Origin of the sequence: Sphingosinicella rhizophila, assembly GCF_032378825.1 — a bacterium.
Classification (GTDB): Bacteria; Pseudomonadota; Alphaproteobacteria; order Sphingomonadales; family Sphingomonadaceae; genus Allosphingosinicella; species Allosphingosinicella rhizophila.
In genome coordinates this window covers 226,849-418,061 of sequence record NZ_JAVUPU010000004.1, presented here as the reverse complement: position 1 = coordinate 418,061, position 191,213 = coordinate 226,849, and the positions used below count along the sequence as shown (strand labels likewise).

Below are 191,213 nucleotides of genomic sequence, written 5' to 3'. Positions count from 1 at the left end.
CTTCCACCAGTTCGAAACCTTGCCGAAGGTCGACTGATTTTCCTCCCCTCCCTCGAGGAGGGGACAGGATGACAACATGACGACGACTGCCTTACCCCGAAGCCAGGATATGCCGGCGGACTGGCGGGACTTTCTCGCGCTGACCAAGCCGCGGGTGATGAGTCTCGTCGTCTTCACCGGGTTGTGCGGTCTGCTCGCGGCGCCTGTCCACGTTCATCCGGTGCTCGGCTTCACCGCCATCTTGTGCATCGCGCTCGGCGCCGGCGCGGCTGCGGCGCTCAACATGTGGCACGAAGCCGATATCGACGCCTTGATGAAGAGGACGGCCGGCCGCCCCATTCCGTCAGGACGGATGAACCGGCAGGCGGCGCTTCATTTCGGCGTGGGCCTTGGCATCTTCTCGGTCCTGCTGATGGGTCTGGCGACAAACTGGTTCGCGGCCGGCGTCCTCGCGGCCTCGATCCTCTTCTACGTTCTCGTCTATACGATATGGCTGAAGCGGCGGACGGCCCAGAATATCGTGATCGGCGGTGCTGCAGGCGCCTTCCCGCCCATGATCGGCTGGGCGGCCGCGACCGGCGACGTCACTTTGCTGCCGGTTCTGCTGTTCGCCCTCATCTTCCTGTGGACGCCGCCGCATTTCTGGGCGTTGTCGCTGTTCGTCCGGTCCGATTATGCGGCAGCCGGCGTGCCGATGCTTCCGGTCGTGTCCGGCCCCAAGGTCACGCGTCAGCACATCCTGCTCTATACCTTGCCGATGGCGGCCGCCGCGGTGGCACCCTGGCCACTCGGCCTGGCCGGCGCGCTTTACGGCGCCGCTGCGATACTGCTCAGCCTCGTCTTTCTGGTCCTGGCAGTACAGGTCCTTGGCAACAAGGCGACCGAACCCGCCGGGATGAGGCCGGAAAAGAGGCTTTTCGCTTATTCGATCCTCTATCTCTTCGCGATCTTCGGCGCTTTGGTGGCGGACCGATGGCTGATCGGATGACCTCGCGCGATCCCCGCCAGGACGAGATACGCCGCCGGCAGCGCAGCCGTGCCATCGTCATGGGCCTGTTGCTGGCAGCTTTCGTCATCCTCGTTTATGCGATCACCATCGCCAAGATGAGCATCAATCAATGAACCGCAACCTGCGTACCGCGGCCTTCGCGGCCTTTCTCGTCTGCGGGATGACCGGCCTCGCATTTGCCAGCGTGCCGCTCTATCGCATCTTCTGCCAGGTGACCGGCTTCGCCGGAACGCCGCAACGGGCGGACGAAGTCGTCGTCAAATCGACGGGCAAGCTGGTCTGGGTTCGCTTCGACGCCAACACCTCCTCGGCCTTGCCCTGGCAATTCGAACCGGAGGAGCATCGCGAACGCGTCGCCATCGGCGCCCGCGACATGGCTTTCTTTTCGGCGAAGAATCTGTCGGACAAGCCCATCACCGGCACCGCCACTTTCAATGTCACGCCGATCAACGCCGGCAAATATTTCACCAAGGTCCAATGCTTCTGCTTTTCGGAGCAGACACTGAAGGCGGGTGAAGATGTCCGTATGCCGGTGGTGTTCCAGGTCGATCCCGCGATCCTCGAGGATCCGGATACGAAGGACATCAGCGAGATCACGCTTTCCTACACTTTTTACCCGGTGGACCAGCCGAAGGGCTGAGGCTAAGGGTCCAGCATCATCGACTGGGCCTGTGAAGGACGGGCAGCTTAGCAAGGACGATTGGGAATATGGCCGGAGCGAAGAATCACCAATATCATATCCTTCCGCCCAGCATCTGGCCGCTGATCGGCGCGTTCGCGGCGCTGGCCATGGCCTCCGGCGGCATCATGTGGATGCACGATCAGGCCTTTGGCGGATATGTCTTCTTCGCCGGATTGATCGCGGTCTTGTTCGTGATGTTCAGCTGGTGGGCCGATGTCATCCGGGAGGCGCATAGCGGCGATCATACGCCGATCGTTCAGCTCCACCTGCGCTACGGCATGATCCTGTTCATCGCATCGGAGGTGATGTTCTTCGTCGCCTGGTTCTGGGCCTTCTTCAATGCGGCGCTGTTTCCCTCGACCGCCGAATCGATCGGCGGGGTCTGGCCGCCGGAAGGCATGAAGCTGCTCGATCCCTTCGGCTATCCGTTGCTGAACACCCTGATCCTGCTGTGCTCGGGCACCACCGTCACCTGGGCGCATCATTCGCTGATCCATGGCGACCGCGACGGCTTGATCAAGGGTCTGTGGGCGACGATCGGCCTCGGCCTGATCTTCACCGGTGTCCAGGCCTATGAATATGCCCATGCACCATTCGAGTTCGCGCAGAATATCTATACCTCGGCCTTCTTCATGGCGACCGGGTTCCATGGCTTCCATGTCATCGTCGGCACGATCTTCCTGATCGTCTGCCTGATCCGGTCCTACAAAGGCCATTTCACTCCCAAGCAGCATTTCGGCTTCGAGGCGGCCGCCTGGTACTGGCATTTCGTCGACGTCGTCTGGCTGTTCCTGTTCATCTCCATCTATGTCTGGGGCAGCGCCGGCGCCGAGTTCCACTAGGTCGATGCGGCGGTGACGGCCGAGCCCAGCCCGCAACAGGTGGCGCTGGGCGGTCTGTGTCCCCGCTGCGCCGCCAGATCCCTGTTTCAGGGCCTCGCGACCTTCGCACCGAAATGTCGGGCCTGCGGACTCGATTTCACCAGCTTCAATGTCGGTGACGGTCCGGCGGCCTTTCTTACCCTGATCGTCGGCGCCCTGATCACCGGTCTCGCCATCGCCGTCGAACTCGGTCTCCATCCTCCCTTCTGGGTTCACATCCTGCTGTGGATCCCGATCACTGCCGCCGCCGTGATCGGTTCGCTGCGGCTCGCCAAGGCCCTGCTGCTGGCGCTGGAATATCGAAATCGCGCCAGAGAGGGACGCATCCGGGCGGACGAGTGATGCGCCTCCCATTTCTTCCCACCCTGGTCGTGGCGGCCGCCGTTGCAGCGATGGTCGGCCTCGGCATTTGGCAACTGCAGCGCGCCGATTGGAAGGAGGCGTTGATTGCGCGGCTCGAGGAGGCACGCACGCTCGCCCCGGTGGAGCTGGAGGATGCCGAGGCACCCGGCCTCCAGTATCGGCGTGCGTCGGCGCATTGTTCGATTCCGCGTAGCCGGTCGCAATTGAGAGGTGGACGCAGCCGGGCGGGCCAGCCGGGCTTCGTCCATCTTGCTTCCTGTCTTTCGGCAGGACGGCCACTCGTGACGATCGACGCCGGATGGTCGGCCGGTCCGGATGCCTCCGTAGCGATCGAAGCAAGCGGACCCTTCACCGGAATGTTGCGCAAGCCGGGCAATTGGGAGGGCATCGACACGGGGCTTTATGTGCTGGTGCTCGATCGGCCGCTGGCGGGCTTGGGGCCGAGCGCTCAGCCGGGCGTGGATGCCATCCCCAACAATCATCGGCTTTATGCGGTGCAATGGTTCTTCTTCGCCGCGGCGGCGATCCTCATCTATGGACTGGCGCTTCGCCGAGGCCTGCAGACGCGGCAGGAGCGTCCAGGCGTTTGAATAGAATCTGATTCCACCTCAGACGATCAGGTTCCCGCAGGGCGTCAAGTTGCCGCTTGGGCCGCAAACGGCTAATGGCCGCCCCTCCATGATGCAGCTCAGCCACCTTCCCAACGGCCTTAGGGTCGCAAGCCGCGAAATGCCGGGGATCGAGACGGCCGCCGTCGGCCTCTATGTCGATAGCGGCTCCAGGCACGAATCCGCGCGTCTCAACGGCATCGCCCACCTCTTCGAACATATGGTGTTCAAGGGCGCCGGCAGCCGCACGGCGCGGGAGATCAGCGAGGCGATCGAGGATGTGGGCGGCGACCTCAATGCCTGCACCGATCGCGATTCGACCAGCTTCACCGCATCGGTGATGGCCGAGCATATTCCCCTCGGGATCGAATTGATCGCCGACATGATCCTTGCGCCGCATTTCGCCAAGGCGGAGCTGGAGCGGGAGAAGGACGTCGTCCTGCAGGAGCTGGGCGAAGCGCGCGACACGCCGTCCGACATCATCTTCGACGATCTCCAGTCGGCCGCCTTCGCCGATCAGCCGCTTGGCCGGTCGATCCTGGGCAGCGAGGAAAGTATCGAGACGATCACCGCCGACGATCTTCATGAATGGCGCCAAGCCCATTATCGCGCCGGCAGCCTCACCTTGGTGGCGGCAGGCAAGGTGGAGCATGCCCGGCTGGTGGATCTCGCCGGAAGCCGCTTCGCCGACCTTCCTCCGGGCAGTCCCGCCGCGCCCGACCCTGCCGGCTTCACCGGCGGCAACCGGGTCGGCCGCGCGGCCTCCGATCAGGCGCACCTCGCGCTCGGTTTCCAGGGGCCGGCCCAGCTTGCCGGCGATTATTATGCGGCGCGTCTGTTCATCGACGTGCTCGGCGGCGGCATGTCGTCACGGCTCTTCCAGCAGGTCCGTGAGGATCGCGGCCTCGCTTACACGGTCTATGCGATGCTGCAGCCGTGGCGCGACATCGGCCTTTTCTCCATCTATGCCGCCACCGCCCGGAGCCAATCCGCTTCGGCGGTGCAGCTTATCGAGGAGATTGTCGGCGACAGCGTCGCCACCATGACGCAGCGCGAGCTGGATCGCGTCCGTACCCAGGCCAAGGCTGGGCTGCTCATGTCGCTGGAAAGCTCCTGGGGCCAGGCCCATTATGTCGCGCGCCAGCTCAGTCTGCACGATCGTCTGGTCGATCCGGCCGAAGTCGTCGCCGACCTGGAGGCCGTCACGCTCGACCAGCTTCGCGCCGCAGGGGCGAAGATGCTGGCCGGACCCCGCGCCCGCGCCACGATCGGCGTTCCTGCCGTCCGCGCGGCATGAGCGGGAACCCGCTCGCGACCTTGGTCGCCGAGCCTTGGGCAGATTACGGACTGATGGACAGCGGTCATGGCCGCAAGCTCGAACGCTATGGACGCTACAGTTTCGTCCGGCCCGAGCCGCAGGCGATGTGGGCGCCGGCGCTGGAAGCATGGGATGCGGATGGCGAGTTCGTGCCGGGATCGGACGAGGAAGGCGGCGGCCGCTGGCAATTCCATCGCCCGGTGCCGCGCGAAGGGTGGGAGCTCGGCTGGGAGCAGGTTCGCTTCCGCGCCCAGTGCACGCCCTTCCGCCATTTGGCTTTCTTCCCCGATATGGCGCCGCAATGGGCGTGGATGCGCGGACGGCTTGGCGAGGGGAGCCAGGTGCTCAACCTGTTCGGCTATACCGGCGTCGGCTCGCTCGCCATGTCCGCTGCCGGCGCTTCCTTGGTCCACGTCGACGCCTCCAAGAAGTCGGTCGAGACAGGCAAGGAGAATGCAATATTGTCCGAGATGGCCGATCGCCCGATAAGATGGATGGTCGACGATGCCGCCAAGTTCGTCGCGCGCGAGGTCCGGCGCGGCCGCCGCTATGACGGCATCATTCTCGATCCGCCCAAATTCGGGCGTGGCCCCGATGGGGAGATCTGGCGGCTGGAGGAGGGCTTGCCCTCGCTGATCGCCGATTGCCGCAAATTGCTGGATGCGGACAGCCGCTTCCTGGTCCTTACCGTCTATGCGGTCCGGATGTCGGCGCTCGCGATCGGCGAGTTGCTGAACCAGGCGCTGGCGGATCTGGGCGGCAAGGTGGAGATGGGCGACATGGCCGTACGCGAGGAAGCCCGGGGACTTCTTTTGCCCACCGCCATCTTCGCGCGCTGGTCCAGATAGTTCGCCAATCGGAAATTGGCGGGGCATTGCCGGTTCAGTCTCGCGCAGCCCGGATGGCGGCGCCGGCCGCGAACGGAGTGACAGCAACCAGCAGAAGAGACACTGCCGCGAGCAGCTTCAGCGCGCTCGGATTCTCGCTGCCGATCATGCCCGCGCCGAAGATCAGAATCGGCACGGCCAGCGGCAGCAGCAGCAGGCCGGCGAGCGCCCCGGCGCTTCTGAGGCCCGCCGTCAGCGCCGCCACCATCAGGGTGAGCGCGGCAAGGCCAGGCGTCCCGACCAGGAGCCCAAGCTCCAGCCGCAGCAGCAATTCGGCCGGCAGCCGCATCAGGGCCGCGGCCGGCACCGCCGCCAGCATCAGCGGCGGCCCGAAGCTCAGCCAGTGGCCGACAAGCTTGGCGGCGACCACCGTCTCTTCGCCGATGCCCCTGGTGGAGAGCTGATCCAGCACGCCGCTGGCCCGGTCCGGCTCGATCAGCCGGTCCACCGGGAGAAGCGCGGCGAGCATTGCGGCCATCCACAGGGCGCCCCCGCCGACGCGGGCCAGCAGGGGTCCGTCCGGCCCCACCGCGAAAGGGAAAAGCGTCGCCACCAGCAGGAAGAAGATCAGCGGCAGCAAAGCGTTGCCGCCGGCCATGGCGAGCCGCAATTCGCGTGAGGCCAGGGCGATCATGCCAGGCCCAAGGTCGCGGCGCCGTCAAGGTCGAGCGCCATGTGCGAGGCGGCCAGGATCGCGCCTCCCTGGGCACGATGTGCCGCCATCGCCGCGGCGAGCCTTTCTTCGCCGTCGGCATCCAAGCCGTTCGATGGTTCGTCCAGCAGCCAGAGCCTCGCGCGGCTCGCCGCCACCCGCGCAAGCGTCGCGCGCTTTCGCTGTCCGGTCGACAGCATATGGACCGGAACCTGCGCCAGATGCGTCACGCCCATTGCTGCCATTCCCGGCGCGGCGTCCGTCCCGTCGATCCGCGCCCAGAAAGCCAGCGCCCGTCCCAGCGTCTGCCGCGGATCGAGCGCCGCCGCCTCGTCTGCCAGACCGGCCCCGCCGTTCCGCTCCACCTTGCCTGCGGCCGGTCGCAGCAGCCCGGCGGCCAGCCGGATCAGGCTCGATTTGCCGACCCCGTTCGCCCCGGTGACGATGGCCGCGTCGCCAGGTCCCAGGACGAGGTCCAGACCTTCGAACAGGAGCCGGCCGCCGCGGATGCAGGCGACCGCCTCCAGCTTCAGCGGCGGCGCTTCATTCACGCGGCGGCATCCTCGATCGCATGCATGTCGTCGTCGGAAAAACCGAAATGGTGGCCGACCTCATGGACGATGACATGGGTTACGAGCGCCTCAAGGCTGACACCCGTTTCGGCCCATTCGTCCAGCAATGGCCTGCGATAGAGATGGATCATGGCCGGCAGTTCGCCGGACAGCATCGACGATTGCTCGCCGATCGGCCGGCCGGTGTAGAGGCCGGACAATTCGAACGGGTCCTCGATCCCGAACTGCGCGAGCACATCCTCGTCGGCGAAATCCTCGATGCGAAGCACGACATCGTCGAGGTGCTGGCGAAAATGATCGGGCATGCGCGCGATGGCGGCTTCCGCCAGCCGTTCGATCTCCGCCGCATCCGGCGCAAGGGTTTGACGCTCGCTCATTCCCGGGGACATAGGACGTCGAAGGCGCACGCGCCAGCAACGGAGGATATGATGAAACTTTCGGCCGAAGAGCGCGCGGCGGCGCTGAAGGATCTGCCGGCATGGCGCTACGATCAGGAAAGGCAGGCGATCGTGAGGCAGTTTCAATTCGCCGACTTCCAGGAAGCCTTCGCCTTCATGACGCGCATCGCGCTCGCCGCGGAAAAGGCCGATCATCACCCGGAATGGTCGAATGTCTGGAACAAGGTCGACGTGGCTCTTACCACGCACAGCGCCGGTGGTCTGACCGTCAAGGATCTGGACCTGGCGGCGATCATGGACAAGGCGGCCTCGGCTTAGGCGCGGCGCCAGCTTGCCCTATCGGTACGGGGCCTCTAGAGGGCTCCGACCCGGGATGCGGAGCGGTGGCCGAGTGGTCGAAGGCGCTCGCCTGGAAAGTGAGTATACGGCAAAACCGTATCGAGGGTTCGAATCCCTCCCGCTCCGCCAATAGGGCCGCCTCCGCAAGGGGGCGGCCCTATTGGCGTAGCGGGAGGTGCTGAAGAAGCCTCCGGGTTCGGAGTCGAAGCCGCGAAGCGGCGGAGACAGTTGGGCAAAGCGAGTCCATCTCCCCCGCTTAGGGAGATTTTTGAAGGCAGATGGAATCATAGGACGACCCAGAAATAGCGGAAAACAAGGATAAACAAGATTCGATCCGCATCAGAATCTAAAGTGGTGGGCAATCGAACAAGCTGGAGTTACGACCTATTTGATTCTTCCGCCGCCCGTGATGCGCGGGTTGCGATGCGTGTAGATAAGACGCCATCCTCGCCTTGACGTCATCGGAGAGCGGCAGGTTCAGCATCTCATAAACGCGCAACATCTCCCGCTCCCAATCGTCGCTGACATCCTGATAGCGGACGTCGACTTGCGGCACCTCGGCGATGGTCTTCGCCGCATTCATGCGCGCTTCACGTAGGCGCACCTTGCGCGTCCACTCCCTTTCTATCCGAGGCGGATCCAGGTCATCCGACTGGAGTGACATCTGGTTGCGGACGAGCAACGCAGAGGATGCAATAACAGAGTCAAGGTCGCGCGAAAGGAAGATCAGGCGCGCGTCCGGAAAGACTTGCAGCAAGGCAGGCAGGTCCTGGCTAAATTGCGGCACCTTCAGGATCCAGGGGCGATCGGAACGATCGATCCGAAGCCAGCGCAGCATCTGCAGCAGCCGCCTGAATTCCCGATAGACAGGAACAGGATCGTCGCGTTCCACCGCCGCGGTGTAATTCGGCACGTGATATTGCACCTCGAACGCAGTGCCGAAAATGGAAAGGTTATGCAGTCCGATCTCCTCGTCGGGGGCATTGTACGAAGTCGGATGCATGGTGCCGAACGCCGGATTCAGCAGGCGCGCACAGGCAAGGCCCATCCATGCCTTCATCTTGCGGCCATCCAAACCGGGCCGGCGACAGCCTGCGGGCACCGGGTTCCAGCTTTCGTAAAATCGGGTGTAGGTCAGGCGGGGGTCGCAGGCGAGCAGCCGCTGCATCCTTGTGCTTCCGGATCGCATCTGGCCGACGATGATGATCGGCGCCGACAATCGCTGCTCCTCGATCACCTGATATTTGCGCCAGAGCGCATGGGCCCGAAAGCGGCTCGAAAGTGCGGATACGATCTGGCCATGCGCCAGCGTGCGTCCGAGATTGTTCAGTTTCGAATGGTTTTGCAGATCGGCACAAAGCTGCTCCAGGCGAGATCGCCAGCCAACGTCATCTTCGTCCGGATCGGCCCCCGCTTGCCCCACGGCCTTGCGGACCAGGACCTCGGGATTCAGGCTTGGCACCGTTGTCCAGCCATGGTCCCAAGCGCGTTGCAGCATGCGGTCGACCAGCCACTTACGCCCGTTGCGGTGACAGGTTGATGACGCCGGTTCGAATTGACTATTGTCGGACATTCCCCTCAACCGCAAGCTAGGGTCCGGACCCTATCTACGCCTGAGCTTAAGGATCGTGCATGGGTCCACAGGCGCACGTCAGCCTTCCAATCATCGCAGTGGTCGTGACGAGGCACCAAGCGAACAGCGCACAACTGCCCGTCTAGCTTCTCACAAACCGCATTTCAAACGCTGCCTATGGGGCTCGGGGGTGGAGCCACGGGGCCTTGATGGGTTAACCGCCCGTAGCGCGCCTCGGCTCGGGAAGCCGAATGCCTTGACGGACAAGCTCCTTGGCACCGCAGGGTGCTGTCAGGATGGGGCGGGGTCGCTTGATGCCTCTTGCCCGTGTCCTCGCGCTTTGATCCACCAACGGAATTACGGCCGTTCCAACGAGTTGGTACGGATTTGCGGCGATAGCGAGCGTGTGGATGGCTTGGCGATTGCCTCCCGCTTCCTATAGGATTGTCGGATCACTGGAGGAATGTGCAGCATGATTTTCTATGCCTTGAAAGATGGTGAGCGTGTCTACTCCCTTGAAATTCCGGTAGATGACGGGCCTGTTCACCTGCCCGATTTGGCCAAGCTCGGCGTCAGCGGCTTCCAAAGCAAGAATCCTGATTTGTCGCTCCGCGAAGACGATATTCTTTTTGGATTTGAACATGCCTGAGGGGCCAGGCGAAGAATGACAGGTAAGGAAATAGGCCGGTCTAAACACCCGCAAGTCTGTTCGTCACTGTGCAGAGTCTGCTCAGAAAGTCTCAGATCATGATGATCTAGGTCCGGCCCCCAGGTTGCGCACGAGCCCAATCCCGCTTCCGCTTGGGGAACATCCGCGGGCCAGCCCTGTTATCCGTTTTGCCGTCCCCTTGGCGGACCGACAGCATGAATCTTCTTCTCACCCTTGCTGGCGTCGCGATCGTGCTGGTGACGACCGCGGATGTCTTCTTCACCGTATTGTTTCCGGCCAGTCGGCACGGACCAGTTCGCAAGCCGCTATCATCCGCGGTTTGGCTGTTGTTCCGCCTGGGCGGCGGCCTTCTCCACGGCCGCCGGCGGCGAAACTTCCTCTCGTATAGCGGCCCGGTCGTGATAAGCGCGACCCTGCTCGGCTGGTTCCTCCTTCTGAACGCTGGCTTCGCCCTCATCTTCAAGCCGGCTTTGGGGACTGCCATCCTGGCGGGCTCAGGCCCAACCGAGACCAGTTGGGCAGCAGCTTTCTATTATAGCGGATTCAATATCACCACGCTCGGCGTCGGCGACCTCAAACCGGAAGCAGATGCCTACCGGCTTCTTACAGTCGCGGCGGCGGCCCTTGGTTTCGCCTATTTCAGCATGTCGATCACCTACTTCCTTTCGGTGTATTCCCATCTCACCGGCCGTAACGCTTTCGCGCAGGGACTCCATCACCTGACGGGGCGAAGCGGCGATGCGGCGGCGCTGATCGCCCGCTTTGCCGGCTCTGGGACGCTGGACGATGCGCGGCAACATGTGAGCGCCAAGGCGGACTTCCTGCGCCAGATACACCAGTCCCATATGTTCTATCCGGTGCTACGATATTTTCACTATCGCGATCCCTCCTACGCCCTGCCGCGGATCCTGCTCATCGCGCTCGACACGGCTGCGCTGATCCGGAGTGCACTCGATCCGCACCGTTATCGCCGGCTGCTCCACTCGACCGGAATCGCCGAACTGATCGAGGCGGCTGACGACCTGCTCACCGGGCTCACATCAGACAACAAGGCTCATCTGCCGGCTGCAGCGGAAGCGGCCGACTGGCATCGGCGCTTCGACGAGGCTTGGGCCCTGCTCAAAGACGCCGGACTTTGCCTGCGCGCGGACCAAGCCGCAGCGGCACGGATGTATGTGGCGGAGCGCGCACGATGGAATCAGCCGTTGCGGGCCCTGGCAGACTTCATGCTCTACGAATGGGCCACAATCGAACATGAACGCTCGCAAGACACTGCCTCTCCCGGCGGGACGAAGGTCGAATGACGCCCGGTCCGCAGGTCGCCTCCGTCATGGGCGTAGCAAGTCAGGTGCTCATCGTCTGCATGCCGGTCGCTTATCCAAAGGCGAGCTTTGCCTATGGCGGAGCGCCGGCTTGTTCAATGGACCCCTTCAGGGGCCGCAGTTTCGGCCGCGAGGCCGCGCAGGGGCTGTTCTGAACATCCGGCCGTTGCGGGGCATCAGCGCCCGACCGCGGCCTTCATCTGCGCGACCAGCGCGGCATTCCAACCACGTACCGCCGACCGAGCCAACTTTTCATAGCTCTGCGGGTCGATCTGGACTGTCGCTTCCTTTTTCGACTTGGCCACAACGCCCATGCCGAGTGCCGCACCAAGGCCGCGTTCCAATCCATTGTCGCGGCTCGCCGATTTGCCGATAGCGCCAAAATCGGCGTCGGATGCCACGTCGTCGGCCAGCACGTAGATTATGTCGCCTTCCGCGAATTGGCTGCGTGTCGATGCCATTACCCGGCCCCTGGTATGATAGGGATCGATGGCAAATTGCAGTTCGGCCTCGGACGTCGCCTTGTTGCCGAACTTGCTTCCCTTCAACTGCGCGAAGTCGAGGACGACGTTGGGCATGACGATCATGGCTTGCAGTTCGGAAGATAAGCCCGGAGCGCCGAACGAACCGATTTCGAGCTTGGCCAGCGGGTAATTTCGGCGCACGCCGGTGGCGCCAGGTCCGACGATCAAGGCGCGCTTCTTGCCATTTTCGACCGGTACGGTCGATTCATATGGCACACCACCGAATTTGAGTTTTGCCGCGCCGGGCGATGCCATGGCCTGATCGAGGGGAACGACCTCGAAACCGGCGGCGCCCAGTTGCGCAACAAGATCGGCATAGGCCGCATCCGCGATCCGCGTCAGCAGGGCTTCATCGATCCCTTCCGCGGTCAGTTCGACCTTCGATTTTGCATTATATCCGCCGCCAAGCAGGCCCCGCGCGGTGCCGACCGCAGTCGCGGTGCGATAGGCGCCAAGATTATATCCGGCGACCATCACCCGGTTCGGAAAGAGTTCGTAAGGCTTGTTGCTGCCCATGTCTTTCTTGAGCGCGACCGCCATGGCCGGAACGTCAATTTCCATCTGCGCGAATGCCCCACTCGAGGCGCTTGCCATTGCGAGGACGCAAGCCAAAACACGGATCAATTTCATAATTCCCCCCAAATCCCCTGTTGGAAACCAATCTGTCCGGGTCCCATAACGCCTTGAGCTAATATGGATGGGATCAGCCTGCCAAAACCAGGATAGGGGGGCGGGCGGTCACGTGTCTAGTTGAATGCCCGTTCGGGCCACCCGTCCCGCTTTCCGGCATTAGGACTGTCGGCCAATCGAGATGTACCCGGCCAGACGTTTCATCTCGCCGATTTCGTGCAATTGCGACGTGATGATCCGATCGGCAAGCCTGTGCGTTTCGGGATACTTGATGTGACCGCGCGCGCCGGTCATGATCGCAATCGCCGCAGGTCTTTTCGAGAAGCGATTGGGCCTTGACGGCCGCCCTCCCTCGCTGTTTCGAAGATGAGGCTTTCTACGGCCCCACATTCGGAAATGAAGTTCAAGCCCATGGCAGAGAATCAGTACCCGCCTCTCACCCTCGATCTCATCCGTGAGGCGGCCGCGAGGATAGAAGGCCGGGTCAATCGCACGCCGGTCATGACCAGCGAGACCCTCGATGCGATGGCCGGCGCACGGCTCTTCTTCAAATGCGAGAATTTGCAGAAGGTGGGGGCCTTCAAGGCACGCGGCGCGGCCAATGCCGTGTTCGCGCTTACCGACGAAGAGGCCCGACAGGGCGTAGCGACCCATTCCTCTGGCAACCATGCCGCAGCGCTCGCCCGCGCCGCCGGCTTGCGCGGCATTCCCGCCTATATCGTCATGCCCGACAATGCACCCGTGGCGAAGCAGGACAATGTGCGGCGCTACGGCGGCGAGATCATCTTATGCGAGCCCACGCTCGAGGCGCGCGAGAGCAATGCCGCGCGGGTCGTGGCCGACACCGGAGCCACCTTCATCCATCCCTATGACAATCTCATGGTCATGGCGGGCCAGGGCACGGCGGCGGTCGAGCTGCTGACGGATTGTCCCGATCTCGATCTGATCCTGTGTGCGGTAGGCGGCGGCGGCCTGCTCAGCGGGACAGCGGTGGCGGCCAAGAGCCTGAAGCGGGATATCGAGGTCGTCGCCGTCGAGCCTGCGGGCGCCGACGATGCCTTCCGCTCCGTGAAAGCGGGCCGCATATTGCCGTCCATAAAGCCGAACACCATCGCCGATGGCCTGCTGACGTCGCTGAGCGAGCGCACCTTTGCCGAGATCCAGCGACACGTCGACGACATCGTCACCGTATCCGATACGGCGATCATCGCTGCGATGCGGCGGATGTGGGAAGTGCTAAAGATCGTCGTCGAACCTTCGGGCGCGGTCGCCTATTCCGCTACATCCGGGACAGGCCTCGATCTCAAGGACCGCCGGGTCGGCATCATGATCACCGGCGGGAACCTCGATCTCGACTGGCTTCCCTGGATGAGCCCCAAAGCACAGGCCTGACCGTGATCGACGGCCAGTGCCGCCGCATCAGTCGATGATGCGCCGCCCCGTTCCCCACGCGAGCCACACCGCGGCGCCGACCAGGTTCACGCCCGCGGCGAGCAGGAAGGTCGCCGTATAGCCGCCCGTAAGATCGAGCAGCAGCCCGGTCGCGGCGACGCCGATGATGCCCGGCAAGGTCCCCGCCGTGTTGGTGATCCCCCACAGCACGTCGGCATGGCGCGGCGCGATGTCGAGATGGTTGACCGCAAAACCCGCAAAGGCGAGCGCGCCAACGCCGAGCGCACCGCACATGCAGAACAAGGCCATGGCCGGAGTGGTCGCCTGGAGCGCGAGGAGGAAGAAAGCCGCACTGCCGACCAGCCCGCCGCATTGCATCAGACGGCGGACCCGCGTCACATCGGCGCCGCCCGCGATCATCTTGTCGGCCGTCACGGCGGCGGCATTGCCGATGACGAACTGGCAGATCCACGGCCCGATGGCGAACAGGCCCGATCCGGCGATCGACATGTGCTGAACGTCCCGGAAGTAGCTCGGCAGCCAGGCGAGCATCAGATAGAGCGTCCAATTGTTGCAGAAATGGTTGATGATCAGCGCCCAGACCGCCTTGTGGGACAGCAGCACGCGCCATGGGATGGGCTGGCGCACCGTCCCCGTTTCGGTCTCGATCGGCGCCAGCAAAGCGCGCTCTTCGGCACCGATCGTGGGATGGACGCCGGGCCGTGCATGGATCAGCCGGAACCAGAAGATGGCAAACACCAATCCCGCTCCGCCAAAGGCGTAGAAGACGCTCTCCCATCCGTAATTTTCGACCAGCCAGCCGGTGACGAGCAAGGCGAAGATAGTGCCAAGGGGGATGCCCGTCAGGTTGATCGCGGCCGCGCGCGATTTCTCCGGTCCAGGCATCCAGCGTGCAAGCAGATTGTAGATTGCCGGAAAGCTCGCCGCCTCGCCCGCGCCCATCAGGATCCGGGTGGCGATGAGCGTCCCGAAAGACACCGCCGCCGCGATCGGGGTGACGAGCGTGAAGAGCGACCAGCAGATCAGGGCCACGCCCAGCAGCATCCGGCCGCCGATCCGGTTGGCCAGCCAGCCGGTCGGGATCATCGCGGCCATATAGCCGATGAAGAAAGAGGACAGGACCAGGCCCTTGGTGGTGCCCGACCAGCCATATTCCTCCGCCATCGGAATGATCGCGACCGAAATATTGACCCGGTCGATATAGCAGATGAAGGTCGCCAGGGCGCACATCAGCACCACGATGTACCGTTTCTGCAGCCCCGACCTGCCGCCCTGCGCTCCTGCCGTCATGTTTCCCCCTCCGGCCCCTGCATTCCAGTGTCGGGGCATCGTTGCCGCATGTCGTGCATGAAAGCGCGGCTTTGGCAATGGCGGCCACGTGGATCGCGATGCTCCGCGCCATCTTTGCCGGCGGCTCTCCCATTCTCGATGCCCGGAACCTATATGCCGTTGGGCCGCTTTCTGGGCCAGCAGAGGAGAGATTTATGACCGATGCCGGGCAAGCCGATAGCAGGCAATTCGACCTGACGCCGCCGACCGAGGAGCAGTTACGGGAACTGGCCGCCGATCTCGACGACCAGGCACGGCGCGTCCTTCTCCAACATGGCACCGAAGCGCCCTTCTGCGGCGTCTTCCTCGACGAAAAGCGGGACGGCATATTCACCTGCCGGCTCTGCGGCCTGCCCTTGTTCGGCGGCGGTACCAAATTCGAAAGCGGGACCGGCTGGCCGAGCTTCACCACGCCCTTCGCCGATGGCCATCTTCGCACCATCAGCGATACCAGCCATGGCATGGTCCGCACCGAAATCGTCTGCGCCCGGTGCGGCGGCCACCAGGGCCATGTCTTTCCGGACGGGCCGCCTCCTACCGGGGAACGCTATTGCATCAATTCCGTGTCGCTCGCATTCACGCCCGCCGGCGAACCCCTCCCCGACAAGCTCGGACGCGGCACGCCGGAAGGGGAAAATTGGGAGAACTGAGCGCCGCCCAATCTGGTTGACTATATGCTCTTGCCGAACGGTCCGATCAGGCGCCGATATTCCTCTTCGGGCCGGCCATAGCTGTCGCCGGCGACGGCAAGCAATTTCTTGCGGTCGCGGACAATGACCCGGCCCCGCATGGCACGGATCGCGCCCGCGGCCTCAAGGGTGTGCAACGTGACGGTAACTCCCGATCGTCGCACCGCGAGCATCATCGCCATGAAATCATGGGTGAGCTCCAATTCGTCGCCATCCACGCGGTCGTGGCACATGAGCAACCAGCGGGCGAGCCGCTCCGGCAAGCTATAATTGCCGCTGGCCGTTGCGGTTTGCGCGGTCTGCACCATGAAAGCCTGCACGAAGCGCAGCAAGATCGTCCGCAGGCTTTCGCTCGCATTGGCTGCGTCGCGTAGCCGGCCGGCCTCCATCCTCAGGGCAGTGCTGGGGCCTACCTGCATGAAGGCCCGGTGAGGCGTCCGATCCGCCCCCAACAGCACCGGAATGCCGGATACGCCCTCGCGGCCCAGGATGCCTACCTCGATCTGTTCCCCGTCCTCGGACGAAACGATCGACGCCACCCCCGATTCAAGGAAATAGGTCTGTTCGATCGGGAGGTTGCATTCGAAGAGGACATCGTTGCGGTTGAGCTCGATGCGGACGAGATGGGGCTGCAGCGTCGCGAAATCGTCTTCCGGCATCGCGCCGAGCAACAGGTTTCGCGTATAGGACTGACTTGGAAGAGACATCGACCCCCGACTTTCGCTCAGCGATGCGGGCGCCCTTCATCATTGCCAAGTGTATCGCCGACTTTGGTGCGGCAACGCACAAAGCGAAATTCGGGAGTGGAACGCGAGCCTGATCGTCGGGAAATGGCAGCGCTTGCGCTTCCACCGATGTCCTGAATCAGGCTCTTTCAAATGTTTGGGCCATGATTCACGCTTCAGATCGATCCGATCGGAAACGATCATGATCTAAGCGACAGCCAAAATGGGCGCGCCAAATTCCGGGCGATTGCGCTCGAAGATGTCGAGCAGGGGATACGCCAGGCGGTGCAATGCCGGAACATCGATCCTCGCCCTGCGTGACTTCACCTCGACCAGGCCCTTCGCACGCAAATTCTGAAGCGTCCGGTTGACGTGCACGGCTGTGAGACCCAGTATGTCGGCAAGATCCTGCTGCGTCAGCGGCCAGGGAAATTCGTCGTCATTGCTGCCGATCGATCGCGCAAGAGCGAGACGGCCGCGTATGTCGAGGAGCAAGAGGGCGAGCCGTTCCTCGGCGCAGCCGCGGCCTAGCGCCACCAGCCAATTGTGGAGCCGCCGCTCGTCCTCCAGTGTCTGCCACCATAACCGGATCATCAGGGAGGAAGAGGCGGCGGCCTTTCGAAGCTTCGCTATGCTCACGACATCGAATTCGCAGGCGGTGACCGTCGCGATCTCCTCCGGCTGCACCTCCAGGAGCATGGACCGGACGGACACGAGGTCTCCCGGCAGCAGAATCGCGGTCACCTGGGTACCTCCGTCGCGAAGGTAACGCACGCGCGCGCACCATCCGGAACGGAGGCGATAGACGTGCTGATGCTCCCGACCGGCGGGAGCCAATGTCCGCCGCGCGGCGACGCTCAGGCCGCATGGTTCGATAAGTTCGGTCAACCGGCGATCGGCGCTTTCAAGCTGCTCTTCTATCTCGGACCGGCACAAAGGAAAGGAGCTCCGCGGCAGGGCGGCAAAAGGTAAATCTTGCGTTTTGCGAAGCATGGAATGCTCGCCTCCATTTTCCCTCTTCGAAACCGGTCCACTGGAACAAAGACGCATTCGCCGACACCAGCCTAACGAAGCAACATCACCTAAGTATCCGGAAAAACAACCCGGCCGCGTTGTCTATAGACCAAAGAGCCAATATGTTGAAATACTTAGGATGGCTAATGTGCGCTTTCGCACAGACGCGCTTGATCTAAATCAACTAGTCTAGGCCAAGGGTCCCAGTAATCGCCGATATTCAGCTTCGGGAACACCATAAATCTCGCCCGCCATATCTTCGAGTTTGCCTCGATTCCGAATCGTGACTTCACCGCGCCGCGCCGAGATCGCCCCGACGCCTTCCAGCAAATGAAGCGTGACCGTGACACCGGCGCGCCGCACAGCCAGCATCATCGACATGAATTCGTGGGTCAGGTTCAGCACGTCCCCGCCGACGCGATCGTGACACATCAGAAGCCAGCGGGCCAGCCGCTGCGGTATTTCTGCGCTCGCATTCGCTGCTGCGGTTCGGGCGCATTGCACGCTCAGGACATGGTTGAAGAGAAGCAGGCGCGCGCGCAGGGAGGCGCTCTCCGCCACCATTTCCGCCAGCCGGTCCGCGCCGATGCGCAGTGCCGTGGAATCGTCGATCTGCACGAACGATTTATCGGGTGACCGGTCGGTGCCCATCAGCATGAAGCTGGCCGTGAAGCCTTCGCGGCCGACCAGGCCTACCTCGACCTCTTCACCGCCACATTCGCAGACGATGGAGGCGACGCCTCCTTCGAGGAAATAGACATGTTCGACCGGCGTGTCGGCGGCGAAAAATTCGAACCCCCGCGACAATTCGATGCGCTGCAGGTGCGGCTGGAGCAAAGTCCAGTCCGCCGGGAGCAAGGACGAAAGGATCGCATTGCGCGTAAACGACTGGTCCGGAAGCATTCCCTTCCCCCTGTCAATCTGGGGCGAAAGGAGAATGTCTTCCAGCCGCTCGCGCCCTGGAAAGTCTGCGAGCGATATATCGCATGTAGGGAGAGATTCATCTCGTTGAAGGGGCTTGAGAGGGTATTTGTGCGGTATCGCACAAAAATGTCGCACCTGCAGGAACCAGCCCCTCTGGCAAAGCGCTTACTCCGTCAGATCAATAAGGCGAAGACTATCAGATAGGGGCGCAGTGAAGTCGATCGAGCGGCTGACTGCTCACCGGACGGAGATCGATGCCGCTTTTCTTCTTCCACATCGTGTCACCCAACGAACGGATCGAAGATCCGGAGGGACTGGAATTGACAGATGTCGACACCGCTCGGCGAGAAGCGGTGGAAAGCCTGCGTTCGATCATCAGCCATGAAGTTAGACAGGGCATTCTCGGGCTCGACGAATGGATCGAGGTCGTGGATTTCCGGGGCGATCTTCTGCTCGTCGTCCGAAGCGGGGATGTGCTGACCCTCACGACCGCGCGCAATTCGAAAGAGGACACGGTCAAGGCCTTGCGGCCATGAGCCTGAAATAGGCTCATGGCTAAGCGCACGAGCCTTCAACGTCGGCCGCGCCAGGGCTGCGTATCAAGCCGCCTCGTGCAGATAGGCCGGATCGAAGTCCGCGATGCGGCGCATCCTGTCCAGATCTGCGATCTCGATCTTGCGCACGTCGCGAACGATCACGCCGTCGGTGACAAGCGCCTGGAGCATCCTGTTCACGTGAACGGGGGTAAAGCCGGTGGCATCCGCAATGTCCTCCTGACTCATCGGCAATTCGAAACGTTCAGGACCGCCCAGGCCCGCTGCGTCCTGTCGTGCGGCGAATTCGCACAGCAAATGCGCGATGCGGGATTTGGCGTCGCGCCGGCCGACATTCAGGACCCATTCCCGGAATATCGATGCTTCGACCAGGCTGTCTCGCCACAAGGCTCCGGCCACATTCGGCCGCGCTCGCAAGAGGCGCTGAAGCTCTGCCGACGGGATCCAGGCAATCGTCGCCATAGAGATCGCCTGGACATTGTGGTCAGCACGCGGAAGCAGCAATTGCTGCAGGTCCAGAAGGTCTCCGGGCAAATGGAAGGATACGATCTGACGGCCGCCGTCACCCGTCGTCTTGTGCCGACACGCATAGCCGCGCAACAGCAAGCAACATCGCTTCGTCACGGCCCCCTCCCGGACCAGATAGGCGTTTCGTGAAACCACTTCGATGGTCGTCGGCAGGGAAGTCATCGCCCTTCGGTCCGCTTCATCCAGTGGCGAAAGCTTGCTCAGCCTTTTTAGCAAGGGCTGAAAAATCGCATTGTCATGGGCGCTCATGGTCTCCTCGATATGGGAATCCTTGTCCCATCGAAACGAATGGAACCGTGACCAGTTTCACGTCGCCAATCGCCCCTCGCACGGACGGGCACGGAAGGCCGAGGCCGCCGGATCTCCGGTGGGTCCGGTCAGTTCTTGCCCGCCTCCACTGGCGGCGCGCCCACGTCCAATCGGTCCCAGTTGATGATGGCGTTGAAGCCCAGGAAATAGCTGCCCTGAGTCTGCCACCGCCAGAAGGGGCGCAGCGCATAGAGCACCATATGTCCCTTGCCCCGCGGCACGTCGACCACCAGCGCCTTGCTGGCCAGCGCCTCGCCGCCGCTCAGCATGCCGCTCAGCAATATCGTCTCGGCTTTTTCCGGGAAGCGCATGATCGTGCGCGGCTTCTGCGTGGCCTCCCGGCCGCCGCGGCCGCCGAATGATGAAAGGCCCTCGGGGGGCGGGGGTGCCGATATGATGTCGCCGTCCCGCCAGGGCGTGATCTTCACCGGCACCGCATTGGGCGTGATGTTCTGGACGAGGTCGCGGCCGGGCTGGACGGGTGCGACGCGGCCGACTGTCAGGACCGGCGCCTGGGAGAAATAGATCGGCATCTCCTCGCCACGATAGCCATAGGTGAGCGGGCTCGCCTTGTCGGCGAAGACGCCCCGCATGATCGCGCCCTTCGTATAGAGATCGGGCGGCGTCGAAACACTGAGCCCCTGCGCGATGCCATAGGTGGCGAGGGCCTCGACCGTGGTTCCGTCGCCGATCAGGGTGCCGCCTTCCTCGACGAACCGCTTGAGCTCGGCCATGCCGTCGGTGCCCAGGCCGCCGCGTATGTCGTCGGCCGAATCGAGCGTGCCGAGGTTCGGCGTCAGATCGGTTTTCTTATAGGGTATCGGCTCCGGACCGTCCTTGGGAACGCCGTTTACCGCATCGGCTACGCCGCCGCCGACGGTCGGATAGATGATCACGTCATATTTCTGGCGAAGCCCGCCCTCGCGCGCCTTGATGTCCGCGAAATAGGTATAAGGCACGTCATAATGGTCGAGCGCCGCGCGCCACCAGCCCTCGTCCTGCGTCCGAAGCCAGGAATGCATATAGCCGATGCGCGGCACGGTCAGCGGGTGAGACTTGACCTTGGGCATTCTCGGTACCGCCTGGCCGGAAAGCCCGAGCTGGGCGACGACCCGCTCGACCAGCGCCCGATCGGCATCGGGGATGATGAAGGTGCCGGCCGCATATTTGCGGCCTCCGGCCTGGAATGCCTCCTGGGCCGCCATCATCGGCACGTCCTTCAGACGAAAGCGGAAACTCATCAGCGCATTGTCGCCATTATGGTCGACCAGGATGGTGGTTCCGGAACCGGTGATCATTCCCCTTGGAGCGATCTCTCCGGACAGCCTTGTCATGGTCTGGTTCAGGATAGCGGGATCGCGCACCATCTTAAGATCGACATTGCGCATGTATTGGAGCGTCCAGCCGGTGTCGTCATAGGGACGCGGATTGCCCGTGGGATAGGTCTGGACGCTGGTATACATGTCGACCAGGGTCCGGAAAGGCTGATCGGCGCGGATGACATAGTCGCCTGCCGCGACCTGGACTCCTCCGGCTGCGAAGGCCTGGTCCGCGATGCTGACCTCGACGCCCTGCCGGATGAGAGCGTTCAGCATGTCGACGGCGTTGAGCCGGGCCGTCTGGGCCGCCGGCACCACCCAGGCATTGACCTCCCCCTGCGCCTTGCCCTTTTCCACCGCCCTTTTGTTCTTCAGCCAGTAATTTTCGAGATAGAGGGCCCGGTCCTCCGCGACCTTGTTGAGGGCGATCAGCAGGGCGGATTGCTGGATATTGACGTTGTTACGCGGTCCCCAGGCGATCGAGGGGAGCGGCGGATTGGGGCGGTACCATTCGCGGCTGGTGGTGGTCGGGGGAAGCTTCAGCTCGGGCCGGGGGTCGGGGCCGTAGCTCTGCACTTCGTAGAAGCGGCCGAACGCATTGTGGGTCATGGCGATCCAGAACATGTAGTTCGGGACCCAGCCGTCATAGAAGCCGTAGGTCCAGACGCCAGGTACCCCGCGCTTCGTCATTTCCATGACTTCGGTCTGCGCCAGCAGCCACCATTCCTGCGACGCCAGCGGATCGAGCGAGACGTTGTAAGGGCCGCTCCCCGTCGAAGCGTAGAGATAGGATTGGGCCTCGTGCAGGTCGTGGAGCACCGTGGGATGCCACTCGAGCAAGGTCTTGGTGACATGCTGGGTCAGTTTCAGAAACTGGCCGAGCCCGTCGCGATTATTATCGTGCGCGACATATTTGCCCCAATACATCAGCGGCGGCTTCGGCTTGCCCGTCTCCTTGCCGTAATAATAAGTGTCGACCATCCGTTCGCGCCCGTCCACCTCCAGCACCGGCGTGATGAAGGTGATGATGTTGTCGCGGATGTTCCGGATGAAGGGCGTCTCCTCGACGGCCAGCCGATAGGCGGTTTCGATCAAGGTTTCGGGCCCGCCGGTTTCGGAGGAATGTATCCCGCTCGTCACCCAGTAGATCGGCTTGGCCGTCCTGATGATCTCTCGCGCCTGTGCATCGGTGGTGCGTCGCGGGTCGGTAAGGGCGGCGAGATCCCCCTTATATTTGTCCAGATTGCTTAGCGTGGCCTCATCGGCGATGACCAGAACCACGATGTCGCGGCCTTCCTCGGTCTCGCCGATCTTCAAGTAGCGGACGCGCGGCGATGTGCGGGCAAGCTCCTGATAGTAACGGTGGATGTCCTTTGCATAGGTCAGCTCCTTCGGCGTGCCGGGAATGCGTCCGAAGAATTTAAGCGGCGACGGGACGGTGTCGGAGGCCGGAAGATGATCGACCAGCTCGGTCGAAATCCGCTTGTCCATCAGATGCTGGCTGATGAGCTTTCCATATTCCTCGTCGTTCCGCTGCGGGGCGGCATCGGCCGCCGGCTGCGCGACGGCCGGACCGTTCGCCGCCGGGATCGCAACGGCCAAAGCGAGAGCGACCATGGCGGCCGGACGCATTTTCATATCTTCTTCCCCAGATTCGATCTTTTCCCGTTAGGATAAAATTTTCAACACATTGTCCAGCCGTCCTGATGTCGCTCCGCCTGGCCGCGGAACCGGGCCTCGGCCTCGGGATCATGAAATCCGGACGCCATCAGGACAGGGAATGGGGGGGCGGATCGATGTCCGGGCACAAGCGTTCGGCGCGCGAAGGAATTGCAGACGCGCGTTCGCACCATCCGCAATTGATACAATTTGCGACAATTTTCCCGGGCCAGAACACAATTGTGGGACAGGCCGCCGCCATTTCACTCTTCCGCCGACCCGAACCCCTCGCACCGGAGAGCAGGACAGCCGGAATGAAGAAATGGATGCTCCTTCTGGCCATGCCGCTGTCCGCCTGTGCGACGGTCGGGCCCAATTATGTGGCGCCCGCTCCGGCCGAACTGGAAGTGCCCGCCTCCTATCATGGCGACTCCGCCGATCCCCAGGCGCCGGAAGCGCTGGTGCGCTGGTGGGAGCGGTTCGGCGATCCCATACTCGATCGGCTCGTCGCACGGGGGATCAGCGACAATCTCGACTTGGCAATTGCCACTGCGCGGCTGCGGCAGGCTCGTGAGGCTTTGGTCCAGGCCCGCGCGGGACGGACGCCAAGCGTCGTCGCTTCGGGCGGCGCCGGGCAGAGCCTCGACACGGATGGCGACCGCGGCACCAATCTCTCGCTGGGCGTCGACGCGGCCTGGGAAGCCGATCTTTTTGGCGGCGTGACCCGCAGCGTCGAAGCGGCGCGCGCGGACGAACAAAGTGTCGCCTTCGATCTCGCCTCGGTCCAGGTTGCCATCGTCGCCGAGATCGCCACCAATTATATCGACGCGCGCCTGGCGCAGCAGCGGCTCCAGATCGCGCGGGACACGCTCGCCATTGCCGACGACAATCTGGAAATCGCCGGCTGGCGCGTCCAGGCAGGGCTGGTTTCCTCTCTCGATGCCGAACAGGCGCGGGCCGCGCGGGCCCAGACCGCGGCTTCGATCCCGACATTGGAAGCCGCCTTTGCCAGCGCCACCTATCGCCTGTCGGTGCTGACCGGCGATGCGCCGGGCGCGCTCACCACCGCTTTGATGCAGCCGCAGCCGATACCGACGCCACCACAGGACATTGCCGTCGGTATTCCGGCCGATACGCTTCGTCAGCGCCCGGACGTTCGATCCGCCGAGCGGAGGCTCGCCGCTGCGACCGCCCGTATCGGCGTGGCCCAGGCGGCGCTTCTGCCCGAGCTTCGGCTGAGCGGGAATATCGGGACCTCTGCACTCGGTCTGGGAACCCTCTTCGATGCCGTCACCGGCAATATCTTCGCCGGCCTGAGCCAGGTCCTGTTCGACGGCGGTCGTCTGCGTTCGCAGGTCCGGTCGCAGCAAGCCGCGACCGAGGCGGCGCTCGCCACCTATCGTCAGGCCGTGCTCACCAGCCTCGAAGATGTCGAAAACGGGCTCGTCACGCTGCAAGCCGCGCGCGAACGGCAAGGCCAATTCGCGATCGCGCTCGATGCCGCGAACAACAGCGCGATCCTCGCGCGAAGCCAATATCGCGCCGGTCTCAGCGATTTCCAGATCCTGCTCGAAGCCGAGCGAACATTGCTGTCGGCCCGCGAAGGACTGATGGCTAGCATGGCCGACCAGGCATTCGGCACGGTCCAGCTCTACCGGGCCCTGGGCGGCGGCTGGGCGCCTTATGATCCTTCAAGCGGGACAGCGACATGAACGACATGACGACAAAGACGGTCACCGGTGGCCCTGCCGACTCGGGTCCCGATCTCGACGAATTCCTCGGTGTCTCGCCCGCAAGGCCGGGCCGGCGCCGGGCCTTTCTGGCCCTGGGCGCGCTCGTTGTGGGGGTCATTCTCTATTTTCTGTTCCAGCAGTTCGGAGGTGCCGCCGAGGCCGCTTATGCGACGGAGCAGGTGCGGCGCGGCTCGCTCACGGTCACCGTGTCGGCCACGGGAAATCTGCAGCCGACCAACCAGGTCGATGTCGGTTCCGAGCAATCGGGTCTGATCACGAATGTCTATGTGGAGAATAATGATCAGGTGGTGCGCGGCCAGCCGCTTGCCCGGCTCGATACTGCCCGCCTGATCGACACGATCCGTCAGAATGAGGCGTCGGTGGCGGCCGCGCAGGCCCAGGTCGCGCAGGCCAATGCGACCCAGGTCCAGGCACGCGCCAACCTTGCCCGCCTGGAGCAGGTTCATCGCCTGTCCGGCGGCAAGGTGCCTTCCATGGTGGAACTGGAATCCGGCCGTGCCGAAAGCCAGCGCGCGGTGGCCGCCGTTCGCGCTGCGCAGGCGCAAGTGACTCAAGCGCGCGCCGTGCTGGCGACATCGCAGACCAACCTCAGCAAGGCGACCATCTATTCGCCCGTCACCGGAGTGGTGCTGTCGCGCCAGGTCGATCCCGGCCAGACCGTGGCCGCATCCTTCTCCGCGCCGGTCCTGTTCGTCATCGCCGAGGATCTGAGCCAGATGAAGCTGGAGGTGAAGGTCGACGAAGCCGATGTGGGCCAGGTGAAAGCGGGTCAGCGCGCCACCTTCGCGGTCGATGCCTATCCGGGGCGGGTCTTCCCGGCGCAGATCCTTCGCGTCGATGTCGGCGCCAATGCTTCCGATGGTGCGGCCTCGACCTCCGGCACCGCCGCCGCGGGCAATGTCGTCGCCTATACCGCGGATCTGAGTGTGCAGAATCCCGAGCTCATCCTTCGCCCGGGCATGACGGCGACCGCCGACATCCAGACGGCGCAGGCCCGCAACCAGTTGCTTGTGCCGAACGCCGCTTTGCGTTTCTCGCCGGAGCGTGAAGCGCGTGGCGGCAATGGCAAAGGCGGCGGCGTTACCGACGTGCTGCTGCCCCGCCGCGGCTTCGGCGGCAATCGGCCCGAACGGCAGGTCGGCATCGGCCGCGGCAGCCAGCAGCGAATCTACGTGCTCGGCGAGAATGGCGAGCCGAGGGCGATCCAGGTCACCACCGGCGCCACCGACGGCAGCCGGACGGTCGTGAGCGGAAAGGACCTGGCACCCGGCATGAAGGTGATTACCGGCCGTCTGGCGGCGCCCGAATGAGCGAGCCCATCATCCGGTTGCGTGGTGTCACGAAGACGTTCGGCAGCGGCCCGGCCGCCTTCCAGGCGCTCAAGGGCGTCGATCTCGACATCGCGCGCGGGGATTTCGTTGCGGTCATGGGGCCTTCGGGTTCCGGCAAGTCGACGACGATGAACATCCTGGGCTGCCTGGACGTGCCGACCAGCGGTGAATTCCTGTTCAAGAATGTGCATGTGGAGCGGCTCGACCGCGATCAAAGAGCCTTGCTCCGCCGCCGCTATCTCGGCTTCGTCTTCCAGGGCTTCAACCTGCTCGCCCGCACCAATGCGCTCGAAAATGTCGAACTGCCCCTTCTCTATCGCGGCGAGGACAAGGCCAGTCGCCACGATGCCGGCATGGCCGCGCTCGACAAGGTGGGCCTCGCCGACTGGTGGAACCATAGTCCGGCCGAACTGTCGGGCGGGCAGCAGCAGCGTGTCGCCATCGCGCGGGCGATCGTCACCAATCCCGATGTCCTGCTCGCGGACGAACCGACCGGCAATCTCGACAGCCAGCGGTCCATCGAGATCATGGAGCTGCTGACCGATCTCAACCGGAAGGCGGGCATCACCGTGGTCATGGTCACACACGAACCGGACATGGCCGAATTCGCCCGCAACATCATCCACTTCAAGGACGGACTGGTCGAGCGGACGGATGTGAAGGAGCAGGCATGATCATCGGCACCACGATCGTCCTCGCCTTCCGCGAAATCAGGCGGCATTTGCTCCGTTCGTTCCTGACGACGCTCGGCATCGTCATCGGCGTGTCGGCCGTGGTCACCATGGTGACGCTCGGCAATGGCGCCACCAAGGCCGTGTCCGATCAGATTTCCAGCCTCGGTTCCAACATCCTGACGGTCAGGCCGGGCCAGGGCTTCGGCCGCGGCGGCGGCGGGCCGCGGCCCCCGGATTTCGATCTGGAGGACGTGGCCGCGATCCGGGAACAGACGGCAGGCGTGACAGCGGTGGCGGGGCAGGTGCAGACCTCGACCACGGCGGTCCGCAACGCAGCCAATTGGGACACCAGCATCAACGGGACGACCAGCGACTATCTGGTCGCGCAGCAATGGCAGCTTTCGGCCGGCCGGACCTTCACTCCGGCCGAGGAACAGGCCGGCCGGGCCGTCTGCATCATCGGCAATACGGTGCGGCAGAATCTGTTCCGGGGGGAGGAAGCGGTCGGCGAACGCTTTCGTCTCGGCACGGTCAGCTGCGACGTGATCGGCACGCTTGCGGCGCGCGGCCAGGGCGGTTTCGGCAACGACCAGGACGATATCGTGATCATGCCGCTCCGCACCGTGCAGCGGCGCTTCACCGGCGATACGGATGTCGGCAACATCATGGTCTCCGTGGACGCCGCCTACGAAACGGCGACGGTGCAGCGCTCGATCGAGGGGCTGCTTCGCGAGCGGCGTGGCATCCAGCCGGGCGAAGAGGATAATTTCCGCATCACCGACACGCAGCAGATCGCCCAGACATTGTCTGGAACCACGCGCATCCTCACCACCGTGATGGGCGCGGTGGCGGCGGTCAGTTTGCTAGTCGGCGGCATCGGCATCATGAACATCATGCTCGTCTCAGTGACCGAGCGGACCCGGGAGATCGGCATCCGCCTCGCCATAGGGGCCGTCGCCCGCGAGGTGCTGCTGCAATTCCTCGTCGAGGCGATCGTGCTGGCCTGCCTGGGTGGATTCATCGGACTGGTGCTCGCCTTCGCCGCCACGGTCATTCTCGCGCCCATCATCCAGGTGCCGTTCCTGTTCGATCCGCAAATCAACCTCGTCGCCTTCGCCTTTTCGGCGCTGATCGGGATCGTGTTCGGCTATTTTCCGGCCCGTCGCGCCGCGGCGCTCAACCCGATCGACGCCCTGAGACACGAATGAGGGCGGCGTGGAAGAAGCGGCGGACGAGCCGATGATACAGATTGCGACCAATTTGCCGGTGGTCCGACAAAAACATGGGACAGGCAGGCTCCATCTGGGTCTCAACGCCGATCACGGCGTTTTGAAAAGGAGACACGAAATGAAGAAGCTCATCCTCGCAGCCGCCGCCGCTTCGGTCGCCGCCATCCCCGCCGTCCCGGCCGCAGCCGCGCCGTTCGGTCACAATGATCGCGGCCGGTACGAGCAGGTCCGGCACAATGATGACGGCCAGCGCACCATGAAGAGCAGCTATCGGCAGAGCCACCGTTGGAGCAAGGGCCAGAGGTTCGACCGGCGTTATGCCCGCAGCTACCGGATGATCGACAATCCGAGGGCCTACCGGCTCCGCGACGCGCCGCGCGGCTATCGCTGGGTTCGGTCCGACAATGATGCGGTGCTGGTGGCGATCACCAGCGGCATCGTCGGCGCTGTCCTTGCCAACATGTTCAACTAAGGCTGGAGGTTCCGGGGCGAAAGTTCCGGAGCCTTCGTCTCACGCAACAGGAATGAAGAATGGCAAGCGAGCCCCATATCCTTCTGGTCGATGACGAACGCGACATCAGGGATCCGCTCGCTTCCTATCTCGGCCGCAGCGGCTTTCGGGTCACCAAGGCCGAAAATGCCGCGACGGCCCGACAGATTCTCGCCGCCCACGCCATCGACCTCATCCTCCTCGATATCATGATGCCGGGTGAAGACGGGCTTTCCCTGGCCGGTTACGTCCGCGCCACCAGTCCGACCCCCATCATCCTGCTGACCGCCAGGGCCGAAGAGACGGATCGGATCGTGGGACTGGAACTCGGCGCCGACGATTATGTGACGAAGCCGTTCAGTCCGCGCGAGCTGGAGGCCAGGATCAAGGCGGTGCTGCGCCGGACGGGCGGACAGGGTACGATGGTCCATGCGCCGGATGCCGACGGCTATGCGTTCGGCCCCTGGGTCCTGAAGACCGGCGAGCGCGAACTGGTCGGCGGCGACGGCATCGCCGTTCCCTTGTCGACCGGCGAATATAATCTGCTGCTCGCCTTCGTTACACATCCCAAGAGGGTGCTGACCCGCGACCAGTTGCTCGACCTCAGCCAGGGACGAGAGCTTGCCGCCTTCGAACGCAGCGTCGACAATCATATCAGCCGGCTGCGCAAGAAGATCGAGGCCGACCCCTCCGATCCCAAGCTGATCAAGACCGTCTGGGGCGGAGGGTATATGTTCGCGCCTGAGGTAAGGCGCCTGTGAGGCGGTTCATGCCCAAGAGCCTCGCCGGCCAGATGGCGCTCCTGCTGGGGCTGGCCTTGCTCGTCGCCCAGATCGTCAATTTCGCACTGATCCTCAACGAGCGGCAGAAGCTCACCCTTGCCCAGACCCAGGGCCCGGCGATCAACCGCTTCGTGACCGTCGCGACGGATCTGAGGCAGGCGCCTGCCGAGTTTCGCGACGCCGTTATCGAGGACAATAGCCGGCGCGGCGCGCGCTTCGCGATCGCAGGTGCAAGCGCCGTGCCGGTGCAGGCGCAACGCCATCCCCAGATCGAGGCACGGCTGACCCAGGCCCTGGCGACGGCGGGCATCAGGGCCGGAGAGGCGCGGGCAACGGAAGTGACGGAGCGCCGGAGACCACGGTCCGGCACGGGCAAGGCGGAAGAGCATCGCATCCTCATCCTGTCGGCGCGGCTCGACTCCAATGCATGGCTGAACGGCCGCCTCGTCATTCCTCGCCCCGATCCCTTTCTCACGCTCAGGCTCGCGGCCGCCACCTTGCTCCTCTATCTGATCGTGCTCGGGGCATCTTCGCTGATCGCGATCCGGATCGCGCGGCCGTTGCGCGATCTGGCCCGCGCCGCCGAACGCTTCGGCGGCCGTGGCACGCCTGCTCTGGTGGAGCCGCGCGGCTCGGCCGACCTCCGCCGCGCGCTCGAAGCCTTCAACGCCATGAACCGCCGTGTCGTCGCCTTGCTGGACGAAAAGGACCGGATGCTCGGCGCGATCGGCCATGATCTGCGGACGCCCTTGGCCTCGCTTCGCATTCGCGTCGAAAGCATCGAACCGGAAAGTGAAAGACAGCGCATGGGCGAGATCATCGACGAGATGGCGACGATGCTGGAGGATATATTGGTGCTCGCCAGATCGGGACGGTCCCGTGAAGAGGAACGGGTAATGGACGTCACTGCCCTGGTCGACGCATTGGTCGAGGAATATCGGGAGATGGGGCATGATGTGACGCTGGCGACGAGCGCGCGAGAGGTGCTGAAGGTCCAGCCCAACCTCCTGCGCCGCGCCATACGAAACCTCATCGACAACGGCCTCAAATATGGCGAATCGGTCAGCATCTCGGTACGGCGCGACGGTGAATCGGTCGGGATCGAGGTGCTGGATAACGGTGCAGGCATCCCCCCCGAGCAGCTCGAGCATGTGCTCGAACCCTTCTATCGCGTCGAGGAATCGCGCAACCGCGCCACCGGCGGGACGGGGCTGGGCCTGTCGATTGCCAGGGCCGTCGCCGAAAATCACGGCGGGACGCTCAGCCTGGACAACGCTCCGGGGGCCGGGCTTCGGGCCACCCTGAAGCTCGGCCCGACCGGCTGAACCGGCCGGAACATCTTGGCGCCGTTGTAGATTTTCGCAGATTGCAAAGGGCATCGGCAAGGTTCATTAGCGGCCCATGCTTTCTCAACGGACGCGGTATACAATCCGGGCGCTCCTCCACCTGGCCGACAGATATGGCGAGGGGCCGGTCCAGCTTGGGGAGATCGCCAAAGCGCAGAATATTCCCCCGAAATTCCTCACGGTGATGCTGTCCCAGATGAGCCGCCAGGGCTTTGTCGGCAGCAGGCGCGGGCGCGACGGCGGCTATTGGCTCGCCAAGAAGCCGGACGAGATCAGCTATGGCGAGATCGTCCGTTTGACCCGCGGCTCGCTCGGTCTGCTCCCTTGCGTCAGCCGGCTCGCTTATGAACAATGTACCAATTGCGTGAGCGAGGACAAATGCCGGCTGCATCGTGTGATGATGCGGGTGCGCGACGAAACCGCCCGCATCCTCGACGGCCTGACGCTTGCCGATGCCGTGCCGGAGGGGCCGCTTGCGGACACGGAGGGGGAAGCCGAAAGCCTCGATGCCCCGACCGGATATTTGGCCAGCTAGGGTCTGGTTCTCGAGCATCCTGTGGCGTGATCGCGGGACCGCTTCCGACATCGATCGGACGCCAAGAGACATGTTGCCCACCCACTGTTCGACGTTGAGACATGAACAGTTGAGTAAACATTGGTTTAATTTTCGCTGACGCAATTATGACGGTGATTAATTCCTGGGAGCGTAGAAAAACAACTGGAAATTTAATTGATGATTGTTGTAACTATGACCGCCTGATCATTTACATAATGATATTGCAGGCGCTGGGAATATGTGTCGGACATTTCCGAACAATTTAATAAATTAACCTCTTGTTAACAAATTTCTCTTAAACAAGGTTCATCAGGACGCGGCTTTCCCGGCAGCGTCGCTCAAGGAAGCGCCTGGCGCTCTTGGCGCATCGCCAACAGCCATCCACCGGCCCGATTGCGAACTTTCCCCGCTGCGGGTGGAAGACGGCAAGCTCTCCTCCGCAGCGACGTTCGAGGTAGCCATGCTAAAATTGAGACTGATGACGCTCGCCCTGTTGGGGGCGAGTCAAGCCGCCTTTGCGCAGCAACCCCCAGGAGCTGGAGGACAGCTCCAGCAAATCCCCCCGCCGCCGACGCTGGAAAAAGCAGCACCCGACATGGAAGTCGAACGGCAGCCGCTGACGCCGCCCGTCGACTCCGGAGCCCGCGTGGCGGTCCAGTCGCTAGACGTGACGGGCCAGACTTTGTTCTCGGAAGCGGAACTGGTTGCGGCGAGTGGCTTCGAAGCCGGCAGCATGCTCAATCTTTCCGAACTTCGCCAACATGCCGCCAAGATCGCTGCCTTCTACAATGATCGCGGCTATTTCCTCGCCCAAGCCTATCTGCCCGCCCAGGACGCGAGCGACGGCGCGGTCACGATCGCGGTGATCGAAGGCCGTTATGGCAAGATCGACCTGCGCAACGGCACCAACCTATCGGAACGGGTCGCCCGCAATCGTCTCCGCGGCCTGGACAGCAACGAAATCGTGGCGACGTCGCCGCTCGAACGGCGTCTTCTCCTGCTGTCCGACGTGCCCGGCGTGCGGGTCAAATCGACTCTCTCGCCCGGGGCCGCCATCGGCACATCCGACCTCGTCGTGGATCTTGAGCCAGGCCGCAGAGTGACCGGCAATATCGAGGCCGACAATGCAGGCAATCGCTACACCGGCGCCTATCGGCTTGGCGGAACCGTCAATATCAACAATCCCACCGGGCTTGGCGATCTCGTCAGTCTGCGTCTGCTCGCGTCCACTGGCGGCCTCGCTTATGGCCGTGCCGCCTATCAAGCGCCGGTCGGCAACGCCACTTTGGGGCTGGCTTATACCCACATGCGCTATGAACTGGGTCGCGAGTTCGAGGGGCTGGACGCGCACGGCACCGCCGACATCGTCAGCATCTTCGCCTCTTACCCTCTGATCCGTTCGCGCGGAGCCAATCTTTATGCTTTGGCCAGCGCCGAGGCCAAGCAGCTGGAAGACAGGATCGATCTTGTCTCGGGGCGATCCAACAAGGAAAGCCGCGCGCTGTCACTGGGGTTTAGCGGCGATCTCCGCGACTCCGTTTTGGGCGGCGGGTGGAACAGCGTCTCCGCCAACCTGACCTTTGGCGATCTCGACATCGAAAGCCCAGCAGAGCGCGCTATCGACGCGCTGACCGCTCGCAGCCAAGGCGGCTTCGCCAAATTGCAGTTCACCGCCGCCCGACTGCAAACGCTGGTTGGACCACTTTCGCTTTATGGCGCCGTGCGCGGCCAGCTCGCGTTCGACAATCTCGACAGTTCCGAGAAAATGGAATTGGGCGGGGCCTATGGAGTCCGCGCCTATCCGGAAGGGGAAGCCTATGGCGACCAGGGCTATATCGCCACGCTGGAAGCTCGGCTGCTCCTTGATAGGTGGACGGGCAAGCTTCCCGGCCAGCTTCAGCTGATCGGCTTCGTAGACGTAGGCGAAGTTGATTATGCCCACGACCCCTGGTTCGCAGGTGCCAACCATTCCAAACGGAGTGGGTTCGGCGCTGGCCTCACCTGGTTCGGACCCCAGGATATCATCCTTCGCGGCACCTACGCGCATAAACTGGGAAGTGCGCAGGCCACCTCGGCTCCCGATCGCTCGGGCCGCTTCTGGTTCCAGATCGTGAAGCTGTTCTGATGGCAGGCACTACCTTCGCGCAACGCCTAGTTCCGACACAAAGGACCAAGTTCATGATCGACAACCAACGCGCCGTCGTCGGCGCCTCCATCCTCGCCCCTAAGGCATCGCTGGTCGGATCGACCGCCCTCACCGGCTTTGCTTGCCTCGCCCTGGCGGGTCTTGCGGCTGTCCTGCCGATGGGGTCCGTGGCGCAGGCACAGGCCCTGCCCACCGGTGGTTCGGTCTCGGCCGGAAATGCCACCATCTCCGCCGGCACGAACCATGTCACCGTGAATCAGTCGAGCCAGAATGCCGCGATCAATTGGCAGAGCTTTTCCATCGGCGCGGACCAAAGCGTGGTCTTCAATCAGCCCAGCAGCAGTTCGATCGCGCTCAACCGCGTGCTTGGCGCCGACGGTTCGGTCATTCTCGGCAGTCTCTCGGCCAACGGCAAGGTCTTTCTGATCAATCCCAATGGCGTGCTTTTCGGGCACGGTGCTCAGGTCAATGTCGGGGCTTTGGTAGCGTCGACGCTCGGCCTCTCCGACGCGGACTTCCTGGCGGGCAAATATAGCTTTTCCGGTAGCGGGACCGGTGCGGTGCTCAACCAGGGCACGATCAATGCCGATGGCGGCTATGTCGCCTTGCTCGGCGCTAACGTCAGCAATGACGGCCTGATCCAGGCGAATATGGGTGTCGTGGCGCTGGCTGCCGGCGAAGCGATCACGCTCGATGTCGCCGGGGACGGTCTGCTCAACGTGGCCGTCGACAAGGGCGCCATCAACGCGCTCGTCCGAAATGGCGGCCTGCTTCGGGCCAATGGCGGGCAGGTCGTCATGACGGCGCAGGCCGCCGGCGCGCTGCTCAGGACAGTGGTCAACAATACCGGCATCATCGAGGCCCAGACGCTGGAGAATGTCGACGGCGTCATCATGCTGCTTGGCGACATGCAGGGGGGGACCATGAATGTGGCGGGCACGCTGGACGCCAGCGCCCCGGATGGCGGGGACGGCGGCTTCATCGAAACCTCCGCCGCCAATGTCTACATCGCCGACGAGGTGGAAATTACCACGGCTGCGCCGTTCGGCGAGACCGGGACATGGCTGATCGATCCTGCAGATTTCATCATTGCCGCCACCGGTGGGAATATTTCCGGCGCCGTGCTTTCGGATCAACTCGTAACCAACAATGTGCTGATCAGTACATTGCCAGCGTCTGGCGACGCTCCGGGCGGCGAAGGCGATATCTATGTAAACGACGCGATAGCATGGACGGCGTCGGGTACGCCTACCACGCTCACGCTCGAAGCATTCGGCGACGTCCACATCAATATGCCGATCACGGCCACCAAAGGAAATATTGTCGTGTGCTGCGGCGGCGACATCAATGTCGATGCCGCGCTGACGACCACCCGCGGCTCCATCTTGCTGAATGCCGGCCAGAATGTGAACGTGCGCCACGCCATTACGACCACGGACGGCAATATCGCATTGTGCGCCGGCCACGATATCCACATCGATGCCGCCGTCACGCTGACCAGGGGAACCACGATTCCAGCGCGCAGCCTCGGCTTGCCGGTCGGCCTCACCCTGATCGCAGGTGCCGACGGTTCCGGGCCGGGCATCGACGGCGGCACCATCATTTTCGCTCCGCTCGCGCCTCCCGTGACCGTGACTGTCGCGCCGGTCACGATCAACTACAACCCGGTCTCCTATGCTGCACCCACGGACTTCTCCACCGAGTTCGTCCTGACAGAGGGCGCGACTTTGACGCAGCGCATGTTGCTCTTTCCCGATGGCGACAAGGTCTTCGACGGCACGAACGCCACGGTCCTTACCGGGTTCAACACGACCGACCAGTCGGGGCAGCCGGTCGATGTCACCTTGGTGGCCGGTCCGGGCGCAACGGCGACATTCGACGACGCGGCTGTCGGTGGAGGTATCGGCATTACCTATGACGGTTATAGCCTGAGTGGCCCCGCCGCCGACGATTATGCCCTGGCTGGATCCTGCTGCGTATCGGGCTTCAGGACGACGGGTAACATTGCCGCCGCGCCTCCTCCTCCGCCTCCCCCGCCCGGGCCACCGCCGCCACCGTCACCGCCCCCACCGCCGCCGCCTCCCCCGCCGGGACCAACACCTCCGCCTCCTCCGCCTCCGCCGCCTCCGCCGCCTCCTCCGCCGCCTCCGCCGCCGGGGCCTCCCCCTCCTGCGCCTCCACCACCTCCCGGTCCGCCCCCGCCTCCTCCACCACCGCCGGTGGTAGCGCCTCCGATCGTACCGCCCGTGGTCGTGCCTCCCGTGATCGTACCGCCGGGGACGACGCCCCCCTTGGCGTCGGCGCCGCTGGCCCCACCTCCGATTTCGCTCGCGCCGACGCCGGTCGGAGCGGCCAATGACTTGCCGGTCACGCTGGTCGGCGGAGGTGTGAAAATGCCGACGGTCCAGCTTGCGCAGGTCGAAGAAGAGCGGGAATTGCCAGCCATAGAACGGGCGGCCAGTGACATAGGGGAAAGCGCCTTCCTGCCGAGCGCGCCGAAACCCGCGCCCGTGACTCCGATCGTGCCTGTCTATCCGCGCAAGCAGGCTCGTCATTAGGTCGGATCAAGCCAATGATCATGCCCAGGTCCCGGGCGGTGGCCCTGTCCTCCGGTCCGAAGAGAAGTGGTGCAGGACGCTTCCTGCCGAGAATCCGGAAGGCGATCGGTCTGGTCCTGTTCGCTGCGTCCTTCGTGCCGGCCCACGCTGTCTCAGCCCAGCATCGCACCGGGACAGTCGATGGGAAGGCGCGGCAGGAACGGCATGTCGATTCATCGCTGATGGATGCTTCTGCAGACGTTCGCGAAGTCGCGGCTTGGATCCTCAGGGCGGGCGACAATCAGGGTCTCCCTTATGTGATCATCGACAAGGTGGGTGCGAAGGTCTTCCTGTTCGACGGCCAGGGCCGGGCTCGCGGCTCCGCCCCCGCTCTTCTCGGTCTCGCTCTTGGCGACGAAAGCGTTCCTGGGATCGGCGATCGGCGGCTGGCGACGATCAGCGCCAAGGAGCGGACGACGCCGGCGGGTCGCTTCATGTCGTCGCTGGGTCACGATTTCGAGCAGGACATTCTGTGGGTGGATTACGCCTCGTCCCTCTCCCTTCACCGGGTCATTGCGGGGCATCCCAAGGAGCGCAGACACCAGAGGCTGGTGTCGGCAACGCCGCTCGACAACCGCATCTCCTATGGCTGCATCAACGTTCCCGCCGAATTCTACGACAAGGTCGTCATCCCTGCTTTCACCGGAACTATGGGTGTCGTCTACATCCTTCCAGAAACGAGATCGGTCAGGCAGGCATTTGCGATCCCAGCCGATTGACGTGCCCGGTTCATGCTCATCCCCCCGCTTGGTGCCGCGGCACGGATCCTTCCGCAGCCGCAATGGCCGCTTCCAGCAACTCGACCCGACGATCGAGCTGAGGATGGGTCCCGCCGGTCTGGGCCGGATCGATCGCAGTCATCAGGCTCCGGAGGAAGCTGCCGGCTTCCTTGAGGTCGTAACCTGCCTCCTTCGCTATTCCCACGGCGAGCCGATCTGCTTCTTCTTCCATTTCTCTCATCGTTGCGGATCCGTCGCTCGACGGAAGGAGGAGCTGGCCCTCGAGGTGGGGCGAAGCGAGCCGATGGTGGTGATGGAGAAAGTTGTGCGCCATTTCGTGCGCGATAACCAAAGCAAGATCGTCCTCCACCCGGCAATATTCGAGAATGCCTGCGCTGACGACGACGGCTTCGCCGCTGGCCCACGCATTTGCCGCCGCCGCCGGGACGAGTTCGACATTGGCGGGACATCCGAGCTCGGCCGTCCACCGCAGGTCTTTCACGCGTCCCGATCTTGATATCCGAATAGTCGCCGGACCCTTGTCCATTTCCTCGGTCAGGATTTGCTGGGCCCGTGCCACGGTCGCTCGGCTAGGTATTCGAGACGGCGCGGCCGCGACGGGCAAATCCCGCCCGTTCACCGATACCAACCCGTCCCTGGCCATCAAGCCAGCTTTCGCGGCGGGGCTTCCCGCGACGACCGCCATCACCCCGACTTGGCTGCCGAGGTTGAAGCTGCGGGCGGCTTCCGCCCGGTTGGCAATTCCATATTGATCGATTCCGTGAAGGACGAACCCCAGCTGGCTCGATAGCGAACCTGGACAACGGAATCCGTTGGCGACGGATAATGTGTAGCTGATGCTGGCCACCCTCAGGTCCTGGTCGCGAAGCTGCTCGAACCTGTCCTGAGCTCCAGCCGAAGCGGCGCAGCAGCTTCCAAGCAACACCGACAAGGATATCGAGAGGATCCGGTGAAGGCGTCGGCGACGCGGCAGTGCCGGGAATGAGCGATTCGGCCAGGACATCGATCGTCGCTAGGCGATCCGGGCAGGCTAGGACTCAATCCAAATGCCGTCTGAAACGGGCCGTGCCGTCCTGGCACAATGGCGCGCTACCCCGTTAACCCTGCTGGAGCCCGCCCATCTTGGTTGAGTCTGGAGCTTGCCGTATCGAATATGAGGATAAAGGTACGCTCCGATAGCTCGATCCGGGCAAGCCCGGGTCGGGGCAACGAATCGAACTGGTGGACGTGAAAGAACGTCTCCGCAAGCTGGAGGCGATCGCCCGCGGCGTGGATCTATGACCGCCCCTCCCCCGCCTCCTTGGCGGGGGAGGGCGTGGGAGCTCATTCGGCGGCCTGAACCCAGATCGTGCTGTGCTGCTGTTCGAGACCGAATGCCTTGCGCCTGGCATCGAGCCGGCGGAAAGCGGCGAGTGCCTGGCCGACCACCTGGTCCATATTGTAATAGCGATAGGTCGCAAGCCGGCCGACGAAGGTCACGTCAGGCGTGGCATCGGCAAGAGCTTCATATTTCTTGAACAGCGCCTGATTTTCCGGTCGCGGCACAGGATAATAAGGGTCGCCTTCCGCGCTCGGATATTCGAAGGTGATACTGGTCCTGTCGTGCGTTTGCCCGGTCAGATGCTTATATTCGGTGATCCGCGTATAGGGTATCAGCGGATCGGGATAGTTGACCACGGCGACTGGCTGGAACTGTTCCTGATCGACGACCTTGTGCTCGAACCGCAGGCTTCGATAGGGCAATTTCCCGTAGCGGAAGTCGAAGAATTCATCGATCGGGCCGGTGAACACAATATGGCCGGCCTCGATTTCGGCGACGATGTCGCGATAGTCGGTGGCCAGCAACAGATCGATATTCGGATGGTCGAGCATCCTGTCGAACATGACGGTATAGCCATGTTTCGGCATGATCTGGTGCTTGTCGCCGAAATATCGGTCGTCGGTGTTGGTCCGAGTCGGGATCCGCGCAGTAACCGCCTTGTCGAGCTGGCTGGGATCCACGCCCCATTGCTTGCGGGTATAGCCCTGGAAGAAGGTTTCGTAGAGTTCACGGCCGACCGCCGATATGACCACATCCTCGGATGTCCTGATCTCCGCCACCGGCTCCGCCCGGGCCGCGAGATAGGCGGCGGCCTGCTCGTCGGTACGCAGGTCCAGTCCGAACAGCATGTTGAGTGTGGTGCGGTTGATCGGGATCGGCACCTTCTGTCCGCGCACCTCCGCGAGCACGCGATGTTGATAAGGCCGCCATTCGGTGAATTGCGAGAGATAGTCGACGATCTCGTCCGAATTGGTGTGGAAGATATGCGGTCCATATTGATGGATCAGCACGCCTGCCTCGTCGGGTCGGTCGTAGGCATTGCCGGCAATATGGGGCCGTTTGTCGACCACCAATACGTGCGCATCATGCTGGCTCGCCAGGCGCTCCGCGATCACCGATCCCGCAAAGCCGGCGCCCACGACCAGATAATCATATTTCTTCCGCGCGCCGGCCTTCAGGACGTTGGGCCCGGCGGCGGTAACCCGCGTCGCTTCACGGACCAGGCCGGCCATGCGCGCATGGGTGATGTCCCAGCTGATATTGGCGAGCTTGGCATCGACATCTTTCAGCCATTCGTCGCCCCCGCGCGCCAGGGCCAGTGCCTCCTCGCAGGCCTTGATGAAGGCTTCCGGACCGTCGGCGATGAAAACGGCGTCCAGATCGGCATAATGGCGGATCACGTCGGTGATCGGCGTCGACACGACGGGACGTCCGCCGGCCAGATATTCGGGAGTCTTGGTCGGGCTGATGAACCTGGTCGATTCGTTGATTGCGAAGGGCATCAGGGCGACGTCCCAGCCGCCAAGATAGACGGGCAATTCCTCATATTTCTTGCCGCCGAGATAATGGAGGTTGGCGCGGACCGGCAGTTCCGCCGGATCGATCTTCACCACCGGCCCGACCATGACGATCGACCATTCGGGATGCGCGTCGGCCAAGGCGGCGATCAGCGCAAGGTCCATGCGCTCATCGATCACGCCGTAGAAGCCCAGGCGGGGCCGCTTCAACGGGCCCTGGTCGTCGGGAAAGGCATCGACGGCACGCGCCTGCCCGAAATGGTGGCGGTCGACGCTGGAGGGAAAAGGATGAATGTTGGGATGACGATCCTTCTTCGCTTCATAGAGGCTGTAGCCACCTGTGAAGATGATGTCGGCGACGGTGAACAATTCGCGCTCCAGCGCCATGAGTTCGGGCGGGGCGAAGCGGAAATTGGCAAGCTCGTCCATGCAATCATAGACGGTGGACATGCTTTCGATATGCCGGGAGAAAGGAAGCATCATCGGCGTATAATACCAGCGGACGAAGGGTCCTTCCTCCCCGGCCAGGAAGGCGTCCAGCAATGCCTTGAGGGTCAGATCTCGCTCTGCCTCGCCAAGCCCTTCGGGCAAGGAGGGGGTGACGATTATGACTCCGGTTTCCGCACAGGTCCGGACGCCCAGTGCCGGCTCGCACTCGGGTAAAGCCGCCTCGGGTTCCTCCCAATAGATGACGCGCTGTTCCGCGGCGAAGCGGCTCATCAGATGTTGCGGCCGCTGGAAGACGAAATTCCATCGCAAGTGGGAAAAGCAGATCAGCGTATTCTGGTTTTTCGTTTGGGACGCGCCGGTATTCTGCCCCGGCATTGAAGCGGTGGAAAAGTTGATCAACGGGGGATTCCTGACGATTGAGTTTAGGTCAGGAAAACGAGTGCCCGAGCGAGCGAGTTCCCGAACAGCTGCCGAATTCTGACTAACTCAAATCAGCCCCAAGCTGGACTGGTTCGCGCGTGAGGCAGTCCGTTCAATCCCCGAACGCGGCTTTCAGTTCCGCAAGCCATGGGCCGGCGGTTCCGTCGGACGGAGCGCGCCAGTCGCCCCGCGGGCTTAGGCTGCCGCCGGCCGAGACTTTCGGCGAATTGGGGATGGCCGAACGCTTGAACTGGCTGATCTCGAAGAAACGGAACAGGAAGATTTCCAGCCATTTCCGGATGGTCGCCAGATCATATTGGCGCTTAAGCGCGTCGGGATAGCCGATCGGCCAACGCCCGGAATCCGCATCGCGCCATGCCCGCCAGGCAAGGAAGGCGATCTTGGACGGCGGCTGTCCGGCCCGCAGAATGTGGAAAAGGAAGAAATCGTTGAGCTCATAAGGGCCGATCATATCCTCCGTACTCTGCATCTCTCCTTTGTCGTCGGCGGGGACGAGTTCCGGTGAAATCTTGGTAGCGAGGATCGCCTCGAGCACCCGGTCGGTCTCAGCGTCGAACTGGTCGGTCTTGACCGCCCAGCGGATCAGATATTGGATCAACGTCTTGGGAACGCCGGCATTGACGCCATAATGGCTCATGTGGTCACCGACGCCATAGGTCGCCCAGCCCAAGGCGATTTCGGAAAGATCGCCGGTCCCGATGACGAAGCCGCTTCGCTGGTTGGCGAGCCGGAAGAGATAGTCGGTGCGCAAGCCTGCCTGCACGTTTTCGAACGTGACGTCGTAGACCGGCTCCCCCGAAGCATAAGGATGGCCCATATCCTGGAGCATCTGCATCGCCGCCGGCCTGATGTCGATCTCCTGCCCGACGATGCCCAGCGCCTTCATCAACGCCCAGGCATTGGCCTTGGTCGCGTCGGAAGTCGCGAATCCGGGCATGGTGAACCCCAGGATCGTCGATCGGGGCAGGTCCAGATAGTCGCAGGTCTTCGCCGCCACGATCAAAGCGTGCGTGGAATCGAGGCCGCCGGACACGCCGATGACAAGATGCTTGCCGCGGGTGGTCGTGAAGCGCTTGGCCAGCCCCTGGACCTGGATGTTGAAGGCCTCGTAGCAATCCTGGTCAAGCTGCTCGGCCCGGTGGGGCACATAGGGAAAGCGCCGGACCGGCCGTTCGAAGCCGATGTCGGACATATTGGGTCCATGCTGGAACCGGATGCGCCGCACCTTCTTTTCCGGGTGGCCGGCGGCGACCGCATTGTCGTTGAAGGTCGGCATCCGCATCCGCTCGAGCCGGAGACGCTGAACGTCGATGTCGGCGACGGCGATCTCCGGATCGCGCGAGAAGCGGCTCGATTCGACGAGCAGATCACCCATCTCGTAGATCGATCCCTGTCCGTCCCAGGCAAGATCGGTAGTGCTCTCGCCCGGTCCCGAAGCGGCATAGACATAAGCCGCGCAGCAGCGGGAACTTTGGGAGGCGCATAATAATTTGCGCTCGTCCGCCTTGCCGATGGTGATGTTGGATGCCGACAGGTTGCACAGGATCAGCGCGCCGGCGAGCGCGCCCGTCGTGGAAGGCGGCTGGGGCGCCCAATAATCCTCGCAAATCTCCACATGGAAAATGAAGTCGGCAAGATCGTCTGCTGCGAAGACGAGGTCGGTGCCGAACGGCACGGTCTCGCTGGCGACTTCCATCTCCATCCCGTCGAGTCCGACCCCGGACGCGAACCAGCGCTTTTCATAATATTCCCGGTAATTGGGAAGGAAGCTCTTGGGCACGACCCCCAATATGCGCCCCCGCGCGATGACCACCGCTGTATTGTAAAGGCGCCCGTTGCGCCGCAGCGGCGCACCGACCGCGAGCACCGGCGCAAGGTCCGCGGTGGCACGGCAGATCTCGGCAAGTCCTGCTTCGACCGCGTCGAGAAACGCTTCCTGCAAATGGAGGTCGTCGACTGCATAAGAGGATATGTTCAGTTCCGGGAAGACGATCAGGTCGCAGCCTCGGTCATCGGCCTCGCGCGCCAGAGCGACCGTCTGCCCGACGTTGTACGTCACGTCGCCCGAGCTTGCCAAAGGCGTCGCCGAAGCGACGCGGACGAAGCCGTGGCGATGGATCGCTTCGAAAGGGGGCGTCTTCGCCTTCGCCATCACAGCATCTCCGTCATCATTTCGATCGCCACCTTCATGCAGGCGACCCGCGTAGCACCTCTGCCGACGGGACCGAAATGTTCCTCCCGATGGGCGGTCACGCGACCGGCCCGGGCGCAGCCGAAATGGACCAGGCCCGGCTCGTCGCCGGCGTCCGCGAAGCCGGTGATCGCCAAGGCGATATGAGCGCGGCTATTTTCCAGCGCCCCTTCCGCCATGGCGATCGCCACCGCTTTCGAAACGGCGCCTTCCCGTTCGATCAGCGCCTCGGGTACGCCCAGCATTTGCGTCTTCGCTTCTTCGGAATAGGTCACGAACCCGCGATCGAAAGCATGGGCGACGCCCTGAACATCGGTCAGCAAGGATGCCAGCATGCCGCCCGTGCAGCTTTCGGCAGTGGCGAACATGAGGTCGCGATCGCAGGCCTTGGCCAGCAGCCGCCGCGTCGCTTCCTCGATCTCGTCGGGAAGAACAGGAGAAAGGGTTTCGGTATCGTTCAAGACTATATTCCACCGGCTTCGAACCGTCGCTGGAACCGGCGTGCCATTCCGAATGTTCCAGAGGAAATGAGGAGGCACAAATGGCTGGTGAAGGCAAGCAGGACGCACTCAAGCTCTTGAGCGAGGATCACCGCAAGGTCGAAGATCTGTTCGAGAAGTTCGAAAAAGCAAGCGGCGACGGCCGCAAGGAGAAACTGGCGCGCGAGATCTGCCTTGAGTTGAAGGTGCATACGGCGATCGAAGAGGAGATTTTCTACCCCGCCCTGCGCGGCAAGATTTCCGACGACGATCTCGACGAAGCCTATGTCGAACACGACGGAGCCAAGATACTCATCAACGATATCGAGGCGGGCGGTCCGGACGACGATTATTATGATGCCAAGGTGAAAGTGCTCCAGGAGCAGATCGAGCATCATGTGAAGGAGGAAGAAAAACAGCACGACAATATCTTCACCCAGGCGCGAAAGGCGGATGTCGATCTGGAGGCGCTCGGCGAACAGATGGCGGCGCGCAAGGCTGCGCTCATGGCGAAGGCCGAGGCGGCCGGTCTGCCGCCGGCTGAGCCTGCCACCCTCGAAAAGCTGGAGGGCTGAAGATGGCGTGGACTCGCAACAGTGCAATCGCCACCGGTATCGGCGCGGCGGCCGCCGCAGGCCTCGGCTACCTGGCCAGTCGGCTTTGGCGGCGTAGCGGCCATGAAAAGGGAAGGGCCGCTCTGTCCGGCGCCGGCGCGGCCGGCGCGGTCGGGGACTCGGGCGCGGCCCGGTCCGCCGGTCCCGAGGAGATGCGGGATCCGCCCAAGGAATGGGACGAGGTCGATCAGGCTTCCGACGAAAGCTTCCCTGCCAGCGATCCCCCCAACCTCAGTCCGCACGTCGACTGACCGCGACAGGTCCGTGCCCGATTCATCGCCTTGCGAACGGGTCTCTTCCTGCGGTTGCTGATTTTCGGGCCGACGGGCAATGCCGCTTGGCTCGAAAAGGATCAGACCGGTGTTCCGCCCTTGGTCGGCGCGTCCTTGGCCGGGCCGTCGGTCAGGATGGTTCGGCGAGCCAATTTGAGTTCGCGCAGGGCCACTGCCGTCGAATAGCCCCATACCAGGTGCGCCGAGATCATCAGCGCATTGCGTCTAGGGGGATGCTTCGTCGCCGGTTCGAGGATGCCGACAGCGGGGATCCAGCCCATATAGCTGGCGATCCATATCGCCAGGCCAGCGGCCGTGCCGGTCCGCTTTCCCGGGTCGGGATTTGCCGCGGCGATCAGCGCGCCCATGACCGCTCCATAAGCGAAATGGGCCGCAGTCGCGACGTCCTTGGCAGCGGCGCTAGTCATCGCAAGATCCGCCCCAGCGGCCGACGAATCAACGATTTCGCGCGGCGTCAGCGGATAATCTTCCTTCGCCGGCAGGCGATCATGCAGACGGCGCATCGCCGCTGTCATCGCCAGCGTGGCGGCAAAGCCCGCAATGCCTCCCACGAGGAGGCGGCTTCCTAGCTTCATCTGGTCGCTCAATACTGGATCTCCGGCGCCATCATGAAAATGGGCGGGTCTGTGTAAACGCCGCGACGAGGATTGCGAACCGCCAATCCCGATCGGAGCCTCGCGCTTCCGCCGATGACGCAAATCAGACTCCATTCAAATGATCTAGCGGCGAAGGACGGTCTCATTCGGCGGCCAGTTCCATCGGCTGCCTCGCCACCAAGCCGTCAACCTCCCCCAGAAAGGCGTCAATGGCATGGTCGAGGGGGCGGAGCAGTGCGCCGCGGCTGCTCGCCAAGGCTGTTATGGCGGGTTGCGACGTGCGGACGGGCAGGACGAGCGACGGGTCATAGCCGGCGCCCTGGGCGATACGATGGGCGAATTCGTGCCAACTGAGCTGGCCCTGGTTGGCGAGATGCCACAGCCCCGCTTCGCCGTCTATCAGGAGGTCGAGTGTCGCGTGGCAGAGATCCGGGACGTAGGTCGGCGAGATCTCGGTTCTGGAGCAGGCTCTCACGGCCTCTCCCTGCGCCAGCGCGCCCAGCACGGCATGGGCGAAATTATATCGGTCCCAGGGTCCGAAGAAGGCGCTGGTCCGGATCAGCAATGCCTGCGGCGCCAGCGCCAGGACCATGCTTTCGGCGCGGGCCTTGCTGATGCCATAGGTGCCGGTCGGGCGTGGTTCGTCGTCTTCGGTATAGGGCCGTCCGAGGCGTCCGTCGAACACCAGATCCGACGAGAATGTGACGAGGGGTATGCCGGCATCGGTGCAGGCCCTCGCCAATCTTTCGGGACCGATCGCATTGGCGGCGAAACAGGCCTCCTGCTCATGCTCGGCATCGGCGACGCGGACGAAACCCGCGGTGTTGACGATAGCCCAGGGCCGATGGCGCAGGATCGCCGCTTCGATCGACGCGGCGTCGCAAATGTCTAGGTCCGACCGGTTGGTGAGGCAATAAGGCAGGCCGCGATGTTGGCAGATACGTGCGAAGGCAGTGCCGAGCGTTCCCGTCGCCCCGGTGATCAGCAATGGCCGGCCGCCATGTTCGAGCCGGCGGCAGCGGCCGTTCCAGGGATAGAGGCGTTCGGGGCGCCGCCACCATCCGGGGGCGTCGAGCACAGGGTGGTCGAAGGGGGCTTTCGCTGCCAATGCCTTTGCCGCTTTGGCGACTAGCGTCGGGCGTGGCTTTTCGCCCCGCGCATCGAAGGCGCCTACGTCATAGACGCCGTCCTTACGCGTCAGCAGGGAGCGCCAGTCGACATTGCCGAACAACGACCACAAGGTGACGGCACGAAGGTCGATTCCCTCGCCTTTCAGTTGCTCCGCCGTCCGCCAGACCTCGACGAACCAGCGCAGCTGCTCGTCGCGCGTGCAGCCATGATGGACTTCGGTGACCGCGATCGGGATGCCATAACGTTTCCACGCCTCGCGCAATCTGGGTCCGATGCCCGTTTGCGCCGTCAGTCTTTCCACCCGGACAGCCTCAGCGTCGATATAGGAATCCCTTCCGTTTCCGCCGAGCTGTGCATCGGGATACAGGGCCGTGCGGTCGTCGAGGAATCGCTCGCTGGTCAGATAATGGTTGATGCCGATGATGTCGGGCCTGGCGGCCCCGTCCGCCAACCTGTCGATCTCCTTCCCGCTTATGCCCGCATCGGACATCAGGCGGCGCCATGGGTGGCGATCGTCGACCTTGCCGCAGAGCAGGTCGAAGCTCAGCCAGCGCCGTTCGTTCTCGTGCGCGGCCTGGTAGCGCAGCCGAGCGGTCGAGAAGGTCTTTCCCAGATCCTCGGTCTGCACGAGCAAGGCCGTCGGATTGACGGCGCGGATCGCCCGCATCGCCTCTGCGACGCCGCTGCATTGGTTGACGAGAGCCCGGAGGAAGGATGGATAGTCGCGGCGATGCGGGTACCAAAGACCGTAGAGAGCCGAAAAGCGTGCGGTAGTGAGCGGCTCGTTGACCGGGGTCCACATCTCGATCCAGGGATAGCGTTCCGCCACCCGCGCCGCATAGTCGCCGAGCTTCGCGGGAAAATCCGGATCCAGCAAATGGGTGTGGCGCGGCCCCGAGCCATGATGGACGAGGCCGCCGATAACGTTGATGCCGCGCTCGCGGAGTATCGCCAACCGTTCGTCGGTCCAGCTGAAGTCGAACTGCCCGCTACTGGGCGCCACATTTTCCCACAGGATCGGATAGCGTATCGTGCCGATGCCAAGATCGGTGATCAGATCCAGGTCGCCGGGTCTACGGACGTGTCCGGTCTCCGCCACCTGATCGCGATATTCGTCGCCGACCCTGGCGATCGTGCATTCGATACCGCCCCAAAGCTCCAACTGCGAAGTCTCCCGCGTCGCTTTCGTGCCGGGCATGAAGAGGTCTCTATCTTGTGACAATGTCGTAACGAACACGCCTCGGTCCCGCGAGTTCCTTGGCTGTAAAGCAGGTTAGGGAATTCTCGAAAAAGCTTGGTGGCGGGTATTTCCCGATGCGGCGCTAGTATTTCAGTAATTCCTTTCGGTCATGAAGGGGTTCGAAGTTTCGGAGTCCTTTCATGGCCGCCCAGCAAATGTCTCTCGCCCGCGTCCCGATCCATCGCTCGTCTGCGCGTAACGTCGATCAACGCAGCGAGCCCCGCTACGCCGATCTCGTCGACAATGCGGTCCTCTTCCTGCGCGGCGAGCGTCATCCGGTTCGGGTGATCAACATATCGTCGCGCGGAACCATGATCGAAACCGATCTCATGCCCCGCCTCGGGGAGTCGGTGCTCATCCAGTTCGAAGCCTGCAGCCGCATCCACGCGTTCGTACGCTGGATCCGCGATGGTCGGATCGGCCTCAATTTCGGCCACGAGATCGTCCTCGGCTGAGGCTTGCTCGGTTGGGGCTTCGGGCCTTCCCGTCTTTCCGGACGCGGACGCTGCTCAGCTTCGCTTCCCCAGCGTCTCCAGTATATAAGGCAGGATCCTGGTCACCATCTGCTTGATGCCCTGGAAATTGGGGTGGATGCGGTCGGGCAAATTGAGCCCGGCATTGCCGGTCACGCCGTCGAGAAAGAAGGGATAGAGCGGCGCTCCGTATTTTTTCGCGAGGTCGGGAAAGATCCGGTTGAAGGCCGTCCCATAAGCCGGACCAAGATTGGGCGCTGCCATCATGCCGGCCACCAAAGTCCTTATGTTCCGCCGCTTGAGCTCGGCCAGTATGAAATCGAGATCGGCGCGTGTCTGGCCTGGCGCAATCCCGCGCAGCATGTCGTTTCCGCCAAGGGCGATGATGGCAAGATCCGGCTTCTGCTTCAGGCCGTCGAGCGTCCATCCGATCCGCGAGCGGCCGCCCGCCGTTGTGTCTCCCGAAACGCCGGCATTGACGACGAAGGCGGAAATGCCGTGGCGGCGCAGGGCGTCCTCCAGTTGCGGGGCGAAGCCTTGTCCCTGTTTGAGGCCGTAGCCCGCCGTAAGGCTGTCGCCGAACGCGAGAATATGGATATCCTTCGCATGCGCCGGCGCCGCCAGGCCGATCATCAGGAAGGCGGCATAGACAAACCAGGATCTCGGCCCATATGGCAGGGGGCGCAACGACATCGGATCTCCTTTCCCCTCATGACCAGCTCCTACGTGATCGATGCGTCGAATGTCACCCTTTCGCTTGGCTCGGGCGACGCGCGCGTCGACATCCTGCGCGGCATCGACCTCCGGGTCGCTGCCGGCGAAAGCGTCGCCCTGCTGGGGCCTTCGGGTTCGGGGAAATCGTCGCTGATGGCGGTGCTTTCCGGCCTCGAACGCGCGAGCGGAGGTGCGATCCGGATCGCCGGTCAGGACTTCACCCGCCTCGACGAAGATGGTCTTGCCCGTGCCCGCCAGGGCCGCATCGGTATCGTTCTCCAGGCCTTCCATCTCCTGCCCACCATGACCGCGCACGAAAATGTGGCGGTTCCGCTCGAGCTGTCGGGCGCGGACGATGCCTTCGCGATCGCCGCTGCGGAGCTGGCGGCCGTCGGCCTCGGCCGGCGGCTGACCCATTATCCGGCGCAATTGTCGGGGGGTGAGCAGCAAAGGGTCGCGATCGCGCGGGCAACCGCTCCCAAACCGGAACTGCTGTTCGCGGACGAACCGACCGGCAATCTCGACGCGGCGACCGGCAACGCCATTCTCGACCTCCTGTTCGAACGGCAGCGCGACACGGGCGCGACCTTGCTGGTCATCACCCACGATCTCGGCTTGGCGCGACGCTGCGGCCGCATTCTCGAAATGCAGGATGGCCGCATCATATCCGACCGCGGCAGCGGATGAGCCTGGCCCTGCGCCTTGCGCTTCGGGATCTGCGCGGCGGTCTCACCGGCCTTCGGCTTCTTGCCATCTGCCTGTTCCTGGGCGTCGCGGCATTGGCCGGTGTGGGGTCGCTGTCCTCGGCCATCGTCGCCGGCCTCAACGAACGGGGCCAGGCGATCCTCGGCGGGGACGTGCAAGTCAGCATGTCGCAGCGCGACGCGAGCGCGGAGGAGCTGGCAGTCTTTCGGGCGGCCGGCCGGGTGAGCCATGTCACCAGGATGCGCGCCATGGCATCGCGCCTGGACGGCAACGAAACCATCCTGGTCGAGCTCAAGGGCGTGGACCAAGCTTATCCGCTCTACGGCAATCTTCGCCTTGAGCCCGGCGCTCTCGCCTCCCGACCCTCCGCCAATCAGGTGGCGATCGGACCGGAGCTTGCCGACCGGCTTGCCGTCCGGATCGGGGACGACATCCGCATCGGCGCCGCGACCCTGCGCATCATCGGCTTCATCGCCGAAGAACCCGACCGGGTCGGCCAGGGCTTCGCCTTGGGGTCCACGGCCTTGGTCGATCGCACGGGCCTGGCTGCCACCGGCCTCGTCCAGCCCGGAAGCCTCTATACGAGCGCCTATCGCCTCCGCCTTCCTGCCGGAACAGCGCCGGATGCGGTGACCGAACGTTTCAAGACCCGTTTCAAGGATGCAGGATTCCAGGTCCAGGATCGGTCCGACGGCGCACCCGGTACGCGCCGCTTCATCGAGCGGCTCGGCCAGTTCCTGACGCTAGTCGGTCTTGCCGCCCTGGTGATCGCCGGCATCGGCGTCGGCAATGGCGTAACCTCCTACCTCGATTCCAAGAGCGGCACGATCGCGACACTGAAGCTGCTGGGCGCTACCAGCCGTACCATCTTCACATCCTATCTGCTCCAGATCCTCATAGTGGCTTCCGGGGCACTTGCCGCCGGCCTCGTTGCCGGCGCCGTCATCCCCTCTGCTGTGACCTGGATCGCCGGCGCTGCGCTGCCGGTGCCTCCGCGTCTTGCCCTCTATCCGACGCCCTTGCTGGTAAGCTTCTGCTATGGCCTGCTGATCGCCTTCGTGTTCGCGATCCTCCCCCTTGCCCGGGCTCGCGCCGTGCCTGCCGGTTCCCTCTTCCGCGGCAGCCTGGAATCGCTGCCCCGACCGTCCTGGCAGTGGATCGCCTTGGCCTCGCTCGCCGCCGCCGCCATCGCCGCCCTTGCCGTCACCACATCGCGCGACCCCGGCTTCGCCGCGATCTTCATCGCCGCCGCGCTTGGGCTGCTTCTGCTGCTGAGCATGATCGGCTGGCTGATTCGTGCCGGCGCGGCACGCTTGCCGCGCCCCGCCAGTCCGCTGCTCCGCCTCGCCCTCGCCAATCTCCATCGGCCGGGTGCCCAAACCGGCCGGCTCGTCGTCGCGCTCGGTCTCGGCCTCACGCTGTTCACCACCCTGGCCGTGATCGAAACCAATTTGTCGGGACAGATCCGGACGACTGTTCCCGATCGGGCGCCCAGTTTCTTCATGCTCGACATCCCGGTGGCGGAGGTTCCCCGTTTCCGCGAACTGGCGCGGCGCTCGGCTCCCGCGGGTGAATTGGTTACCATTCCCGCGCTTCGGGGAACGGTGGTCGCGGTGGGCGATCGACGGGTCTCGGAAATGCGGGAATTGCCGGAAGGCGCCTGGTTCCTGCGCGGCGACCGCGGTCTCACTTATGCCCGCGATCTCCCGGAAGGGAGCCGCATCGTCGCCGGCCATTGGTGGGCACCCGATTATCGCGGCCCGCCGCTCGTCTCGCTCGATGCCGAAGCGGCCCGCGCGGTCGGCCTCGGCGTTGGCGACCGGATGACCATTTCCATCCTCGGCCGGGAGATCGAAGCCAGGATCGGATCCTTGCGCGAAATCGACTGGGATACCTTGGGCTTCAATTTCATCATCGTTTTTGCCCCGGGCACGCTGGAACAATCGCCGCACAGCTTCACCGCGACCATTTCCATGCCGCAAGACCAGGAACGGGTGTTCGCGCGCACGATCTCGAAGGCTTTTCCGTCCGTTTCGATGATCCGGGTGAAGGAGGTCGTCGAAACCGTGGCGGGCATGTTCGAACAGTTGAGCGTCGCCGTCCGTTCGGCGGCGAGCGTCGCCATCCTGGCCGGGATCGCCGTCCTGATCGGAGCGCTGGCGGCCTCGCGCCGTGCCCGCATCTATGACAGCGTCATCCTCAAGCTGCTCGGCGCCACCCGCGCCCGAATCCTCGCCGCCCAGGCGCTGGAGTTCGGGGCGCTCGCCCTCATCCTGGCGACAGTCGCCTTTTTGCTCGGCGCCGCTTCGGGCTGGTACGTCGTGGTGGAGGTGCTCGAACTGGAATGGGCGCCGGATTGGGGCGTCGTCCTGGCCGTTCTCGTGTCGGGCGCGATCGTGACCCTGCTGCTGGGCCTGCTCGGATCCCTGTCGGCGCTTTCTGCCCGCCCCGCCCAGGCCCTGCGCAACCTTTAGCGAGAAATCGGGTTGCTCGCGTCATCGGCGCGGCGGCGCTATAGCGCCCGCGAACTGAGGAAGGAATCGCCCATGAACGAGATCGGCAAGATCGCTGCCCAGCCCGCTTATTCGGAAGAGGTGGCAAAGCTGCTGCGCCGGGCGCCGGCCTTGTTCGTCGATGGCGACTGGATATCCTCCAGCCACGATCGGACGATCGCCGTCCATGATCCCTCGACGGGCCGGGAAATCGCCCGGGTTGTGGATGCCAGCGATGCGGACGTCGATCGCGCCGTCGCCGCGGCACGTACGGCCTTCGACGATGGCCGCTGGACCGGCCTTCCTCCCTATCAGCGGCAACGCATGATCGAAAAGCTGGCGGATCTGCTCGAAGCCGATCTCGACACGCTGGCCGAGCTCGAATCGATCGACAATGGCAAGCCGCGCTCCGCGTCGGGCGGCTACGACATTCCGCGCTCCATCGCGACCTTGCGCTATGCCGCCGGCTGGACGACCAAATTGGCGGGCGAGCATATCGAACCGGCCGCTTTTCCGGCGGGCTCGATGCACGCTTATGTGCGGCGCGAGCCGATCGGCGTTGCCGCGCAGATCGTGCCGTGGAACTTTCCGATCATGATGGCGGTGCAGAAGATCGCGCCGGCGCTCGCGGCGGGCTGCACTTTGGTCCTGAAACCGGCCGAGCAGACGCCCCTGTCCGTGCTTCGCCTCGCCGACCTGGTCGCGCAATCCGGCATTCCGGCCGGTGTGATTAACATCGTTACCGGCATGGGCGAGACCGCCGGCGACCGCATGGTCAGGCACCCGGATGTCGACAAGGTGGCCTTCACCGGATCGACGGAGGTCGGCAAGATCATCAACCGCGCCGCCACCGATACCCTCAAGCGCGTGACGCTGGAGCTTGGCGGAAAATCACCCGTCATCGTCCTTCCCGACGTCGACGTCGATCGTACGGCGGCAGGGGCGGCCCGGTCCATCTTCGCCAATGCCGGCCAGGTCTGCATCGCCGGGTCGCGCCTCTATGCCCATCGCGACATTTTCGACAAGTTGATCGAGGGCGTCGCCGCCAATGCGGCAAAGTTCAAGCTGGGGCCGAGCCTCGCCGCCGATACCATGATGGGACCGCTCGTCTCGATCGAGCAACGGGAAAGGGTGATGTCCTATATCGAACAGGGCCGGAAGGCCGGCGCGTCGATATTCCACGGCGGCGAGGCACCATCGGGAGACGGCTATTATGTCGGCCCGACCATATTGGTCGATGTAAAGCCGGAAATGTCGGTGGTCCGCGAGGAGATATTCGGGCCGGTCCTCTCCGCCCAGCGTTACGACGATCTCGACGAGGTCGCGCGTGCCGCCAACGATACGACCTACGGTCTCGCCGCCAGCGTCTGGACGCGCGATGTTTCGGCCATGCACAAGCTCGCGGCGAAGCTTCGCGCCGGCATGGTCTGGGGTAACACGCCGTCCGCAGTGGATACAGCGCTGCCCTTCGGCGGTTACAAGCAATCGGGATTTGGACGGGAAAGCGGCCGCTCCGGCGTCGAATCCTATACCGAGCTCAAGACGGTCGTGATCGCGCTCTGACCTTCATCGGTCGCAGCGCGAATATTCGGGCGCGCGCCGCTGGCGCGCGGCGCGGCGTTCTTCCTTGCCGATACATTCCTCTCGCTCGCGGATCTGCCGGCCTCGTTTTCGGTCGGCCTCGCTTTGGCTCGTGGTCACAGCGTCGACGCCCGCCGCTGCTGCCTTGACCGGCAGCGTCACGACGTCGACCGCCGCCTTGGCAATGCATCCGCCCAGCAGCAGACTCGACATGGTCAGGATCAGCAAACGCATCGTCATCGCCTTGAAATTAGCGAACCGGCCTGAGCATTGGCTTAACGGGACGAACCGCTATCGCCCGTTTCCTTTTCAGGTGTGACGATCATTCGCCAGGCTTTGGCGTCGATCAGATAGGTTTGCGCGGCCCGCTGAAGATCGGCGGGCGTCAGGGAAAGATATTGCTCTATCGAGCGGCGGATACTCTCCACCCGTTCCGGGTGGTCCTGGACGCCGCCGAGACGGGCCAGCCACCACGCATTACCGGCTTTCTGGCGCTGGATATTCTCGATCAGCGGCTGACGGGCCCGTTGCAGCTCGTCCGCGCTGACCGGCTTGTTGCGAAGATCCCCGGCGATTGCCCTCACGTCCCGGAAGAAATCGTCGAGATGCGCCGGGGGCGCATCGATCCTGGCCGAGATATAACCATAGCCCGTAAAAGCTTCGGACGGTGCGTGTCCTGCATTGGCGCTATAGGTCGCTCCCTGCTTTTCCCGTATCTCCTCCCTCAGCCGCAATTGCATGACCTGTGCCAGAAGGTTGACTGCGCGCGTCCGCTTCTGATCGGAGAAGAAATCGTTCGTCGGCCAGGCAATGAAGGCCAGGCCCTGGTCGGATCGGCCTTTGTGGGTCCTCCGCTCGAGCTTCCCCTCCGGAAAGCGTGGCGTCCTTTCGTCCCGGGGCGCCGTTTCCGCCAGCCTGAAGGGCAACGCTCCGAAAGTCGCCGCCGTTTGCCTGATTGCTTCGTCCAGGTCGATATCGCCGACGATCACGACCTCGATCGGGCCGGACCTCAAACCCGGTTCCAGGAAGGCCTTGGCGTCCGCAACCGTCGCCGCCTCCATCTCCGCGCGCGTGGGCGTCTCCCACCGTCGGTCCCCGGAGCGCAGCATCGCATTGACATCGCGGTTGAACACACCCGAAGGCGTGCTGTCCATCCGATCCACCAAATTGCCGCCGAAGGCCCGCAGCCGGTTCCACCCGCCCTGCCGCCAGCCGGGCTCCGCCACATAGGCGGCCAGCACCTGCATTTGCGTGGCCATATCCTCCGGTCTCGTCCTCCCGGCGATCAGGAAGGCATCCTCGTCCACACCGACATCGGCGCCATAGACTTTGGATGCCAGGGCTTCCTGGAGCTGTTCGAAGGTCAGTTTGGCAAGGCCGCCGGAGATGAAGCCGCCGCTCGTCAACGGCCAGATGGGGCTGGCCCGATCCGCCGGCAATTCCATCCTGCCATGGCCGAAGCGGACGGCAACGAGGATTTGATCGTCCCTGAAGGCGGTCTGCTTGAAGGTCAGCCGGACCCCGTTCTCGAATTCCATTGCCGTCGCGCCGAGCCCCTCGATCTCGCGCCGTTCGGCCACAGCGCCGGCAGGGCCGAAATCGGTGTAGGGCCAGGGCCGGAAGCGCTGCCTTTTCGGCGGTCCAACCGAGACCAGGCGACGGGACCGGCTATAGATTTCGATGAGATCCTGTTCCCGCGCACCGGACGCTATCGAGGAACTGAGGTAGAGGAGGGGCCCGTCACTGCCGAACAGGTTCCGGGCGGACTCGCTCACCTTTTGCGCCTCCAGGCCCTCGACCACCCGATCGAACAAGGTCAATATGGTTGCAGGGCTGGTGAATACCTCGTTCTGGTTGACGGCACCGACCAGTGCCTGGGCCAGACCGGAGGAGAAGCGGGTTGCCGCCCCGGCCGCTGCGGAGGTCAGCTGGGCACGCAGTTCGGCAATTTCGCGATCGAGCTCTTCCCGGGTGAAGCCGTAACGCAGGATGCGGCGCTGTTCCTGTTCGAGTGCGGCCAGTGCGGGTTGCCATTTTCCTTCTTCGGTGACGGCCAGAAGCGCAACGGTTTCGCCGCGATCGGCATAGCGCCCCTTCGAAATAGACGCTGCGATGAAGGGAGGGCTCTTCGGCCGCCCTGCGAGGCGCTCGAGCCGCCGGTTGATGATCTGCAAGGCCAGCCGTTCGATCAGCCGTCGCTCTCGGTCGGCGCGCGTATCGGGACTGGTGTCGGCAGGCTTCACCCAGGTCAGGCCGATCCTCGGTGCCACGCCCGAAGTGACGAACAGGCGTGCTTCGAGGGTTCGATCCGGGAGCAGTGCCGGCGCCACATCCGTTCCGGCGGGACCCTGGCCCTTCCACGATTGATATTGCTTGCGGATCTTCGCTTCCATCTGGTCGACGTCGAAATCTCCGACGGCGATCAACGTGGTCCGCTCAGGTCTGTAATAGGCTTCGTAAAAGTCGACGAGGCGCTGGCGCGGCACGGTCCGGATGATGTCCGGGTCGCCGATCGGCAGGCGCCGGGGCAGGATATCTCCCTTCAGGAGGAAATCGAATTCGTCCACCGCCATGCGATATTGCGGCGTCGCCCGCTTGCGTTCCTCGGCCAGAATGACTCCCCTCTCGCGCTCGATGGCGGCAGGGTCGAGATTGGCCTGATCGGCAATTTCGCGCAGAAGGAACAAGGCGGTATCGATCGTCTTCGCATCGGTTTCAGGCAGTTCGAGACGGTAGACCGTCTGCTGGAAATCCGTCGACGCATTGGTATCCGGCCCGAACTTGAGCCCTGCGCGCTCCAGCCGGTGCACGAATTCGCCCTCCGGCACGTTGCGTGTGCCGTTCATGACCATATGCTCCAGGAAGTGTGCGACCCCTTGCTGATCGTCGCGTTCGTGGAGCGATCCGACATCGATCCGAAGGCGCAGCGATGCCTCGCCGGGCGGCGTCGCATTCTTCATGATCGCGTAGCGCATGCCGTTGGCAAGCTGGCCGAAACGGATATCGGGATCGGCCGGCAGATCGCTGGCCTGATGAGCCCAGGCGGCTTTCGCCGTCGCGGCGTGGGCAGGCCGTTCCACGAAGTGCGGGCAGGCTGCCAGGAAAAGGACAAGCCCGCAGACGCGGAGCAGCTTGATCATGTATGTCATCCCCGAAACAGCCACTAAGCCGCTGCTTCCATTACTCTATTATAGCTGCCCCCGATGCGGCCGCTGCATAGGGTAGCGGCGCCGCAAAGGCCAGCGATTCCCTGCGCCCTCGCTGCCCATTTTTCTGGCCTTTTCTCGCTACTTTTCCTGATGACCCTGGTCGCAGTGCTGATTAGTGGTCGGGCACGAGGTGGGCCGAATGGAAGATTTGACGATAATGGCGACGGCACTTGGCGCGGTCTTGCTATTCCCGCTCCTGGCTGTCGTTGTCCATCAGCGCCGGCAGCGCCGTCACGACCGAGCGATGGGCCGCCGGCGAACGCAGAAGATCAAATTATAGCCCTCGCGCCCGATCCCGGCTTGCGGCAGCGCCGTCGGCCACCGGGGAGACTTTGCGTCCGGACCGCTCTATGACCGGATCTGACCTTCTTAGAGGGGAGTTAATGCGCTTCACCGCCGCCGCAGCCTTGCTGCTGACCTCCTGTGCCGCCGGGCAAGGCGGCAGCGGACTGCCTGAGCCGTCCGCACGCCATATTTTCTGGCGGCCGGCGCCGGTCATGGGTGCGCCCGAGCCTGTGCGGGTCGTCGAGGCCGCACCGCCGGCTGCCTGGCGCGCCATCGCCCCGGAAGACCTGCTCATCATCGATCTGAAGGACGGCAGACGGGTGGCGATCGAGCTCAGCCGGGAATTCGCGCCCATTCACGTCGCCAATGTTCGCGCCTTCGCGCGCGCCGGTTGGTGGACGGGTAGCGCCATTTATCGGATGCAGGATAATTATGTCGCGCAATGGGGCATAGGTGAGGGCAAGGAAAGGGCATTGCCGGGCGGGGTCGTCCGACTGCCGCCCCCGGAATATCATCGTCCGCTCACCGGCCTCGCCATCCGTCCCCTCGGTTTTCCCGACAGCTATGCGCCTATGGTCGGCCACGCCGACAGCTGGCCGATCGGCTATGACCCGGAACAGGGCAGAGCATGGCTGACCCATTGTTACGGCGCGGTCGGCGTCTCGCGGGACTTGGCTCCCGATACCGGCACCGGCAGCGAACTTTACGCGGTGATCGGCCATGCCCCGCGCCACCTCGATCTCAACATCGCCCTTGTCGGCAGGGTGATAGACGGCATGGACGCATTGTCGGCGCGCCCGCGCGGCACGGAGGCGCTTGGCCTGTACAAGGAGGAGAGCCAATATGTGCCGATCGTCCATGCGCGTCTGGCCGCCGACATGCCGGCAGCCGAGCGCCCGGCCTATGAAGTCCTACGATCCGACAGTCCGTCCTTCAGCCACTATGTGACCGGCCGCGCCAATCGCGGGGGCGAATTTTTCGGACGCCCGGCGGGTGGGGTCGATATCTGCAACGTGAACGTGCCGGTCCGGCGCAGAGTGCAGCATTGATCCCCGGCCGCCCGACTCTGCAGGCTGAGCCATAAATTTGAGACATGTTTTAACGCAATATCATCGTGTCGCCTTCGATCGCGACGCTTTCGAACTGGTCGAGAAAAGTCTGCCCGAGCAAAGACACTGGCAGGCGACCTTGTTCTGCGACCATCGCAGGCACGGATTCGGCCACCAGCGGTCCCGCCGACAGGCGAGCCAGGCGAACCGGCATCAGTCGCAGCTCGCCGCCGGCCCCGATCGCCCTCGCGCTATACTCTCCGGTTCCGAGCCCAGCCCGCCGCGCATCTTCGCCAGTCAGCACGATGGTCGAGGCGCCTGTATCGATCATGAATCTTATTTCGACGCCGTTGACCAGAGCATTTGCGTAGAAATGCCTGTCGGCGCCGCGATCAATCGCCAAGCCGCCAGGTACCTCGCGCAACATTCGCTTGGCTTCAGGCTTCTCGGCGACGGCCGGGTGCAGCGGCGAGACCGTCGCCTGCGGCTTGCCGAGTTGGGTGCCGAGTATGGCGATTCCCGCCAGCATCAGGCTCCCGAAGAGGAAGTTGCTCCCGCCCATCCGATCGCAATAGACCAGGCAAGGTCAACGGAGGCTTAAAGCGCCGGCGGCACGTCGTTCCGCCGCCTTCCGGCGGCGGAACGAAGATGCCTCATCCTTCCTCAGGCGGCATAGGCATGTTCTGGTTGGTCCGTCGGCGCGCGGCGGATGGTGCGCACCATGTGGCCGCCGGCCACGAGGCTGGTATTCTCCAGCGGCAATGCGGTTGCACAGAATGCGCATTCCGCCATTGTCCGGCCGATATACCAGTGGGTCCGGCCACAGCCGGGGCAATAATTGGTTTCATGGTCGCGATATACGATATGATATCCGCGTTCAGCGGCATTTGGGACAATGCAACCGCCCCGCGCTTCCAAGATAGTCGTTGCCATAACTCCGGCTCCTTTCGACAGACTTGAGGTGCCAACGATCATGAAGTTGGAAGAGTTTCATGACCTTTCAGCCGGACCGGGCTTTTTGGAGGGGCTTGCAACGGGCCAATTGCTGCAGAGTGAAGGATTTCCGCCGCGCCGAATGGTTAGCGCAGGGCCGCTTGCCCTTTTTACCACAGTCACGAAAAAAATCTGTCACAGCCAGAATGGGGCGGACCTCCGACAAGCGCCTCAATCCCGCCGCATCGCGACCTCCGCCAAGCTTTCTGCCTCGATCAGCAATTGATCGTCGACTGTTCCCGTGGCCGTGCGTTCGCGGCCGATGATGACGAGCACCGGCACCGCCATCGGCGAGACGCGATCCAGCGCGACGTGAAGCATCACCCCCTGAGCCCGGTCGAGCAGCCGGGCGAGGCGGCCAACGTCGGTCATGCGCTGGCGCGCGTCCTGCCAGGCTGCCTTCAGCAGCAGATGGTCGGGCTCGTATCGCCGAAGCACATCATAGATGAGATCGGTGGAAAAGGTGACCTGCTTGCCCGACTTGCGCTTGCCGGGATGATGGCGCTCGACCAGCCCGCCGATCACCGCCACTTCACGAAAGGCGCGCTTCAGCAGGTTCGAGCCCTGCACCCATTCGACGAACTCATTTTCCAGTATGTCAGGTGAAAACAGGGCGGCGGGATCGGCGACCGGCTCGAGGCCGTAGCAGGCGAGCGCATAATCGTTGGCGACGAATCCAAGCGGCTTCAAGCCGGCGCTTTCCATGCGCCGGGTGATCAGCATCCCGAGCGACTGGTGGGCGTTCCAACCTTCGAAGCTGTAGGCGACCATGTAATGGCGATGCTCGTGCGGGAATGTCTCGACCAGCAGCTGGTCGGGGCGCGGCAGGACGGAACGGTAATCCTGTACCTCCAGCCATTCCCGCACATCGTCGGGGAAGCGCGGCCATTGCGTGCGGTCGTGAAGGAATTGGCGGACCCGGTCGGCAAGGTTGGTGGTCATCGCCATTCGCGCGCCGACATAAGTCGGTATGCGGGCCGATTTGCTGGTCGCCCTGACGAACAAGTCGGTGCCGTCGATCTTTTCCACTTCCAGAACCAATCCGGCGAAGAAGAATGTATCGCCCCGGCTCAGGGTCGAGGCGAAATATTCCTCGACCGTGCCCAGCTTGCGGCCGTTGCGGAAGCGGACGTCGAGCAGGGGGGCGTCGACGATTATGCCGGCATTCATCCGATGCTGCTGGATGAAGCGGGGATGGGAGACGCGCCAGAGACCCTCCGGGCTGCGGGTCAATCTCTTGAACCGGTCATAGGCCTTGAGAGCGTACCCACCGTTCTCGATATAATTCAGGACCTGGCCGAAAAGCTCTTCCGAGAGGGCCGCATAGGGCGCTGCCGAACGGACCTCGTCCAGCATCTCCTCTTCACGGAAGGGAGCGGCGCAGGCGGCGGCCATGATATGCTGGGCGAGCACGTCGAGCGCACCGGGCCGGAAGATTTCAGGATCCAGCTCGCCTTGCTCGATGGCGTCGAGGGCGGCGCGGGCTTCGAGATATTCGAAACGGTTGCCGGGCACGAGGATAGCTTGCGAGGCCTCATCGAGCCGGTGATTGGCACGACCGATGCGCTGGAGCAGGCGGGACGACCCTTTTGGCGCGCCCATCTGGATGACCAGGTCGACATCGCCCCAATCGACGCCGAGATCCAGGCTGGCGGTACAGACGAGGCCGCGCAGTCGCCCTGCGGCCATCGCTGATTCGACCTTGCGCCTTGCCTCGCGTGAGAGCGAACCGTGGTGGATGCCGATCGGGAGATGCTGCTCGTTGACCGTCCACAGGTCCTGGAAGATCAACTCGGCGAGGCTTCGCGTATTGCAGAAGACGAGGCTGGTCTTGTGCCGTTCGATTTCCCGCATGACGCTCTGCGTCGCCCAGCGTCCGCTATGGCCGGACCAGGGAATGCGTTCGTCCTCGGGCAGCATGATCGATATGTCCGCCTCGGCGCCCGGATCGCCGATCACGACGTCGACCGCCTCGATATCGGCATGCGGCGCAAGCCAGCCCTGATAGGCTTCCGGGTCGGAGATCGTCGCCGAAAGCGCCACCCGGCGCATCCGCGGTGCGAGCCGCTGCAGCCTTGCCATGGCGAGCGAGAGCAGGTCGCCCCGCTTGCCGGCGGCGAAGGCGTGCACCTCGTCGATCACCAGCGTACGCAATCCGCCGAACAGCAGGCCGCTATCCTCGTGACTGAGCAACAGGCTCAGCGATTCCGGCGTCGTCAGCAGGATCTGCGGCGGCCGCACGCGTTGGCGCGCCTTGCGATCGGAAGGGGTATCGCCGGTACGGGTCTCGACCCTGATCGCCAGCCCCATTTCCTCGATCGGCGTCAGCAGGTTGCGCTGGACGTCGACCGCCAGCGCCTTCAGCGGGGATACGTAGAGCGTATGGAGGCCTTCGGCCGGTCGTTCGACCAGATCGGCCAGCGAGGCGATGAAGCCGGCCAGGGTCTTGCCGGCCCCGGTCGGCGCCACCAGCAACGTGTGGCGGCCTGCCCGTGCCGCCTCCAGCATTTCGAGCTGATGGCGCCGCGGCGACCAGCCCTTGGCTGCGAACCAGTCGGCGACGATCGGCGGCAGACCCTCCGGCAAGGCCGTCACCGCGGCAGGTCAGGCGACGCCGTCATCCTCGCGGCGCCGCGTGGCTTCCTCCTCGTCATAGAGGTCGTGGGTGGCCTTCTCGGTGCGGTCGACTTCGTCGGCACGGGGCTTGCGGTTGCGCAGCAGCACCCAGGCGAGCACCACCGCCAGAAGCAGCGGTCCGATTATGTTCATCAAGGCCCAGCTCAATCCGCCCATATCCATCATCCGCTCCTTCCCTGTCGTCGTCCCGCGCTGGAACATGCGCAGGTTTCAACCATATAGCTCTCAATGACCCGTCTCGGTTCCTGGATCGAGCCTTTTCCCGAAGGCATTTACATAAAGCCGGCCGATGCCTGGGTCGATCCGAGCCGCCCCAGCCCGCGCGCGCTGGTGACCCACGGCCACAGCGACCATGCGCGCGGCGGCCACGGTCAGGTCTGGGCGACGCCCGAGACGCTCGCGATCATGGCCTGCCGTTACGGCCCTCAGGAAGGGGGGCGTCCGGTCGCTTATGGCGAAACGGTGCACTTGGGCAATGTCGCATTGACCTTCGTTCCCGCCGGCCACGTCCTCGGATCCGCCCAGATCGTCATCGAACATAATGATGAACGTGTGGTGGTGTCGGGCGACTATAAGCGCCGCGCCGACCCCACCTGCGCGCCGTTCGAGCCTGTCCCTTGCGATATCTTCATCACCGAGGCGACATTCGGCCTGCCGGTCTTCCGCCATCCCGAGACCGCAAGCGAGATCGACCGGCTGCTGCTGCGCCTGCACGAAAATCCCGACCGATGCGTGCTTGTCGGTGCCTATGCCCTGGGCAAGGCGCAGCGCGTGATCATGGAGCTGCGCTGCCGAGGCCACCAGGATCCCATCTACATCCACGGCGCCCTGCAGCGGCTTTGCGATCTCTACCGCGAGCAAGGCGTCGCGCTTGGCGACCTGCGGCCCGCCACCGATGCGAAAAAGGAAGAGCTCAAGGGAAAGATCGTGATCGCGCCACCCGGGGCGCTCAACGATCGCTGGTCCCGCCGCCTGCCGGATCCGATCACGGCCATGGCGTCGGGATGGATGCGCATCCGTCAGCGGGCGCGCCAGCGCAATGTGGAGCTGCCCTTGATCCTGTCCGACCATGCCGATTGGGACGAATTGACCAGGACCATCGTCGAGATCGCTCCGCGTGAAGTCTGGATCACCCACGGCCGCGAGGATGCGCTGAAACATTGGTGTGCGCTGCACCAGATCAAGGCGCGGGAACTCCACCTCGTCGGCCGCGAGGATGAGGATGATTGAACTTCAGGGCAAACCTCTTCGGGCGAGCCGTCGGCTTTGCCCCGTCGGTGTCCTCAGGCTCTCTTGATTCTGTGAGATGGTTCGACGAACGACCTCAGTCGCGTGGCGCTCCCATGGAGTATGTCCACAGTGCATTCTTCAATTGCCGCTGAAAATGCACCACCAAAGCTTGGGAGCAAATCCCTAGGCCAAGTCCAAAAACGAGGCGAGCACCAGTGCGCTGACGAGGAGGATTCCCCATCTCGCAGCGCGTTCCAGGCCGAACTTGCCGGTGCGGCTCAGGATGAGTGCGCTGGTCGGCATGATTATAACGAACAGGCCGACCGAGAGCGCGAGCCCCGCCTTCAGGCCGAGTCGATCCCATCCGAACACGGCAAGTGCCACCCATAAAATGCAATAAGCGAGCGCCTCGAGATGGAGGTCCCGGGTCAATGGGCAGCCTGCGGGCCGCGCTTCAGGCCGGAAAGGGCGAGCTGTGCATCGATCTGCTCCATCAAGCGCGCGAGGCCGGCGTCGTCCTTGGCTTCGGCGCGGGCGACCAGCACGTCCTGCGTGTTGGAAGCGCGGAGCAGCCACCAGCCATCCTCCGTGTTGACCCGGGCGCCATCGGTCCGGTCGACCTCGGCGCCATCGGCCTCGAGCCGCGCCAGCACTTCGTCCACAACGGCGAATTTGCGGCTCTCGTCGACCTGAAAGCGCATCTCCGGCGTGTTGATCATCGCCGGCATGGCCGATCGAAGCGCGGTAAGCGAGCCGCCGAGGCGGGTGACGGCACGGATCAGCCGCACCGCCGAATAGAGTGCGTCGTCGAAACCGTAATAATCATGGGCGAAGAAGATATGGCCGCTCATCTCGCCGGCGAGCGGCGCGCCCGTCTCCTTCATCTTCGACTTGATCAGACTGTGCCCGGTCTTCCACATCAATGGCGCACCACCCAGCTCGGCGATCCGGTCGTAGAGCGCCTGGCTTGCCTTCACGTCGGCGATGATGGTCGCGCCGGGAAGATCTTCGAGCACGGGTTCGGCGAGTATGGAGAGGAGCTGGTCCCCCCAGATCGTCCGGCCTTCGCCATCGACCGCGCCGATCCGATCCCCGTCACCATCGAACGCAACGCCGAAATCCAGCTTCTTTTCGGCGACGAGAGCCTTGAGATCGGCAAGGTTTGCCTCGTCGGTCGGGTCCGGATGATGATTGGGGAAGGCGCTGTCGACGTCGGTGTAGAGCAGATGATGCTCGCCGGGCAGCCGCCGGACCAGCCTCTCGACCACAGGACCCGCAGCGCCATTGCCCGCATCCCAGCCGATCCGGAAACCGGCGCCGTCGAAATTGCGCAGCAGCCGGTCGACATAGAGATCCATGACGTCCGCATTGCCGATCTCGCCTTCGCCTTTCTCCCAATCGCCTTCGGCGGCCATGGTGCCGAGGGTCTGAATGTCCTCGCCGAAAAAGGCGTTGTTCTGCAGCACCATCTTGAAACCGTTATAATTGGAGGGATTGTGACTGCCGGTGATCATGATGCCGCCATCCACCTCCAATTCCGCCTCTGCATAATAGAGCATCGGCGTAGGCCCCAGGCCGATGCGGACCACGTCGACGCCGCTCCTCGTCAGCCCTTGGACCAGGGCCCGTTCCAGGATCGGAGAGCTTTCGCGGCCATCCCGGCCGACGGCGACGCGGGTTCCGCCGGCACGGCGAACCAGTGTCGCAAAGCTGCGGCCGATCGCCTCCGCATCCGGCTCTCCGAGCGTCTCACCGATTATTCCCCTGATGTCATATTCGCGCAGGGTGGTCGGGTGAAAGCGATGGGTCATCGATGGCTCCGGCAGTCGGGTGGAAACTTCAAGACGCGCGAGGCGTCCTGCGGTTCATTTCGGCGACCAAAGTGTCGCGCGCCGCATTGACGCGGTTCGCGAGCTCGGCAGAGCCGCCAGCGTCGGGATGCACCTTCGTAATGAGACGCCGATGCGCGTCCCGGATTTCGGCGAGGCTCGCATTCGGCCCAACGCCGAGCAGCCGGCGCGCATCGTCCACGGGCATCGTCGGTACGGCCGTGCGCTTGCGGCGATAGGCGGCCCAGAAGATCGCACCGGCCATCAGGAGTGCGCCCGGAAGGATTTTGCCGGTGGTCATCAGGCGCAGGCCGAGCAGGAAGATCCCGACCGCGACGCCGTCTTCATAAGTGAAGCCCTTGAGCCGGCCGGTCCACCACGCCCATACGGTCACGCCCGCGGCAATCAGCAGGAGGGGTCCCATCGCGCTGGATTTCTAGCTCGCCATGGCGGTGCGGGGTTCCATTTCGGGAGCGGCCCCATCCGGAATCCCGAATCCGGCGATCATCTCCCTCAACTCTTGCCGAGCGGCGATATGGGCGATGCCCACTTCGCCAAGCTGGGCGAGATCGAGCAGGGTCAGTCCCTTGGGGAAGAGCTCGCGATAGATGACGCGCTCGCCAAGGCCCGGAATGACCCGGAAGCCGACCCGACGGGACAATTCCTCCAGCGCGGCGCCGACACGACGCATGTTGCGGGCCTCCACATGCTGCAGCCGGTTGCGCAGCACCACCCAGTCGACACTTGCGCCATGGGTTTTGGCGCGCTGGGTGCGGCTGTTCCAGACCAGCTCGGCATAGAAGCTCGGCCGACGGATCTTGTATGTCTCCGGATCGACCTGTCCGATCAGGTCGAGATCGACGAAGCTGTCGTTGATCGGGGTGACCAGGGTATCGGCACGGAGCATCGCCTGCCGCGCAAAAGGATCGTCGCGCCCGGGCGTATCGATCACCAAGATCTCGACGCCCTCGGCGAGCCTGTCGATCTGCGCGTCCAGCGTTTCGCCGTCCGGATCGAACGTTTCGTGGAGCGGCATCGGCAGGTCGATCCCGGTCCGCTCGATCGTCGCCGCCCGGTTGTCCAGATAGCGGCCGAGCGTGCGCTGGCGCGTGTCGAGGTCGAGCGCGGCGACGCGCCGGCCGGCGGCAGCCAGGGCGACGGCACTGTGGACAGCGGTCGTCGATTTGCCGGTGCCGCCTTTTTCATTGGCGAATGTGATGAAATGGGGCGTAGCGCCAGCCATGGTTCTTGGTGTCCGTCCCTCTTGATCTTGTCGGCCTCGCCCCGCATGGGCCGGCGTCCAAGCTCTATCGGAGGCCATCAGGCGGTGCAAATAGTCCGTGACGTCGAAGCGTTGAGGGAAAATGTCGCAAGGCTTCGCGCCGGCGGCACCATCGCCCTGGTGCCCACCATGGGCGCCCTCCATGACGGCCATATGGCATTGGTGGCCGAAGCGAAGCTGCGGGCGGACCATGTCGTCGCCTCGATCTTCGTCAATCCCACCCAATTCGGACCGAACGAGGATCTTGCCGCATATCCTCGTCGCGAGGCGACCGACGCGGCGATGCTCGAGGAAGCCGGCTGTGCTACCCTTTGGGCGCCCGACGCGGCTACCATGTATCCTGACGGCCATTCGACCTCGATCCACGTCGCAAATATCAGCGAAGGGCTGTGCGGCGCCTACCGGCCGGGACATTTCGACGGCGTCGCGACCGTCGTCGCGAAATTGCTGAACCAGGTGATGCCCGACAGCGTCCTGTTCGGCGAGAAGGACTATCAGCAGCTTGTCGTCCTCCGCCGCATGGTCCGTGATCTCGACATGAAGGTGGAGATTGCCGGCATCCCCACTCAGCGGGATGCCGACGGGCTCGCTCTGTCCTCACGCAATACCTATCTCAGCGAAGAGGATCGCCGAGCCGCGCGAATCTTGCCGAGGAGCCTCGGCGAGGCGGCCGCAGCGGTGCAAAGGGGGGCCGATATCGGCACGACGCTCGCCGCCGCGAGAGACAAATTGCTGAAGGCGGGATTCTCATCGGTCGATTATGTCGAGCTTCGCGACGCTGAGACGCTCGCGCCCGTCCAGGCGCTCGAGAGTCCGGCAAGGCTGCTGGCCGCGGCACGGATCGGCGGCACGCGGCTTATCGACAATCTTCCTGTCATGCCGCCCGCATGAAAAAGGTGATCGCGGCATTAACCATTTCTTGGTGAAAAGAGCCGAAATCTGCTCCCGATAGTTGAAACCAAGGGGGTATCTATCGTGGGACACAGTCTGAAATCGGCCACTTTCCTGATGGAAAGCCGGCTTGCGGAAGCGGCTCGAGGCAATGCCGACGCGCTCTACGAATTGGGCGTTGCCTATTCGACGGGAAGCGCCGGCCTCGAGGTCGACCTCATCGAGGCGCATAAATGGTTCAATCTGGCGGCGCTCAACGGCAGCGATCGCGGTCAGATGTGCCGGGCGGAGATTTCCGAGGAAATGTCGGCGCGGGAAATCGCCGAGGCGCAGCGGCAGGCCCGCGCCTGGCTTTCGCAAACGACGATGCGTCACGCCGCTTGACCTCTCATTCGCGGCGGAAGGGCGTCATTTCGTCCAGTGCCTCGATATCCTGGAGCACGGCGGGTCGTTCAGCAGCCAGATAATCGGCAACCGCCCGGCGAAGGCGCGGGTCCGCCAGATAATGGGCCGAATAGGTTTGGACCGGTCGGTAGCCCCGGCTGAGCTTGTGGGCACCCTGGGCGCCGGCCTCCACATGTTGCAGCCCCATGGCTATGGCGGCGTCGATCGCTTGATAGTAACAGATTTCGAAGTGAAGATGGGGCACGTGGATCGTCGCGCCCCAGTAGCGGCCGTAAAGCGTATCGGCACCGATCAGGTTGAGCGCGCCGGCGACGGGTATGCCGTCCGAAAGGGCGAAGATCAGCAGGATCCGGTCGGCCATCCGTTCCCCGATCAGTGAAAAGAAGGCGCGGGTGAGATAGGGGCGCCCCCATTTGCGGGCGCCCGTATCTTGATAGAAGCGCCAGAAATGATCCCAATGTGCCTCGGTGATGGCGGCGCCGGTGAGATGTTGGACCTCCAGGCCCGCCAGCGCTTCCCGCCTTTCCTTGCGCACGGCCTTGCGTTTGCGGGACGACAGCGAGCCGAGGAAATCCTCGAAGCTTCGATAGCCGTCATTGTGCCAGTGAAACTGGCTGTCGAAACGGATCAGCCAGCCGGCGCGCTCGAACAGGGCCACTTCCTCTTCATGAATGAAGGTGGCGTGAGCGGAGGACAGGCCGTTCTGCCGGACCAGCGCTTCCGCTGCGCCGATCAGGCCGGACGCCAGGTCCGGATCCGCGGTCAGCAGCCGGCGGCCGGGAACGGGCGTGAACGGCACCGCGATCTGAAGCTTGGGATAATAAGCGCCGCCGGCCCGCTGATAGGCCTCCGCCCAGCCGTGATCGAATATATATTCGCCCTGGCTGTGGCTCTTCACATAAGCCGGCATCAATGCGGCGGGGCGTCCGTCCGGACCGTCGATGGCAAGCGGCACCGGCTGCCAGCCGGTGCGGGCCGTCGCGCTTCCCGACTCTTCCAGGCTGGCGAGGAAGGCGTGGGAAAGGAATGGATTGCCGGCGCCGGCGCAGCGGTCCCAATCGGCGGCTTCGAAGCTGGCGACACCGTCGCCGATCCGGGCGATGATCGCGTCGGACGCGTTCATGAGGGTGTTTGCGCCTCGTAGATGATCTGGTCGGCGTGGCGAGCGGCCCGCGCGCGCTCCTCCTCGCTCCTGACCGTCCAGGTCAGCGTCGGCAGGCCCCGGCGGCGTTGCGCGGCGGCGAAGGAAGATGGCAGGTCGCGAATGTCGTAGCCGAGGAAATCGGGCCGCGCGCGCCACAAGGCGATCTGCCTTTCCACGCGTCCGCGAAGCGCGGTCTTGCCGCTTTCGGTGACGACGAGACCGCGCAGGATTCGGGGCGCATGGCGGGCGAACCAGCGCCCGACCTCGGGATTGAACGACATGATGGCGACAGGCCCGCGATAGGCTTCGAGCGAGCGGAAAACGGAGAGGCACAGCCTCGCCACGTCACGGTTGGGCGCTTTCACCTCGATCAGCAGCGGGGCATTTCCACCGATCAGCCGGAGGATTTCGGTGAGTGGCGGTACGGTCTCGCCGCCATGCAAGCGCATCGCCTGCAGTTCGGCCGCAGATCGCTCGGCGAACGGGCCTTTGACGCTGGTCAGACGGTCCAGTTCGGAATCGTGGAAGACGAACGCGGTGCCGTCGCGGCTCGACTGCACGTCGAGCTCGATACCATGGCCCGCCTCGATCGCGGCCGCGAAAGCAGCACGGCTGTTCTCGATCCGGCCGCTGCCATGGAGTCCCCGGTGAGCGAAGGGAAAGGCGATCAGCCGATCGAGCGCGGCACGTCTGCTTGTTCGCCTCGAAGCCAAATCATCCTCGCATCACTTCACGGCGACGATCGCGTCGATCTCCACCGCTGCGTCCAGGGGCAAGGCTGGAACTCCGACCGCGCTGCGCACGTGGCGCCCGCATTCGCCGAACACCTGCTCCATAAGCTCGGACGCGCCATTGGCGACCTTGGGCTGATCGGTGAAGCCGGGGGTGCTGGTGACGAAAACACCCAGCTTGACGATCCGTTCGACCCTGTCGAGCCCACCCAGCGCCTTGTCGATCTGCGCCAGCAGCATGATGCCGCAGGCCCGCGCCGCCTTGTAGCCGAACGCCACGTCGCGATCCTCGCCGAGCCGGCCGGTCATCAGGGTCCCGGCGTCGAACGGAAGCTGACCGGAGATATGGAGAAGGTTCCCGACCTGTACCGTGGGCACATAGGCCGCGACGGGCGCAGCGGGTTCGGGAAGGACGATGTCGAGCCCGGCCAGGCGGGCGGCGATGGTTTCGGTCATGGTGCCGCTAAACAATGGAGGACGCGGCGGGTCAAGTGCGCGAGCGGGCCAAAGCTCATGGCTCCCGCGCATATGTCAGCGTCTGCCCGAACCGGTGGAGGAGGATCCTGTCGCCATCGGTCTCCATCCGGAGAGCGCCGAAGTCGACCTTGCCGAGATCGTTGGCAGTCAGGATGAATACAAGGTCGTTCGCCTTGGCAGCCTCGATAAGAAAGCGGTTCGATTCTATTGCGTGCATCGGAACCGCCAGTTCGATCCAAAGCGGCGTGCGCTTTTCCTCGGCGGACATCGCCCAGCCGTCTTCCTGGGTATAAGCGACAAGCGGGTCGCCGCTTTCGAATCCGATCCTGAAATCCACATTTGCGATGCCGCGGCCGTCGGGCCAGACGACCTTGAGGCGAAGCGGCGCATGATTGGAAAGGGAAACCGGGCCGGCAGAGAATGAAGGTGGAATGGGCTTTGGTTCGGTGGTCAGATGCAGATCCCTGCCGGCGAGCGTCCAACGCCCTTCGGCCTCTTCGTCCAGCGCGCCTGCGCTCAGAAAATATTGGAAGCTGCCATCTTCGTTGAGCCTCAGGCCCGAAGCGACATCCTGTTCGCCGATCAGGCGATAGGTACCGGCGGGACCTGCGGTCGTGGGCGCGGCGGCAAGAAGAAGCCAGGCGGCGATCAGCAGGCGAATGGGCAATCCGGTCATGCCTCATCATGACCCATCGCCGAAACGAAAGCCATCGCGCGATCGGCCGGGAGACGCGTCGTCAGGTGGCGGGCCCCGCCGCGAATCGCTCGAGTATCCAGTTGCGGGCCTGGTCCCAATCGTCGATCCGCGCATGGGCATGGGCGGCAGGCGGGGTGTGGGCGGCAAGGCGGGGCTCGGCAACCATGTGCAGCCGCCAGACTTCGGGGACATGTTTCGCGACCGATTCGTGATGGACGGACAAATCGTCGATGAAGACGGTCACGCTCGGCTTCATCTGCTCGACCAGCTCCAGGACCGGGCCACCCTTGCCGCCCCGATTGCAAAGCACCCGATGGCGAATGTCGAAGGCTTCGAGCTGGGCGACGCGTCCGGCATGATAATCGTTCCCGATATTGGTCAGGATCACGATGTCGGCCTGCGCCGCGATCGCGGCCAGCGCCTCCACCGCGCCGGGCACGACATTCTGCCGGTGCATCTCGCTTTCGAAGAAGCCGTCGAGAAGGGGCCAGACCCGGTCCTCCGGCAGCGGATTGCCGGCGCGGTCGCGCAGCGCCTCGCGGAAACCCGGTGCCTCGAGATGGAAGCTCAAATCATGGGCTTCGTTCACCCATTCGGCGAAATGGCCGATCATGTGGAGGAGAACCTCGTCGCAATCGCTGACCAGCAGCGGTCGATTGCCGGAAGCTCTGTTCATCGTTCCAGGCTCCGGCGCGCGTCGACCAGGGCAGTGGGCGGGATATGCAGGGCTTCCGCGCAGGCGAGAAGGTCCGGCTCATGGCTTTCGAGGAAGCGCAGGATGGCGGCCAGGACGGCCGGCTCCCCGATCCGCGCGCGCAAATCGTCGGGGGTCATGCCGGTGAGTGCGAGCAGGCGCTGGGCGCGGCTGTCCTCGCCCAGCGTCCAGACGAGCGCCGAGAAAGCGAGCGCTTCGGGATCAGTGTCATTTGCGTTCTGAATCATTTACGATGAGCGCGTGGGACAAAAAATCCTCGTTGTCGAGGACAACGAACTCAACCTGAAGCTCTTCTGCGATCTGCTTCGTGCCCATGGCTATGAAGCGGAGCCGATCCGGGACGGCCGCGAAGCGGTGGACCGCGCTCGCGCCTTCCGGCCGGATCTGATCGTGATGGACATCCAGATGCCGCATATCACCGGTCTCGAACTGATCGAGCAGCTCAAGGCCGATGCCGATCTGAAAGCGGTGCCGGTGATGGCGGTCACGGCTTATGCGGCCAAGGGCGACGAGGAACGAATTCGGGACGCGGGCGCCGAAGGCTATGTCTCCAAACCGATTTCAGTGGTAAGATTTGTGGAGGCGGTGCGCGTCTTGCTCGCGGAACGGCCGGTCTTGCCCGGGGTGGCGGAGAAATCGTCGCCCGTCCGTGTCAGCCGGCATTTCGACGGGTCCGCGGAACAGCTGTTCGACGCCTGGCTCGACGAATCGAATGTCGGATCCTGGCTCTTCGCCACGCCTTCCGGCGAGATGGTCGAGGTTGCGCTCGATCCCCGGGTCGGCGGCGTCCTCACGATCGTCGAGCGCCGCGACGGCGAGGATGTCGCGCATGTCGGCCGCTATGAGGAGCTGGATCGGCCCGGGCGGCTGGTGTTCACGCTGCAGGTTCCGAGATATTCCGAAGATATAAGCCGGATCACCGTCGAGATCGGGGAGGGGCAGAATGGCTGCGACCTCGTCCTTACTCAGGAAGGCGGCCCGCCAGACGAGTCTGCCGCTCATGCCGAAGGCTGGGCGATGATCCTGGCGGCCCTCGCCGAGCGGCTGGAGGAAATGAAGAAGGAAGACGGATGACGATTCGCGGCCGCTGTCGTCGCGGCAAGATCGGCAGCCGTCTTATTTTATCTTGGCTTCCTTGAACTCGACATGCTTGCGCACGACGGGATCATATTTACGGAAGCTCATCTTCTCGGTGATGTTCCGCGGGTTCTTTTTCGTCACATAATAGAAGCCGGTATCGGCGGTGCTGACGAGCTTGATCTTGACGGTTGCCGGCTTGGCCATGACAGCCTCTTTATCGAAAGGTGGAGCGAAAAATAAAAGCGGCGTCCCCGCCGCTCATATGCGACGCCGCCTCTGCCCCCAAAAGCCCTTCGCTGTCAAGGCTGGGGACGGACGCACCCTCGATGACTTCGTGTTAACAGGCCGGTAACCATATCGGCGCATGTTCGTCGGCGACCAATGGGGGGGCGGCGACATGCGGGCCGAAGCGGATGCGATGAAAGTGGTGCAGGCCGAGCTGTGCGGCAGGCTCGAGGCCCTGCAGGCATTGCCCGAAGGGCTCCCGCTTCGGATATTTGCCGAGAATGTCGAGGGGATCAAGCGGTTGGCGACCGCTTATGGTCTGGCGCCCGTGGAACGGCTTGCCGTGGCGCTCGAACGCTGTCTGGGCGAGAACCCGGCTGTCCGATCCTGCCTCAGCACTCTTTATCTCGAGCGGCTCGGCGACGCGATCGGCTGCGATCGCAGGGACGATCTTGCGTCCGAGGCCATGATAGCCTCCGTCGCGGTCCGGCTTGGCGCCTGAAACTGCCCGCATGGACGCGCTCCTCAGCACCTTTCTCGCCGCGGCCATGGCCGAATGGGGCGACAAGACCCAGTTGCTCGTGATGGCGCTGGCCGCCCGATATGGCCGGCCCGGCCCGGTTCTCGCCGGCATATTCCTGGCAGCGATCGCCAATGCGCTGGCCGCAGCCTTTGGCGGCACTCTGCTCAACGGGATGATCACGCTTCGGGCGATTTCGCTGCTGGTCGCGGTCTCGTTGGTCTTCGCCGGCGTTGCCGGCTTGGTTGGCAACAAGACGCCGGACATGGGCGCGACCTGGCGAACCGGACCGTTCCTGACCGCCGCCGGCTGCTTCTTCCTTCTCGAGTTCGGGGACAAGACGCAATTCCTCACTGCCGCCCTCGCCGCCCAGTTCGATTCGCTGCTTCTTGCGGCAGCAGGCGCCGCCGCAGGGGTCGCTGCCGCCAGTCTGCCGGCCGTATTGCTCGGGGACAGGCTTGCCGTCGTCATGCCCTTGCGCGCAATTCGTCTCACGGCCGCGATCCTGTTCCTGATCCTGGGCCTGGTCGTGGCGGTCAATGCGCTGCGACTGGTTTAGGATCCTGAAGCGCGGTCAGAAGATCGCGTCCAGCAGGCCGAAGAAGACCAGAAGACCAAGGCCGATTACGATAAGGACGGCACACCCGATGAATTTCAACATCGCATTCTCCCCTGTTTTCGCATCAAACATTGCGGGCGTGCACTCGTTCCCCGGCTCGCCATTTTTGCATCTGAGGGCCATCGGGAGGGAACCTTGCGCGCTAGCCCGTTCGTTACGGCGGCGATGCGCGATTTTTCCCAGCTCCTCGACGGCCTCGTCTATACCCGCTCGCGCAACGGCAAGCTGAAGCTGATCGGCGATTATCTTCGCCGTACCCCCGATCCGGATCGCGGCTATGCGCTTGCGGCCCTGACGGGCAGCCTGGACCTTCCCGCGGTGAAAGCGGCGGCGATCCGCGCGATCGTCGAGGAGAGGGTCGATCCGGTTCTGTTCCACATGAGCCGGGATTATGTCGGCGACCTTGCCGAAACCGTGTCCCTGCTCTGGCCGAAACGGGTGGAACAGCCGGCCGAGATCGACGACGGCACCTTGCGTCTCGCCACCGTGGTCGATCGGCTGCAGTCGCTGGGGCGTTCCGAAGCGCCTGCGGCACTTGCCCAGATGCTCGACCATCTCGATGCGAGCGGCCGTTTCGCGTTGCTGAAGCTCGCCACCGGTTCGCTCCGGATCGGCATTTCCGCGCGACTCGCCAAGACGGCTCTGGCCCAGGCCTTCGGGATCGACGTCGATGCCGTCGAAGAGGTCTGGCATGGGCTGAAACCGCCTTATGCGCCGCTTTTCGCTTGGGCGGAGGGGCTCGGTGCCCAGCCGACTCTGGACAATGTTCCCGTCTTCCGGCCTTTCATGCTGGCCCATCCGCTCGAGGCTCTGCGGCTGTCGCTGGACGATTATGCGGCGGAATGGAAATGGGACGGCATCAGGGTCCAGATCGTCCGGGTTGCTGGCCAGACGAGGCTCTACAGCCGTGCGGGCGACGACATCACCCACAGCTTTCCCGAAGTCGCCCAGGCTTTCGGCCGCGATGCGGTGGTCGATGGCGAACTGCTGGTCCGAGGCGAAGTCCAGGGGGCGGATCGGCACGGCGGCGCCGCTGCCAGCTTCAACGCACTTCAGCAAAGGCTGGGGCGCAAGACGGTCTCGGCGCGCATGCTCGATGAATATCCTGCCTTCGTCCGGCTCTACGATCTGCTGATCGAACAAAGCGAGGATCTTCGTCCCTTGGCCTGGAGCGCGCGGCGGCAGCGGCTGGAAGCCTTCGTACCGGCCCTCGATCCGGCGCGCTTCGACCTTTCCGCATTGATCGATGCGCCGAGCTTCGAGGCCTTGGAGGAACTACGCGCCGCCGCCCGCGACGCGGCGATCGAAGGCGTCATGCTGAAGCGGCGGGACAGCCCCTATACGCCTGGCCGGAAGGTCGGCCATTGGTACAAATGGAAGCGTGATCCACTCGTCGCCGATTGCGTGCTGATGTATGCGCAGCGGGGCAGCGGCAAACGCTCCTCTTATTATTCCGACTATACGTTCGGCTGCTGGACCAAGGCGGGCGAACTGCTCCCGGTCGGCAAGGCCTATTTCGGCTTCACCGACGACGAGTTGAAGTGGCTCGACCGCTTCGTGCGCAACAATACGATACAGCGTTTCGGTCCGGTGCGGGAAGTGGCAAAGACGCTGGTGCTGGAAGTCGCCTTCGATTCCCTCCACCTGAGCAAGCGCCACAAATCCGGCCTCGCCATGCGCTTCCCGCGCATTTCGCGGATCCGCACCGACAAGCCGGCGGGGGAAGCCGACAGGATCGAGGCCCTGATGCGGATGGTGAACTGAACGATCCGTCCCTGCAGGCAGGATTTGGCTTAAAACGGCAGCCAGCGATTCTTCTCGGTGAAGTTCATATAGCCGGCATTGACGCCGAGCCTCAGGCCGACGCCCAGCCGGACCGGGATCAACACGACATCGCCCTTGCGCAAATAACTCGCCGTGAAGCCGCCTACCACATAGGCATGGCCCTCCGCCGCGGGATAGCGGCTGAAGATGCGCTGGCTGTCGTACAGATTGTAGACGAGCACGAACACCTTGCTGGCGTCGGCGCCGAAATCGAAACCTACAGACGGTCCGGTCCAGTAGATCGGCCGGTCGCCTTCCACCTGGTGATGGAGCGTGCCCGATCCGTAGCGGACGCCGAGGACGAACGCTCCGCCCGCCTCGCGGCCGCTGATATAGGCATTGGGCTCGCCTTGTTCCTGGAGCAGCTTCTCGATCATCGAAGCGAGGCCCTCGGCTCCCTTGCCAAATACGCCCTCGGCGGCGTTGAAGACGTCTTCGCGCGGTACGGTGGCCTGCCCGCCATAGGCGCTGGTTTCGGCCCGCTGCCGAAAATCATTGTCCGGCGTCGCCGCGCTTTCCTCGCTCGCCCGCGATTCGTTCACGTCCTGGGGCCCCGGGTCCACCGGCTGATACTCGCTTTGGGCTTGCGGCGCGGCCGGCTGTTCCCAGCCCGGGTCGCTCACCGTGTTGGGATCGATGCGGGTGATCTGCGCAAAGCTGCCGCTGGCCATCACGGCCAAGCTGGCCGCCGCAATCAGCTTCATCAACCTCGATCCGGACATTCTTTACCCCCGACACACTGGAGATGAAGTTTAATCCTCTCAAGGCTTTCCCTGCAATGAACGGGCGACGACCCGAGTCCGTCATGCGCCGGATCGAATCCGGGTCTTCCAGGCTTGCTTGGAGCGCTGGGATCCAAGAACGATCTCAAGATCGCCGCGGCCGGCGATCGGGCCCCGACTTTGGAATCGGACAGCAAGAAGAATCATTGGGTCCGATGGCCCGCGCACCTACGAGCAGATGACCGGCGGCCGCGAAGGCGGCCCCTTCGAGCGGATGGAATTCTACGGCGGAGCCTCGGCTCCTAAATTGTCCTTCACCGCGCAGCCGCACGTCGCCTACCATTTCGTCCGCGAATGACGGCCGAAGCCGAACAAACGCCTTCACGATGTCCGGCAACCAGATCGAAAGGGAGCGATTCTATCCGGTTGAACGATTCCGATCGGCCCTATATAGGCCCGACCGCGCCGAAGCTCGGAGACGTGGGTGAGTGGCTGAAACCAGCGGTTTGCTAAACCGCCGTAGGGGGATTACTCCTACCGAGGGTTCGAATCCCTCCGTCTCCGCCAGCACCGCCTTCAGAGCCCCGCACATCCCGAAACCCGAAGAGGTCGTCCGGAGCTGGGCCGCACACGCCTTTGGCATCCCCGCCAAGGCCGTCGAGGCGCCGGTGCCGCATCGCCAGGATGCCTGATCCAGGTTAGAATGACGCTCCCCGATTCGATTCGAAAGGTGGCTCTCGTGCATCTCGATCAGGACAATGGGCATGCTTTGACCAAGGCCGAAAGGGTGGCGCTGAGGCGCCTCGTTCTGGCTCTGGATGATTTCGAACCATATGGCGCGCGCATCGTCGCCGAGGACGCCTTGTCTTCGCTGGTCCGTAAGGGCCTGGCCGAAGCAGGGCCGAGCAACCGGCCGGCCGTCGGCGCGGTCGGATACCGCCTGACCGGGCAGGGGCGGCGCATCGCCCGCCAGGGGTCTCCTTATCGCGATCTGGCGTTCGCTGACGGTTAGGACTCCTGCTTGCAGGGGGCCGACCGCCGATCGGCGGGCTTGAGGCGCTGGCCGAAGACCACAGGTGCTTCGCAAATCTGGCTGGCTCGTGCGGCGATGCCCGGCCATGCGCCTCTGGCCTAAGCCGGCCGCCAGCGGCCGACTTGCGATTATCGCAACCGCTGCCATAAGCCTTCCCGCCTTCATTCATTCAGCCAGGATCGCTTCGCGTCGTGCTCAGCCTCAACTTCATTCGTGAAAATCAGCAGGTCGTCGAAAGGGCGATCGCCGACAAGAATGTGTCGCTCGACCTTGGCGCGTTGCTCGCGCTCGATACGGCGGTGCGCTCCATGAAGGGTGAAGTCGACGAACTTCGGCGGCAACGCAATGCGATCAGCGACAGTTTCAAGACCGCGGATCCTGCCGATCGGCCGACGCTCGGCGCCAAGGCGAAGGAATTTGGGGCCCGCGCCGCCGCCATCGAAACCGAGCTCGCGGAGAATTCGGCGGCGCTCGATGCCTTGATGCTGCGGCTGCCGAACATTCCCTGGGCTGGCGCGCCGGTCGGGCCGGACGAAAGCGCCAATGTCGTCGTCCGCACCGAGGGCAGGTTGCCGGAGTTCGATTTCGAACCGCGCGACCATGTCGCGCTCCTCGAGATGAACGACTGGGCCGAACTCGGCCGGATCACCCAGGTTTCGGGATCGCGTACTTATTGCCTCAAAGGGCGGCTGGCCTTGCTGGAACAGGCCCTGATGTTCTGGGCGCAGCAGCGGCTGGCGGGCGAGGGCTTCAGCCTGATGACCGTGCCGGCGCTGGCGCGGCCGCATGCTTTCGTCGCCACCGGCCATTTCCCGGGCCATGAGGAGGAGGCCTATGAGATTCCGAAGGACGATCTCTACCTGGCCGGCACCGGCGAGATCGCGCTGACCAGCCTGCATTCGGGCGAGATTCTCGAGGCCGACAAGCTGCCGATCCTCTATGCCGGCTATTCGCCCTGCTTCCGGCGTGAGGCGGGAAGCGCCGGCCGCGACGTGCGCGGGCTGCTCCGCGTCCACCAATTCTACAAGCTCGAACAATATGTGATCTGCGAGGATGACGATGCCGTGTCGGCCGAATGGCATGGCCGCCTGCTCGCCAATGCCGAAGGGCTGCTGCGCGATCTCGAAATCCCCTATCAGGTGATCGAGGCGTCGACCGGGGACATGGGCCTCGGCAAATTTCGGATGAACGATATCGAAAGCTGGGTGCCGTCGCTCGGAAAATATCGGGAGACGCACAGCTGCTCGACGCTGCACGACTGGCAGGCGCGCCGGGCGAACCTTCGCTGGCGCGACGGCGATCGCAAGGTGCGTTTCGTCCACACGCTCAATAATACGGCGCTGGCCAGCCCCCGCATCCTCGTACCCTTGCTTGAAAATCACCAATTGGCGGACGGGCGGGTGCGGCTCCCCAAGGCGCTGCAGGGTCTGATGGGCGGTGAATATCTCTGACGAGAGCCGCCCGCCGGCCGCCATGCTTTGGCGGGAAGGCGGGTCGCTGCTTAGGCGTGCCTATTCGACATTCGGTCGGCTTGGCGAACGCGGACCGCGCAGCGGACAGAGAGTGATGGTGATCCCCGGCTTCCTCGGTTCCGACCGTTCGACGCTCGGCCTTCAGCGCGCGCTGGCGAAGGCGGGCTATCGCGCGACCGGCTGGGACATGGGTGTGAACCTCGGTGCGCGGGCGGATACGCTGCAACGGCTGCTCGCCGGCGTGGAGCGGTTCGGCAAAGGCGGGAAGGTGATCCTGATCGGCTGGAGCCTCGGCGGGATCTTCGCCCGCGAGGTCGCCAAGCTGCGCCCCGATCTGGTGGCTAGGGTGGTGACGATGGGCACGCCCTTTTCCGGCGATCCGCGCGCCAACAATGCCTGGCGCCTCTATGAATGGATCGCCGGCCACCCGGTCGATCAGCCGCCGATCGAGGTGAACATACCGGCCAAGCCGCCGGTGCCGACCATAGCCTTGTGGTCGCGCTGCGACGGCATCGTCGCGCCGCGTTCGGCACGTGGCCGGGAAGGGGAAAGCGACCGCCAGATCGAGATGGCGTGCACCCATATGGGTTTCGCTGTCGATCCCGCGGCCTATCCCTCCGTGATCGCGGCCTTGAACGATTAGGCGATAAAGGGCTTCGCCACGTCCGGCGGCACGCGCAACGGCCGTCCCGTGGCTTTGTCCAGGATCGCCCAGGTCGTTCGGGCGCGGACGCGCGGCTTTCCGTCCTCTCCGATAAATTCGACATGTCGATCGAACCGCGCGCCCTTGGGAGCATCTCCCACCCAGGTCCGGCCGATGACGGTCTCGCCCGGGCCCACCGAGCGCAGATAATCGATCTCGTGCCGGGTCACGACCCAGATATAGGCATCACGATGCGCGGTCGCTGCGACGGCATTCCAATGGGCCGTCGCCATATCCTGAATCCACCGCACCCAGACCGCATTGTTGACGTGACCGAGCTCGTCGATGTCTTCCGGCTGAGCGGTGATCTGGCGTTCGAAGGGCGTGACTATTGGATCCTCCCTAAAGGAAAGGGGAGCCGGCTATAGGCTGATGGAGGGGCCGCCGCCGCCATCTGTATCAGGCCCCCCGCACCTGCAAAGGCTTCATCCATCGATCGCACATTTCCCAAGGCCTCGGCATTCCCCTCCATCGCAAAGTGCGCGACCCCCTCCCCAGGAAACTCCCGGGGAGGATTTCAATCGTCCATCTGCGTAAGCACGAAGGCATAGGCCTCGGCCACCTCGCGGAGCTGCTCCCAGCGTCCCGACTTGCCGCCATGGCCGGCGCCCATATTGATCTTCAGGAGCAGCAGATTGTCGTCCGTCTTGGTGGCCCGCAGCTTGGCGGCCCATTTGGCGGGCTCCCAATAGGTCACGCGGGGATCGTTGAGGCCGCCGGTGATCAGCAGCGGCGGATAGGCCTGCGCCTTCACATTGTCGTAGGGCGAGTAACTGCGGATCGTGTCGAAGGCCGCTTTGTCGGTGATCGGATTGCCCCATTCGGGCCATTCGCCTGGCGTGAGCGGAAGGCTATCGTCCAGCATGGTGTTGAGCACGTCGACGAAGGGTACGTCGGCCACCACCGCGCCCCACAGGGCCGGGTCGCTGTTGATGACGGCGCCCATCAATTCGCCGCCCGCCGATCCCCCCTCGATCGCGATCCTGCCGGCCTGGGTGAAACCGAGCCCGATCAATCCCTTCGCCGTGTCGACGAAATCGTTGAACGTATTGGTCCTCTTGTCGAGCTTCCCGTCCAGATACCATTGATAGCCCAGGTCGTCGCCGCCGCGTATGTGGGCGATGGCGAAGACATAGCCGCGGTCGAGCAGGCTGATCCGGCTGGTCGAGAAGCCGGGCGGGATCGCGTGGCCGTAAGCGCCATAGGCATAGAGGAAGAGATTGCCCCCCTTCTGCCTGCGATCCTTGCGATAGACCAGCGAAACCGGAATCCGCTCGCCGTCGCGCGCCTGCACCAGATGGCGTTCGGTGGCGTACAGAGCAGGATCATAGCCGGACGGGATTTCTTGGACCTTCAGCACCTCCAGCCTCTGGTCGGCCGGGTGATAATCATAGACGGTGGTCGGTGTCACCATCGACGAATAGGTCAACCGATAGGCTTCGGGCGCATAATCCGGATTGCCGGTGAAGGCGGCACTGTAGCTGGCCTCCCGGAAAGGCAGCCTTCGCTCTTCCCCGGAATAGTTCCGCAAGAGCAATTGGTCGAGGCCATCGACGCGCGCCGCAATGGCCAGATGGTCGCGATAGGATGTCAGTCCGGTCAGATAGACCCGATCGGATCCGGGGATCAGGGTCTTCCATTCGCCCGGCCGGGCGGGATCGGCCTCCGCCAGGCGAAAATTCACATGCTCGTCATTGGTCAGGATCCACAGCCTGCCATGGGCGGCATCGACCGAATAGAGCCGCTTGGCCATGCGCGGCGCGATCAGTGTGGGCGGCGCCTCGGGATCGCCGGCCGGCACGAACCGGACCTCGTTGGACGCATTGTCGCCGGCCGATATGAAGATCAGGCTTCGATCCTGGGATCGTGAGACATCGACCGAAAAGCCTGCATCCTCCGTCTCTTCATAAAGCGTCTGGTCCTCGCTGGCCGGCCGCCCGAGCCGGTGCAGGCGGGCACGGTAGCTGCGCCAATTCTCGTTCACCTCGGTGAAGACGATGGCCTTGCCGTCGCTGGCCCACACTGGAGCGCCGATGCCGACTTCGGTCACCGTCTCGATGTCCGTGCCGGCCGCGATGTCGCGGATGCGGAGCTTGAACCGTTCCGAGCCGTCATCGTCGATCTGGATGGCGGCGAGGCTGCCGTCGGGGCTCACCGCCATCGCCCCCAATTTGTAATAGTCCGAGCCTTCGGCCTCGGTCGCTTCGTCCAAAAGGATCTGCTCCGCGCCGCCGCCGGCCGGCTTGCGATACCATGTCCGATATTGCGCGCCTGGCCTGAACGCCCACCAATAGAGCCAGTCGCCATTTCGTATGGGGACGCTCGATTCGTCCTCCTTCAGCCGCGCCCTCATTTCCTGGAACAAGGTCTCGACGAGCGGGCGATGCGGCGCCATCGCCGCCTCGAAATAGTCGTTCTCGGCCTTCAGATAGCCCAGCACCTCGGGATCATCGACCTTGGGATAGGATGGGTCCTTCAGCCAGGAATAGGGGTCCTCGATGTGCCGGCCGTGACGCTCGTAGCTGTGGGGGCGCTGCTCGGCGCAGGGAGGCGCGGGAAGGTCGGAGGCTTTGGTCATCTCTTCTTTCTGGGAATAAGCGGAAATGGCAGGAACCGCGACCGCCTGTGGTGGCAGAATCTGACGCCTGCGCGTCCTTGCCCTCATACTGTCACGCCGTCACGGCCTCGCTTTTTACGGGTCCGAACCCTAATTAGCGGACCGTCACCGCCTTGGGAAAATATTATGTCCACCTATGATGCGCGCCTCGCCGCGCTCCGCGAACAGCTTCGCAACGACCGGCTCGACGGTTTCGTGGTGCCGCTCACCGACGAACATATGAGCGAATATGTCGGAACCTATGCGCAAAGGCTCGCCTGGCTCACGGGCTTTCAGGGATCGGCCGGGGCCGCCGCCGTCCTGCCCCAAGAAGCGGCGATCTTCACCGACGGGCGGTACACGCTCCAGGTCCGCGACCAGGTCGACGGACGGCACTGGAGCTTTCAGTCAGTACCGCAAACGAGCATCGCCGACTGGCTGAAGGATCATGCGCCGGACGGCGGCCGGATCGGCTATGATCCCTGGCTGCACACCAAGGATTGGGTGACGCGGGCGCGTGCGGCGCTTGCCGAACGCGGTGCCGAACTGGTGGCCGTGCACCGCAATCCGATCGATGCGATATGGGCCGACCGGCCGGAGCCATCGAATGCGCGGCTGGTGGTTCACCCCGATCGTCATGCCGGCAAATCCTCGGCCGCCAAGCGCCAGGACATGGCCGCATGGCTTAAGGAGGCGAAGGCCGATACGGCCGTGCTGTCCGCCCTCGATTCGATCGCCTGGACCTTCAACATTCGCGGCCAGGATGTCGATCATACCCCCGTCGCCTTGTCCTTCGCCTTGGTCCATGCCGACGGCACCGCCGATCTGTTCGTCGCTTCGGAAAAGATCGGCGACGACGTCCGCCAGCATCTTGGCAATGGCGTTCGCGTGCACGAGCGCGATGCCTTCGAGCCGTTCCTCGCCCAGCTGGGTGGACGAACGATCGTCGCCGATCCGGAGCGCGCCGTTGCCGCGATTTTCGATGCGCTGGAAGCCGCCAAGGCCAAGGTCGTGCCGAAACGGGATCCTGCCGTCCTCCCCAAGGCGATCAAGAACGAGACGGAGATCGGAGGCCATCGCGCCGCCCAGGCACGGGACGGGGCAGCCCTTGCCCGCTTTCTTCACTGGCTTTCCGTCGAGGCTCCCAAAGGCGGGATCGACGAGCTGACGGCCTCCGCCAAGCTTCACGATTTTCGCGCGCAAAGCGGCAACCTGCGCGATCTGAGTTTCGACACGATTTCGGGGGCCGGCCCCAATGGCGCGATCGTCCATTACCGCGTCACCGAAGCGACCAACAGGCCGATCGAGATGGGCACGCTCTATCTGGTCGATAGCGGCGGCCAATATCCGGACGGAACCACCGACGTCACGCGGACGATCGCGGTCGGAAGGCCGAGCGCGGAAATGCGTGACCGCTTCACCCGCGTCCTGAAAGGCCATATCGCGCTGGCTCGGGCAATCTTTCCGGAAGGAACCCGCGGCACCCAACTCGATGTCCTGGCCAGGCAATTTCTCTGGGCCGCAGGCCTCGATTACGCGCATGGCACCGGCCACGGCGTCGGCTCCTACCTCGCCGTTCATGAAGGGCCGCAGCGCATCGCGCCGGCCGGGGCCGGGCAGGCGGGAGGTGACGAACCGCTTCGCGCCGGGATGATCTGCTCGAACGAGCCCGGCTATTACAAATCCGGGGAATATGGGATCCGGATCGAGAATCTGGTGCTCATAGTTCCCGAAACGGTCGAGGGTGCCGAAAAGAAGCTGCTGGGCTTCGAAACCCTCACCTTCGCACCGATCGATCGGACCTTGATCGATGCCGGGATGATGACGCCGGAGGAGTTGAACTGGCTCGATTCCTACCACACCAAGGTCGTGGAAATTGTCGGGCCGCAGCTCGAGGGCGAAGCGAAGGCCTGGCTCGAAGAGGTTTGCAGGCCGCTCTAATGATCCGCCTCGCCAGGCGGGATTTGAGGTGCGGAGTCCGACGGCGGCTCGCCCCGCGCCTGCGCTTTGCGTCGGCGCAGATTCTGGCGAAGCGCCTCGGCCAATCGTTTCGCCCGTTCGTCGTCGCTTTTCGTCATGGCGGAAGCTAAGCGAAGACCGGTGCCCGCGGCAAGCCGCCTTGACACGGGCAGGGCCGCCCGGCCATAGCGCCGCGTCCCCGCAAAAGGCGATGCTGCCGTAGCTCAGTGGTAGAGCGCATCCTTGGTAAGGCTGAGGTCGTGAGTTCAATCCTCACCGGCAGCACCATCTTCTATGCGGAACGCGGCCTGAGAGCCGATCGTTTGAGGCGGAAGCACTTCACGCTTTCGCCGATGACGTGAATCAGCCTCTATCCAATCTCTAGGCGTCGACCCGGCGTCGGGCCCTGATCGCGGATCCGTCCCGCAAGGCCCAGCGCAGCACGGCGCCGAAGCTTCGGGCGCCTGCCCGGGCGGCATGCCTGTCGATGCCAAGGCGGAAGCCATGCATCTCGGCCGCCCAGTCCGGCAATAAGTCGATCCCGGCCTTCAGCACCACCTGGCCGAAAGGCTTTGCGGCAAGTCGCGGAGCTGGTTGGTCGAGCAACGCCCGCGCCACTTCACGCGTCCTCGAATCGTGGCGCAACTCGGGGCGGATGGAATGCAGATAGGCTTGGATGCCGGGACGGGACCGTGGCACGCAGGTTGCACCGAGGCGCTCGGCGATCGTCGCCGTCTGCGCGAAATATTCGTCCTGTTCGGCCTTCGACAAATGCGGTTGGTGATAGCGCATATGGGCGCGCATGAAGCTGCTGACCTCGGCGACATGGACCCAGGTCAGAAGATCCGGGTCATTGGCCGAATAGGAAGAACCGTCGGGGAGGGTGCCGTGCACGCGGTCATGGATGGATCGGACGCGTTCGATCAGCTGCAGGGCCTGGCCGGTCGCGCCATAGGTCGTGCCGGACACGAACTGGGCGGTGCGGCGCAAGCGGCCGGGCATGTCGCGGCGGAAATCGGAATGATCCCAAACCCCCGCAAGCGCCCGCGGATGGAGCATCTGCAGCAGCAACGCGGCGACGCCGCCGATCATCATCGACGTGAAGTCGGCATGGACCCTCCAGGCCATCGTGCCGGGCCCGAACAGGCCCGGATCGCCTTTCGGGAGATCGAGATCCACCACGCCCGTGCCAAAGCCGACAAAGTCATGGATCTGCCGCTGGATCGCCTGACGAACGGCCAACATTGGCACGATCTAAACCCTTTCGGATCGAATGGAAGTATCTGGCGATCCAACGCCGCGCCATGTCACGAGTATCCGGATACACCGGAAGGCGCTTCTCAAGCTGACGATAGAGCGCGACCGCTATTATTCATGTCCGACCATTCTGCCCAGCGGCGTTGGGAGGATCCTATCGGTCCCGACCTTCAGCGCACCAGAGCGAGGCCCGTCGCCATCCTGTCGTCGACATCTTCGGAAAAGGCGATGAAGCCTTCATGGTTGCACAAGGCGGTCATGGTGGCGGCGCGAAGGGCGGCGCCTTCGCGCTTCGCCTGGTACATCAACTGGTCCGCCAGGTGGACGTCGGCATCGACGAAGCTCGCGGGGCGCGGATCGAGGATCAGCACGCCCATGCTGCACCGGAGGGGATGATCCATATGGCCCAGGATTTCGTTCATCCGTTCGTGCAACTGGCGCGCAACGCGATAGCCTTCGGTCTCGCTGCCGACGGGCAGGAAGAGCAGGAACTCGTCGCCGCCGACGCGGGCGAAGATGTCCCCCGTCCGGATCGCGGTGCGTACCTCCTTGGCAAAGGCGCGTAATGTTTCGTCGCCGGCGGCATGGCCGTGCCGGTCGTTGATCTGCTTGAATCCGTCCAGATCGACATAAGCCAGGATACCCCAGCCTTCGGGGTCGTGATTGGCAGCGGCATGTTCGTGGAAGGCCTGCCGATTGAGCGCACCGGTCAGGGCGTCGCGCCGGGCGCGGCGCCATTCGCGATCATAGGAACGCCGCATTCCGGAAATCAGCACTAGGATCATGGCCACGGACAGGATGCGCATCGCGAAATTCCAGGCGATGGCGGCGCCGCCCAGCGGATAGGCATCGCCATTGACCATGATCGAGAGCCCCATGCAGGCAAAACCCATGGCGCAACCGGCCCGCCAGCCGATCGTCCAGGTCGGCAGGCAGATGAGCAGCAGATAGAACGGGCCGAACCACATGCCGGGACCGGTCAGGAAGTCGATAAAGCCAACGATTGCGATCGAAATGCCGCTCACGATCAGGGCCTGCCGGGCCGACAAATGTGTCGCCCAGGCGATGAGGGCATCGAGTCTCTGCGCGATGACAGGAATAAGGCCGGCCGCGCGAGAGGAGAGATCGAGCTTCATTTCACCCGCGTAACAGGGAGGCCCTAATATAATGTGAAGCTGGACGGCTCATCGTCCAGAGGCTTTGCTGACGATCATGTCGAGCACGGCGGGATGCAGCGGCCGCACGAACTCTCCGCCGAGCAGGTGACCCCGCATCCAGGCGACGCGTCCGTGCAGGCTCTCGAGGCCGGGCAGTTTCAGCCAGAGATCGGTGCCCGGTTCGAGTTCCAGATGGGTCTCTGCGCGGAAGCCATGGACCGAAAGATCCAGGATCTCGACGGTCACGCTCGACGCTCCGCGCTGGCGCAGGCCGGCCCCGAGTGCGACGTCGCGCCGTTCGGATTTGCGGTGCTCCGAAGAGTTTTCGAAGGCGAGTTGGCCGGTCAGGTCCATCGGACAATCCCGAAGCATTGGCTCAATTTCCGACGGATGCGATGCGCAAACGCGGGGCCGGGCACCTTACTCTCCCGGGACGGCAAGCCCGACGGACGCACCCCAGACGCGCGCGCGCTTCCTGTCCTGTTCGCTCAACTCGTCGAACAGGCGGGGCCGGCGATAGCGCTGCGCCGATTCATCCGGTTTGCCGCCCAATTGGACCAACAGCTCGCTTTCATCGATCATGAATGCGAATTCCAGACCGACCCGGTTGCCGCCGGTCCAGGCGATCCTGGCCGGCACGATCGTCTTTCCGCGCTTGAACGTCACCTGGCTGCCGACCGGCGGCACCGCCATACATTCGACCAGCGCGCCCTTGCGCGACAGATCCCTGAGCCGGCCTTCGATTTCGTTGCCTGCGTCCGTTTCAAGGCGCACCGCCAACAGCACGCGTGCGCGCCTGGCCTTTCGGTTGCCGGATTTCGGAGCTTCGACGAAATTTTCTGCGCCCATTGCCTCTGGTCCTGATGATCGGAACGGCAAGCCTAGCCGCAAGGCACCTAAATTGTCGTAAACATTGCCTGCAGTTCGTCGCATTTTCAGCCGGGAAAGATCGGCGTTGACCTTGCCCGGCCCTGGTCTATGGCCCAGTTCATGCGCTTCTTTTCGGACAATGCCGCCGCCGTTTGCCCGGAGGTCATGTCGGCCCTGGCCGCGGCCAATCGGCCCGACATACCCTATGACGGCGATGCCTGGAGCGCGCGGCTCGACACTGCCTTTTCGCAATTGTTCGAAACCGAAGTTCGGGCCATCTGGGTCACGACCGGAACCGCGGCCAATGCACTCGCGCTGGCGGAACTCTGTCCGCCTTACGGGGGCATTGTCTGTCACCGCGACGCCCATATCCAGCTCGACGAATGCGGCGCTCCGGAATTCTACACGCACGGCGCCAAGCTGTTGCTGGCGGACGGTGAAGGGGCAAAGCTCAGTCCGGCCGGCGTGGCGGCGGTGCTCGACGCCATCGGCAGCGAGGTCCACAGGGTCAGGCCGGCCGCGCTCTCCATCACCAACGGGACCGAATATGGTCTCGTCTACACGCCGGCGGAAGTCGCGGCGCTGGGCAATCTCTGTCGCGCACGGGGGCTGGGATTTCATCTCGACGGCGCCCGCTTCGCCAATGCCGTAGCGGCACTTGGCTGTTCGCCTGCGGATCTCAGCTGGCGGGCCGGCGTCGATGCATTAAGCTTCGGGTTCACCAAGAATGGCGGCCTTTGCACGGAAGTCCTGATCCTGTTCGGCGGGCGCGATATCGAGCCGAGCCTGTTCCGCCGCAAGCGGGGCGGGCATCTTCTTTCCAAGGGCCGCTACCTGGCCACGCAATTGCTCGCCATGCTGGAAGACGATCTCTGGCTCCGCAACGCCCGGACGGCCAATCGACATGCCGCGCGCATCGCCGCCGCGGCGGGCGATTGGCTGGCCTATCCGGTCGAAATCAACGAAGTCTTCCTGAAGATCGGATCGGATCAAGTGCGGACGCTGCGCGACAAGGGCTTCGATTTCTACGACTGGGTGCCGGGCGAGGTTCGGCTGGTGACGGCGTGGGACAGCGATCCTGCGGCCATCGAGGCTTTGGCCGTGGCGCTCGAAGAGCTGTGAGCGACCAGGATACCGGGTTTCGCCAGCTCGGCGTCCTGCTTCCTTTCCTTCTCGTCACCCTCATCTGGGGATCGACCTGGATCGTCATCCGCGATCAATTGGGTCCAGTCCCGCCCGCCTGGTCGATCGCCTATCGTTTCGCCATCGCCGCCACGGCGATGTTCGCTTATTCCGCAGCGACGGGCATATCGCTGAACATCGGGCGAAACGGACATGCGCTCGCCTTGATGTTCGGCCTTTCGCAATTCTTCCTCAACTTCAACTTCGTCTATCTGGCCGAACATCATATCACGTCGGGCCTGGTCGCGGTCGTCTTCGCATTGCTGCTCGTGCCCAACAGCGCGCTTGGCTGGCTGTTCCTGCGGCACCGGACGACAGGCCGCTTCCTGGCCGGTTCCGCGGTGGCGGTGGTCGGCGTCGCCTTGCTCTTCATCCATGAAATGCGTGGCAGCAACGCGGCATCGTCGGAAGTCGTGCTCGGCATCGGCCTTACCATCCTCGGCGTTCTTTCCGCGTCCGCCGCCAATGTCATGCAGGCCTCGGAAAGCCTCCGCCGGCGTCCGATAGCGGCCATGCTGGCCTGGGGCATGACTTATGGCGTGATCGCCAATGTCGTTACAGCCTGGCTGTTCTATGGGCCGCCGTCGATCGAATATCGCCTGGGTTACTGGGTTGGGCTTCTCTATCTGGGCCTGCTCGCTTCGGCTTTGGCTTTCACCTTCTATTTCTCGCTGATCCGGAAGATCGGGCCTGCGAAGGCAGCCTATTCGAGCGTGCTCGTACCGGTTATCGCCATGACGCTGTCGACCCTGTTCGAAGGCTATCGCTGGTCCACTTTGGCGGCCGCGGGCGGATTGCTCGCGCTGGCGGGTTTGGTCATTGCCCTGCGGGCAGGCAAAACAATCCAGGTGGCGGAGCGTCCCGATCTGAAGCCGGATTGATCGGCACGCGGCGGATCCGTCTATATGGGTCTCAAGCGCTCTTCAGCGCGCCCAAATGGAACCCGTCCACCTCCGCGATCCTGCCCCGCCACCACACGCCATGGGCAGTGGGCATCGCGGTGGCGCCGCCGAAGACGCGCGCGTCCTTGAGGTGGATATATTTTGGATTCGGCTGCGGCAGACTGTCCGTCTCCGCGGTCGACTTCAGCATGGAGGCGAAGGCCTCGTCGAGCGCCCCGGCTACCGCCTGCGATCCCTTCAGATTGGCCGAAAAAGCCGATCGCATCGCCTCCAGATATTGCTTCTGGCTGCATAAGGTTCCCGACACCAGCTGCCCGCCGACGCACAATGTCACGCCGGTTTCGATCCCGAGCTTCGCCCAATTGACGAGTTGCAGCAAAAGCCAGTCATGATCCCGCGGGACAAAGGTCTCCTGATCCTCCTCTGTCAGGATCAACTCGTCGGACATTCGGGCATTTCCTTTTCGTTCGGCGCCGCCGGCCAGGCCGTGCGATTCTTGCGAGCGGACCCTAGCCGCTGCTTCTGCCGTGACAAGCGCGCAGCGGGCGGCCATGGCTCCGCTTGCCCTTGCGTCACTTCTGCCGGTCGTCTTCGTCCCCGGCTTCGGCAGTCTTGATACCGTCGCATTCGGGGTCAATGATCCGGAGACTCGCACAGGCTGCTGCACAGGAGTGCCTCAATGCAGGATCTCGTTCGCGGCGGACCGGGCCGATCTTCGGCGGAGCTCATCTGGGGCCTGGATTTTACCGGCGGAGACATATCGGAAATCGAACGCTTGGCCCTTCCAGGCGAGGATGCCGGGCTGTTTCGCTGACTGCATCTCAACCTGGTCGACCAGCGGGCCCGGCACTGGATCGAGAACGAAACCGCATTTCCGGAAGCAATACGGACGTTGCTGCTGGCGAAGGATGTGCACCAAAGTGCATTGGTCGACCAGGGTTTCCTCGGCTGCGTGCTCCACGATTTCGAGCGGGACTTCGATGCCCGGATCGTCGATCGGGTGGGAGCGCTGCGTTTCGTGCTGGGCCCGCGCTTCATCGTCACTGCCCGCCACCACCCGCTCCGATGCGCCGATATCATCCGCGGACGGATCGCGGCGGGCGCGCGGGTGCCGACCGCCGCCACCGCGCTCGATCTGCTGGTCGATGCGGTGATCGAAGCGGAGACGGATCTGGTGCGCGGCCTCAACGAAACGGTGCTGAAGGCCGAAGACGATCTGCTCGATGACGGCCGCTCGCCCGATGCGCGCGCCATGGCCAATGTCCGCCGGCGGGCCGTGCAGCTTCACCGCTTGCTCGGCGGGATGCGCGCCGTCTTCCAGCGCATCGAGCAGGACGAGGATCTGCCGGAGGCCCTGCTTCCGACGGTGGAGCGGGTTTCCCAGCGTATCCTCGCCGTCGATGCGGATGTGGTCGCGACCCAGACCCAATTGCGTCTCTTGCGCGACGAAATGGATTCGCAGGCGGCGCAGCGAACCAACCAGAATCTCTATGTGCTTTCGATCCTGACCGCGCTGGTGCTGCCGGCAACCTTCATCACGGGCATATTCGGCATGAATACCGGCGGTTTGCCGTGGGCGACGTCGCCGATCGGCACCCTTCTGGCCGGGCTGCTGGCGGTCGCATCGGCGGCGGCGGTTTGGATGCTGCTGCGCGCGCTCGGCCTGGCGCGGCGCTGAGCTGAGCGTCAGCCGAGCTTGGTTGCGCCGATTAGCGCCTTCGAAGGCGCGCCCGGATCTACGGATATCCGGCTCTTGGCTGCCGCCGGCATGGCCGCATGGCGCGGCTGCAGTCCCGCCAGAAACTGTGCGGTGCAGGCGTGCCAGCTGAATCGGCGCCCCTCCTCGACACACGCCTTCCGGTCCACAGTGAGCGCGGCCCGTATCGCCGTGTCCAGATCCTCGTCCAAGGCGCCGATCCGATGGCTGCTGCGCCTGCCGATGCCGCGCCCTTCCGCACCGACGACGTCGATCGGGCCGCGCACCGGATAAGCCGCGACGGGAAGCCCGCTGGCGAGCGCCTCGACCATCACCAGTCCGAACGTGTCCGTGCGGCTCGGGAAGACGAAGACGTCGGCAGAGGCATAAGCCGACGCCAAATCCCCGCCATGAAGCATGCCGGGGAAGTGCACCTCCGGAAAGCGGCGCTGCAGCGCTTCCCGGGCGGGGCCGTCGCCCACCACGATCTTGCTCCCCTCGACCCGGCTAGTCAGGAACGCCTCGATATTCTTCTCGATCGCGACCCGGCCGACATAGAGCTGGATTGGTCGTCGCAGGCCGGCCATCGCGGGCAGAAGCGGGCGATCCGGGGAGAATGCGGTCACGTCCACGCCGCGCGACCAGATATGGGTGCGCGGCAGTCCCCGCTGGCGAAGTTCGGCGGCGAGCGTCTCGGTGGCGGCGAAGACCCGGCGCGCAGGCCCGTGGAAGCGGCGAACCGCCGGCCAGAACCAGTCGGCCGGCAGGCGGGTACGGGCCGCGACATAATCCGGGAAGCGGGTATGGAAGGACGTGGTGAAGGGCATGTCCCGCTTCAGGCACCATCGCCGTGCCGCCCAGCCAAGCGGACCTTCGGTAGCGATATGCACCGCATCGGGATCATGGTCCGTCAAGCGGCGGCCGACCCTTCTTCCGCAGCCGAGCGCCAGGCGTATTTCCGGATAGGAGGGACAAGGCACGGCGGCGAACTGGTCGGGCGTGACCGTTTCCACGTGATGGCCAAGGCCGCGAAGGCCGTCGACCGTCATTCCCAGGGTCCGGACAACGCCATTGACCTGCGGGTGCCAGGCGTCGGTGACGAGCGCGATCCTCAAGCCGGTACCGCCAATCGCGGTTTGGCCTCGGCCCTTATCCTGGCGCTCTCGCGCTTCCGCGCGGCCCAGTCGATGATTTCCATCCGGCCGTCAAAATGCTCGACCAGGGCGGTGCAGCTTTCGACCCAGTCGCCGTCATTATAGTAAGTGATGCTGCCGAACTGCCGGATTTCGGCGGAGTGGATGTGGCCGCACACCACTCCCTCCACGCCCCGGTCGAGCGCGGCATGGGCGACCACTTCCTCGAAGCGGGAAATGAACTGGACGGCATTCTTGACGCGCTTCTTGAGGTGGGCCGCCAGTGACCAATATGGCAGGCCGAACATGCGCCGGAAGGCGTTGACGAGGGCATTGCTCTTGAGCAGCAAGGTGTAGGCATGGTCGCCAAGGAAGGCGAGCCACCTGGCATAGAGGACGACATTGTCGAACATGTCGCCGTGCAACACCAGCAGGCGGCGGCCGTCGGCGGTGACGTGGATATCTTCCGGCAGCAATTCGACGCCGCCGAAATGCAGGCCGACATAGTCCCGGAAGGCTTCGTCATGATTGCCGGGAATATAGATCACGCGCGTCCCGCGTTTGGCCTGCTTCAGCACGCAGCGGACGACGTCGTTGTGCCGCGGCGGCCAATACCAGCCCTTCCGCAGCTGCCAGCCGTCGATGATGTCGCCGACCAGATAGAGCGTGTCGCACTGGATGGAGCGGAGGAAATCGAACAGCAGTTCCGCATTGCATCCGGGGGTTCCCAGATGAAGGTCCGAAATCCACACGGTGCGGAAACCGAGGCGCGGTCCATGCGGCTCGCGATGCTCGGGGTCCTGGATCCATCCCGGCAGCACCGGCTGCTGCGCCTGCTCCTTGGCCATCGGCCTCGGCGCTTCCCGAAGAGCTTCCACCAATCTTGATGAAGACGCCATCCCCGTGGTTCCTAGTGGCTCGGTTGAAATGCGTTCATGAGGCCGCCTTCAGGCGAAGAACAAGTCGTGTTGGTTGCGTCTTTGTGACCGACTTTTGACTATCGGAAAGAACATCTGTGTTCTGTCCGGCGTGTCGTGAAAATGAAATAAGTCCGATGCAAAGGCTGTCACCAGGACGATTTAAGAAGCTTCATGATCCGTCGAACCAGTCCTTGGCGCGACTTGGCTGATGAAGCGAAGTGAAGAGGTGATATTGGCATGCCGGAAGCCGACGCTGGTTTCTCTTCCGTCGCGCGGAAGTCGTTCGAAAATCGACGAAAGCAGGGACCCCACGTCAATGGCTTCGTGGCGGATGCAGACCGGATCGCCGCCGTCTATGGCCGCTGGGCGCCCATTTATGATCTCATGTTCGGGCCGGTGTTCCGCCTCGGCCGCAACGCTGCGGTCGACGCGGCGGAAAAGGTGGGCGGACGTGTCCTCGAAGTGGGTGTGGGCACCGGCCTTTCCCTGCCTTCATATTCGGACGCATGCCGTATCCACGGCGTCGATATTTCCGTGCCAATGCTCGAAAAGGCACGCCGGCGCGTCGACCGGCTCGGCCTTTCCAACATCGATGCCGTAGAGGTGATGGATGCGGAGCGTCTCGCCTATGCCGACGATTTCTTCGACGTCGTGGTCGCGCAATATGTCGTCACCGCCGTGCCCAATCCGGAACGGGCGCTGGACGAGTTCGCGCGGGTGGTGAGGCCGGGCGGGGAAATCATCATCACCACCCGCATCGGTGCCGAACGGGGCATGCGCGGCGCCATCGAAAAGGGCCTGATGCCGCTGACGGGCCGCCTCGGCTGGCGCACCGAATTCCCCTGGTCCCGTTATCTTGGCTGGGCGAACGGCAAGCCTTCGATCCAGCTAGAGGAGCGGCGTCCCCTGCCGCCCTTCGGTCACTTCTTCCTGCTTCGATTCGTGAAGGTGGAAGCGGCTACCGGGCCCACGCTCGAACTTGTGAATGAGGTGGATTGATGAGCAGCTTCAGGGAACTCCTCGCCGAACAACGGTGGGACGATCATCGTTATTATCACCACAGCCTGGTCAACCAGAGCCTGCACTTCGTCAGTGCCTGCACTTTCGTCTCCGCTTATGTGATCGCCTTCAAGGATGTGGCAGTCGCCAGCCTTCTCGCATGGTGCGTGGCGATGCTCAGCCGCCAGGCCGGTCACTTCTTCTTCGAGCCCAAGGGTTATGACGAGATCAATCAGGCGACTCACGAATATAAGGAAGAGGTCAAGCTGGGCTACAATCTCGCCCGCAAATGGGTGTTCATGACCCTCTGGGCACTGAGCCCGCTCTTCCTCTTCTTCAATCCGACCCTTTTCGGTCTGTTCGAAATGCATCACGGATTCGTGGAGTTCGTGCGCCATGTCGGCCTGATGTGGCTGATGCTCGGCATTGGCGGCCTCGTCTTCCGGACCATCCAACTCTTCTTCATCCACGATGTCAGGACCGGACTGGTCTGGGCGACGAAGATCGTCACCGATCCGTTCAACGACATCAAACTCTATCACAGGGCGCCTTTGCGCCTCATCCGGCAGCGGCGGGGCATGGACGTCGGCCTGGTCCACGAGGCGCATTGACCCAGGCCCATGCGGGGCGCCGCTTGTCCAATCCGATCATGCACCGGTCCGGGTCAGCGAAGCCGGCGCCCCAATATTTCCTTCAGGATGTCGCGGCGGAGCCTGCGGTTGGTGGTGCCTGGATTGCTCCACCACCAGCCGTCGTCGCGCATCGCCTTGGCGGCGGCAATGAAGCGGTCGGCGACCGCTTCGAATTCCGCGTCGCCATGATCGAGGCTGAAGATCAGCCGGCCCGTCCCGACCCAGCTCAGCGCCAATCCTTCCGCTCTGAGATAATATTGGAACATCCAATTGTAGCGCGACGGCCGCGTGTAGCAGACCGTCCAGATCGACGAAAGATTGGCGACCTCGACCGGCAGATCCTGCTCGGCGAGACGACGGTTGATCGCTTCGGCACGGTGGTTCCAGCGCGCGTCCAGATTCGCATAGAGCGCCCGCACCGCCGGCGTTTCCAGCCGACGCAGAAAGGCGTTCATCGCCCCCATGACATAGGGATGGGCGTTGAAGGTCCCGCGGGCGAAGCAGATGTCGGCCGGCCGGCCGTCGCGAAAGCGCCTCATCAAACTGGCGCGGCCGCACAACACTCCGATCGGAAGTCCGCCCCCCAAGGTCTTGCCATAGGTGATCATGTCGGGCCGGATGCCGAAATATTCCGCGGCCCCGCCCGGGGCGAGGCGAAAGCCGACGAATATCTCGTCGAAGATCAGGATGATTCCGTTTGCGGCACAGACTTCGGCCAGTCGCTTCAGCCAGGCGCCATAGGCGTCGCGGTCGAACCCCGCCCGCCGACCGCTGTCGATCAGGGTGGAATCGGATGGCGCCGCCTGGTTGGGATGAAGCGCCTGCAGCGGATTGACGAGCACGCAGGCAATGTTGCGGCGCCGGGCCAGCACCGTCAGAGTCCTTTCGGACATGTCGGCCAAGGTGTAGGTGCGGTTCGCCGGCAGCGGGTTGCCGACGCCCGGCTGCACATCGTCCCACCAGCCATGATAGGCCCCGCAGAAGCGGACCACGTGACTGCGTCCGCTATGATAGCGGGCGAGCCGCACCGCCTGCATCACCGCTTCCGTGCCCGACATGTGGAACGACATCTCGTCCAGTCCCGATATCGCTTTCAGGCGTTGGACATTGTCGGCCACGACGGGATGATAAGAACCCAGGACCGGCCCGAGCGCATCCACTTGCTCGACGGCCTCGCGGATGCAGCTCTTGTAGAAATCATAGCCGAACAGATTGACCCCATAGGATCCGGTCAGGTCGTAGAAAAGGTTGCCGTCGAGATCGGTGACGGTGACGCCGTCCGACGCCTGCAGGAAGGCGCCGACGGCGAGATGCTCGCCGACCATCTTCCGGAACTGGAAAGGGACCCGATAGGTGGCGGTGAACTGAAGGTCGGAAAGGCCCGTCCTGACCTCGCAGGTCAGCGCCAGGCTCTTCGGGAAACGCTTCTGGAACAGGCGGGACAGGCGCTCGAAGCCCTCGCGCCGCTTCGCCGCGATCGCTTCGGGCGCGCCGTCGATTCGAAAGAAAAGATCCGGCCCATGCGCATAATAGGGAATGAACGAAGCGATGCGCTTGGCCAGGCGGACATGGCCGGCGAGCGATCCATGCTTGGCTCGCGACAAGGCAAGCCGCTCGCGGCCCTTCGTGAAAGAGGCGACGAGCAGGGCGGCGCCTGCCGAATATGCGGCGATCATGCTCAATCCGGTGGTCACCGGCTCTGGCGCTACAGGCTTTGCGAGACCGATTTTTGACAATGCGGCACGCTATCTCGAAAATCCTGCTGCAGGAGGACATCAACTTCCTTCTTACCAACCGCCTGCCCCGGCGCGCCGCCACCCGGTTCATGGGCTGGTTCAGCAAGATCGAGCAGCCCTTGATCCGGACCGCCTCGATCGCCTTGTGGCGCTTCTTCGCGGACGTGGATTTGAGCGACGCGGCCTCATCGCGGTTCAAGAGCCTGCACGATGGTTTCACGCGAGCTTTGAAGGAAGGCGCCCGTATCTTCGATCCGGACCCGGACATATTGGCGAGCCCATGCGATGCGATCGTCGGCGCGTGCGGGCGCATCCGGGAAGGCCGGCTCTACCAGGCCAAGGGCTTCCCATATGCGCTGACGGACTTGCTGGGCGACGACGAAGATGCGTCGCTCTTCGAAGGCGGGCAATATGCCACCCTTCGTCTCACCGCCGGCATGTATCATCGCTTTCATGCGCCCCACGATCTGACCGTCGAACAGGTGGTCTATCGATCGGGCGACACCTGGAACGTCAATCCGATCGCGCTGAAACGGGTCGAGAATCTGTTCTGCAAGAACGAGCGGGCATCGATCCGGGCCCGACTGGATCGGCACGGCCATAGCATCATGCTCGTTCCGGTCGCGGCGATTCTGGTGGCCAGCATTCGCCTGCATTTTCTGGACGCGAGTCGGTCCATCCGGGCCGGCGGTCCCAGGCGTATCGCCTGCGCCGCGCGGATCGCCAAGGGCGAGGAAATGGGCTGGTTCGAACATGGTTCGACCATACTCCTCTTTGCGCCACCGGGCTTCGCCCTTTGCCAAGACATCGAGGAGGGGTGCCGGATCCGGGCAGGTCAGAAACTCATGCGGCTGCCTGGGGTCCGGACCCTAATTAGGCATCGCTGATTCAGCGCCCGGCTGCATGAGTCTGGACGAGTACGTCCAGAACGGCGGGGTGGAGGGGTTTTTCGAAGCGGCACCCCGCCGTGCAACCATCCACCCAGGCGATGACGCATTCCTGCGGTTCCAGCATCGGAATCCTGATCCAGATGCGGCTTCCGACACTCATCGGGCTGGCCGTCACGATCTTCAGCCCCGCAACGGACAAATCCGCGATCTCGACTGTCGCCCGGATCATGCCGCTCCGATAGCCGGCCACTGTAGAGACGTTCTTGCGGTGGAACTTCCGTTCCGGTCGAATGGGGGTGAGTTGAACCGATATCATCGCTCCCCAATATCCCCAGGAAGTGAAAAAAATCTCTACGATCGCTATAACTTAGATTAGATTTAGTGCGCCTGGACGGGCCGCTCGCCGTGCCCAACCGGCCGTGGGGCGACAGCGGCCTCGTTTCGTAATATTCCACGATCCAGGACGATGGGCCCTTCACCGTTGCCCGCCTGTTTTCGCAAATCCACGGAGATCGGATGCTCCCGTGTCCCGGCTGATCCTGTTCAACAAGCCCTATGGCGTTCTGTCGCAGTTCACGGACCGCGGCGCGGAATCCGCGCGGGCCACTCTGTCGGACTTCATTCGCCTGCCGGGCGTCTATCCCGCGGGCCGGCTCGATCGCGACAGTGAAGGGCTGCTCCTGCTGACCGACAATGGCAGGTTCCAGGCCCGCATCGCCGATCCTCGGTTCAAGATGGCGAAGACCTATTTCGTGCAGGTCGAAGGCGCGGTCGGGGAGGCCGCCCTCGATCGGCTGCGGCAAGGCGTGGAGCTGAAGGACGGGGTGACCCGGCCGGCCGAAGCGGAGGTCGTTGGCGCCCCGCCGCTCTGGCCGCGCGATCCGCCGATCCGCTTTCGCAAGAGCGTACCCGATTGCTGGCTGAGCCTGACGATTCGCGAGGGCCGAAACCGGCAGGTGCGCAGGATGACGGCGGCCGTCGGCCACCCGACCCTGCGCCTCGTGCGATGGCGCATCGGCGATTGGACGGTCGAAGGCATGGCGCCCGGGGCCTGGCGAGAGGCCGCGCTGGCTTAGGCCTGGTCGTTTGAGGTGAATCAGGCTCTATGGTCTAGGCGTGGGCCCCCTCGCTCTGTTCGTCCAAGCCCAGGCTGCCTTGGTTGTAGAGCGTGGCCGCAAGATCCATCACGGCGTCGGAATCGATCAGCTTTGGTGTGACCGTCACGATGTCCTGCGCGCAAACCAGTTCGGCAAAGGTGCGCGTTTCACTGGCGCATTCGAAACATTGGCCGTCGACGAACAGCAGCACCTGTTCCGCTCCTTGCCGGACGAAGGAGAAGCGGCTCGCCGGATTGCGGCGCAAGATCGGCCGGGCGGCGAGATGCAGGCGCATCGCCGTCATCGTGGTCGGCATTTCCGGCCGCCAGTCCAGCTCGGCATATTTCGGCGAGCTGCTGTGGAGGCCGAACCAGCGGGCGAACGCGTCCCGGTCCAGCATCTTCTCGGTCACCATCTCATGCAGCGTTGCGATCGCATGAGCCGGGATCTCGCCAGGATTCTCCTGCGCCGCCAGATCGGGATCGGTGTAACGATCATCCTCCGCGAACTGGTCGATCAGGTGATCGGACCAGTGGCTGATCAATTCGCCGCGCGACGGCGCCCGAAAGCCGATCGAATAGGTCATGCAATCATCGCCGACCGCGACGCCTTCGTGACCGAAGCCCGGCGGCACGTACAGAATGTCGCCTGGCTCCAGCACCCATTCCTCGCCCGGCTCGAAATCGGCCAGCAGGCGCAGATCGTCGTGCGGCAAGGTGGCCGCGCCCGGCTCGCTTGAGGTGCCGACCCGCCAGCGGCGTTTGCCGAGGCCCTGGATCAGGAACACGTCATAATGATCGAAATGGGGCCCGACGCCGCCCCCGTCGGCGGCGCAGCTGACCATGACATCGTCGATCCGCCAATTGGGAATGAAGCGAAAGGGCGCGATCAAGGAAGCGACCTCCGGCACGTGATGGTCCACGGCCTGTACCAGCAAAGTCCATTGCCGCTCGCCGAGCCGGCGGAAGCGCCGCTCGTCGATCGGCCCATGCTCGACCTTCCACTTGTCGCCCGTTTCGGTGATCAGCCGCGATTCCACGTCCGGTTCGCAGGCAAGGCCGGCCAATTCCCCGGGATCGATCGGATTTTCCCAGTGCGTCCAAGGATTCCGGATCAGCAACGGTCGGCGCTGCCAATGGTCGCGCAGGAAGCCGGAAATGTCGAAGCCTTGGAGGCGCATGGTCTGCCGATCGGTGGGACGGGACCCGCGGAATAGAGCGAAGGCCGGCAGGTGCCTAGACCCGCACCGTTTTGAAGCGGAGGCGCTTGGCGCCTCCGCCGATGAGATGAATCAGGCTCAATTCAAATGTTTTGGACCTGGCCTGGCCGAGGCACCTGCCTGGCCGCACGCCGCTCCGATCACTTCTTCTTGGGCGAAGCCTTGGCCAGCTTGTCCGCATCGGCGGAAGCGGTTTCGATGTCCGCCGCGCCTCCATGGTCGCGGTCCGTCGTCTTGCCGGCGCCCGGTCCTGCACCCAGATCGACGCCCGTCGTGGGGTTGCTCGCGGGGTCCGATTTCGTGCGCGTGGCCAGCTTTTCGAGCAGCTTCAAATCGGCCTTTGGCAGACCGACCGTGGCAGTGCCGTCGCCAGCATCGATCGGCATGGTTTCCTCGAGATCGTCGATACGCTCCCATTGATCGCCCTCGTTCCACGGTCCGCTGCTGTCGCCTTCACCTTGCGAGGTGTTGACATAGACGTTGGCGTAGCGCGCGATGCCGGGCAATTTTCCCGGCGGGAAATTGTCTTCGATCGCATAGAGCGCCTTCTCGAAGGACTTCTGGTGTGCGACTTCACGCGTCATCAGGAAGCCCAGGGCATCCTTGATCCCGGGATCGTCGGTAATATTGATCAGCCGCTCGTAGATGATCTTGGCGCGGCTTTCGGCGGCGATGTTCGAACGCAGGTCGCAAGTCGGGTCGCCGCGGCTGTCGACATAGGCCGCGGTCCACGGGACACCCGAGGAATTGGTCAGTGAAGGGCCGCCTCCGTAAAGGAGCGATTGGGTATGGCTGTCGCCGCCCTGGTTGATGGCCACATACAAATCGGCTTCCTCCATCGCCGCTTCGGACAATTGCGCTTTCACGCCCTTGTTCAGCATGGCGACGATCGATCCGATCACTTCCAAATGGCTCAATTCCTCGGTCGCGATGTCGAGCAGCATGTCCTTCCGGCCAGGATCATCCTCTGCCAGGCCCTGGGTGAAATAGCGCATGGCGGCGGCGAGCTCCCCGTCGGGCCCGCCAAATTGTTCGAGCAGCAGCGAAGCCAAAGCGGGGTTGGGCTCGGCCACGCGGACCGTATATTGCAGGCGCTTATTGTGCATGAACATTCTCGAAGTCTCCGTCCGGGGGGAGTTGCCTCAACCATCCGGACACGGCGGCGTTCCGGGTCACGGGCCGCAACTGATCTCGATTAGTGATTTCTTTCAATAGGATGTGATGGAACTCGCCGGTGGCAGGATGGTTCGATTCCTGTCCCGAGATCGCGCCAAGGATCATATTGTTTGAGCCAATCCATCCTGATGACCGGCTTCCTGGCAAGCCTTGCCGCCGGGCTCGCCACAATGATCGGGGCGTTGCCGATCCTGACGATCGGCCGGCCGACCGAACAGCAGCAGAATCTGTTCCTCGGCTTCGCGGCGGGCGTGATGCTGGCGGCATCCTTCTTTTCCCTGATCATCCCCGGCATCGAGCAGGCTCAGGTGCAGGGGGCGGGGCGTGCAGGCGCCGCTGCGATCATTGTCGCCGCGGTCCTGTTTGGCGCGGTGACTGTGGCCCAACTCAACCGCTTCGTCCCTCCGCTCGATCGCATCGGGCTGGGCCCCGGCGCGATCGCCGATGCCGCCTCCCACCGCCGCGTCTGGCTTTTCGTGGCGGCGATCACCTTGCACAATTTGCCGGAGGGACTGGCCGTGGGCGTCAGCTTCGGCGGCGGCGATATGGCGGCCGGGGCGGCGACGGCGCTCGGCATCGGGCTCCAGAATATTCCGGAGGGGCTTGCGGTCGCCGCCGCGCTTGCGACCCTGGGCTATTCGTCCCGCCGTGCGATCGCCGGCGCGCTGGCATCGGGTCTGGTCGAGCCGGTGGGCGGCCTGATCGGGGTCACCCTGGTATCCCTGTCGTCCGCTTTGCTGCCCTGGGGCTTGGGATTTGCCGCCGGCGCGATGATCTATGTGGTCGCTTCGGAAATCATCCCCCAGACTCATCGCAGGATCGAGTTCCGCGGGCGGGCGACGGCCGGCCTGATGGTCGGCCTTGCCGCCATGATGTTCCTCGACGTGACAATGGGCTGATCGTGCGCGGCCGGAACGCTCATTCCTCCAGGGTGAAGGATTCCCTGAAAGTCACGGTCAGCGCGAGGCGGCCCTGTTCGTCCAATACATCTATCCTGTGGGCGAGATGGAGATAGCCTTCCCTCAATTCTTCGCACGCAATGGCGCGAACGTTTTCCAGGGCATGCGTATGCGCGGTCTCCAGATCCGGCAGCTCCTTTCCCTCTTCATCTACGGTGACGTCGTCGTCATAGAGGTTGAAATAATAACGTGGCATCCGGCCTAAGCGCTGTCCGGAAAATTTAGTTCACGATCTTGAACCTGGATCAATGCATTTTCCGGGTGAAAGCACAGCAAAGGCCGCTACATCCGCGCCGTCGGAGCAGGAGATCGCATGCACCCGGATTCACCACTGGCTCCCCTGGCCAACAAGCTGACGAAGTGGAGCACGCTTGGCCGGGCCGAGCTGGAGGCGGTGTACGCTTTGCCTTTTTCGTTCAAGCAGATCGCGCCCCATAAAATGATCGTCCGCGAGGGTGATCGTCCGACCCATTGCTGCCTGCTGGTGTCCGGCTTCTCCATCAGGCAGAAAATCGTCGCGCGCGGGGGGCGGCAGATCGTCAACGTCAATATTCCGGGCGACATGGTCGACCTTCAGAATTCATTGTTGAAGGTTGCCGATCACGACGTCGAGACCCTCACCGAAGTGTCGGCGGCTTTCATTCCCAGGGAAGCGATCGAGGATCTGGCTTTCGCGCGACCGCGGGTGGGAAAGGCGCTTTGGCTGGAAACCCTGGTCGATGGCTCCATCACGCGCGAATGGGCCGCGAATATCGGACGCAGGAATGCCAAGACCCGGGTGGCCCATCTCCTGTGCGAATTCGCTATGCGCCTGGATTCGGCGGGGCTCGGGGAACAGTGCAATTACGAACTGCCCATGACCCAGGAACAGATAGCCGACGCGACCGGATTGACCTCGGTGCATGTGAATCGCACCTTGCGGGCGCTCGACGCGGACGGCCTGACGCAGCGGCACAAACGGTCCGTGGTCATTACCGACTGGAAGCGCATGGCGAAGATCGCCGACTTCCACCCGAACTATCTTCACCTCGGGGCGGATTCTCCGCTTTGATCCCGCCGGCCGGTCCTTGAAGGAACGGGACACGCGATCGGTTGTTGCTTCCGTGCATTGCATGGGAGTCAGAACGATGAGCCACGAAAACGAACCAGGAGCGGGCAATCAAGGACAGCGGGCGGCTTTTGACCGGAAGACTGGAGAGGTTCACGGCAGCGGCTCTGGCGCGGGCGGCGAAAATCCCGGCGAGGATTATGATAGCGACGTGCAAGCCGGCGGCGGACGGCGCACCACTCCGCACGAGGACAATGAGGCGCCAGGCGGTCTGCGGCTGGAAGACCTGAATGATCGCCCGAGCGTGAGTAAGGCCGAGCCCACGGATTATCTGAACCCGTGAATTGGAATAGCCAAGGTGCGGCCGCGATACACCGGCTACGCGTTCAGAACCTTGAGGATAAAAAAGGGAGCGCCGCAGACCGGGGGAGGTGGCTCGGCGCTCCAGGAGTCTGATGCTTGGCCAAAAGGGCGCTAAGCGGTCGCGAGCCTGTAGGCGATGATCATGGAAGGCAGCGAGATCAGGAACGTGCCCAACATGAAATTGACGATCTTGATGTGTGATGGTCTGCTTTTCATATCTCGCCAACGCGCGATAGCCCTCGTCGGGCCCAAGCGAGGCGGCTGTTGAGCATCAGGCTCGCCATCATGGGGCGCGAACAACCGATACCTTTGTGCCGGGGTGCCGGTCCGTCACTTTGACTGTGGCATCAAGTTGCCTGGCGAGAGCTTCGACGATGCCCGTCCCCAATCCAGGCTTGGCGTCATCTTCCACTGACATTCCGCTGCCGTCGTCTTCGACTGTCAGGGTCCAACCCCCGTCATTCGTCAGGTAGCCGACGTTGATCTTCCCCTTCTGGTTCCGGCCGGGGAAGGCATGTTTCAACGAATTGATGACTAATTCGGTGACGATCAGACCAAGGCTTACGGACACATTGGCCGTGGTTACGGTGTCGTCGGCCTTGGAAACCAAGGAGACCCGATCCGGATCGTCGATCATCGACGCGCCGATGCTGGCGCACAGTTCCTTCAGATATTTTCTCAGCTCGACCTTGTCCGTGCTCCTGATAGCCAGCTGCTTTTGGAGTGTGGCGATCGACATGACTCTATGATGTGCATTGTGAAGATGTGTTCGGGTCTCTTCGGACTGCACGCGACGGGCACTTTGCATCAGCACGCTTGCAATGATCTGGAGGCTGTTGGCCACTCGATGCTGGAGCTCCTGCAGCAGAATCTGGTTTCTTTGAAGCAGATCGTCCTTCAACTTCTCCGCCAAGCGGGCGGATGTAATGTCCGTGACTGCGAGCACGATTCGGGGATTCTCTTCGTCGCCATAATCAAGCTTGTGGGCATTGAGCAGGAGACAGGAAGAATCCTCGCCTTCGCGAACGAGATCCATTTCATAGGCATCGATGGCCGCCGCTCCGCCAAGAGTAGCTTCGAGCAATGAATTCAACTGGGGCACGTCCCATTCGCCCGCGCCCAAGTTTGCAAGCTTGGTGCCTTCGACTGTGGCGGGGTCAATGCCGAACTCGCAGCAGAACGAACTGCTGGCGGCGATTACGGTGAGGTCTTCGGCAAGCAGGAGCAAGGGAGCATTGGATGACGCAATCAGAGCCATGCCTAGGGCGGTTGATGTGACGGGAACAGATTTGAGGGCGGATGGCATCAACTTTGCCTTTGAGAGGGTGCAAGAGCCAATCTGACGGGCCCTCATCACTGCTTGGTCGGAAAAGGGTTTCACCACCATCAGGTGCTGAGGCATCCGGCTTACCACTTCGCTGGGGCTTCCGATAACAAATATTGTAGGGATTGGCGGACCGCTGCAGATCGCGTTGACAGATTCTATGCCGCAACCCGGCCTTAACTGAACGTCGGCGGTGATGAGGTCGGGGCACCTGGGTTGAGCTGCCGTAATAGCTTCCTCGCTTGACTTTGCTAAGGAGAAGGAGGTGAAGCCACAGTCTCTGAGGATTGCCTCGATCGACATCGCTATCAGCGACTCATCTTCAATTATTAGTGGGTGCAACATGGTTCTCCGCTGAGCGGAGTACGACGTCTCTCCAGCACCGGAGCTCAAGGGCATGACCGGTGATACACACTGACAGTCTCGTCCGCACTTGGTTGCGCCGCGCATGTGAGCGCGGAGCCATTATCCTGAAGCCGACTCGAGATATACGCCCTGATGGGCGGCTGACCGCAACATTAGCTGCAACAGCCGGAGCGGCAGATCCTGGACTCGAATTCTACCCGATGGACCGGTGGTGGAAAGGGTTTGCATCGCCAAGCGCCTATTCCTCCTCAGGCGACGAGGTTAGGATCGCTTCCTGCTCTGGTCGTTAAGGGAATTTCCGGATACGCCCCTGTGGATGGCTCTGCGAGAAATCCTTGTGGCGCGCTGGCACGGAGCCAAACGACCTTTCAGGGGACGATAATTGTACTCCAGTATCCTTGTCCCCGTCGACCTGGAGGAGCCCAGTTCCTGGTCGAAAGCGGTGCCGACAGCGGTCGCGCTGGCACTATGCTTCAAGGCTCGGGTGACCTTGGCGACCGTTGTCGAGGACAAGGCGGCCGCGCGGGAGGTGCAATGGTCAGCGATCGGATATCGGGAGCTTCTGTCCACCGCGAGCGCCCGCCTGGGCCTGCTTGCCGAAGAATTGCGCAGCGAGACACAGCTGGAAACCAGGGTCGGCACTGGCAGCATCGGCGGCGGGATCCTCGACCTGGCGCAGCAGGTCGAGGCTGACCTGATCGTCCTCGCCTCGCGTCGCCCCGAGATGCGGGACTGGCTGATCGGGGCGAACGCCTCGCGCGTCGTGCGCCACGCCCGCTGTTCCGTGCTGGTGGTGCGGGAGTGAAAGCGTCCGCAAGACTCGTCTCGTGAAGCGAGATGTCCCGGCCGATCGGGAGCATTTGCTCGCGATGGGGGCTGATGTGGGTCTCTCAGAGACCGAGGTGTCCACATTCGGGCAGCGCTTCGGGAATAACCTGATCGCCGAGCACGTGCCTCGGTCGCGCACGGCGACCGTCCGAGACGCAGTAGGCGATCCGATGCTCTGGTTCCTGCTGCTGACGAGCGGCCTGTTCGGCCTCCTCGGCCAATATACGGATGCGGCGGTGCTGCTGGCCGCGATCGCGCCGCTGCTGGCAATGGATTTCTATCTCCACCGGCGAACCCAGGCGTCGATCGAGGGGCTCAGCAGTGCGCTGGCCGAAGAGGCCACCGTCGTGCGTGACGGCGTTCGGCGCCGGATCGCCGCCGACCAGGTCGTGGCCGGCGATCTCGCGATCGTTTCACCCGGCGAGTCCTTTCCGGCTGATGGCATCGTCCTGTTTGGGGCTGGTCTTCAAGCCGAGGAGTCCTCGCTCACGGGCGAAGCCTTTCCGGTCGCGAAAAGCGCATATTCCAGGCGGGCGCCACCACCCGAAGCGGCGTGGGTCTTTGCCGGCACTCGTCTGCTGACGGGAACGGCGCACGTGCGGATTCTGCTGGTTGGCGGCGACACCCTTTACGGCGAAGTCGTACGCTCCGTCGTCCAGGGCCCGCAAGGCCGAACGCCGCTCCAGGATGCTGTCGGGCGGCTTGTGAAGATCCTGCTAGTCGCGGCACTCATAATCTGCCTCCTGCTTGCCGGAGTCCGGCTGTCGCAGGGGTTCGGATGGGCCGACGCCTTCCTGAGCGCTGCCACGCTCGCCGTCGCGGCGATCCCCGAGGAGTTTCCGGTCGTCCTCACCTTCTTTCTCGGAGTCGGCGTTTACCGGCTGGCCCGGCGCAAGGCGTTGGTTCGCCGCGCCGTCGCCGTCGAGAGTATCGGGCGCGCATCGGCGATCTGCAGCGATAAGACGGGGACCATCACCGAAGGAAGGCTTACATTCAGCGACGCGGTGCCCGCCACAGGCGTCGAAAAGGGGTGGCTGATGAAGGTCGCTGCCCTTGCTGCCCGTGGCGATTCCGGCGATCCACTCGACTCGGCGATCCTCGAGCGGGCACCCTCGGCAGAGGTCGGTTGGGCCCGGGTGCGTCTCTTCCCATTCACCGAGGGACGACGGCGGGAGACCGCCGTCTGGGCAAGGCCGGGCGAGCCGATGCTGGCCTCGGTCAAGGGCGCCGCCGAAACGATCCTCGACCTGTGCGAAATGGGGCCGCAGGAACGGGACCGCTGGCTGGAGACGGTGCGCGCGCTGTCGGGTCAGGGTAAGAAGGTCCTCGGCTGCGGCTGGCTCCTCTCAGAGGCAAAGCCATCATCGGAACCGAACGAGGGTTTCCAGTTCGCCGGGCTAATCGCGGTCACTGATCCGATACGAACGGGCGTCCAGGAAGCAATGGCCGAGGCGCGGCGGGCGGGCATCCAGATCGTCATGGTAACAGGCGACCATCTCGACACGGCTGCGGCGATCGCCAGGGAGGCCGCGCTGGCGGACGATCCCTTGCCGATTTCGGGCGACCGCCTCGAAGCAGCGCTAGCGGATATGGGGAAGGACGAGTTGCGGCAACTCACCGTCGTGGCCCGTGCCACGCCCGCCCAGAAGGTGCTGGTCGTGCAGGCCTTGCAACGCGCGGGGCGCATTGTCGTGGTGACCGGCGACGGGGTCAATGACGCGCCGGCCTTGCGCGCTGCGGACGTCGGCATTGCGATGGGCCTTCGCGGGACGCGCAGCGCTCGGGAAGTCAGTCAGATCGTGCTCATGGACGACAATTTCAGCACGATCGTCGCGGCAATCGCGGAAGGCCGGCAGATCTTCCAGAATCTCCGTATGAGCTTCGCCTTCCTGCTGATGGTTCACATTCCGCTGGTCGCGACCGCTGCGATCATTCCCCTGCTGGGCTTTCCGCTGCTCTATCTTCCGGTCCACATCGTCTGGCTTGAGCTTCTCATCCACCCCGCCGCGATATTGGGCTTTCAAAAGCCCGCAGACGGCAGGCTCGCGACGCGAAGATCAGACCCGGCCGGCTTTTTCCTCGCGTTTGAGTGGATGACGATCGTCGCGACCGGCATGGCCATCGCGATGGCGATTCTCGCCATTTTCGTCCTTACCGTGCACGGGGGGGAAACCCCAGAACATGCGCGCTCGATGGCCCTCGTCACGCTCGTCGTTTCACTTGCGATCCTGCTCCTCTCGCTGAGTCGCGGGAGCACTTGGGCGGCGTATCTAGTGGCGCTCTGCGCCATCGCTTCGGCGCTCGCTTTCACCAGGGTGGAGGCGTTGTCGGCGCTCATGCATTTGCACGCACTCCCGACGACAGACGGGCTGATCGCCTTCACAGCTGGCCTGATCCCGGCGCTGGGCGCTATGGTCATGCACCGGAGGGCCCGCCAAGCAACGGAGGCTCCGACGTCGTCAGACTGAGTTGCACCCGGCTTTGTGGGCATCAGGTGAAAGCTCTTACCCGCGTTACGTTTAGGCAGCAGCGTGTCATGAACTTCTCAGGGCCGGTCTTTAACGGTTGAGCCGGATGAACACCTCCTGAAAGCTCACAACCAGGGATTGGGGGCAATCATGAACCTTGGGCGGCGAGGATCATATGAACCTGAACGTCCGCACTCAGCGCGGCAGCAATTTGCTGCTCGCGACGTGGCAGGTTGGGAGCGGCAACAGCGCAAAATGCGTGTTTGAAACACTCGTCTGGGATGGTTCGAAGTTTGCGAGGGTAGACGGATATCCAAAGCAGGTCGAAGGCGAATGTCGGATTCCTGGTGACCAGTAGACTCTTGGAGATCGATTGATGACTTCTGGAAAGGCCTTTCGGCTGGGCATGTTGGAATTCCGTTCGGAAAGGAATGGTGCCGCTTAGGTGACTCGAACACCTGACCCCATCATTACGAATGATGTGCTCTACCAGCTGAGCTAAAGCGGCCTATCCGAAGGAGGCCGCGCCTTATCAGCGGCTATGGCGGATGACAAGCGACGTGGTGCGGATGCCGCTCGCGGATCGGCGCATGCAGGGGATTCCTGGCAACGCAACCAAAGGCTTAACGCTTTCTCAACCATGCCGGGTGCATGTCCATGCGACGAATGACAGACGCAAGGACAGCGTGAATGGACAATGTGCGGGCCTTTGAGGACGAGGCCGACTTCGGCGCGCCGCGCGACGAGGAAGCGGTCATCGAGGCGCCGCCCGAAATCGGCATCGACGAGCGGCGCATGCACGTCCGCGCCTATAATTATTGGGTGTCGCTGCTCGAAGGCCGGCCCTATCCGCTGATCGTCGATCTCGAACCGCACAATATCGATGATTTCGGACCGAACAGCGTCCTGCTCGATTTCTCGACCGACAGCGACGATCCCACGGTGGCCTTCATCGGCCGCGCCCTGCGCGAGGAATGCGGCCTGGCCGGCAACATCATCCGCATCAGCCAGGTGCCGAGCCGGTCGCTTCTGTCCCGTCTCACCGATCATTATCTCCAGATCATCGCCAACCGCGCGCCGATCGGCTTCGAAGCCGAATTCGTCGGCCAGCGCGGGGCCAACACCATGTATCGCGGCATCCTGATGCCTTTCTCCTCCACCGGCGAGACGATCGACTTCATCTACGGCGTCATCAACTGGAAGGAACTGGTCGATACGGACACGGCGAGCGAGATTGGCCGGCAGGTCGATCGCGCCCTGGCCGCCACCCCGGCGCCCGGGGCCGGCCTCGTCTGGGCCGATGGACCCAATGCCGAGACGCTGCCGGTGCCCGAGGACAATCAGGACGAACCCGAGCTCGACCTCGCCGATTACATCCTGGACGCGGATGCCGGACTCGCCGATCGCCTGGTCGCCGCACGCGACGGCGCCGAGGCCGCGAAGGGCGTCGAATTGCGCAGCCGCGCCGCTTTGTACCGGGCGCTCGGCCTGGCTTATGATTTCGCTCTCGCCGCCGAGGCCGAGGCGGAGGATTATGCGGAATTGCTCGAGGATGCCGGTCTGAAGCCGCAGGCCCGCGCGCCGATGACGCCGATCGTCAAGCTGGTCTTCGGCGCCGATTACGACAAGACGCGTCTCACCGAATATGCCGCCGCTCTGTCCTGGGCCAACCGCCAGGCGCTGCCGATGGGCAGCCTGCGCGCCTGCCTCGAAAGTTTCGAAGGGGGCCTGAAGGGCATGGTCGCGGCCGAACGCCGCGCGCGCCGCCCGGAGCAGGCCCCTGATAAGGCGGAGGCCGCGCGAAGCCGGCTTCGCAACGCCGACACGCTGGCGCGGCTCGACATCGGCGTGGATGCGGGCGAGGGCGAGTTCGTTCTCCTTATCGCCAGGAACGAAGGCGCCGCCGGCCTGGCTGTGGTCGCGCCGGTGGCGGATCGGGCGCTCGTGGAACGGGCGATTCGGCAGGCCGGGCGCTGAACCCTTTTCGGCGTGAGCGGACACGGTTCCGCAACGAAAATAAAGCCGTGACACGGCTTGCCCCGGTCGCGGCACGACGCATATAGCGCCCCGACAAGCCGACGGCGCCGTCCGCCGTCCGCGCGGGAGCCGACATGACAGACGCGGACAGCATGGGGGCGGACGAAAAGGCCGCCGACGCGCGGATCATCGAGGCGTTGGGCAATGCCCTCGTCGATGGCGCAGTTCCCGGCGAGATCGCCGATTTCACCGATGAGGACAGGATCGAGGCGGCAACCTTCCTCGCCACCTGCGCGGCGCGCCGGCCGCCCGGCACGGCATTGGTGCGGCTCGAATCCCTGGGAGGTGCAGTCGGCCAGCGGCGAATGCGGATCGGCATCGTCAATGACGACATGCCCTTCCTAGTCGATTCCGTCGCCAATGCGCTTGCGGCCCGCGGCCTGACGGTTCGCCGGCTGCTTCATCCGGTGCTGTGCGTCCGGCGCGGCGAGCATGACAGACTGGTGTCGGTGCAGCCGCTTTGCGACGAGCCGGAACGGCGCGAATCGATGATGTATCTAGAGGTCGACCGGGAGGATGCCCGGGGCCGCCGCGATATCGTCACCGAGCTTCACCGCGTTCTCGCCGACGTCCGCGCGGCGGTGTCGGACTGGCGCGCGCTGCAGGCCAGGATGCGCGACGATGCTGCCCGGCTCGGCAATGAAGAAGGTGCGGCGCTGCTGCATTGGTTCGCCGAGGGCGCGATGACCTTGCTCGGCTATCAGGTCGAACGGCCGGGCCAGGGGCCTTCCCAAATGCTCGGCCTGTTCAGGCTGCCCGCCGAAGAAACCGACGAAGGCGATTGTTCGACCGCTATCGCCTATTTCCGGGACGGCGGCACCATACCCCTTATCGCCAAGGCAGACCGGAAATCGACGGTGCACCGCCGCGTCCCCCTCGATCTCGTCGTCCTGCCCGTGCGGGAAGGGGACGAGATTGTCGGCATCGGCGTTCATGCCGGCCTGTGGACCAGCCAGGCGCTGACCGTTCCGGTCGAGGAGGTGCCCGTCCTCCGGCGCCGGCTGACCGAGCTGGAAGAGGAATTCGGCTTCGATCCGAGGGGCCATTCCGGCAAGGCGCTGAGGCACGCCATCACGTCCTTGCCGCGCGATCTGATGGTCAATCTGTCGCGCGTCGCGGTCAAGGAATTGGTGGTGACGGCGATGTCGCTCGCCGATCGTCCGCGGCCGACGCTCGTGCTGGTCCGATCCGTGCTCCAGGGTCATCTGTTCGCCTTCGTCTGGCTGCCGCGCGACGACCTGACGACGCGTCGCCGCATCGCCATCGGCACGTTGCTGGAACAGGCGGCGGGCGGGCCGATCTCGAGCTGGTCGGTGGAGCTGGGCGATGGCGACCTCGCCCTGATACGCTACACGCTTCATGTCGATCCGGCGGCGCCCACGCCCGATGTGGCCGCACTCGACCGCCAGCTCGACGAAATGGTCCGCGGCTGGGAGCCGGCGGTGGAGGAAGCGCTCGGCGAGATCGTCGGTCCGGCGCGCGCGACGCGTCTTGCGCTCGGCTATCTCGGCGATTTTCCCGAATCCTATCGACTCCGCACCGGACCGCGCGAAGCCGCCCGGGACATTTTGCGAATCTGCGAGCTCGAAGGCGCGGGGCAGCGCGATGCGCGTCTCTATCGCGAGGAGGAGGACGGTCCCTCCCGCCTGCGGCTGAAAACCTATCGGCTGGCCGGCATCATCCCGCTTTCCGACGCCGTGCCGGTGTTCGAGAATTTCGGCTTTCGCGTGCTCGAGGAAGTGCCGTCGGCGCTCGACGAGGGACGGCTTGGCTATATCCACGATTTCGTGCTCGAAATGCAGGGCGGCGGCGATGCGAGCGAGGTGCTGGAGCGGGCCGAGCTGATCGAAGATGCGATCGCCGCGGTGCTGGAGGGGCGTTCGGAGAATGACGCCTTCAATCAACTGCTCGTCGCCGCGGCGCTGCAGCCGCGGGACGTGGTGCTGTTCCGCGCCTGGTTCCGCTATCTCCGCCAGACCGGCCTCCCCTACAGCCTTCTGACCGTGGTCGAGGCGCTGCGCCGCGCGCCGGCCGTGACGCAGGGCCTGATCGCATGGTTCGACGCCCAGCACGATCCGGACGCGGCGGACAAGCGCGAGCAGAAAGTCGCGGCGGCGAAGGCGGCCATCAGCGCCAGTCTCGCCAATGTCGCGGCGATCGACGAAGATCGTATCCTTCGACTGCTGGGCGGCGTGATCGGGGCGACGCTGCGCACCAATGCTTTCGCACCCGGCCGGGAGGCGCTGGCCTTCAAGCTCGACAGCGCGCTCGTGCCCGGCCTGCCGGCGCCGGTGCCGTGGCGGGAAATCTGGATCTACAGTCCCAGGGTCGAAGGCATCCACCTGCGCGGCGGCCCGGTCGCGCGCGGGGGGCTCAGATGGTCGGACCGGCGTGACGATTTCCGCACCGAGGTTCTCGGTCTCATGAAGGCGCAGGTGGTGAAGAATGCCGTCATCGTGCCGACCGGCGCCAAGGGCGGCTTCTATCCCAAGCAGCTGCCGCCGGTCTCCGATCGCGATGCCTGGCTTGCGGAAGGCACCGAGGCTTATCGCATCTTCATCCGCTCCTTGCTCTCGGTCACCGACAATATCGTCGAGGGCCGGATCGTCCATCCCCAGGGTATGGCGATCCATGACGGCGACGATCCCTATTTCGTCGTCGCGGCCGACAAGGGCACGGCAAGCTTTTCCGACATCGCCAATGAAATCGCTCTCTCCCGCGACTTCTGGCTAGGCGATGCCTTCGCCAGTGGCGGCAGCCAGGGTTATGACCACAAGGCGATGGGGATCACCGCGCGCGGCGCCTGGATTTCGGTGCAGCGCCATTTTCTTGAAATGGGCGTCGACGTCCAGACGCAGCCGATCCGCGTGGCCGGCTGCGGCGACATGTCCGGCGACGTCTTCGGCAACGGCATGCTGCTGTCGAAGGCGATCAAGCTCGTCGCCGCCTTCGATCATCGGCACATCTTTCTCGATCCCGATCCCGACCCGGCGAAGAGTTGGGAAGAACGGGATCGTCTTTTCCAGCTGCCCCGCTCCAGCTGGGACGATTATGATCGCTCGGTTCTGTCGAAGGGCGGCGGCATCTTCCCGCGCAGCCAGAAATCGATCCCGCTGACCGCGGAAATGCGGGCCTTGCTGGAAATCGACGCGGAGGAGATCGGGCCGGCGGCGTTGATCGGCGCAATCCTCAAATCGCCGGTCGACCTGTTCTGGTTTGGCGGCATCGGCACCTACATAAAGGCCAGGAGCGAAAGCAATGGCGAGGTCGGCGATCCTGCCAATGATGCGATACGGGTGAACGGGGCCGATATTCGCGCGAAGGCGATCGGCGAAGGCGCCAACCTGGCCGTCACCCAGGCGGGCCGGATCGAATATTCGCAGGCCGGGGGCCGCATCAACACCGATTTCATCGACAATTCGGCCGGTGTCGATTGTTCGGACAATGAAGTGAACATCAAGATCCCGCTCAATCGGGAAATGGTGGAAGGGCGGCTGGCGCTGGACGACCGCAACCGGCTGTTGGCCGAAATGACCGAAGAGGTCGCTGCGATCGTGCTGGAGGACAACAGGCTTCAGACTCTCGCGCTTTCCGTCGCCGAACAGGGGGGCGCGGGCGCCTTGCCCTCGCTGGTGCGGGTGATCGAGATTCTGGAGGAAGGCGGGCGGCTCAACCGTGCGGTGGAAGGGCTGGCCAGCAACGAAGAGCTGATGCGCCGTGCCCAGGAAAATCGCGGCCTCACCCGTCCGGAACTGGCGGTCCTTCTCTCCACGTCCAAGATGGAGCTGCAGTCGGCGCTCGAGGCCGGCAGGATCACCGAGGATCCGACGCTGACGCCGGAATTGTGCAATGCCTTTCCGAAGATCATGCAGGAAAAGCATGGCGATGCCATTCTGCAGCACCGGCTGCGCCGGGAAATCATCGCCACCAAGATAGCCAACCGTTTCGTCAACCGGCTGGGAATCATGGCGCCTTTCGCCCTGGCCGAGGAAGAGGGAGCCTCGCTCGGACAGGTGGCGGCGGCTTTCGTCGCGGCCGAGCGGCTGTTCGGCATGGAGGCGCTCTGGGAGCAGATGGAGACCGCCGCCATTCCCGAACAGCTCCGGCTCACCTTGTTCCACCAGACGTCCGAAGCGCTGCAGCTCCATATCGCCGACATCCTGCGGAGCACGTCGGCGACGACCAAGCTCACCGAGATGGTCGACAATCTGGCGCCCGGTCTCGCGAAGCTGGACGCCGTGGTTTCCGGCCTGCTGCGTCAGCAGGTGGCGAGCGAATCGGCGTCGCGGCGGGATCGGCTGGTCGAACTCGGCACGCCTCCGGAGATCGTGCAGCAGATCATTCGCCTGTTCGAACTCAATGGCGGCATCGGCATCGCCGCCTTGGGCAAGAGGCTCGGCGTGGACGTCATCGCCCTCACCGACGCCTATACCAAGCTCGGTGAAGCGCTCGGCGTGGATTGGGCACAAGGCGCCGCGAACCGCTTCGAAGCGCGCGACCAGTGGGAGCGCCTTTTGACCGCCGGCCTCGCCCGCGACTTCGAACAGCTCCGGCTCGATTTCCTGGAGCGGCTGAAGAGCCCGGATCCAAAAGCCGGGGTCGACCAGTGGGTGAAGGAGCAGGGACCGCGAATCGACCAGTTCCGCCGCCTCGTCGAGCGGGCGCGCACAGCCCCGGTCACGACATCGCCGATGCTCGCCCAGATCGCCACCCAGGCGCGGGTGCTATTGGCGCGTTGAGTCTCAGCCTGTTTCGTTGGGCGGGCCTTCCGGCGCGTTCTCGCCCGTCGCCTCCTTTGCCTGGTCGAACAGCCACAGGCGGATCGCGCTTCCGAGATTGGGGGGGTGAGGCGCCTGGATCCGGTCGGCGTCGATGCGGGCGACAAGGGCGTTCACCGGCAGCCTCTCCGCCTCGGCGGCGGCGCGAAGCGCATCCCAGAAAACGGGCTCCAGGCTGATCGACGTGGCGTGGCCGGCGATCATCATCGACCGTTTCACCGGGCCCTGGAACAAGTCGGTCACGTCACTAATACATGTGCTGGCCGCCATTGATGGACAGGGTCGATCCGGTGACGAAGCCGGCATCGTCCGAACAGAGGAAGAGCACGCCGCGCGCGATCTCCTCCGCCTTGCCGAGCCTCCCGACCGGGATGCGCGAGACGATCTTGCCGAGCACGTCTTCCGGCACCGCAGCCACCATTTCCGTATCGATATAGCCGGGGGCGATGGCGTTGACGGTAACGCCGGCACGCGCGCCCTCTTGCGCCAGCGCCTTGGTGAAGCCGTGAATGCCCGATTTGGCGGCGGCATAATTGACCTGGCCATATTGGCCGGCCTGGCCGTTGATCGATCCGATATTGATGATACGGCCGAACCTGCGGGCCTGCATGCCCTCGAACACCGCCTGTGCCATGTTGAAGCACCCGCCCAGATTGACGTCGATCACCTCGTCCCACATCGATCGCGACATGCGCTTCATCGTCGCGTCGCGGGTGATGCCGGCATTGTTGACGAGGATGTCGACCGGACCCAGCTCGCTTTCGATCCGTTCGACTCCGGCGACGCAGGCGTCGAAGTCGCTGACGTCCCATTTGTAGGATTTGATGCCGGTGCGGGCCGTGAAGTCGCGCGCCTTCTCCTCATTGCCGGCATAATTGGCGGCGACCAGAATCCCGGCATCCTTGAGCGCGACGCTGATCGCCTCGCCTATGCCGCGGCTGCCACCGGTTACGACTGCGACACGTGCCATTGTCCATCTCTCCTGTTTTTACTTGCCTAACCAACCTTCAAGCTCGCGACCAACAATATTGCGCAGCATTTCGATCCCCGGGACGCCGTCATTGAGGCAGGGCAGATAAGCGAAATGCGTGCCGCCCGCGTCCAGGAAGGTCTTACGCCCGCGTATGGCGAGTTCCTCCAGCGTTTCGAGGCAATCCGCCGAAAATCCGGGGGCGACGATGGCGATCCTGGTCACGCTCTTGCCGGCAAGACCGGCGAGCACGTCCTCGGTGGCGGGGCCGAGCCATCGCGCCCGCCCGAAGCGGGACTGGAAGGCGACCGTCAGTTCGCGGCCCAATGTCTCGCCCAGCAGGCGCGCCGTCTTCTGGCAATGGCAATGATAAGGGTCGCCGAGCCGCAGCGTCCGTTCCGGCATGCCGTGGAAGCTCGCGACGATGGCCTGCGGGTTGAAATCGAGCGCGGCCAGGTCTTCCTCGATCTGCGCCTTCAGCGCGGCGATATAGGCGGGATCGTCATGATAAGGCGGCAATGTCCTCACGGCGGGCTGCCAGCGCAGACCGGCGAGATGCCGAAAGGCCTCGTCATTGGCGGTCGCGGTCGTCGCCGCGCAATATTGGGGATAAAGCGGCGCCAGCAAAATGCGGTCGCAGCCTTGCTCGCGCAGCGCGTCGATCCGTTCGGCGATGGCCGGCCGCCCATAGCGCATGGCGTGGTCGACGATCACCTGTTCGCCGAACGACCCCGCCAGCGCTTCCGCCTGGCGCCGGGTGATCGCCGCCAGAGGCGAGCCCTGGTCCGTCCAGACCTGGCGATAGGCATGGGCCGATTTGCGCGGCCGGCTGTTGAGGATGATGGCGCGCAGGATCGGCTGCCAGACGAGTCGTGGGATCTCGATCACCCGGGGATCGGACAGGAATTGCTTCAGATAGACACGCACCGCTCCCCGCTCGGGACGATCGGGCGTACCGAGGTTGATCAGCAGCAGCCCGATCTTTGGCGCCGCCACGGGCGGATGGTCGTCCGGCGGCCTCATGCGCCGCTTCCCACCACGAGCGGCAGCGAGCGGAGACGCGCGCCGCTGACGGCATGGAAGGCGTTGGCGATAGCCGGCGCGGCGGCCGGAACGGCAAGTTCGGTGACGCCGCCAGGCGGCTCGTCGCTGGGGATGAGCTCGACCATGACCTCGGGAGACCCGGCGAGCGTAAGCAGGCCGAGCCCAGCGAAACCGCGCACGTCGGGCCGCCCGCCCTCGAAGGAGATGGGATTGCCGACTGCCGCCGAAATGCCGAACATGATGCCGCCCTCGATCTGCTGGCGGACGATGTCGGGATTGACGACACGTCCGCAATCGACGGCGGCGACCGCTCGGCGCACGCGGATCCGCTGCGACCGGCTCACTTCTATCTCCACCAGCAGGGCCATGTGGGAACCAAACCCGCTATGGGCGGCGATGCCCATCGTGCTGCCGTCGCCGCCGCCGTCCCATCCGCCCAAGGCGGCGGCGGTGGAAAGGCAGCGCGCGAGCCGCGGATTGTCCCCCAGCATCTGCATCCGGAAGGACAGCGGTTCGACCCCCGCCTGCCTTGCCAGCTCGTCGATGAAGCTTTCCATGAAGAAGACCGTGTAGCTCCGCGATCCGGAGCGCCAGGCGCCGGTGCGGATCCCGATTTCGACGGGTAGGTGATCCACGGCGACGGCTGGGATCGCATAAGGGGGTATTGCGCCGTCGGCTCCGTCCCTCTCCACCATCAGCGCCTGCCCGCCGCCCAGCCGGGCGCCCAGTCCGGGCGCGACCGCCGGTGCCGTGATTCGGGCCTGCCAGGCAAGGATGAAGCCGCCTTCGCCGAGGCGCGCGCTGAGCACGGCCCGGGCCGGCGGGCGGAACGTGTCCTGCACCGTTTCCTCGATCCGCGACCAGACCAGCTGCACCGGCCTTTTCGCCCGTACCGCCATCTCCGCCACCTGTACGATCGCGTCCATCTCCAGCTTGCGGCCATAGCCTCCGCCGATCAATGTGGGATAGATGGTGACCTGCGCCTCAGGCAGGCCCGATACGTGGGCGGCCGCCGCCCGGGCGAGGCCTGGCGCCTGGGTCGGCGCATAGACTTCCAGACGGTCGCCCTGAAGGCGCGCCGTCGCCGTCAGCGGCTCGATCGGCGCATTGGCGGCGACGCCCGCCGAATAATGGGCGCGAAGCACATTGCCTTCCGCATAGACCGCGCCGACATCGCCCCGGTTGAAGATCCGGCTGCCTTCGTCCTTGTCGAGCGCTTCCGCCAGCGCTTCCTCGATGCGTGCATCATCGGGGCCTTCGCCCCTCATCTCGAACACCGGCTTCATCGCCTCGAGCCCGCGATTGGCCGCCCACCAATTGGTGGCGATGGCCGCCGCCCAGCGCGGATTTTCGAAGACGCCGACCACGCCGGGAATGGCTTGGGCGGCCTTGCGGTCCACCTCGACCAGACGGGCGTCCGGCGTGGGCGCGGAACGGGACGAGGCATAGACCATGTCCGGCATCCTGATGTCGCCGGCAAACAATGCTGTGCCGTCGACCTTGGAGGGCACGTCCAGCCTTGGCAGCTCCTGGCCGACGAGCCGTCCTTCGGCGCCGCCGCGAACCGGCAGATATTCGGGGAGGTCCTGCTGGGCCGCTTCAGCGGCCAACTCCGCGAAGCTGAGCTTTTCTGAACCGTTCAGGACGAAACCCTGGGCCGTGTCCAGCACCTCCCAATCGACGTTCCACCGCTTGGCGGCGGCTTTGGAAAGCAAAGCTCGCGCCGCGGCGCCCGCCTCCCGCATCACCGGCTCGAAGGCCCGGATCGACGTCGACCCGCCGGTCAGCATCAGCGCGTTGCGGGTCGCATTTTCTCCTGCGGTCCATCGGCCGACACCTTCGAGGGCATCGGGCCATTGGCGGGCGGCACGCTCCTCGGCGATGAAACGGTTGGCGTAGAGCGGACTGATCGGCGCGGGCTCGACCGATATCGTCCGCCAGTCGGCGCCCAGTTCGTCGGCGAGGATCTGCGGAAGGCTGGTCCACACGCCCTGCCCGATCTCAGCCTGCGGGACGACCACCACCACGCGGCCATCGTCGGCGATCTTCAGGAAGGCGTTGAAGATCTGCTCGCCCGGTCCCGCCCGTAAATTGGGCTGGTAGCTGCGCGGCCAGATGGCGAAGGCGATCAGCAGCCCGACCCCGGCACCGCCCCCGATCAGCAGCGTGCGACGGCTGATGCCTTTTTCCCCGCCGGTATCGGATATTGTCTTCCGCAGACGATTCAAGCGGATGCGTCCAATTCGCGCCTGTAGCGCTCGCGCAAGGTTATGCGGTCGATCTTGCCGGTGCCGAGCTTCGGCAAGGGCGCGTCCTGAAACCAGATATAAGCCGGCAACTTGAATGCCGCCAGCCGCGCGCCCAGGAAGTCGAGCAATCCTTCCATGGTAAGGCCGCTATCCCTCTCGCTGTAGACCACGGCGGCGGGCACTTCCCCGAGGCGCTCGTCCGCGACGCCGAAAACCGACGCTTCCGAAATGGATGGATGGGCATAAAGCGATGCTTCCACCTCCTGGGACGAAATATTCTCGCCGCCGCGGATGATGATGTCCTTCAGCCGATCGACGATGAACAGATAATCGTCCTCGTCGAGATAGCCGACATCGCCGGTCCGGAAGAAGCCGTCGGCGGTGAAGGCGGCGGCCGTCGCCGCCGGATCGCGCCAATAACCCTTGATGTTGGCGGCCGATCGTATCCCGATCTCGCCGCGCTCGCCGTGGGGGAGGTGCACGTCGCCTGGGCCCAATATCGCCAGTTCGACGATCGGCCGCTGAGGCCGCCCGGTGGAGGATGGCTTGTCGGCATAATTGGACCAGAAATTGCTGCAGCCGACGGCGTTGGTCTCGGTGAGGCCATAGCCCAAGGCGGGTTGGGCCGTGCCGAAACTCTCCCTCAGGCGGCCGACATGGCTGACCGGACGCGGCGCGCCGCCGGCGGCGATGTCGGTCAGCGAGGACAGATCATATTTCGTCCGGTCGGGATGCTGCATCAACTCCAGGCTCATCGTCGGGACGCCGACGAAATAGGTGATCTTCTCCTTTTCGATCAGCCTCAGCGCTTCGCCGGCATCCCATTTCGACATCAGCACCATTCCCCGGCCGATCACGAAACTGTTGAGAAGGACGGGTATTTCGCCGGTGACGTGAAACAGCGGCACATTGACCAAAGTCTTGGGCGGGTTGGCCGGTGGGCGGCCCTCGCTTTCGAGGATGCCGAGCAGGGTGATCAGCCCGACGGCATAGGCATAGACCCCGGTCGTGACGGCGCGATGCGTCGATAGCGCGCCTTTGGCGGCGCCGGTCGAGCCCGAAGTGAAGAGGATGGTCGCATCGTCTTCCGGCGCGACGTCGGGCAGGACGGCGTCGCCGCTCCGCGCCAGCAGCGGCGCGAGCGCTTCGTCCAGATGCCTGTCGACCGGCAGCACCACGGGCGCGGGTCCCAGGCCGGTGGCCTCCAATTTCTTCGCCCGGCTCACATCGGCGATCACGAGCTTGGGATCGGCCAGTCTGAGCGCATGATCGAGCTCGTGCGGCTGCCACCAGCCGTTGATCAGAGTGGCGACGCCGCCGGCTTTCAGCACCGCCATATAGGTGACGATCCAGGCTGGAGCATTGCGCATGGCGATCGCGACCCGATCCCCCTTGCCGATCCCGAAGCCGCCGACAAGCGCCTTGGCGACCCGCGTGGCGTGGCCGCCCAGGTCGGCGAAGGTCAGCCGCTCGTCCTCCGCGACGATGGCGGTGGTTTCGGCGTGGAGCATGCAGAAGGCGTCGAACAGCAAGGGCAAGGTGGCGGGCAGGTTGGTCACGATCGCGCGCCCTTGCGGGTCGGTGCCGAATTGGACCCGCCCTTCGGGGCCGGTCGCCGCCGCCAGTACCGCGTCGAACTTGCGATCCAGCTCGCTGGGCATCGCCTTTCTCCTGCCTCTTTCCGTTTGTTCCTACCGCTTCTATGAGGGCGCGAAGCCGTTGGGGGAAGCCTTGATCCTACTCACATCACTGGCAATCGATGCTTCCAACGCGATCCGTTGGGAAAATCTGGGCATCAAGCCCGCGATCGATCTCGGCTTCTTCGAATTGCGATGGTATTCGCTGGCCTATCTCGCCGGCATCCTCGTCGGCTGGTGGTACCTGCTGAGGTTGATCGGACAGCCGGGGGCGCCGATGGCGCGCCGTCATGCGGACGATATGGTCTTCTATGCCACTTTAGGGATCATACTGGGCGGCCGGCTGGGTTACGTCCTCTTCTACCGGCCCCTTTTCTACCTCGAGAATCCGCTGGAGATTCTGCAGCTTTGGGATGGCGGCATGTCCTTCCACGGCGGCGTGATCGGCGTCAGTCTCGGCATCGTCTACATGGCGCGCAAGCATGGCCTGCAATGGCTCCGCATCCACGATTATGTCGCCTGCTGCGTCCCCTTCGGCTTGTTCTTCGGCCGCCTTGCCAATTTCGTGAACGGCGAGCTGTGGGGACGGGCGACCGACGTGCCGTGGGCGGTGGTGTTCCCGGCCGGCGGCGAAGTGGCGCGCCATCCGAGCCAGCTGTACGAGGCGGGGCTGGAAGGGATCATATTGTTTGCGGTGCTCTGGTTCCTGTTCTGGAAGACGGAGGCCCGCTACCAGCCCGGCAAGCTCGTCGGCACCTTCCTCCTCGGCTACGGCTTCAGCCGTTTCGTGGTCGAATTCTATCGCGAGGCGGATGCGCAATTGATGGAATTCGCCCGCATGACCCATCTCCACATGGGCCAGTGGCTGTCGCTGCCGATGATCCTGGGCGGTCTCTATCTGATCGCCACCGCCAAAGGCCGGAGGCACAGGGTCGAACCGGTCGCCGGCAGTGAAAGCGTCGCCTGAAATATCCCTCTCCGATCGTCTGAGCCGCATGATCGCCATCAGCGGCCCGATCAGCGTGGCCGATTATATGGCGGAGGCGAATGCGCATTATTATGGCACCCGCGATCCTCTTGGGCGCGATGGCGATTTCATCACCGCACCGGAAATAAGCCAGATGTTCGGCGAACTGGCGGGGGTGTGGCTTGCCGATCTCTGGCTGCGGGCCGGCCGGCCTGCCGCGCATTATGTCGAGCTCGGCCCCGGGCGCGGCACGCTCGCGGTGGACGCGCTTCGCGCAATGGCGGCCGCCGGCCTGCAACCGCCGATCGAATTGGTCGAGACCAGCCCGGTGTTGCGCAAGGCCCAGTCGGGCCGTCTGCCGCATGCGCGCTGGCATGACGGCGTCGGATCGCTGCCGGATGGCGGCCCTTTGCTCGTCCTGGCCAATGAGTTTTTCGACGCCCTGCCCGTCCGGCAATTCGTTGCGACCGATGACGGGTGGCGCGAACGCATGATGGTCCGAGACGGTGGAGGCTTCGCGCCCGATGTCGGCCCGGTGGTCGACATCGGGGAGATCCCGGATCATCTCCGCGGCGCTCCGGCGGGAACGATATTCGAATCGTCGCCAGCCGCCTTGGCAGCCGTCCGCGAAGTCGCGCGGCGCGTGGCAGCACAGGGCGGAGCCATATTGGTTTTCGATTACGGCCCGGCGTCCACTTCCGCGGGAGAGACGCTGCAAGCGGTCGCCAAACATGCTTATGCCGATCCGTGGCAGGCGCCGGGCGAGCGCGATCTTACCGCCCATGTCGATTTCGAACGCCTCGGGGGGGCGGCAGCCGAGGCTGGGGTGAAGATATATCGGACCCGCCAACAGGGAGAATGGCTGAAGACCATGGGAATCGAGGCGAGGGCCGCAGCGCTCAGCGAACATTCTCCGGCGCGGGCGGCGGAATTCAATCGCGCCGTGGCTCGATTGACGGCAGCAGATCAGATGGGTGCATTGTTCAAGGCTGCGGCTTTTCTCGCCCCCGGCTGGCCGGAACCGGCGGGCTTCGCATGAGCGCCATCACCTATCGGCAGGCCGGACCGGACGACGCCGCCCGCCTGGCGGAACTCGGCCGCCGGACCTTCATCGACACGTTCGGCCATCTCTATGCGCCTGAGGATCTTGCCGCTTTCCTCGAAGTCCATTCGGCGGAAAGCTGGCGGGAGCAGCTTGGCGACGGCACGCTTTCGACCTGCCTGGCCGAGGCCGACGGGGCGGCGGTCGCTTATGCCAAGGTCGGGCCGCCCAGCCTGCCTTTCCAGCCGCGTGGTCCTTCGGTGGAACTGCGCCAGCTTTATGTGCTGAAGCAATGGCACGGCGCCGGTGTCGCCGCCGCCCTGATGGACTGGGCGATCGCGGAAGCGCGGACGAGGGGCGGCGAGGATCTCTATCTGTCGGTCTTTATCGACAATCATCGTGCGCGGCGCTTCTACGAGCGTTATGGTTTCGAGGAGGTTGGCCTCTATCCGTTCAAGGTCGGCAATCATTATGACGACGATCGCATCATGCGACTCTCGCTGAAGGATCGGACATGAACGTGGACGTCATTCGCGCGGACCAGCTGGCGTCGTTGCCGCACGGCTTCCTCGGCCGCAGGGGGGGCGTCTCCACCGGCGTCTGCGCCGGCCTGAATGTCGGCTTCGGCTCCGGCGACGACCGGGATTCGATCCGGGAGAACCGGGCACGCGCCGTCGCGGCGATCGCTCCGGGTGCCCGGCTGGCGACGCTGCACCAGATCCATTCCCCGAACGTCATCGCCGTCACCGATCCTTCGTCCGACGAATCGCGACCCCAGGCCGACGGCATGGCGACGGACCGGCCCGGACTCGCGCTCGGCATCCTGACCGCCGATTGCACGCCGGTCCTGTTCGCCGATGCGAAGGCCGGAATCATCGGCGCGGCGCATGCGGGCTGGAAGGGTGCGCTGGGCGGCGTGACCGACGCCACGATCGCGCAAATGGAAAGGCTGGGTGCAGATCGCACCGAGATCGTCGCCGCCGTTGGTCCCTGCATCGCCCGCAAATCCTATGAGGTGGATGAAGGCTTTTTCCGCCGCTTCGCCGAAAATGATCCCGCCAACGAACGCTTCTTGACCAGCGGCCGCGACGGCCATTACCAGTTCGATCTGGAAGGCTATGTGGTGTGGCGGCTCGCCGCGGCCGGCATCCGGGCCGTCGAGGCGCTGGGACTGGACACCTATTCGGACGCCGACCGCTTCTTCAGTTATCGCCGCGCCACCCATTGCGGGGAGCCCGATTATGGACGGCAGATATCGATGATCGCTCTTCCCTAGGGAGCATGATCAATTGAGGGGAAGCGATTCGTGCTTCCGCCGATGACGTGAATCGGCTCCCTTCAATGCCTGGACCGGTGCTGGCGGATCGTCTGGCCGGCCAAGGAGTTGATATAATAGGGTCGCGCCAGCAGGAGCCATTGCCATGAAGGACGAAGCCGATCTCAGCGGGGCCGCGCCTCGGCGCCGGCCCAGGCCCGACGTCACGGAAGTGGGCGGCCGCCGGCTTCGGCCCGCCACCTTGATGATGGGACATGGTTTCGATCCCGCCCTTTCCGAAGGTTCGTTGAAGCCGCCCATCTTCCTGACCTCGACCTTCGTCTTCGAAAATGCGGCCGCCGGCAAACGCCATTTCGAAGGTGTGACCGGCCGCCGGCCGGGGGGTGCCGAAGGGCTCGTCTATTCGCGCTTCAACGGCCCCAACCAGGAGATTGCGGAGCACCGCCTCAGCGTCTGGGAAGATGCGGAGGAAGCCTTGATCTTCTCCAGCGGCATGTCGGCCATCGCCACCTTGTTGCTCACCTTCGTCCAGCCCGGCGACGTCATCGTCCATTCCGGGCCGCTTTATGCCGCAACCGAGACCTTGATCGGCCGCATCCTGGGCCGGTTCGGCGTCCAATGGCTCGACTTTCCCGCCGGCGCCACGCCGGAGCAGATCGAAGAGGTCATCGCCCGGGCCAAGTCCATGGGCCGCGTGTCGCTCATCTATCTCGAAAGCCCCGCCAATCCGACCAACGCCTTGGTCGACGTGGAGGCGGTAGCGGCAGTCCGCAATGCCCTGTTCGGCGATGCCCCATCGGATGAAGGGCGTCCGCCGATCGCCATCGACAATACGTTCTTGGGGCCGCTCTGGTCGAAGCCGCTCGATCATGGCGCGGATCTCTCCATCTATTCGCTCACCAAATATGCGGGCGGACATAGCGATCTCGTCGCCGGCGGCGTCGTCGGCGCCAAGGCGCTGGTCGATCCCATCAGGATGATGCGCAACACGATCGGCACGATCACCGATCCGCATTCCGCCTGGATGCTGCTGCGCAGCCTGGAAACGCTGGAACTGCGGATGAGCCGCGCTGGCGAGAATGCGGAAAAGGTCTGCAACTGGCTGCGCGACCGCCCCCAGGTGGAGACGGTCGGCTATCTCGGCTTCCTGACCGAAGGGCGGCAGGCCGACATCTATCGTCGTCATTGCACCGGCGCCGGCTCCACCTTCTCGCTCTATCTGAAGGGCGGCGAGAAGGAGGCCTTCGCCTTTCTCGACGCCCTGAAGATCGCCCATCTCGCGGTCAGCCTCGGCGGCACCGAGACCTTGGCGAGCGCGCCAGCGGCAATGACCCATTTGTCGGTCCCGGACGATCGCAAGCAGGCGCTCGGCATCACCGACAATCTCGTCCGCATCTCGATTGGCGTCGAGGACCCCGATGATCTGATCGCCGATTTCGACCAGGCTTTGGCGGCGATCGGGAAATAGCCCGCCCGCTCGCCCGCGGCTATGAGCGGGATCAGGCCTTTGTGGCTCCGGCAGTGGCGAGGGGAGAGTCCGGGTCTTCACGGCTCCAGTCGTGGATCTCCCAGCCTTCCACGCGGGCCAGCCGCACCAGGCGATCGTGGGCGTTGGCGGCGACGGCTTCGTCCGACCAATGATGGACGGGCGCATCCGACACATGATCGGAATAGAAGCGGATATGCACCGCCTCCCGGGTCAGTCCTTCCTTGTCGAGCCAGGCCCGGATCATCGCCAGCTTTCCATCGCCATAGCAATTGACGCCGTCGATGCGAGCGAGGATCCGGCCTTCCGCGTCGATGCGGGTCTCGGTGGCGATGACGTCCTTGAAGCCGAGCCGCTCCGCGATCGCGGCCGCATAGATGCGGTAGGAGGCGGTCGCCATCACCAGCCGGCGGCCCGCCGCGCGATCATTGGCGATGCTGCGCCGCGCGCCGGGCATGATGTTGGTGGCGACCTGATCTTTGGCGAAGCTCGCGATCACCGGTTCCAGCCGTTCGGGCGCGATGCCGTTCCCGACCAGCAGGATATAGTTGATCTCCTTCAGGCGGCTGCGCTCGATCAGCTTCAGGCCGTAAGCCAGGGTGGTCAGCAGGACAGCCGGCAGCAGCAAAAGCCGCCAGGGCGCGAGCCGGAGCGCGGCGTGAATCAGAAATGGCGTGTAGGTGGCGCGCCGGGTGATCGTCCTGTCCATGTCGTAAATGGCGAGCGCGGCTTTCATGCGGCGAGGCAAGCACGGCATAGGCTATTTGTCCACCTTGCCGACGGCCTGGAATTGAAGCATGTCCCTGTCATGAGCAGCGTCGCCAGGTTCAGCGAGGATGAAGAAGAGGGGCGACGGATACTCCGTTTCCGCGGCGACCTGACGCTCGCGAAACTGGGCGTGCTGCCGACCAGGCTCGACCGGATGAAGGAAGACTTTGCCGCCGTCGACCTGACGGAGGTCGGCCGGATGGACACGATCGGCGCCTGGATCATCCATCGGCTGGAGCGTGACCGCGGTGTCGAGATCATCGGCGCGACGGGGGACAAGGCGCTGCTGCTGAAGCAGGTGGCGAATGCCGACAAGCCCGTGAAGGTGCGGCCGGATCCCACCCCGTCCTTTGTGCGCGTTCTCGATGAAGTCGGCGCGGCGACGGCGATGGCGGCTCGGACCCTCTATGGCCTGCTTGGCTTTTTCGGCGCTTTTCTGATCGCGCTCTTCAACGTGATCCGAAGCCCCCGGCGTTTTCGTTTCAACGCCGTCGTCCAGCGTTTCGAGGTGGTGGGCGTCCATGCGCTCGGCATCGTCGGGCTGATGAGCTTCCTGGTCGGGATCGTGATCGCGCAACAGGGTGCGGTTCAGCTTCGCCAGTTCGGCGCCGAGGTCTTCACCATCAATCTGGTCGGGCGAAGCTCGATCAAGGAATTGGGCGTGCTGATGACGGCGATCATGGTCGCCGGCCGGTCCGGCTCCTCCTTCGCCGCCCAATTGGGATCGATGAAGCTCGCCGAGGAGGTGGATGCGATGCGGACCATCGGCGTCTCGCCGATGGAAGCCCTGGTCATACCGCGTGTCCTTGCGACGGTGCTGCTGATGCCCCTGCTGGGCTTCTATGCCGCCATCCTCGCCATCGTCGGCGGCCTGATCTTCTGCTGGCTGTCGCTGGAGATTCCGCCGATCACCTTCATCCAGCGCACCCGCGAAGTGGTTCCGCTCAACGATCTTTGGCAGCTCCTTATCAAGGCGCCCGTCTTCGGCCTCATCATCGGCATGGCCGGCTGTTTCCAGGGCATGCAGGTGGAAGGCAATGCCGAAGAGGTCGGCCTTCGCACCACCGCCGCGGTCGTGCAGGCCATCTTCCTGGTTATAGTGCTCGATGCCTTCTTCGCCGTCTTCTTCACCGAAGTGGGTTGGATATGAACGGCGAGGAGGATGGCGAAATCATCATAGAGGTGCGCGGCCTGCGCAACGCATTCGGCGAGCAGGTGGTGCACGAAGATCTGGACCTGGAGGTGAAACGGGGCGAGATATTGGGCGTGGTCGGAGGATCCGGCACCGGTAAATCGGTGCTGATGCGATCGATCATCGGCCTGCAGACCCCCGAGGCCGGTGACATCACCGTGTTCGGCGAGCCGGTCATCGGCCGCGAGGATCGCGAACTCCAGAATATCAGGAAGAGGTGGGGCATTCTCTTTCAGGGCGCGGCTTTATTCTCCACGCTCACGGTCGCCGAAAATGTCCAGGTCCCGCTGCGCGAATTCTATCCGCGTCTGGGTGAAGCCCTGCTGGACGAGATCGCCGCCTTCAAGATCGTCATGAGCGGATTGCCGCCCGATGCCGGGCCCAAATATCCGGCGGAGCTTTCGGGCGGCATGAAGAAGAGGGCCGGAATCGCCCGTGCGCTGGCGCTCGATCCCGATCTCCTGTTCCTCGACGAGCCGACCGCCGGCCTCGATCCGATCGGCGCCGCAGCATTCGACGAGTTGATCGTCGAGCTTCGCGACCGGCTCGGCCTCACCGTGTTGCTGATCACCCACGATCTCGACACCCTCTATGCAATATGCGACCGAGTGGCGGTGCTTGCCGAGCGCAAGGTGATCGCGGTCGGAACGATTCCGGAATTGCTGGCTTTGGATCACGAATGGATACAGGAATATTTCAGGGGCCCGCGGGGACGGGCCGCCGAAGAGGCGACCGAGGCCGATGCGGAAGCAGAAGCCAGGGCCGCCCAGCACGGGGGCGCTGAAGGCTGATGGAAACCAGGTCCAACCACATCCTGGTGGGCGGCGTCGTGATGGCGCTGCTCATCGCCGTGATCGTCTTCGTGATCTGGCTTTCACGTGCGAGCGGTGACGATCGCAAGGAATATGACATCTTTTTCAACCAGGCCGTCGACGGGCTGGCCAAGGGATCGGCGGTGACCTTCTCCGGCGTTCCGGTCGGCCAGGTGGAATCGATCAACCTTCAGCCGGAGGCGCCGGAATTCGTGCGCGTCCGCATCTCGGTCAACGACAAGGCGCCGGTCCTGGTCGGCACAACGGCGACCATCAAGGGCGTCGGCTTCACGGGCGTGTCGCAGATCCAGCTTGATCCGCCGGAGCAGGATCGGCGACGACGCGGGGCGGCGCAACCGCCTCAGATCACCTGCCCGGAGCAGGATCGCGATGCCCAATGCCCCTATGGCGTGCCGATCATCCCGACCAAGCCCGGCGCCCTCGGGCAATTGCTGAACAGCGCGCCAGAGCTGCTCGAACGCGTTTCGACGCTGACGGCGCGGCTCACGGAGTTGCTGTCCGATCGCAACCAGGCCTCGATCGCGTCGATCCTCGACAATGTCGAGGTGATCAGCGCCAACCTCGCCCAACGTTCGGACGAAATCGCCGCGGCCATGGCCGATGCCCGCATCGCCATCCAGCAGACCGGGCGCGCGGTCGAGGAGATGGGTCAGCTGGCGGACACGAGCGACAAACTGCTGCAGCAGGAAGCGGGGCCGCTCATCGCCGATCTGCGCAGCACTGTCCGGGCGGCCGAGACCAGCATGAAGAATCTCGATGCCGCGGTCGGCGACGCCCGACCCGGCTTGCAGGCTTTTTCCAAGCAGACCATCCCGGAGGTTGGCCAGCTGGTGCGCGATCTGCGCGAAATGTCGGGCGCCTTGTCGTCGGTCGCGCAGAAGCTCGATCAGCAGGGAGCTACCGGAATCATCGGCGGAAACCGCCTTCCTGATTACAAGCCGAGGGACTGATGAAAAGGAATTCCGTACTCCTCGCTTTGGGCTGCGCACTCGCGCTCTCCGGTTGCATCAGCTTCGGGGCCAAGCCCCCGGCGACGCTCATGCGTCTCACCGCCGTCGAAAGCGTCGCGGCGCGGACCAGCCGCACCGCCCCCGCCAGCGAGGCGATCACGGTCGTCACGCCGACCTTGCCGCAGGAACTGCAGACGCCGCGCGTCCCGGTCCGCACCGGCGAAACGTCCGTGGCCTATCTCAAGGACGCGCAATGGGTGGAGATACCGGGCGCCCTGTTCGGGCGGCTGCTCTCGGAAACAATTGCCGCCCGTACCGGCAGGGTGGTGCTCGATCCCAGGCAATTCACCTTCGATCCGGGCATAAGGCTGACCGGAACGCTTCAGGCCTTCGGCGTCCAGGCCGATCGCATGGAGGCGGTCGCCGTCTATGACGGCTTGCTCGCCCGCGCCGGCCAGGCGGTGGAAACCCGTCGCTTCGAGGCGCGCGTGCCGATCGCGGCCGTCGACCCCTCTTCGGTCGCGCCGGCGCTCAATGAAGCGGCCAACAAGGTGGCTGCCGACGTCGCCGCCTGGGTCGGCGGCGGGCCGGCCACGCCAGCGCGCTGAACGTCGGTACTCTCGCCGGGCCGGCCCCGGTGACAGGGCGGCGAGGGGAATAGCGGTCGGCCTCCCCTGGGCGCGTTGCCCGATGGGTCAGCCGAGGCTCTTGGTCGCCTGCTCGAACGCATCGCGGGAAAGATTGGGGGTGGCGATGATCCGCTCCAGCTCCGCCTTCATCATCTGTCCGCGCGTCTCGTCGAAGCGCCGCCAGCGGCCCAGCGCCGGGATCAGCCGCGCCGCCGTCTGGGGGTTGAGCGGATCGATGGTCAGGATCATGTCGCCGAGGAAGCGATAACCGCGGCCGGATCGGTGGTGGAAGGCGCGCTGATTGGCGGTGAAGGCGCCCACCAGGGACCGCACCCGATTGGGATTGGCGAGCAGGAAATCCGGATGGCGGGCGAGCGCGGCGACCTTGTCGACCGTGTCCTCCCGCATCGACAGCGCCTGGACCGTGAACCATTTGTCGAGGACCAGCGGGTTCTCCTGATAGCGTTCGTAAAAGGCGCCGAGCGCGGTCTGGCGCTCGGTCGTGTCGCTATTGACGAGATTGCCGAGCGCACCCTGGCGGTCGGTCATATTGTCGGCATTCTCGAACTGCATGAGCGCCATGGCCGGCGCACCCTCGGCATCGGCGGCCATCAGATAGCCGAGCGCCACCGTTCGCAGCCGTCGCGCGCCCTTGGCCGCGGGCGAATATTCGAACCGGTTCGCCGATGAGGAGGCATAAGCTGCCCGCCACTGCGACTCCAGCTCGTCGCCTATGTCCGACCGCAGCTTCTCGCGGGCGGCATGGATCGCGTCCGGATCGACGACCAGCATATGGTCGCCGACAAAGGCTTCGGTCGGCAGCAGCACGGATTCGGCGATGAAGGCCGGGTCCATCGCGGGATTGGTGAGCGTTTGCCGGATCGCTTCGATCACCGGCTTGTGATCGGCCGACCCCGTGGAAACGGCTGTGACCAGCGTTTCGAGCATCAGCTGCTGCATCGCCTCGTAGCGGGCGAAGGGATTGTCGTCGCGCGCCGACAGGAAGGCGAGGTCGTCGACTTTCCTGTCCGTCTCGATGATCACGGGCGCGGAAAAATCGCGGTTGATCGAGAGGATCGGACGGCCGCCAATGCCCTCGAACAGCAGGTCCTGCCGCTTCTCCTCCAGCAGAACGAGCCGATCCGTATATTTCTGCCCGGTCAGCTCGTCGAACAGGGCAATCTTGAGCGGGATCGGCACCGGCGCCTTGCGGGGCTGCCCGGGCGTCGCCGGAACGGTCTGCTCGAGCACCAGCCGCGCCCGCCCTTCGCCGGCATGGTGGGTGAGTGAGGCCCGCACCCGGGGGGTGCCGGCTTGGCTGTACCAGCGCCGGAATCTGGCAAGATCGATTCCCGATGCATCTTCCAGTGCCTTGGCGAAATCCTCGCAGGTGGCGGCGGTCCCGTCATGCCGGTCGAAATAGAGGTCGGTGCCAGCGCGGAACTTCTCGGCCCCGAGCAGGCTGTGCATCATCCGGATAAGCTCGGCGCCCTTGTTGTAGACGGTCGCCGTGTAGAAGTTGGAAATCTCGATATAGGAATCGGGGCGAACCGGGTGAGCCAGCGGGCCCGCATCTTCCGGGAACTGGGCGGCGCGCAGCGCCCGGACATCGTCGATCCTCTTGACCGCGGCGGAGCCCAGATCGGCGGAGAATTGCTGGTCGCGGAAGACGGTGAAGCCTTCCTTCAGCGAAAGCTGGAACCAGTCCCGGCAGGTCACCCTGTTGCCGGACCAATTGTGGAAATATTCGTGCGCCACCACGCCGGCGACGGCGTCGTAATCGGCGTCGGTAGCCGTATCCGGATCGGCCAGCACATAGCGCGAGTTGAAGATGTTGAGGCCCTTATTCTCCATCGCGCCGAAGTTGAAATCGGCGACGGCGACGATGTTGAACATGGCAAGATCATATTCGCGGCCATAGACGCGCTCGTCCCACGCCATCGCCGCCTTCAGCGATTCCATGGCATGGCCGGTCTTGCCGATATCGCCTTCGCGAACCCAGATGCCGAGCGCCACGGTGCGGCCGCTGCGGGTGATGAAGCTGTCCTGGTTGGCGACGAGGTCGCCCGCGACGAGTGCGAACAGGTAACAGGGCTTCGGAAAGGGGTCGGTCCATTCGGCCCAGTGGCGGCCGCCTTCCTCGTCGCCATGCGCGACCGGATCGCCGTTCGCCAGCAGGATCGGATACAGAATTTTGTCCGCATGCATCCGGACCCGGTAGCGGCTGAGCACGTCCGGCCGATCCGGAAAGAAGGTGATTCGCCTGAATCCCTCGGCCTCGCACTGGGTGCACAATATGCCGCCCGATTCGTAAAGGCCCATCAGCTGGGTGTTGGCGCCCGGCGCGATCTCCACCAGCGTTTCCACGACTGCTTCGTCACCGACGATGGGAATGGTGAGTGCGTCCTGGGCATGGAGATGCTCGGCGGGCTTGCCGTCGACTTTGACCTCGATCAGCTTCAGGCCTTCGCCGTCGAGGCGCAGCGGCGCATCATGATCTCCGTTGCGCTGGACCGTGAGCCGGGCCCCCACCCTGGTCCGTTCGGCAGCGAGATCGAAATCCAGCTCCACGTCCGGCACGAGCCATTCTGGGGGCCGGTAGTCGGCGCGGTGGATCGCGGCCGGTGGGGCGGCGGGGGCTGTCACGGCATCGGGCATGATTTCGGACTTAGGACGCGGTGCTTCGCTGTGCAATGCAAGCGGTGGTCCTGATAGTGCAGCTTGCCGCTTCTGTTCGACCGTTTCGCCGGTTAGGATCGGCCATGACCAAACCCATCCTGTTCGATTATTTCCGTTCCTCGGCGGCCTATCGCGCCCGCATCGCGCTCAACCTCAAGGGCGTCGATTATGAAAGTGCGTCGGTCGATCTTCTTCACGGAGCCCACAAGGAAGAAGCCTATCGCGCACGCAATCCGCAGGGATTCGTGCCGATGCTCGAAATCGATGGCCACCGGATCACCCAGAGCATCGCCATCGCCGATTATCTGGATGCCACCCGTTCCGGCATTCGCCTCCTGCCAGAATCGCCGGGAGACCGCGCCCATGTCCTCGCTTTGGCCCTGATCGTCGCCTGCGACATCCACCCGCTCAACAATCTGCGCGTGCTCAAATATCTGGGCGGCCCGCTGGGACAGGAAGAATCCGCGCGCGACGCCTGGTATGCGCATTGGGTGCGCGAAGGCTTTGCCGCCTTGGAGGCATTGGCCGCGCCCCGGGCCGGCGCCTTCCTGTTCGGCGACGCCCCCACCCTCGCCGACATCTGCCTGGTCCCGCAAATGTTCAATGCGCGCCGCTTCAAGGTACCGATCGACGATTTCCCGCTGCTCGTCCGGGCGGATGCCGAAGCGAACGGGCTGGAAGCCTTCGCCGCCGCGCATCCCGACAGGGTCGCTCCTTAGGCGCCAGGCTCGCCTTCCCACCCGGTTTGGACCGGAGACGCGAAGCCGCTATCCTCGTCTCACGCCGAGGAGGAACGAATCATGGGCAGAGTCGATGCGCCGCCACCGGAGAAGGCCGGGCGCCCGACGCCGGCCCACGTCCATATCCCCTCGATGAAGGGCAAGGTCAGCGACGAGGAATGGAAGATCCGCGTCGATCTCGCCGCCGCCTATCGCCTGATCGCTTTTTTCGGCTGGGACGATCTGGTCTTCACCCATTTGTCGGCGCGGGTCCCTGGGCCGGATCATCATTTCCTGCTCAATCCCTACAATCTCATGTTCGAGGAAGTGACGGCCTCCAGCCTGGTCAAGGTCGGAATGGACGGCAATCCGGTGCAGGAAACGCCGTTCATGACCAATGCCGCCGGCTTCACCATCCATTCGGCCCTCCATATGGCGCGTGAGGATGCCCAGGCCGTGATCCACCTCCATACGCCGCACGGCCAGGCTGTGTCGGCGCATCGCGACGGGCTGCTGCCGCTGACGCAGGCGGCGATGCTGATCCGCGAGGACGTCGCTTATCACGATTATGAAGGCCTGGCCGTCGATCTGGACGAACGCGCGCGGATCATCGCCGATATCGGCGACAAGGGCGCGATGCTGCTCAGGAACCATGGCACGCTCGCCATCGGCGAGACGATCGGCGAGGCATTCATCCGCATCTATTTCCTGGAGCGCGCCTGCCAAGCCCAGATCCTGGCTCTGTCGGCGGGCGACAATATCAATCATCCCCCGCAGGGTTCGCCCGAGGTCACGGCCCAGCAGGGCAGGATCGGCCTCAAGCTGGCGGCCGGCATGCTTGCCTGGCCGGCGCTGCTGCGCAAGGCGTACCGGCTGGATCCCGATTTCGCCACCTGAACGGGATCGACCTGTGTCGGCATCGCGCTGGAATCATGAGCAGGAAAATGGTCGGGGAGAGAGGATTCGAACCTCCGGCCCCTGCCTCCCGAAGACAGTGCTCTACCAGGCTGAGCTACTCCCCGACCGGTGCGTCTGGCCGAAGCCAACCGGGAGACAGGTGGGCGTCTATAAGCAGGGGGGCGGGGGAGCGCAAGCGGCGCTCCTCCGCGTAAGTCCGGGAGCGTTCAGCGCTCCAACGCGCCGAGCATTTCCGCGATGGCGACGAACTTCTCGCGCGGGCTGCCGTCGCGCGCGCGCCGGCTTTCCGCTTCCTCGATCTTTTGCCAGTCCCGGAAGGTTACGAGGTCGACATTGCGGCTTGCCAGCAGGCGATCCAGGCCCGCCCGGCCCTCCTTCTTGCTGTCGCCCGCGCCCAGTGCGGCGGCGATCTTTTCCGCAACCTCATAGCCGTCCGGGCGGTTGGTGCCGATCGTGCCGCTCGGGCCACGCCGCGCCCAGCCGACGCAGTAAAGGCCGTCGCCGATCACCCCTTCCGAATTGGCGAAACGGCCGCGGCCATGTTCGTAGGGAACGCCTTCGATCGGCGGCGTCTGATAGCCGATGCAGCTGATGACGAGGCCGCACTCGATCCGGTAAATCTCGCCGGTGCCGACCGACCTCAGATCTTCGGTCAATGCAGTCTTTTCGACCACCAGCCGCTCGACCCTGCCCTCGCCCTCTACCGCAATCGGCATCGCGAAGAAATCGAAGTGGATGACCTTCTTCTTGCCCTTCGGAATGGCGGCGAAGTCGCGCAGGTGCATGACCGATTTTCGCATACCCGGTTCGAGCAGCGAATCGTCCATTTCGGGCGGGAAGTCGCCCAGGTCGACCTGGGGGGCCGCTTCTTCCAGATGGCCGAGCTCGCCAAGTTCCTTGGGCGTCATCGCGATCTGGTGGGGACCGCGGCGGCCCAGCACATGGATCGTGCGGATGCTCGATCGGCCGAGCGCGTCCAGCGCATGTCCGACAATGTCGGATCCGGAAAATTCGGCGCGGGTCTTGGAAAGGATGCGGGCGACGTCCAGCGCGACATTGCCGTTGCCGATCACCGCGGCGGCGGCGACGTCGAGCGGCGGGTCCAGGTCGGCGAATTCGGGATGGCCGTTATACCATCCGACGAAGGCGGCCGATCCGATCACGCCGGGCAGGTCGCTGCCCTTTATGTCGAGCGGCCGGTCGTGCGGCGCCCCCGTGGCCAGTATGACGGCGTCGTAAAGGCTGCGGAGCTCCTCGATGCTCAGATCGCGCCCGACGGTCACATTGCCGACGAAGCGGACATTGTCGCTCAGCGCCACCTTCTCATAGCGTTTGGAAACCGCCTTGATCGACTGATGGTCGGGCGCGACCCCGAAGCGGATGAGGCCGTAGGGCACGGGCAGCCGGTCGATGATGTCGATCCGCACATCCTCACCGAGACTCTTCTGCAGGGCCTCCGCGCTGTAATAGCCGGCGGGTCCCGACCCGATCACCGCGATATGCCGCATGCCCGTCTCCCGCTTCGGAAAAGGGATGTTAGAGCATCGTGCGAAAAAGTGGGAACCGGTTTTTCGTCACCGACGATGCGACCATCAATAAACGTGCATCGTGCGAAAAAGTGGGAACCGGTTCTTCGTCACCGACGATGCGCGCCTGGAGGAGGCCATGCGGCCTCGGTTGCCCGCAGTCTCAGTGGCTGCCGCCGCCGCTGCGATCCTCGAGCAGTTCCGGGCCCTTGCGGCGGATCAGGGCCTCGATCTGCTTGCCGAAAAAGCCCAGCATCGGCGGCAGGACCAGCTCCAGCCGCACGATCTTTTCGAGGACGTCGATATTGGCGACCACCTCCTGGTTCAGCGCGGTGACCTTCAAGTTCATGCGGTCGCCGGTCCAGTGCGATTCCACCTCGGCCGCGCCGCCGGGAATATGATCCTTGAGCTCGCCGATGCGGCTTTGCAGCCGCCGCTTCGCTTCGGCCGCGCCGAGGCTGTGGGGAAGATCGATGACGATGGGGTCGGCCATCGGCGCGGATTAGCCGCTAAGCGCCCGTCATGCCACATTTATCGCCGCCCGATCCCGGGGCGGCCGATCAGGCGCAGGTCGCGCGGGTGATGTTGCCGAGATTGGTCAGGACCTGGTTGGTTCGCTGCCGGACGTTGAAGGCGCTGACATAATGGATCGTGTGGGCGCCCAGATAGTCCTTCGCCATGATCGGCTGATAATCGTAAAAGACCTCGGCGAACATCACGGCCGTGCCCGACTGGGCGGCGATCTGGTTGCCGGCCGGGCCGATCGCCGTCATCTGGTGGGGATTGGTGGTGAATGCGGTCGGGCTGCTGGGCGTTGTCTCTTCGGTACCGTTGGTGATGGCGGTTCCGCCGGACGTTCTCGGCCTTCCATAGGTCGGTGCGACGGCCTTGCTGCCGGTGCAGCGCTGCCATCGGATCCACTGGAAGCCTCCGCTGGGGGTCGGCTCGACGCTGTACAATATGATGCGGCCATGCTGCGCGAAGTCGATCGATGCGCCCGCCTGGGTCGCGCCCATGAATAGCTGGTAGACATCGCCTTCGTCGATGGCGTCGCGGACGCGCGATGCATTGTCGGCGGTCATCATGGCGATGTTGCTGACGCGCAGATGCGCCATCATCAGCCCCGACACTTCCATGCCGACCAGTCCCAGGGTGAGCAGGATCGGCAGCGACAGCGCGAATTCGGTCATTGCCAGCCCGCTTTCGGACCGGCGCAGCGCCCCGGTGAGACGCCGCAATCGGGAGGGAATGGTGCGCATCATCATACCGTCGGACAGATCGGGTCGGCCTCGGTCGCGCGGGACGCGAAGGGCTGGTTGCGCAAGACGGTCACGCCGCGCACCGTTTCCGTCGGGGACAGGCCGATGATCTTCGGGAACGGGAAGAGCCGCGGGAAAGTCAGGGTCACTTCGTAGCGGACGATATCTTCGGAATTGCCGAGGCCGCCTTTGCCGCGATCGGTATCGTAGCTGCCATTGCCGTTCGCGTCCTTGAAGCAGTCGCCGATATTATATTGGCCGAGCGGCGCGGTGTCCGTGGTGATCTTCTCGGCGATCTTGACGTCGGAAAATTCGCGATAGCTTTTCTTCTCGATGACGGGGGCCGCGCCGTGCACGACATCGTTCAGCCGGTCGACGACCACGGCATCGATCTGCGCGCCGGTCTTGTCGCCGACCGTCGCCATCCTGGCTGCCTCGTGGAGAGCGCCCTGGAGGATCGACTGGGTATAGCTTTGATATCCGAGATCGAGCAGGCCGAACAAGGTCAGCAGCAGCACCGGCGCGACGAAGGCGAATTCGACTAGGGTCGCTCCGCGTTCGTCCTTGCCGATGCGGCGGCGAAAGAGGATGGGTCGCATCACTGCGTCAGCCTCAGGGCACCGATATTGTTGCCGATCTCGGTGAACTTGGCGATCAGCGCCGCCTTGTTGGTCGAGGTCGATGCCTGGTTGGCATTGCTGGCACATTCCGTGAGGGCGGTCGTCAGCGAGGTGCCGAAAGCGATCACCCAGATCGATGTGCCCATCGTCTTCGCGGACTGGCACGCCATCTTGAAGCGCTGGGTATGGCGGCTGTTCCGATTGTTCTCGTCGGCATTCGAAACGCCGCTGACGCGCATGTCATTCTGTTCGATGCCATAGGCCTGGTAGATGGCATTGTCGGTGTCCATCTGGCCGTCGGTCATGAAGATGATGTGCCGGGTGCAGGGCATGGCGTTATAGGTTTCGCAGGCGTCGGCGAAGATGCCGGCGGTCGAGATCAGACGGGCGCCCCAGATCATGCCGATATCGTGGTAGGTGCTCCCGACCGGGTCGAGGCCGTTGACATAGGTCTGCAGGGCGTCGCGGGTCCACACGTCCAGCCGGCGGGCGGCCGCGGGGCAGGCGCTGCCGGACATCGACGTCCCCGAGCTTGCCGAGGTGTAACCGGCACTTCTGCGATAGGTGATCTCGGGCCACATCGGCTTCCACCGGGTGGCGTCGCTGTCCGGGATCAGATTGATGTCCAGATCATAGGCATCGGACGGAGCGGTCAGTCCGGATGCGCTGGTGATCGTGCTCACCGTCTCGCGTTCGATGATGCAGCCGTTCCAGGTGGAATATGTGGTGCCGACGCCAGTCCCGTTGGCGGCGAGCTCCAGGGGATCGTAATTGCCGCGTTCCGCGACGGTGCCCTGGGTGTTCGAAGCGATGGCGACAGGGTTTCCCAGCTTGAACTGGCTTACGTCGATATTCTCTTCGACAAACCTGTCATCTTCGAATTCGTATCGCGTTTCATATGTCGTCGTGACATCGGAATACCAGCGCCGGCAGGAACGCTTGTTGCTGCTCGTGTCCGGCGCGCCAGGATAGCCCCAATCGTCGCCTTTGCCGTCGTCGTTCCGGTACGTCCTTACGGTCGTGGTTGCGGGCGGCGGCCCGCCAAAGACGGTCTGGCTGGGATTGAAGCTGCCGAAGCTCCTGTTGCGGCCATATTTGTCGCAATCATTCTGCGAAATATCATCCCCGTTATTATACACCTCTTCCACAGGATCGGTCGGCGGAGTTGAGGTACCGACCAGTTCTTCTTCATCATATTCATAGATGCGAGACTGATAGGCCGCGGTGCTTGCGATATAGTCGGGGTTCACGCCGCGAATCAGGCCACCGACATTGACCGTGCTCGAATAGGGTACGATCCCATAGCGAAGCCTCAGGCCGTTGCTCTGCAGCTGCGCCTGGACGGGGGCGAGCGCATCGTAAAGCGCCATCACGGCTTCCTTCAGGGCCGTGATCCTCTTGTCTGCGGTGTTCCACGTGCTGTTGCCGTTGACGTCCCAGGCCATCGACCCGGTGACGTCGAGCACCAGCACGACGTCCGTATTCACGAAATTCAGCGAGGCGTCGCAGGTGACGTTGAGCGGCAGCGTATCGAAGCCGAACACTTTCATGATGACGGTCGGAACGCGCGTGCTGGCCGTGACTTGGACGACGCCGCTCGAAGGCTTGGTCACCTGGGGCGTGAAGCCCGTCGTGTCATACTGGCCCTGCGGGAAGTTGAAGTTGAAGAAGCGTCGTGCTTCGTCGATGACGGTCTGGTTGAGCGTGTCACCCACCATCACGCGGCGGCCGGCCAGCGCCCCGGCGTCGCACGCCGCCTGGAGCCGGGTCTTCGCCATATAGGCACGGCTCATGTCGACGCCGCCGCCGATCATGGCGGTCAGCGGCAACAGGGCTGCTCCGACGATCGCAAGCGTGTTGCCGCGCGCGTCGCGGGCAAGGCGCGTCAGGAAGGAGCGCATGCTGCGCGTCTTTCTGTCCCGCAGCACTTCGGCCGGTCGCTTCATCTCGGTCCCCCAGAGACACACACATTGATCCGATTGCGTGCTATGAAGCAGGAGAGTTAATTTTCGTTAAAATGGCCTGCTTAATGGTTCCGGCCTCCTTTCTCGGATGCGACGAACCGTGCATGAAGGACGAGAGCCGATCTGCCATGTGATTGAATTCGATCGGAAATTTGGGTAATGTCTGGCCATGCGAAAATATATGCGAATCGCCGTTCTCGCGGCGGCGGCCATGCTCACCTTGCCTGCTTCGCCCACGCTCGCGGCGGTGTCGGCCGAGGGGCAGAGCCGGGCCGATTATCTGGCCTGGCTCGCCCGCGAGCCGGCGGCCCGCACCTCCGTGCTTTCCTTCAAATCCTATCTCCATGCCGCCGGCGTCGATAATGTCGTCCCGACCTGGCAGCTGGTCCGGACCGCCAGCATGTGGCGCGAATGTGCCGGGCCGCGCTTCGAAGTGGCGCCGGCCAATGAATGGCCGCATCTCGCCGAGACCCTCGGCTTCGTGAAGGATCATGTGCGGCCGGTGATCGGCGCGGTCGAGGCCGTGTCGGGCTATCGCGACGCGGATCTCAACCGATGCTCGGGCGGCGCCCGGGAAAGCGCCCATCGCCATTTCTTCGCGCTCGATCTGGTGCCGGTTGCGGCGATCGCCCGCGACGGATTGATCCGCAGCATCTGCGGCGTCCATCGCACGAGCGGACCGCATTACGATGTGGGCCTAGGCTTCTATTCCGGAACCCGGTTCCACATCGATTCCAAGGGCTTCCGCCGCTGGGGAGCGGATGGCAGGGGCGCGACCTCGCCCTGCGTTACGGGCATCGCATAGAGCCTGATAATTATAGGTGGAAGCGCTTCCCGCCTCCACCAATGACGATCATCACGTTCTATTCAAACCTAAGGCGCCACCGCCAATCCGTCCCCGTCCTTGCCCGCGCTCAGCCGACGCAATACCTTGCCGCTGGTGAAATCCCCTTCGGCGACCTCGGCGCGGCCCGTCTCCGCGGCATAGAGTCTTTTGCCGTCGGCGGAGAAGATGATCGTCACCTGCGCCGCATCCTGGGTGCCGCTCAAGACGATCTCCCGGACGGGCTTGCGCGTCTCCGCGTCGATCACGGTCAGGCTTCCCGACGCCATGTTGGACGTCACCACCCAGCGTTCGTCGGGGCTGACCGCGACCCGGATCGGCACCTCGCCGGTCTTCACCTCGGCCAGCCGCTCGAAGCTTTGCGTGTCGAAGGCCTGGACGCGCGCGCCCTCGAGATCGCCGACCCACAATTCGCGGCCGTTCCTCGCGAGCGCGATTCCTTCCGGCCGTCCGCCGACCGGGATGTCGCGCAATTTGGTCCCGGCCTCCAGATCGAAGACGCCAACGGTGCCGGCCGGAATGTTGGCGGTATAGGCGCGCTTCTTGTCGGGCGAGACGGCGACCATGTGGCTGCCCGGCTGGCCGGTGGCGATCGCCTTCAGCGCATCGTCCGCCTTGGTGTCGACGACGACCAGCGTCTGGCTCTTTTCCGCGGTGGCGAGGAGCCGGCCGTCGTCCAGCCAGATCAGGCCGTGCGGCCGCTCGCTGGGGCTGAGGTCGATCGTGCGCAGCCTGGTGCGCGAGGCGACGTCGAAAATGTCGATCGTGCTGCCGCCATAAGCGACGACCGCAGCCTGGCGTCCGTCGGCGGAGACGGCGATTTCATGCGGCATGTGGCCGGTCGCGGGTCGCGCCAGTTCCTTGCCCGTGGCCAGATCGATGAAGCTCAACGTATCTTCGCCCTTGTTGCCGACGAGCAAAGTGGGCGCGGCGGCGGCGGCCGACGCGCACGATATGGCCAGCACTGCCATCCATCCGGTTGACGATTTCATGAACATCCTCCCTTTGCGACCATGCTAGTCGAGCGGCGATCGGAGGCAAGTGGGCGCGGAATCCGACTTAGGTTGGCGGCCGCCCTGCGCGATGCTAACGCCCGCCGCACATGACCGACCTCAGCCGCATCCGCAACTTCTCCATCATCGCCCATATCGACCATGGCAAGTCGACCCTGGCCGACCGCCTGATCCAGCGGACGGGCGGGCTGACCGAGCGCGAAATGTCGTCGCAGGTCCTCGACAATATGGATATCGAGAAGGAGCGCGGGATCACCATCAAGGCGCAGACCGTGCGTCTCGATTACAAGGCGTCCGACGGCAAGGATTATGTCCTCAACCTGATGGACACGCCAGGCCATGTCGATTTCGCCTACGAAGTGAGCCGCAGCCTCGCCGCCTGCGAAGGCGCGCTGCTGGTGGTCGATGCCGCGCAGGGCGTCGAGGCGCAGACGCTGGCCAATGTCTATCAGTCGGTCGAGCATGATCATGAGATCGTGCCCGTCATCAACAAGATCGATCTGCCCGCCGCCGAGCCCGAAAAGGTCAGGAAGGAGATCGAGGACATTATCGGCCTTCCCGCCGACGATGCGGTGATGACCAGCGCCAAGAGCGGCATCGGTATCGACGAGGTGCTGGAGGCGATCGTCACCCGCATTCCGCCGCCCAAGGGCGATCGTGACGCGCCCTTGAAGGCGATGCTGGTCGACAGCTGGTACGATCCCTATCTCGGCGTCGTCATCCTCATCCGCGTCATCGACGGGGTGATCCGCAAGGGCCAGCAGGTGAAGTTCATGGCCGGCGGCACCACCCACCTCGTCGACCGGGTGGGCGCCTTCCGGCCTAAGATCGAGCAATTGCCGGAACTGGCGGCCGGCGAGATCGGCTTCATCACCGCCCAGATCAAGGACATTACCGAGACCCGCGTCGGCGACACGATCACCGATACGCGCCGTCCCGCCGCGCAGGCGCTGCCGGGCTTCAAGCTGGTCCAGCCGGTCGTCTTCTGCGGCCTGTTCCCGGTCGATGCGAACGATTTCGAGAAATTGCGGGAAAGCATTTCCAAGCTTCGTCTCAACGATGCGAGCTTCAGCTTCGAGATGGAAACCAGTGCCGCCTTGGGCTTCGGCTTTCGCTGCGGCTTCCTCGGCCTCCTGCACCTGGAAATCATCCAGGAACGGCTGACCCGCGAATATGATCTGGACCTGATCACCACCGCGCCGTCGGTCGTCTACAATATCCATCTGTCGCACTCGAAGGAGGAGCCGGCCAAGGTCATCCAGCTCCACAATCCGGCCGACATGCCCGATCCCAACCGGATCGAGAGCATAGAGGAGCCGTGGATCGAGGCGACCATCTATGTGCCCGACGATTATCTCGGCCCGATCCTGAAGCTCTGCCAGGACCGGCGCGGCATCCAGAAGAACCTCACTTATGTCGCCGGCCGTGCCCAGCTCACCTACGAGCTGCCGTTGAACGAGGTCGTGTTCGATTTCTACGACCGGCTCAAATCGATCAGCCGCGGCTATGCCAGTTTCGACTATCACCAGATCGGCCACCGCGAGGGCGACCTCGTCAAGATGAACATCCTCGTCAACAACGAGCCCGTCGACGCCTTGTCGATGATCGTCCACCGCGCCGCCGCCGAAAGCCGCGGCCGCCACATGTGCGAGCGGCTGAAGGATCTGATCCCGCGCCATCTGTTCAAGATACCGATCCAGGCCGCGATCGGCGGCAAGGTCATCGCCCGCGAAACCATCGCCGCCCTGCGCAAGGACGTCACCGCCAAATGCTATGGCGGCGACATCACCCGGAAGAAGAAGCTGCTGGAGAAGCAGAAGGAAGGCAAGAAGCGGATGCGGGAATATGGCAGCGTGTCGATCCCGCAGGAGGCTTTCATCGCCGCGCTCCGGATGGGCGATGAAAGCTGAAGCGACGGACCAGGCGGGAAAAGCTGCATCTGTCGAAGAACATGTGCGGTTTGATCAGACCTGTCCGATCCTGCGGATCTTTGACGAGCCGGCCGCTAAGGAATTTTATCTCGGCTTCCTGGGGTTTCATCTGGATTGGGAGCACCGCTTTGGCGAAGACTACCCGCTCTACGCACAAGTTTCGCGTGCCGGCCTGATTCTGCATCTTAGCGGCCACCATGGAGATGCGTGCCCCGGATCGGCCCTGTTTGTGCCTATGCAGGGAATCGGCGCCTTTCACCGGGAACTATCGGGCAAGAATCACAAGCACACCAAGCCAAGTATAGCTGACGAGGCGTGGGGCCTGATCATGGAGGTCACGGACCCGTTCGGCAATCGCCTTCGCTTCTGCCAGCGAAAGGAAGAGGGCGTGGAGCAGCCTGCGTAAGCAGAACACGGATAGGCGAAAATCTCCGCCTCATTCCGCCACCGGCTGCGGATGGTTCGGCACCAGCACCAGCACATTTTCCTCGACCCGCCACGATTTGAGCTTCGACAGGAAGTTCATCCCGAGCAGATCCATGTTCCGCAGTCCCGGCGAGACGATCGCCTTGAGGTCGCGGGCGACGATATTGCCGAGCTTCAGCTCGTCGATCGTCGTGGTCTGGGCCTGGCTGGCGCCGTTGGCGGTCTGTATGATGACGGGGAGCAGGCCGGCTTCCGGTTCGAGCCCGGCCGCCGCCGCCGTATCCGGCGAGAAGGCGGTGACGGTCGCGCCGCTGTCGATCAGCATGCGCCGCTTGACGCCGTTGATCGTGACATTGGCCATGAAATGACCGTTCGAGGACATCGGAATGCGCAATTCGCTGCCGACCACCTCCTGCCTGTCGAGCTGCAGCCGTTCCGCGATCCGCGCTAGATAGGGATCGAAGGGCGCGCGCTGGACGAGGAGCAGGCCGAGAATGGCGATCAGCGCGATCGAAAACAGCGTCCGGATCAGCGCGCCGATGAACGGAAGCCGCAGCAGCACGACCAGCAGGATCAATCCGCCCACGATCATCGGGATGAAATAGGGCGATTGGGTGTCGAAGGCGGGGTTCACAGATATCCTTTGGCGGCGCGTCAGAGAGGCTGAATGCTTATGTGGCTGGACCCCCCTGCCTTTCGCAAGCCTGACTCGCTGGAAAATCGCCGCGATGGATCAGGTCCGCACATTTGGATAAGGTGGATCGGGCTCGGACCATCCGGGCCCCTGTACATGCGTTTGAAGAGAGGCTCCGATATGAAGAATAAGATCCTGCTTGCCCTTTCGCTGGCGGTCGCGCCGGCGGCCCTGATCACGGCCGCGCCCGCCGCGGCGCAGACGTCATCCGAACAAAGGCGCTGGGACTCCGCTCAGCAGCGCTACGAGATCGAGTTCCAGAATTATCTGCGCGAACGCGATCGCTACACCATCGCCCGCATGCGCCGCGGCGGCGGCTATTATGACGACGATCGCTACGGCAATTTCGAGACCGATTATGACGCCACCCGTTATTATCGCGACGGGCCCAATTATCGCGAACGCGTCCTGACCGATCAGGACGAGGTCTATCGCGGTTCGGACGGGCGTTATTATTGCAAGCGCTCGGACGGCACGACGGGCCTCATCATCGGCGGGGCCGGCGGCGCGATCCTCGGCAATGTCATCGACGGTGGCCGCAGCCGCACGGCCGGGACCCTGATCGGCGGCGCGCTCGGCGCGCTGCTCGGCCGTTCGGTCGAACGCAACCAGGAGGTTCGCTGCCGGTAGCGGACGAGGCCGGGTGCCGGGCGGCGGATCCGCCCGGCACCCGGATCTTCTCCATCCGGATGCCACGGGGAGGGCATGATTTGATTCTCGAGCCACGCGTCCTGGAAGGCACATATGTTCGCCTGGAGCCGGCGGCGGAAGCGCATCGCCAGGACATGGGCGACGCGCTCAATTGCGATCTCGAAACCTGGCAGATCCAGATGGCGAGCGGCATGGGCGCGCATTTTCCGGCTTATTGGGACGCGATGCTGGCGACCGAGGGGCGCATCCCCTTCGCCGTCCGCGATCGTGCCAACCGCCGCCTCGCCGGCACGTCGAGCTTCCTGTTCGTCGATCCGCGCAACCGCACGCTGGAGATCGGCTCCACCTGGTTCCGCCCCGAATATCGTGGCACCAGGATCAATCCGGAATCGAAGCTGCTGATGCTGGCCGAAGCCTTCGGCGCCGGCGCGCTGCGCGTCCAGTTCGGCATCGACAGCCGCAATGCGCGCAGCCAGGCCGCCTGCCGCAAACTCGGCGCCCGGGAGGAAGGCGTGCTGCGCCGCCACCGCATCACCTGGACCGGCCACAAACGCGACACAATCCTCTTCTCGATCATCGACAAGGAGTGGCCGGAGGTGAAGGCACGGCTGGAGGAACGGCTGGCGGGAGCGTGACCGCTCCTAATTAATCGTCACCCTGAACTTGATTCAGGGTCCAGTCCGGAGACCCGCAGCGGGGTTCGTCGCTGGATCCTGAATCAAGTTCAGGATGACGGGTGGGCTGCGGAGGACAGTGCGTCAAACCCTAACGCTACCGCCAGATCTTCCCATTGTGGATTTCTTTCCTCGATAAGGCTGACTTTCCATTGCCGCCGCCAGTTCTTCAGCTGTTTCTCCCGAGCGATGGCCAAATCCATCGTGCCGAATTGATCGAAATAGACGAGGCGATGGACTCGGTGGCGCGTGGCGAAACCTGACTTCTCGCCCGAACGATGCTCCCATATCCGCCGCATCAGATCGGAGGTGACGCCGATGTACAATGTGCCTCGAAAGCCGCTGGCGAGGATGTAGACGAAAGGATCCCGGTTCATAGTCTCCCTCACCCTCGCCCCTCATACACTTCTCTTCGTCACCCTGAACTTGATTCAGGGTCCAGTCCGGGAACCCGCAGCGAGGTTCGTCGCTGGATCCTGAATCAAGTTCAGGATGACGGAATGGGAGGAGACGGCAGTTTCTCCAATCTCAACGCGACCGCCAATTGCGGCCGCCAGGTCCTCAGCTGCTGGACGAAAGGATCCCGGTTCATAGTCTCCCTCCACCCTCACCCCTCATACCCCTATTCGTCACCCTGAACTTGATTCAGGGTCCAGCCCGGAGCCCCGCAGCGAGGTTCGTCGCTGGATCCTGAATCGGGTTCGGGAAGGCGATCGACCTATTGTGCGGGAACAGGCGCTGCCCCGGCCGCTGTCTTGGGCAGGGCGTCCAGCCAGCGCACCACCTCCGCGGCAAGAGCGATGCGCTTGTCGGCGAAGCTGTGATCGCTGGCCAGTTCGACGGCCTTCACGCTGGCGCCGGCGGCCTTGCCGACGGCCTCGGCCAGCGCCTTGTTCTCGGCCGCGCCGCCATGGGTCGCATAGATGCTGAGCATCGGAACGCGCGCCAGCTCGGGGGCGACCGGCATCAGGCTCCATTCGGACTGGTGATCGAGCAATTCGTCGGTCAGGCTCTCGACATTGGCGCCCTTAAGGCTGTTGCCGAGATCGTCGAGCCCCTTCTGAAAGGCTTCGCGCGCGGCGTCGCCGCCTTCCGCCAAAGCGGCAGCGGTCGCGCCCGCATCCCAGGCGTCGATCAGCACCAGGCCGGCGACCCGCGGGTCGCCCGCGGCCTGCAGCGCGGCAGCCAGGCCGCCCATCGAATGGCCTGCGATCACCAGCCGCTGCGGGTCCACGCCATAGCTGCGCGCATTGTCGTCCTGCCTCAGGAAATCCATCGCGGCCTCGGCATCCGCGATCGCGCCCGCGATCGAAAAATTGCCCGGCGAGCCCCAGCTGCCGCGATAATGGAGCGTCAGCACGTTCCAGCCCGCCCGGCGGACGGCCTGGGCCAGGTCCAGATTCTGCTCGTTGCCGGGCAGCCCGTGGAGGAGGAGCATGGTCGGGTGCGGGCCGGCGCCGGCGGCGCGCAGCATCAGCGCGTTCATGCCCATGCCCTCGGAAGGGATCAGCAATTGGCGGTTGGAGGCGGGATTCTTCTCGTTGCGCGCGGGATCGGCAATGACCGCGTCCGGAAGGGACGGCGCCTGCGACTCCTTGGGCGCGTCCTCATGCTTTTCGGGCGAGCAGGAGACGGCCAGCGCCAGGACGGCCGCCGCGGCCAACAGCTTGTTCATGATCGGATATCCTCCCCTTGTCCGTTGTTCACGCTAGCAGGTTCGCGCCGAACGGCAAAAGCCGGCGCCTCGATCCGACGAAAGCGTGCAACGCTTGGGCGTCACGTCCGTTGTGGGAGACTATGGCGGGTCGGGATCAGGAAGGAAAAAGCGTGGCGGCGGTGCTGTTCGATGTCGACGGCACGCTCGTCGATTCCAACGATCTCCACGCCGAGGCCTGGCGGCGCGCCTTTGCGGATTTCGGGATCGATCTGCCGTTCGATACGGTGCGCGGACAGATCGGCAAGGGCGGCGACAATCTCATCCCCTCGCTCGCACCCGATCTTTCGGAGACCCGGCGTCGGGAGCTCGAGGCTTATCGGTCGAATCTCTTCAAGCGCGATTATCTGCCGCAGGTCGCGCCCTTTCCCTGCATACGCGCCTTGTTCGAGCGCCTCGATGCGGACGACATCAGGATCGTCCTGGCCTCGTCCTCGGCGGCGGAAGAGGTCGACCATCATCTCGGCCTGATCGGCGCGGCGGACCTGGTGACCGCGACCACGTCGCGGGACGATGTCGAAAGCTCAAAGCCCTGCCCGGACATCTTCGAAGCGGCCATGGCGAAGGTCGCGCCGCTCGCCGCGGACGATCTGATCGTGGTCGGCGACACGCCCTGGGACGCAAAGGCCGCGGCCAGGCTCGGCCTCAGGACGATCGGCTTTCGCTGCGGCGGCTTTCCGGAGGTCGAGCTTGTCGAAGCCGGCGCCTGTGCCCTCTACGACGATGCCCGGCACCTGCTCGCCGATTATGAGCGATCGGTGTTCGCCGGCCGTGGCTAAGGGAAAGGCGGACAAGGCGTCGCAGGCGCTGCAGCGGGCGGATCGCAAGGTCGCCGAAGCGGTCGTGCCGCACCGCGAGACGCCTCTCGTCCAGGCGATCGACCTGTTCGCCAAGCTCGCCGATCAGCCGCCGCTCCGGGTCCTGTGCGCCGCCGTGATCGCGGCCGGCCTGCTGGGGGGCGACCGGCGGCGCGTTCGTGCCGGCGTCAGGATGCTGGCGGCGCACACGGTCGCCACCTGGACCAAGGATGCCGTCAAGCACCGGATCGACCGCACCCGGCCGCGATCCGCCGTGGAGAAGAGCCGCGATCATCGTCTTTCGGCCGGCCGCAGCGAAAGCAAGGAGGAGACCAGCTTCCCCTCCGGCCACAGCGCCGGCGCGGCGGCGGTGGCGCGGGGATTCGCCCGCGAATATCCCGAACTTGGCCTTGCCGCTCAGATCGGGGGCGGAGCGCTCGCGCTCGCGCAGATTCCCCGCTGCGCCCATTATCCGACCGATATCGGCGCCGGCCTCGCCATCGGAATCGCCGCCGAGCTGGCCGTGGACGCGGCGTTCCGCCTCTTGCCGGGCGGATCGGAGGTCTCTTCGAAAGACTCCACAGGGACTCCGCCGGCCTGAGTCGGTCCCGGTTCGCCTTCACGGCCCGCTCGGGGCACGCAACACCCGACTCAGCGCGTTCGGATTCCGGCCATATTGATCCATTTCGGAGTTTTTTTGCCCCGTTAACCACGAATCGTGTGTTCCGCGCCGCATCTTTAACATTCCATCAAACCTATCCGCCTAGGAACGCCGCCAGGCAAAAGGCACTGGAATTCGATGTACCACGCCCCCGGTTCCATGGATGTGGAGACCCAGACTCAGGTTCCGGCGGAGCTTGGCGAGGATTCGTCTGGCCCCGATGTCGGCAGCGATCGCCTGCGTCAGGCCCATCTCCACAATGGGCAGGCGCAGACCCGGGCCCTCTTCGCTCCCTATCTGGCCATCACCGTCGTCGGCGCCACCTTGCTGGTGGCGTGGGGGCTGCTGGCCAGCACCAATGTCAAGCTGCTCGTCGGCTGGGTCGGTCTGGTCGCCTTCGCCAATTGGGTGATCTGCCGCCGCGCGATCGAAAAGGGCAGCCTCGCCGACAGCCGCTCGGCGAAGGTCCGCTCGCTGCTGCCCGCCATTGCCGAGGCGATCGGGCTCGCCATCCTCTGGGTGTCTCTGCCGAGCTACGCCTTCGCCACCCAGGCGCCCGCCGTTCAGGTCGTGATCGGCGGCGCGTTCGGCGCGATGATCATGGCGGCGATCGCCCTGGTCGCGGTGCCCGCCGCCGCCATCGCCTGGATCGCGACAATGACCGCGGGTCTGGGCTTCGCTTATTATATGGGCAGCGCCGCGCTCGATCCCCGGATCGGGCTGGCCATTATCGGCCTCGCCACGGTCGCCGTCTTCGGCGTCGCCCGCCTGACGCGCTGGACTTATGAGCAGCTGCAGACGATCGCCAAGGTCCGGGCGCAATCGGAATCGGTCCGCCTGCTGCTGAAGGAATATGAACATCGCGGCGTCGGCTGGCTATGGCAAGTCGATGCCGAAAACAGGGTCGTCTACATCTCGTCGCGCATGACCTCGCTGCTCGGCCGCTCGGCCAGCCAGCTGATCGGCCATTCGCTTCCCGCTTCGCTGGGCGGCAACAGCGCGCTCGGCCGCACCCTGCTTGCCCGCGAACCTTTCGCCAGTCTCGAAATGGAGCTTCGCACCCGTCGCGGCACGCGCTGGATCAGCCTCGCCGGCGATCCGATCGTCGATGTCGCCGGCCAGTTCCAGGGTTTCCGCGGCGTCGGCTCCGACGTCACCGAGGTCAGGAAGACGCAGGAGCGGCTGACCCATCTCGCCAATATGGACGTCCTGTCCGGCCTTCCCAATCGCGGCCGCGTCCGCCAGCTGCTGGGCGAGGCGCTTTCGGGTGCGCAGTCGGGCTGCGTCCCCTGCGCGATCATGTTCCTCGATCTGGACGGCTTCAAGCCGGTCAACGATACGTTCGGTCACCCCAAGGGCGACGCGGTGCTCAAGAGCGTCGCGCAACGCCTGGTCAAGGAAGTCGGCGACAGCGGCCATGTCGGCCGGATGGGCGGCGACGAATTCGCCATCGTCATCCGCGACGCCCAAAGCCGCAAGATGGTGGAATCGCTGGCTGCCCGGATCATTTCGTCGGTCGCCGAACCCTATCAGATCGACAAGGCGGAGATAAGGATCGGCGTCTCGATCGGCTGCGCCTTCGGTCCGATCGACGGCCAGAGCGTCGACGATCTCATCCAGAAGGCGGATCTCGCTTTGTACCAGGCCAAGGGCCAGGGACGCGGCACCTGCTGCTATTTCAACGCCGACATGCAGAACGAGGCCGAGGATCGCCTGCGGCTGGAACAGGATCTGCGCCAAGCCTTGACGCTGCGCCAGTTCCGGCTCGATTATCAGCCTTTGATCAATGCCCTCGATCAAAGCCTGATGGGCTTCGAGGCGCTGGTGCGCTGGCACCATCCGACCCGCGGCATGGTGCCGCCCAACGAATTCATCCAGGTGGCCGAGGAAACCGGCCTGATCATGCAATTGGGCGATTGGGTGATCGAGGAGGCGTGCCGCGCCGCCGCGACCTGGCCCGACAATATCAGCGTCGCGCTCAACCTGTCCGCGCGCCAGCTGATCATGCCGGCCTTGCCGAACACGGTTCATGAATCGCTGGCAAGATTCAAGCTGAAGCCGAACCGGCTGGAGCTCGAAGTGACCGAATCGGTCTTCCTCGGCGACAGCCAGGGATCGCTCGACGTGCTGAAGCGGCTGCGCGCGATCGGCGTCGGCATCGCCCTCGACGATTTCGGCACCGGCTATTCCTCGCTCGGCTATCTGAACAAGGCGGTGTTCCACAAGCTCAAGATCGACGGCAGCTTCGTCCGCGAAGCCGCCAACAATCGCGAGACCGTGGCGATCATCCAGTCGATCGTGCAGCTCGCCAAGAGCTTCCGCATGACGGTGACGGCCGAAGGCGTGGAGACGGCCGACGATTTCACCCGGATGCGCGACCTGGGCTGCCACCAGATCCAGGGCTATCTGTTCGGCCGCCCGATGAGCTTCGAGCGGGCTTCCGACCTCGTCCACGGCATTCAGACGCGCCTGAGCGCCTGAGCCGCCTCCCGGAGCGGCTCCAGACCGGATCGGATCGTCCGCCGACGCGGAAAGTACGGCAACCACAAGAATCGCTCGCGCCGGCCAGAGCGACCGCCCGCCTTCCGTGCCGGCCCCGCCGTGCTTACAATCGGGTCATGGTCCGCTTCTCGCCCATATTCTGCCTCTGCCTGCTATGCGCCTGCTCGGATCAGGCGCCTCCCGCCCCTCGCCAGGCGGAAAGGGCGAGCCCGCTTGCGCCCGACGCCCCGCCTGCGCCCACGCCTGTGCCTGCGCCCGTGCCCTCCGGCGTCGAGGAGAATGGCGACGATGCGGCTGCCGCGCTCCGGCTTTATTATGCTTTGATCGAGGAAAAGCGTTACGATCGGGCCTGGCGGATGCGTTCGGGCGGCGCCGGCCTTGCCGATTTCGCCGCCAGCTTCCGGCGCTATCGCAGCTACCGCGCCACCGTCGGCACGCCCAGCCTCCCTGTCGAAGCCGGCGGCTGGGCCTATGTCGAGGTGCCGGTGCAGATTTTCGGCACGCTCCGAGACGGCGGCCCGGTCGCCACCGCCGGCAGCGTCACCATGCGCCGCGCCACCACCGCCGTCGGCGACCGCCGCTGGCGCATTCATGCGCGATGAGCCCTTGTCGCGAATGGCCGGATACGCTTTTCATGCAACGTCGGGCCGTGCTGGTCGGTTCTGACCCTGGAAGGGAGAGCAAGATGCGGATGGGATTGGGGCTCATGCTGTTGGCGCTTGGCGCTTGTGGGGACACGGGCGCGGACGGCGACGGCAACACAATTCCGATCCGTGTGACCGGAGACAGCGATTATGAAGCCAGGTTGCAGGGGCTGAGCGAGCTCAATCGCGGTCTCGCCTTGCGGCGCGCGATCCAGGATTCCGGCGCGGCCTGCAAGCGCGTCGACCTGGCCGGCCGGCAGGAAGCCTATAAGAATATGTCGATGTGGACGGCCCGCTGCTCGGACAGCGGCGATTGGGCATTGTTCATCGCTCCCAATGGCGATGTCCAGGTCCGCAAATGTTCCGACGCCGACCAGCTCGGCCTGCCGGCCTGCCGGTTCGAGGAGCCGACGGAAGGCTGAGCCGGGTCATATCGGCTCGCATTCCGAATAAGGGAAGCGGCCGCGGATTCGGGCGTTGAAATGGCGGCCCTTGATTCTCGCGGCGCGAAACGCCTCCGCGGCTTCCGGCGGCACGTCGCGATAAATGTAGCGGCGACCGGTGGTGAAGGTCACCTCCAGCTCCGCTGTGTCGGGGAGATAGACGATCGATGCGATCAGGGTCGACGGCATGTCAGCGGGCAATTGCAGGCATGGCCAAGCTTTCTCGCATCCTTGGTTCCGCAAACGCGCCAACGACCCCCGGGTGCCCCGCACAAGAAAATGCTGCACTGCAGCAACTTTGCGCTATGGCAGGCGTTGAACGGCACGCGAGGCTCCTGGAGAAACCATGTCATTGTTCGAAAAGGGATCTCGGTTCGCGAATCCGATGGGGCGCAAACCCGCCAGCATCGGCGAAGACCGTCTGTCCGACCTGACCGGACTGAAGCAGAATCCCGGCAACCTGCGCGCACGCAAATATGTGCCGGAAGGACTCGGGGCCGGCGCGCCCCTGGTCGTTATCCTCCATGGCTGCACGCAGGACGCGGCTTCCTTTGACATCGGTTCGGGCTGGTCGCGCTTGGCCGATCGCCACGGCTTCGCCTTGCTCTTCCCGGAACAGAAGAGGGAGAATAATTCCAATCTCTGCTTCAACTGGTTCACGGCCGGCGACACCCAGCGCGGCATGGGCGAGGCGGCTTCGATCCAGGCGATGATCGCGGCAATGCGCGCCGCCCATCAGGTCGATCCGCAACGCATCTTCGTCACCGGCCTTTCGGCCGGGGGCGCAATGGCCTCGGTGATGCTCGCCACCTATCCCGAAAGCTTCGCGGCCGGCGCGATCATCGCCGGCGTCGCTTATGGCTGCGCCTCCGGCGTGATGCAGGCGTTCGATTGCATGGGCGGGCGCGCCCGCGAAGAGGCGGCGGAGCTTGGCGCCAGGATCCGCCGGGCCTCGCCGCACAAGGGACCCTGGCCGCGCGTCTCGGTCTGGCAGGGAAGCGCCGACGCGGTGGTCGTGCCCAGCAATGCCGATGCGATCGTGCTGCAATGGACCCATGTCCACGGCCTCCCGCCCCGCCCCGACCGGACCGAGACGGTGGAAGGCCATCCGCGCCGTGTCTGGGACGGGCCGGACGGGACGGTCGCGATCGAGGAATATCTGATCACCGGCATGGCCCATGGCACGCCGCTCGATCCCGGCACCGGCGCCGGCGAATCCGGGGAGGCGGGCGCCCACATGCTGGATGTCGGCTTCAGCTCGACCGACCGCATCGCCGCCTTTTTCGGCATCGCGCCGCCGCCGCCGGCCAAGGCCGAAGCGAAGGCTGGGGCGAAAGCGAAGGCCGGCGGGCGCAAGCCCGCATCCCGGACGGCGCCCGCCCCGCGCGACGGCCCCCAGGCCGTGATCGACAAGGCGCTCCGGGCGGCTGGCCTGTTGCGCTGAATCCCGGGCTGGCGCGGGGGCGGGATCAGTCTGCCGGCCGGAAGCGCCGCCGCCTGGGTTCCAGCGCGCAGCGATAATGGGGCTTGATCTCCCTATTGACGAAGGCGCCGAGCGACGGCGCCGTCAGCATCGCCCGGTAGATGTCGGCGGGCACATCGAAATAGGAATAAAGGCCGCCCCCTTTATACCATATGTCGAGCCGTGCGGTGGCGGGATCGTAATGGACCCGTTCGACCGCGGAGGAGGAGACATGGGGCATCAGCCGACAACGCGCGCGGCACCATCCGGCTTCATCCCATTCCGCCGGGCCATGGAAGGAACCAGCGCTCCGGTCCACCGATTGGAAGGTGATGAAAATCCCTCTTGTCCCGCTTTTCCTGCTGCTCTTGTCCTGCGATGGCCGGCCTCCCGCCGCTGAAAATGCCTCCGGCGCGCTCACGGTCGACCCCCGGCCGTCGCCCACCGCGCCGCCGGATCAGGGCGGCAAGCGCATGGCGGCGCCGCCCGATCGGCGGGCGAAGGGCATGACGGGCGGCCTTCCCGACGATCGCACGCCTGTGGCGGAGGCGCCTTTCGCCGAAACCAGCGCCCAGGGCGCGGCCAATGTCGTCCGGACCTATTATGCGCTGCTCGAACAGGGCGAATATGGCGACGCCTGGCGCCTCTGGTCGGGCGGCGGCGCGGCCAGCGGCATGAGCGAACGGGCCTTTGCCGCAAGCTTCGCCGGATATCGCGAATTTCATGCCCGGATCGGCGCGCCAGGCGCCATCCACGGCGCGGCGGGTTCGCTCTATGTCGAGGTGCCGGTGCGGGTCCATGGTCGGATGAAGGATGGCAGGCCGTTCGACATGGCCGGCCCGGTCACCCTGCGCCGGGTCAACGACGTGCCCGGCTCGACCGCGGAACAGCGCCTCTGGCATATCTCCGGCAGCGGCGTGAGGCCGCGGCCCTGACGCGTCGGCCGCGCCCTGCTTTCCGCCACCAGGGCGCGATCTGACTTCCTGCGGAGGGGCCTTTGCGGCCCGACCATCGCCTCCCGAATCCGCGCAGGCACTTTCCCGAATGGCATTCGTGATACGTCCGAAATGGACGTTTCTCTTTGCTGCCGAGCTGCCCGGTTAATCATTTATTCCCGTGATTCTCCTAGCGCTTGTGCCGGTTCACAACGAGCGCCGCATGAAGAATTGGGATCTAAAACGGGAGGGCGAGGCTTTGCCGCTTTCTCCGGAATCCCGGCCGGGCCGGAGGAGCCGGCGACGCTCCGTCCGCGCGATACGCTTGCGCAAGGCCGCCCGCGATTTCAGCTGGCTCGCGGTCCTGTTCGTCTGCCTCATCCTCCTTTACTCGGAGATGCGCAGGCTCGGCGCCGAAATCTCTCCGGACGGCGTCACGACCCATTTTCAGTTCGAACGGTGCGAAACCGGCTTCCTTTCGACCTGCGTCGTCGATGGCGACACCTTCTTCCTCAATGGCGAGAATATCCGCCTGGCCGATATCGACGCGCCGGAAGTCGCCGCCCGCTGCGCTCGGGAGGCGAAGCTCGCCGCCCGCGCCACCCGCCGCTTGCAGGCGCTGCTCAGCCAGGGACATCTCGCTCTGGTGAAGCCCGGGGCGGACAAGGACGGCTTCGGCCGCAAGCCCAGGATCGTCATGCGCGATGGCCGCTCGATCGGCGACACCATGATCGCCGAAGGCCTGGCCCGCAGCTGGGACCGGCGCTACGAATCCTGGTGCGGATAGGGCGCAGTCCGCGGCCCGGCCCCGGCCGCCGCCACCGTCAGCGCCGGCCAAACGACACAGCGCCGGTCATGGCCTCCTCTCGGTCATGCTGCATGCCGAAAGGGGCGGCCGATCCGGCGCCCGTTCAATAAAGGATGCGCGCATCCCCGGACGCCTCATCCTCTTCCTCCGGCGCCGGCATTGCCGCCGGCGCTTCGGCCACCGGTATCCGGCCGTAACGGTCCATCACGCGATCGACGGCCCAGGTGCCTCCGGCAACGGCGGACAGGCTGACGGCGGTCAGCAATATCTGAATGAACGGCATGTGATTCCTCCCTTGGCAGCCATGTGGGGACGCGCATGCCGCGGGAAAAGAAGATGAAGACCATTGAGGTCGATTTCGATGCCAGGATGATCCGCCCGCAAAAATGGATTATCCTCGCCGCCGCGCGCCGCCCATGGCGGTGCCGATCGGAGGCATGATGAAGCTTTCCGCCTTGCTCGCGCTGATGCTGTTCCTTGCCGCGCCGCCGCCGGCCGCCGCGCAGGCGGGGCGCGACGCACCCGCCGCGCAGACCCGCCGTGCCGTGCCGGGCAAGCCGCCACCGCCCGCGCGCCTTTCCGATCTCGCTTGGCTGGCGGGCACCTGGGAAGGCGAAGGCATCACCGGGCGCGCCCGCGAAATCTATCTCCCGGCCGCCGACGGCCAGATCGCCGGCCATTTCACCCAGATGCGCGGCGATTCATTGTTCTTCTACGAAATCACCGCCATCGCCGTGGTCGGCAATTCGCTCGAATATCGGGTCCGGCATTTCAACGCCGATCTCACCGGCTGGGAGGAGAAGGACGAGGTCGTCCGCTTCCCTTTGGTCGCGGTGGAGGAAGATGCCTGGTTTTTCGACGGCCTCACCATCCGGCGCGACGGGCCGGACAACTTGGTCACTGCGGTGGTGATCGGTGACAAGGGCGGCAGCAGCCGCGAGGCAGTCTTCCGCTACAGGAGAGCTCGCTGAACGAGACCGTTCGCGCCGATCAGAGCCCGCAGTGGAGCGCCGCCGGCATTACCCCGGTCGCCGCCGGGCCATCGGCGGCAACGTGAAATTCGCCATGTAGCGCAATTTGACGGATTGGACGTCTGCATTGCGCGTAATGTAATTGGCTATCACGCGTGGATCGAAGTTTGACGGCATCTGCCTAGGCTGGGAGTCCTATTCCGCCGCCACCCCAGCCCGCGTGAACATGTCGTCACCCGGCGCCGCATCCTCGGCCGTATCGTTCGCCTTGGCCGACTTCCTGCGGTCGAAATTGTCCCAGACTTCGTTCCAATTGCCGCGGGTTGCGGCCTTGGAATATTCGGTGGCGCGGGTTTCGAAGAAATTGGCATGTTCGACGCCGTTGAGGAGGGGCGCCAGCCAGGGGAGCGGGTGCTCGTCGATCATGTAGATCGGCGAGAAGCCGAGCTGGCCCAGGCGCCAGTCCGCAATGTAGCGGATATATTTCTTGATCTCCTTCGGCGTCATGCCGGGTACCGGGCCCATCTCGAAGGCGAGGTCGATGAAGGCATCCTCCAGCCGGACGGTCTTCTGGCAGACGTCCATGATGTCGTCGCGCACCGCCTTGGTCAGGCAGTTCCTCTCCTTGGTGAAGGCGTGGAACAGGCGGGTAATGCCTTCGCAATGGAGGCTCTCGTCGCGCACCGACCAGGAGACGATCTGGCCCATGCCCTTCATCTTGTTGAAGCGCGGGAAGTTCATCAGCATGGCGAAGCTGGCGAAGAGCTGCAGCCCCTCGGTGAAGCCGCCGAACATGGCGAGCGTCCGCGCGATATCCTCGTCCGTATCGACGCCGAACGTGGCGAGATAATCGTGCTTGTCCTTCATCTCCTTATATTGAAGGAACATGCCATATTCGCTCTCGGGCATGCCGATCGTGTCGAGCAGGTGCGAATAAGCGGCGATATGGACCGTCTCCATGTTGGAGAAAGCGGTCAGCATCATCTTCACCTCGACCGGCTTGAACACCCGGCCATATTTGTCGTGGTAGCAATCCTGCACCTCGATGTCGGCCTGGGTGAAGAAGCGGAAGATCTGCGTCAGCAGGTTGCGCTCATGATCGGTCAGCTTCTGCGCCCAGTCGCGGCAATCCTCGCCCAGCGGCACTTCCTCCGGCATCCAGTGGATCTGCTGCTGGCGCTTCCAGAATTCATAGGCCCAGGGATATTCGAAGGGCTTATATTGCATGCGGGAGTCGAGAAGGGACATGAGACTTACTCCTAACGTCTTTTTACGCGCGAACCCGCGCCGCCGGTGAGCGCGCCGATGCCGAGCATGAAACCGAAATCGTACCAGCCGCCATTGTTGGGGACGGCGTAGATGGCGACCTTCGCGTCGAACAGCGAGACCAGCCAGGTGAAGGGTGCAATGAAGCCGTGGAGTAGCCCGAGCAGGAAGCCGGGCGATTCAGGCTCGACCGCGCCGGCCGATTGGGTAGCGCAGGCCGAAAGGACCAGCAGCGCGCCCAAAGCGGCCAGACGCGCCGTCACTGGCACGCCAGACACTCGTCATAATCGGTGGACTCCATCTCGATCTGCTTGAGATCGGGCGTATTGTCCGCCTCGACGCCGCCCGCGAAGCCGGCGCGCTGCACCGATTTCGAGCGCAGATAGTAAAGCGATTTGATGCCGAGCTCCCACGCGCGATAATGGAGCATCAGCAGATCCCATTTGTCGACATCGGCCGGGATGAACAGGTTGAGCGAGGTCGCCTGATCGATATAGGGTGTGCGGTCGCCAGCCAGTTCCAGCAGCCAGCGCTGGTCGATCTCGAAACTGGTCTTGAACACGTCCTTTTCCTCGGGGCTGAGGAAATCGAGATGCTGGACCGAACCGCCCCGCTCCAGGATCGAGCTCCACACGCCTTCGCTATTCTTGGATTTCTCGGCGAGCAGCTTCTCCAGATAGGGATTGCGGATCGAGAAGGAGCCGGACAGCGTCTTGTGGGTGTAGATATTGGCCGGGATCGGCTCGATGCAGGCCGAGGTGCCGCCGCAGATGATGCTGATCGACGCGGTCGGCGCGATCGCCATCTTGCAGGAGAAACGCTCCATCACGCCGCGGTCGGCCGCGTCCGGGCACGGCCCGCGCTCGGTCGCCAGCATCATCGAGGCCTCTTCCGCCTGCTGCGAGATGTGCTTGAAGATCTTCATGTTCCAGGATTTGGCCATCGCCCCTTCGAAGGGGAGGTTGCGCGCCTGCAGGAAGGAGTGGAAACCCATCACGCCCAGGCCGACGCTGCGCTCGCGCTCGGCCGAATAGCGGGCGCGGGCCATCTCGTCGGGCGCGCGCTCGATATAGTCGCTGAGCACATTGTCGAGGAAACGCATCACGTCCTCGATGAAATTCTTGTCGCCATTCCATTCGTCCCAGGTCTCGAGATTGAGGCTGGAAAGGCAGCAGACGGCGGTGCGGTCATTGCCCAGATGGTCGCGGCCGGTGGGCAAGGTGATCTCGCTGCACAGGTTCGAGGTCGAGACCTTGAGGCCCAGCTCGCGCTGGTGCCGCGGCATGGTCGCGTTCACCTTGTCGATGAAGATGATATAGGGCTCGCCCGTCGCCAGCCGGGTCTCGACCAGCTTCTGGAAGAGCGCGCGGGCATCGACCGTCGACCGTTCCGATCCGTCCTTGGGCGAACGCAGCACCCATTCGGTGCCGTCGCGCACCGCCGCCATGAAATCGTCGGTGACGAGCACGCCGTGATGGAGGTTGAGCGCCTTGCGGTTGAAATCGCCGCTGGGCTTGCGGATCTCCAGGAATTCCTCGATCTCCGGATGGGAGACGTCGAGATAGCAGGCCGCCGACCCGCGCCTCAGGCTGCCCTGGCTGATCGCCAGGGTCAGCGAATCCATCACCCGGACGAAGGGGATGATGCCGCTGGTCTTGCCGTTGAGGCCGACCGGCTCGCCGATGCCGCGCACCGATCCCCAATAGGTGCCGATGCCGCCGCCGCGCGACGCCAGCCAGACATTCTCGTTCCACGTGTCGACGATGCCCTCCAGGCTGTCGGGCACGCTGTTCAGATAGCAGGAGATGGGCAGGCCGCGGCCGGTGCCGCCGTTCGACAGGACCGGGGTCGACGGCATGAACCAGAGGCGGGAGATGTAATCGTAGATGCGCTGGGCGTGGGCGGCATCGTCGGCATAAGCCGACGCGACCCGCACGAACAGATCCTGATAGGATTCGCCGGGCAGCAGATAACGGTCCTTCAGCGTCTCCTTGCCGAAATCGGTCAGCAGGTTGTCGCGGCTATGATCGATCTCGACGGGAAAGAGCTGGGGCTTCACCGATTTCGAATCGGGCCGGGCCTTTGCTTCGCCTTGCGACGGGACCCTGGCTTCGCCTTGCGAATCACCCTTCGACTCGGCGCCCGCTTCCGCATTGCCGCCCGCTTTTGCGGCTTCCTTCGCCTTGGGAGGCGCTTCCATTGCACTGGTGCTCACGTCGGCCGATCCTGTTTCGCTGCTGCCTGAAAGGTCCATATCTTATCCCCTGTTCTCATTTCGTTCCAGCAGGAGTTTGGGGTTCGTCATGTCGAACCCCCAACCAACCTAGGCGCATTCGGGGGACAGGGGGGCGCTAATTTCGGCTTGTCCCCGATATCCACAGGACAACCGCTCTTGCCTGCATCCCCATATAGGAATTACAGCTTGGCCCCACAACTTCTTGCGTTACCCCCGAGGCAGCGCCACCACCTATAGTGCCTCAACTGGAATCAGACGCAAGACGGTAAATGGCTTATTTGCCAACGATTCGTCGCAAAAGCCTGCGGCCAGACGAATCGATTCGCGCTTGCAAAGTGCCGGATCGGCGGAAGTCCGCGCTTTTTCAGGCCCCCATCCGGCCGCGACCGCGACCGCATTGCCGTCCTGCCGGCAAAGGGGGTAGATTCCGGCCCACCGCGCGGAGGAAAATATGACGGTCGAACTCAGCATACTCGCCTGGGGCTGCGTCCTCGCCCTCGTCCATATCTTCGCCGCGGTGCGGGTGAAGACGCGGCAATATGGCACGAGATGGAATATGAGCGCCCGCGACGAGGCGCTTGCCCCGCCCGAGCCGATCGTCGGGCGGCTGGCGCGGGCCCAGGCCAATTATTTCGAGACCTTTCCGGTCGCCGCCGCGGCGATCCTGATCCTGTGGATGGCGGAGCTCGAAAGCCAGTGGACGGCGATCGGTGCGATCGTCTGGCTGGCGGCGCGGATCGTCTATCTGCCCCTTTACGCGGCCGGCATTCCGGTCGTCCGCACCCTGGTCTTCATGATCAGCATGATTGGCATCGGCATGCTGCTCTGGCCCGCCTTGGCGGCCAGCTTCGGCTGAAGCGGTTTCGAACCGGCGCGGCCCGGCCGTTCGCGGCAGCTGGCGCACGGGCCCTCCCGTGGAGGTATCGAAGAATCGGGGCAGGGAAAGTTCGAGGCAGGAAAAAATATCGCCCTCATGTCACAAAGGCGGGCGCGCTTTCGTCATCACCGCGGACAAGAATGTTCGTGAAGGAAATGACGATGAAGCCAAGACTGAACCCGTTCGCCGCCGCGCCGGAGCCGATGAAGAAGTGGCTCGACTTCGGAACCGCTCTCGCGGCCGAACACGGACTGGAGCCGAGCCTGATGGAACTGGTCAAGATACGTGCCTCCCAGATCAATGGCTGCGCCAACTGCATCCACATGCACACCAGGGAGGCACGCGCGATGGGCGAGAGCGAGGAGAGGATCTATCTGCTCGATGCCTGGCGCGAATCCCCGCTCTACAGCGATCGCGAGCGCGCCGCGCTCGACTGGACGGAGGCGCTGACCCGGCTCGCCGAGACGCAGGCGCCCGATGCGGTCTATGAACGGCTCCAGTTCCATTTCACCCAGGAGGAGCAGGTGAAGCTCACCTTGCTGATCGTCGCCATCAACGGCTGGAACCGGGTCTCGGTCGGCTTTCGCACCGTCCATCCGGCCGGCGGGGCCGGATCTTGATCGGAAGCGATCGGCAAATGGACGCGGCGGTCTCGTTCGAGCCGCTGCGTCCCCGCCTGATCCGGGTCGCCTATCGGATGCTGGGATCGGTCGCGGACGCGGAGGATATGGTGCAGGAGGCCTTCCTGCGTTGGATGGGGGCCGACCGCGCTTCGGTCCGCGAGCCGGAGGCGTTCCTGCGGCGGGTCGTGACGCGGCTCTGCCTGGACCGGCTCAAATCGGCGGCGCATCGCCACGAAACCTATGTCGGTCCCTGGCTTCCCGAGCCGATCGTCGAGACGGAGGAGGAGCAGGCCGACGATATCAGCCTGCCGCTGATGCTGGCGCTGGAACGTCTGTCGCCGCTGGAACGCGCCGCTTTCCTGCTCCACGACGTGTTCGGCGTGGACTTCGATGAAGTCGCCGACACGATCGGCCGCGACCCGGCCGCCTGCCGGCAGCTCGCCAGCCGCGCGCGGAGCCATATCCGCGAATCGCGCCCGCGCTTTCCCGTCGCCAGGGAGCGGGGACTGGAAATCGCCTCGGCCTTCTTTGCCGCTTCCAGGACGGGGGATCTGCAGGGATTGCGGGCGATGCTCGCCGACGATGTGGTCATGCAGAGCGACGGCGGCGGCAAGCGGGCCGCGGCGCGTTGGCCCTTCGTGGGGATCGACGAAATCCTCAGGGTGCATAAGGGGCTGGCGCGGCTGTTCGCCAAAGGCATGTCGAAGGTCCTGCATTATGGCCTGATCAACGGTCTGCCCGGCTTCGTCACGCTGGAGGCGGATGGGGAATTGCAGACCACCGCGCTCCAGATCGACGGCGATCGCATCACCGCAATCTATATCGTCCGCAACCCCGACAAGCTCAGCCGGCTCGGCCGGGAAATGCTGCATTGAGCGGCGGAGGACGCCCGCAAAGGGCTTGGGGTGCGGACCCTAGATGAAACCGCCGCCCAGCATCAGGCGCGCGATGGCGACGATGATGACGATGATGTTGAGGTTGCGGCCGGACGTCTTGCTCGACAGCACGCCGACCACCAGCCCGATCAGCGCCAGCGGCAGGATCAGCCAGTTCACCCAGCCCAGCAAGGGCAGGAAGGCGGGAATGGCGAGCAGCAGGGCGAGGCCGCCGATGACCAGGGAGACGAGGTTCAGCATGATCCGAACATGGCCTTGTATCGGGCGCCGCGCAAGTCGCATGGATTCATCCGGCGATCGGGAAGAAGGTGCGGGCGCCGGACCCTGCCTTACGGCGTGACTTCCGGCTGTGCGCGGGCGGCGGCGCGGGCGCCGCGCAGCCCTTCGAAGGCGAAGATGAACAGCGCCGTCCAGATCGCCCCGAAGCACAAAATATGGGCCGGCGTCAGTTTCTCCCCGAACACCAGGACGGCCAGCAGGAACTGGAGCGACGGCGCGACATATTGGAGGAAGCCGAGCGTCGAGTAACGGAGCCTCTTGGCGGCGGCGGTGAACAACAGCAGCGGGATGGCGGTCAGCGCGCCGCCGATGATCAGCAGGATGTCGGTCGCGCCGTCGGTGAGGAACGCGCCCTCGCCTTGACCCTGCAGCCAGACCAGCCAGCCCAGGGCGATCGGGGTCAGGATCAATGTCTCGATCGTCAGGCCCTCCACCGCCTCGACCGGCGTCACCTTGCGCAGGAATCCGTAGAGCGCGAAGCTCGCCGCGAGCGTGAGGCTGATCCACAGGGCGTCGCCGGCGCCGAGCGCCAGCACCGCCACGCCGGCGGCGGCCAGCAGGACCGCCCCCTTCTGCGGCAGCGTCAGCCGCTCCTTCAGCAGGAAGACGCCGAGCAAGACGTTGACCAAGGGGTTGAGATAATAACCGAGGCTGCCCTCGAGCACATGGCCGCTCACCACCGCATAGATATAGACGAGCCAGTTTATCGAGATCAGGGCGGCGGTCAGGACCAGGACCAGCAGGAGGCGCGGGGCCGCCAAAGCGAGGCGGACCGCCGGCCAGCTTTTCCACCAGCTCGCCAGCCCCGCCAGGAAGACGAGCGACCAGATGATCCGATGGGCCACGATCTGGCTCGCCGGCACATCAGCCAGCAACTTGAAGAAAAGCGGCATGATGCCCCAGGTCACATAGGCGCCGAGGCCGAGGAGGAGGCCGGCGCGGGCGCGCGCATAATCTTCGGTCATGGCCGGGCCTGCCTGAATCTGGAGTAAGATCGATTGCCGACGCGGAAAGCACGGCGGCCGAGGAAAATCCAGAGCCCTTGGCCGGATTTCGCCCCGAATCGGTCGATCCTCGCCACCGGATCGCGGCCTTGCCGTCACAAGCACTGGTGGCGGGGGACGCATCGGTTTAACCTCCACTGCCTCAGCCGCACTGAAGGAGGGCGACCATGAAGCGCGTGACACTCGAAACGGCCCTGGCGGGAATGCTCCTGCTGTCCGCCTGCGACGGCGATACCGGCGATCTCGGCGGAAACCGCTTGGCCTCGGATGCGCCTGTGGACGTGTCGGCGGAAGGCCAGGCCAAGGATGGCCGCATCTCGATGAAGGGGCCGGGCTTCGATTTCGCCATCAACCTGCCCGGCGGCCTCGCCGATCATGCCAATGTCGATGGCGACGACAAGATCCTCTACCCCGGTTCGTCGATCAGCGGCATGCACATCGCCGCCGGCGAGGATGGCGGCAAGGGTGGGGTCGAATTGCGCTTCACCAGCCGCGATCCGCTGGACAAGGTGGTGGCCTGGTACCGCGATCCGGCCCGCAGCGACGGCTTCACCCTCGGCGCGAGCAGCCGGGACGGCGACGCCATCATCCTCGCCGGCAAGACGAAGGGCGACAATAATGACTTCAAGCTGCGCCTGGCTCCGCACGGCGCGGGCGGCGCGGAGGGCCGGCTGACGATCGCCGAGCGCAATTAGGCGCGGCTTCCGTGGCTGCGCTGGCCGAGCCTCACGAGGTGCGCGCCCATCTGGTCGCCGCGGCGCGGGCGGGCACGGCGCTGAGCTATGGCGAATTGCTGGAGCAGCTCGGCTACCGATTCTCCCGGCCGAAAATGCGGGCGCTGTGCGCCATATTGGGCGCGGTCGACGACGAAGCCGCGATGCGCGGAGAGCCCGAGCTTGCAGTGCTGGTGGTCCGGCAGAGCGACGGTCTTCCCGGCCAGGGCTGGTGGGTCGCGGGCGCCCGGGCGCATGGCTATGAAGGGCGTTGGGACGGGCCGGAGGCCGCGCGGTTCATCCGCCGGCTTCAGGCGGAAAGCTTTGCCTTCTGGCAGTCCCATACCGGGACAGAGGGGGAATCGGGCAGCAATTAACCATCTCTGCACACGCCTTTTCGTGCCGGATGGGGCATAGGCGGGCCGTAAAGGGAGCCTTGCCATGATCATCCGCTTTCACAAGCTCATCCGCTTCACCGCCTTGGCGGCGGCGCTGACGCTCGCGGCCTGCGGCGGCGGTTCGGAGGATGAAGGCGATCTCGCCAATCTCGACAATCAGATCGTCGGCAACGATGCCGATCCCGCGCTCACCAGCGCGCTCCAGGACCAGATCCTGGTGGATCCCAATCTCGCCAACCAGTCCAACCGCAATGCCGTCCGGCCGCCGGAAACGCCGACCCAGGCGCAATATCCCGCCACCCAGGGCGGCAGCGCCGCGCCCGCGCGGCCGATGAGCGGATCGCAGCAGAGCCGGCTCGCTGGCACCTTCACCGGCGGCCCGGAATGCCAGGATCCGGACAGTTTCGATTATAACCCCTCCTGGGCGAACCGGCTGCCCGCCGCCTTCGCGGTGCCGCGCGGCGCCCGCATCACCGACGCCGCCGGCAACGACAAAGGCGCCTGCCGCTCGCGCGTCGTCACCTTCAACATCGCCGCCGCGCCGCAGCGCCTGATCGACTGGTACAGCGCCGCCGCCGCCCGCGCCGGCTATTCCGCCGAAAGCCAGAGCCGCGACGGCGACCTGATTCTCGCCGGCACCAGCAATGCGGGCGGGGCCTATTTTCTGATCGTGACCCCGGCCGGCAGCGGCGCCGATGTCGCCCTGATCGTCAATAACGGCCGCTGATCGAATCCTGCCCCGGAAAGCCGGGGAAGGATCCAATTCCCGGCGGATCCGGATCGCCCACTGGCGCACCTTAGCCCGCGTCGCTACATCGCGGCCATGCCACAGCTCCTTCTCGTGATGTTCGGCGGCGCCGTCGGGGCGGGGCTTCGCTATCAGCTCGGCCGCATGCTGCTCCGCCTCTTCGGCCCCGGCTTCCCCTGGGGCACGCTGGCGGTGAACCTGCTCGGCGGCCTGTTGATGGGGATTCTGGCGGGGGTCCTGTTCGGCGAAGGCGTGCGGGATCGGCCGCTCTGGCTGCTGCTCGGCGTCGGCCTGCTGGGCGGCTTCACCACTTTCTCCGCCTTCAGCTTCGATCTTTTCGCGATGATCGAGCGCGGCGCATTCGGCACCGCGGCCGGTTATGCATTGCTTTCCGTCCTCGCCTCTCTGCTCCTTCTTTATGCCGGCTTCTGGCTGACGAGGTCGCTGCTGTGACGATGCCGGCCGCCAGCGACCAGGTCCGCCAGTTCACCGTCGCCGCCGACGATGATGGCGTGCGGCTGGACCGCTGGTTCAAGCGCAACCTTCCCGATGCCAGTTTCAACATCGTCTCGCGCTGGGCGCGGACCGGCCAGCTCCGCGTCGACGGCAAGCGGGCGGCCCCCGGCGACCGCGTCGAGGCGGGACAGATCATCCGGGTGCCGCCGGCCGAAGCGCCTGCCGCGCCTCGCCCGAAAGCCGATCGCCGCGCGCTCACGGAGGATCAGGTCGCCTTCGTCAACGAGATGGTGATCCACCGCGACGATCAGGCGATCGTCGTCAACAAGCCGCCGGGTCTCGCGACCCAGGGCGGCACCAGGACGATCGAACATCTGGACGGACTGCTCGATGGCCTCGCCGACGAAGCGGGCGCCCGGCCCAAGCTTGTCCACCGCCTCGACAAGGATACTTCGGGCGTGCTGCTGGTGGCGCGGACGGCGCGCGCCGCCGCCTTCTTCTCGAAGAGCTTTTCGGGCCGGACGGCGCGCAAGGTCTATTGGGCGCTGGTGATCGGCGTTCCGGAGGTGAAGGACGGGCTCGTCGATCTACCGCTCGCCAAGCAGCCGGGCTCGGGCGGCGAAAAGATGCATGTCGATGAAGCCGAGGGGCAGGCGGCGCGCACCCGCTATCGGGTGATCGAGCGCGCCGGCAGCCGCGCCGCCTGGGTCGAGCTGCAGCCGCACACCGGCCGCACCCATCAGCTGCGCGTCCATATGGCGGCGATCGGCCACCCGATCGTCGGCGACGGCAAATATGGCGGTCAGGAAGCGTTCCTGACCGGGGCGATCAGCCGCAAGCTCCATCTCCACGCCCGGCGCCTGCGCATCGATCATCCTGACGGGGGCCGCATCGACGTGATGGCCGATCTTCCCGCCCATTTCGCCGAAAGCATGGCCAATCTCGGCTTCGATCTCTCGCTGGGCGACCTGCCCCTCGACGAGACCAAATTCGGCGAGACTCCGGCGGGCAAGCGCATCGCGGCCAATGCCGCCGCCAAGGCCCGCCGCAAGGAGCGCAAGGGCGAGCGGCGGTCGCGGGGGCGTGCGCGATGAACCGCCTCGCCATATTCGATTGCGACGGCACCCTCGTCGACGGGCAGGCGAGCATCTGCGCGGCGATGGAAAGCTGCTTCGTGGCGGCCGGAATGCAGGCGCCCGCGCGCGAGCGGACGAGGCGCCTCGTCGGCCTCAGCATGATGGACGCGATGCAGGTCCTCCTTCCCGGCGCGGAGGCGGAACTCCATGCCGAACTGGTCGAAGGCTATAAGAGCGCGTTTCAGCAGTTGCGGCGCGACGGCCTCGTCGAAGAGCCGCTCTACGACGGCGTCGAACAGGTGCTTGCGGCGCTGGAGGCCGAAGGCTGGCTGCTCGGCGTCGCCACGGGAAAATCGGATCGCGGCCTCGGCCACTGCCTCGATTGCCACGGCATAAAGGGCCGTTTCGTGACCCTGCAGACAGCCGACCGCCATCCTTCAAAACCGCATCCGTCGATGATCGAGCAGGCGATGGCCGATGCCGGCGCCGCGCCGCAAACCACGGTGATGATCGGCGACACGAGCTACGACATGGCGATGGCCCGGTCGGCGGGCGCGCGCGCGGTCGGCGTCACCTGGGGCTATCATGGCGCGCAGGATCTTCTCGCGGCCGGTGCGCATATCCTGGCCGATCACCCTTCCCAGCTTCCTGAAATGATAATGACATGAATCCTGGCGGACCCGTGGACGAAGCGACCTGGCGGAACCGCTTCATCATCATCAACATCACCCGCATCGCCGGCACGATCGTCGTCTTGTTCGGGCTTTTCGTCTGGCAGACCGATTTCATCCGCGAGGGCGGTTCGGTGCTCGGCTTCCCGATCGCCTTGTTCGGCCTGGCGGCAAGTTTCGGCGGGCCTTTGATGCTGGCGCGGCGCTGGCGGACGCCGCCCGGAGAATGAAGCGCTTCTACAAGCAGGCCGAGGCGGCGCCTGCCGAGGACGGATACCGGATCCTGCTCGACGGGCGCCCGGTGAAGACGCCCGACCGCAACAGCCTCGTCGTACCGGGCGACGCCCTTGGCGGCGCGATCGCGGAGGAATGGAACCGCCAAGGCGAGCGTATCGATCCGCGCACCATGCCCTTCACCGGCCTCGCCAATGCGGCGATCGACCGGGTCCTGCCCGATCCCGCCGCCTTCGCTTCCACCCTCGCCCGCTACGGCGAAAGCGATCTCCTCTGCTATCGCGCCGAGGGGCCGCAGGCGCTGGTGGAGCGTCAGGCCGAGGCCTGGGACGGGCTGCTGGATTGGGGGCGGCAGAGGTTCGACGTCGATTTCGAGATCGTCTGCGGCATCATGCACCGGCCGCAGCCAGGCCGCACGATCGAGCAGCTCGGCCGGGCGGTGACTGCGCGCGACGCATTCCGGCTGGCCGGCCTCTCGCCCCTCGTCACGATCGCCGGCTCGCTGCTGATCGCGCTGGCGCTGGACGAAGGCGCGATCGGGCTGGACGCCGCCTGGGCGGCCGCCGCCCTCGACGAAAGCTGGCAGGCCGAAACATGGGGCCAGGACCAACTCGCCGCCGCGACACTGGAAGCCCGGCGGCAGGAGTTCGAGGCGGCCTATCGGTTCCTGCGGCTGTTGTAGAAAGAAGCCTTCCGGCTAAACGTCCGTCGGCGCCCCCGGCATGGCCGCATCCGCCTTGGCCAGGAACCAGCGCGCGATGACGAGGCCGCCCGCCGCCAGCAGGATCGCGTCGGCGATGAACAGATAGATGAAATGACCCCAATCGTGGCGGTAGAAGATCGGCTCGCTCAAATGGAGAAGAGCCGAAGCTGCGACCGCGAACGCGATCACCAGTTTCGCCCGCGACGGAAAGTCGGGCACCCGCCGGTCGATGCCGATCAAGGCGAGGCCGATGATCAGGGCGACCACGAAATAGAAGACCAGGCCGCCGGCCAGCATTGCCGGGTCGGTCGCCGCGAAGCCGTCCGTATTGTAATGGACGGTCGCGATCGGCCCGCGCGAATACATGTTGGTCTGTTCCGCCGTGTCCATGCCGGGGACGGCATAGGTTCCGGTCCGTGGCAGGTTCGCCGCCATCGCCTGCTGGACGGCCGCGGCCTGTTCGTTGCTGAGACTGGCATAGCCGAGCCGCGACAGCGGGGTGGCGTAGAGCAGGAAGCCGAGGACGAACATTGCGACCGCCGCCGCGGCCGATCCGATGATGAGGCGCACCATGTCACTCTCCCTGTTGTCTTTATTGCCCGCATCCTAACCCAAGCGAGCGGCACGGGCAAAATATCCCGGCCAATCGATCAACCGATCAGCCCGCGGACGAAATCATGGAGGAAGACGCGGCGGGAGGCCTTCAGCCGCTCCGCCTTGAGGATCGTGTGGACCAGCTTGCGGCAATGTTCGGCATCGTCGTTGATCAGGACATAATCATATTCCGCCCAATGGCTGATCTCGACGCTGGCCCGCGCCATCCGGCTCGCCACCACTTCCGCGCTGTCGGTGGCGCGCGATCGAAGCCGCCGCTCCAGTTCCTCCATCGACGGTGGAAGGATGAAGACGCGGACGATGTCGGGATCGACCTGCTTGAGCTGCTGCGTGCCCTGCCAGTCGATATCGAGCAGCACGTCGCGCCCGGCCTCGATCTGCTTCACCACCTCGCGCCGCAATGTGCCGTAGCGATGGCCGAAGACATGGGCCCATTCCAGGAACTCGCCTTCGGCGACCAGGGCCTCGAACGCCTCGTTGGAAACGAAATGGTAATCGCGCCCGTCGACCTCGCCGGGTCGCATCGGACGCGTCGTGGCGGAAACGGAAAGGCCGATGCCGTCGTCGCTCGCCAGGATCATGCGCGAGATGGTGGTCTTGCCTGCGCCGCTGGGGCTCGAAAGGACGAAGAGCACTCCCCGTCGTTGAAGTGGATTGTTCGCCATGCCCGCTATTGGTGGACGCGGCGGGGGCGCGTCAAGCGGCTTGGGTAGCGGGCATAGGCATGGATGGGTATCTGAATTAGGGACGGATCATGGCGAGGTTCGTGGCGCTGTTGAGGGGGATCAATGTCGGCGGCCATCGCAGGCTGCCGATGGCCGATCTGCGCCGGGTCGCCGAGGGCATCGGCCTTGCGGATGTTCGCACTTATGTCGCCAGCGGCAATCTGGTCTTCGCCTCGGTCAAGGATGCCCGCACGCTCGAGACGCTGCTGGAAGAGGCCATTGCCGGCCATTTCGGCTTCGCCGTGGACGTGATCGTCCGCAGCGCCGCACAATGGCAGGCCTATGTCGCGTCGAACCCGCTGCCCGACGAGAGCAGGGCCCACCCCCATCTCGTCATGATCGCGGTCGGCAAGGGGAAACCCGGCAAGGCTGAGGTGGACGCGCTTCGCGCGCGGGCGAGCCCCAGGGAAAAGGTGCGTGTCGCCGGCGACGCGATCTGGTTCTTCTTCGGGGACGGTGCCGGCCGTTCGAAGCTCGGCAGCGCCGGCAAGGGCGGCTGGACCAGCCGGAACTGGCGCACCGCGCTCAAGCTTCGGGAGATGCTGGAGGAATGATCCCGCTGATCGAACGCCGTTACTGGCTGATCGCTTTGGCCCTGGTCGCGGCCGCTGCCATGATCCTGATCTGGATGGGCCGTCCGCCCATCTGCACCTGCGGCGAGGTGAAATTATGGACCGGTGCGGTGCAGAGCGCCGACAATAGCCAGCACCTCGCGGATTGGTACACGCCCAGTCATATCATCCACGGCTTCCTTTTCTATTGGGCCGGCTGGCTGGTGCTGCGCCGCAATCCCGCCGGGGATCGGTTGCTCGCGGCCATTCTGATCGAAGCGGGGTGGGAGCTGTTGGAAAATAGCCAGTTCATCATCGACCGCTATCGCGAGGCGACGATGGCGCTCGGCTATAATGGCGACAGCGTCGTCAATTCGATCGCCGACATAGGCTGGATGGTGATCGGCTTCGCCCTCGCCCGCCGCCTTCCCGTCTGGCTGACGGTCGCGATCGCCATCGGGTTCGAACTGCTGACCTTGCTCGTCATCCGCGACAATCTGAGCTTGAATGTCCTGATGCTGGTGGCACCCGTCGATGCGATCCGCGCCTGGCAGGCCCAGTGACGCCCGGGCCGCCCATCATCTTTCGGCACATGGCGACGCCTTGGTGATTACGGGCCGAGCTCGGACGGGTTTGAGGGCGCCGGCGGGTCCGTCAGCGCCGATTGAACCGACTGGGTCGCATCGGCAAGGGCATCATAGGCGATCAAGGCCATGCTGATCGCCACGGTCGCCCCGATCAGCATCACGGCGCCTTTCTGAAGCCAGGGCCCCACCCGCAAACAGCTTTGCCTGGCAGGCGCCCTGGCGCGGCGGTCGACACCGCCTGCGCTTGCCGCCTCGGCATCCAGGCGGCGGCGGTCCAGGCTGCCCGTGGTCAATGCCTTGACGTTGAGATGTTCCCTGAGCTCGGCGCCGAAGCGGCGGCCGCTGCTCCAGACCACCCGCCCGACCATCGGCTGAAACGGGCCGATCAGTTCGACGATCGTGCCGCGCGGCGGAGGCTTGCCGGTCTGCACGAGCACGCCGCGGCTCGAAACGTCGCGCAGACATGCCTCGGTGGCCAGGCCGTCGCCGCGCACCCGGATCGCAATGAGGACCTTCGTCCGCGGCTCCCGTCGCTCCACCCATTGCTGTGCCGTCAATAGCCCCATGTGCCTGCCTCAATATCGGCAGCGGGTTACGAATAGATTAGCAAAAACGTTGTTCAGCCGAAATGAAACGATCAAGAGAAGCCGATAAGGCGACCATCAGGTGATGATGAGGTATTGGAAGCGTGAGGGTCAATGTCCCTAATTCGGCACCGGAGCACGAATGATTTCCAATCTCGCGCAATAATCGCCTTCATCACCGCCCGACCATCGTCTCCGGCTTAACAACCCGATCGAAGGTCTGTTCGTCGACCAGTCCCAGTGCAAGACCTGCTTCCTTCAGCGTCAGTCCGTGCGTGTGCGCATGCTTCGCGATCTTCGCCGCATTGTCATAACCGATTTCGGGGGCGAGGGCGGTCACAAGCATCAGCGACCTGTTCAGCAGTTCGGAAATACGCTTTTCATCCGGCTCCAGGCCATCGAGCGTCCGTTCGGTGAAGCTCTCCATGCCGGTCGACAGCAGGTCGATCGATCGCAGCACATTGGCGCCGATCAAAGGCTTGAAGACGTTCAACTCCATATGACCCTGCAGGCCGCCGACGGTGACGGCGACATGATTGCCCATCACCTGGGCGGCGACCATGGTCAGCATTTCGGCCTGCGTCGGATTGACCTTGCCGGGCATGATCGAGCTGCCGGGCTCGTTTTCCGGGAGCTTGAGCTCGCCCAGCCCGCAGCGCGGCCCCGAGCCGAGCAGCCTTATATCGTTGGCGATCTTCGACAGGGAAACGGCGAGGACGTTGAGGATGCCGGACGCTTCCACCAAAGTGTCATGGCTGGCGAGCGCTTCGAACTTGTTGGGCGCGCTGGTGAAGGGAAGCTGGGTAAGACGAGCGATCTCGATCGCGAAATCCTCGGCAAAGCCGGCCGGGGCGTTGAGCCCGGTGCCGACCGCGGTCCCGCCCTGGGCCAGGCGATGGAGTCGCGGAAGGACGCCGTTCACACGTTCGATTCCGTCGGAGATTTGGGCGGCGTAGCCGGAAAATTCCTGGCCGAGCGTCAGCGGCGTCGCATCCTGCAAATGGGTGCGGCCGATCTTGAAGATATGGTCCCAGGCGGCGGCCTGGGCGGCGAGCCGCTCATGCATCTTCTTCAAGGCGGGAAGCAGCCTTTTGTGGATGGTGCGGGCGGCGGCAACATGCATCGCGGTCGGGAAGCTGTCGTTGGAAGACTGGCCCTTGTTGACATGGTCGTTGGGATGGACCGGGCTCTTGCCGCCGCGTTGGCCTGTGAGGATTTCGTTGGCGCGGCCGGCGATCACCTCATTGGCATTCATGTTGGATTGGGTGCCGGAGCCGGTCTGCCAGATGACGAGCGGAAATTGATCGTCATGAAGCCCCGCCGCCACTTCGCCGGCGGCCTGCTGGATCGCCTCGGCGATCTCGGCGTCCAGGCCGCGGGATCGGGCGTTCACCCGCGCGGCCGCCTGCTTCACGAAGCCAAGAGCATGGGCGATTTCCAGCGGCATCTGCTCGCGCGGCCCGAACGGGAAATTCTGGATGGACCGTTGTGTCTGGGCGCCCCAATAAGCGTCGCTCGGAACGTCGATCGGGCCGAAGCTGTCGGTTTCGACACGGGTCGTGGTGGACATGTGTGCTGGCCTATCTGGTCACGCCGGCGTCGGCCGGCAGCTTGTGGCGTATTCCGCCCTCTCTAAAGCATGGATACGCGACACAGGCGGCCCGGCATGCCGGGCCCGCTTCATTTCTTGCGGCTGAAATCCACCGAGACCACGTTCGATCCATCCTCGACCGGCTCGGCGACGGGATGATCATTCTCGGCCTCGTCATGATCCTGGAGGCCGCCTTCCTCGACCTGGGCCTGGAATTGGAGCGCGAAATTCACGGCAGGATCGACAAAGCCGGTGACCGCCGCAAAGGGAATGACCAGCCGGGCCGGGGCCTGGTTGAAGCTGAGGCCGACCTCGAACCCGGCGTCGCCGACCTTGAGGTCCCAGAAGCGGTTCTGGATGACGATCGTCATCTCGTCGGGAAATCGCTCGCTGAGATGAGTCGGGATGTCGACGCCGGCCGCGCGCGTCTTGAAGGTGATATAGAAATGATGGTCGCCGGGGAGCGTGCCGGTCTCCTCGACCTCGCCCAGCACCCGGCCGACGACCGCACGCAGCGCCTCCTGCACGATTTCATCATAGGGAATCAGGCTGTCGGCCGCATCGTCGTTCATGGAGCGATTGGTAACGTTGCGAGTGCGCCGGTCAAGCGCGTTGCGCTTAATGTGGGATTTGGAGCATGAAGCGTGCGACGGAGGGAGAATATGCCGATCGATGCCACCCAGGCCTATGACGACGATAATATCTTCGCGCGAATCCTGCGCGGCGAGATACCGTCTCGGAAGGTTTACGAGGACGAACATGCGCTCGCCTTCCACGATATCAACCCGCAGGCGCCGGTCCATATCCTGGTCATTCCGAAAGGGCGCTATGTGTCCTGGGATGATTTCTCGGCGCATGCGCCGGTGGAGGAGATTGCGGGCTTCGTCCGCGCCGTCGGCCATGTCGCACGCGAACAGGGGCTGGTCGCGCCCGGCTATCGGCTGCTCGCCAATGCCGGATCGGACAGCGGCCAGGAAGTGCCGCATCTGCACGTCCACATTTTCGGGGGGCGGGGCCTCGGACCGATGCTGGTGCGGTAAGAGGCGTCACGCAATGTTGGCGGAGCGTGCGACGGATGGAGGAATTTCGGGCTGGATAGCAGCCCTGCGCGCGCGGAACCGATCCGGGAAACCCGACCTTGCACTAATCGGTTGCGCGTCTTCAATTACCAGCTAGGTTCCCCCGCTGCATAAACACCAAGCGGCAAGGCCGCATTTTCAAGGGGACGCACATGATTTTCGGGCGCGTAAAGCCTCTCGACGCCATCCTCGCGACAGCACGGAAAAAATCGCTTCCCAGGACTCTGGGCGCCTTCCAGCTGACCTTGTTCGGCATCGGATGCGTAATCGGCACGGGCATCTTCGTGCTGACTGCGGCCGGGGCGCAAAAAGCGGGTCCGGGCCTCATGCTGGCATTCGTGGTCGCCGGCGCCGTCTGCGTCGTCGCGGCCTTATGCTATGCGGAAATCGCCTCGATGATTCCCGTGGCGGGTTCCGCCTATACCTATACCTATTCGGTGATGGGGGAATTGCTTGCCTGGACGGTCGGCTGGGCGCTCATACTTGAATATGCGGTGGCGGCCAGTGCGGTTTCGGTGGGCTGGTCCGGCTATTTCGTAAATACCATCCTCTACGAAAGTATGGGGATACAATTGCCCACCTACCTTTCGGCCGGACCTCTGGCGCTCGGCGGAGCGGAGGGCGGACTTATCAACCTTCCGGCGGTGGTCATCGCCTTGCTGGTCACCTGGCTGCTGATGATCGGTACGACCGAGAGTGCGCGGGTCAATGCCGTCCTGGTGACGATCAAGATCACGGCCCTCACCGCTTTCATCGCTCTCACGATCCCGCGTGCCGAAGCGGCTAATTTCAGCCCATTCCTGCCTGCGGGCGTGTTTGGCGGCTTCGGCTCGGGCGTCGGCCTCGTCGGCGCTGCGGCGACGATCTTCTTCGCTTATGTCGGCTTCGACGCCGTGTCGACGGCGGCCGAGGAAACCAAGAATCCGCAACGCAATGTTCCGATCGGCCTGATCGGCAGTCTTGCGATCTGCACCGTCTTCTACATGCTGGTCGCGGCCGGGGCGGTCGGGACGATCGGTGGCCAGCCCATCATGGGCGATACTGGGCCGCTTACCGTCGGTACGCCCGAACTCGCGCGGCAATGCGCCATGCCGCAATATGCGGATGCGCTGGTCTGCTCGAACGAAGCATTGGCGCATGTCTTGAGGACGATCGGCTTCGGCACTGTTGGCAACATGCTCGGCTACGCGGCCTTTCTCGCCTTGCCGTCGGTGATCCTGATCCTGCTATTTGGCCAGACCCGCATTTTCTTCGTGATGTCGCGTGACGGCCTGCTGCCGGAGGTCCTGTCCAACGTGCATCCCAAGTGGAAGACCCCGCACGTCGTCACCGCCATCACCGGCACGGTTGTCGCCTTCGCAGCCGCCTTCCTGCCGGTTGGACAACTCGCCGACATCGCCAATGCGGGCACACTCTACGCGTTCACCATGGTGGCGGTCGCGGTTTGGTTGTTGCGGAGACGGGATCCGAAGCGCGAACGTCCCTTCAAGGTCCCGGCCTTGTGGCTCGTTGCTCCGCTGACGATCGGCGGCTGCCTCTTCCTCTTCTTCAATCTCCCGGCGGCGGCCATGCTCGTGCTTCCGGCGTGGGGGGCCATCGGTCTCGTTATCTACTTCCTGTACGGTTATCGCTCCAGCCATGTGGGCAAGGGCATAATCGAACTGCACGAAGACGATCCGGAGGCGATGCCGGCGATGGGCATCACTCCGCCTGCCGATCCCAAGGCCTGACCGGAAAAAGGGAGGCTTCGGCCTCCCTTTTTTTTGGCCTTTTTTTGGCCGCGGGAACTTGAATGTCCATTGGGCGGCTGCGGCCCATCCAGGACTGGAGCACCCCATGCCTGACGGGAGGCGCAACCGTCAGATCGTATGAAATTCTCTGACGCGGCGCCAAGGCCGGGTGCGGGAAAATCCGCTCCGATCCGGTCTATGGGCGAACTTAACCCAAACGTGCGCGGATCAGCGCCCGGAGATCGGCTTCCGGCCGCGCGCCATAATGGGAGATGATCTCTGCCGCGGCGATCGCGCCCATTCGCAACCTGTCTTTCAGGGAACGGCCTCGCGCGTGGCCGACCAGGAAGCCGGCCGCGAACAGATCGCCGGCTCCCGTGGTATCGACAATCTCTTCGATCGGTTCGGCCGGCACGTCGACCCGGGTCCCGCCCTCCACGCCGATCGCGCCCAGACCGCTGCGCGTGACGACCAGTGTGGGAACCTTCGGCGCGACTTCCGCGACGGCTTGGTCGAACGATCCCGCCCCGGTCAGGGACAGGATCTCCGCCTCGTTGGCGAACAATATGTCGATTCTGCCCTCGTCGATCAGGCCCTGGAAATCCGCGCGGTGGCGCGAGATGCAGAAAGCGTCGGACAGGGTGAAGGCGACCTTCCGGCCGGCCTCACGGGCAATGAGGATGGCCCGCTCCATCGCCGCGCGTGGCTGTTCGGGGTCCCACAAATAGCCTTCCAGATAGAGGATCGCAGCATCGCGCACCTGCCGCTCGTCGATCGCGCCGGCGGGCAGATATTGCGCCGCGCCGAGGAAGGTGTTCATGGTCCGCTGGGCATCGGGCGTTACCAGGATCAGGCAGCGCGCCGTCGGTATGTCGGCGTCGATCGGGGGGGTGGAGAATTCGACGCCCATCGCCTGGATGTCGTGGCTGAAGACTTCGCCAAGCTGATCCGTCGCGACTTGCCCGACGAAGCCGGCGCGCGCGCCCAGCATGGCGATGCCGGCGGCGGTGTTGGCGGCGGATCCGCCGCTGATCTCGCGGCCTGCCGCCATGCGCCCGTAGAGACGCGTCGCCTCCTCCGCATCGATCAGCCGCATCGATCCCTTGTCCAGACCCTCCTGCTCGATGAAGGCGTCGTCCGCCGCAGCGAGGACATCGACGATGGCGTTGCCGATGGCGAGAATGTCGAGCCGAGCGTCTGACACGATGTGATTACCCCCGATGTGCAGGAAATCTGCCGGAAAGGCAGCGCACGTAACCGGCGGACCTGCGATGATCAACCGGTGGCGGCCAGCCGCATGCATCCTTATTGTCGAGCCGCCATGTTTGCCGCCTTCCCGCTTGCGATCGCCCAGCTCGGCGATCCGCACATCCTTCGTGTGCTGGCCAAGTCGCTGGCGCTGACCATCCTCCTTTTCGCGGCGATCGCGACCTTGGCCGGCTGGCTGCTGACCGGAACCAATCCTTGCGGCATTGGCCCACTCGATTTCCGGTGCGAAATCGGCGCCGGCGGCGGGGCCGTCGCGGCCTCGATGCTCGCTTTGGCAGGGCTGTGGTTTCTGTTTCCGGCGGTGGCCATCGGCGTCGTCGGCCTGTTCGCGGATGAGGTTGTCGAGGCCGTCGAGGTCCGCCACTATCCGGCGGCGGCTGGGCGCAACCTGCCGTTCGGGCCGTCGCTGATCCTGGGGCTCCGCTCGGCCGGCCGGATGATCGGTTGGAACCTTCTCGCCTTTCCATTCTACCTGCTGCTGCTGGTGACCGGGGTCGGCACCTTCCTGCTGTTCCTGGCCGTCAATGCGCTTGTCCTCGGCCGCGACCTTGGCGAAATGGTCGCGGTCCGCCATTTCCGGGGCGAAGCGCTTGCCTCATGGCTCGCGGCCACGCGCGGCCGGCGCGCCCTGCTCGGGCTCGCCGCGACCGGCCTGTTCATGATCCCCTTCGCCAACCTGCTAGCGCCTGTGCTAGGCGCCGCCATGGCAACCCATTTATTCCATCGGAGGCGGGATGACTGATCGAATGTCCGGACGCACGGGCAAAAAGTGCATGAGGGCATCTGTCCTCGGCCCCGCCGGACGGTCTGGCCGTCTGCGGCCCACATCTGCCAAAGGACATTCGGCCGCGCTCGCCCTGGCCGTGCTGCTGGCCGGCTGCGTGCCGAGCACCACCGAACGCCCGCCCGCGATGCAGGAACCGGCCCGGCAAGTCCCGACTGCGGAACCGATTCTGGGCAATGTCGTCGGCCGCACTGCCCGCGCCCTGGAGGCTCAGTTCGGCAAGCCCGATCTCGACGTCCGCGAGGGCACTGCCCGGAAGCTCCAGTTCGCCAGCCCGGTCTGCGTGCTCGACACCTATCTCTATCCCAGGCGCGGCGGCGGCGAAGCGGTCGTCACCTATGTCGACGCGCGCCTTCCGGACGGCCGCGACATGGACCGTGCCTCCTGCATCGCCGCGCTCAGCCGCCGGCAGCAGGCGCGCTGACGCACTGGCGTTCGGTCCCGTGCAACGTCTGACGGCCGGAAAGACGGCCGATCGCCCAGGACGCGGCTTCGGCGACGACCGGATCGGGATCGGAGACCAGCGGGACGAGGACGGGCAGGAGATCGGCGCGGCCGCTATTGCCGGCGGCGATGGCCGCATTGCGGACCATGCGGTTGCGGCCGATCCGTTTGATCGGGGATCCGGCAAAGACCTTGCGGAAGCCTGCGTCGTCCAGGGCGAGAATATCGGCAAGCGCCGGGGCGACCAGCTCGGCGCGGGGAATGAAGGCGAGATTGCGCCGCGCGCTGTCGGCGAACCGGTTCCAGGGGCAGACTGCGAGGCAATCGTCGCAGCCATAGATCCGATTGCCCATCTTCTCACGCAATTCGTGCGGAATCGGGCCCTTATGCTCGATGGTGAGATAGGAGATGCAGCGGCGGGCGTCGAGCTGGAACGGTGCTGGAAAGGCATCGGTCGGGCAGGCGTCGAGACAGGCGGTGCAGCTCCCGCAACGAACGCGATGCGGCGTGTCCGGCGCCAGGTCCTCGCCCAGGTCCAGATCTGTATAGATGGCGCCGAGGAACAGCCAGCTGCCGTCACGGCGGCTGACGAGGTTGCTATGCTTGCCCTGCCAGCCGATCCCGGCCGCTTCGGCCAGCGGCTTTTCCATCACCGGCGCGGTGTCGACGAAAACCTTCAGTGCGCAGCCGGCCTCGTCCACCAGCCAGCGCGCCAGCGCCTTCAGGTTCCGCTTGACCACGTCGTGATAGTCGGCGCCTTGCGCATAGATGGAAATGCGGCCGATATCGCTGTGACCGGCGAGCGCGAGCGGATCGTTTGCCGGGGCATAGCTCATGCCCAGCGAGATCACCGACCGCACCTCCGGCCACAGGCCGGCCGGGGAGCCTCGGCGCTGTGCCGTCTCTTCCATCCAGATCATGTCGCCATGGGCTCCGGCGGCGAGCCATGCCTGCAGCCGTCCTGCGGCCTGCGGCGCGGCATCGGCGCCGGTCACTCCGATCGCCGCAAAATCAAGCCGCTTCGCTTCTTGCTCCAGCCGATGGCGCAGCTTTGGCTTGCTTTCCGTCATCGACTCTCGCTAGCACATTGAAACTGTTAAGGGGATTCTAGACGGTGGGGGCCAATCTAGCGATCGAAGCCAAGGGTCTTTACAAGACCTTTGACGGAAAACGAGCTGTCGATGGGATCGACATCGCCGTTCCCGAAGGAAGCATTTACGGCATTCTTGGCCCGAACGGCGCCGGCAAGACGACGACGCTGCGCATGCTGCTCGGCATCATCAATCCGGACCGGGGATATCGCACCCTGCTCGGTTTCGAACGGCCGCTCGAGGCCGCGCGCATCGTCGGCTATCTGCCGGAGGAGCGCGGCCTCTATCCGGCGATGACGACCCGCGACGCCGTTGCCTTCATGGGTGCGCTGCGCGGCCTGCCGCTGGATGTCGGCCGCCGCCGCGCGGAAGGCTTGCTGCAGGACAATGGTCTGGGCGACTATATCGACAAGCCGATCAAGAGCCTTTCCAAGGGCATGGCCCAGACGGTTCAGTTGTTCGGAACGATCGTTCACCAGCCCAAGCTGATCGTGCTGGACGAACCCTTTTCGGGCCTGGATGCAATCAACCAGGGGCGGCTGGAGCATCTTATTCGTGAAGAGGCGGCCAATGGCGCGACCATCATATTCTCGACCCACGTCATCGCGCATGCCGAGCGGCTGTGCGAGCGGATCGCGATTATCGCGGGCGGCAAGCTGCGTTTCGAAGGCCCTGTCGCGGATGCCCGCGATCGCCTCAGCTCGCAGGTCCGCCTGAGGACGCGGTCGGCGGACGGCGCCTGGAAGGTCGCCCTTCCCGCCGACGCCAGGTTGAAGGACGGCTTCTGGTGCTTCGACATGCCGGCCGAGGGAATCGAACCCTTGCTCAAGGCGCTGATCGACGGCGGTGCCGGCATCGAAGAGCTTTCGATCGAACGGCCCGGCTTGCACGACGCCTTTGTCGCCATAGCCGGGCCAGAGGCTGCGCGCGAAATGGAGAATGAAGGCGCCGGAAGGGAAGCCGCCTGATGATGGGTCTCTTTCAATCCGCTTATGTGATCGGACGCCGCGACTTCGTCGCGACGGTCATGTCCAAGACCTTTCTCCTTTTCCTGGCCGGGCCCTTGCTGATCATTGGGTTCAGCGTGATGCTCGGCGACACTACGGAAAACATGGCGCGGCGGGACACGCGCCCGATCGTGGCGGTTATCGCCGACAAGGCGGAGTTCCAGCTAATTGAGGCAGCGCGTGCGCGGCTCAACCCCAGCTTCGGCCAGGATATGCTTCCCGAACTCGTCCATGCCGAGCCTGATTACGTCATCGAAGGGCAGGTGAAGGATCTTCTGGAATCCCGCGACAAGCGCATTCTCGCTGTGTTGACCGGGGGCATCGCCAAGTCGAAACTGACCGGCGCGATCCAGGAGAATAGCCCGATCCGCACCCGGATGGCCATGATCATCGAGGAGGCGCGGCAACATCAGGCGGTCGCCAGCGCGAAAATTCCATGGCAACCCACGACGGTCGAACTGGTGAGGGTGCAGGAATCGGCGGGCTCGCTTGCGGCATCGCGCTCACTGACCGCCCGCACCGGACAGCTTTTGCTGTTCACCCTGACTTTGCTGCTCGCCGGCATGTTGCTCTCCAACCTGATCGAGGAGAAGTCGAACAAGGTCATCGAGGTGCTGGCGGCCGCCGTGCCGGTGGATGCGATCTTTGTCGGCAAATTGTTCGGGATGCTCGCCGTGTCGCTCGTCGGGATTACCGTATGGACTGCGGCAGCCGCCGTCGGATTGCATCTCTGGCCCCTGCCAGGTGGCGGCAGTCTTCCTGAGCCCGCCGTCGGTTGGCCACTCTTCGTGCTGCTCGTTCTTATCTATTACGGCTCCAGCTATACCCTGCTCGGCGCCGCCTTTCTCGGAATCGGTTCTCAGGCAATGTCGATACGGGAGGTTCAGACCTTGTCGATGCCGATCACGATCGCACAGCTTCTATTCTTCCTGTTCGCCTCCTTAGCGGTCGGACCTTATAACAGCCTGCTGGGAATAGCGGCTGCGCTCTTTCCGTTCAGTTCGCCAATGGCGATGGTCGCTCGAGCTGCCCAGACTCCGGAGCTCTGGCCCCATCTCCTCGCTTTGCTGTGGCAAATGCTCTGGGCCTGGTTGACGATCAAGCTTGCCGCGAGCCTGTTCCGCAGGAACGTCATGAAGTCCGGGTCGAGCCTGATGCCCGCGACGCTCCGGTCCCGGCGCCAGGATGCGGCGCCTGCGCCTTCGCCCGGCTTGAAATGATCTTCAGCCGGGCGGTGCCGGCCCGATCTGCTCCCAAAGCTCGATCTTGATGCCGTCGCAATCGAGGATCCACGCGAACTTGCCATAATCCTCGTTCTGGCGGCCGATTATCTCGATGCCGTTGGCCTCCAGCTCTTCGGCGAAGGCGTCGAGATCGTCGACCCGGAGGTTGATCATGAAACCGGCCTGGCTCGGCGCGAAATAGTCGCTGTCGGCCTTGAAGGGCGACAGGAGGCTGAACGCGTCCTTTCCCGCTTCCGCGCTCCACGGAAAGCAGAGCCCCCATTGGCCGCTGAGGCCGAGCATCTCCTTATACCATCGGCCGGTCCGCTCCGGATCCTCGACTTTGTAGAAAATGCCGCCCAATCCCTTGATCGCCGCCATCTCAGCCTCCCTGATGCGCCGTTCGCGTCGCCTTAGCCAAGGTCTGCGTCGCGCTCCGCCACGGACCGGCGCCATGAAGCGGTACCGCCGCAACGATCCGCGGCAGATTAATAGGCACGAGGTCGAGCGGCATATTCTCGCCATCCACATAACCTTGCGCAACCGCGACCGACCGGCGGCCGGTTGCGAGCGGATTGGCGCGGCCGGCCTCCCGGATGTTGAACTGGATGAACGGGCCGCCCTTGCGGTGGAGCGAAGCGAAAGGCTTCGCCTGCTCCACGCGAGGGTTCATGCCCGCATCGTCGTCAATGAACGAAGCGGGCGACAACGTCCCGATAGGATCGGCTGACCTTCACCTGGCTGCCGCTGTCGAGGACGAGGAAACATTCGCCATTGGTGTGGGGTTTCACCTGCCGGACCTGATCGAGATTGACGATGCAGCTCCGGTGCACCCGCTGGAACCGGCGCGGATCGAGGCGCTTTTCCAGATCCTTCATGGTCTCGCGCAGGATCAGTGTATTGTCGCCCGTATAGATGCACATATAGTCGCCGGCCGCGTCGATCTTCTCGATCGAATCCACGTCGACGCGGAAGATCTGGCCGCGGTCCTTGATGTTGATCAGCTTTTCGTAGCGGTTGGAGGAATGGGCGTCCTCGACCCCTTCGACATGCTCGGCGACGTCGGGCGCGACTTCGGCGAGCACTTCTTTCAGGCGCCCCACCTCCTCGACGCCGCGCTTCTCGGCGAGGCGCTGGCGGACCCGGTCCAGCGTGTCGGCCAGCCTGTCTTCCTCGACCGGCTTCATCAGATAGTCGACCGCCTGGGCCTCGAAGGCGCGGATGGCATGGTCGCTATAGGCGGTGACGAAGACGAACAGGGGCGGCTCGACTTCCAGCAGCCCCTGGATTACGGAAAAGCCGTCGAAGCCCGGCATCTGGATGTCCAGGAAGACGAGATCGGGCTTGTGGGTCTTGATCGCCCTGATGGCCTCGCGGCCGTTGCTGCATGTTTCGACGATCTCGACATCGCCATGCGCCTGCAGGCGCAGCTGCAAGCCCTGGATGGCAAGCGGTTCGTCATCGACCAGGATGGTGCGAATGGTCATTTAAGTTCCTCGGATGCTTCGACTTGATATGGGATCTCGATTGTAACGCGAAAGCCTCCCCTTAGGTTCGATACGGTCTCAAAACGATGGTTGGCGCCATAGGCTTGCGCCAGACGGTCGCGAATATTGGCCAAACCGACTCCGGTCGATTCCTGCGCCTTGACCCAATGGTCCTCCGCACCGGGCCCGCTGTCGCTGACGGTGATCAGCACGCGGTCGCCCGATCGGCGCGCCACGACTTCGATATCCGCGCCTTCTTCCTGCGGGGTTACCGCATATTTGATGGCGTTTTCAACCAATGGCTGGAGCAGGAGCGACGGCAGCCGGGCCAGCGATACGGCGGGATCGATGTCGAAAATGGGCCGCAGCCGATCCTCGAAGCGCATCTTCTCGATTTCGAGATAGAGTTTCAGGGTCTCGACCTCCTGGGCGACCGTCACCGATCCGGTCGGTTCGTTGACCAATGTGTAGCGCAGGAATGATGACAGCCGCGACAGCATCGCATTGGCGCGTTCGGTCTGCTTCAGCAGCACCAGCGTCGAGATCGAATTCAGCGTGTTGAACAGGAAATGCGGGTTGAGCTGGTAGCGCAGCATCGCCAGCTGGGCCGAGCTGGCCTGATGTTCCAGCCGCAGCAGCCGGTCGCTCTGCTCTTCCAGCAGGAGATAATAATTGATGCTGTAATAAAGCGCCGCCCAGGCGGCGAGGAGGGAGAAGGTCAGCAGGATCGAGCTGAGGAATTCCAGTCCCACCGGCCGCGAGCCGGGTCTGAGAAAGGTGGCATAGCTCCAGGTCTCGATCGCCGAAAATGCGGCGGCGGCGACCAGGACCAGGGCGACCGACACCGCCCAGGTGATGACCGGCCGGAGCTTGATGAAGCGGCGAAAGGCTGCGCCCATCAGCAATGTGATCGAATAGCCGGTCGCGGTCAGCAATGCGGTGTGGAAGACATAGGTCCACCCCATCGCATTGCTCATCCCGCCCAGGGTGCGGAGGATGAAATAGCCCGCCCAGCCCGCCGACTGGAGGATCCAGAAGGCGCGATTCTTGTCCTCGAAGAAAGGCTGCTGCTGCAGCCGGGGCGGCTGCCAGCCCCTTGCCTCGGCGGATGCGGGCGCTGTCATTTGGATGGGATTGGTCGACACTGGGGCGATTTTAGCGGGGTCGAGCCGGCCTTGCCACCCGCTTGACTCTTTGCGGCGCAAGTCGGAACATAATGAGAACAAAAGAGTCAGTGAGTCGTATGCTTCCAGCTTCTGCCCGAATCGAGCGATTGGCCGCCCTGCGCTTGTCGGTGCGGGCGATCGAAGATGCCGGCCGCGGCGCAAATCGGGATTTGCTGTCCTTCGGCCTGGACGAGATCGACCGCCGCCTGGCCGGTGGCGGCCTGGCGGCGGCGGCCTTGCACGAAGTGGCCGGCGCCAGCGCCAGTCTCAGCGACGATGCCGCCGCCACCTTGTTTGCCGCGGGCATTGCCGCCCGGCGGACGGGCACGGTGCTGTGGGCGCTGGGCCGGCCCGATCTGTTCGCGCCGGGCCTGGCTTTGGTAGGCCTCGGTCCCGATCGCCTTCTTCATGCCGAATGTGGCCGTGACGAAGATGTGCTGGCGGTGATGGAGGAAGGGCTGCGCCATGGCGGCCTTGCCGCCGTCGTCGGCGAAGTGGGGCGGGTGACGATGGCAGCGACCCGCAGGCTGCAGCTTGCCGCCGAGGAAAAGGGCGTGATGGCGCTGATGCTGAAACGCTGGCGGCGGAGCGGCCAGGATCCGCTGGCCTTGCCGTCGGCGGCGGTGACGCGCTGGCGGATCGCCTGCGCGCCGTCGGAAACGCTGCCGGTGCCCGGCGTGGGGCGGCCGCGCTGGCATGTCGAACTCGCCCGCCAGAGGGGCGGCGCGCCCTTTCAATGGATCATGGAGTCTTGCAATGCCGAGGGTCGCCTCGCTCTATTTGCCCTATCTGCCGACCGACCGGTTGCGGCCGAACCAGGCGAAAGGCGGGCGGCCTGATCTTCTGGATCCTGCCCTGCTTTTGCAGGGAAGGGAGGCGGTTCGAAGAAGGGCGGAGGGTCTGACGGCCAAGGAGATCGCGCCACCGCTGACCCCACCACCGCTGACGCGGTCCGCCTTCCTCGGGAAAGAGGGGGAGGAAATGGAAGACGGACGCCCCGAAGATTGCTCCTGTCCGCGCGGGGGCGGATGGCGGCCGGGCGCGCGCTGGGCGCGGGAGGAAAGGCAGAAGCAGATCGATGCGCTTCCCCGCCATCAGCGTCCGCCGATGCGGGAGCTGGGCCGCAGGACCGAAGCCGCCAGGATCGCCTTCCACGATATTTCCCGCGCCGATTCCGCGCTCCGCCGGGCGGAAGAGGAGGAAAAGCCCCTGGTCACGGTCGAACATGTCGGCCAGCGGATGACGATCGCCGCCGCCTGCCCGGTCGCCCGCCGACTGGGGGCGCAACCGGGCATGCCGCTCGCCCGCGCCCGCGCTTTCCTTCCTGGCCTGGAGGTCGTGGATGCCGACCGACCAGCGGATGCCGCCTTTCTGGATCGCCTTGCCTTCTTTGCCGCGCGCCGCTGGACGCCGCGTGCCGCCGTTTCAGGCCCGGACGGGCTGTGGCTCGATTTGGAGGGGGTGGCCCATCTGTTCGGCGGCGAGGAAAATATGGGCGTGCGCATCCTGCATTTCTGCGCCCGGCTCGGCTTGGCCGCGCGCATCGCCGTTGCCGATACCCCGGGCGCCGCCCATGCCTTGGCCCGCTATGGCGCGGAGCCGCTCATCCTCTGTCCTTCCGGCCGGGAGCATGAAGCCATCGCACCGCTTCCGATCGCGGCCTTGCGGGTGGAAGAAGAGGTGCTGGGCGCGGCCCGGCGCCTCGGGCTGGAAAGGATCGCGGATCTCGTCGCCATGCCGCGCGCGCCGCTCGGCCGCCGCTTCGGCGCTTTGCTGCTGACCCGGCTCGACCAGGCCCTCGGCCATGCCGGCGAAGCGATTCGTCCGATCCTTCCCCTGGAGCCGCCGAGCAGTCTTTTGCGTTTCGCCGAACCGATCGCCACGCCCGAGGCGATCGGCGAGGCGCTCCGCCGGCTGGTCGCATCGCTCGTCGGCACGCTGACCGAACAGGGGCTCGCCGCGCGCAGGCTGGAATGGCTGTGTGACCGTATCGACGGGCGCGAACTGAAGGTCGCGGTGGGCATGGCCCGCGCGACCCGCGATGCCGATCACCTCCTGTCGTTGCTGGCCGCGAAGATCGAAACGATCGAGCCAGGCTATGGGATCGAAACCATGCGCCTCGTCGCCCGGCGCTGCGAAAGGCTCGCCCCCGCCGCCATTCATGGCGCGCTAGCCGGCGATGCGCCCGCCCCCGATCTTGCGCCATTGATCGATCGTCTGGCGGGTCGTCTCGGCGCGCGCCGCCTGTTCCGGCTGAGCGCGATGGAGAGCGACGTTCCCGAACGCAGTCTGCGGCGCATCCCTCCTTTGGATGAAGCGTCGGACTGGCCAAGGCAATGGCCGCGTCCGGTGCGCCTGCTCGCTTGTCCCGAACCGATCGAGAAAGTGGTGGCTTTGCTACCCGATGGTCCGCCGCGCCGCTTCACCTGGCGCGGCAAGGCCCATGCCGTGGCCCGCGCCGACGGGCCCGAGCGCATTTACGGCGAATGGTGGCGAAGGCCGAAGGAGACCGAGTCCGTCCGCGATTATTTCCAGGTGGAGGACGAAGCGGGCGCCCGTTTCTGGATCTTCCGGCGCGGTGACGGCATCGATCCCCGCACCGGCGATCTCAGCTGGCATCTGCACGGTCTGTTCGGATGATCATGAAAGATCAAGCCTTGCCGATGGGAGGCTATTGCGAGCTTCAGGTCACCACCCATTTCAGCTTCCTGCGCGGCGCTTCCTCCTGCGAGGAATTGTTCGAAACCGCTGCCCATCTCGGTCTCGGAGCGCTGGGCATCGTCGACCGCAATTCGGTTGCCGGGATGGTGCGGGCCTGGGATGCGGCCAGGACGACCGGGGTGCGGTTGGTGCCGGGCTGCCGGCTCGATCTGGTGTCGGGCGAAAGCCTGCTTCTCTATCCCCAGGACCGCTCGGCCTGGTCGCGCCTCACCCGCTTGCTCACCGCCGGACGGCCGCAGGAAAAGGTCGACGGCAAATGGCTCGGCAAGGGCGCGTGCCGGATCGGCTGGGAGGATGTTGCCGGCGCGGCGGAGGGCATGATCGCGGCTTTCGTAACCATGCAGGCCGATGAAGCGACGGCGGCGGCCTTTGGCCGTTTGCACGATCTGTTCGGCGATCGCGCTTATGCCGCCATCTCCTATCATCGGCGGCCGGGCGATATGATGCGGATCCACCGGCTCGACGAAATGGCGCGGGCCGCGGGGGTGCGACCCCTGGCCACCGGCGACGTCCTCTTCCATGCGCCGGAACGGCGGATGCTGCAGGATGTGGTCACCGCCATTCGGGAGAAATGCACGATCGACCATTTGGGTTTTCGCCGCGAACGCCATGCCGATCGGCATCTGAAGAAGGCCTCCGAAATGGAGCGGCTGTTCGAACGCTGGCCGCACATGATCGCGGCCAGCGCGGAAATCGCCGAACGCTGCCGTTTCGATCTCGATCAGCTCCGCTATCAATATCCGAGCGAGGTTCCGGAAGGCAGCAATGCCCAGCAGGTGCTGGAGGCACGGGTGCGGATGGCGGCGAGAAGCCGTTTCCCCGATGGCTTGCCCGACGCGCATGAAGCCCAGCTCAGGCACGAGCTGCGGCTGATCGAGCAATTGCGTTACGCGCCTTATTTCCTGACGGTCCATGCGATCGTCGAATATGCGCGGAGCGAGGAAATATTGTGCCAGGGCCGGGGCAGCGCCGCCAATTCGGTGGTCTGCTATCTGCTCGGCATCACCTCGATCGATCCGATCAGGCATGAATTGCTGTTCGAGCGCTTCGTTTCCGGAGAACGCAACGAACCTCCCGACATCGACGTCGATTTCGAGCATGAACGGCGCGAGGAGGTGATCCAGTGGATCTACCGCCATTATGGCCGGGACCGGGCGGCCTTGACGGCCGTGGTCACCCGCTATCGTTCCCGCGGCGCGGTGCGCGACGTCGGTAAGGCGCTGGGCCTCCCGGAGGATCTGACCGGGCTTCTCGCGGGCCAGGTCTGGGGCTGGTCCAATGACGGGGTCGCCGAACGCCATGTCCGCGATCTCAATCTCGACATGAACGATCCTCGGCTCGCGCTCACTCTCCGGTTGGCCCGGGAATTGATCGGCACGCCGCGCCATCTGAGCCAGCATCCGGGCGGCTTCGTGCTGACCGAGGACCGACTGGACGATCTGGTGCCGATCGCGCCGGCGGCGATGGAGGATCGGCGGGTGATCGAATGGGACAAGGACGATATCGCCGCCCTTTCCTTCATGAAGGTCGATATTCTCGGCCTCGGCATGCTCGGCTGCATGCGCCGCGCCTTCGATCTGCTGCGCGATCACAAGGACACCAGGATCGGTCTTGCGGATCTGCAGAACGACGACGAAGCAACATTCGAGATGATCCGCAAGGCGGACACGATCGGCGTCTTCCAGATCGAAAGCCGGGCGCAGATGAGCATGTTGCCGCGGCTGAAGCCCAAGGAATTTTACGATCTCGTCATCGAAGTGGCGATCGTCCGCCCGGGTCCGATCCAGGGCGATATGGTCCACCCGTATCTGCGCCGCCGGGAGGGCAAGGAGGTGCCAGAATATCCGAAGCCGGAGCTGGAGGCGGTGCTCAGGAAGACATTGGGCGTGCCCCTGTTCCAGGAACAGGCGATGAAGGTGGCGATCGTCGGCGCCGGCTTCACGCCGGCCGAGGCCGATGCGCTCCGCCGGTCGATGGCGACCTTCAAGTTCACCGGCGGCGTCAGCCATTTCTACGACAAGCTGGTGAACGGCATGATCCGCAACGGCTATACGCGCGATTTCGCGGAACGGACCTTCAAGCAGATCGAAGGCTTCGGCAGCTATGGCTTTCCGGAAAGCCATGCCGCCAGCTTCGCCAAGATCGCTTACGCCTCCTCCTGGATGAAATGCCACCATCCGGACGTCTTCTGCGCCGCCTTGCTCAACGCCCAGCCAATGGGCTTCTATGCTCCCGCCCAGATCGTCCGCGACGCGAGGGAACATGGGGTGGAGGCGCGGCCGGTCTGCATTCTCCGGAGCCAGTGGGATTGTATTTTGGAATCACCGCCTGGATCTTCCTCCCATTCGCCCGGAATGGGAAAAGACTTCCTCCCCATCCGCCTCGGCCTGCGCATGGTGAAGGGCCTCTCCAACGACCATGCCGCGCGCATTTTCACTGCGCGCCGGGAAAGATCCTTCGTCTCGGTCGAGGATGTCTGGCGCCGCTCCGGCATCCCCGCCGCCGCCATGGAGAAGCTGGCGGATGCCGATGCCTTCCACCCTTTCGGCCTCGATCGGCGTCAGGCGCTCTGGCGGGTGCGGGGGCTGGGGGAGGCGCCCCTGCCTCTGTTCGCCGCCGGCGGCGAAGGGGACAGGGAAAGGAAAGTGACGCTCGATCCGATGACCGACGGCCGCGAAGTGGTCGAGGATTATCGCAGCGTCCAGCTTTCGCTGCGCGCCCATCCGCTGGCCTTCCTGCGGCCGGAGCTCGAACGCAGGAAGATGGTTGCCTGTGCAGACCTGCGCACCATCAAGGAAGGCCGCAAGGTAAGGCTGGCCGGGATCATCCTCGTCCGGCAGCGTCCGGGAGCGGGCAATGTCACCTTCATCACGATCGAGGATGAAACCGGGGTCGCCAACATCATCCTGTGGCAGCGCAAGTTCGAGGCGCAGCGGCGGATCGTACTATCTTCGGCGATGATCGGCGTTACCGGCATGGTCCAGCGCGAAGGCGAGGTCATCCATATCGTCGCCGACCGGCTCGAGGATCTGACGCCATTGCTTCACTCGGTCGGCGACATGCACTTCCCCCACCGCCCTGGTCCGGGCGACGCCGCCACCCATCCCGGCTCACCCGACCGGGGCGAAAGGGGCGCGAAGCCGCCCGGTCTTCCCGGCACCCGTTCCCGCGACGTGATCCGGGTGAAGAGCCGGGACTTTCACTGAACGGGACGAACCGGGCGGACGGAGGCTGGTCCGCTCGCCGGCCTGCCTGTAAGCAGGGGAAAGAAAAGGATTTTACGATGCGCCGATTCTTCATATTGGCCGCCGCGGCGGCTTTTTCCTCACAGGCCCTCGCTGCTCCCAAGCCGGGCGACCGGACCATCAGTCCGGAAAAGCTGCTGGAGCAGATGGGGTCCGGCGTGTCCGATGCGGAGCTGGAGCGTGCCGTCGCGGAGGCCGATGCCCACCCGCTCGGTACCAATGCCAATCCGGTCCGCGTCGGCGGACCCGAAGGAGAACATGCCTATATCGGCCGCCTGCGCTGCGCCGACGGCAGCGCGCCCAAGGTCGGCCAGCGCGGTTCGGCCGGGGTCGGCGCCTTCGGTACCGTGGTGGATCTCTACCCGCTGGACTGCGGCGCCGCCGCCCCCGGCAAGTTCGATCTCGTCATGGACATGTACCATGAAGAGCATCGCGAGAATCGCGCGCCCGCCGGCTTTCGCATCGAACCTCGCTGACGGGCGTCCTGGCCACTCCTGCTGAGCCGGCGGACATCCGATGATAGGGGTATATTCAAATATCAGCTGGCCGGGCAGTCGCCGATCCGCTTGCCCGATCCGCGCGACTTGATCGTCATCCCGCCGGCGCCGGCATCGGTCTTCATCTCGACCGCCATCTCATAGCTCTGCGCGCTATATTTGCCGTCCATGGTCATGGTCATGCTGCCCGGCCTGTCTTCCGACGCGCAGCTCAACGTGCCGCGGATGCGTCCGCCGGCCATGTTGAAATCCTTGTAGCTGCAGCCATTGTCCTTGGCGGCGAAGAAATCCGCATTGGGCTTGGCCGCCTGCTCGGGCGTGATGCAGCTCTTGATCACCGTCTTCTGGTTGGTGACGCTCGCCATGGCCTCTTTCGGCATGCCCGGCGCCTCCATGCTCAATATCTCATGTTCTATCTCCCACTGGCCGGGATCGAGCCGGATCTCGCCGGCGCCGGGAATGGAGGATCCGGACTTGCCGGCGGCGGCATCGCCGTCACCGTCGCCGTTGCCGCCGCTGCCGCAGGCGGCCAGTCCCAAGAATGCGGCTGCCGCCACGGAAAGTCTGATCTTCATGCTCATTCCCCTTCCGTCGCGTCCGG

At 64.3% G+C, this 191,213-nt stretch carries 197 protein-coding genes, 5 tRNA genes and 2 pseudogenes (1 of these 204 running past the window's edge); 111 read left to right on the top strand and 93 right to left on the bottom strand.

Going from position 1 to position 191,213, the window contains the following annotated elements; genetic code table 11:
* The first annotated feature begins 76 nt into the window (after positions 1-76).
* The 8 genes from RQX22_RS10615 (at position 77) to RQX22_RS10580 (ending at position 5,709) form a co-directional block, all read left to right on the top strand.
* Positions 77-988 (top strand): heme o synthase, encoded by a 912-nt coding sequence (locus tag RQX22_RS10615; RefSeq protein WP_315726261.1) that lies wholly within the window; start codon positions 77-79, stop codon positions 986-988.
* Positions 973-1,122, top strand: coding sequence for a hypothetical protein (locus tag RQX22_RS10610; protein ID WP_315726309.1), 150 nt, complete (start codon positions 973-975; stop codon positions 1,120-1,122). Before RQX22_RS10615 ends, RQX22_RS10610 begins: the two co-directional genes overlap by 16 nt.
* Positions 1,119-1,649 carry a cytochrome c oxidase assembly protein gene (locus RQX22_RS10605; RefSeq protein WP_315726259.1) on the top strand — a complete coding sequence of 177 codons (531 nt, stop codon included), beginning with the start codon at positions 1,119-1,121 and terminating at the stop codon, positions 1,647-1,649. The genes RQX22_RS10610 and RQX22_RS10605 overlap by 4 nt, the downstream gene beginning before the upstream one ends.
* 68 nt (positions 1,650-1,717) lie before the next feature.
* Positions 1,718-2,533, top strand: coding sequence for a cytochrome c oxidase subunit 3 (locus tag RQX22_RS10600; protein WP_315726257.1), 816 nt, complete (start codon positions 1,718-1,720; stop codon positions 2,531-2,533).
* A 12-nt stretch (positions 2,534-2,545) separates the two neighbouring features.
* Entirely contained in the window at positions 2,546-2,914 is a 369-nt protein-coding gene (locus tag RQX22_RS10595; RefSeq protein WP_315726255.1) for a DUF983 domain-containing protein, read from the top strand.
* A complete protein-coding gene (locus RQX22_RS10590) occupies positions 2,914-3,525 on the top strand; it encodes an SURF1 family protein (protein ID WP_315726253.1) in 612 nt (203 codons plus the stop codon). The genes RQX22_RS10595 and RQX22_RS10590 overlap by 1 nt, the downstream gene beginning before the upstream one ends.
* An 88-nt stretch (positions 3,526-3,613) precedes the next feature.
* Positions 3,614-4,840, top strand: a complete 1,227-nt coding sequence (locus RQX22_RS10585) for a M16 family metallopeptidase (RefSeq protein ID WP_315726251.1) — start codon at positions 3,614-3,616, stop codon at positions 4,838-4,840.
* Positions 4,837-5,709, top strand: a complete 873-nt coding sequence (locus RQX22_RS10580; RefSeq protein ID WP_315726249.1) for a class I SAM-dependent methyltransferase — start codon at positions 4,837-4,839, stop codon at positions 5,707-5,709. The genes RQX22_RS10585 and RQX22_RS10580 overlap by 4 nt, the downstream gene beginning before the upstream one ends.
* Positions 5,710-5,743: 34 nt before the next feature.
* On the opposite strand, the gene RQX22_RS10575 is transcribed toward RQX22_RS10580, so the two are convergent.
* The 3 genes from RQX22_RS10575 to RQX22_RS10565 are packed head-to-tail and all read right to left on the bottom strand — an operon-like array spanning position 5,744 to position 7,349.
* Positions 5,744-6,382: a heme exporter protein CcmB gene (locus RQX22_RS10575; RefSeq protein ID WP_315726248.1), complete on the bottom strand. Its 639-nt coding sequence runs from the start codon at positions 6,380-6,382 to the stop codon at positions 5,744-5,746.
* Positions 6,379-6,951, bottom strand: a complete 573-nt coding sequence (ccmA, locus tag RQX22_RS10570; protein WP_315726246.1) for a heme ABC exporter ATP-binding protein CcmA — start codon at positions 6,949-6,951, stop codon at positions 6,379-6,381. Before ccmA ends, RQX22_RS10575 begins: the two co-directional genes overlap by 4 nt.
* Positions 6,948-7,349: a metallopeptidase family protein gene (locus tag RQX22_RS10565; protein ID WP_315726244.1), complete on the bottom strand. Its 402-nt coding sequence runs from the start codon at positions 7,347-7,349 to the stop codon at positions 6,948-6,950. The genes ccmA and RQX22_RS10565 overlap by 4 nt, the downstream gene beginning before the upstream one ends.
* Positions 7,350-7,397: 48 nt before the next feature.
* Here RQX22_RS10565 and RQX22_RS10560 point away from each other — a divergent pair, with 48 nt between their 5' ends.
* Positions 7,398-7,688, top strand: a complete 291-nt coding sequence (locus RQX22_RS10560) for a 4a-hydroxytetrahydrobiopterin dehydratase (protein ID WP_315726242.1) — start codon at positions 7,398-7,400, stop codon at positions 7,686-7,688.
* Positions 7,689-7,747: 59 nt separating this feature from the next.
* A tRNA-Ser gene (locus tag RQX22_RS10555) sits at positions 7,748-7,838 on the top strand.
* Between the two features lie 217 nt (positions 7,839-8,055).
* Here the strand turns inward: RQX22_RS10555 and RQX22_RS10550 are convergent.
* A complete protein-coding gene (locus tag RQX22_RS10550; RefSeq protein ID WP_315726305.1) occupies positions 8,056-9,207 on the bottom strand; it encodes a sulfotransferase family protein in 1,152 nt (383 codons plus the stop codon).
* Between the two features lie 547 nt (positions 9,208-9,754).
* On the opposite strand from RQX22_RS10550, the gene RQX22_RS10545 reads away from it, so the two are divergent.
* The 3 genes from RQX22_RS10545 (at position 9,755) to RQX22_RS10535 (ending at position 11,429) form a co-directional block, all read left to right on the top strand.
* A complete protein-coding gene (locus tag RQX22_RS10545; RefSeq protein WP_315726240.1) occupies positions 9,755-9,931 on the top strand; it encodes a hypothetical protein in 177 nt (58 codons plus the stop codon).
* Between the two features lie 215 nt (positions 9,932-10,146).
* Positions 10,147-11,256, top strand: a complete 1,110-nt coding sequence (locus tag RQX22_RS10540; RefSeq protein WP_315726238.1) for a potassium channel family protein — start codon at positions 10,147-10,149, stop codon at positions 11,254-11,256.
* Positions 11,253-11,429: a hypothetical protein gene (locus RQX22_RS10535; RefSeq protein ID WP_315726236.1), complete on the top strand. Its 177-nt coding sequence runs from the start codon at positions 11,253-11,255 to the stop codon at positions 11,427-11,429. Before RQX22_RS10540 ends, RQX22_RS10535 begins: the two co-directional genes overlap by 4 nt.
* 21 nt (positions 11,430-11,450) lie before the next feature.
* Here the strand turns inward: RQX22_RS10535 and RQX22_RS10530 are convergent, their stop codons facing one another.
* The gene (locus RQX22_RS10530) at positions 11,451-12,392 is read right to left on the bottom strand and encodes a hypothetical protein (RefSeq protein ID WP_315726234.1); all 942 of its coding nucleotides are present in this window, start codon (positions 12,390-12,392) and stop codon (positions 11,451-11,453) included.
* A 195-nt stretch (positions 12,393-12,587) separates the two neighbouring features.
* The gene (locus RQX22_RS10525; RefSeq protein ID WP_315726232.1) at positions 12,588-12,722 is read right to left on the bottom strand and encodes a hypothetical protein; all 135 of its coding nucleotides are present in this window, start codon (positions 12,720-12,722) and stop codon (positions 12,588-12,590) included.
* A 117-nt stretch (positions 12,723-12,839) separates the two neighbouring features.
* On the opposite strand from RQX22_RS10525, the gene RQX22_RS10520 reads away from it, so the two are divergent.
* Positions 12,840-13,820 (top strand): pyridoxal-phosphate dependent enzyme, encoded by a 981-nt coding sequence (locus RQX22_RS10520; RefSeq protein ID WP_315726230.1) that lies wholly within the window; start codon positions 12,840-12,842, stop codon positions 13,818-13,820.
* Positions 13,821-13,847: 27 nt separating this feature from the next.
* Here RQX22_RS10520 and RQX22_RS10515 read toward each other — a convergent pair whose 3' ends face one another.
* Positions 13,848-15,131: an ACS family MFS transporter gene (locus tag RQX22_RS10515; RefSeq protein WP_315726229.1), complete on the bottom strand. Its 1,284-nt coding sequence runs from the start codon at positions 15,129-15,131 to the stop codon at positions 13,848-13,850.
* Positions 15,132-15,325: 194 nt separating this feature from the next.
* Between RQX22_RS10515 and msrB the strand changes: the two genes are divergently transcribed.
* Positions 15,326-15,820, top strand: a complete 495-nt coding sequence (msrB, locus tag RQX22_RS10510; protein ID WP_315726228.1) for a peptide-methionine (R)-S-oxide reductase MsrB — start codon at positions 15,326-15,328, stop codon at positions 15,818-15,820.
* A 20-nt stretch (positions 15,821-15,840) separates the two neighbouring features.
* On the opposite strand, the gene RQX22_RS10505 is transcribed toward msrB, so the two are convergent.
* The 3 genes from RQX22_RS10505 to RQX22_RS10495 all read right to left on the bottom strand — a co-directional run bounded on the left by RQX22_RS10505 (position 15,841) and on the right by RQX22_RS10495 (position 18,501).
* The gene (locus tag RQX22_RS10505) at positions 15,841-16,566 is read right to left on the bottom strand and encodes a Crp/Fnr family transcriptional regulator (protein WP_315726226.1); all 726 of its coding nucleotides are present in this window, start codon (positions 16,564-16,566) and stop codon (positions 15,841-15,843) included.
* A gap of 225 nt (positions 16,567-16,791) precedes the next feature.
* A complete protein-coding gene (locus RQX22_RS10500) occupies positions 16,792-17,472 on the bottom strand; it encodes a Crp/Fnr family transcriptional regulator (protein ID WP_315726224.1) in 681 nt (226 codons plus the stop codon).
* 315 nt (positions 17,473-17,787) lie between these two features.
* Positions 17,788-18,501: a Crp/Fnr family transcriptional regulator gene (locus RQX22_RS10495; RefSeq protein ID WP_315726222.1), complete on the bottom strand. Its 714-nt coding sequence runs from the start codon at positions 18,499-18,501 to the stop codon at positions 17,788-17,790.
* 275 nt (positions 18,502-18,776) lie between these two features.
* Between RQX22_RS10495 and RQX22_RS10490 the strand changes: the two genes are divergently transcribed.
* Positions 18,777-19,058 carry a DUF6894 family protein gene (locus tag RQX22_RS10490; RefSeq protein ID WP_315726220.1) on the top strand — a complete coding sequence of 94 codons (282 nt, stop codon included), beginning with the start codon at positions 18,777-18,779 and terminating at the stop codon, positions 19,056-19,058.
* A gap of 63 nt (positions 19,059-19,121) precedes the next feature.
* Here the strand turns inward: RQX22_RS10490 and RQX22_RS10485 are convergent, their stop codons facing one another.
* The gene (locus RQX22_RS10485; RefSeq protein WP_315726218.1) at positions 19,122-19,853 is read right to left on the bottom strand and encodes a Crp/Fnr family transcriptional regulator; all 732 of its coding nucleotides are present in this window, start codon (positions 19,851-19,853) and stop codon (positions 19,122-19,124) included.
* Between the two features lie 128 nt (positions 19,854-19,981).
* Positions 19,982-22,870 carry a M14 family zinc carboxypeptidase gene (locus RQX22_RS10480; protein ID WP_315726216.1) on the bottom strand — a complete coding sequence of 963 codons (2,889 nt, stop codon included), beginning with the start codon at positions 22,868-22,870 and terminating at the stop codon, positions 19,982-19,984.
* Positions 22,871-23,205: 335 nt separating this feature from the next.
* Between RQX22_RS10480 and RQX22_RS10475 the strand changes: the two genes are divergently transcribed.
* From RQX22_RS10475 to RQX22_RS10425, 11 genes are all read left to right on the top strand, one after another.
* Positions 23,206-24,603 carry an efflux transporter outer membrane subunit gene (locus RQX22_RS10475; RefSeq protein WP_315726214.1) on the top strand — a complete coding sequence of 466 codons (1,398 nt, stop codon included), beginning with the start codon at positions 23,206-23,208 and terminating at the stop codon, positions 24,601-24,603.
* Positions 24,600-25,955, top strand: a complete 1,356-nt coding sequence (locus tag RQX22_RS10470; RefSeq protein ID WP_315726212.1) for an efflux RND transporter periplasmic adaptor subunit — start codon at positions 24,600-24,602, stop codon at positions 25,953-25,955. The genes RQX22_RS10475 and RQX22_RS10470 overlap by 4 nt, the downstream gene beginning before the upstream one ends.
* On the top strand, positions 25,952-26,650 hold the full coding sequence (locus tag RQX22_RS10465) for an ABC transporter ATP-binding protein (protein WP_315726210.1): 699 nt from the start codon (positions 25,952-25,954) through the stop codon (positions 26,648-26,650). The genes RQX22_RS10470 and RQX22_RS10465 overlap by 4 nt, the downstream gene beginning before the upstream one ends.
* A complete protein-coding gene (locus RQX22_RS10460) occupies positions 26,650-27,858 on the top strand; it encodes an ABC transporter permease (RefSeq protein ID WP_315726303.1) in 1,209 nt (402 codons plus the stop codon). The genes RQX22_RS10465 and RQX22_RS10460 overlap by 1 nt, the downstream gene beginning before the upstream one ends.
* Before the next feature lie 139 nt (positions 27,859-27,997).
* On the top strand, positions 27,998-28,351 hold the full coding sequence (locus RQX22_RS10455) for an RcnB family protein (RefSeq protein WP_315726208.1): 354 nt from the start codon (positions 27,998-28,000) through the stop codon (positions 28,349-28,351).
* A 59-nt stretch (positions 28,352-28,410) separates the two neighbouring features.
* Complete coding sequence (locus tag RQX22_RS10450; protein WP_315726205.1) at positions 28,411-29,130, top strand: response regulator; 720 nt, start codon at positions 28,411-28,413, stop codon at positions 29,128-29,130.
* Positions 29,131-29,138: 8 nt separating this feature from the next.
* On the top strand, positions 29,139-30,476 hold the full coding sequence (locus RQX22_RS10445) for a sensor histidine kinase (protein ID WP_315726203.1): 1,338 nt from the start codon (positions 29,139-29,141) through the stop codon (positions 30,474-30,476).
* Positions 30,477-30,552: 76 nt separating this feature from the next.
* Positions 30,553-31,032, top strand: coding sequence for an RrF2 family transcriptional regulator (locus RQX22_RS10440; protein WP_315726201.1), 480 nt, complete (start codon positions 30,553-30,555; stop codon positions 31,030-31,032).
* Between the two features lie 436 nt (positions 31,033-31,468).
* Positions 31,469-33,178 carry a ShlB/FhaC/HecB family hemolysin secretion/activation protein gene (locus RQX22_RS10435; RefSeq protein ID WP_315726199.1) on the top strand — a complete coding sequence of 570 codons (1,710 nt, stop codon included), beginning with the start codon at positions 31,469-31,471 and terminating at the stop codon, positions 33,176-33,178.
* A gap of 53 nt (positions 33,179-33,231) precedes the next feature.
* Positions 33,232-35,757: a two-partner secretion domain-containing protein gene (locus tag RQX22_RS10430; RefSeq protein ID WP_315726197.1), complete on the top strand. Its 2,526-nt coding sequence runs from the start codon at positions 33,232-33,234 to the stop codon at positions 35,755-35,757.
* A 14-nt stretch (positions 35,758-35,771) separates the two neighbouring features.
* Positions 35,772-36,515 carry a L,D-transpeptidase gene (locus RQX22_RS10425; RefSeq protein WP_315726195.1) on the top strand — a complete coding sequence of 248 codons (744 nt, stop codon included), beginning with the start codon at positions 35,772-35,774 and terminating at the stop codon, positions 36,513-36,515.
* 16 nt (positions 36,516-36,531) lie between these two features.
* Here RQX22_RS10425 and RQX22_RS10420 read toward each other — a convergent pair whose 3' ends face one another.
* The 4 genes from RQX22_RS10420 to RQX22_RS10405 all read right to left on the bottom strand — a co-directional run bounded on the left by RQX22_RS10420 (position 36,532) and on the right by RQX22_RS10405 (position 42,917).
* Positions 36,532-37,461 carry a M48 family metalloprotease gene (locus RQX22_RS10420; protein WP_315726193.1) on the bottom strand — a complete coding sequence of 310 codons (930 nt, stop codon included), beginning with the start codon at positions 37,459-37,461 and terminating at the stop codon, positions 36,532-36,534.
* A gap of 398 nt (positions 37,462-37,859) precedes the next feature.
* Positions 37,860-40,094 (bottom strand): UDP-galactopyranose mutase, encoded by a 2,235-nt coding sequence (glf, locus tag RQX22_RS10415; protein ID WP_315726191.1) that lies wholly within the window; start codon positions 40,092-40,094, stop codon positions 37,860-37,862.
* Positions 40,095-40,356: 262 nt separating this feature from the next.
* Positions 40,357-42,417: an NAD(+) synthase gene (locus RQX22_RS10410; RefSeq protein ID WP_315726190.1), complete on the bottom strand. Its 2,061-nt coding sequence runs from the start codon at positions 42,415-42,417 to the stop codon at positions 40,357-40,359.
* On the bottom strand, positions 42,417-42,917 hold the full coding sequence (locus RQX22_RS10405; RefSeq protein WP_315726188.1) for a CinA family protein: 501 nt from the start codon (positions 42,915-42,917) through the stop codon (positions 42,417-42,419). Before RQX22_RS10405 ends, RQX22_RS10410 begins: the two co-directional genes overlap by 1 nt.
* Before the next feature lie 80 nt (positions 42,918-42,997).
* On the opposite strand from RQX22_RS10405, the gene RQX22_RS10400 reads away from it, so the two are divergent.
* The gene (locus RQX22_RS10400) at positions 42,998-43,510 is read left to right on the top strand and encodes a hemerythrin domain-containing protein (RefSeq protein ID WP_315726186.1); all 513 of its coding nucleotides are present in this window, start codon (positions 42,998-43,000) and stop codon (positions 43,508-43,510) included.
* A gap of 2 nt (positions 43,511-43,512) precedes the next feature.
* Entirely contained in the window at positions 43,513-43,800 is a 288-nt protein-coding gene (locus tag RQX22_RS10395) for a hypothetical protein (protein WP_315726183.1), read from the top strand.
* A gap of 101 nt (positions 43,801-43,901) precedes the next feature.
* Here the strand turns inward: RQX22_RS10395 and RQX22_RS10390 are convergent, their stop codons facing one another.
* Both RQX22_RS10390 and RQX22_RS10385 read right to left on the bottom strand, forming a co-directional pair.
* Positions 43,902-44,417 carry a hypothetical protein gene (locus RQX22_RS10390; protein ID WP_315726181.1) on the bottom strand — a complete coding sequence of 172 codons (516 nt, stop codon included), beginning with the start codon at positions 44,415-44,417 and terminating at the stop codon, positions 43,902-43,904.
* Positions 44,418-44,580: 163 nt separating this feature from the next.
* A complete protein-coding gene (locus RQX22_RS10385; RefSeq protein ID WP_315726179.1) occupies positions 44,581-46,767 on the bottom strand; it encodes a family 1 glycosylhydrolase in 2,187 nt (728 codons plus the stop codon).
* 182 nt (positions 46,768-46,949) lie between these two features.
* Between RQX22_RS10385 and RQX22_RS10380 the strand changes: the two genes are divergently transcribed.
* Positions 46,950-47,264 (top strand): PilZ domain-containing protein, encoded by a 315-nt coding sequence (locus tag RQX22_RS10380; protein WP_315726177.1) that lies wholly within the window; start codon positions 46,950-46,952, stop codon positions 47,262-47,264.
* Positions 47,265-47,318: 54 nt separating this feature from the next.
* Here RQX22_RS10380 and RQX22_RS10375 read toward each other — a convergent pair whose 3' ends face one another.
* Complete coding sequence (locus RQX22_RS10375; protein ID WP_315726175.1) at positions 47,319-47,975, bottom strand: arylesterase; 657 nt, start codon at positions 47,973-47,975, stop codon at positions 47,319-47,321.
* Between the two features lie 18 nt (positions 47,976-47,993).
* Between RQX22_RS10375 and RQX22_RS10370 the strand changes: the two genes are divergently transcribed.
* The 3 genes from RQX22_RS10370 to RQX22_RS10360 all read left to right on the top strand — a co-directional run bounded on the left by RQX22_RS10370 (position 47,994) and on the right by RQX22_RS10360 (position 52,756).
* Complete coding sequence (locus tag RQX22_RS10370) at positions 47,994-48,683, top strand: ABC transporter ATP-binding protein (RefSeq protein ID WP_315726173.1); 690 nt, start codon at positions 47,994-47,996, stop codon at positions 48,681-48,683.
* Complete coding sequence (locus tag RQX22_RS10365) at positions 48,680-51,175, top strand: ABC transporter permease (protein WP_315726171.1); 2,496 nt, start codon at positions 48,680-48,682, stop codon at positions 51,173-51,175. The genes RQX22_RS10370 and RQX22_RS10365 overlap by 4 nt, the downstream gene beginning before the upstream one ends.
* Positions 51,176-51,247: 72 nt before the next feature.
* On the top strand, positions 51,248-52,756 hold the full coding sequence (locus tag RQX22_RS10360; RefSeq protein WP_315726169.1) for an aldehyde dehydrogenase family protein: 1,509 nt from the start codon (positions 51,248-51,250) through the stop codon (positions 52,754-52,756).
* A 3-nt stretch (positions 52,757-52,759) separates the two neighbouring features.
* Here the strand turns inward: RQX22_RS10360 and RQX22_RS10355 are convergent, their stop codons facing one another.
* Both RQX22_RS10355 and RQX22_RS10350 read right to left on the bottom strand, forming a co-directional pair.
* Positions 52,760-53,008 carry a hypothetical protein gene (locus RQX22_RS10355; RefSeq protein WP_315726167.1) on the bottom strand — a complete coding sequence of 83 codons (249 nt, stop codon included), beginning with the start codon at positions 53,006-53,008 and terminating at the stop codon, positions 52,760-52,762.
* A 41-nt stretch (positions 53,009-53,049) separates the two neighbouring features.
* Complete coding sequence (locus tag RQX22_RS10350; protein WP_315726165.1) at positions 53,050-55,914, bottom strand: M16 family metallopeptidase; 2,865 nt, start codon at positions 55,912-55,914, stop codon at positions 53,050-53,052.
* A gap of 452 nt (positions 55,915-56,366) precedes the next feature.
* Between RQX22_RS10350 and RQX22_RS10345 the strand changes: the two genes are divergently transcribed.
* Positions 56,367-57,317 carry a peptidylprolyl isomerase gene (locus tag RQX22_RS10345; protein WP_315726163.1) on the top strand — a complete coding sequence of 317 codons (951 nt, stop codon included), beginning with the start codon at positions 56,367-56,369 and terminating at the stop codon, positions 57,315-57,317.
* A 49-nt stretch (positions 57,318-57,366) separates the two neighbouring features.
* On the opposite strand, the gene RQX22_RS10340 is transcribed toward RQX22_RS10345, so the two are convergent.
* The 4 genes from RQX22_RS10340 to RQX22_RS10325 all read right to left on the bottom strand — a co-directional run bounded on the left by RQX22_RS10340 (position 57,367) and on the right by RQX22_RS10325 (position 61,112).
* Entirely contained in the window at positions 57,367-57,879 is a 513-nt protein-coding gene (locus tag RQX22_RS10340; RefSeq protein WP_315726161.1) for a TIGR02281 family clan AA aspartic protease, read from the bottom strand.
* A 101-nt stretch (positions 57,880-57,980) separates the two neighbouring features.
* Entirely contained in the window at positions 57,981-58,250 is a 270-nt protein-coding gene (locus RQX22_RS10335; RefSeq protein ID WP_315726159.1) for a hypothetical protein, read from the bottom strand.
* A gap of 231 nt (positions 58,251-58,481) precedes the next feature.
* Positions 58,482-60,896 (bottom strand): ligase-associated DNA damage response DEXH box helicase, encoded by a 2,415-nt coding sequence (locus RQX22_RS10330; RefSeq protein WP_315726301.1) that lies wholly within the window; start codon positions 60,894-60,896, stop codon positions 58,482-58,484.
* A gap of 18 nt (positions 60,897-60,914) precedes the next feature.
* Positions 60,915-61,112, bottom strand: a complete 198-nt coding sequence (locus tag RQX22_RS10325; RefSeq protein ID WP_315726157.1) for a hypothetical protein — start codon at positions 61,110-61,112, stop codon at positions 60,915-60,917.
* A 63-nt stretch (positions 61,113-61,175) separates the two neighbouring features.
* Here RQX22_RS10325 and RQX22_RS10320 point away from each other — a divergent pair, with 63 nt between their 5' ends.
* On the top strand, positions 61,176-62,177 hold the full coding sequence (locus tag RQX22_RS10320) for a ligase-associated DNA damage response exonuclease (protein WP_315726156.1): 1,002 nt from the start codon (positions 61,176-61,178) through the stop codon (positions 62,175-62,177).
* A 183-nt stretch (positions 62,178-62,360) separates the two neighbouring features.
* Here RQX22_RS10320 and RQX22_RS10315 read toward each other — a convergent pair whose 3' ends face one another.
* Genes RQX22_RS10315 through RQX22_RS10300 form a run of 4 tightly spaced genes read right to left on the bottom strand, consistent with a single transcriptional unit; the run spans position 62,361 to position 65,249 of the window.
* Entirely contained in the window at positions 62,361-62,609 is a 249-nt protein-coding gene (locus RQX22_RS10315) for a hypothetical protein (protein WP_315726154.1), read from the bottom strand.
* Positions 62,606-63,988, bottom strand: a complete 1,383-nt coding sequence (gene pgmG, locus RQX22_RS10310) for a phosphoglucomutase/phosphomannomutase PgmG (protein WP_315726152.1) — start codon at positions 63,986-63,988, stop codon at positions 62,606-62,608. Before pgmG ends, RQX22_RS10315 begins: the two co-directional genes overlap by 4 nt.
* A 28-nt stretch (positions 63,989-64,016) precedes the next feature.
* The gene (locus RQX22_RS10305) at positions 64,017-64,400 is read right to left on the bottom strand and encodes a J domain-containing protein (RefSeq protein WP_315726150.1); all 384 of its coding nucleotides are present in this window, start codon (positions 64,398-64,400) and stop codon (positions 64,017-64,019) included.
* A 42-nt stretch (positions 64,401-64,442) separates the two neighbouring features.
* A complete protein-coding gene (locus RQX22_RS10300) occupies positions 64,443-65,249 on the bottom strand; it encodes a division plane positioning ATPase MipZ (protein ID WP_315726148.1) in 807 nt (268 codons plus the stop codon).
* 84 nt (positions 65,250-65,333) lie between these two features.
* On the opposite strand from RQX22_RS10300, the gene panC reads away from it, so the two are divergent.
* Both panC and RQX22_RS10290 read left to right on the top strand, forming a co-directional pair.
* On the top strand, positions 65,334-66,179 hold the full coding sequence (gene panC / locus RQX22_RS10295; protein WP_315726146.1) for a pantoate--beta-alanine ligase: 846 nt from the start codon (positions 65,334-65,336) through the stop codon (positions 66,177-66,179).
* Between the two features lie 84 nt (positions 66,180-66,263).
* On the top strand, positions 66,264-66,563 hold the full coding sequence (locus RQX22_RS10290) for an SEL1-like repeat protein (protein ID WP_315726144.1): 300 nt from the start codon (positions 66,264-66,266) through the stop codon (positions 66,561-66,563).
* A gap of 4 nt (positions 66,564-66,567) precedes the next feature.
* Here the strand turns inward: RQX22_RS10290 and RQX22_RS10285 are convergent, their stop codons facing one another.
* The 6 genes from RQX22_RS10285 to RQX22_RS10260 form a co-directional block, all read right to left on the bottom strand.
* Positions 66,568-67,707 carry a GNAT family N-acetyltransferase gene (locus RQX22_RS10285; RefSeq protein WP_315726142.1) on the bottom strand — a complete coding sequence of 380 codons (1,140 nt, stop codon included), beginning with the start codon at positions 67,705-67,707 and terminating at the stop codon, positions 66,568-66,570.
* Positions 67,704-68,441: a glycerophosphodiester phosphodiesterase family protein gene (locus RQX22_RS10280; RefSeq protein WP_315726140.1), complete on the bottom strand. Its 738-nt coding sequence runs from the start codon at positions 68,439-68,441 to the stop codon at positions 67,704-67,706. The genes RQX22_RS10285 and RQX22_RS10280 overlap by 4 nt, the downstream gene beginning before the upstream one ends.
* A gap of 12 nt (positions 68,442-68,453) precedes the next feature.
* Positions 68,454-68,915, bottom strand: coding sequence for a RidA family protein (locus RQX22_RS10275; RefSeq protein WP_315726138.1), 462 nt, complete (start codon positions 68,913-68,915; stop codon positions 68,454-68,456).
* 55 nt (positions 68,916-68,970) lie between these two features.
* On the bottom strand, positions 68,971-69,612 hold the full coding sequence (locus RQX22_RS10270) for a hypothetical protein (RefSeq protein ID WP_315726137.1): 642 nt from the start codon (positions 69,610-69,612) through the stop codon (positions 68,971-68,973).
* A 61-nt stretch (positions 69,613-69,673) separates the two neighbouring features.
* Positions 69,674-70,309, bottom strand: a complete 636-nt coding sequence (locus RQX22_RS10265; RefSeq protein ID WP_315726135.1) for an HAD family hydrolase — start codon at positions 70,307-70,309, stop codon at positions 69,674-69,676.
* Entirely contained in the window at positions 70,306-70,575 is a 270-nt protein-coding gene (locus tag RQX22_RS10260; protein WP_315726133.1) for a DUF3572 domain-containing protein, read from the bottom strand. Before RQX22_RS10260 ends, RQX22_RS10265 begins: the two co-directional genes overlap by 4 nt.
* A 13-nt stretch (positions 70,576-70,588) precedes the next feature.
* Here RQX22_RS10260 and RQX22_RS10255 point away from each other — a divergent pair.
* A pseudogene (locus RQX22_RS10255) lies at positions 70,589-70,948 on the top strand (response regulator); the annotation flags it as partial.
* A complete protein-coding gene (locus RQX22_RS10250) occupies positions 70,925-71,422 on the top strand; it encodes an SRPBCC family protein (RefSeq protein ID WP_315726300.1) in 498 nt (165 codons plus the stop codon). The pseudogene RQX22_RS10255 and the gene RQX22_RS10250, both read left to right, overlap by 24 nt.
* 42 nt (positions 71,423-71,464) lie before the next feature.
* On the opposite strand, the gene rpmG is transcribed toward RQX22_RS10250, so the two are convergent.
* Entirely contained in the window at positions 71,465-71,632 is a 168-nt protein-coding gene (gene rpmG, locus RQX22_RS10245; RefSeq protein ID WP_315726131.1) for a 50S ribosomal protein L33, read from the bottom strand.
* Between the two features lie 160 nt (positions 71,633-71,792).
* On the opposite strand from rpmG, the gene RQX22_RS10240 reads away from it, so the two are divergent.
* The 3 genes from RQX22_RS10240 to RQX22_RS10230 all read left to right on the top strand — a co-directional run bounded on the left by RQX22_RS10240 (position 71,793) and on the right by RQX22_RS10230 (position 74,556).
* Positions 71,793-72,155 carry a hypothetical protein gene (locus tag RQX22_RS10240; RefSeq protein WP_315726129.1) on the top strand — a complete coding sequence of 121 codons (363 nt, stop codon included), beginning with the start codon at positions 71,793-71,795 and terminating at the stop codon, positions 72,153-72,155.
* A gap of 10 nt (positions 72,156-72,165) precedes the next feature.
* Positions 72,166-72,732 carry a TMEM165/GDT1 family protein gene (locus RQX22_RS10235; RefSeq protein WP_315726127.1) on the top strand — a complete coding sequence of 189 codons (567 nt, stop codon included), beginning with the start codon at positions 72,166-72,168 and terminating at the stop codon, positions 72,730-72,732.
* Between the two features lie 225 nt (positions 72,733-72,957).
* Positions 72,958-74,556, top strand: coding sequence for a cisplatin damage response ATP-dependent DNA ligase (locus RQX22_RS10230; protein ID WP_315726125.1), 1,599 nt, complete (start codon positions 72,958-72,960; stop codon positions 74,554-74,556).
* Between the two features lie 29 nt (positions 74,557-74,585).
* On the opposite strand, the gene RQX22_RS10225 is transcribed toward RQX22_RS10230, so the two are convergent.
* Positions 74,586-75,320: a DUF1134 domain-containing protein gene (locus RQX22_RS10225; RefSeq protein ID WP_315726123.1), complete on the bottom strand. Its 735-nt coding sequence runs from the start codon at positions 75,318-75,320 to the stop codon at positions 74,586-74,588.
* Between the two features lie 492 nt (positions 75,321-75,812).
* On the opposite strand from RQX22_RS10225, the gene RQX22_RS10220 reads away from it, so the two are divergent.
* From RQX22_RS10220 to RQX22_RS10205, 4 genes are all read left to right on the top strand, one after another.
* Positions 75,813-75,905: transfer RNA gene (locus tag RQX22_RS10220), tRNA-Ser, on the top strand.
* Positions 75,906-76,068: 163 nt separating this feature from the next.
* A complete protein-coding gene (locus RQX22_RS10215; protein WP_315726121.1) occupies positions 76,069-76,350 on the top strand; it encodes a hypothetical protein in 282 nt (93 codons plus the stop codon).
* A 212-nt stretch (positions 76,351-76,562) separates the two neighbouring features.
* Positions 76,563-77,822, top strand: a complete 1,260-nt coding sequence (serS, locus tag RQX22_RS10210) for a serine--tRNA ligase (protein ID WP_315726119.1) — start codon at positions 76,563-76,565, stop codon at positions 77,820-77,822.
* Between the two features lie 115 nt (positions 77,823-77,937).
* Positions 77,938-78,486 carry an esterase/lipase family protein gene (locus RQX22_RS10205; RefSeq protein WP_315726117.1) on the top strand — a complete coding sequence of 183 codons (549 nt, stop codon included), beginning with the start codon at positions 77,938-77,940 and terminating at the stop codon, positions 78,484-78,486.
* On the opposite strand, the gene RQX22_RS10200 is transcribed toward RQX22_RS10205, so the two are convergent.
* Positions 78,483-78,878 (bottom strand): acyl-CoA thioesterase, encoded by a 396-nt coding sequence (locus RQX22_RS10200; RefSeq protein ID WP_315726297.1) that lies wholly within the window; start codon positions 78,876-78,878, stop codon positions 78,483-78,485. The two genes, RQX22_RS10205 and RQX22_RS10200, sit on opposite strands and share 4 nt — an antisense overlap.
* 185 nt (positions 78,879-79,063) lie before the next feature.
* Entirely contained in the window at positions 79,064-81,124 is a 2,061-nt protein-coding gene (locus tag RQX22_RS10195; RefSeq protein WP_315726115.1) for a S9 family peptidase, read from the bottom strand.
* A 165-nt stretch (positions 81,125-81,289) separates the two neighbouring features.
* Here RQX22_RS10195 and RQX22_RS10190 point away from each other — a divergent pair, with 165 nt between their 5' ends.
* Complete coding sequence (locus RQX22_RS10190) at positions 81,290-83,083, top strand: aminopeptidase P family protein (protein ID WP_315726113.1); 1,794 nt, start codon at positions 81,290-81,292, stop codon at positions 83,081-83,083.
* Here RQX22_RS10190 and RQX22_RS10185 read toward each other — a convergent pair.
* Complete coding sequence (locus tag RQX22_RS10185) at positions 83,080-83,220, bottom strand: hypothetical protein (protein ID WP_315726111.1); 141 nt, start codon at positions 83,218-83,220, stop codon at positions 83,080-83,082. The two genes, RQX22_RS10190 and RQX22_RS10185, sit on opposite strands and share 4 nt — an antisense overlap.
* Before the next feature lie 94 nt (positions 83,221-83,314).
* On the opposite strand from RQX22_RS10185, the gene RQX22_RS10180 reads away from it, so the two are divergent.
* A tRNA-Thr gene (locus tag RQX22_RS10180) sits at positions 83,315-83,389 on the top strand.
* 93 nt (positions 83,390-83,482) lie between these two features.
* On the opposite strand, the gene RQX22_RS10175 is transcribed toward RQX22_RS10180, so the two are convergent.
* From RQX22_RS10175 to RQX22_RS10160, 4 genes are all read right to left on the bottom strand, one after another.
* Positions 83,483-84,346 carry an oxygenase MpaB family protein gene (locus tag RQX22_RS10175; protein ID WP_315726109.1) on the bottom strand — a complete coding sequence of 288 codons (864 nt, stop codon included), beginning with the start codon at positions 84,344-84,346 and terminating at the stop codon, positions 83,483-83,485.
* 182 nt (positions 84,347-84,528) lie between these two features.
* Complete coding sequence (locus RQX22_RS10170) at positions 84,529-85,494, bottom strand: GGDEF domain-containing protein (protein WP_315726107.1); 966 nt, start codon at positions 85,492-85,494, stop codon at positions 84,529-84,531.
* 48 nt (positions 85,495-85,542) lie between these two features.
* Positions 85,543-85,869 (bottom strand): PilZ domain-containing protein, encoded by a 327-nt coding sequence (locus tag RQX22_RS10165; RefSeq protein WP_315726105.1) that lies wholly within the window; start codon positions 85,867-85,869, stop codon positions 85,543-85,545.
* Positions 85,870-85,935: 66 nt separating this feature from the next.
* Complete coding sequence (locus RQX22_RS10160) at positions 85,936-86,364, bottom strand: PilZ domain-containing protein (protein ID WP_315726103.1); 429 nt, start codon at positions 86,362-86,364, stop codon at positions 85,936-85,938.
* A 141-nt stretch (positions 86,365-86,505) separates the two neighbouring features.
* Here RQX22_RS10160 and RQX22_RS10155 point away from each other — a divergent pair, with 141 nt between their 5' ends.
* Both RQX22_RS10155 and RQX22_RS10150 read left to right on the top strand, forming a co-directional pair.
* Positions 86,506-87,507, top strand: coding sequence for a threonine aldolase family protein (locus RQX22_RS10155; protein ID WP_315726101.1), 1,002 nt, complete (start codon positions 86,506-86,508; stop codon positions 87,505-87,507).
* On the top strand, positions 87,504-88,448 hold the full coding sequence (locus RQX22_RS10150; protein WP_315726099.1) for a DMT family transporter: 945 nt from the start codon (positions 87,504-87,506) through the stop codon (positions 88,446-88,448). Before RQX22_RS10155 ends, RQX22_RS10150 begins: the two co-directional genes overlap by 4 nt.
* Before the next feature lie 31 nt (positions 88,449-88,479).
* Here the strand turns inward: RQX22_RS10150 and gvpU are convergent, their stop codons facing one another.
* A complete protein-coding gene (gene gvpU, locus RQX22_RS10145; RefSeq protein ID WP_315726097.1) occupies positions 88,480-88,917 on the bottom strand; it encodes a gas vesicle accessory protein GvpU in 438 nt (145 codons plus the stop codon).
* A 231-nt stretch (positions 88,918-89,148) separates the two neighbouring features.
* On the opposite strand from gvpU, the gene RQX22_RS10140 reads away from it, so the two are divergent.
* Complete coding sequence (locus RQX22_RS10140; RefSeq protein ID WP_315726095.1) at positions 89,149-89,283, top strand: hypothetical protein; 135 nt, start codon at positions 89,149-89,151, stop codon at positions 89,281-89,283.
* A complete protein-coding gene (locus tag RQX22_RS10135) occupies positions 89,284-90,147 on the top strand; it encodes a CorA family divalent cation transporter (RefSeq protein WP_315726296.1) in 864 nt (287 codons plus the stop codon).
* 8 nt (positions 90,148-90,155) lie between these two features.
* Here the strand turns inward: RQX22_RS10135 and RQX22_RS10130 are convergent, their stop codons facing one another.
* Together RQX22_RS10130 and RQX22_RS10125 are read right to left on the bottom strand one after the other, a co-directional pair.
* Positions 90,156-91,280, bottom strand: a complete 1,125-nt coding sequence (locus RQX22_RS10130) for a glycosyltransferase family 4 protein (protein WP_315726093.1) — start codon at positions 91,278-91,280, stop codon at positions 90,156-90,158.
* Entirely contained in the window at positions 91,277-92,146 is an 870-nt protein-coding gene (locus tag RQX22_RS10125; protein ID WP_410001631.1) for a UDP-2,3-diacylglucosamine diphosphatase, read from the bottom strand. Before RQX22_RS10125 ends, RQX22_RS10130 begins: the two co-directional genes overlap by 4 nt.
* Before the next feature lie 309 nt (positions 92,147-92,455).
* Here RQX22_RS10125 and RQX22_RS10120 point away from each other — a divergent pair, with 309 nt between their 5' ends.
* Both RQX22_RS10120 and RQX22_RS10115 read left to right on the top strand, forming a co-directional pair.
* The gene (locus RQX22_RS10120; RefSeq protein WP_315726090.1) at positions 92,456-93,217 is read left to right on the top strand and encodes a class I SAM-dependent methyltransferase; all 762 of its coding nucleotides are present in this window, start codon (positions 92,456-92,458) and stop codon (positions 93,215-93,217) included.
* On the top strand, positions 93,217-93,828 hold the full coding sequence (locus RQX22_RS10115) for a hypothetical protein (RefSeq protein WP_315726088.1): 612 nt from the start codon (positions 93,217-93,219) through the stop codon (positions 93,826-93,828). Before RQX22_RS10120 ends, RQX22_RS10115 begins: the two co-directional genes overlap by 1 nt.
* Positions 93,829-93,881: 53 nt before the next feature.
* On the opposite strand, the gene RQX22_RS10110 is transcribed toward RQX22_RS10115, so the two are convergent.
* Positions 93,882-95,525 carry an aminotransferase class III-fold pyridoxal phosphate-dependent enzyme gene (locus RQX22_RS10110; protein ID WP_315726086.1) on the bottom strand — a complete coding sequence of 548 codons (1,644 nt, stop codon included), beginning with the start codon at positions 95,523-95,525 and terminating at the stop codon, positions 93,882-93,884.
* A 59-nt stretch (positions 95,526-95,584) separates the two neighbouring features.
* Between RQX22_RS10110 and asd the strand changes: the two genes are divergently transcribed.
* Positions 95,585-96,472, top strand: coding sequence for an archaetidylserine decarboxylase (asd, locus tag RQX22_RS10105; RefSeq protein WP_315726084.1), 888 nt, complete (start codon positions 95,585-95,587; stop codon positions 96,470-96,472).
* Position 96,473: 1 nt separating this feature from the next.
* Here the strand turns inward: asd and RQX22_RS10100 are convergent, their stop codons facing one another.
* Positions 96,474-96,791, bottom strand: coding sequence for a PilZ domain-containing protein (locus RQX22_RS10100; RefSeq protein ID WP_315726082.1), 318 nt, complete (start codon positions 96,789-96,791; stop codon positions 96,474-96,476).
* 208 nt (positions 96,792-96,999) lie between these two features.
* Here RQX22_RS10100 and RQX22_RS10095 point away from each other — a divergent pair, with 208 nt between their 5' ends.
* Positions 97,000-97,551: a pseudouridine synthase gene (locus RQX22_RS10095; RefSeq protein WP_315726080.1), complete on the top strand. Its 552-nt coding sequence runs from the start codon at positions 97,000-97,002 to the stop codon at positions 97,549-97,551.
* A 34-nt stretch (positions 97,552-97,585) separates the two neighbouring features.
* On the opposite strand, the gene RQX22_RS10090 is transcribed toward RQX22_RS10095, so the two are convergent.
* Positions 97,586-98,752 (bottom strand): cupin domain-containing protein, encoded by a 1,167-nt coding sequence (locus tag RQX22_RS10090; protein WP_315726078.1) that lies wholly within the window; start codon positions 98,750-98,752, stop codon positions 97,586-97,588.
* Between the two features lie 179 nt (positions 98,753-98,931).
* Positions 98,932-99,903 (bottom strand): manganese catalase family protein, encoded by a 972-nt coding sequence (locus RQX22_RS10085; RefSeq protein ID WP_315726076.1) that lies wholly within the window; start codon positions 99,901-99,903, stop codon positions 98,932-98,934.
* Positions 99,904-100,077: 174 nt separating this feature from the next.
* Between RQX22_RS10085 and RQX22_RS10080 the strand changes: the two genes are divergently transcribed.
* Entirely contained in the window at positions 100,078-100,866 is a 789-nt protein-coding gene (locus RQX22_RS10080; RefSeq protein WP_315726074.1) for a ZIP family metal transporter, read from the top strand.
* Between the two features lie 19 nt (positions 100,867-100,885).
* On the opposite strand, the gene RQX22_RS10075 is transcribed toward RQX22_RS10080, so the two are convergent.
* A complete protein-coding gene (locus tag RQX22_RS10075) occupies positions 100,886-101,122 on the bottom strand; it encodes a DUF6894 family protein (RefSeq protein ID WP_315726072.1) in 237 nt (78 codons plus the stop codon).
* Between the two features lie 117 nt (positions 101,123-101,239).
* Here RQX22_RS10075 and RQX22_RS10070 point away from each other — a divergent pair, with 117 nt between their 5' ends.
* Complete coding sequence (locus tag RQX22_RS10070; protein ID WP_315726070.1) at positions 101,240-101,977, top strand: Crp/Fnr family transcriptional regulator; 738 nt, start codon at positions 101,240-101,242, stop codon at positions 101,975-101,977.
* Between the two features lie 76 nt (positions 101,978-102,053).
* A complete protein-coding gene (locus tag RQX22_RS10065) occupies positions 102,054-102,317 on the top strand; it encodes a hypothetical protein (protein WP_315726068.1) in 264 nt (87 codons plus the stop codon).
* Positions 102,318-102,620: 303 nt separating this feature from the next.
* On the opposite strand, the gene RQX22_RS10060 is transcribed toward RQX22_RS10065, so the two are convergent.
* Entirely contained in the window at positions 102,621-103,595 is a 975-nt protein-coding gene (locus RQX22_RS10060; protein ID WP_315726066.1) for a sensor histidine kinase, read from the bottom strand.
* Positions 103,596-103,772: 177 nt separating this feature from the next.
* A pseudogene (locus RQX22_RS19335) lies at positions 103,773-104,006 on the bottom strand (response regulator); the annotation flags it as partial.
* A 403-nt stretch (positions 104,007-104,409) separates the two neighbouring features.
* Between RQX22_RS19335 and RQX22_RS10055 the strand changes: the two are divergent.
* Together RQX22_RS10055 and RQX22_RS10050 are read left to right on the top strand one after the other, a co-directional pair.
* Positions 104,410-104,832, top strand: coding sequence for a universal stress protein (locus RQX22_RS10055; RefSeq protein ID WP_315726064.1), 423 nt, complete (start codon positions 104,410-104,412; stop codon positions 104,830-104,832).
* A gap of 22 nt (positions 104,833-104,854) precedes the next feature.
* Positions 104,855-107,323: a cation-translocating P-type ATPase gene (locus tag RQX22_RS10050; protein WP_315726062.1), complete on the top strand. Its 2,469-nt coding sequence runs from the start codon at positions 104,855-104,857 to the stop codon at positions 107,321-107,323.
* A gap of 432 nt (positions 107,324-107,755) precedes the next feature.
* Here the strand turns inward: RQX22_RS10050 and RQX22_RS10045 are convergent.
* A tRNA-Thr gene (locus tag RQX22_RS10045) sits at positions 107,756-107,831 on the bottom strand.
* 182 nt (positions 107,832-108,013) lie between these two features.
* Between RQX22_RS10045 and RQX22_RS10040 the strand changes: the two genes are divergently transcribed.
* Entirely contained in the window at positions 108,014-109,300 is a 1,287-nt protein-coding gene (locus RQX22_RS10040) for a PAS domain-containing protein (protein ID WP_315726060.1), read from the top strand.
* Positions 109,301-109,434: 134 nt separating this feature from the next.
* Positions 109,435-114,099: an NAD-glutamate dehydrogenase gene (locus RQX22_RS10035; protein ID WP_315726058.1), complete on the top strand. Its 4,665-nt coding sequence runs from the start codon at positions 109,435-109,437 to the stop codon at positions 114,097-114,099.
* A gap of 3 nt (positions 114,100-114,102) precedes the next feature.
* Here the strand turns inward: RQX22_RS10035 and RQX22_RS10030 are convergent, their stop codons facing one another.
* From RQX22_RS10030 to RQX22_RS10010, 5 genes are read right to left on the bottom strand one after another with little or no spacing between them, the layout of a single operon-like run.
* A complete protein-coding gene (locus tag RQX22_RS10030; protein ID WP_410001627.1) occupies positions 114,103-114,381 on the bottom strand; it encodes a ribbon-helix-helix domain-containing protein in 279 nt (92 codons plus the stop codon).
* 4 nt (positions 114,382-114,385) lie between these two features.
* The gene (gene phbB / locus RQX22_RS10025) at positions 114,386-115,108 is read right to left on the bottom strand and encodes an acetoacetyl-CoA reductase (RefSeq protein WP_315726054.1); all 723 of its coding nucleotides are present in this window, start codon (positions 115,106-115,108) and stop codon (positions 114,386-114,388) included.
* A gap of 18 nt (positions 115,109-115,126) precedes the next feature.
* On the bottom strand, positions 115,127-116,131 hold the full coding sequence (gene hemH, locus RQX22_RS10020) for a ferrochelatase (RefSeq protein ID WP_315726053.1): 1,005 nt from the start codon (positions 116,129-116,131) through the stop codon (positions 115,127-115,129).
* On the bottom strand, positions 116,128-118,380 hold the full coding sequence (locus RQX22_RS10015; RefSeq protein ID WP_315726052.1) for a xanthine dehydrogenase family protein molybdopterin-binding subunit: 2,253 nt from the start codon (positions 118,378-118,380) through the stop codon (positions 116,128-116,130). The genes hemH and RQX22_RS10015 overlap by 4 nt, the downstream gene beginning before the upstream one ends.
* Positions 118,377-120,062: a class I adenylate-forming enzyme family protein gene (locus RQX22_RS10010; protein ID WP_315726050.1), complete on the bottom strand. Its 1,686-nt coding sequence runs from the start codon at positions 120,060-120,062 to the stop codon at positions 118,377-118,379. Before RQX22_RS10010 ends, RQX22_RS10015 begins: the two co-directional genes overlap by 4 nt.
* Positions 120,063-120,135: 73 nt before the next feature.
* On the opposite strand from RQX22_RS10010, the gene lgt reads away from it, so the two are divergent.
* The 5 genes from lgt to RQX22_RS09985 all read left to right on the top strand — a co-directional run bounded on the left by lgt (position 120,136) and on the right by RQX22_RS09985 (position 124,791).
* Complete coding sequence (lgt, locus tag RQX22_RS10005) at positions 120,136-121,005, top strand: prolipoprotein diacylglyceryl transferase (RefSeq protein WP_315726294.1); 870 nt, start codon at positions 120,136-120,138, stop codon at positions 121,003-121,005.
* A 28-nt stretch (positions 121,006-121,033) separates the two neighbouring features.
* Positions 121,034-122,044, top strand: a complete 1,011-nt coding sequence (locus tag RQX22_RS10000) for a class I SAM-dependent methyltransferase (protein ID WP_315726048.1) — start codon at positions 121,034-121,036, stop codon at positions 122,042-122,044.
* On the top strand, positions 122,041-122,565 hold the full coding sequence (locus tag RQX22_RS09995) for a GNAT family N-acetyltransferase (protein WP_315726046.1): 525 nt from the start codon (positions 122,041-122,043) through the stop codon (positions 122,563-122,565). The genes RQX22_RS10000 and RQX22_RS09995 overlap by 4 nt, the downstream gene beginning before the upstream one ends.
* On the top strand, positions 122,562-123,323 hold the full coding sequence (gene pgeF, locus RQX22_RS09990) for a peptidoglycan editing factor PgeF (RefSeq protein ID WP_315726044.1): 762 nt from the start codon (positions 122,562-122,564) through the stop codon (positions 123,321-123,323). The genes RQX22_RS09995 and pgeF overlap by 4 nt, the downstream gene beginning before the upstream one ends.
* 145 nt (positions 123,324-123,468) lie before the next feature.
* Positions 123,469-124,791, top strand: a complete 1,323-nt coding sequence (locus RQX22_RS09985) for a cystathionine gamma-synthase family protein (protein WP_315726042.1) — start codon at positions 123,469-123,471, stop codon at positions 124,789-124,791.
* Between the two features lie 31 nt (positions 124,792-124,822).
* Here the strand turns inward: RQX22_RS09985 and RQX22_RS09980 are convergent, their stop codons facing one another.
* Positions 124,823-125,545 (bottom strand): HAD family hydrolase, encoded by a 723-nt coding sequence (locus RQX22_RS09980; protein ID WP_315726040.1) that lies wholly within the window; start codon positions 125,543-125,545, stop codon positions 124,823-124,825.
* Between the two features lie 72 nt (positions 125,546-125,617).
* Between RQX22_RS09980 and RQX22_RS09975 the strand changes: the two genes are divergently transcribed.
* The 4 genes from RQX22_RS09975 to RQX22_RS09960 are packed head-to-tail and all read left to right on the top strand — an operon-like array spanning position 125,618 to position 129,160.
* Positions 125,618-126,727 (top strand): MlaE family ABC transporter permease, encoded by a 1,110-nt coding sequence (locus RQX22_RS09975; RefSeq protein ID WP_315726038.1) that lies wholly within the window; start codon positions 125,618-125,620, stop codon positions 126,725-126,727.
* Positions 126,724-127,560: an ABC transporter ATP-binding protein gene (locus RQX22_RS09970; RefSeq protein ID WP_315726036.1), complete on the top strand. Its 837-nt coding sequence runs from the start codon at positions 126,724-126,726 to the stop codon at positions 127,558-127,560. The genes RQX22_RS09975 and RQX22_RS09970 overlap by 4 nt, the downstream gene beginning before the upstream one ends.
* Positions 127,560-128,552, top strand: coding sequence for an MlaD family protein (locus RQX22_RS09965; RefSeq protein ID WP_315726034.1), 993 nt, complete (start codon positions 127,560-127,562; stop codon positions 128,550-128,552). The genes RQX22_RS09970 and RQX22_RS09965 overlap by 1 nt, the downstream gene beginning before the upstream one ends.
* On the top strand, positions 128,552-129,160 hold the full coding sequence (locus RQX22_RS09960; RefSeq protein WP_315726033.1) for an ABC-type transport auxiliary lipoprotein family protein: 609 nt from the start codon (positions 128,552-128,554) through the stop codon (positions 129,158-129,160). Before RQX22_RS09965 ends, RQX22_RS09960 begins: the two co-directional genes overlap by 1 nt.
* Before the next feature lie 87 nt (positions 129,161-129,247).
* Here RQX22_RS09960 and pepN read toward each other — a convergent pair whose 3' ends face one another.
* Positions 129,248-131,839, bottom strand: a complete 2,592-nt coding sequence (gene pepN, locus RQX22_RS09955) for an aminopeptidase N (protein ID WP_315726031.1) — start codon at positions 131,837-131,839, stop codon at positions 129,248-129,250.
* A 104-nt stretch (positions 131,840-131,943) separates the two neighbouring features.
* Between pepN and maiA the strand changes: the two genes are divergently transcribed.
* Positions 131,944-132,579 (top strand): maleylacetoacetate isomerase, encoded by a 636-nt coding sequence (gene maiA, locus RQX22_RS09950; protein WP_315726029.1) that lies wholly within the window; start codon positions 131,944-131,946, stop codon positions 132,577-132,579.
* 153 nt (positions 132,580-132,732) lie between these two features.
* Positions 132,733-133,476, top strand: coding sequence for a class II aldolase/adducin family protein (locus RQX22_RS09945; RefSeq protein ID WP_315726292.1), 744 nt, complete (start codon positions 132,733-132,735; stop codon positions 133,474-133,476).
* 48 nt (positions 133,477-133,524) lie between these two features.
* On the opposite strand, the gene RQX22_RS09940 is transcribed toward RQX22_RS09945, so the two are convergent.
* The 6 genes from RQX22_RS09940 to RQX22_RS09915 form a co-directional block, all read right to left on the bottom strand.
* A tRNA-Pro gene (locus tag RQX22_RS09940) sits at positions 133,525-133,601 on the bottom strand.
* Positions 133,602-133,703: 102 nt separating this feature from the next.
* On the bottom strand, positions 133,704-135,005 hold the full coding sequence (locus RQX22_RS09935) for an FAD-dependent oxidoreductase (RefSeq protein ID WP_315726027.1): 1,302 nt from the start codon (positions 135,003-135,005) through the stop codon (positions 133,704-133,706).
* A 181-nt stretch (positions 135,006-135,186) separates the two neighbouring features.
* On the bottom strand, positions 135,187-135,516 hold the full coding sequence (locus tag RQX22_RS09930; protein ID WP_315726026.1) for a polyhydroxyalkanoic acid system family protein: 330 nt from the start codon (positions 135,514-135,516) through the stop codon (positions 135,187-135,189).
* Between the two features lie 67 nt (positions 135,517-135,583).
* On the bottom strand, positions 135,584-136,288 hold the full coding sequence (locus RQX22_RS09925) for a TadE/TadG family type IV pilus assembly protein (protein WP_315726024.1): 705 nt from the start codon (positions 136,286-136,288) through the stop codon (positions 135,584-135,586).
* A complete protein-coding gene (locus RQX22_RS09920) occupies positions 136,285-136,881 on the bottom strand; it encodes a TadE/TadG family type IV pilus assembly protein (RefSeq protein ID WP_315726291.1) in 597 nt (198 codons plus the stop codon). Before RQX22_RS09920 ends, RQX22_RS09925 begins: the two co-directional genes overlap by 4 nt.
* A complete protein-coding gene (locus RQX22_RS09915) occupies positions 136,881-138,848 on the bottom strand; it encodes a pilus assembly protein (RefSeq protein WP_315726022.1) in 1,968 nt (655 codons plus the stop codon). Before RQX22_RS09915 ends, RQX22_RS09920 begins: the two co-directional genes overlap by 1 nt.
* Before the next feature lie 187 nt (positions 138,849-139,035).
* Here RQX22_RS09915 and RQX22_RS09910 point away from each other — a divergent pair, with 187 nt between their 5' ends.
* Positions 139,036-139,671, top strand: coding sequence for a D-Ala-D-Ala carboxypeptidase family metallohydrolase (locus RQX22_RS09910; protein WP_315726020.1), 636 nt, complete (start codon positions 139,036-139,038; stop codon positions 139,669-139,671).
* A 68-nt stretch (positions 139,672-139,739) separates the two neighbouring features.
* On the opposite strand, the gene RQX22_RS09905 is transcribed toward RQX22_RS09910, so the two are convergent.
* The gene (locus RQX22_RS09905) at positions 139,740-140,702 is read right to left on the bottom strand and encodes a YncE family protein (protein WP_315726018.1); all 963 of its coding nucleotides are present in this window, start codon (positions 140,700-140,702) and stop codon (positions 139,740-139,742) included.
* A 110-nt stretch (positions 140,703-140,812) separates the two neighbouring features.
* Here RQX22_RS09905 and lepA point away from each other — a divergent pair, with 110 nt between their 5' ends.
* Both lepA and RQX22_RS09895 read left to right on the top strand, forming a co-directional pair.
* The gene (gene lepA, locus RQX22_RS09900) at positions 140,813-142,633 is read left to right on the top strand and encodes a translation elongation factor 4 (protein ID WP_315726016.1); all 1,821 of its coding nucleotides are present in this window, start codon (positions 140,813-140,815) and stop codon (positions 142,631-142,633) included.
* Positions 142,623-143,060: a glyoxalase superfamily protein gene (locus tag RQX22_RS09895; protein ID WP_315726014.1), complete on the top strand. Its 438-nt coding sequence runs from the start codon at positions 142,623-142,625 to the stop codon at positions 143,058-143,060. The genes lepA and RQX22_RS09895 overlap by 11 nt, the downstream gene beginning before the upstream one ends.
* 30 nt (positions 143,061-143,090) lie before the next feature.
* Here RQX22_RS09895 and RQX22_RS09890 read toward each other — a convergent pair whose 3' ends face one another.
* Complete coding sequence (locus RQX22_RS09890; RefSeq protein ID WP_315726012.1) at positions 143,091-143,714, bottom strand: retropepsin-like aspartic protease family protein; 624 nt, start codon at positions 143,712-143,714, stop codon at positions 143,091-143,093.
* Positions 143,715-143,894: 180 nt separating this feature from the next.
* Here RQX22_RS09890 and RQX22_RS09885 point away from each other — a divergent pair, with 180 nt between their 5' ends.
* Positions 143,895-144,404 carry a glycine zipper 2TM domain-containing protein gene (locus tag RQX22_RS09885; RefSeq protein ID WP_315726010.1) on the top strand — a complete coding sequence of 170 codons (510 nt, stop codon included), beginning with the start codon at positions 143,895-143,897 and terminating at the stop codon, positions 144,402-144,404.
* Positions 144,405-144,484: 80 nt separating this feature from the next.
* The gene (locus RQX22_RS09880) at positions 144,485-145,060 is read left to right on the top strand and encodes a GNAT family N-acetyltransferase (protein WP_315726008.1); all 576 of its coding nucleotides are present in this window, start codon (positions 144,485-144,487) and stop codon (positions 145,058-145,060) included.
* 89 nt (positions 145,061-145,149) lie between these two features.
* On the opposite strand, the gene RQX22_RS09875 is transcribed toward RQX22_RS09880, so the two are convergent.
* Positions 145,150-145,476: a GIY-YIG nuclease family protein gene (locus RQX22_RS09875; protein WP_315726007.1), complete on the bottom strand. Its 327-nt coding sequence runs from the start codon at positions 145,474-145,476 to the stop codon at positions 145,150-145,152.
* Between the two features lie 341 nt (positions 145,477-145,817).
* Positions 145,818-146,774 carry an alpha/beta hydrolase gene (locus RQX22_RS09870; RefSeq protein ID WP_315726006.1) on the bottom strand — a complete coding sequence of 319 codons (957 nt, stop codon included), beginning with the start codon at positions 146,772-146,774 and terminating at the stop codon, positions 145,818-145,820.
* 122 nt (positions 146,775-146,896) lie between these two features.
* Here RQX22_RS09870 and RQX22_RS09865 point away from each other — a divergent pair, with 122 nt between their 5' ends.
* From RQX22_RS09865 to RQX22_RS09845, 5 genes are all read left to right on the top strand, one after another.
* A complete protein-coding gene (locus tag RQX22_RS09865) occupies positions 146,897-147,592 on the top strand; it encodes an HAD family hydrolase (protein ID WP_315726005.1) in 696 nt (231 codons plus the stop codon).
* Entirely contained in the window at positions 147,585-148,211 is a 627-nt protein-coding gene (locus RQX22_RS09860) for a phosphatase PAP2 family protein (protein WP_315726004.1), read from the top strand. The genes RQX22_RS09865 and RQX22_RS09860 overlap by 8 nt, the downstream gene beginning before the upstream one ends.
* 219 nt (positions 148,212-148,430) lie before the next feature.
* Complete coding sequence (locus tag RQX22_RS09855; RefSeq protein WP_315726002.1) at positions 148,431-150,752, top strand: putative bifunctional diguanylate cyclase/phosphodiesterase; 2,322 nt, start codon at positions 148,431-148,433, stop codon at positions 150,750-150,752.
* A 266-nt stretch (positions 150,753-151,018) separates the two neighbouring features.
* A complete protein-coding gene (locus RQX22_RS09850) occupies positions 151,019-151,375 on the top strand; it encodes a hypothetical protein (RefSeq protein WP_315726000.1) in 357 nt (118 codons plus the stop codon).
* A gap of 83 nt (positions 151,376-151,458) precedes the next feature.
* Entirely contained in the window at positions 151,459-151,839 is a 381-nt protein-coding gene (locus RQX22_RS09845) for a hypothetical protein (RefSeq protein WP_315725998.1), read from the top strand.
* Positions 151,840-151,845: 6 nt separating this feature from the next.
* On the opposite strand, the gene RQX22_RS09840 is transcribed toward RQX22_RS09845, so the two are convergent.
* Positions 151,846-152,049 carry a KTSC domain-containing protein gene (locus RQX22_RS09840; RefSeq protein ID WP_315725996.1) on the bottom strand — a complete coding sequence of 68 codons (204 nt, stop codon included), beginning with the start codon at positions 152,047-152,049 and terminating at the stop codon, positions 151,846-151,848.
* A gap of 196 nt (positions 152,050-152,245) precedes the next feature.
* On the opposite strand from RQX22_RS09840, the gene RQX22_RS09835 reads away from it, so the two are divergent.
* Positions 152,246-153,304, top strand: a complete 1,059-nt coding sequence (locus RQX22_RS09835; RefSeq protein ID WP_315725994.1) for an extracellular catalytic domain type 1 short-chain-length polyhydroxyalkanoate depolymerase — start codon at positions 152,246-152,248, stop codon at positions 153,302-153,304.
* 25 nt (positions 153,305-153,329) lie between these two features.
* On the opposite strand, the gene RQX22_RS09830 is transcribed toward RQX22_RS09835, so the two are convergent.
* A complete protein-coding gene (locus RQX22_RS09830) occupies positions 153,330-153,563 on the bottom strand; it encodes a KTSC domain-containing protein (RefSeq protein ID WP_315725992.1) in 234 nt (77 codons plus the stop codon).
* A gap of 91 nt (positions 153,564-153,654) precedes the next feature.
* Here RQX22_RS09830 and RQX22_RS09825 point away from each other — a divergent pair, with 91 nt between their 5' ends.
* Both RQX22_RS09825 and RQX22_RS09820 read left to right on the top strand, forming a co-directional pair.
* The gene (locus tag RQX22_RS09825) at positions 153,655-154,257 is read left to right on the top strand and encodes a hypothetical protein (protein ID WP_315725990.1); all 603 of its coding nucleotides are present in this window, start codon (positions 153,655-153,657) and stop codon (positions 154,255-154,257) included.
* Between the two features lie 223 nt (positions 154,258-154,480).
* Entirely contained in the window at positions 154,481-155,044 is a 564-nt protein-coding gene (locus RQX22_RS09820) for a thermonuclease family protein (protein WP_315725987.1), read from the top strand.
* A 124-nt stretch (positions 155,045-155,168) separates the two neighbouring features.
* On the opposite strand, the gene RQX22_RS09815 is transcribed toward RQX22_RS09820, so the two are convergent.
* The gene (locus tag RQX22_RS09815) at positions 155,169-155,348 is read right to left on the bottom strand and encodes a hypothetical protein (protein WP_315725986.1); all 180 of its coding nucleotides are present in this window, start codon (positions 155,346-155,348) and stop codon (positions 155,169-155,171) included.
* A 103-nt stretch (positions 155,349-155,451) separates the two neighbouring features.
* Between RQX22_RS09815 and RQX22_RS09810 the strand changes: the two genes are divergently transcribed.
* Positions 155,452-156,036: a DUF6265 family protein gene (locus RQX22_RS09810; RefSeq protein ID WP_315725985.1), complete on the top strand. Its 585-nt coding sequence runs from the start codon at positions 155,452-155,454 to the stop codon at positions 156,034-156,036.
* Positions 156,037-156,231: 195 nt separating this feature from the next.
* On the opposite strand, the gene RQX22_RS09805 is transcribed toward RQX22_RS09810, so the two are convergent.
* Genes RQX22_RS09805 through RQX22_RS09795 form a run of 3 tightly spaced genes read right to left on the bottom strand, consistent with a single transcriptional unit; the run spans position 156,232 to position 159,502 of the window.
* On the bottom strand, positions 156,232-157,284 hold the full coding sequence (locus RQX22_RS09805) for a ribonucleotide-diphosphate reductase subunit beta (RefSeq protein WP_315725984.1): 1,053 nt from the start codon (positions 157,282-157,284) through the stop codon (positions 156,232-156,234).
* 11 nt (positions 157,285-157,295) lie between these two features.
* On the bottom strand, positions 157,296-157,565 hold the full coding sequence (locus RQX22_RS09800) for a hypothetical protein (protein WP_315725982.1): 270 nt from the start codon (positions 157,563-157,565) through the stop codon (positions 157,296-157,298).
* Positions 157,562-159,502 (bottom strand): ribonucleoside-diphosphate reductase subunit alpha, encoded by a 1,941-nt coding sequence (locus tag RQX22_RS09795; protein ID WP_410001630.1) that lies wholly within the window; start codon positions 159,500-159,502, stop codon positions 157,562-157,564. Before RQX22_RS09795 ends, RQX22_RS09800 begins: the two co-directional genes overlap by 4 nt.
* Before the next feature lie 487 nt (positions 159,503-159,989).
* On the opposite strand from RQX22_RS09795, the gene RQX22_RS09790 reads away from it, so the two are divergent.
* From RQX22_RS09790 to RQX22_RS09780, 3 genes are all read left to right on the top strand, one after another.
* Positions 159,990-160,394: an MAPEG family protein gene (locus tag RQX22_RS09790; RefSeq protein ID WP_315725978.1), complete on the top strand. Its 405-nt coding sequence runs from the start codon at positions 159,990-159,992 to the stop codon at positions 160,392-160,394.
* Between the two features lie 182 nt (positions 160,395-160,576).
* Positions 160,577-161,035 (top strand): carboxymuconolactone decarboxylase family protein, encoded by a 459-nt coding sequence (locus RQX22_RS09785; RefSeq protein WP_315725976.1) that lies wholly within the window; start codon positions 160,577-160,579, stop codon positions 161,033-161,035.
* Between the two features lie 17 nt (positions 161,036-161,052).
* Positions 161,053-161,913: a sigma-70 family RNA polymerase sigma factor gene (locus RQX22_RS09780; protein WP_315726289.1), complete on the top strand. Its 861-nt coding sequence runs from the start codon at positions 161,053-161,055 to the stop codon at positions 161,911-161,913.
* Between the two features lie 39 nt (positions 161,914-161,952).
* Here RQX22_RS09780 and RQX22_RS09775 read toward each other — a convergent pair whose 3' ends face one another.
* Positions 161,953-162,174, bottom strand: a complete 222-nt coding sequence (locus RQX22_RS09775) for a hypothetical protein (protein WP_315725974.1) — start codon at positions 162,172-162,174, stop codon at positions 161,953-161,955.
* Between the two features lie 89 nt (positions 162,175-162,263).
* Positions 162,264-163,178: an EamA family transporter RarD gene (gene rarD / locus RQX22_RS09770; protein ID WP_315725972.1), complete on the bottom strand. Its 915-nt coding sequence runs from the start codon at positions 163,176-163,178 to the stop codon at positions 162,264-162,266.
* 206 nt (positions 163,179-163,384) lie between these two features.
* On the opposite strand from rarD, the gene RQX22_RS09765 reads away from it, so the two are divergent.
* The 8 genes from RQX22_RS09765 to RQX22_RS09730 all read left to right on the top strand — a co-directional run bounded on the left by RQX22_RS09765 (position 163,385) and on the right by RQX22_RS09730 (position 168,195).
* On the top strand, positions 163,385-163,912 hold the full coding sequence (locus RQX22_RS09765) for a hypothetical protein (protein WP_315725970.1): 528 nt from the start codon (positions 163,385-163,387) through the stop codon (positions 163,910-163,912).
* A gap of 11 nt (positions 163,913-163,923) precedes the next feature.
* Entirely contained in the window at positions 163,924-164,307 is a 384-nt protein-coding gene (locus RQX22_RS09760; RefSeq protein WP_315725968.1) for a ribose-phosphate pyrophosphokinase, read from the top strand.
* Between the two features lie 64 nt (positions 164,308-164,371).
* Positions 164,372-165,055, top strand: a complete 684-nt coding sequence (locus RQX22_RS09755; RefSeq protein WP_315725966.1) for a hypothetical protein — start codon at positions 164,372-164,374, stop codon at positions 165,053-165,055.
* A gap of 96 nt (positions 165,056-165,151) precedes the next feature.
* On the top strand, positions 165,152-165,529 hold the full coding sequence (gene crcB, locus RQX22_RS09750) for a fluoride efflux transporter CrcB (protein ID WP_315725964.1): 378 nt from the start codon (positions 165,152-165,154) through the stop codon (positions 165,527-165,529).
* Positions 165,530-165,531: 2 nt separating this feature from the next.
* Entirely contained in the window at positions 165,532-166,626 is a 1,095-nt protein-coding gene (locus RQX22_RS09745; protein WP_315726287.1) for an RluA family pseudouridine synthase, read from the top strand.
* A complete protein-coding gene (locus tag RQX22_RS09740) occupies positions 166,623-167,276 on the top strand; it encodes an HAD-IA family hydrolase (protein ID WP_315725962.1) in 654 nt (217 codons plus the stop codon). Before RQX22_RS09745 ends, RQX22_RS09740 begins: the two co-directional genes overlap by 4 nt.
* The gene (locus RQX22_RS09735) at positions 167,273-167,509 is read left to right on the top strand and encodes a hypothetical protein (protein WP_315725961.1); all 237 of its coding nucleotides are present in this window, start codon (positions 167,273-167,275) and stop codon (positions 167,507-167,509) included. Before RQX22_RS09740 ends, RQX22_RS09735 begins: the two co-directional genes overlap by 4 nt.
* Positions 167,506-168,195 (top strand): ATP12 family chaperone protein, encoded by a 690-nt coding sequence (locus RQX22_RS09730; protein ID WP_315725960.1) that lies wholly within the window; start codon positions 167,506-167,508, stop codon positions 168,193-168,195. Before RQX22_RS09735 ends, RQX22_RS09730 begins: the two co-directional genes overlap by 4 nt.
* A gap of 15 nt (positions 168,196-168,210) precedes the next feature.
* On the opposite strand, the gene RQX22_RS09725 is transcribed toward RQX22_RS09730, so the two are convergent.
* Together RQX22_RS09725 and gmk are read right to left on the bottom strand one after the other, a co-directional pair.
* The gene (locus RQX22_RS09725; protein WP_315725958.1) at positions 168,211-168,789 is read right to left on the bottom strand and encodes a hypothetical protein; all 579 of its coding nucleotides are present in this window, start codon (positions 168,787-168,789) and stop codon (positions 168,211-168,213) included.
* A gap of 77 nt (positions 168,790-168,866) precedes the next feature.
* Positions 168,867-169,496 carry a guanylate kinase gene (gmk, locus tag RQX22_RS09720; RefSeq protein WP_315725956.1) on the bottom strand — a complete coding sequence of 210 codons (630 nt, stop codon included), beginning with the start codon at positions 169,494-169,496 and terminating at the stop codon, positions 168,867-168,869.
* A gap of 89 nt (positions 169,497-169,585) precedes the next feature.
* On the opposite strand from gmk, the gene RQX22_RS09715 reads away from it, so the two are divergent.
* Positions 169,586-170,110 carry a DUF1697 domain-containing protein gene (locus tag RQX22_RS09715; protein ID WP_315725954.1) on the top strand — a complete coding sequence of 175 codons (525 nt, stop codon included), beginning with the start codon at positions 169,586-169,588 and terminating at the stop codon, positions 170,108-170,110.
* Positions 170,107-170,670, top strand: a complete 564-nt coding sequence (locus RQX22_RS09710) for a DUF2585 domain-containing protein (protein WP_315725952.1) — start codon at positions 170,107-170,109, stop codon at positions 170,668-170,670. The genes RQX22_RS09715 and RQX22_RS09710 overlap by 4 nt, the downstream gene beginning before the upstream one ends.
* Before the next feature lie 47 nt (positions 170,671-170,717).
* Here RQX22_RS09710 and RQX22_RS09705 read toward each other — a convergent pair whose 3' ends face one another.
* The 3 genes from RQX22_RS09705 to RQX22_RS09695 form a co-directional block, all read right to left on the bottom strand.
* Positions 170,718-171,260: a PilZ domain-containing protein gene (locus RQX22_RS09705; protein ID WP_315725950.1), complete on the bottom strand. Its 543-nt coding sequence runs from the start codon at positions 171,258-171,260 to the stop codon at positions 170,718-170,720.
* 193 nt (positions 171,261-171,453) lie between these two features.
* Entirely contained in the window at positions 171,454-172,848 is a 1,395-nt protein-coding gene (fumC, locus tag RQX22_RS09700) for a class II fumarate hydratase (RefSeq protein WP_315725948.1), read from the bottom strand.
* Between the two features lie 110 nt (positions 172,849-172,958).
* Positions 172,959-173,441 carry an SspB family protein gene (locus RQX22_RS09695; RefSeq protein ID WP_315725946.1) on the bottom strand — a complete coding sequence of 161 codons (483 nt, stop codon included), beginning with the start codon at positions 173,439-173,441 and terminating at the stop codon, positions 172,959-172,961.
* A gap of 90 nt (positions 173,442-173,531) precedes the next feature.
* Here RQX22_RS09695 and RQX22_RS09690 point away from each other — a divergent pair, with 90 nt between their 5' ends.
* Both RQX22_RS09690 and RQX22_RS09685 read left to right on the top strand, forming a co-directional pair.
* Positions 173,532-173,909 (top strand): histidine triad nucleotide-binding protein, encoded by a 378-nt coding sequence (locus RQX22_RS09690; RefSeq protein ID WP_315725944.1) that lies wholly within the window; start codon positions 173,532-173,534, stop codon positions 173,907-173,909.
* Between the two features lie 191 nt (positions 173,910-174,100).
* Positions 174,101-175,678: an amino acid permease gene (locus tag RQX22_RS09685; RefSeq protein ID WP_315725942.1), complete on the top strand. Its 1,578-nt coding sequence runs from the start codon at positions 174,101-174,103 to the stop codon at positions 175,676-175,678.
* A gap of 208 nt (positions 175,679-175,886) precedes the next feature.
* Here RQX22_RS09685 and RQX22_RS09680 read toward each other — a convergent pair whose 3' ends face one another.
* A complete protein-coding gene (locus tag RQX22_RS09680) occupies positions 175,887-176,882 on the bottom strand; it encodes an adenosine kinase (RefSeq protein ID WP_315725940.1) in 996 nt (331 codons plus the stop codon).
* Between the two features lie 117 nt (positions 176,883-176,999).
* On the opposite strand from RQX22_RS09680, the gene RQX22_RS09675 reads away from it, so the two are divergent.
* Together RQX22_RS09675 and RQX22_RS09670 are read left to right on the top strand one after the other, a co-directional pair.
* Positions 177,000-177,689, top strand: a complete 690-nt coding sequence (locus tag RQX22_RS09675; protein WP_315725938.1) for an EI24 domain-containing protein — start codon at positions 177,000-177,002, stop codon at positions 177,687-177,689.
* Positions 177,690-177,720: 31 nt separating this feature from the next.
* Positions 177,721-178,155: a hypothetical protein gene (locus RQX22_RS09670; RefSeq protein WP_315725936.1), complete on the top strand. Its 435-nt coding sequence runs from the start codon at positions 177,721-177,723 to the stop codon at positions 178,153-178,155.
* On the opposite strand, the gene queG is transcribed toward RQX22_RS09670, so the two are convergent.
* On the bottom strand, positions 178,130-179,245 hold the full coding sequence (gene queG, locus RQX22_RS09665; RefSeq protein WP_315725934.1) for a tRNA epoxyqueuosine(34) reductase QueG: 1,116 nt from the start codon (positions 179,243-179,245) through the stop codon (positions 178,130-178,132). The genes RQX22_RS09670 and queG overlap by 26 nt on opposite strands.
* A 44-nt stretch (positions 179,246-179,289) precedes the next feature.
* Between queG and RQX22_RS09660 the strand changes: the two genes are divergently transcribed.
* Complete coding sequence (locus RQX22_RS09660; RefSeq protein ID WP_315725931.1) at positions 179,290-180,234, top strand: ABC transporter ATP-binding protein; 945 nt, start codon at positions 179,290-179,292, stop codon at positions 180,232-180,234.
* A complete protein-coding gene (locus RQX22_RS09655) occupies positions 180,234-181,493 on the top strand; it encodes an ABC transporter permease (protein ID WP_315725929.1) in 1,260 nt (419 codons plus the stop codon). The genes RQX22_RS09660 and RQX22_RS09655 overlap by 1 nt, the downstream gene beginning before the upstream one ends.
* A gap of 3 nt (positions 181,494-181,496) precedes the next feature.
* Here the strand turns inward: RQX22_RS09655 and RQX22_RS09650 are convergent, their stop codons facing one another.
* From RQX22_RS09650 to RQX22_RS09635, 4 genes are read right to left on the bottom strand one after another with little or no spacing between them, the layout of a single operon-like run.
* The gene (locus RQX22_RS09650; RefSeq protein ID WP_315725928.1) at positions 181,497-181,877 is read right to left on the bottom strand and encodes a VOC family protein; all 381 of its coding nucleotides are present in this window, start codon (positions 181,875-181,877) and stop codon (positions 181,497-181,499) included.
* A 1-nt stretch (position 181,878) separates the two neighbouring features.
* Positions 181,879-182,169, bottom strand: a complete 291-nt coding sequence (locus RQX22_RS09645; protein ID WP_315725926.1) for a beta/alpha barrel domain-containing protein — start codon at positions 182,167-182,169, stop codon at positions 181,879-181,881.
* 13 nt (positions 182,170-182,182) lie between these two features.
* Positions 182,183-182,983 (bottom strand): LytR/AlgR family response regulator transcription factor, encoded by an 801-nt coding sequence (locus RQX22_RS09640; RefSeq protein ID WP_315725924.1) that lies wholly within the window; start codon positions 182,981-182,983, stop codon positions 182,183-182,185.
* Entirely contained in the window at positions 182,980-184,107 is a 1,128-nt protein-coding gene (locus RQX22_RS09635) for a sensor histidine kinase (RefSeq protein ID WP_315725921.1), read from the bottom strand. The genes RQX22_RS09640 and RQX22_RS09635 overlap by 4 nt, the downstream gene beginning before the upstream one ends.
* 158 nt (positions 184,108-184,265) lie before the next feature.
* On the opposite strand from RQX22_RS09635, the gene RQX22_RS09630 reads away from it, so the two are divergent.
* From RQX22_RS09630 to RQX22_RS09615, 4 genes are all read left to right on the top strand, one after another.
* Positions 184,266-184,988, top strand: coding sequence for an ImuA family protein (locus tag RQX22_RS09630; RefSeq protein WP_458309541.1), 723 nt, complete (start codon positions 184,266-184,268; stop codon positions 184,986-184,988).
* Positions 184,906-186,789, top strand: a complete 1,884-nt coding sequence (locus RQX22_RS09625) for a DUF6504 family protein (RefSeq protein ID WP_315725918.1) — start codon at positions 184,906-184,908, stop codon at positions 186,787-186,789. Before RQX22_RS09630 ends, RQX22_RS09625 begins: the two co-directional genes overlap by 83 nt.
* A gap of 23 nt (positions 186,790-186,812) precedes the next feature.
* On the top strand, positions 186,813-190,076 hold the full coding sequence (locus tag RQX22_RS09620; protein ID WP_315726285.1) for an error-prone DNA polymerase: 3,264 nt from the start codon (positions 186,813-186,815) through the stop codon (positions 190,074-190,076).
* A 77-nt stretch (positions 190,077-190,153) separates the two neighbouring features.
* Positions 190,154-190,591, top strand: coding sequence for a hypothetical protein (locus tag RQX22_RS09615; protein ID WP_315725916.1), 438 nt, complete (start codon positions 190,154-190,156; stop codon positions 190,589-190,591).
* A gap of 62 nt (positions 190,592-190,653) precedes the next feature.
* On the opposite strand, the gene RQX22_RS09610 is transcribed toward RQX22_RS09615, so the two are convergent.
* Both RQX22_RS09610 and RQX22_RS09605 read right to left on the bottom strand, forming a co-directional pair.
* Positions 190,654-191,187, bottom strand: coding sequence for a DUF3617 domain-containing protein (locus RQX22_RS09610; protein WP_315725914.1), 534 nt, complete (start codon positions 191,185-191,187; stop codon positions 190,654-190,656).
* Positions 191,188-191,189: 2 nt separating this feature from the next.
* On the bottom strand, positions 191,190-191,213 hold the end of the coding sequence (locus tag RQX22_RS09605; protein ID WP_315725912.1) for a DUF3617 domain-containing protein. Its footprint extends 516 nt past the window's final position; the window shows 24 of its 540 coding nt (coding positions 517-540); the start codon falls outside the window, past its right edge — the gene reads right to left on this strand; the stop codon is at positions 191,190-191,192.

Bases quoted from the DNA above. Each gene is read 5' to 3' on its own strand.
- RQX22_RS10615 (WP_315726261.1), top strand. From the start codon at position 77: ATGACGACGACTGCCTTACCCCGAAGCCAGGATATGCCGGCGGACTGG.
- RQX22_RS10610 (WP_315726309.1), top strand. From the start codon at position 973: ATGGCTGATCGGATGACCTCGCGCGATCCCCGCCAGGACGAGATACGC.
- RQX22_RS10605 (WP_315726259.1), top strand. From the start codon at position 1,119: ATGAACCGCAACCTGCGTACCGCGGCCTTCGCGGCCTTTCTCGTCTGC.
- RQX22_RS10600 (WP_315726257.1), top strand. From the start codon at position 1,718: ATGGCCGGAGCGAAGAATCACCAATATCATATCCTTCCGCCCAGCATC.
- RQX22_RS10590 (WP_315726253.1), top strand. From the start codon at position 2,914: ATGCGCCTCCCATTTCTTCCCACCCTGGTCGTGGCGGCCGCCGTTGCA.
- RQX22_RS10585 (WP_315726251.1), top strand. From the start codon at position 3,614: ATGATGCAGCTCAGCCACCTTCCCAACGGCCTTAGGGTCGCAAGCCGC.
- RQX22_RS10580 (WP_315726249.1), top strand. From the start codon at position 4,837: ATGAGCGGGAACCCGCTCGCGACCTTGGTCGCCGAGCCTTGGGCAGAT.
- RQX22_RS10575 (WP_315726248.1), bottom strand. From the start codon at position 6,382: ATGATCGCCCTGGCCTCACGCGAATTGCGGCTCGCCATGGCCGGCGGC.
- RQX22_RS10565 (WP_315726244.1), bottom strand. From the start codon at position 7,349: ATGAGCGAGCGTCAAACCCTTGCGCCGGATGCGGCGGAGATCGAACGG.
- RQX22_RS10560 (WP_315726242.1), top strand. From the start codon at position 7,398: ATGATGAAACTTTCGGCCGAAGAGCGCGCGGCGGCGCTGAAGGATCTG.
- RQX22_RS10550 (WP_315726305.1), bottom strand. From the start codon at position 9,207: ATGCTGCAACGCGCTTGGGACCATGGCTGGACAACGGTGCCAAGCCTG.
- RQX22_RS10545 (WP_315726240.1), top strand. From the start codon at position 9,755: ATGATTTTCTATGCCTTGAAAGATGGTGAGCGTGTCTACTCCCTTGAA.
- RQX22_RS10540 (WP_315726238.1), top strand. From the start codon at position 10,147: ATGAATCTTCTTCTCACCCTTGCTGGCGTCGCGATCGTGCTGGTGACG.
- RQX22_RS10535 (WP_315726236.1), top strand. From the start codon at position 11,253: ATGACGCCCGGTCCGCAGGTCGCCTCCGTCATGGGCGTAGCAAGTCAG.
- RQX22_RS10530 (WP_315726234.1), bottom strand. From the start codon at position 12,392: ATGGCAAGCGCCTCGAGTGGGGCATTCGCGCAGATGGAAATTGACGTT.
- RQX22_RS10525 (WP_315726232.1), bottom strand. From the start codon at position 12,722: ATGACCGGCGCGCGCGGTCACATCAAGTATCCCGAAACGCACAGGCTT.
- RQX22_RS10520 (WP_315726230.1), top strand. From the start codon at position 12,840: ATGGCAGAGAATCAGTACCCGCCTCTCACCCTCGATCTCATCCGTGAG.
- RQX22_RS10515 (WP_315726229.1), bottom strand. From the start codon at position 15,131: ATGACGGCAGGAGCGCAGGGCGGCAGGTCGGGGCTGCAGAAACGGTAC.
- msrB (WP_315726228.1), top strand. From the start codon at position 15,326: ATGACCGATGCCGGGCAAGCCGATAGCAGGCAATTCGACCTGACGCCG.
- RQX22_RS10505 (WP_315726226.1), bottom strand. From the start codon at position 16,566: ATGTCTCTTCCAAGTCAGTCCTATACGCGAAACCTGTTGCTCGGCGCG.
- RQX22_RS10495 (WP_315726222.1), bottom strand. From the start codon at position 18,501: ATGCTTCCGGACCAGTCGTTTACGCGCAATGCGATCCTTTCGTCCTTG.
- RQX22_RS10490 (WP_315726220.1), top strand. From the start codon at position 18,777: ATGCCGCTTTTCTTCTTCCACATCGTGTCACCCAACGAACGGATCGAA.
- RQX22_RS10485 (WP_315726218.1), bottom strand. From the start codon at position 19,853: ATGAGCGCCCATGACAATGCGATTTTTCAGCCCTTGCTAAAAAGGCTG.
- RQX22_RS10480 (WP_315726216.1), bottom strand. From the start codon at position 22,870: ATGAAAATGCGTCCGGCCGCCATGGTCGCTCTCGCTTTGGCCGTTGCG.
- RQX22_RS10475 (WP_315726214.1), top strand. From the start codon at position 23,206: ATGAAGAAATGGATGCTCCTTCTGGCCATGCCGCTGTCCGCCTGTGCG.
- RQX22_RS10470 (WP_315726212.1), top strand. From the start codon at position 24,600: ATGAACGACATGACGACAAAGACGGTCACCGGTGGCCCTGCCGACTCG.
- RQX22_RS10465 (WP_315726210.1), top strand. From the start codon at position 25,952: ATGAGCGAGCCCATCATCCGGTTGCGTGGTGTCACGAAGACGTTCGGC.
- RQX22_RS10455 (WP_315726208.1), top strand. From the start codon at position 27,998: ATGAAGAAGCTCATCCTCGCAGCCGCCGCCGCTTCGGTCGCCGCCATC.
- RQX22_RS10450 (WP_315726205.1), top strand. From the start codon at position 28,411: ATGGCAAGCGAGCCCCATATCCTTCTGGTCGATGACGAACGCGACATC.
- RQX22_RS10445 (WP_315726203.1), top strand. From the start codon at position 29,139: ATGCCCAAGAGCCTCGCCGGCCAGATGGCGCTCCTGCTGGGGCTGGCC.
- RQX22_RS10440 (WP_315726201.1), top strand. From the start codon at position 30,553: ATGCTTTCTCAACGGACGCGGTATACAATCCGGGCGCTCCTCCACCTG.
- RQX22_RS10430 (WP_315726197.1), top strand. From the start codon at position 33,232: ATGATCGACAACCAACGCGCCGTCGTCGGCGCCTCCATCCTCGCCCCT.
- RQX22_RS10425 (WP_315726195.1), top strand. From the start codon at position 35,772: ATGATCATGCCCAGGTCCCGGGCGGTGGCCCTGTCCTCCGGTCCGAAG.
- glf (WP_315726191.1), bottom strand. From the start codon at position 40,094: ATGAGCCGCTTCGCCGCGGAACAGCGCGTCATCTATTGGGAGGAACCC.
- RQX22_RS10410 (WP_315726190.1), bottom strand. From the start codon at position 42,417: ATGGCGAAGGCGAAGACGCCCCCTTTCGAAGCGATCCATCGCCACGGC.
- RQX22_RS10400 (WP_315726186.1), top strand. From the start codon at position 42,998: ATGGCTGGTGAAGGCAAGCAGGACGCACTCAAGCTCTTGAGCGAGGAT.
- RQX22_RS10395 (WP_315726183.1), top strand. From the start codon at position 43,513: ATGGCGTGGACTCGCAACAGTGCAATCGCCACCGGTATCGGCGCGGCG.
- RQX22_RS10390 (WP_315726181.1), bottom strand. From the start codon at position 44,417: ATGAAGCTAGGAAGCCGCCTCCTCGTGGGAGGCATTGCGGGCTTTGCC.
- RQX22_RS10385 (WP_315726179.1), bottom strand. From the start codon at position 46,767: ATGCCCGGCACGAAAGCGACGCGGGAGACTTCGCAGTTGGAGCTTTGG.
- RQX22_RS10380 (WP_315726177.1), top strand. From the start codon at position 46,950: ATGGCCGCCCAGCAAATGTCTCTCGCCCGCGTCCCGATCCATCGCTCG.
- RQX22_RS10375 (WP_315726175.1), bottom strand. From the start codon at position 47,975: ATGTCGTTGCGCCCCCTGCCATATGGGCCGAGATCCTGGTTTGTCTAT.
- RQX22_RS10370 (WP_315726173.1), top strand. From the start codon at position 47,994: ATGACCAGCTCCTACGTGATCGATGCGTCGAATGTCACCCTTTCGCTT.
- RQX22_RS10365 (WP_315726171.1), top strand. From the start codon at position 48,680: ATGAGCCTGGCCCTGCGCCTTGCGCTTCGGGATCTGCGCGGCGGTCTC.
- RQX22_RS10360 (WP_315726169.1), top strand. From the start codon at position 51,248: ATGAACGAGATCGGCAAGATCGCTGCCCAGCCCGCTTATTCGGAAGAG.
- RQX22_RS10355 (WP_315726167.1), bottom strand. From the start codon at position 53,008: ATGCGTTTGCTGATCCTGACCATGTCGAGTCTGCTGCTGGGCGGATGC.
- RQX22_RS10350 (WP_315726165.1), bottom strand. From the start codon at position 55,914: ATGATCAAGCTGCTCCGCGTCTGCGGGCTTGTCCTTTTCCTGGCAGCC.
- RQX22_RS10345 (WP_315726163.1), top strand. From the start codon at position 56,367: ATGCGCTTCACCGCCGCCGCAGCCTTGCTGCTGACCTCCTGTGCCGCC.
- RQX22_RS10340 (WP_315726161.1), bottom strand. From the start codon at position 57,879: ATGGGCGGGAGCAACTTCCTCTTCGGGAGCCTGATGCTGGCGGGAATC.
- RQX22_RS10335 (WP_315726159.1), bottom strand. From the start codon at position 58,250: ATGGCAACGACTATCTTGGAAGCGCGGGGCGGTTGCATTGTCCCAAAT.
- RQX22_RS10325 (WP_315726157.1), bottom strand. From the start codon at position 61,112: ATGATGGATATGGGCGGATTGAGCTGGGCCTTGATGAACATAATCGGA.
- RQX22_RS10320 (WP_315726156.1), top strand. From the start codon at position 61,176: ATGACCCGTCTCGGTTCCTGGATCGAGCCTTTTCCCGAAGGCATTTAC.
- pgmG (WP_315726152.1), bottom strand. From the start codon at position 63,988: ATGACCCATCGCTTTCACCCGACCACCCTGCGCGAATATGACATCAGG.
- RQX22_RS10300 (WP_315726148.1), bottom strand. From the start codon at position 65,249: ATGGCTGGCGCTACGCCCCATTTCATCACATTCGCCAATGAAAAAGGC.
- RQX22_RS10285 (WP_315726142.1), bottom strand. From the start codon at position 67,707: ATGAACGCGTCCGACGCGATCATCGCCCGGATCGGCGACGGTGTCGCC.
- RQX22_RS10275 (WP_315726138.1), bottom strand. From the start codon at position 68,915: ATGACCGAAACCATCGCCGCCCGCCTGGCCGGGCTCGACATCGTCCTT.
- RQX22_RS10270 (WP_315726137.1), bottom strand. From the start codon at position 69,612: ATGACCGGATTGCCCATTCGCCTGCTGATCGCCGCCTGGCTTCTTCTT.
- RQX22_RS10265 (WP_315726135.1), bottom strand. From the start codon at position 70,309: ATGAACAGAGCTTCCGGCAATCGACCGCTGCTGGTCAGCGATTGCGAC.
- RQX22_RS10260 (WP_315726133.1), bottom strand. From the start codon at position 70,575: ATGATTCAGAACGCAAATGACACTGATCCCGAAGCGCTCGCTTTCTCG.
- rpmG (WP_315726131.1), bottom strand. From the start codon at position 71,632: ATGGCCAAGCCGGCAACCGTCAAGATCAAGCTCGTCAGCACCGCCGAT.
- RQX22_RS10240 (WP_315726129.1), top strand. From the start codon at position 71,793: ATGTTCGTCGGCGACCAATGGGGGGGCGGCGACATGCGGGCCGAAGCG.
- RQX22_RS10235 (WP_315726127.1), top strand. From the start codon at position 72,166: ATGGACGCGCTCCTCAGCACCTTTCTCGCCGCGGCCATGGCCGAATGG.
- RQX22_RS10230 (WP_315726125.1), top strand. From the start codon at position 72,958: ATGCGCGATTTTTCCCAGCTCCTCGACGGCCTCGTCTATACCCGCTCG.
- RQX22_RS10225 (WP_315726123.1), bottom strand. From the start codon at position 75,320: ATGAAGCTGATTGCGGCGGCCAGCTTGGCCGTGATGGCCAGCGGCAGC.
- RQX22_RS10205 (WP_315726117.1), top strand. From the start codon at position 77,938: ATGGTGATCCCCGGCTTCCTCGGTTCCGACCGTTCGACGCTCGGCCTT.
- RQX22_RS10195 (WP_315726115.1), bottom strand. From the start codon at position 81,124: ATGACCAAAGCCTCCGACCTTCCCGCGCCTCCCTGCGCCGAGCAGCGC.
- RQX22_RS10190 (WP_315726113.1), top strand. From the start codon at position 81,290: ATGTCCACCTATGATGCGCGCCTCGCCGCGCTCCGCGAACAGCTTCGC.
- RQX22_RS10185 (WP_315726111.1), bottom strand. From the start codon at position 83,220: ATGACGAAAAGCGACGACGAACGGGCGAAACGATTGGCCGAGGCGCTT.
- RQX22_RS10175 (WP_315726109.1), bottom strand. From the start codon at position 84,346: ATGTTGGCCGTTCGTCAGGCGATCCAGCGGCAGATCCATGACTTTGTC.
- RQX22_RS10170 (WP_315726107.1), bottom strand. From the start codon at position 85,494: ATGAAGCTCGATCTCTCCTCTCGCGCGGCCGGCCTTATTCCTGTCATC.
- RQX22_RS10165 (WP_315726105.1), bottom strand. From the start codon at position 85,869: ATGGACCTGACCGGCCAACTCGCCTTCGAAAACTCTTCGGAGCACCGC.
- RQX22_RS10160 (WP_315726103.1), bottom strand. From the start codon at position 86,364: ATGGGCGCAGAAAATTTCGTCGAAGCTCCGAAATCCGGCAACCGAAAG.
- RQX22_RS10155 (WP_315726101.1), top strand. From the start codon at position 86,506: ATGCGCTTCTTTTCGGACAATGCCGCCGCCGTTTGCCCGGAGGTCATG.
- gvpU (WP_315726097.1), bottom strand. From the start codon at position 88,917: ATGTCCGACGAGTTGATCCTGACAGAGGAGGATCAGGAGACCTTTGTC.
- RQX22_RS10140 (WP_315726095.1), top strand. From the start codon at position 89,149: ATGCAGGATCTCGTTCGCGGCGGACCGGGCCGATCTTCGGCGGAGCTC.
- RQX22_RS10125 (WP_410001631.1), bottom strand. From the start codon at position 92,146: ATGGCCAAGGAGCAGGCGCAGCAGCCGGTGCTGCCGGGATGGATCCAG.
- RQX22_RS10120 (WP_315726090.1), top strand. From the start codon at position 92,456: ATGCCGGAAGCCGACGCTGGTTTCTCTTCCGTCGCGCGGAAGTCGTTC.
- RQX22_RS10115 (WP_315726088.1), top strand. From the start codon at position 93,217: ATGAGCAGCTTCAGGGAACTCCTCGCCGAACAACGGTGGGACGATCAT.
- RQX22_RS10110 (WP_315726086.1), bottom strand. From the start codon at position 95,525: ATGATCGCCGCATATTCGGCAGGCGCCGCCCTGCTCGTCGCCTCTTTC.
- asd (WP_315726084.1), top strand. From the start codon at position 95,585: ATGCGGCACGCTATCTCGAAAATCCTGCTGCAGGAGGACATCAACTTC.
- RQX22_RS10100 (WP_315726082.1), bottom strand. From the start codon at position 96,791: ATGATATCGGTTCAACTCACCCCCATTCGACCGGAACGGAAGTTCCAC.
- RQX22_RS10090 (WP_315726078.1), bottom strand. From the start codon at position 98,752: ATGCGCCTCCAAGGCTTCGACATTTCCGGCTTCCTGCGCGACCATTGG.
- RQX22_RS10085 (WP_315726076.1), bottom strand. From the start codon at position 99,903: ATGTTCATGCACAATAAGCGCCTGCAATATACGGTCCGCGTGGCCGAG.
- RQX22_RS10075 (WP_315726072.1), bottom strand. From the start codon at position 101,122: ATGCCACGTTATTATTTCAACCTCTATGACGACGACGTCACCGTAGAT.
- RQX22_RS10070 (WP_315726070.1), top strand. From the start codon at position 101,240: ATGCACCCGGATTCACCACTGGCTCCCCTGGCCAACAAGCTGACGAAG.
- RQX22_RS10065 (WP_315726068.1), top strand. From the start codon at position 102,054: ATGAGCCACGAAAACGAACCAGGAGCGGGCAATCAAGGACAGCGGGCG.
- RQX22_RS10060 (WP_315726066.1), bottom strand. From the start codon at position 103,595: ATGGCTCTGATTGCGTCATCCAATGCTCCCTTGCTCCTGCTTGCCGAA.
- RQX22_RS10040 (WP_315726060.1), top strand. From the start codon at position 108,014: ATGGACAATGTGCGGGCCTTTGAGGACGAGGCCGACTTCGGCGCGCCG.
- RQX22_RS10035 (WP_315726058.1), top strand. From the start codon at position 109,435: ATGACAGACGCGGACAGCATGGGGGCGGACGAAAAGGCCGCCGACGCG.
- phbB (WP_315726054.1), bottom strand. From the start codon at position 115,108: ATGGCACGTGTCGCAGTCGTAACCGGTGGCAGCCGCGGCATAGGCGAG.
- hemH (WP_315726053.1), bottom strand. From the start codon at position 116,131: ATGAGGCCGCCGGACGACCATCCGCCCGTGGCGGCGCCAAAGATCGGG.
- RQX22_RS10010 (WP_315726050.1), bottom strand. From the start codon at position 120,062: ATGCCCAGCGAGCTGGATCGCAAGTTCGACGCGGTACTGGCGGCGGCG.
- RQX22_RS10000 (WP_315726048.1), top strand. From the start codon at position 121,034: ATGATCGCCATCAGCGGCCCGATCAGCGTGGCCGATTATATGGCGGAG.
- RQX22_RS09995 (WP_315726046.1), top strand. From the start codon at position 122,041: ATGAGCGCCATCACCTATCGGCAGGCCGGACCGGACGACGCCGCCCGC.
- pgeF (WP_315726044.1), top strand. From the start codon at position 122,562: ATGAACGTGGACGTCATTCGCGCGGACCAGCTGGCGTCGTTGCCGCAC.
- RQX22_RS09985 (WP_315726042.1), top strand. From the start codon at position 123,469: ATGAAGGACGAAGCCGATCTCAGCGGGGCCGCGCCTCGGCGCCGGCCC.
- RQX22_RS09980 (WP_315726040.1), bottom strand. From the start codon at position 125,545: ATGAAAGCCGCGCTCGCCATTTACGACATGGACAGGACGATCACCCGG.
- RQX22_RS09975 (WP_315726038.1), top strand. From the start codon at position 125,618: ATGAGCAGCGTCGCCAGGTTCAGCGAGGATGAAGAAGAGGGGCGACGG.
- RQX22_RS09970 (WP_315726036.1), top strand. From the start codon at position 126,724: ATGAACGGCGAGGAGGATGGCGAAATCATCATAGAGGTGCGCGGCCTG.
- RQX22_RS09965 (WP_315726034.1), top strand. From the start codon at position 127,560: ATGGAAACCAGGTCCAACCACATCCTGGTGGGCGGCGTCGTGATGGCG.
- RQX22_RS09960 (WP_315726033.1), top strand. From the start codon at position 128,552: ATGAAAAGGAATTCCGTACTCCTCGCTTTGGGCTGCGCACTCGCGCTC.
- pepN (WP_315726031.1), bottom strand. From the start codon at position 131,839: ATGCCCGATGCCGTGACAGCCCCCGCCGCCCCACCGGCCGCGATCCAC.
- maiA (WP_315726029.1), top strand. From the start codon at position 131,944: ATGACCAAACCCATCCTGTTCGATTATTTCCGTTCCTCGGCGGCCTAT.
- RQX22_RS09945 (WP_315726292.1), top strand. From the start codon at position 132,733: ATGAAGGGCAAGGTCAGCGACGAGGAATGGAAGATCCGCGTCGATCTC.
- RQX22_RS09935 (WP_315726027.1), bottom strand. From the start codon at position 135,005: ATGCGGCATATCGCGGTGATCGGGTCGGGACCCGCCGGCTATTACAGC.
- RQX22_RS09930 (WP_315726026.1), bottom strand. From the start codon at position 135,516: ATGGCCGACCCCATCGTCATCGATCTTCCCCACAGCCTCGGCGCGGCC.
- RQX22_RS09925 (WP_315726024.1), bottom strand. From the start codon at position 136,288: ATGATGATGCGCACCATTCCCTCCCGATTGCGGCGTCTCACCGGGGCG.
- RQX22_RS09920 (WP_315726291.1), bottom strand. From the start codon at position 136,881: ATGCGACCCATCCTCTTTCGCCGCCGCATCGGCAAGGACGAACGCGGA.
- RQX22_RS09915 (WP_315726022.1), bottom strand. From the start codon at position 138,848: ATGAAGCGACCGGCCGAAGTGCTGCGGGACAGAAAGACGCGCAGCATG.
- RQX22_RS09910 (WP_315726020.1), top strand. From the start codon at position 139,036: ATGCGAAAATATATGCGAATCGCCGTTCTCGCGGCGGCGGCCATGCTC.
- RQX22_RS09905 (WP_315726018.1), bottom strand. From the start codon at position 140,702: ATGAAATCGTCAACCGGATGGATGGCAGTGCTGGCCATATCGTGCGCG.
- lepA (WP_315726016.1), top strand. From the start codon at position 140,813: ATGACCGACCTCAGCCGCATCCGCAACTTCTCCATCATCGCCCATATC.
- RQX22_RS09895 (WP_315726014.1), top strand. From the start codon at position 142,623: ATGAAAGCTGAAGCGACGGACCAGGCGGGAAAAGCTGCATCTGTCGAA.
- RQX22_RS09885 (WP_315726010.1), top strand. From the start codon at position 143,895: ATGAAGAATAAGATCCTGCTTGCCCTTTCGCTGGCGGTCGCGCCGGCG.
- RQX22_RS09875 (WP_315726007.1), bottom strand. From the start codon at position 145,476: ATGAACCGGGATCCTTTCGTCTACATCCTCGCCAGCGGCTTTCGAGGC.
- RQX22_RS09870 (WP_315726006.1), bottom strand. From the start codon at position 146,774: ATGAACAAGCTGTTGGCCGCGGCGGCCGTCCTGGCGCTGGCCGTCTCC.
- RQX22_RS09865 (WP_315726005.1), top strand. From the start codon at position 146,897: ATGGCGGGTCGGGATCAGGAAGGAAAAAGCGTGGCGGCGGTGCTGTTC.
- RQX22_RS09855 (WP_315726002.1), top strand. From the start codon at position 148,431: ATGGATGTGGAGACCCAGACTCAGGTTCCGGCGGAGCTTGGCGAGGAT.
- RQX22_RS09845 (WP_315725998.1), top strand. From the start codon at position 151,459: ATGCGGATGGGATTGGGGCTCATGCTGTTGGCGCTTGGCGCTTGTGGG.
- RQX22_RS09840 (WP_315725996.1), bottom strand. From the start codon at position 152,049: ATGCCGTCGACCCTGATCGCATCGATCGTCTATCTCCCCGACACAGCG.
- RQX22_RS09835 (WP_315725994.1), top strand. From the start codon at position 152,246: ATGGGGCGCAAACCCGCCAGCATCGGCGAAGACCGTCTGTCCGACCTG.
- RQX22_RS09830 (WP_315725992.1), bottom strand. From the start codon at position 153,563: ATGCCCCATGTCTCCTCCTCCGCGGTCGAACGGGTCCATTACGATCCC.
- RQX22_RS09825 (WP_315725990.1), top strand. From the start codon at position 153,655: ATGAAAATCCCTCTTGTCCCGCTTTTCCTGCTGCTCTTGTCCTGCGAT.
- RQX22_RS09820 (WP_315725987.1), top strand. From the start codon at position 154,481: ATGAAGAATTGGGATCTAAAACGGGAGGGCGAGGCTTTGCCGCTTTCT.
- RQX22_RS09815 (WP_315725986.1), bottom strand. From the start codon at position 155,348: ATGCCGTTCATTCAGATATTGCTGACCGCCGTCAGCCTGTCCGCCGTT.
- RQX22_RS09810 (WP_315725985.1), top strand. From the start codon at position 155,452: ATGGATTATCCTCGCCGCCGCGCGCCGCCCATGGCGGTGCCGATCGGA.
- RQX22_RS09805 (WP_315725984.1), bottom strand. From the start codon at position 157,284: ATGTCCCTTCTCGACTCCCGCATGCAATATAAGCCCTTCGAATATCCC.
- RQX22_RS09795 (WP_410001630.1), bottom strand. From the start codon at position 159,502: ATGGAAGCGCCTCCCAAGGCGAAGGAAGCCGCAAAAGCGGGCGGCAAT.
- RQX22_RS09790 (WP_315725978.1), top strand. From the start codon at position 159,990: ATGACGGTCGAACTCAGCATACTCGCCTGGGGCTGCGTCCTCGCCCTC.
- RQX22_RS09785 (WP_315725976.1), top strand. From the start codon at position 160,577: ATGAAGCCAAGACTGAACCCGTTCGCCGCCGCGCCGGAGCCGATGAAG.
- RQX22_RS09780 (WP_315726289.1), top strand. From the start codon at position 161,053: ATGGACGCGGCGGTCTCGTTCGAGCCGCTGCGTCCCCGCCTGATCCGG.
- RQX22_RS09775 (WP_315725974.1), bottom strand. From the start codon at position 162,174: ATGCTGAACCTCGTCTCCCTGGTCATCGGCGGCCTCGCCCTGCTGCTC.
- rarD (WP_315725972.1), bottom strand. From the start codon at position 163,178: ATGACCGAAGATTATGCGCGCGCCCGCGCCGGCCTCCTCCTCGGCCTC.
- RQX22_RS09765 (WP_315725970.1), top strand. From the start codon at position 163,385: ATGAAGCGCGTGACACTCGAAACGGCCCTGGCGGGAATGCTCCTGCTG.
- RQX22_RS09755 (WP_315725966.1), top strand. From the start codon at position 164,372: ATGATCATCCGCTTTCACAAGCTCATCCGCTTCACCGCCTTGGCGGCG.
- crcB (WP_315725964.1), top strand. From the start codon at position 165,152: ATGCCACAGCTCCTTCTCGTGATGTTCGGCGGCGCCGTCGGGGCGGGG.
- RQX22_RS09745 (WP_315726287.1), top strand. From the start codon at position 165,532: ATGCCGGCCGCCAGCGACCAGGTCCGCCAGTTCACCGTCGCCGCCGAC.
- RQX22_RS09740 (WP_315725962.1), top strand. From the start codon at position 166,623: ATGAACCGCCTCGCCATATTCGATTGCGACGGCACCCTCGTCGACGGG.
- RQX22_RS09735 (WP_315725961.1), top strand. From the start codon at position 167,273: ATGAATCCTGGCGGACCCGTGGACGAAGCGACCTGGCGGAACCGCTTC.
- RQX22_RS09730 (WP_315725960.1), top strand. From the start codon at position 167,506: ATGAAGCGCTTCTACAAGCAGGCCGAGGCGGCGCCTGCCGAGGACGGA.
- RQX22_RS09725 (WP_315725958.1), bottom strand. From the start codon at position 168,789: ATGGTGCGCCTCATCATCGGATCGGCCGCGGCGGCGGTCGCAATGTTC.
- gmk (WP_315725956.1), bottom strand. From the start codon at position 169,496: ATGGCGAACAATCCACTTCAACGACGGGGAGTGCTCTTCGTCCTTTCG.
- RQX22_RS09715 (WP_315725954.1), top strand. From the start codon at position 169,586: ATGGCGAGGTTCGTGGCGCTGTTGAGGGGGATCAATGTCGGCGGCCAT.
- RQX22_RS09710 (WP_315725952.1), top strand. From the start codon at position 170,107: ATGATCCCGCTGATCGAACGCCGTTACTGGCTGATCGCTTTGGCCCTG.
- RQX22_RS09705 (WP_315725950.1), bottom strand. From the start codon at position 171,260: ATGGGGCTATTGACGGCACAGCAATGGGTGGAGCGACGGGAGCCGCGG.
- fumC (WP_315725948.1), bottom strand. From the start codon at position 172,848: ATGTCCACCACGACCCGTGTCGAAACCGACAGCTTCGGCCCGATCGAC.
- RQX22_RS09695 (WP_315725946.1), bottom strand. From the start codon at position 173,441: ATGAACGACGATGCGGCCGACAGCCTGATTCCCTATGATGAAATCGTG.
- RQX22_RS09690 (WP_315725944.1), top strand. From the start codon at position 173,532: ATGCCGATCGATGCCACCCAGGCCTATGACGACGATAATATCTTCGCG.
- RQX22_RS09685 (WP_315725942.1), top strand. From the start codon at position 174,101: ATGATTTTCGGGCGCGTAAAGCCTCTCGACGCCATCCTCGCGACAGCA.
- RQX22_RS09675 (WP_315725938.1), top strand. From the start codon at position 177,000: ATGTTTGCCGCCTTCCCGCTTGCGATCGCCCAGCTCGGCGATCCGCAC.
- RQX22_RS09670 (WP_315725936.1), top strand. From the start codon at position 177,721: ATGAGGGCATCTGTCCTCGGCCCCGCCGGACGGTCTGGCCGTCTGCGG.
- queG (WP_315725934.1), bottom strand. From the start codon at position 179,245: ATGACGGAAAGCAAGCCAAAGCTGCGCCATCGGCTGGAGCAAGAAGCG.
- RQX22_RS09655 (WP_315725929.1), top strand. From the start codon at position 180,234: ATGATGGGTCTCTTTCAATCCGCTTATGTGATCGGACGCCGCGACTTC.
- RQX22_RS09650 (WP_315725928.1), bottom strand. From the start codon at position 181,877: ATGGCGGCGATCAAGGGATTGGGCGGCATTTTCTACAAAGTCGAGGAT.
- RQX22_RS09645 (WP_315725926.1), bottom strand. From the start codon at position 182,169: ATGAACCCTCGCGTGGAGCAGGCGAAGCCTTTCGCTTCGCTCCACCGC.
- RQX22_RS09640 (WP_315725924.1), bottom strand. From the start codon at position 182,983: ATGACCATTCGCACCATCCTGGTCGATGACGAACCGCTTGCCATCCAG.
- RQX22_RS09635 (WP_315725921.1), bottom strand. From the start codon at position 184,107: ATGACAGCGCCCGCATCCGCCGAGGCAAGGGGCTGGCAGCCGCCCCGG.
- RQX22_RS09625 (WP_315725918.1), top strand. From the start codon at position 184,906: ATGCCGAGGGTCGCCTCGCTCTATTTGCCCTATCTGCCGACCGACCGG.
- RQX22_RS09620 (WP_315726285.1), top strand. From the start codon at position 186,813: ATGGGAGGCTATTGCGAGCTTCAGGTCACCACCCATTTCAGCTTCCTG.
- RQX22_RS09615 (WP_315725916.1), top strand. From the start codon at position 190,154: ATGCGCCGATTCTTCATATTGGCCGCCGCGGCGGCTTTTTCCTCACAG.
- RQX22_RS09610 (WP_315725914.1), bottom strand. From the start codon at position 191,187: ATGAAGATCAGACTTTCCGTGGCGGCAGCCGCATTCTTGGGACTGGCC.